Source organism: Nonlabens ulvanivorans, from assembly GCF_000732625.1.
Lineage (GTDB): Bacteria > Bacteroidota > Bacteroidia > Flavobacteriales > Flavobacteriaceae > Nonlabens > Nonlabens ulvanivorans.
In genome coordinates this window covers 1-230,686 of sequence record NZ_JPJI01000032.1, presented here as the reverse complement: position 1 = coordinate 230,686, position 230,686 = coordinate 1, and the positions used below count along the sequence as shown (strand labels likewise).

General features: G+C 35.8%; 187 protein-coding genes, 8 tRNA genes and 1 riboswitch (1 of these 196 cut by a window edge). Of the genes, 125 read left to right on the top strand and 70 right to left on the bottom strand.

What is annotated here, in order from left to right; translation table 11 throughout:
- The 11 genes from IL45_RS08205 to IL45_RS08150 all read right to left on the bottom strand — a co-directional run.
- On the bottom strand, positions 1-298 hold the 5' portion of the coding sequence (locus IL45_RS08205) for a TM2 domain-containing protein (RefSeq protein ID WP_036582643.1). 77 nt of this gene lie to the left of the window's left edge; the window shows 298 of its 375 coding nt (coding positions 1-298); it begins with the start codon at positions 296-298; its stop codon lies beyond the left edge, outside the window.
- 31 nt (positions 299-329) lie between these two features.
- A complete protein-coding gene (locus tag IL45_RS08200) occupies positions 330-719 on the bottom strand; it encodes a VOC family protein (RefSeq protein WP_036582641.1) in 390 nt (129 codons plus the stop codon).
- Complete coding sequence (locus tag IL45_RS08195; RefSeq protein WP_036582639.1) at positions 716-1,654, bottom strand: 2-hydroxyacid dehydrogenase; 939 nt, start codon at positions 1,652-1,654, stop codon at positions 716-718. Before IL45_RS08195 ends, IL45_RS08200 begins: the two co-directional genes overlap by 4 nt.
- A gap of 96 nt (positions 1,655-1,750) precedes the next feature.
- Positions 1,751-2,227 carry a hypothetical protein gene (locus tag IL45_RS08190; protein WP_036582638.1) on the bottom strand — a complete coding sequence of 159 codons (477 nt, stop codon included), beginning with the start codon at positions 2,225-2,227 and terminating at the stop codon, positions 1,751-1,753.
- 42 nt (positions 2,228-2,269) lie between these two features.
- Entirely contained in the window at positions 2,270-3,619 is a 1,350-nt protein-coding gene (gene mgtE / locus IL45_RS08185) for a magnesium transporter (protein ID WP_036582635.1), read from the bottom strand.
- Positions 3,620-3,795: 176 nt separating this feature from the next.
- The gene (gene rsmA / locus IL45_RS08175) at positions 3,796-4,638 is read right to left on the bottom strand and encodes a 16S rRNA (adenine(1518)-N(6)/adenine(1519)-N(6))-dimethyltransferase RsmA (RefSeq protein ID WP_036582631.1); all 843 of its coding nucleotides are present in this window, start codon (positions 4,636-4,638) and stop codon (positions 3,796-3,798) included.
- Between the two features lie 40 nt (positions 4,639-4,678).
- Entirely contained in the window at positions 4,679-5,008 is a 330-nt protein-coding gene (locus IL45_RS08170; RefSeq protein WP_036585209.1) for a DUF4286 family protein, read from the bottom strand.
- Between the two features lie 10 nt (positions 5,009-5,018).
- Entirely contained in the window at positions 5,019-6,809 is a 1,791-nt protein-coding gene (locus IL45_RS08165) for a tetratricopeptide repeat protein (protein WP_036582629.1), read from the bottom strand.
- Positions 6,810-6,826: 17 nt separating this feature from the next.
- Positions 6,827-8,098, bottom strand: coding sequence for a serine--tRNA ligase (gene serS, locus IL45_RS08160; RefSeq protein WP_036582624.1), 1,272 nt, complete (start codon positions 8,096-8,098; stop codon positions 6,827-6,829).
- A gap of 38 nt (positions 8,099-8,136) precedes the next feature.
- On the bottom strand, positions 8,137-9,465 hold the full coding sequence (locus IL45_RS08155) for an HTTM domain-containing protein (RefSeq protein ID WP_036582622.1): 1,329 nt from the start codon (positions 9,463-9,465) through the stop codon (positions 8,137-8,139).
- Positions 9,446-10,381, bottom strand: a complete 936-nt coding sequence (locus IL45_RS08150) for a bifunctional riboflavin kinase/FAD synthetase (RefSeq protein WP_036582620.1) — start codon at positions 10,379-10,381, stop codon at positions 9,446-9,448. Before IL45_RS08150 ends, IL45_RS08155 begins: the two co-directional genes overlap by 20 nt.
- 75 nt (positions 10,382-10,456) lie before the next feature.
- Here IL45_RS08150 and IL45_RS08145 point away from each other — a divergent pair, with 75 nt between their 5' ends.
- Complete coding sequence (locus IL45_RS08145) at positions 10,457-13,771, top strand: zinc-dependent metalloprotease (protein ID WP_036582616.1); 3,315 nt, start codon at positions 10,457-10,459, stop codon at positions 13,769-13,771.
- Here the strand turns inward: IL45_RS08145 and pth are convergent, their stop codons facing one another.
- From pth to IL45_RS08130, 3 genes are all read right to left on the bottom strand, one after another.
- On the bottom strand, positions 13,772-14,338 hold the full coding sequence (gene pth, locus IL45_RS08140) for an aminoacyl-tRNA hydrolase (protein WP_200875709.1): 567 nt from the start codon (positions 14,336-14,338) through the stop codon (positions 13,772-13,774). It lies immediately after the preceding gene.
- Between the two features lie 135 nt (positions 14,339-14,473).
- Complete coding sequence (locus tag IL45_RS08135; protein ID WP_036582612.1) at positions 14,474-15,109, bottom strand: 50S ribosomal protein L25/general stress protein Ctc; 636 nt, start codon at positions 15,107-15,109, stop codon at positions 14,474-14,476.
- Between the two features lie 27 nt (positions 15,110-15,136).
- A complete protein-coding gene (locus IL45_RS08130) occupies positions 15,137-16,078 on the bottom strand; it encodes a ribose-phosphate pyrophosphokinase (RefSeq protein WP_036582609.1) in 942 nt (313 codons plus the stop codon).
- 130 nt (positions 16,079-16,208) lie between these two features.
- Between IL45_RS08130 and IL45_RS08125 the strand changes: the two genes are divergently transcribed.
- The 4 genes from IL45_RS08125 (at position 16,209) to IL45_RS08110 (ending at position 19,073) form a co-directional block, all read left to right on the top strand.
- Positions 16,209-16,290 (top strand) — tRNA-Leu (locus tag IL45_RS08125).
- 94 nt (positions 16,291-16,384) lie between these two features.
- Entirely contained in the window at positions 16,385-16,969 is a 585-nt protein-coding gene (locus IL45_RS08120; RefSeq protein ID WP_036582608.1) for a HupE/UreJ family protein, read from the top strand.
- Between the two features lie 101 nt (positions 16,970-17,070).
- A complete protein-coding gene (locus IL45_RS08115; protein ID WP_036585207.1) occupies positions 17,071-17,496 on the top strand; it encodes a deoxycytidylate deaminase in 426 nt (141 codons plus the stop codon).
- A gap of 2 nt (positions 17,497-17,498) precedes the next feature.
- Positions 17,499-19,073, top strand: a complete 1,575-nt coding sequence (locus tag IL45_RS08110) for a S41 family peptidase (protein WP_036582605.1) — start codon at positions 17,499-17,501, stop codon at positions 19,071-19,073.
- A gap of 16 nt (positions 19,074-19,089) precedes the next feature.
- Here the strand turns inward: IL45_RS08110 and IL45_RS08105 are convergent, their stop codons facing one another.
- Together IL45_RS08105 and IL45_RS08100 are read right to left on the bottom strand one after the other, a co-directional pair.
- Positions 19,090-19,290 carry a hypothetical protein gene (locus tag IL45_RS08105; protein WP_036582602.1) on the bottom strand — a complete coding sequence of 67 codons (201 nt, stop codon included), beginning with the start codon at positions 19,288-19,290 and terminating at the stop codon, positions 19,090-19,092.
- Positions 19,291-19,893 (bottom strand): MarC family protein, encoded by a 603-nt coding sequence (locus IL45_RS08100; RefSeq protein WP_006796739.1) that lies wholly within the window; start codon positions 19,891-19,893, stop codon positions 19,291-19,293.
- Positions 19,894-20,086: 193 nt separating this feature from the next.
- Here IL45_RS08100 and IL45_RS08095 point away from each other — a divergent pair, with 193 nt between their 5' ends.
- The 8 genes from IL45_RS08095 (at position 20,087) to IL45_RS08060 (ending at position 32,646) form a co-directional block, all read left to right on the top strand.
- A complete protein-coding gene (locus IL45_RS08095; protein ID WP_036582599.1) occupies positions 20,087-20,653 on the top strand; it encodes a DUF3109 family protein in 567 nt (188 codons plus the stop codon).
- A 374-nt stretch (positions 20,654-21,027) separates the two neighbouring features.
- Positions 21,028-22,020, top strand: coding sequence for a ribonucleotide-diphosphate reductase subunit beta (locus tag IL45_RS08090; RefSeq protein WP_036582597.1), 993 nt, complete (start codon positions 21,028-21,030; stop codon positions 22,018-22,020).
- Positions 22,021-22,166: 146 nt separating this feature from the next.
- Positions 22,167-24,653 (top strand): ribonucleoside-diphosphate reductase subunit alpha, encoded by a 2,487-nt coding sequence (locus IL45_RS08085; protein WP_036582595.1) that lies wholly within the window; start codon positions 22,167-22,169, stop codon positions 24,651-24,653.
- 259 nt (positions 24,654-24,912) lie between these two features.
- Positions 24,913-25,359, top strand: coding sequence for a ferritin-like domain-containing protein (locus IL45_RS08080; RefSeq protein WP_036582592.1), 447 nt, complete (start codon positions 24,913-24,915; stop codon positions 25,357-25,359).
- A 264-nt stretch (positions 25,360-25,623) separates the two neighbouring features.
- Positions 25,624-29,976, top strand: a complete 4,353-nt coding sequence (gene dnaE / locus IL45_RS08075) for a DNA polymerase III subunit alpha (protein WP_036582589.1) — start codon at positions 25,624-25,626, stop codon at positions 29,974-29,976.
- A 110-nt stretch (positions 29,977-30,086) separates the two neighbouring features.
- On the top strand, positions 30,087-30,407 hold the full coding sequence (gene trxA, locus IL45_RS08070; protein WP_036582587.1) for a thioredoxin: 321 nt from the start codon (positions 30,087-30,089) through the stop codon (positions 30,405-30,407).
- A 190-nt stretch (positions 30,408-30,597) separates the two neighbouring features.
- Entirely contained in the window at positions 30,598-31,596 is a 999-nt protein-coding gene (locus tag IL45_RS08065) for an NADP-dependent oxidoreductase (RefSeq protein WP_036582585.1), read from the top strand.
- Positions 31,597-31,716: 120 nt separating this feature from the next.
- Positions 31,717-32,646, top strand: a complete 930-nt coding sequence (locus tag IL45_RS08060; RefSeq protein WP_036582582.1) for a DUF58 domain-containing protein — start codon at positions 31,717-31,719, stop codon at positions 32,644-32,646.
- A gap of 399 nt (positions 32,647-33,045) precedes the next feature.
- Here the strand turns inward: IL45_RS08060 and IL45_RS08055 are convergent, their stop codons facing one another.
- From IL45_RS08055 to IL45_RS08040, 4 genes are all read right to left on the bottom strand, one after another.
- A complete protein-coding gene (locus IL45_RS08055) occupies positions 33,046-35,775 on the bottom strand; it encodes an alpha-amylase family glycosyl hydrolase (RefSeq protein ID WP_036582579.1) in 2,730 nt (909 codons plus the stop codon).
- Between the two features lie 63 nt (positions 35,776-35,838).
- A complete protein-coding gene (locus IL45_RS14800; protein WP_051788700.1) occupies positions 35,839-36,954 on the bottom strand; it encodes a SusF/SusE family outer membrane protein in 1,116 nt (371 codons plus the stop codon).
- An 18-nt stretch (positions 36,955-36,972) separates the two neighbouring features.
- A complete protein-coding gene (locus IL45_RS08045) occupies positions 36,973-38,568 on the bottom strand; it encodes a RagB/SusD family nutrient uptake outer membrane protein (protein WP_036582576.1) in 1,596 nt (531 codons plus the stop codon).
- A 19-nt stretch (positions 38,569-38,587) separates the two neighbouring features.
- Positions 38,588-41,443 (bottom strand): SusC/RagA family TonB-linked outer membrane protein, encoded by a 2,856-nt coding sequence (locus IL45_RS08040; protein ID WP_235183333.1) that lies wholly within the window; start codon positions 41,441-41,443, stop codon positions 38,588-38,590.
- A gap of 221 nt (positions 41,444-41,664) precedes the next feature.
- Here IL45_RS08040 and IL45_RS08035 point away from each other — a divergent pair, with 221 nt between their 5' ends.
- From IL45_RS08035 to IL45_RS07960, 16 genes are all read left to right on the top strand, one after another.
- Positions 41,665-42,684: a LacI family DNA-binding transcriptional regulator gene (locus tag IL45_RS08035; protein WP_036582571.1), complete on the top strand. Its 1,020-nt coding sequence runs from the start codon at positions 41,665-41,667 to the stop codon at positions 42,682-42,684.
- Positions 42,685-42,806: 122 nt separating this feature from the next.
- Entirely contained in the window at positions 42,807-44,267 is a 1,461-nt protein-coding gene (locus IL45_RS08030) for an MFS transporter (RefSeq protein ID WP_036582568.1), read from the top strand.
- Complete coding sequence (gene pgmB, locus IL45_RS08025) at positions 44,260-44,922, top strand: beta-phosphoglucomutase (protein WP_036582566.1); 663 nt, start codon at positions 44,260-44,262, stop codon at positions 44,920-44,922. Before IL45_RS08030 ends, pgmB begins: the two co-directional genes overlap by 8 nt.
- Positions 44,922-47,225 (top strand): glycoside hydrolase family 65 protein, encoded by a 2,304-nt coding sequence (locus tag IL45_RS08020; RefSeq protein ID WP_036582562.1) that lies wholly within the window; start codon positions 44,922-44,924, stop codon positions 47,223-47,225. Before pgmB ends, IL45_RS08020 begins: the two co-directional genes overlap by 1 nt.
- 3 nt (positions 47,226-47,228) lie before the next feature.
- Positions 47,229-49,139 carry a glycoside hydrolase family 13 protein gene (locus IL45_RS08015; protein WP_036582560.1) on the top strand — a complete coding sequence of 637 codons (1,911 nt, stop codon included), beginning with the start codon at positions 47,229-47,231 and terminating at the stop codon, positions 49,137-49,139.
- 67 nt (positions 49,140-49,206) lie between these two features.
- Positions 49,207-51,564 carry an alpha-amylase family glycosyl hydrolase gene (locus IL45_RS08010; RefSeq protein ID WP_036582558.1) on the top strand — a complete coding sequence of 786 codons (2,358 nt, stop codon included), beginning with the start codon at positions 49,207-49,209 and terminating at the stop codon, positions 51,562-51,564.
- Positions 51,565-51,570: 6 nt separating this feature from the next.
- Positions 51,571-53,013, top strand: a complete 1,443-nt coding sequence (locus tag IL45_RS08005) for an alpha-amylase family glycosyl hydrolase (RefSeq protein WP_036582556.1) — start codon at positions 51,571-51,573, stop codon at positions 53,011-53,013.
- A 96-nt stretch (positions 53,014-53,109) separates the two neighbouring features.
- Positions 53,110-53,445: an arsenosugar biosynthesis-associated peroxidase-like protein gene (locus IL45_RS08000; RefSeq protein ID WP_006796759.1), complete on the top strand. Its 336-nt coding sequence runs from the start codon at positions 53,110-53,112 to the stop codon at positions 53,443-53,445.
- 245 nt (positions 53,446-53,690) lie between these two features.
- Complete coding sequence (gene arsS, locus IL45_RS07995) at positions 53,691-54,758, top strand: arsenosugar biosynthesis radical SAM (seleno)protein ArsS (protein WP_036582554.1); 1,068 nt, start codon at positions 53,691-53,693, stop codon at positions 54,756-54,758.
- A 1-nt stretch (position 54,759) separates the two neighbouring features.
- Positions 54,760-55,446 (top strand): TIGR04282 family arsenosugar biosynthesis glycosyltransferase, encoded by a 687-nt coding sequence (locus IL45_RS07990; protein WP_036582551.1) that lies wholly within the window; start codon positions 54,760-54,762, stop codon positions 55,444-55,446.
- A gap of 46 nt (positions 55,447-55,492) precedes the next feature.
- On the top strand, positions 55,493-58,702 hold the full coding sequence (locus IL45_RS07985) for a SusC/RagA family TonB-linked outer membrane protein (RefSeq protein WP_036582549.1): 3,210 nt from the start codon (positions 55,493-55,495) through the stop codon (positions 58,700-58,702).
- A 41-nt stretch (positions 58,703-58,743) separates the two neighbouring features.
- A complete protein-coding gene (locus tag IL45_RS07980; protein ID WP_051788699.1) occupies positions 58,744-60,195 on the top strand; it encodes a SusD/RagB family nutrient-binding outer membrane lipoprotein in 1,452 nt (483 codons plus the stop codon).
- A 106-nt stretch (positions 60,196-60,301) separates the two neighbouring features.
- Positions 60,302-61,648 (top strand): SLC5/6 family protein, encoded by a 1,347-nt coding sequence (locus IL45_RS07975; protein WP_036582547.1) that lies wholly within the window; start codon positions 60,302-60,304, stop codon positions 61,646-61,648.
- A complete protein-coding gene (locus IL45_RS07970; RefSeq protein WP_036582545.1) occupies positions 61,633-62,457 on the top strand; it encodes a metallophosphoesterase family protein in 825 nt (274 codons plus the stop codon). The genes IL45_RS07975 and IL45_RS07970 overlap by 16 nt, the downstream gene beginning before the upstream one ends.
- A gap of 3 nt (positions 62,458-62,460) precedes the next feature.
- Positions 62,461-62,952 (top strand): rhodanese-like domain-containing protein, encoded by a 492-nt coding sequence (locus IL45_RS07965; protein ID WP_036582543.1) that lies wholly within the window; start codon positions 62,461-62,463, stop codon positions 62,950-62,952.
- Between the two features lie 3 nt (positions 62,953-62,955).
- A complete protein-coding gene (locus IL45_RS07960; RefSeq protein WP_036582540.1) occupies positions 62,956-63,423 on the top strand; it encodes a hypothetical protein in 468 nt (155 codons plus the stop codon).
- A 69-nt stretch (positions 63,424-63,492) separates the two neighbouring features.
- Here the strand turns inward: IL45_RS07960 and metK are convergent, their stop codons facing one another.
- The gene (metK, locus tag IL45_RS07955; RefSeq protein WP_036582537.1) at positions 63,493-64,749 is read right to left on the bottom strand and encodes a methionine adenosyltransferase; all 1,257 of its coding nucleotides are present in this window, start codon (positions 64,747-64,749) and stop codon (positions 63,493-63,495) included.
- Between the two features lie 394 nt (positions 64,750-65,143).
- Positions 65,144-65,251: riboswitch (SAM riboswitch) on the top strand.
- Positions 65,252-65,377: 126 nt separating this feature from the next.
- Between metK and IL45_RS07950 the strand changes: the two genes are divergently transcribed.
- From IL45_RS07950 to IL45_RS07910, 9 genes are all read left to right on the top strand, one after another.
- A complete protein-coding gene (locus IL45_RS07950; RefSeq protein WP_036582534.1) occupies positions 65,378-66,670 on the top strand; it encodes an O-acetylhomoserine aminocarboxypropyltransferase/cysteine synthase family protein in 1,293 nt (430 codons plus the stop codon).
- Entirely contained in the window at positions 66,670-67,659 is a 990-nt protein-coding gene (locus IL45_RS07945; RefSeq protein ID WP_036582532.1) for an alpha/beta fold hydrolase, read from the top strand. Before IL45_RS07950 ends, IL45_RS07945 begins: the two co-directional genes overlap by 1 nt.
- Before the next feature lie 9 nt (positions 67,660-67,668).
- Positions 67,669-68,751 (top strand): homoserine dehydrogenase family protein, encoded by a 1,083-nt coding sequence (locus IL45_RS07940; protein ID WP_036582529.1) that lies wholly within the window; start codon positions 67,669-67,671, stop codon positions 68,749-68,751.
- 80 nt (positions 68,752-68,831) lie between these two features.
- Complete coding sequence (locus IL45_RS07935; RefSeq protein WP_036582526.1) at positions 68,832-69,242, top strand: RrF2 family transcriptional regulator; 411 nt, start codon at positions 68,832-68,834, stop codon at positions 69,240-69,242.
- 353 nt (positions 69,243-69,595) lie between these two features.
- On the top strand, positions 69,596-70,660 hold the full coding sequence (locus IL45_RS07930) for an NAD(P)/FAD-dependent oxidoreductase (RefSeq protein WP_036582524.1): 1,065 nt from the start codon (positions 69,596-69,598) through the stop codon (positions 70,658-70,660).
- A complete protein-coding gene (locus IL45_RS07925) occupies positions 70,660-70,983 on the top strand; it encodes a 2Fe-2S iron-sulfur cluster-binding protein (RefSeq protein WP_036582522.1) in 324 nt (107 codons plus the stop codon). Before IL45_RS07930 ends, IL45_RS07925 begins: the two co-directional genes overlap by 1 nt.
- Before the next feature lie 21 nt (positions 70,984-71,004).
- On the top strand, positions 71,005-72,108 hold the full coding sequence (locus IL45_RS07920; protein WP_036582520.1) for an acyloxyacyl hydrolase: 1,104 nt from the start codon (positions 71,005-71,007) through the stop codon (positions 72,106-72,108).
- Positions 72,109-72,173: 65 nt separating this feature from the next.
- On the top strand, positions 72,174-73,283 hold the full coding sequence (locus IL45_RS07915; RefSeq protein WP_036582518.1) for an acyloxyacyl hydrolase: 1,110 nt from the start codon (positions 72,174-72,176) through the stop codon (positions 73,281-73,283).
- Between the two features lie 2 nt (positions 73,284-73,285).
- The gene (locus tag IL45_RS07910) at positions 73,286-74,047 is read left to right on the top strand and encodes a GIN domain-containing protein (protein ID WP_036582515.1); all 762 of its coding nucleotides are present in this window, start codon (positions 73,286-73,288) and stop codon (positions 74,045-74,047) included.
- Here the strand turns inward: IL45_RS07910 and IL45_RS07905 are convergent, their stop codons facing one another.
- From IL45_RS07905 to gldA, 3 genes are read right to left on the bottom strand one after another with little or no spacing between them, the layout of a single operon-like run.
- Complete coding sequence (locus tag IL45_RS07905) at positions 74,048-74,647, bottom strand: DUF2911 domain-containing protein (protein WP_036582512.1); 600 nt, start codon at positions 74,645-74,647, stop codon at positions 74,048-74,050.
- A gap of 48 nt (positions 74,648-74,695) precedes the next feature.
- Positions 74,696-75,493, bottom strand: a complete 798-nt coding sequence (locus IL45_RS07900) for a tRNA pseudouridine synthase A (RefSeq protein ID WP_036582509.1) — start codon at positions 75,491-75,493, stop codon at positions 74,696-74,698.
- An 18-nt stretch (positions 75,494-75,511) separates the two neighbouring features.
- Complete coding sequence (gldA, locus tag IL45_RS07895; protein WP_036582506.1) at positions 75,512-76,423, bottom strand: gliding motility-associated ABC transporter ATP-binding subunit GldA; 912 nt, start codon at positions 76,421-76,423, stop codon at positions 75,512-75,514.
- A 339-nt stretch (positions 76,424-76,762) separates the two neighbouring features.
- Here gldA and IL45_RS07890 point away from each other — a divergent pair, with 339 nt between their 5' ends.
- From IL45_RS07890 to rlmN, 13 genes are all read left to right on the top strand, one after another.
- Positions 76,763-77,575, top strand: a complete 813-nt coding sequence (locus tag IL45_RS07890; RefSeq protein WP_036582503.1) for a prephenate dehydratase — start codon at positions 76,763-76,765, stop codon at positions 77,573-77,575.
- Complete coding sequence (locus IL45_RS07885; RefSeq protein ID WP_036582500.1) at positions 77,572-78,735, top strand: pyridoxal phosphate-dependent aminotransferase; 1,164 nt, start codon at positions 77,572-77,574, stop codon at positions 78,733-78,735. The genes IL45_RS07890 and IL45_RS07885 overlap by 4 nt, the downstream gene beginning before the upstream one ends.
- Complete coding sequence (locus tag IL45_RS07880) at positions 78,732-79,592, top strand: prephenate dehydrogenase (protein ID WP_036582497.1); 861 nt, start codon at positions 78,732-78,734, stop codon at positions 79,590-79,592. The genes IL45_RS07885 and IL45_RS07880 overlap by 4 nt, the downstream gene beginning before the upstream one ends.
- The gene (locus tag IL45_RS07875) at positions 79,582-80,664 is read left to right on the top strand and encodes a bifunctional 3-deoxy-7-phosphoheptulonate synthase/chorismate mutase type II (protein WP_036582493.1); all 1,083 of its coding nucleotides are present in this window, start codon (positions 79,582-79,584) and stop codon (positions 80,662-80,664) included. The genes IL45_RS07880 and IL45_RS07875 overlap by 11 nt, the downstream gene beginning before the upstream one ends.
- A gap of 82 nt (positions 80,665-80,746) precedes the next feature.
- On the top strand, positions 80,747-81,751 hold the full coding sequence (gene rsgA / locus IL45_RS07870) for a ribosome small subunit-dependent GTPase A (protein WP_036582491.1): 1,005 nt from the start codon (positions 80,747-80,749) through the stop codon (positions 81,749-81,751).
- Positions 81,748-82,200 (top strand): D-aminoacyl-tRNA deacylase, encoded by a 453-nt coding sequence (gene dtd, locus IL45_RS07865; protein ID WP_036582489.1) that lies wholly within the window; start codon positions 81,748-81,750, stop codon positions 82,198-82,200. Before rsgA ends, dtd begins: the two co-directional genes overlap by 4 nt.
- Before the next feature lie 81 nt (positions 82,201-82,281).
- Positions 82,282-84,192 (top strand): DUF3857 domain-containing protein, encoded by a 1,911-nt coding sequence (locus IL45_RS07860; protein WP_036582486.1) that lies wholly within the window; start codon positions 82,282-82,284, stop codon positions 84,190-84,192.
- Positions 84,192-86,216, top strand: a complete 2,025-nt coding sequence (locus IL45_RS07855; RefSeq protein ID WP_036582482.1) for a DUF3857 domain-containing protein — start codon at positions 84,192-84,194, stop codon at positions 86,214-86,216. The genes IL45_RS07860 and IL45_RS07855 overlap by 1 nt, the downstream gene beginning before the upstream one ends.
- 52 nt (positions 86,217-86,268) lie before the next feature.
- Positions 86,269-86,598 (top strand): nucleotide pyrophosphohydrolase, encoded by a 330-nt coding sequence (locus IL45_RS07850; protein ID WP_036582480.1) that lies wholly within the window; start codon positions 86,269-86,271, stop codon positions 86,596-86,598.
- A gap of 2 nt (positions 86,599-86,600) precedes the next feature.
- Positions 86,601-87,878 carry a 3-phosphoshikimate 1-carboxyvinyltransferase gene (locus tag IL45_RS07845; RefSeq protein ID WP_036582478.1) on the top strand — a complete coding sequence of 426 codons (1,278 nt, stop codon included), beginning with the start codon at positions 86,601-86,603 and terminating at the stop codon, positions 87,876-87,878.
- Positions 87,879-87,945: 67 nt separating this feature from the next.
- Positions 87,946-88,998 carry a tRNA preQ1(34) S-adenosylmethionine ribosyltransferase-isomerase QueA gene (gene queA, locus IL45_RS07840; protein WP_036582475.1) on the top strand — a complete coding sequence of 351 codons (1,053 nt, stop codon included), beginning with the start codon at positions 87,946-87,948 and terminating at the stop codon, positions 88,996-88,998.
- Between the two features lie 105 nt (positions 88,999-89,103).
- Positions 89,104-90,765 (top strand): T9SS type A sorting domain-containing protein, encoded by a 1,662-nt coding sequence (locus IL45_RS07835; RefSeq protein ID WP_200875708.1) that lies wholly within the window; start codon positions 89,104-89,106, stop codon positions 90,763-90,765.
- 76 nt (positions 90,766-90,841) lie between these two features.
- Complete coding sequence (gene rlmN / locus IL45_RS07830) at positions 90,842-91,882, top strand: 23S rRNA (adenine(2503)-C(2))-methyltransferase RlmN (RefSeq protein ID WP_036582470.1); 1,041 nt, start codon at positions 90,842-90,844, stop codon at positions 91,880-91,882.
- A 74-nt stretch (positions 91,883-91,956) separates the two neighbouring features.
- Here rlmN and IL45_RS07825 read toward each other — a convergent pair whose 3' ends face one another.
- Positions 91,957-93,420, bottom strand: coding sequence for a T9SS-dependent choice-of-anchor J family protein (locus IL45_RS07825; RefSeq protein WP_160165397.1), 1,464 nt, complete (start codon positions 93,418-93,420; stop codon positions 91,957-91,959).
- A gap of 234 nt (positions 93,421-93,654) precedes the next feature.
- Between IL45_RS07825 and IL45_RS07820 the strand changes: the two genes are divergently transcribed.
- From IL45_RS07820 to IL45_RS07780, 9 genes are all read left to right on the top strand, one after another.
- Positions 93,655-94,632 carry a polyprenyl synthetase family protein gene (locus IL45_RS07820; RefSeq protein ID WP_036582465.1) on the top strand — a complete coding sequence of 326 codons (978 nt, stop codon included), beginning with the start codon at positions 93,655-93,657 and terminating at the stop codon, positions 94,630-94,632.
- A 118-nt stretch (positions 94,633-94,750) separates the two neighbouring features.
- Positions 94,751-96,052, top strand: coding sequence for a ribosome biogenesis GTPase Der (gene der, locus IL45_RS07815; RefSeq protein WP_036582462.1), 1,302 nt, complete (start codon positions 94,751-94,753; stop codon positions 96,050-96,052).
- A 153-nt stretch (positions 96,053-96,205) separates the two neighbouring features.
- Positions 96,206-98,965, top strand: a complete 2,760-nt coding sequence (locus tag IL45_RS07810; protein WP_036582459.1) for an outer membrane beta-barrel protein — start codon at positions 96,206-96,208, stop codon at positions 98,963-98,965.
- A 174-nt stretch (positions 98,966-99,139) separates the two neighbouring features.
- Positions 99,140-99,628, top strand: coding sequence for a toxin-antitoxin system YwqK family antitoxin (locus IL45_RS07805; protein WP_036582456.1), 489 nt, complete (start codon positions 99,140-99,142; stop codon positions 99,626-99,628).
- Positions 99,629-99,681: 53 nt separating this feature from the next.
- A complete protein-coding gene (locus IL45_RS07800) occupies positions 99,682-100,386 on the top strand; it encodes a glycosyltransferase family 2 protein (RefSeq protein WP_036582453.1) in 705 nt (234 codons plus the stop codon).
- Positions 100,383-101,873 (top strand): cellulose synthase family protein, encoded by a 1,491-nt coding sequence (locus tag IL45_RS07795; RefSeq protein WP_036582450.1) that lies wholly within the window; start codon positions 100,383-100,385, stop codon positions 101,871-101,873. Before IL45_RS07800 ends, IL45_RS07795 begins: the two co-directional genes overlap by 4 nt.
- Positions 101,873-103,282 (top strand): glycosyltransferase 87 family protein, encoded by a 1,410-nt coding sequence (locus IL45_RS07790; RefSeq protein WP_036582447.1) that lies wholly within the window; start codon positions 101,873-101,875, stop codon positions 103,280-103,282. The genes IL45_RS07795 and IL45_RS07790 overlap by 1 nt, the downstream gene beginning before the upstream one ends.
- 10 nt (positions 103,283-103,292) lie before the next feature.
- Complete coding sequence (locus tag IL45_RS07785; RefSeq protein WP_036582444.1) at positions 103,293-103,949, top strand: peptidoglycan-binding domain-containing protein; 657 nt, start codon at positions 103,293-103,295, stop codon at positions 103,947-103,949.
- 129 nt (positions 103,950-104,078) lie between these two features.
- The gene (locus IL45_RS07780) at positions 104,079-104,648 is read left to right on the top strand and encodes a helix-turn-helix domain-containing protein (RefSeq protein WP_235183332.1); all 570 of its coding nucleotides are present in this window, start codon (positions 104,079-104,081) and stop codon (positions 104,646-104,648) included.
- 59 nt (positions 104,649-104,707) lie between these two features.
- Here IL45_RS07780 and IL45_RS07775 read toward each other — a convergent pair whose 3' ends face one another.
- From IL45_RS07775 to IL45_RS07745, 7 genes are all read right to left on the bottom strand, one after another.
- Positions 104,708-106,243, bottom strand: coding sequence for a bifunctional GNAT family N-acetyltransferase/carbon-nitrogen hydrolase family protein (locus IL45_RS07775; RefSeq protein ID WP_036582442.1), 1,536 nt, complete (start codon positions 106,241-106,243; stop codon positions 104,708-104,710).
- Between the two features lie 155 nt (positions 106,244-106,398).
- Positions 106,399-107,367 carry a deoxyhypusine synthase family protein gene (locus tag IL45_RS07770; protein WP_036582440.1) on the bottom strand — a complete coding sequence of 323 codons (969 nt, stop codon included), beginning with the start codon at positions 107,365-107,367 and terminating at the stop codon, positions 106,399-106,401.
- Positions 107,368-107,381: 14 nt separating this feature from the next.
- Positions 107,382-108,317, bottom strand: coding sequence for an agmatinase (gene speB, locus IL45_RS07765; protein WP_036582437.1), 936 nt, complete (start codon positions 108,315-108,317; stop codon positions 107,382-107,384).
- Positions 108,318-108,366: 49 nt separating this feature from the next.
- Positions 108,367-109,758: a type III PLP-dependent enzyme domain-containing protein gene (locus IL45_RS07760; RefSeq protein ID WP_036582434.1), complete on the bottom strand. Its 1,392-nt coding sequence runs from the start codon at positions 109,756-109,758 to the stop codon at positions 108,367-108,369.
- 201 nt (positions 109,759-109,959) lie between these two features.
- Entirely contained in the window at positions 109,960-110,940 is a 981-nt protein-coding gene (locus IL45_RS07755) for a pseudouridine synthase (RefSeq protein ID WP_036582432.1), read from the bottom strand.
- 143 nt (positions 110,941-111,083) lie between these two features.
- A complete protein-coding gene (locus IL45_RS07750) occupies positions 111,084-112,034 on the bottom strand; it encodes a carbon-nitrogen hydrolase family protein (RefSeq protein WP_036582429.1) in 951 nt (316 codons plus the stop codon).
- Positions 112,034-112,975: a geranylgeranylglycerol-phosphate geranylgeranyltransferase gene (locus IL45_RS07745; protein WP_316930407.1), complete on the bottom strand. Its 942-nt coding sequence runs from the start codon at positions 112,973-112,975 to the stop codon at positions 112,034-112,036. The genes IL45_RS07750 and IL45_RS07745 overlap by 1 nt, the downstream gene beginning before the upstream one ends.
- Before the next feature lie 376 nt (positions 112,976-113,351).
- On the opposite strand from IL45_RS07745, the gene IL45_RS07740 reads away from it, so the two are divergent.
- Together IL45_RS07740 and IL45_RS07735 are read left to right on the top strand one after the other, a co-directional pair.
- Positions 113,352-114,038, top strand: coding sequence for a hypothetical protein (locus IL45_RS07740; protein WP_036582426.1), 687 nt, complete (start codon positions 113,352-113,354; stop codon positions 114,036-114,038).
- Positions 114,039-114,046: 8 nt separating this feature from the next.
- Positions 114,047-114,928, top strand: coding sequence for a CPBP family glutamic-type intramembrane protease (locus IL45_RS07735; RefSeq protein ID WP_160165396.1), 882 nt, complete (start codon positions 114,047-114,049; stop codon positions 114,926-114,928).
- Here IL45_RS07735 and IL45_RS07730 read toward each other — a convergent pair.
- The 5 genes from IL45_RS07730 to IL45_RS07705 form a co-directional block, all read right to left on the bottom strand.
- Positions 114,925-115,863, bottom strand: coding sequence for a mevalonate kinase family protein (locus IL45_RS07730; protein WP_036585196.1), 939 nt, complete (start codon positions 115,861-115,863; stop codon positions 114,925-114,927). The two genes, IL45_RS07735 and IL45_RS07730, sit on opposite strands and share 4 nt — an antisense overlap.
- A 10-nt stretch (positions 115,864-115,873) precedes the next feature.
- Positions 115,874-116,929 (bottom strand): diphosphomevalonate decarboxylase, encoded by a 1,056-nt coding sequence (locus tag IL45_RS07725; RefSeq protein ID WP_036582420.1) that lies wholly within the window; start codon positions 116,927-116,929, stop codon positions 115,874-115,876.
- 144 nt (positions 116,930-117,073) lie between these two features.
- Positions 117,074-117,748: a M24 family metallopeptidase gene (locus tag IL45_RS07720; RefSeq protein ID WP_036582418.1), complete on the bottom strand. Its 675-nt coding sequence runs from the start codon at positions 117,746-117,748 to the stop codon at positions 117,074-117,076.
- Between the two features lie 393 nt (positions 117,749-118,141).
- Complete coding sequence (locus tag IL45_RS07710) at positions 118,142-119,494, bottom strand: UDP-N-acetylmuramate--L-alanine ligase (RefSeq protein WP_036582415.1); 1,353 nt, start codon at positions 119,492-119,494, stop codon at positions 118,142-118,144.
- Positions 119,495-119,568: 74 nt separating this feature from the next.
- Positions 119,569-120,327, bottom strand: coding sequence for a tetratricopeptide repeat protein (locus tag IL45_RS07705; RefSeq protein WP_036582412.1), 759 nt, complete (start codon positions 120,325-120,327; stop codon positions 119,569-119,571).
- Between the two features lie 142 nt (positions 120,328-120,469).
- Here IL45_RS07705 and IL45_RS07700 point away from each other — a divergent pair, with 142 nt between their 5' ends.
- Entirely contained in the window at positions 120,470-127,324 is a 6,855-nt protein-coding gene (locus IL45_RS07700) for an alpha-2-macroglobulin family protein (RefSeq protein WP_036582409.1), read from the top strand.
- A gap of 183 nt (positions 127,325-127,507) precedes the next feature.
- Here IL45_RS07700 and IL45_RS07695 read toward each other — a convergent pair whose 3' ends face one another.
- Genes IL45_RS07695 through pepE form a run of 7 tightly spaced genes read right to left on the bottom strand, consistent with a single transcriptional unit; the run spans position 127,508 to position 131,668 of the window.
- A complete protein-coding gene (locus IL45_RS07695) occupies positions 127,508-128,155 on the bottom strand; it encodes a hypothetical protein (protein ID WP_146128621.1) in 648 nt (215 codons plus the stop codon).
- Positions 128,156-128,167: 12 nt separating this feature from the next.
- A complete protein-coding gene (locus IL45_RS07690; protein WP_036582405.1) occupies positions 128,168-128,935 on the bottom strand; it encodes a M48 family metalloprotease in 768 nt (255 codons plus the stop codon).
- Between the two features lie 55 nt (positions 128,936-128,990).
- Positions 128,991-129,677 (bottom strand): M15 family metallopeptidase, encoded by a 687-nt coding sequence (locus IL45_RS07685; protein ID WP_036582403.1) that lies wholly within the window; start codon positions 129,675-129,677, stop codon positions 128,991-128,993.
- Positions 129,674-130,132: a GNAT family N-acetyltransferase gene (locus IL45_RS07680; protein ID WP_235183331.1), complete on the bottom strand. Its 459-nt coding sequence runs from the start codon at positions 130,130-130,132 to the stop codon at positions 129,674-129,676. Before IL45_RS07680 ends, IL45_RS07685 begins: the two co-directional genes overlap by 4 nt.
- The gene (locus tag IL45_RS07675; RefSeq protein WP_036582398.1) at positions 130,113-130,649 is read right to left on the bottom strand and encodes a GNAT family N-acetyltransferase; all 537 of its coding nucleotides are present in this window, start codon (positions 130,647-130,649) and stop codon (positions 130,113-130,115) included. Before IL45_RS07675 ends, IL45_RS07680 begins: the two co-directional genes overlap by 20 nt.
- Complete coding sequence (locus tag IL45_RS07670) at positions 130,646-130,930, bottom strand: GNAT family N-acetyltransferase (RefSeq protein ID WP_036582396.1); 285 nt, start codon at positions 130,928-130,930, stop codon at positions 130,646-130,648. Before IL45_RS07670 ends, IL45_RS07675 begins: the two co-directional genes overlap by 4 nt.
- Positions 130,931-130,954: 24 nt before the next feature.
- Positions 130,955-131,668, bottom strand: a complete 714-nt coding sequence (gene pepE, locus IL45_RS07665; RefSeq protein ID WP_036582392.1) for a dipeptidase PepE — start codon at positions 131,666-131,668, stop codon at positions 130,955-130,957.
- Positions 131,669-131,766: 98 nt separating this feature from the next.
- Here pepE and IL45_RS07660 point away from each other — a divergent pair, with 98 nt between their 5' ends.
- The 8 genes from IL45_RS07660 to IL45_RS07625 all read left to right on the top strand — a co-directional run bounded on the left by IL45_RS07660 (position 131,767) and on the right by IL45_RS07625 (position 138,732).
- A complete protein-coding gene (locus IL45_RS07660) occupies positions 131,767-132,594 on the top strand; it encodes a carboxypeptidase-like regulatory domain-containing protein (protein ID WP_146128620.1) in 828 nt (275 codons plus the stop codon).
- The gene (locus tag IL45_RS07655) at positions 132,587-133,405 is read left to right on the top strand and encodes a hypothetical protein (protein ID WP_036582387.1); all 819 of its coding nucleotides are present in this window, start codon (positions 132,587-132,589) and stop codon (positions 133,403-133,405) included. Before IL45_RS07660 ends, IL45_RS07655 begins: the two co-directional genes overlap by 8 nt.
- A 15-nt stretch (positions 133,406-133,420) precedes the next feature.
- The gene (locus IL45_RS07650) at positions 133,421-133,957 is read left to right on the top strand and encodes a hypothetical protein (RefSeq protein ID WP_036582385.1); all 537 of its coding nucleotides are present in this window, start codon (positions 133,421-133,423) and stop codon (positions 133,955-133,957) included.
- Positions 133,958-133,991: 34 nt separating this feature from the next.
- Positions 133,992-134,537, top strand: coding sequence for a DUF6702 family protein (locus IL45_RS07645; protein ID WP_146128619.1), 546 nt, complete (start codon positions 133,992-133,994; stop codon positions 134,535-134,537).
- A 63-nt stretch (positions 134,538-134,600) separates the two neighbouring features.
- A complete protein-coding gene (locus tag IL45_RS07640; RefSeq protein ID WP_036582379.1) occupies positions 134,601-136,898 on the top strand; it encodes a M1 family metallopeptidase in 2,298 nt (765 codons plus the stop codon).
- 86 nt (positions 136,899-136,984) lie between these two features.
- The gene (locus IL45_RS07635) at positions 136,985-137,830 is read left to right on the top strand and encodes a hypothetical protein (protein WP_036582377.1); all 846 of its coding nucleotides are present in this window, start codon (positions 136,985-136,987) and stop codon (positions 137,828-137,830) included.
- 54 nt (positions 137,831-137,884) lie between these two features.
- Positions 137,885-138,160 carry a Sec-independent protein translocase subunit TatA/TatB gene (locus IL45_RS07630; protein WP_036582374.1) on the top strand — a complete coding sequence of 92 codons (276 nt, stop codon included), beginning with the start codon at positions 137,885-137,887 and terminating at the stop codon, positions 138,158-138,160.
- A complete protein-coding gene (locus IL45_RS07625) occupies positions 138,160-138,732 on the top strand; it encodes a phosphatase PAP2 family protein (RefSeq protein ID WP_036582372.1) in 573 nt (190 codons plus the stop codon). The genes IL45_RS07630 and IL45_RS07625 overlap by 1 nt, the downstream gene beginning before the upstream one ends.
- Here IL45_RS07625 and IL45_RS07620 read toward each other — a convergent pair.
- From IL45_RS07620 to IL45_RS07600, 5 genes are all read right to left on the bottom strand, one after another.
- On the bottom strand, positions 138,715-139,368 hold the full coding sequence (locus IL45_RS07620) for an O-methyltransferase (protein ID WP_036582370.1): 654 nt from the start codon (positions 139,366-139,368) through the stop codon (positions 138,715-138,717). The genes IL45_RS07625 and IL45_RS07620 overlap by 18 nt on opposite strands.
- A gap of 69 nt (positions 139,369-139,437) precedes the next feature.
- Complete coding sequence (locus IL45_RS07615; RefSeq protein WP_036582367.1) at positions 139,438-140,520, bottom strand: amidohydrolase family protein; 1,083 nt, start codon at positions 140,518-140,520, stop codon at positions 139,438-139,440.
- Between the two features lie 4 nt (positions 140,521-140,524).
- Positions 140,525-140,938 (bottom strand): hypothetical protein, encoded by a 414-nt coding sequence (locus tag IL45_RS07610; RefSeq protein ID WP_036582364.1) that lies wholly within the window; start codon positions 140,936-140,938, stop codon positions 140,525-140,527.
- A gap of 81 nt (positions 140,939-141,019) precedes the next feature.
- On the bottom strand, positions 141,020-141,805 hold the full coding sequence (locus tag IL45_RS07605) for an SDR family oxidoreductase (RefSeq protein WP_036582362.1): 786 nt from the start codon (positions 141,803-141,805) through the stop codon (positions 141,020-141,022).
- A 72-nt stretch (positions 141,806-141,877) separates the two neighbouring features.
- The gene (locus IL45_RS07600) at positions 141,878-143,134 is read right to left on the bottom strand and encodes an ABC transporter permease (protein WP_036582359.1); all 1,257 of its coding nucleotides are present in this window, start codon (positions 143,132-143,134) and stop codon (positions 141,878-141,880) included.
- A gap of 203 nt (positions 143,135-143,337) precedes the next feature.
- On the opposite strand from IL45_RS07600, the gene purH reads away from it, so the two are divergent.
- Genes purH through IL45_RS07565 form a run of 7 tightly spaced genes read left to right on the top strand, consistent with a single transcriptional unit; the run spans position 143,338 to position 151,334 of the window.
- Positions 143,338-144,885 (top strand): bifunctional phosphoribosylaminoimidazolecarboxamide formyltransferase/IMP cyclohydrolase, encoded by a 1,548-nt coding sequence (gene purH, locus IL45_RS07595; RefSeq protein ID WP_036582357.1) that lies wholly within the window; start codon positions 143,338-143,340, stop codon positions 144,883-144,885.
- 58 nt (positions 144,886-144,943) lie between these two features.
- Entirely contained in the window at positions 144,944-145,972 is a 1,029-nt protein-coding gene (locus IL45_RS07590) for a rod shape-determining protein (RefSeq protein ID WP_036582354.1), read from the top strand.
- Positions 145,973-145,982: 10 nt separating this feature from the next.
- Positions 145,983-146,816: a rod shape-determining protein MreC gene (gene mreC / locus IL45_RS07585; protein WP_036582352.1), complete on the top strand. Its 834-nt coding sequence runs from the start codon at positions 145,983-145,985 to the stop codon at positions 146,814-146,816.
- Positions 146,809-147,318 (top strand): hypothetical protein, encoded by a 510-nt coding sequence (locus tag IL45_RS07580; RefSeq protein ID WP_036582350.1) that lies wholly within the window; start codon positions 146,809-146,811, stop codon positions 147,316-147,318. The genes mreC and IL45_RS07580 overlap by 8 nt, the downstream gene beginning before the upstream one ends.
- Complete coding sequence (gene mrdA / locus IL45_RS07575; RefSeq protein ID WP_036582347.1) at positions 147,315-149,225, top strand: penicillin-binding protein 2; 1,911 nt, start codon at positions 147,315-147,317, stop codon at positions 149,223-149,225. Before IL45_RS07580 ends, mrdA begins: the two co-directional genes overlap by 4 nt.
- Before the next feature lies 1 nt (position 149,226).
- Positions 149,227-150,504: a rod shape-determining protein RodA gene (gene rodA, locus IL45_RS07570; protein ID WP_036582344.1), complete on the top strand. Its 1,278-nt coding sequence runs from the start codon at positions 149,227-149,229 to the stop codon at positions 150,502-150,504.
- 8 nt (positions 150,505-150,512) lie between these two features.
- Positions 150,513-151,334: a hypothetical protein gene (locus IL45_RS07565; RefSeq protein WP_036582342.1), complete on the top strand. Its 822-nt coding sequence runs from the start codon at positions 150,513-150,515 to the stop codon at positions 151,332-151,334.
- 7 nt (positions 151,335-151,341) lie between these two features.
- Here the strand turns inward: IL45_RS07565 and IL45_RS07560 are convergent, their stop codons facing one another.
- The 3 genes from IL45_RS07560 to IL45_RS07550 are packed head-to-tail and all read right to left on the bottom strand — an operon-like array spanning position 151,342 to position 155,412.
- Positions 151,342-152,169 (bottom strand): DNA/RNA non-specific endonuclease, encoded by an 828-nt coding sequence (locus IL45_RS07560; RefSeq protein WP_036582340.1) that lies wholly within the window; start codon positions 152,167-152,169, stop codon positions 151,342-151,344.
- A 1-nt stretch (position 152,170) separates the two neighbouring features.
- Positions 152,171-153,274 carry an ABC transporter permease gene (locus IL45_RS07555; RefSeq protein WP_036582337.1) on the bottom strand — a complete coding sequence of 368 codons (1,104 nt, stop codon included), beginning with the start codon at positions 153,272-153,274 and terminating at the stop codon, positions 152,171-152,173.
- Positions 153,274-155,412: a carboxy terminal-processing peptidase gene (locus tag IL45_RS07550; RefSeq protein WP_036585194.1), complete on the bottom strand. Its 2,139-nt coding sequence runs from the start codon at positions 155,410-155,412 to the stop codon at positions 153,274-153,276. The genes IL45_RS07555 and IL45_RS07550 overlap by 1 nt, the downstream gene beginning before the upstream one ends.
- A 122-nt stretch (positions 155,413-155,534) precedes the next feature.
- Here IL45_RS07550 and surE point away from each other — a divergent pair, with 122 nt between their 5' ends.
- From surE to IL45_RS07525, 5 genes are read left to right on the top strand one after another with little or no spacing between them, the layout of a single operon-like run.
- Entirely contained in the window at positions 155,535-156,317 is a 783-nt protein-coding gene (gene surE / locus IL45_RS07545; protein WP_036582334.1) for a 5'/3'-nucleotidase SurE, read from the top strand.
- Positions 156,307-156,606, top strand: coding sequence for a hypothetical protein (locus IL45_RS07540; protein ID WP_051788698.1), 300 nt, complete (start codon positions 156,307-156,309; stop codon positions 156,604-156,606). The genes surE and IL45_RS07540 overlap by 11 nt, the downstream gene beginning before the upstream one ends.
- A 3-nt stretch (positions 156,607-156,609) precedes the next feature.
- Positions 156,610-157,722 carry a lipid-A-disaccharide synthase gene (gene lpxB / locus IL45_RS07535; protein WP_036582330.1) on the top strand — a complete coding sequence of 371 codons (1,113 nt, stop codon included), beginning with the start codon at positions 156,610-156,612 and terminating at the stop codon, positions 157,720-157,722.
- Position 157,723: 1 nt separating this feature from the next.
- Positions 157,724-158,371, top strand: coding sequence for a C40 family peptidase (locus IL45_RS07530; protein WP_235183330.1), 648 nt, complete (start codon positions 157,724-157,726; stop codon positions 158,369-158,371).
- Positions 158,372-158,414: 43 nt separating this feature from the next.
- Positions 158,415-160,505 carry a ComEC/Rec2 family competence protein gene (locus tag IL45_RS07525; protein WP_081866567.1) on the top strand — a complete coding sequence of 697 codons (2,091 nt, stop codon included), beginning with the start codon at positions 158,415-158,417 and terminating at the stop codon, positions 160,503-160,505.
- Here IL45_RS07525 and IL45_RS07520 read toward each other — a convergent pair.
- The 3 genes from IL45_RS07520 to IL45_RS07510 all read right to left on the bottom strand — a co-directional run bounded on the left by IL45_RS07520 (position 160,468) and on the right by IL45_RS07510 (position 164,853).
- Complete coding sequence (locus tag IL45_RS07520; RefSeq protein WP_036582325.1) at positions 160,468-161,001, bottom strand: thioredoxin family protein; 534 nt, start codon at positions 160,999-161,001, stop codon at positions 160,468-160,470. The genes IL45_RS07525 and IL45_RS07520 overlap by 38 nt on opposite strands.
- An 82-nt stretch (positions 161,002-161,083) precedes the next feature.
- A complete protein-coding gene (locus tag IL45_RS07515) occupies positions 161,084-162,673 on the bottom strand; it encodes a peptide MFS transporter (RefSeq protein WP_036582322.1) in 1,590 nt (529 codons plus the stop codon).
- Between the two features lie 26 nt (positions 162,674-162,699).
- Complete coding sequence (locus IL45_RS07510; protein ID WP_036582319.1) at positions 162,700-164,853, bottom strand: S9 family peptidase; 2,154 nt, start codon at positions 164,851-164,853, stop codon at positions 162,700-162,702.
- Between the two features lie 127 nt (positions 164,854-164,980).
- On the opposite strand from IL45_RS07510, the gene IL45_RS07505 reads away from it, so the two are divergent.
- From IL45_RS07505 to IL45_RS07490, 4 genes are all read left to right on the top strand, one after another.
- Positions 164,981-166,294 (top strand): hydroxymethylglutaryl-CoA reductase, degradative, encoded by a 1,314-nt coding sequence (locus IL45_RS07505; RefSeq protein WP_036582318.1) that lies wholly within the window; start codon positions 164,981-164,983, stop codon positions 166,292-166,294.
- Positions 166,295-166,301: 7 nt separating this feature from the next.
- On the top strand, positions 166,302-166,769 hold the full coding sequence (locus IL45_RS07500) for a hypothetical protein (protein WP_036582317.1): 468 nt from the start codon (positions 166,302-166,304) through the stop codon (positions 166,767-166,769).
- Positions 166,770-166,822: 53 nt separating this feature from the next.
- Positions 166,823-167,761 (top strand): GYDIA family GHMP kinase, encoded by a 939-nt coding sequence (locus IL45_RS07495; protein WP_036582315.1) that lies wholly within the window; start codon positions 166,823-166,825, stop codon positions 167,759-167,761.
- Between the two features lie 107 nt (positions 167,762-167,868).
- Positions 167,869-168,888, top strand: a complete 1,020-nt coding sequence (locus IL45_RS07490; protein ID WP_036582313.1) for a hypothetical protein — start codon at positions 167,869-167,871, stop codon at positions 168,886-168,888.
- 75 nt (positions 168,889-168,963) lie between these two features.
- On the opposite strand, the gene IL45_RS07485 is transcribed toward IL45_RS07490, so the two are convergent.
- The 11 genes from IL45_RS07485 to gldJ form a co-directional block, all read right to left on the bottom strand.
- Positions 168,964-171,078, bottom strand: coding sequence for a peptidylprolyl isomerase (locus tag IL45_RS07485; protein ID WP_036582311.1), 2,115 nt, complete (start codon positions 171,076-171,078; stop codon positions 168,964-168,966).
- 146 nt (positions 171,079-171,224) lie between these two features.
- Positions 171,225-172,493, bottom strand: coding sequence for a hemolysin family protein (locus tag IL45_RS07480; protein WP_036582308.1), 1,269 nt, complete (start codon positions 172,491-172,493; stop codon positions 171,225-171,227).
- Positions 172,493-172,699 carry a hypothetical protein gene (locus IL45_RS07475; protein WP_036582306.1) on the bottom strand — a complete coding sequence of 69 codons (207 nt, stop codon included), beginning with the start codon at positions 172,697-172,699 and terminating at the stop codon, positions 172,493-172,495. The genes IL45_RS07480 and IL45_RS07475 overlap by 1 nt, the downstream gene beginning before the upstream one ends.
- The gene (gene lptC / locus IL45_RS07470) at positions 172,696-173,265 is read right to left on the bottom strand and encodes an LPS export ABC transporter periplasmic protein LptC (RefSeq protein ID WP_042295982.1); all 570 of its coding nucleotides are present in this window, start codon (positions 173,263-173,265) and stop codon (positions 172,696-172,698) included. The genes IL45_RS07475 and lptC overlap by 4 nt, the downstream gene beginning before the upstream one ends.
- Before the next feature lie 2 nt (positions 173,266-173,267).
- Positions 173,268-174,629: a hypothetical protein gene (locus tag IL45_RS07465; RefSeq protein WP_036585188.1), complete on the bottom strand. Its 1,362-nt coding sequence runs from the start codon at positions 174,627-174,629 to the stop codon at positions 173,268-173,270.
- Between the two features lie 19 nt (positions 174,630-174,648).
- On the bottom strand, positions 174,649-175,899 hold the full coding sequence (locus tag IL45_RS07460) for a hypothetical protein (protein ID WP_036582304.1): 1,251 nt from the start codon (positions 175,897-175,899) through the stop codon (positions 174,649-174,651).
- Entirely contained in the window at positions 175,896-176,627 is a 732-nt protein-coding gene (locus IL45_RS07455) for a type III pantothenate kinase (protein ID WP_036582301.1), read from the bottom strand. The genes IL45_RS07460 and IL45_RS07455 overlap by 4 nt, the downstream gene beginning before the upstream one ends.
- Positions 176,628-176,640: 13 nt before the next feature.
- Positions 176,641-176,715 (bottom strand) — tRNA-Val (locus IL45_RS07450).
- Positions 176,716-176,800: 85 nt separating this feature from the next.
- Positions 176,801-176,873: transfer RNA gene (locus IL45_RS07445), tRNA-Phe, on the bottom strand.
- An 83-nt stretch (positions 176,874-176,956) separates the two neighbouring features.
- Positions 176,957-178,210: a UDP-N-acetylmuramoyl-tripeptide--D-alanyl-D-alanine ligase gene (locus IL45_RS07440; protein WP_036582298.1), complete on the bottom strand. Its 1,254-nt coding sequence runs from the start codon at positions 178,208-178,210 to the stop codon at positions 176,957-176,959.
- 67 nt (positions 178,211-178,277) lie between these two features.
- On the bottom strand, positions 178,278-179,969 hold the full coding sequence (gene gldJ, locus IL45_RS07435; protein WP_036582295.1) for a gliding motility lipoprotein GldJ: 1,692 nt from the start codon (positions 179,967-179,969) through the stop codon (positions 178,278-178,280).
- A gap of 199 nt (positions 179,970-180,168) precedes the next feature.
- On the opposite strand from gldJ, the gene porU reads away from it, so the two are divergent.
- The 8 genes from porU (at position 180,169) to IL45_RS15150 (ending at position 190,535) form a co-directional block, all read left to right on the top strand.
- On the top strand, positions 180,169-184,005 hold the full coding sequence (gene porU, locus IL45_RS07430) for a type IX secretion system sortase PorU (RefSeq protein ID WP_036582293.1): 3,837 nt from the start codon (positions 180,169-180,171) through the stop codon (positions 184,003-184,005).
- Between the two features lie 44 nt (positions 184,006-184,049).
- On the top strand, positions 184,050-185,225 hold the full coding sequence (gene porV, locus IL45_RS07425) for a type IX secretion system outer membrane channel protein PorV (RefSeq protein ID WP_036582290.1): 1,176 nt from the start codon (positions 184,050-184,052) through the stop codon (positions 185,223-185,225).
- A gap of 5 nt (positions 185,226-185,230) precedes the next feature.
- The gene (gene cdd, locus IL45_RS07420) at positions 185,231-185,713 is read left to right on the top strand and encodes a cytidine deaminase (RefSeq protein ID WP_036582286.1); all 483 of its coding nucleotides are present in this window, start codon (positions 185,231-185,233) and stop codon (positions 185,711-185,713) included.
- Positions 185,714-185,854: 141 nt separating this feature from the next.
- Entirely contained in the window at positions 185,855-186,853 is a 999-nt protein-coding gene (gene pdhA, locus IL45_RS07415) for a pyruvate dehydrogenase (acetyl-transferring) E1 component subunit alpha (protein ID WP_036582284.1), read from the top strand.
- A 3-nt stretch (positions 186,854-186,856) separates the two neighbouring features.
- A complete protein-coding gene (locus IL45_RS07410; RefSeq protein ID WP_036582283.1) occupies positions 186,857-188,500 on the top strand; it encodes a pyruvate dehydrogenase complex dihydrolipoamide acetyltransferase in 1,644 nt (547 codons plus the stop codon).
- A 153-nt stretch (positions 188,501-188,653) separates the two neighbouring features.
- Complete coding sequence (locus tag IL45_RS07405; RefSeq protein WP_036582281.1) at positions 188,654-189,655, top strand: M20/M25/M40 family metallo-hydrolase; 1,002 nt, start codon at positions 188,654-188,656, stop codon at positions 189,653-189,655.
- A complete protein-coding gene (locus IL45_RS07400) occupies positions 189,648-190,331 on the top strand; it encodes an SDR family NAD(P)-dependent oxidoreductase (protein ID WP_036582278.1) in 684 nt (227 codons plus the stop codon). Before IL45_RS07405 ends, IL45_RS07400 begins: the two co-directional genes overlap by 8 nt.
- Positions 190,332-190,376: 45 nt before the next feature.
- Entirely contained in the window at positions 190,377-190,535 is a 159-nt protein-coding gene (locus tag IL45_RS15150) for a hypothetical protein (protein WP_160165395.1), read from the top strand.
- A gap of 112 nt (positions 190,536-190,647) precedes the next feature.
- On the opposite strand, the gene IL45_RS07395 is transcribed toward IL45_RS15150, so the two are convergent.
- Positions 190,648-191,793: a 5-(carboxyamino)imidazole ribonucleotide synthase gene (locus tag IL45_RS07395; RefSeq protein WP_036582275.1), complete on the bottom strand. Its 1,146-nt coding sequence runs from the start codon at positions 191,791-191,793 to the stop codon at positions 190,648-190,650.
- Positions 191,794-191,938: 145 nt separating this feature from the next.
- Between IL45_RS07395 and IL45_RS14935 the strand changes: the two genes are divergently transcribed.
- The 3 genes from IL45_RS14935 to IL45_RS07380 all read left to right on the top strand — a co-directional run bounded on the left by IL45_RS14935 (position 191,939) and on the right by IL45_RS07380 (position 195,024).
- Complete coding sequence (locus IL45_RS14935) at positions 191,939-193,042, top strand: adenylate kinase (RefSeq protein ID WP_081866565.1); 1,104 nt, start codon at positions 191,939-191,941, stop codon at positions 193,040-193,042.
- Positions 193,043-193,204: 162 nt separating this feature from the next.
- Positions 193,205-194,212, top strand: coding sequence for a GTPase ObgE (gene obgE / locus IL45_RS07385; RefSeq protein WP_036582272.1), 1,008 nt, complete (start codon positions 193,205-193,207; stop codon positions 194,210-194,212).
- 86 nt (positions 194,213-194,298) lie between these two features.
- Positions 194,299-195,024, top strand: a complete 726-nt coding sequence (locus IL45_RS07380; RefSeq protein ID WP_036582268.1) for a hypothetical protein — start codon at positions 194,299-194,301, stop codon at positions 195,022-195,024.
- A gap of 18 nt (positions 195,025-195,042) precedes the next feature.
- Here IL45_RS07380 and IL45_RS07375 read toward each other — a convergent pair whose 3' ends face one another.
- Together IL45_RS07375 and IL45_RS07370 are read right to left on the bottom strand one after the other, a co-directional pair.
- Complete coding sequence (locus IL45_RS07375) at positions 195,043-195,486, bottom strand: DUF1569 domain-containing protein (RefSeq protein ID WP_036582266.1); 444 nt, start codon at positions 195,484-195,486, stop codon at positions 195,043-195,045.
- A gap of 16 nt (positions 195,487-195,502) precedes the next feature.
- Positions 195,503-196,825: an exo-beta-N-acetylmuramidase NamZ family protein gene (locus IL45_RS07370; RefSeq protein ID WP_200875706.1), complete on the bottom strand. Its 1,323-nt coding sequence runs from the start codon at positions 196,823-196,825 to the stop codon at positions 195,503-195,505.
- Here IL45_RS07370 and IL45_RS07365 point away from each other — a divergent pair.
- A complete protein-coding gene (locus IL45_RS07365) occupies positions 196,806-198,053 on the top strand; it encodes an ABC transporter permease (protein ID WP_036582263.1) in 1,248 nt (415 codons plus the stop codon). The genes IL45_RS07370 and IL45_RS07365 overlap by 20 nt on opposite strands.
- A gap of 135 nt (positions 198,054-198,188) precedes the next feature.
- Positions 198,189-199,205 (top strand): PLP-dependent cysteine synthase family protein, encoded by a 1,017-nt coding sequence (locus IL45_RS07360; protein ID WP_036582261.1) that lies wholly within the window; start codon positions 198,189-198,191, stop codon positions 199,203-199,205.
- A 70-nt stretch (positions 199,206-199,275) separates the two neighbouring features.
- On the opposite strand, the gene IL45_RS14795 is transcribed toward IL45_RS07360, so the two are convergent.
- A complete protein-coding gene (locus IL45_RS14795) occupies positions 199,276-201,303 on the bottom strand; it encodes a T9SS type A sorting domain-containing protein (RefSeq protein ID WP_051788696.1) in 2,028 nt (675 codons plus the stop codon).
- 111 nt (positions 201,304-201,414) lie between these two features.
- Here IL45_RS14795 and IL45_RS07350 point away from each other — a divergent pair, with 111 nt between their 5' ends.
- From IL45_RS07350 to IL45_RS07230, 25 genes are all read left to right on the top strand, one after another.
- A complete protein-coding gene (locus IL45_RS07350) occupies positions 201,415-202,692 on the top strand; it encodes a DUF2851 family protein (protein ID WP_036582259.1) in 1,278 nt (425 codons plus the stop codon).
- A 37-nt stretch (positions 202,693-202,729) separates the two neighbouring features.
- Positions 202,730-202,957 (top strand): PspC family transcriptional regulator, encoded by a 228-nt coding sequence (locus tag IL45_RS07345; protein WP_036582257.1) that lies wholly within the window; start codon positions 202,730-202,732, stop codon positions 202,955-202,957.
- A gap of 14 nt (positions 202,958-202,971) precedes the next feature.
- Positions 202,972-203,982: a potassium channel family protein gene (locus tag IL45_RS07340; protein WP_036582254.1), complete on the top strand. Its 1,011-nt coding sequence runs from the start codon at positions 202,972-202,974 to the stop codon at positions 203,980-203,982.
- Between the two features lie 75 nt (positions 203,983-204,057).
- Complete coding sequence (locus IL45_RS07335) at positions 204,058-205,746, top strand: alanine/glycine:cation symporter family protein (protein ID WP_200875705.1); 1,689 nt, start codon at positions 204,058-204,060, stop codon at positions 205,744-205,746.
- Positions 205,747-205,756: 10 nt separating this feature from the next.
- Positions 205,757-206,614, top strand: coding sequence for a helix-hairpin-helix domain-containing protein (locus tag IL45_RS07330; protein WP_036582251.1), 858 nt, complete (start codon positions 205,757-205,759; stop codon positions 206,612-206,614).
- Between the two features lie 22 nt (positions 206,615-206,636).
- Positions 206,637-207,806: an acyl-CoA dehydrogenase family protein gene (locus tag IL45_RS07325; RefSeq protein ID WP_036582249.1), complete on the top strand. Its 1,170-nt coding sequence runs from the start codon at positions 206,637-206,639 to the stop codon at positions 207,804-207,806.
- Between the two features lie 107 nt (positions 207,807-207,913).
- A complete protein-coding gene (gene rpsU, locus IL45_RS07320; RefSeq protein ID WP_036582246.1) occupies positions 207,914-208,108 on the top strand; it encodes a 30S ribosomal protein S21 in 195 nt (64 codons plus the stop codon).
- 66 nt (positions 208,109-208,174) lie between these two features.
- Complete coding sequence (locus tag IL45_RS07315) at positions 208,175-209,062, top strand: tyrosine-type recombinase/integrase (RefSeq protein WP_036582244.1); 888 nt, start codon at positions 208,175-208,177, stop codon at positions 209,060-209,062.
- A gap of 15 nt (positions 209,063-209,077) precedes the next feature.
- On the top strand, positions 209,078-209,377 hold the full coding sequence (gene hpf / locus IL45_RS07310; RefSeq protein ID WP_036582242.1) for a ribosome hibernation-promoting factor, HPF/YfiA family: 300 nt from the start codon (positions 209,078-209,080) through the stop codon (positions 209,375-209,377).
- Between the two features lie 97 nt (positions 209,378-209,474).
- Positions 209,475-209,548, top strand: a tRNA-Thr gene (locus IL45_RS07305).
- A gap of 31 nt (positions 209,549-209,579) precedes the next feature.
- Positions 209,580-209,660: transfer RNA gene (locus IL45_RS07300), tRNA-Tyr, on the top strand.
- A gap of 74 nt (positions 209,661-209,734) precedes the next feature.
- Positions 209,735-209,807 (top strand) — tRNA-Gly (locus IL45_RS07295).
- A gap of 74 nt (positions 209,808-209,881) precedes the next feature.
- A tRNA-Thr gene (locus IL45_RS07290) sits at positions 209,882-209,953 on the top strand.
- A gap of 105 nt (positions 209,954-210,058) precedes the next feature.
- On the top strand, positions 210,059-211,246 hold the full coding sequence (gene tuf, locus IL45_RS07285; protein WP_036582240.1) for an elongation factor Tu: 1,188 nt from the start codon (positions 210,059-210,061) through the stop codon (positions 211,244-211,246).
- Between the two features lie 80 nt (positions 211,247-211,326).
- Positions 211,327-211,399, top strand: a tRNA-Trp gene (locus tag IL45_RS07280).
- 70 nt (positions 211,400-211,469) lie between these two features.
- Complete coding sequence (gene secE / locus IL45_RS07275) at positions 211,470-211,667, top strand: preprotein translocase subunit SecE (RefSeq protein WP_036582238.1); 198 nt, start codon at positions 211,470-211,472, stop codon at positions 211,665-211,667.
- A gap of 10 nt (positions 211,668-211,677) precedes the next feature.
- Positions 211,678-212,235: a transcription termination/antitermination protein NusG gene (nusG, locus tag IL45_RS07270; RefSeq protein WP_036582235.1), complete on the top strand. Its 558-nt coding sequence runs from the start codon at positions 211,678-211,680 to the stop codon at positions 212,233-212,235.
- Positions 212,236-212,303: 68 nt separating this feature from the next.
- Entirely contained in the window at positions 212,304-212,744 is a 441-nt protein-coding gene (gene rplK / locus IL45_RS07265) for a 50S ribosomal protein L11 (protein ID WP_036582232.1), read from the top strand.
- 12 nt (positions 212,745-212,756) lie between these two features.
- A complete protein-coding gene (gene rplA / locus IL45_RS07260) occupies positions 212,757-213,455 on the top strand; it encodes a 50S ribosomal protein L1 (protein WP_036582230.1) in 699 nt (232 codons plus the stop codon).
- A 12-nt stretch (positions 213,456-213,467) separates the two neighbouring features.
- Complete coding sequence (gene rplJ, locus IL45_RS07255; protein ID WP_036582227.1) at positions 213,468-213,980, top strand: 50S ribosomal protein L10; 513 nt, start codon at positions 213,468-213,470, stop codon at positions 213,978-213,980.
- Positions 213,981-214,032: 52 nt separating this feature from the next.
- Positions 214,033-214,407: a 50S ribosomal protein L7/L12 gene (gene rplL / locus IL45_RS07250; protein WP_036582224.1), complete on the top strand. Its 375-nt coding sequence runs from the start codon at positions 214,033-214,035 to the stop codon at positions 214,405-214,407.
- A gap of 123 nt (positions 214,408-214,530) precedes the next feature.
- Positions 214,531-218,343: a DNA-directed RNA polymerase subunit beta gene (gene rpoB, locus IL45_RS07245; protein WP_036582221.1), complete on the top strand. Its 3,813-nt coding sequence runs from the start codon at positions 214,531-214,533 to the stop codon at positions 218,341-218,343.
- An 87-nt stretch (positions 218,344-218,430) separates the two neighbouring features.
- Positions 218,431-222,738: a DNA-directed RNA polymerase subunit beta' gene (rpoC, locus tag IL45_RS07240; protein ID WP_036582220.1), complete on the top strand. Its 4,308-nt coding sequence runs from the start codon at positions 218,431-218,433 to the stop codon at positions 222,736-222,738.
- A 1-nt stretch (position 222,739) separates the two neighbouring features.
- Positions 222,740-223,045 (top strand): DUF3467 domain-containing protein, encoded by a 306-nt coding sequence (locus IL45_RS07235; protein WP_036582216.1) that lies wholly within the window; start codon positions 222,740-222,742, stop codon positions 223,043-223,045.
- 483 nt (positions 223,046-223,528) lie between these two features.
- Positions 223,529-230,686 (top strand): beta strand repeat-containing protein (locus tag IL45_RS07230; RefSeq protein ID WP_152550765.1); only part of this gene is annotated, 7,158 nt, incomplete at its 3' end.

Below are 230,686 nucleotides of genomic sequence, written 5' to 3'. Positions count from 1 at the left end.
CTATGATCCCTATGATGCCAGCGCCACCACAAGTTAAAACACCTGCGATAAGAAGTATAATACCTTCTTTATTATAGCCTAGAACAAATTTATGAATTCCTAAGTAACCGAAGAATATGCCTAATACTCCAGCAAGTATTCTTTTATTGTTAGTGTCTTTAGTAAAATTATCATATTCTCTCTTGAAATCATCTGCAGCATTTGAAGCAGCTTCTTTTGCCTCTTCAAAACTTTCTTTGGCAGCCTCTTTTGCACTATTAAAACTATCTTTTGTACTATCGTATCCATGATCGCTCATACTTTTTTAATTTAAAGGTATTAAGAATGTTCTATTTTTCAAATAACTCTTCATTAGCAGGTTCCCAAAGCTCAACTTTACGACCATCTATATCTATAATCCAGCCAAATTTCCCGTAATCAAATTCTTCTATTTCTCCAGCAATTTCAACTCCAGCATCCTTTAACTGTTCTATTAATTTTACAAGATCATCCACCCGATAATTAATCATAAATTCTTGGTTACCTGGGTTGAAATAAGTACTGTCTTTCTTAAAAGGACTCCATTGTTGAGAAGCTTTTTCTTCTGTAGGTCCTGTCCAGAAGGTACAGCCGTAATCATCTACCGGAAGACCTAGGTGTTCTTGATACCATGCTTTAGTGGCAGCAACATCTTCACATTTGAAAAAAACGCCTCCTATACCTGTTACTTTTGCCTTCATAATCCGTGGTTTTTAATGATTTTACTAGCAATCACATGTGCTAGTTTATATTTAGATTCAATGGTCCAACCTGCTACGTGCGGACTTAATAAAACATTGTCCATCTTCAATAGTTTTTTAAAGGGTAAAGGCATTTCCTTATCAAATAAGGATGTAAACGAGCTTTTTTCATATTCTAAAACATCTAATCCAGCACCTTTTACTTTACCAGATTCCAAAGCCTCTACCAGATCTGCTATGATAACAGATTTGCCTCTTGCAGTATTAATAAGATAGAAAGGTTTTTTAAACCCAGCAATAAATTCTTTATTAACCATACCTGTGGTTAAGGTAGTTTGTGGTGTGTGTAAGCTTAACACATCTGCCTGAGATTGTAATTCTTTTAAAGACACTTGCGTGGCGTTCTTATCTTCTAATCCATTTTTAAGATCATAAAAAATGACTTTACAATCAAAACCAGAAAGCTTTCTCGCAAAAGATTTTCCCATATTACCATAACCTATCAGTCCTACTGTTTTTCCTTCTAGTTCTAATCCACGGTTTTCTTCTCGCAGCCATATACCATTTCGCACTTCTTGATCTGCTCTATTCAGGTGATTAAATAGAGATAACAGCATTCCTAATGCATGTTCACCTACCGCATTACGATTACCTTCAGGTGCATTGTAGCATGCGATATGAAGCTTTTGGGCGACATCTAAATCTATGTTTTCTAATCCAGCACCTACGCGACCTATGAATTTAAGTTTTTGTGCGGCTTTTAAAAACTCTTGATCAATAGGGAACCTACTGCGCACAATGAGACCATCGTAATCACTGATAACTTTTAATATATTTTCTTTTGAAGATGTGTAGTCGTAGTGATTAGTATAACCAGCATCTTCTAGCATGGAGGCTAGAATATCATGATTAGAATCTAGGTGCAATACTTTCATGGTTTAAAAATACAATTTATAAATATGGATTAATGTAGGGTATAGGATGGAATAACGTACGTAAATTACGTAGGGACTATTAATAAGTTGATTTTATTAATAATCAATCATGTTCAATTCTTGTTCAAAATCATATTGTAAATCCTCATGTAGAGTGCTTATACGCACTTTAATGAGAACAATTTGTCTAGTGCAAATATCTCTCAACACTTTACTTTGTGAGTAATAGGGTTGAAAGTCTTGAAGTAATTTACAAAAATGAATGAGTATAGCAACTTCGGTCTCCTTATTACCAGAGTACCGTATAAATTTTTTTGCGTCTTTTAATACCTTACGTATTCCTTTTTTTGCGTAGTAAATATTGCGTGTGTTAACAGATAGAAATTGCTTATCTAGATTTGCTTTTACACTATCTACATAATCATCTTCATGATGCGCTTCAAACAGTAAATAAGTGAGCAGTTCTTTATTTTCTTTTTTGAAACGAGATAAACGCAGGACGATTTCCATGAGCTCTTTTTCGTCCTTGTATTTAAGTTCGTCTTTGAGTTCTTTAACGCTGGCCGTTTTCATGTAGTTGTTTGATGTTATATACGCTTTCGCGAAAGCGTAATTCTAAATACCTATGATAGCCTTTGCAATCAAAAAGTATATCAATATACCAAATATATCATTACTGGTTGTAATAAATGGACCAGTTGCAAGTGCTGGGTCAATACCTCTTTTATGTAAAGCTAGAGGCACAAAAGTACCTACTAATCCTGCCACAATGATTACCGCAAATAGAGAAGTAGAGATGGCTAAAGAGGTTAAGAATTCACGCTCTGCAAAGAAGGTGTAAGCAAATAATAGAATAGCCAAAATCACACCATTGAGCATCGCTAGTAATATTTCTTTTAATAGTCGGTTTCCTATACTACCTTTTAAATCATCATTTGCAATACCTTGTACAATAATCGCACTGGATTGTACACCTACATTACCTGCCATCGCAGCAATAAGCGGTGTGAATAAGAATAATACAGCATATTCTTTAATCAGATGCTCAAAACCACCCATAATGGCTGCAGCACCTATTCCACCTACTAGGCCTAGGACTAGCCAAGGTAATCGTGCTTTAGTTAAATCCCAGATGCTGTCATTTGCCTCAACGTCTTGAGAAATACCACTGGCAAGTTGGTAATCTTTCTCTGCTTCTTCTGTTATAAAATCTACTATATCATCGATGGTTACACGACCTACTAATCGGTCTAATTCATCTACAACAGGTATGGCTTCTAGATCATACTTACGCATGATACGAGAAACTTCTTCTCCAGATGTTTTAACGGTTACATAATCAACCTTAGGTTTACACACATCTTTAATAGGTGTGTTTGCTGGACTGGTTAATAAATCTTTAAGGGATAAGCGGCCTTTTAATTTATCGTTATTATCCACTACATAAATGGAGTGTACTCTTGTAACATTCTCTGCTTGAGCACGCATTTCACTTACACAACCGGTAACGGTCCAGTTCTCGTTTACCTTAACGAGCTCTTTGGCCATTAATCCACCGGCACTATTTTCTTCATAACGTAGAAGGTCTACGATATCCTCAGCATGTTGTTCATCTATAAGCTCTGAAATGACTTCTTGAGCAATGTTATCAGGAAGCTCGTTGAGAATGTCAGCCGCATCATCAGTATCCATTTCCTCGAGCTCGTCTGCAATTTCTTTAGGTGATAATGCATTAAGAACGCGATCACGCTGGTCTTCATCCAGTTCCATTAAAGCTTCACTCGTCTTTTCAGAATCTAGTAGCTTAACAATGTAAACCGCTTGTTCAAGATTGAGCTCGTCTATAATCTCTGCAACATCAGCAAAGTGTAATTCTTCTAGAATATGTTCTAGTTGCACACTATTATCACTTTCAATGAGCGTGCATATTTCTTCTAGAAAATCTTTGGTAATATTAAACTGCATGATTTATGGACTTGCTGCAAATATAAAGGTTATAGATTTTGAAAGCGAACTTGAAGTAGTTCTGACACTGCACATTGTTTCTGACAATTCAACTTTTATAGTTCTATCGTTATTAGCCAGTTTATGTTTCCATAAACAAATTAATGATGTCTTAGATATAAACTCAATTAGAAATCTTACAACTTTTCAATTTGTGTAGCTAACTCAACAAAGGCATCTACACTTATTTGCTCTGGACGCAAACTGAAGATGTCTTTCTCACGCATCTCATCAGGTAAATTCAATGTTTTCAATGAATTTCTCAAGGTTTTACGGCGTTGCTGGAAGGCAAGTTTTACGACCTGTCTTAAAATAGAGTAGGAGCAAGTGAGGTTATCATAATTATCTCTACGTTTTAAAAAGAGTACGCCACTATCTACTCGTGGTGGTGGATCAAAAACATCTGGTCCTACAGTAAATACATAATCTGCTTCATAGTAAGCCTGCGCGAGTACTGATAGAATACCATATGTTTTAGAGCCATGTGGTGCGCATATACGCTGAGCAACTTCTTTTTGAAACATACCTCCAAATTCTGGGATTTGTTCTCTATTCTCTATGGTTTTAAAAACAATTTGTGTGCTAATATTGTATGGGAAGTTTCCAATAATAGCAAAAGATTGCTCACCGTAAATTTCTTTCAAATCTTTCTTTAAGAAATCTGCTTCTATGACTTGAAAAGTTTGATCATTCACAATTTTTACATGTTCCAGAGGGAAACTGTGCTTAAGATAAATCACCGATTCACTGTCTAATTCTAGTGCCGTCACCTTCATGTTTTTGCGTATCACATGTTTAGTAAGCACACCAGTTCCAGGTCCTATTTCCAGAATTTGGTCATAACCTTCATAGCTTAATACCTCTGCAATTCGTAATGCTACATCTTCATCTTTAAGAAAGTGTTGTCCTAGATGTTTTTTTGCGGTAACGCCTTTATCGCTTCCTTTATGAGATGATTTATTTTTGTTGTATTTGGCCAATTGCTAGTATTTATTATCAGTATTAGATGTAAAATTAAACCTAATTTAGATTAGTGTGCACTGTGTATTCATCGAGTACATCTAATTCTGTGCGGAATGATAAAACATTATTACCCCATTTATCTAATCCGGCTTTACGCAATGCTTCGGCATGATTTGAGTAATATGTTTCTAAAGTTTCTCTACTAATTGCTTTATATTGAATTGAAAAAGTGCTAGCACCATCTTGCTCTTCTACAAGGACACGTGTTAATTTTGCATCCTTAAAAAGACCAGTTCCTAAAACGTGTGCAATATGTTCACGTATCCATTCTAACCATTCCTCTTCTAAATGACTTGCCATGTTGCAAGTCACATTATATATTACCATAATTATTTTTTTAAAAAGCAGTGAGGTTTTCATCACCTCTTAAACGTCTGTATCGTCTGCGAGCATCTACAAAGTGTATGCTGTCTGCATAGTCATAAATAATACGTTCATATAACGCTTGTGCTTTATTAGGATTGTCAAATTTCTCTTCATAAAGCAATGCTAGTTTATAAAAAGCATCATCTGCTAGAATACCATCTGCAAAGTTGTCGATAATTGTTTGATAGTTGTTTTTGGCCGCTTCAAGATTGCCTTCAATTTCATATAACTTGGCTTGATTGAGCAATGCTTCATCTTCTATGGGATCGCCTTTATGATTTTGTAACAATTGATCATAAAGCGATATAGCTTCTGATCGTTTATTTTGATATTGTTTTAAATCTGCTTTAGCAAAGGCTTTTAAAGCTACAAATGTGGTGTCTTCTAGACTATGATCGCTAATAGTAAGGCTTAGTTCCATAGCGTCGTTTGCGATAAGCTTTGATGTAGCACTGCGCAATACTTTTAATTGCGTCAGGCTCCATGGAAAGTCGCCCTGATAATAACTAGTGCGTGCTACTCTATATTGAGCTTCTTGTGCAAGCTCATCGTTAGGTAAGTCAGTCTGAACCTGACTATACAAAATTAACGCGCGATTGAACTGCTCTTGTAATACAAGAATATCTGCGAGTAACATTTTTACTTCAGCCTTTTGAAACTTGCTTAGTCTTTTGTTTTCAAGTTCTGTTAATATGGTTACAGCTGTTTCAGGTTCGCTAGCTTTAAAGGTTAGAAAATCTGCATAATCTAATTGTAACATAAAGGTCTGACCATCGCGACCATATTTAGTTAGTAGTTGCTCATAATTAGATTTTACGGTCACATAATCACTTGCTATAGCATTGTCTGCCTTAATTTTTGCCAGTAAACTTTCAGCGATATAACGAGTAGAACTAACTTGCGATTCTCGTACTAAATATTCGAGAATCTCTTTGGCGGCATCTAAATCTTTTTCTTCAATCGCGGTCACGGCTAGCTCTTGAAGTTCTACCGTACTTTCTTTAGTACGCACATAAATAGCCTTTTCTTGTAGGAATGCTTTCTTAAAATCTTTTTGCTGAATAAATAGCCAACTTAAGAGCTGATTATAGATTGGGTTTTGCTTTTCGCGTAAGCGTAATAATAAGGATTTTCTCAAAAGCTTATTGCCTTCATTATCAGGATCATCTGTGATGTATCTGAAAAATATAGCTTGAGCACGACCACGATATGAAACATTACTTTCAATTAAATCTATATACTGATCAAACATTTTTTCAAGGTTTCCTTGTTGTCCATATAGATTTGCTAATTGAATTTTAAAATTAGCATTAGGATTTGCTGTCATACCTTTTTCATAAGCTATAATAGCTTCATCTAGTAAATTGCGACGCTCAAAACGATTTGCGATTTGATAGGTGTAATTAGGTAAGGAATCAATGATTGCAATAGCCTCATTGTAATAGGGTGCAGCTAGTGAATCTTTACCTTGAAGCGTTAAATTATAGCCACGTTCAATAGTGAGACTTTTATTATTGCGCATGAATTTTTCTGCATCATTAATTAATGAGTCTACCTGCTGGTATTGCTCTAATTGCTGATGAATGTCAATGACCTTATATAAGTTATTGATATTGCGCTTATTTTCTTCATAGATTTTGTTATAAATCTTGAGCGCTTTACCGTATTCTCCTTGGTCCATATAATTCTCTGCCAATCTCGGGTTTTGTGCAAAACCAAAGCTGCTATACAACAGTATGAAGAGAATTAATAAATGACGCATAGGTCTAATATAGGGTTTTAATCAATGATGTCAAATCCACAGTAAGGTTTTAATACTTCTGGGATTTTTATACCACTTTCTGTCTGGTAATTTTCTAAAATACCAGCTAGTATACGTGGTAGAGCTAATGAGCTACCGTTCAAAGTGTGTGCCAGTTCTGTTTTACCTTCGCTATTGCGAAAACGTAATTTCAAGCGGTTACTCTGGAATGTTTTAAAGTTAGAGACACTACTTACTTCTAGCCACTTATCTTGTGCGGTACTATAAATCTCAAAATCATAAGTAAGTGTAGAGGTAAATCCAAGGTCACCACCGCATAGTCTTAAAATACGATAAGGTAATTCTAGTTCTTCTAAAATATTTTTTACGTGAACAACCATGGCGTCTAGTGCACTTTCACTTTGGTCAGGATGCTCTATACGTAAAATTTCTACTTTATCAAATTGATGCAAACGGTTCAAACCACGTACATCACTTCCATAACTACCAGCTTCACGACGGAAACATGGTGTGTAGCCTGTCATTGCGATAGGTAAATCTTTTGATTCTAATAAATCACCACGGTAAAGGTTAGTGATAGGAACTTCTGCGGTTGGGATAAGGTATAAGTCATCAACACCTACATGGTACATTTGCCCTTCTTTATCAGGTAATTGTCCAGTTCCATAACCACTGGCTTCATTTACAAGATGAGGTACCTGCATTTCTTCATAACCAGCAGCGGTGTTTTTATCTAGGAAATAGTTGATTAGGGCACGTTGTAAACGAGCTCCTTTTCTTTTATATACAGGAAATCCTGCGCCGGTGATTTTTGTACCAAGTTCAAAATCTATTATATCATAATCCTTCACAAGTTCCCAGTGTGGTTTTGCACCTGCGTGTAAAGTAGGGATCACTCCATGTTGAGAGAGAACTTCGTTATCTTCATCACTATTCCCAGTAGGTACACTGTCTTGCGGGATGTTAGGAATGGTATATAGAATATTTTGTAACTCAGTAACAGCTGTGGTTAGTTCTTCATTAAGTTGTTTAGACTTTTCTTTAAGTTCTCCCGTTTGAGTTTTAAGTTGATTTGCTTCTGCAGCTTTTCCAGATTTAAATAAATCGCCTATTTGCTTAGATAGCTTATTACTTATAGCAAGTGTCTCATCAAGTTGTGCTTGTAGAGAACGCCTTTTTTCATCTACTGAAATAGCGTTTTCTAGCATTGGCATTGCGTCGATGTTTCTTTTTTTAAGCGCTTTTGCAAAAGCATCTTTATGCTCGCGTATAGCTGCGATTTGTAACATGGTATTCGTTTTTAATTCTAAGCTTGTAAAATTACCATTTATTCCTTGTTCTCATAGAGAGAAGATGGTAAAATCCATTCGTGATGTGACCAGTGACTCCATTCTTGAGCAGCGACGTCTATTTCTTTATCTGTAAACTGCTGTAAAGGTCGACCATTGATACTGACTTTTGCATCAATAAATACAGCAACATCTTCACCTTCCATCGCGTGAAATTCTTTTAATTTTTGAGCAAATTGCCACATAAAATCAGGCTTTGTTTGTACACTGTAAGATTGTTTAGTAGTTAGATAGTCATTATAATTAATCGCTTTGCGACTGCCGGTTTTTTTATTTTCCACATAATATGTAGTGAAACCACGTCTGTTGCGCAACATCATACGCCAGCTTAACCGATGACCTTCCTCAGTCCATAATACGTCGTCATTTATTACCCAATGTCTTAATGGTAATAAAATCATTATAACTAAAAAGCCCGTGGTTACAGCAATTGTTGGCTTTTTGTACGATGGTACAATTATTTCGTCACCGTCATAGAATTGCTTCTTTTTTAAGAATCGTTTTTGTATTGTTTTAGGTTTAAAGAAGAAAACTAAAAATGCTAATGCTAGATAAGGGAATATCCCTATTTTAAAAATGATTGAATTAAAAATATGAAAGAAGAAAGACGCTATAACGGCAATCATGCGCGTTCTTTTCCAAAGCAATAATGGCACGATTAAAATGTCAAAGCTCAATCCGTAAATCATAATTGCCCAGTGAGCCCATTCCTGCTGTAAGATATTCCAATCACCAGCTCTTATTTTCATTAAATGCTTAGGGAATGAGGTGTCTATCCAGTCTGGATAAAACTTTGCAACACTAGCATAGGAGTAAACGATAAATAAAAACGCTATGATGAATAAATAAATCCATCTACTCATGTGTTCTTTACGTAACCTTGGGTTCCATTTTGCATCTATAGAAACAGATCGATGTGCTGGTAAAAAAATCATGATGTAGTTAAGTAACATCAATAAATAATAGTGGTTGTTGTAAGATGTTTTTTGCAATAAGTAGACATAAGTCCAGGTGATTGCATAAAAAATCATCGCAGTACGGTACTTAAAACCTACCATCACCAATAATCCTGCAATACCCATCATTACAAATAAGCCATACATTAATGGCGCTGGTAAAGGTTCTAGAAACTCAAAGCCTATGAAAGTAAACGTGAATTTTGGTTGTAAAAAATGCTTATCAACCGCTCCTAAGGCTATATGTCCAAATGCCTCGCAAGCCAATAAGAAACCAAAAAACATTCGGAATAAAACCAGAGCAGAATTATCTACTTGCCTGAACAACCATTTATCCCATTTGCTGTACATAGGTTCTGGTCTTTAATTCATCTTCTTTCATTGCTGCTTTTAACTCTTCAATAGAATTAAATCTAACCTCATCTCTTAGCCTCTTATGAAAAAACAGCTCTATTTCAGAGTTGTATAAATCTGCATTAAAGTCTAAGTAAAATGTTTCAATGGTTTTTTGTGATCCGTCAGAAACTGTAGGGTTGAAACCGATATTAGTCATTCCGTAAACTTCAGTTCCATCTATGATGCTACTAGTGATATAGACTCCGTTTTTAGGTAATAATTTATAGGTTTCACTCACTTTTAAATTTGCTGTAGGGTAATTAATAGTTCTACCTATTGCTTTTCCTTGAACGATTTTACCGTTAATACTGTAGGGTCTATTCAGATAATTTTCAGTTACTTCCATATCACCATTTTCTATGGCGTTACGTATTTTAGTACTGCTTACAGTAACCTCTTCTACTTCTTTTTTAGAGATTTGGACAACTTTAAAATTAAACTCTTTACCATATTCTTCTAATTCAGTAATACTCGCAGCACGATTTCTGCCGAATCGGTGATCATAACCTATGACAACTACAGCAGCCTTTAATTGATCGACAAGAATATTTTTAACATAATCATGTGCGCTAGTTCTGGCAAAATCTAAAGAAAATGGATGCGTCACAATGTTTTCTATCCCATTTGCTGCAATCAACTGCTGTCGCTCTTCAATCGTGTTAATTAATTTAAGATCGCCATCTGGCTGCAATACCATTCTAGGGTGAGGAAAAAAAGTAAGCAGTACACTCGTAAGGGATTGCTGCTGCGCGATTTCAGTAACTCGGCTTAGGATTTTTTGATGACCATGATGTACACCATCAAAAGTTCCTATGGTTATTACAGCGCCTTTTTCTGCCACATATGAGGCAATGTTATCAAATATTTTCAATGTATTAGAGCTCTTTTTTCAGGTAGATGCAAATTAAAATATTCTCGGTGAATTGCACTAAAAAACAGCATGTTTATGAAAATGTTTGTACAGACCACAAACATGAAGTATTTTGTAAACTTATTATTCCCTATGAAATATCTTTTAACGATTGTAATGCTGTTTAATTTCGCTTTCGCGAAAGCGCAAAACTTCTGGCAATCTGTCTCACAAACACCTACTGAGAACCTAGAAAATCGCAATTTTACACCTGATAACTATTTGACATATAATTTAGATATAGATGGTTTAAAACAATCTGTTACTGGATCGCCAATGCGGTTTACTTCAAGTCACTCAAATGTAGTGGTGTCTATGCCTAATGCTGATGGAGATTTTAATGATTTTGAAATCTTTGAAAATCAAATAATGGAGAATTCGTTATCTGCAAAATATCCCAGTATTAAGACCTATTTAGGTCTTAATGTAAATGATGCTGCAGATGTTATACGGTTTTCAATTACCTCTCATGGTTTTCATAATATCGAGTTTGTCACAGGTGCACCTACAGTATATATCGACCCATTTACTATAGATCATAATACGTACATCGTTTATGATAGATCTTCAATTCCTGAAGTAAAGGAAGATTTTGAATGTTTAATGGATGAGCTTTCTGTAATTGGAACTGATCTCAACATATCAAATGTGGTTCCTAAATCAACAAATGATAGTTCACTGCGCACTTATCGGGTTGCCATCTCATGTAATGCAGAGTATGGAAATCTTTTTGCAGGTAACGGTACAGATGTGCAGAAGAGAGCAAATATTCAAGCAAGACAAGTGATAACGATGAATCGTGTGAATGGTGTTTATGAGCGTGATCTTGCTATTAATATGATCTTTGTGGCCAATAATGATTCCTTGTTATATTTTGGTGATACATCTTTAGATCCTTACACTAACGATTTTAATAATAGAACACAAGATTTAATAGATGGCGATCTTGCAAGTCAAGGCTTTCCTGGTATAGGGAATGCTAATTATGATATAGGTCATAATTTTAATACCTCTGGTGGAGGAAATGCCGGTTGTATCGGTTGTGTATGTGTGACTGGTCAAAAAGGTAGTGGTATGACCGGTCGTGCCAACCCTACTGGTGACCCATTTGATATTGATTATGTAGCTCATGAAATGGGACACCAGTTTGGTGGTTATCATTCCATGGCATCAAGTAACTGTAGAAGTGGAAGTGGTCAGACCGAAGTAGAGCCCGGAAGCGGAAGTACCATAATGGCTTATGCTGGTATTTGCAATCCCAATATTCAAAACAATTCAGATGATTATTTCCACTATGTAAATATTAGAGATATTACGGCAAATATTAAAAGTGGTCCTTCTAGTTCTTGTGCGGTAGTTACAAATATTCCTTTTACAGCTCCGGTAGTTGATGCAGGTTTAGATTATATCATACCTTATAGCACGGCATTTGTCCTAACCGGTTCAGCGAGTAATCTAGGGACAGAGACAGTAGTCTATAATTGGGAACAAAACGACCCAGAAAATCCAGGAAGTAATAATGGGCCAGATCCTACACGAGTTCAAGGTCCGATGTATAGGTCGTTACCTTCCGTAACGGTTCCAGAACGTTATTTTCCTGCCTTATCAGATGTTGTACAGGGGAATTTAGCACCATCTTATGAAGTAACACCATCGGTAGCTAGAAATATGGAATTTGCTTTCACTGCCCGTAAGTATAATAATAATGTAGGGCAGAATGATTCAGATTTAATGAATATTACTGTTGATGGTATAGCAGGTCCGTTTACTGTTACTAGTCAGAATTCTAATGTAAGTTACAATACGGGAGAAGCCTTTGTAGTTAATTGGGACGTAGCAGGTACAGATCAATCTCCTATTAATACAATGAGTGTTGATATTTTAATGTCTACAGATGGTGGTTTAACTTTTAATGATATTATTGAAGTAGCGACACCTAATGATGGAACTCAAACGGTTATTATGCCAGTAGTTTCTCCTACCAGTCAAGCGCGTATAATGGTAAAGGCAAATAGTAATGTTTATTATGCTGTAAATTCTTCTAACTTCACAGTTACCAGCGATGAGTTTTCTTTGAGCACCACTGAGCTTGAGCAAAACGTTTGTTTGCCAGCAAATGCCAGTTACGATTTTACATATAGAACATTTAATGGTTTTAACACGCCTACAACGCTTTCATTAACGGGTGAACCTGTTGGTTCAACGGTTGTAATCACACCTAGTACTGTTACTAATAACAATACGCCGGTAAATATTACCATTAGTGGTCTTAATAGTTCAATGGTAGGTAATTATAATCTTTCCTTTGATGGAACTGCTGGATCTACTATGCGATCTGTCGGGTTAACTCTAAACGTGTTAGAGAGTAGTCTTCAAAATACGACGTTAATTGAGCCAGTAGACATGGCAATTGATGTTGCGTTATTTCCGACCTTAGAATGGAACGCTAGCACCGGAGCTCAAGAATATGATGTAGAGGTATCATCAGATTCTAGTTTTAATATAATTGTTGAGGCAACAACAACTGCAGCAAGTACATATACTTTAACGACTGGTCTAGATGAGGATACCATTTATTATTGGCGTGTAAGAAACAAAAATGTATGTGGTGACGGACCTTTTAGTGCGAGTCGTAGTTTTAGAACAGCAAATATTGTTTGTTTTAACGAGTCTTCAACTGTTGTCCCTATAACTATAAGTTCGGGTCCACCATCTTCATTTGATACAATCATTACGGTAACTGATAATGTAGTGATTAACGATATTGTATTAAATATAGACTTGTCGCATACCTGGATGAGTGATGTTGATATTTATTTAACCAGTCCGTCGGGTACTCAAATAACGATTATAGAAGATCGATGTAATAATAGAAATGACTTACTAGCTACATTTACAGATGATGGGGCAGCACTTCAATGTACTTTTGCAGCGCCTACAGTAAGTGGAACCATCCTAGCAGAAGATACGTTCTCTTCTTTTAATGGAGAAAATGCACTAGGTGATTGGGTATTAACTGTTGCAGATGATACTGATCAAGATGGTGGTAGTTTAAACGGATGGTCTGTAGATATTTGTGGAACACAAACTCTTTCCACAATTGACAATGTATTTGATGACATTAGTTTATATCCGAATCCATCAAAAGAATCGGTTTTTCTACAATTAGATAATATCGCTTTTGCAGAAGCTGAATACGATATCTACGATATGGCAGGAAGATTTATAACTTCTCAAGAAATAGTTGCAGCTCGCACTCAAATCGATTTGAGCCATTGGTCTAGCGGAATGTATTTAATTAAAGTAACAATAGATCATCAAACAATAGTAAAGCAGATTATTAAAGAATAGCTATTTACCGTTGAATTGATTCATGGTGTTAGCTAGTCCAGCATGAGTAAAAGATAAGCACGCCGCTGCTGCTTTATCAATACGTTCTGGTAAAGCTTTTAGTTCTTCTTTGTTCCATTCTCCTAAAACGTAGTCAACCTGACGGCCTTTAGAGAATTCATCAGAGATACCGAAGCGTAACCTTGGGTAATTAGGTGTGTTTAATTTAATCTGTGTATCCTTTAATCCGTTGTGACCGCCATCAGTCCCTTTTGCCTTCATGCGTAATGTGCCAAACGGCAGATTCAAGTCATCAGTAACTACTAAGATCTGTTCCTTAGGAATAGATTCTTGATTCATATAATATTTAATTGCCTTACCACTTAGGTTCATATAGGTGCTAGGCTTAAGTAAAGTAACTTTTTTTCCTTTGTGAGTAATAGTTGCAACATCTCCTAAAGTTAGGGTCTCAAAAGAAGCGTCCTTTATCTTTGAAATCTCGTCTAGAACTTTGAATCCTATATTGTGACGCGTTTCAGTGTATTTATCTCCTATATTACCTAACCCTATAATTAGAAATTTTTTCATGTCGTTCTCTTTTTCAACGATAGATGATTTAAAAAGGTTCACCCACCAATTTTTCAATTCACTTATCATGGCTCAAAGCTATAAAAAAAGCCGCAAGAAATAAATCTTGCGGCTTGTAAGTATTTGAGTAAAGAATTAATCTTCTTTAACTGCAGCTACATCATCTGTTTGTGTAGATGGTACATCTCCAGCTTCAACATCATCATCATCATCATCTGCAATAGCAGTACGAGAAGTTTTGATCATTACAACCACAACGCTGTCTGGGTGCATGATTTCATACTCAGGTACGCGTAAGTCACGTACGTATTTCTTATTTCCAATTTTCATAGGCGCGATGTCTACTTCAATTAGATCAGGTAAGTTAGCAGGAATTGCTTTAACCTTTAAACGACGGTTATTTCTACGTAAAACACCACCATTAAGTACACCACGAGAAGTTCCTACAGTAACTACAGGTACTTCCATTGTAACTGGCTTGTCATCAAAAATTTGATAAAAGTCAGCGTGTAATAATTGCTCTTTTACTGGGTGCCATTGCATATCTTGAGCAATTGCAGCATATTGACCATCTTTACCTAGGTCTATAACAACTGTCATAGCGTCAGAGGTGTAAACCAAATTTTTAAATGCTTTTTCTTCTGCTTGAAAATGCACTGGCTCGTCTCCTCCGTAAATTACGCAAGGAACCAATCCAGCATTACGTAGGGCCTTAGTTGCCTTTTTGCCCACGCTTTCTCTTTTAGATCCGTTGATCGTGATTGATTTCATTTGTTGTTTATTTATTAATTATTGAAATTACATGATAAAATTAGAACTGATAGACTCGTTGTTTTGAACACTAGTCATTACTTCTGCAAATAGACCTGCGCAAGTAAGAACTCTTATTTTTCCACTTTCTTTTCTTAAAGGGATAGAGTCGGTTACAATTAGTTCTTCTAGTTGAGAGTTTTCAATTCTCTCATAAGCCTGACCTGATAAGATGGCATGAGTACAAATAGCTCTTACGCTTTTTGCTCCACGCTCCATCATCACATCTGCCGCTTTTGTTAAAGTACCTGCAGTATCGACCATGTCGTCTACTAGGACTACATTTTTCCCTGTTACGTCACCTATCAATTCCATGTGAGATATCACATTTGCTTTTTGACGCTGTTTATAACAAACCACTACATCGCTTTCAAGAGTTTTTGCATAGGCATATGCTCTCTTAGAACCACCCATATCTGGTGAAGCTATAGTTAGGTCTGATAAATTAAGGCTCTTTAAATAAGGGATGAATAATGCACTACCGAATAGATGATCTACAGGTTTTTCAAAAAATCCTTGAATCTGATCTGCATGTAAATCCATGGTGATAATGCGAGTCGCACCAGCACTTTCTAAGATTTTTGCAATCATTTTTGCGCCTATCGGTACACGAGGCTTGTCTTTACGATCTTGACGTGCCCAACCAAAATAGGGAATTACAGCTGTAATATGTCTAGCACTTGCGCGCTTTGCAGCATCTAGCATTAACAATAACTCCATTAAGTTATCACTGCTAGGATGTGTAGATCCTATAATAAAGATGCGACGACCACGTATTGATTCTTCAAAAGATGGTTGAAATTCACCATCACTAAAAGTAGAGAAGTTAACCTGGCCTAGTGAGGCACCATACTTCTCAGCTACTGCCTTAGCAAGGTCCATACTTTGTCTACAACCGAATAATTTTGCTTCTGTCATGGTGTTGATCATCTTAAAATGAATTAGACTCCTGATTTTAAGGCTGCAAATGTACAGATATTTTTATTCTTTGTCCTTAAAAATAGCTCTAAATAAGGTGTGAGATTTAAAATTATATGTACTTTTGCAATCCAATTTTTAGGCCTCAGTGGTGGAATTGGTAGACACGTTGGATTCAAAATCCAATGCTTCACGGCGTGCCGGTTCGATTCCGGCCTGAGGTACTTTTTAAAACCAGAACAGAAATGTTCTGGTTTTTTTATACCACATCACTAAAAATCCTATTTTTGAATTATTACCCCTTAAAACTATAAATAGATGGATGATTTTTTAAGAAACATGATTTTTGGGTTTGAACATGTGCTAGATTGGAGAGCTTATGACCACATCCTTTTTATCATGTTACTTGCAGTACCTTACCTCTTTAAAAGTTGGAAAAAGCTATTATGGCTGGTTACAGCATTTACGGTAGGTCATACCATTTCATTAATGCTTGTAGCTTTTGCAAAAGTGAGCTTTTCAAGTACGTACATTGAATTTCTAATTCCTGTGACTATAGCAATCACGGCATTGTATAATATCTTTACAGCAGGTAATAGGCACCGCGATAATGCGGCATGGCTAGCTATATCTATTTCATTATTTTTTGGGTTAATACATGGCCTTGCATTCTCTAGTGCTTATAAGATGTTGGCCAGTGGAAGCGATAATGAGTTTTTATTATTACTTGAATATGCAATAGGTATAGAAGGTGCTCAATTAGTTATCGTGCTATTAGTTCTTATTTTAAACTTTATATTCACTGGGATCTTCCGTTTTAGTAGAAAAGATTGGGTTCAGGTCATTTCTGGTATTGTTTTAGGAATGGTTATACCTATGTTGATTGATAGGTGGTTGTGGTAGATTTAATGAGATGATTTTTTGACCTCGCTTTCGCGAAAGCGTAATAATGATAGTATAGTGCGGCATTATTAAATGCAATGCAAAATTTAAAAATAGAAAATTTGAAGGATCAAAAACAGCATAAATATGATGTTGCTTATCTTAAGATGGCTGCAGAATGGGCTAAGTTATCGCACTGCAAACGCAGGCAGGTAGGTGCTTTAATTGTTAGGGACCGTATGATTATAAGTGATGGTTATAACGGTACACCTAGTGGATTTGAGAATTTTTGTGAAGATGATGAAGGGTATACAAAATGGTATGTATTACATGCAGAAGCTAATGCAATTCTTAAAGTAGCTGGATCAACTCAATCTTGCGCTGGTGCTACATTATATATTACGATGTCACCCTGCAAAGATTGTAGTAAGCTGATTCATCAAAGTGGCATTAAACGTGTTGTATATGTAGAAGGCTATAAAGATGATAGCGGTTTGCAATTTCTGCAAAAAGCTGGCGTTGAAGTAGAACAAATTAATCAACTGTAATATTGAAAAAATCACAGACATACTTTCCATTGTTTTTAGGAATAGCAGTAGCGCTAGGAATAGGGCTGGGCTATACGATGCATAGTGGTGAGTCTAGTGATGGATTACTTATGGCTAGTAACGCCAATAAGCGTAAACTTAATAAGTTAATAGATATTATTGATCAGCGATATGTGGATGATGTGAATACCGATAGTATTGTTGATATTACTGTAAATGGTATATTATCTAATCTTGATCCTCATTCCATCTATATAACTAACGACGAGATGGAAGACGTCGCTGATCAGATGCGAGGTGATTTTGTGGGTATAGGTATTAGATTCTTTGTAAATCAGGACACGATTTCTGTTCTTAATGTATTAGATGGTGGACCTAGTAAAAAGGCTGGTATTAAAGGTGGTGATAAAATTCTTTATGCCGATGGGAAGCCACTTTTTGGAACAAGTGCTGTAAGTACAGATGTTTTAAAAGGAGAAGAAGGTTCAAAGGTTACACTAGGTGTATTGCGACCTGGTGATAATGATGTTCAACAGGTGTCTGTAGTAAGAGGCAATGTGCCTATTAATAGTGTCGAGGCGGCTTATATGCTCAATGAAAATATGGGATATATAAAAGTTAATCGATTTGCAGAGTCTACGGAAAAAGAATTCAACGTTGCTATAGATGGCTTAATTGAAAAAGGTGCGCAACGCCTAACAGTCGATTTAAGAGATAATCCAGGTGGTGTATTAAGTGCTGCAATCGCTATGGCAGATGAGTTTTTACCACGTAAAAAATTAATCCTTTTTCAAAAAGATCGTGATAATGAGCGCAAAGATTCTTATGCTACTAGTGATGGTGATTTTGAGGATAAACCTGTTTATATTTTAATTAATGAAAATAGCGCTAGTGCTAGTGAGGTAGTCGCTGGAGCTTTGCAGGACAATGACGTGGGAACGATTATAGGCCGACGTAGTTTTGGAAAAGGTCTGGTGCAACAAGAAATTAAACTAGGTGATGGTAGTGCAGTCAGGTTAACAGTGTCTAGATATTATACACCTACTGGTAGAAGTATTCAACGCCCATATGATAATGGTAATGAAGACTACTTTAAAGAGTATATCGATCGTTATAATAACGGTGAACTAGAAGATGCTGCTAACATTGAGGTGAATGATTCTTTAAAAAGAACAACGCCAGCAGGTAAAGTAGTTTATGGTGGCGGCGGAATCATTCCAGACGTTTTTGTACCATCTGCAGATGGATATGTTTTACAAACCCTAGAATATTTTGCTCGTACAGGATTTGCAGATCAGTTTGCTAATCGGTATTTACAAGGCGATGGTATTAATTTGCGCAACATGACTGAAAAAGATTTCATGGAAACCTACAGTGTTCCAGAATTAGTCATGGAAGATTTTATTCAATACGCACAGTTATACAATACTAGTATTTCGTTGCCAGGTTATAGAGATGAGATCTCTACAATTATTAAATCTGCGCTTGCAGAGCAGCTTTTTGATACTGAGGCAAAAATTAAAATCTTGAATCAACAAGATCGTATGATTCAAAAAGTGCTAGAGCTTAATAAGTAAGTCTGTTATTTTTAATCTATCGTTTCTCGTGCTTATCTTTTATCTTAAGAGATACTTGTAGTATCGCCAGTAAAATAAGTACACACAAAGAAGCGAGTATGCTAATAACTGCTATTTGACTATCACCTTTAAAAAGATTAGAGAAATCTAGTTTAGTAGCGTTAAATATAATGCTAGCAGCTGCAAGAGCCATTAATATGTATATAACTATTTTCATTTAGAAAAGTTCTTTAATGTTTGTGGTAAATAGCTTTACCGCGATGGCTAGCAAGATAACCCCAAAAATTTTACGTACCACATTAATACCTTGTTTTCCAATCAGTTTTTCAATGTACCCAGAGTTCTTAAGTACAATGTATACAAAGATGATGTTCACGATAATAGCAGCAATAATATTAATAACTGAGTATTCTGATCTTAAAGAAAGAACTGATGTTAAGGTACCTGCACCAGCGATAAGTGGAAATGCGATAGGTATAATAGCAGCAGTTTCTGGCGCTTCGTCTTTATAAAGTTGTACGCCTAGAATCATTTCTAATGCGATAAAGAAAATTATGAAAGCACCGGCTACTGCAAATGAGTTGACGTCAATGCCTATTAAATTCAACATTCTTTCACCGACAAATAAGAATACAATCATTAATACACCAGCAACAACAGATGCTTTTTCACTTTGAACATGACCTACTTTACGACGTAAGTCAATTATAATAGGAACGCTTCCTATAATATCGATTACCGCAAATAAAATCATGGTTGCTGTAAAAAACTCCTTTAGGTCAAAGGCTGCAAAAAAATCTACAAAAGAATTGCTTTCCATCGTCTTGTTTTGAGCGCGCAAAAGTACTGCTATTTAATAGTTTAGTATTGATTAGTAAAGGTTAAATATTCATTAACGAATTGTGACTTTTAAGTTGTAGGTCTGCATCGTGTTAAAGCTCTTTTCAACTATGCCATATTCTATCAGTATTAAATATGACTTCTAGTATCTTTGTAGCTTCAAATTTGCCTTTATGTTTCAGTTAGGAAAAACCATCGTGTCAGATGATGTATTAGAAAAAGACTTTGTTTGCAATCTTACAGCTTGTAAAGGTGTTTGCTGTGTTGCAGGAGAAGCTGGTGCACCATTGGAGCAAAAAGAGTTAGATATTCTAGATAAAGAATATGAAAAAGTGAAGCCTTATTTAAGATCTGAAGGGATTGAGGCTATAGAAGCTCAAGGTACGTGGATAGAACGTGAAAATGGCGAATTAGAAACTCCATTAGTAAATGGGGCAGAATGTGCTTACACCACCTTTAAAGAAGATGGTACGGCATTATGCGGTATTGAAGCCGCTTATCGAGATGGGGCAACTTCTTTCTATAAACCTATTTCTTGTCATCTTTATCCGGTGCGTATACAAGAATACACCGATTTTAAAGCGGTAAATTATCACAAGTGGCAAATTTGTGATGACGCGTGTACATTAGGTGAAGAATTAGGTGTTCCAGTTTATAAATTTTTAAAGGAAGCTCTCGTACGTAAATTTGGAATTGCCTGGTATGAGGAGTTGGAAGAAATAGCTCAAAATTTTTCCTAAAAATCGTAAATCTGCGTTTTCAAATTTCAATTTTCAACATTTCGCTTTCGCGAAAGCGTGGATAACTTATTCTTCTGTGTTTATAAATAAAATGTAGGAATTAGACTAAATACTGCTGTCTATCAGTGATAAAATATAGGCTTGTATTATCTTGTTTCTATTAAATGCATTGAATGTTAGACGAAATTTTAATATACTGTGATACAGTGTTTTGAGATAATGAATTAATTTATTTTTAACATTTTAAAGTAGCTTTGATGATGTTGAAAACTTGTTTAAAAGCAAATTGTTAAGACGCTGATTTGCTCTCAATGATTTTTGATATTTGTTACTCTTCAAGCCAGAAGAAATAACCGAGAAAATTAAAAGGACACATGCAGACGACTCAAGAACCAATTTTACAAGAGAATCCAGACAGATTTGTTATTTTTCCTATTCAACATGATGATTTATGGGAATGGTATAAGAAACAACAAGCTTGTATTTGGACTGCTGAAGAAATCGATCTGCAAGTTGATATTACAGACTGGCAAAATTCATTGAATTCTGACGAGCGTTATTTTATTAAGCATATCCTTGCGTTTTTTGCGGCTAGTGATGGTATTGTGAATGAAAATCTTGCAGAGAATTTTGTGAATGAGGTACAATATTCTGAGGCTAAGTTTTTCTATGGTTTCCAGATCATGATGGAAAACATTCATTCAGAGACTTATTCTTTACTTATCGATACTTACGTAAAGGATGATGCAGAAAAAGATCAACTTTTTAGAGCTATCGAGAACTTTCCTGCTATTAAATTAAAGGCAGATTGGGCAATGAAGTGGATTGAAAGCCCATCATTTGCAGAGCGTTTAATCGCATTTGCTGCGGTAGAAGGTATCTTCTTCTCTGGTGCATTTTGTTCTATTTACTGGTTGAAAAAACGTGGTCTTATGCCAGGACTTACTTTTTCTAATGAGTTGATATCACGTGATGAAGGTATGCACTGTGATTTTGCAGTACACCTACACAACCATCATCTAGTAAATAAAGTTCCTAAAGAACGTATCACAGAAATTATTGTTGATGCATTAAATATCGAGCGTGAATTTATTACTGAGTCATTACCGGCTAGTTTAATAGGTATGAACGCAAAATTAATGACACAATACCTAGAGTTTGTAACTGACCGTTTATTAGGTGAGCTGGAATGTGATCCTGTGTATAATGTTACTAATCCATTTGATTTTATGGATTTAATAGGTATGGAAGGTAAAACTAACTTCTTTGAGAAAAGAGTAGGTGAATACCAAAAAGCAGGTGTCATGAACAGTACTAAGGAAGATAAGGATTCAATGGATTCATTCTCCTTAGATGCTGACTTCTAGTAAGTAACCTAAATAACCCTACAGCTCTTAGGGCTGTTCCATTATAGTGTATTGAAGATAAATTAAGTTTTCTTCACAAATGTTAACCCAATTATTAGAGAATGGGATTAGAATCCTTATCTCTTAACCCAAAAAACTAGTTCAATATGTTTGTAGTAAAAAGAGACGGCCACAAAGAGCCAGTGATGTTTGATAAAATCACAGCGAGAGTACGTAAATTATGTTATGGTTTAAGTAATCACGTAGACCCAGTAAAAGTAGCGATGCGTGTTATCGATGGTTTGTATGATGGAGTTACTACAAGCGAATTAGATAATTTAGCTGCAGAAACGGCTGCAACGATGACCACAGCTCATCCCGACTATGCTCGTCTGGCGGCACGTATTTCTGTCTCTAACTTACATAAGAATACTAAAAAGACGTTCACTGATGTGGTAACTGATTTATATGAGTATGTAAATCCACGTACAGAGAAAAAAGCACCTATGATCTCTGATGAGGTGTATCAAGTAATACAAGATAATGCAGACCGCTTGAACTCGGCCATTATTTATAATCGTGATTTTGGGTACGATTACTTTGGGTTTAAAACATTAGAACGTAGTTATTTATTAAAAATTAATGGAAAAATTGCAGAGCGTCCACAACACATGTTGATGCGTGTTTCTGTAGGAATCCATATGGATGATTTAGATGCAGCGATAGAGACTTATGAGTTGATGTCTAAAAAGTACTTTACTCATGCAACTCCTACATTGTTTAACGCTGGTACGCCTAAACCTCAGATGTCTTCTTGTTTCTTATTAACGATGCAAGATGATAGTATAGAAGGGATTTATGATACATTAAAGCAAACAGCTAAAATCTCACAGAGTGCTGGTGGAATAGGGTTGTCTATTCACAACATACGAGCTAGAGGTTCTTACATAGGTGGTACTAACGGTACTTCAAATGGAATTGTGCCTATGCTTAAGGTTTATAATGATACAGCACGTTATGTAGACCAAGGTGGAGGAAAACGTAAAGGTTCTTTTGCTATTTACATGGAGCCATGGCATGCAGATATTTTTGATTTCTTAGATCTTAAGAAAAACCACGGTAAAGAAGAAATGCGTGCGCGTGATTTATTCTATGCGATGTGGATGTCTGATCTATTTATGAAAAGAGTTGAGGCAAACGATAAGTGGACCTTAATGTGTCCACATGAATGTCCAGACCTTTATAATGTTTATGGAGATGAATTTGAAGCGCTTTATACTAAGTATGAGCAAGAAGGGAAAGGTCGCAAAACAATTCAAGCGCGTGAGCTATGGGATAAGATACTAGAATCTCAAATAGAGACTGGTACACCATATATGTTGTATAAAGATGCAGCAAATAATAAGTCTAACCAGAAGAATCTTGGAACCATCAGGTCTTCAAACCTATGTACTGAGATCATGGAGTATACTTCTCCAGATGAGGTGGCTGTATGTAACCTAGCTTCTATCGCACTACCTATGTTCATAAAGGACGGTGCGTTTGATCATAAAGCACTTTATAAAGTAACTAAAAGGGTAACACGCAACTTAAATAAAGTAATTGATCGCAACTATTACCCAGTAATAGAGGCGAGAAATTCTAACATGCGTCACAGACCTGTTGGACTAGGTATTCAAGGTCTTGCAGACGCTTTTATCATGTTACGTCTACCATTTACAAGTGACGAGGCTAAGAAATTAAACTCAGAGATTTTTGAGACTTTATATTTTGCAGCATGTGAAGCCTCTATGGAAATGGCGCAGGAAGAAGGAGCATATTCAACATTTGAAGGATCGCCTATGTCACAAGGAGAATTCCAGTTCAATATGTGGAATATCAATGATTCAGATTTAAGCGGTCGTTGGAATTGGTCAGATTTAAGAACTAAGGTAATGGAACATGGTGTGAGAAACTCACTTCTAGTAGCGCCTATGCCTACAGCAAGTACCTCACAAATCTTAGGTAACAATGAGGCCTTTGAACCATATACTTCAAATATCTATACACGTAGAACACTGTCTGGTGAGTTTATTGTAGTTAATAAGCACTTATTGAAAGACTTAGTAGACCTAGGACTTTGGGATGATAGTTTGAAGAACGCGATTATGAGAAATAATGGTTCTATTCAAGCGATAGAAGGTATTCCAGAAGATATCAAAGAATTGTATAAAACGGTATGGGAATTAAAGATGAAGGATATCATCGATATGTCTCGTCAACGTGGTTACTTCATTGATCAGTCTCAATCGTTAAACCTGTTTATGGAAAACGTAACAACGTCTAAGCTTACTTCAATGCATTTCTATGCATGGAAAAGTGGTCTTAAAACAGGAATGTATTATTTAAGAACTAAGGCAGCTGTAGATGCTATTAAATTTACGGTAACTAAAGAAGCTAAAAAAGCTCCAATAGCACAACCAGCAGTAGCACCGGTACTTATAGAAGATCATTCTCCAGCGGCTGCAAAAGTTATGGAAGCTGCTGCAGACATTATTAATACAAAAGTCGTTACAGAGAGTGAAGAAATGACGGCTGAAGAATATAAAGAAATCCTATTGCGGGCAAAAGAAGCGGCAAGCAATGGAGATGACTGCGAGATGTGCGGTTCATAAAACTTACTTATTTACTTAATGTAAAGCGACCTTGCAATTATTGTAAGGTCGCTTTTTTTGTACGCTTTCGCGAAAGCGTATATAACTAGCCCTATTTACATCCCAAAAGTTAAGTCTTTTAACAAGAATGGGTTATATCGCTATTATAAACTTAAATCTATATTAAGCTTGGTGTAAACCCATGTTAATCACTCGGTCTGAACTGTATTCAGTCTGTATATTGAGGTATATTAATTAAATAACCATACAAACTAATATTATGAATTACACAGAAGAAGTAGCAAACAAGCTAAATGAATTATTAGAAAAAAATTATGATGCTGAGGCTGGATATAAATTGGCCAAAGAAAAAGTTGATAGTAAAAGATTAAAAGGATTTTTTGAAAATCAAGCGCAAGAACGATATGATTTTGGTCACGAGCTTAAAAATGAAATCCGTAACTATGGAGCAACTCCAGATAAAGGAACGAGTGTAAAAGGTGATGCGCACCGCGCATGGATGAACATCAAATCTACCTTTACCTCAGGTAATGAAGAAAGCATGTTAGAAGAGGCAATTAGAGGAGAGAAAGCTGCTGTAGAGGAGTATGATACCATAATTGCAGATATGACATTGCCGCCGTCAACAAATTCATTGTTAACGAAGCATCGTGATAATGTGCAAACAGCATTAAATAAAGTAAGTGCGATGGAAAGCATAGCATAATTTCCATAGATTATTGATTGAGGACCCTTTTGAGACATCAAAAGGGTCTTTTTTTTAGATGTAAATAAGTAAATCTTTTGCTGCTTTTGTTCATAACTACATTTTTAAAAAGAGTTTCAATCACGTATATTTAAAATTCTGATTTTAAATTTTAATCGATTTTTAAATAACTGTTTTTAAGTTAATTAACTGGTTGAGTATAACTGATTTTTTTGACTTAATAATAATAATTTGACAACTCGATAACGCAACACTCATTCTACTATGTATCTCATTTTTGACACTGAAACTACAGGATTACCTAAACGCTGGGATGCACCTTATACAGATGTAGACAATTGGCCACGTGTGATACAAATTGCATGGCAATTGCATGATGAAATGGGTAACCTTATTGAGCACAAAGATTATCTAGTTAAGCCAGATGGTTTTGATATACCCTATGATGCAGAGCGTATTCATGGTATCTCTACAGCACTTGCAGATCAGCAAGGTGTGCCGCTAGAAGAAATGCTGTCTGAATTCAATATAGCACTTAGTAAAGCAAAATTTGTAGTAGGTCAGAATTTAAAATTTGATTTAAACGTTACTGGTGCAGAGTTTGAGAGAACTCAAATCGCAAACGATTTACAAGAGATCCCAGTACTAGATACCTGTACAGAGCACACTGCACAATTATGCCAGATACCTGGTGGTCGTGGTGGTAAATTTAAGTTACCTACACTTACAGAGTTACATCAGTTTCTTTTTAATCAACCGTTTGGAGAGGCCCATAACGCCACTGCAGATGTTGAAGCGACAACTAGATGTTTCTTAGAATTAATACGTAAGCAACAATATTCAAAACAACAACTAGACGTTGCAGACGATTACTTTGTACGCTTTCAACAACAGAATCCGGCACCTATACGACCTGTAGGGATTACTCATATTAATCTTAAGAAAGCATCAGATCAACTAAAAGAATCTGCGTCACCAGAGCTTTCTAAACAAGAAATTAAAGAAAATCTAGAGGAACTTAATGAAGCACAATTTGCGCATTTACATTCTCATTCTCAATTTTCAATATTGCAGTCTACTGCAAGTGTTCAAGATCTTGTAATGGCAGCTGCTGCAAATGACATGACTGCTGTAGCCATGACAGACCATGCAAATATGATGGGAGCTTTTCATTTTGTAAAAGCGGTAAAAGCCTATAATGCGAGCCTAGTAAATGATGATGATAATGAGTTACAAAAAAAGCCATTAAAACCTGTTATAGGTTGTGAGTTTTTTGTTTGCGAGGATATGAATGATAAGTCCCATAAAGACAATGGGTATCAAATCGTATTGCTGGCCAAAAATAAAAATGGTTATCTCAACATTGCAAAAATGTCTAGTAAAGCCTATGTAGATGGGTTTTATTATGTTCCTAGAATTGATAAAAAATTAATTCAAGAGTTTAAAGAAGACGTTATTGTCCTTACTGGTAACATGTATGGAGAAGTGCCTTCAAAAATCCTCAACATAGGAGAAAATCAAGCCGAAGAAGCACTTCTTTGGTGGAAAGAAGAATTCGGCGATGATTTATATGTTGAAATCATGCGTCATGGACAGGAAGATGAAGATAGAGCAAATGAGGTTTTGATATCGCTTTCGCGAAAGCATAATATCAAAATGGTAGCGACTAATAATACTTATTACGTACATAAGGAAGATGCAAATGCACACGATATTTTATTATGTGTAAAAGATGGAGAGAAGCAAGCGACACCTATAGGTCGTGGACGTGGTTATCGATATGGATTGCCTAATCAAGAGTACTATTACAAATCTGCTACAGAGATGAAACTTTTGTTTAAGGATTTGCCTGAGGCGATTCTTAATATTAGCGAAGTTCTAGATAAGATAGAACCCTTTGAACTAGCACGAGATGTACTATTACCTAAGTTTGATATTCCAGAACAGTTTCTAGACGCGCAAGATGAACATGATAATGAAAAACGTGGTGAGAATGCTTACCTAAGACACTTAACTTATGAAGGTGCAAAAATACGTTATGGTGAGATTACACCAGAAATTGAAGAACGTCTAGATTTTGAACTAGAAACGATCCGTAAAACGGGATATCCAGGATATTTCTTAATTACTTGGGATTTTATAAAGGCTGCTAGAGACATGGATGTAGCAGTAGGTCCTGGTCGTGGTAGTGCGGCAGGTAGTGTAGTCGCCTATTGCTTATGGATTACAAATGTAGACCCGATACATTACGACTTACTTTTTGAGCGTTTCTTAAATCCAGATCGTGTAAGTATGCCAGATATTGATATCGATTTTGATGATGAAAATCGATACAAAGTGATGGATTATGTCATTGAGAAATATGGAGCCAGTCAGGTGGCACAAATTATTACTTATGGTACCATGGCGGCAAAATCTTCCATACGTGATACCGCTAGAGCATTAGATTTACCACTTAATGAAGCAGATCATATTGCAAAATTAATTCCTGATTTTGCTAAGCTTAAAAAGATTTTTGCTCTTGAAGATAATGAGATTCGTAGCAAATTCCGTGGTGAGGATGCTGACATGGTTGAAGAGCTTAGAGGTATCGCAGCAGGATCTGACCTGGCTGCTGAAACTTTAAGACAAGCTCGTATTTTAGAAGGTTCTGTAAGAAATACTGGAGTTCATGCCTGTGGTGTGATCATAACACCTGCGCCACTTACTAATTTTGTGCCAGTTGCTACCGCAAAAAATTCAGACCTTTATGTAACCCAATTTGATAATGAGGTTGTAGAAAGCGCGGGATTGTTGAAGATGGACTTTTTAGGGCTTAAAACACTAAGTCAGATTAAAGACACTGTTGCAATTATTAAAGAGCGACACCATATTGATCTCGATATCGAGTCTATACCATTAGATGATGCTAAAACTTATGAGCTTTTTCAAGAAGGTAATACAATAGGGATATTTCAGTATGAAAGTGCTGGTATGCAAAAGTATATGCGTGATTTAAAACCGACGCAATTTGCAGATTTAATTGCCATGAACGCCTTGTATCGTCCTGGTCCGCTTGAATATATACCAGATTTTATTGATAGAAAACATGGTGTAAAAGAGATAAGCTATGATCTTGATGGTATGGAAGAGTATCTTTCAGAAACCTATGGTATTACCGTCTATCAAGAGCAAGTAATGCTACTTTCTCAAAAGCTTGCAAACTTTTCAAAAGGTGAAGCAGATGTCTTGCGTAAGGCAATGGGTAAAAAGCAAATGGCTACACTGCAAAAAATGAAGCCTAAGTTCTTGGATAACGGAGAATCAAATGGTCATGATCGTGAAATACTTGAAAAAGTATGGAAGGATTGGGAGGCGTTTGCATCTTATGCATTTAATAAATCTCACTCTACATGTTATGCATGGATAGGTTATCAAACGGCTTATTTAAAAGCTAACTATCCTGCTGAGTTTATGGCAGCAACCTTGTCTAATAACATGAATCAGATTAAAGACGTTACTAAATTTATGGATGAGTGTAAGCATATGGGATTACCTGTACTGGGTCCAGATGTTAATGAGTCTAACTATAAGTTTACCGTAAATAAACATGGTGCCGTACGTTTTGGGATGGGAGCAGTGAAAGGCTTAGGTCATGGAGCGGTAATGACGATTATTGAAAATAGAAAGGATGGTCCGTACAAAAGCATCTTTGATATGGCAAAGCGTATTGATCTGCGTGCTGCAAATAAGAAGTCTTTTGAAGCACTAGCCTTAAGTGGTGGTTTTGATGGATTAGGAGGCGAGAATAGAGCACAGTATTTCCATCAATCTGATAATGGTCAGATTTTTCTAGAGCAAGTTGTGAAATATGCTCAAAAATATCAAGAAAATGAAAATAGTGCTCAGGTAAGTCTTTTTGGAGAAGCTAGTGATGTACAGATTCCAGAACCAGAATTACCTATCTGTGAAGATTGGGGCACCATGGAGAAATTGAAACGTGAAAAAGAAGTTGTAGGTATTTATATCTCAGGTCATCCACTCGATGATTATAAAAAGGAGATGGAATTTTTCTGTAATACAGGACTGTCTAGTTTAAAAGACTTACATGGTTTAGTAAATCGAGATTTGACCTTTTGTGGAGTGATAAGTGATGTCCAACATCGTATTACAAAAACTAATAAAGGATGGGGAATGTTTACGGTAGAGGATTATGAAGACAGTTTTGAGTTCAGACTTTTCAATGAAGATTACTTGAAATTTAGACACTTTTTAGTGCCTAATTCTTTCATCCATTGTAAGATAAAAATCAAGGAAGGTTGGATTGATAAAAAGACTGGTAAGCCTACAGATCCACGTATCAATTTTATGGCGATGCAACAACTACAAGACTTAATGGCTAGCAGTGCAAAAAAACTAACCATTCAATTTCATATTAGTGAGGTAGTTGAGAATAGAGTGGAATGGTTAAAGGATGTCATAGAAACTCATAAAGGTGATCATCAATTGTTTTTTAATCTAGTAGATCATGAAGAAAAAATCTCTTTGAATATGCCTAGTCGTTTAAAGAAAGTAAATGTGACTAATGAATTGTTAGATCTATTAGATGAACAAGGCATTAATTATGGTGTGAATTAAGCCCAAATCACTAAGCAACATATCGCTATAAATAAGTCTAATGGTGACAGCCTGTGATATGGAATAGGATTTGATTACTTTTGTATATAGAATTTTAAATAGCAAGTAAGATGGCACTAGAAATAACAGATGCAAATTTTGAAGAAACAGTATTAAACACTGATAAGCCAGTATTGGTTGACTTTTGGGCAGCATGGTGTGGACCATGTCGTATGGTAGGTCCTATCATTGATGAAGTAGCTACAGATTATGACGGTAAAGCCGTGGTAGGTAAAATGGATGTAGACGCAAATCAAGAGTTTGCTGCAAAATATGGTGTTCGTAACATCCCTACAGTTCTAGTTTTCCAAAATGGAGAAGTAGTAGGACGTCAAGTAGGTGTTGCTCCTAAAAATGCATATACAGACGCAATAGACGCATTATTGAACTAGATTATAGTTCTTAATTTATAAAAAGCCTGTTTCCATTAAGAAACAGGCTTTTTTATGCATTTAATTTATTTTTTTTCAAGTTTAACAAGATTTATATTTTTAAATATTTAACCTATTTGTTTAAAATTTAATACAATGCTAGTATATCGTTGATGGCTATTACGGTATCTTGAAAATAAAAATATTGATCATGAGCAAGACTATAGTATTGAAGCAACGACCAGATGGTACACCTAAGAATAATGATTTTGAAATCATTAATGAAAATCAACCATCCATTAAATCAGGAGAAATACTGCTAAAAGCAAAATATGTTTCTGTTGATCCTTACTTAAGAGGTCGCATGCGTGATGAAGAGTCTTATATAGAGCCATTTAAAATCAATAAACCAATCGCTTCCACTGTAGTTGCTGAGGTAGTTGAGAGTAAAAATGAAAAATATAAGGAAGGTGATTTTTTAACAGGAATGCTAGATTGGAAAGAATACCAAGTGCATACTGGGGATAATTTGCGTAATGTAGATGGTGACAGTATCTCTCTAAGTGCCTATTTAGGAGTTTTAGGTTTAACAGGATTAACCGCTTACTTTGGATTAAATAGGATAGGAGAACCTAAAAAAGGTGAGACATTACTAGTATCTGGTGCAGCTGGTGCGGTAGGTTCCATAGTAGGTCAAATTGGTAAAATAAAAGGATTAAGGGTAATAGGGATTGCAGGCTCTGATGAAAAAGTATCGCTACTTACTGATCAGCTGGGATTTGACGCAGCCATTAATTATAACACGACAGATGATATGGCAGCGGCTATTAAAGAATATGCACCGGACGGCGTCGATATCTATTTTGATAATGTAGGTAGTTATACCTTAGATGCTGCCATGAAAAATATAAATCGCTTTGGGCGTGTCATTAATTGCGGTGCTATCTCGCTTTATAATGAAACAGAGCAACCTACTGGTCCTCGTTTAGAGACTACACTGGTAAAGAAAAGTGTTAAAATGCAAGGATTTATAGTTCGTAATTTCGAGGAAGATTTTCCAGAAGGTGTTCAACAACTGTCTAAATGGTTAAAAGAAGGTAAGTTAAAACATGAAGAAACAATTGTAGAAGGATTTGATTCCATACCACAAGCCTTTATTGATTTGTTTGATGGTAAAAATAAGGGTAAGATGGTTGTTAAAATCTATTAGGTATGCATAACAATTAGGTTGATAAGTATTCCGCTTTCGCGAAAGCGGAATCTTTTCAGTCCTTAGTACTTTTATAAAAAGATAATTTGCAAATATTCTTGATACTCTTATCTTCACAAAATGGATATTCAAAAGGAGTTAAATAAAACTACAGGCTTTAAAAACCTTGCGCTACTAGCCAGTCAGGTAGTTGAAGGTTTCATATCTGGAATGCATAAATCTCCTTTCCATGGTTTTAGTGCAGAATTTGCAGAGCATAAGATCTATAATCCTGGAGAAAGTACACGTCACATAGATTGGAAGCTTTTTGCTAAAACGGATAAGCTATACACAAAGCGATACGATGAAGAAACTAATTTGCGTTGTCATCTGATTATAGACAATAGCCCTTCTATGCATTATCCTTCAGTTTCTAATCAACAATTAGGAAATCTCAATAAAGTAGGATACAGCGCACTAGCAGCTGCTAGTGTAATGAGTGTACTCAAAAAACAAAGGGATGCTGTAGGATTATCTGTTTACAGTGATTCTTATGAATATTACGCACCTGAAAAAGGTAGTGATAGACATCACAATATGTTATTAGATCAGTTGTCTAAAATGGTTGTGAATAAGCCTAAAGGAACAACAACAAATACCTATAAGTATTTATATGAGATTGCAGAGAAAATGAAGCGACGATCTCTCATTTTTCTTTTTACAGATATGTTCCAAAGTGACGTCCAAGAAAAAGAACTGTTTGAGGCGTTAAGACATTTAAAATATAATAAACATGATGTAGTCCTCTTTCATACCTATGATAGTGCTACTGAAGTAAATTTTGACTTTACAAATAAACCTGCTCGTTATACAGATGTGGAGACTGGTGAGCATATCGATTTATATGCAGATAATGTAAAAGAAGTTTATAAAAAAGCTGTAAGTGCTTATTTTGAAAAACTGAGAGTACGTTGTGGTCAAAATAGAATTAAATATATGCCTGTTGATATACAGCGCAATTTTGATGTAGTACTCACTACTTTTCTTTTAGAAAGACAACTTTTCAAATAATATATATACCAATAAAAAAAGCCCGTCGTTAAACGGGCTTCATAACTCTATTTTTGAAAAGAGTAAGAGTTATAAGAATAATTAATTATTCCTTCTGCAAATTTGTTTATTATGCATGCATAAAGATAATTAAAATCTTACATTTTTTCTAATATCGATAAACGGTATAAAATTCATACAAAAGGTCGTTAAAAAAGAAAGCCTATCGTGAGATAGGCTTTCGTAACCGAATGAATTATGAAAAGAGTATTAGGTTACACTTAAATCGGTACTTAAATTTTTAGGGAAAACCTAAGTCCTTTATTTGAGCATTACAAATATCTGATTATACTCTTCTTTTACTTAAAATGTGACCAAACCAGAAAAACTAATCGTCAAAGTACTTATTTGTCTGATTAACTACTCTTTTATCAATTTTATTTGGTGATTTCCTTTTACAGTTTGAACTGTGATGATGTAAACGCCACTTGTAAGGCTCTCGATAGAGTAATTGGGTAAGCTCTTTTCATAATCAAGTACTTGCTGTCCTTTCATGTTGTAAATTTTCATGCTTTGAATGTCTTCAGATAATCTGAAAGAGTTTTGAGCAGGATTAGGATACAACTTTATACCTGTCGTTAAGTTGGAGCTGTCTTCATTACTTAATGGATCTTGTAATTGCTGAGTAGAGTAAACTCGATATTCACCAGGTTGTAGATTAATCATTGCAGTGGTATTAGTAATATTTACAGTTGTATTACTGAAGTATTCATACCAAGTTCCGTTTTGACTAAAATTTGGATTAACATTTTGGGCTGTAATGCCATAATTTGCCAGTACAACGACGTCAAAGACAGGTCCATTTAAATTAATACGTTTTGTAACTCCAGACACATCTAGGTTGTTGTTTGTAGTGTTCCACGTATCTGGATATTTAGTTTTAAAACCTATCATAGTAGCAGTAACATTATATAAGTCCAAGCGGTCTTGGTCAGTATCATAATTCAGTGTCCATGGTATCGGTTTGCGACCTGTACGACCGTTCTGATCAATATCTATCTCATAGCCTAACTCGCCAAACTGCCAAAGCATTTTAGGGCCAGGTATGCTGTATAATATCGCAGCAATAGCCTCTTGTCTATCTAATGCTACAGGTAAACTACGTACGTTATGCGAAGAATTTGCGGCGTTTCCAAAATTTAAGTTCTTATACATTAAACGTTGCTCATCATGACTTTCTGCATAAGCAACTAGGTGCTGGTCATTCCATCCTCTAGCTAGATAGTACGATCTAAAAACATCATTGTTACTAGAATAACCCATAGAATTTTGATTAAACTCATCAGTCATCTTGCCCCATAGCATAAAGCCTGCATTTGCTAGGGCTGTCTCTTCAGAGTTATCGCCTAAATGTTCAAGAATCATGTATATATCATTGCTATTTGCATTCCAAATGGTGTTCTTATAATCGTTAAGAATATCTACTCTAGATTGATCATATGCACTCCATGCGCTAATGTTACCTAGTGTGAAGTTTTGAGTAAATCCTTTCGAAAGATCAAACCTAAAACCGTCGATACGATACTCATCGATCCAGTATTGTAATGTCTGTTTAACATAGTCTCTGGTCCACTGGCTCTCATGATTGAAATCATAACCAACATTAAAGTCGTGCGTAGGAGAAGAATTTAAATAAGGGTTGTTTGCAGCTGGTCTAAAGTTATTTTCATCCCACCAAAGTTGACACAATGGACTTTGCGAAAAGGCATGATTATATACTACATCTATTACAACAGCAATTCCTCTAGAATGACATAAATCTACTAACTCTTTAAATTTTTCTGGGGTACCGTATGCTTTATCTAATGCTCCATGAAACTTAGGATTATAACCCCAACTATCCGTTCCTTCAAACTCATTTACTGGCATTAATTGTAGCGTATTGATTCCTAATGTTTCTAAATAGTCAATACGATTTATTACTTCTTGAAAACTATCGTTCTCTGAAAAGTCACGTACTAATAGTTCATAAATAACTAGGTTTTCCTTATTAGGTTTCTGAAAATTATTAACCGTCCAATTATAAGGTGTCGCTTGATAAGTATATAATGATACATCACCAGTTGTAAGTCCTGTAGGATATGTTGGTAAATTAGGGTAATTACCAGGCTTGATATATTGATCACTATCTGGATCTAATATTAATCCAGAAAATGGATCTGCAACTTTGAAAGTATAATCAACTATATATTGATATTGAAAAGTCTGTCCAGCAGTAAAGTTTGAACTAGGAACGGTTACCCAGAAGTAGTCACCATCTTTAAACATTTGAAAGTTAGTGTCTAGGTTCCAGTTTGTAAAATCACCTATTAAGGCAGCATCCGTTTTTCCTGGAGCAGCGAGTAAAAAAGTGACACTACCATCTGCATTCTCATTGACTCCATTTTTAAGCCCAGCAGGTCTTGTTTGCGTTTGCGTTGCCGCAGGAACAAAAACGTTCACAGCATCTGTGATTTGTTGTGCTCCATTATCTGCAGTTAATTCTATTGTGTGTCCACCTGTCGTATTAAAAGTATACGGTGATGTGATGTTCATAGAACTAGCCGCAGTGCCTATTGATGTATTATTGACCTTTAATTCAAGTGTTGCATTTTGAGAAGCGTCACCTGATATATTGATGGTTTGATTTAAGGTAAAAATATCTCCATCTGCAGGTGAGGTAATTAATGCATTTAGGCCTGGTTGAAAAATAGGTAGAAAAATATCTGGACTTGTTTGGGCATTTGCTGCTGCGTTTCTTACAACTAGGCATATTTCACTAACGACATCACCAGCAGTAACATTATAAAATGATTCTATATCAGATCCAAGTGTTAATTGGTAAATGTTTCCACCTGTATTTACAAATTGAGGTGCGCCATTATTATCATTAAATGTGGGCACAATGATGTTTTGCCATCTATTTCCGTTAATCGTTACACCTGTGTAGGCATACAGTGTGCCTGTAGTATTTTCTAAAGCTGTACCAGTAGAATCAAATATTAATGTAACCTGATCGGTTTGTGTAGGTGTGGAAGGGTTTGTGGTTACCTGCGCTTTCGCGAAAGCGAATCCTATAACCGCTAAAAAGAAAAGTAAATTATTTTTCATAGTAAAGTCTTTAATCTAAAAAAGGGCTGTTGCCAGCCCTTTTTAATTATTATAAGTCCATTATTACTGAACTGGAATTAATATGTAACGACCATCTAAATCATTAAAGAAGATATCGTAAGCTCCTGGAGCGATAGGCACATTAGGACCATCTTGAGTTCCCTGACCTGAGAATTCAGTATCGCTTCCCCAGTTAGTCGCCCAATCATCGTTTGCTCTAAACTTCATCTCACCAGATATAAGAGTAACGTTTCTTAAGCTCCATTTGTGAGGATCAAAGCTGGATTGATTCATAGCTGTACTAGCGCCCCATCCTGCAGGAGTACTATCACCTATAATACCAACCGTTGTGTAAGTTGCCGCAGTTGCTGCAGTACTATTAGCTGTTATAGAGAAACTAGAAGCTCCTTCTGAAGAGTTGGTCACGCCATCTACATCTACCACAAAGTCATAGTAACCAGCAGCAGGTGCAGCAAATGAATTAGGGTCACTACCACCACCATCATTAACTCCTACAGCTCCATTGCGCTCACCATACTGTGGCTGCCAGAATCCTAGAGTAGAAAGTAATTTAAATTCATCACCGTTGAAATAACCTGTGTAATAATAAACGGTTTCGTTTGCTGGATCACGGAACAACGCAGGGTTGTTGTTATCATTACTCCATCCAGCTTCCGTAGCTGCTCCAACTAGATATAAGTCTGAGAATGGATATGCTGCAAAAGGAGTGATAATGATGTTTACCTCATTTGAAACTATAGGGTTAACAGCTGGGTCTGCTGTAGTAGCTACAACTCTTAATTTATAATTACTAGCAACAGTTGCTTCTCCACCTAGTGCAATCGCAGCCGCATTTAACGTTTCATAAGTAACGGCAACATTAGTCTCAGTACTAGCTCCTAATATTTGTGGTGCACTATAGTCACCCATGTCAGTATCCATTTGTAAAGTATAGTCTATTTGTACAGGTACTTCAAGGCTTATAGCGTTCCATGTAAAACGCTCTGCTAGGTCATCACCATTAAACTCTGTTACTTCAAATGCTCCAGATCCTGGAGATAATGTAATTTCTCCAGCGGTATTAGTGTTTAAATTGAATTCTTCAGAATCATTGTCATCACAAGATGTGATAGCAGCAATTGCTAAAAACGATAGTATTAATATTGAAAACTTTTTCATCGTATTGCTTATTTATAATTAGTATCCAGGATTCTGGATTAGGTTAGGATTTAAATTTACTTCTTGTGCTGGAATAGGTAATAAATTACGGAATGGAGCGGTTGTAGTTCCAGATTGAACATTTCCTTTCCATGCCCATACTTTACCTGTCGTGAATTTTCCGAAACGGATCAAATCTTGACGTCTATGCGTTTCCCAATGGAGTTCTCTAGCTCTTTCATCTAGTATAAAATCTAGGTCTATATCACTTGCTGTGATATTACCACTAGTGTTTCCATAAGCTCTTTCACGTAGTTGATTGATATAGCCTTCGGCTATGTTTAAGTCTCCGCCAGCAGCGCCTCTTACAGTAGCTTCAGCATACATTAAATAGGCATCTGATAATCGAAATACTGGGAAATCTATATCAACAAAGTCTCCTACAGTATCGCTACCAGCATTACCATTTACGTCGATGTTTTTAAATTTCTGAATAGCAAACCCATCTTTGAATCGTCCAACATCAGCAATTTCTAAATTTTGATCTTGAGTAAAGAAAGTTTCACGCTGGTCTGCGCTATTTTCCATTCCTGGGAATAACTCAACAAATTCCTTTGTCGTACGTATTCCACCCCAACCGCCGTTGATACCAAATTCTGAAGGGTCCATATCTCCACCAACTGGCGCGTGTGTTAAGTAAGTTGTTCCACCAAATGTTTGTGTATTTAAACCATCAAAGTTTAGAGTCCATATAAACTCGCTTTGTGCGCCATTACTATCATTATCTGCATAGAAACTATAAGCATATGGTACTGAAGGAATAGTGTATCCACCATTAATTACTTTATTCGTATAGATTAAAGCATCATCATTTCTTTCTGTTCCAGTATACACTTCGGCATTTAAGTATAATTTTGCTAATAACATTTGTAGGGCAGCTTGATCTGCTCTTCCATATTCATTCATTCCTGCTGGCATCATAGCATCTTCTATTGCAAGAAGTTCAGATTCAATCCAGTTGAATAAATCGCTTCTATTTATAGCGTCTAATCCATTTGCTACATCTGTATTTTCTGTACTGAAAGGCATAGTCCCAAATAGATCCATACCATGATAGTAAGAATAGGCTCTCAAGAAACGCGCTTCATTTCTATAATCTGCAACTTCAGCTCTAATATCACTAGGAACATTGAACTCATTAAGTTTTGCATCTGATGATAGTCTTATAAACTCATTACATACAGCTATCTGATAGTTTATTCTAGAGAACATAGCGTTGATGAACTCATTTCCATCTGTCCACACGTGACCATGAAGATCTTTAATAGTCCCGTCGTTCCATGCGATGATAGCTTCATCTGTAGTTAGCTCTTGCATGTTCCAGTATAATCTTAAGTAGTTTGAAAAACCACCATCTATTCCAGAAATATCTGCGTTTCCATCACCACCAGATTGTCCACCTAGCATTAATCCTGCATAGGCTTTTGCAATAAGACCGCGATATGTAGTAGGGTCTTTTAATAAATCAGCTTCTGTTAGAGAATCTCCATCTGGCTCTACAGTAAGTACATCATCACAAGCTGTGAATAATAGCATACCTAAGAAAACCAAAATAATCGATTTATACATTTTCATATTATTGCTTTTTTAAATTTTAAAAATTAAATCCTAGACCTAAGATGATTCCGCGATTTCTAGGGAACAGATTGTTATCAATTCCATTGAAAACCTCAGGATCTACACCATCATAATCTGTAATTGTAAGTAAGTTAGTTCCTGTAATAGAGGCTCTTATATCCACTTTGTCGCCAGGGAAGTTATATCCTAACGATACGTTATCTAATTTGACAAAGTCAGCTTTTTGAAGATAGTAATCAGAAAACACTTCTTGATCACTAAATCCTGTGTTTAAAAAATCTGATGGAGTATTAAGATACAGCGGATTTTGAGTATTAGTAGGGAAGATAGTGGCAAGGTTTGCTGAATTAGAGCTTACATTGTTGTAATTATATCCACCTGCGGCACCTCTTAAAGTAGCACTTAAGTCAAATCTCTTATAAGAGAAGTTAGTTGTTAAACCAAAATAAGCGTCATGATTAGCTTTCTTGTAACGTACTCTGTCAGCATCGTTAATCACATTGTCACCATTAGTGTCAACAAAGACACCGTCAAGAGGCGCACCATCTTGATCATATACCTGACGGAACACGTGGAATGTAGTAGGATCAGATCCTACGGCCCATTCTTGAATATTATTACCTACTCCACCAGAGATACCACCTACTCGCACAGGATCATCATTTGCACCAGCAAGATCAGTAATTTCAATTTCTTGGAATGTAATGTTTCCACCAATGTTCCAAGTCATATTTTCTGTCTCAAGAACTTTTACATTGATACTCGTTTCAATACCACGACTTAAAGTAGAACCTGCATTTTGAATACTACCGTTTTCTAATCCACCTGCCGGAAGTGGACCGAATAATAATAGATCAGATGTTTCTCTATAGAATCCATCAACACTACCCGTTAAACGGTTGTTAAAGAAACCTAAGTCAATACCAGCATTCCATTGGTCTGTTGTCTCCCAAACTAAGTCTATTGATCCTTCTGGACGTATGGTTGTTACAAACTGATTACCGAATTGAACGGCCGCCGTTTGTTGACCTGGAGTAAATGTAGATAAATAAGCAAATGGAGCACTGATTTCTTGCTGACCAGTCTGACCAAATCCACCACGTATTTTTAATTGTGAAAGAACGGTACTGTTCTTTACAAAGTCAGTGTTCGTCAACTTTAAAGCTCCGCTGACTCCGTAGAAGTTTGCCCATCTATTGTCTTTAGAGAATCTTGAACTACCATTACGAGAATAACTTCCTGAAAGAACAAGCAAGTCATTAATGTCAAACGATGCTCTACCAAAGAACGTTACAATTGAATTCTCATCTGGTGAAGAAAGGAAATCTACTAGCAACCCATTTTCTAATCCACGGTCAAAAGATTGTCTAAAGAAAGTTTGAACACTACTACCTAAAGTAAGGTCCATTTGAGTATTTATTTTTTCTAAGTTCTTTTTGTAATCAAAACGACCATCAAGAAGGTTATTTCTTCTTATACCACGACTGAAGTTTTTAGAAGCGACGCGATCACCTGCCCCAGAATTTGCATCTCTTAAAGAATAAGAGTCAAATTCATTATAGTCGATACCAGCATTACCTGTAAATTTAAGTCCTTTAACAGGTAGCTTATATTCTGCATTCATGTTAAGTCTCGCCTGATAGTTATCTAATTGCGAGTCTAAACTGTTTAAAAGCCCTAGAGGATTTCTAGGTGCATTAGGCTCTATACCTGTAGAGTTTGTATACTCAAAATATCCACCATACAAATCACCACCACTGAAGATAGGTTGTGTAGGATCAAAAACTACGGCTGCACCTACAGCACCTGTATCTGCATTTCTTATTTCTTCTTGGGCTAATTGAGAAGTGAATGTTAGTTTTAACTTATTATCCAATAATTTCTGGATGACATTCAAACTTAAACTTGCTCGTTCATAACCAGAGCGCTGTAATGTACCATGTTCATTATTGTATCCTAGAGAAGCTCTGATAGATGTGTTATCATATCCCTTTTCAATGGTAAGGTTGTGAATGGCACGAGTACCATTTTGGTAGATAGCATCTTGCCAGTCAGTATTTGCGTCTCCTAATATAGAAGTGTCACGACCTTGGTCAGCTACCATTTGACGAAATTCATCGCCTGTTAATACATCTGTATAGTTGTCTACCTTTTCAACAGCAAACTGTACATCATATCTTACCTTAAGATCGCTACTGAAATTGGCCTTTTTTGTAGTAATTAAAACAACACCATTAGACGCACGATTACCATATATAGCCGTTGCAGATGCATCTTTTAAAATAGTGATACTTTCAATGTCATTAGGGTTAATGGAGTTTAAACTTGCATTACTTTGATCTAGCGGCACACCATCTACTACATAAAGAGCATCTTGACTACCAGATAAGGTAGAACCAGGACGTACACGTATAACAGGTCCGTCTCCAGGGCGACCACTTGCAGCCGTAACTTGCACACCAGCAGCTTTACCAGCGATTAATTGACCTGGTGAAGTAATGGCACCTTTATTAAACTCTTCTGACTTAATAGTTTCTTGAGCACTAGTAACATTTTCTTGTTTAATACTACCATAACCTATTAATACAATCGCGTCTAATTCTGACGGATCTTCAGCTAGTGCAATGTCAATTGTGCTTTGACCAGTATAAGCTACTTCTTGAGTAGTATATCCTATGTAAGAAAAAACAATGACTGCACCATCTGGTACATTATTAAGAGTGTAATTCCCATCGAAATCTGTTGCGGTACCATTAGAGGTTCCTTTAACAAGTACACTGGCGCTAGGGACAGGTAATCCAGTACTTGCATCTTTAATTGTTCCTGTGATAACACTTTGGGCAACAGCTAGCAAAGGTAAGATTAGGAGCAATAAAGCAGTTTTAAATTTTTGATTCATTACTGAAATTAGTTTAAATTAATAGTTAATATCTTCTTCTCACACGCCCCAAAAATATGTAAACCTTATGTTAAGAAACCGTTTTCGTAATGTAATTCTACGAAAACGTTTTCGGTGTTTTGTAGTAAATTATTATATACTATATTACGCTTTCGCGAAAGCGTAACTCTTTATTTTTAAAATATTTAGATCAGATGGCTCAAAAGTTAACTCTTAAGAAAATTGCACAAGAATTAAAGGTCTCCATATCAACTGTTTCCAAGGCTTTAAGGGATTCTCACGAGATTAGCGTTGAAACACGTACCAAGATTCAAGAGTATGCAAAGCAGTATAATTTTAAGCCTAACAATATCGCGTTAAGCTTAAAAAATCAAAAGACTAAAAAGATAGGTGTGATTATTCCAGAGATAGTCCATCATTTTTTTGCGACGGTAATTTCTGGTGTAGAACGTGTGGCAAATGAAAAAGGATATCAAGTAATTATATGCCTGTCTGGTGAAAGTTTTGATAAAGAAGTAGTTAATATGGATATGCTGGCAAATGGAAGTATTGATGGCTTTGTAATGAGTCTTTCTAAAGAGACTATGGAGCGACAGGACTTCCACCACTTAAGAGAGGTGACTAATCAAGGTATGCCTATTGTCATGTTTGATCGTGTTGCAGATGATATCGCCTGTGATAAAATCATAATTGATGATGTTGAGGCCGCAAATAAAGCTACCGATTTTTTATTGCGTAAAAACCGTCGTAACCTAGGTCTGATCTCAACACCGGATTATGTTAATGTAGGTAGGTTGCGTACTCAAGGTTTTAAAGAGGCATTAATGAAAAGAGGTTATGAAATAGATGAAAGTGCTATTTTAAAAGTTGAAGACATTGAAAATTGTGGAGATAAGATAAAGGACTTTCTAATGACTGGTAATTATGACGGGTTGCTTGCAGTTAATGAACTGTTTGCGGTAACCGCTAGTAAGGCATTGCAAGGAATGGGTAGAAAAGTGCCTGATGATGTTGCAATCGTTGCTTTTACTGATGGTATGTTGTCTAAGTATGCTAGTCCTACATTAACAACCATAGGACAAAAAGGCGAAGAAATGGGTGGATTAGCTGCTGCAAAGCTGATTCAAAAATTAGAATCTGATCATCAAGAAGATGAAACTTACGAAACCGTTATCGTAAAAACTTCATTAATTGAAAGAGAATCTACGCCTTAATTTTTTAACTTGCGACCGTCTAAAAATGTAAATAATTAGACAAACTATCAAAACTTATCTTCTTCACACACATTAAGTTTTGATAAGTCATAAGGCTTATCGTCATTATAAATTATAACGATATGCAAAAACCTAAGTTAGGTTTCTGGAACATTTGGAACATGAGTTTCGGATTTCTGGGTATTCAGTTCGGTTTTGCCCTACAGGGCTCTACCATGTCACGTATTTTTGAGACTTTAGGAGCAAATAAAGATGAGATCCCATTACTATGGATTGCAGCTCCACTTGCTGGTTTAATCGTGCAACCTATTATAGGTTATTTAAGTGATAATACCTGGCATAAAAATCTAGGGCGTAGAAGACCTTTCTTTTTAATAGGTGCCATTCTCAGTTCTATCGCCTTATTATTTATGCCTTATTCTTCTGAGGTATGGATGGCTGCTGGTCTTTTATTAGTGCTAGACGCTTCTATTAATATTTCTATGGAACCATTCCGTGCTCTGGTAGCAGATAAATTACCAGAATCTCAACGCAGCTATGGTTTTGTAGTTCAAACATTAATAATAGGTGTCGGTACTTGGGTAGCCAGTAATTTACCGAAATGGGTAAATGATACATTAGAAATATCAAATGAAGCGCCATCTGGCGTTGTTCCAGATTCAGTTAAGGTTGCATTTGGAGTTGGTGCTTTTGTTTTTATCACAGCAATTTTGGTGACCATCTTTACAACAAAAGAATACTCTCCAGCCGAACTCGCACAATTTGATGACGCCGAAAAAGAACCTGAAGAAAAGAAAGGAATGTGGGAAACCATATCAGGAACCTATGCACTGATGCCACTGATTATGAAAAAATTAGGTGTGGTGCAGTTTTTTTCTTGGTTTGCTTTTTTTGCTATGTGGACGCTTGCAAATCCTGCTTTAACTTCACATATCTACAATGCTCCTAAGCCAGATGTTATTGAGTTTGCTAAAACTACAACTGATGATAATGGAGAATTAATAACGATGCGAGATGCTAATGATGAAGTGGTGTTTTTAAATGATGCCAAAGCATTAGAGTATAAGCAACAGGATAAATCATATAATGAAGCTTCAGATGATGTAGGTTCTAAAATGGGTATTTATGGATTGACCTCTATGGTGTTTGCACTAGGATTAACTTTTTATACTGCATACAATAGTATCAATAGGAAATATATTCATATGGCCAGTTTAATCTTAGGTGGATTAGGGTTTTTATATATGTTTTTCATACCAGGTGAACCAGATAAATTGCTTATCTCTTTCAGTTTAATAGGGATTGCATGGGGAAGTATTTTGTCTATGCCTTATGCCATGCTTTCAAGCTCAGTAGAGTCGCATAAAATGGGATTAATGATGGGCGTTTTTAATATGTTTATCGTTATACCACAAATCATAGCCGCTATAGGTGGTGTTGTCTTCTTACAAAACTTAATAGGAGAGGAATCAATACACGCTATGACCATCGCAGGAATATTTTTAATTATTGCTGCATTTTCAAATTTATTAATCACAAATAAAAAGGCGATTACGTATCAGCCGTCTATAGATAATGAATAAAAAAGCATTCATATTTGACCTTGATGGTGTTATTGTTGATACTGCAAAATTTCACTTTATTGCATGGCAACGGTTAGCAGCATCTTTAGGAATCAACTTTACTCATGAAGAGAACGAGCAACTCAAAGGAGTTTCTAGAGTAAACTCATTGAAGAAAATACTTGAATGGGGAAATAAGACAATTACTGCTGAAGTTTTTCAGGAGAAAATGGACCAAAAGAATGAAGAATATCTAGATCTAATTAAAACATTAGATACATCAGATATTATGCCTGGAGTCCATAACTTTCTTCTAGAGTTAAAGGATAAAAATCAGCCTATCGCATTAGGTAGTGCTAGTAAAAACGCGAGGCCCATTTTAGAAAAGTTAGGCATTAAAAATTTGTTTGACGTTATTGTAGATGGTACTAATGTCACTAAAGCAAAACCAGATCCAGAGGTGTTTCTCAGTGCTTGTAGTCAGCTGGGATACCATGCTCATGATAGTATCGTATTTGAAGATAGTGTCGCTGGTGTGCAAGCTGCAAATACAGCAGGCATGATTTCTATTGGATTAGGAGAAAAAGACATATTACACGAGGCAGATGAAGTTTTTAATCACTTTACAGACATGCCAGAAGATTATATAAACACACTATTGAATAAGAATAAGTAATGAATCAGGAATATATAAAACCCAACGCATGGTCCATCATAGAAGAAGGATGGAGTCCTGGCTTAGTAAAGTCAAGTGAAAGTTTATTCTCTATAGGGAATGGAGCCATGGGACAACGCGCTAATTTTGAAGAACAATATAGTGGTGAAACTTTTCAAGGAAGTTATGTCGCAGGAGTTTACTATCCAGATAAAACAAGAGTAGGATGGTGGAAAAACGGCTATCCAGAATATTTTGCAAAAGTTCTTAACGCACCTAATTTTATAGGTATTGATGTTTTTGTTGATGGAGAACCGCTTGATTTAAATCAAGTAGATAAAGTGACGGATTACCGACGCGAGTTGAACATGAAAGAAGGTTGGTATGAACGCACATTTGTAGCTCATTTTTCTGATGATAAGGCGATAAAAGTAATTGCTCGTAGATTTTTGAGTTTAGAGATTGATGAGTTAGGAGTGATTGATTATCAAGTCAGTGTGGTTAAAGGTGATGTAAAAATAGAATTTCAACCATATTTAGATGCCGGAATTACTAACGAGGACTCAAATTGGGATGATGCATTTTGGGAAATAGAAGAACTGATTTCTGAAGATCATCAAGGTTTTATACGCAGCCGTACTAATAAAACTAACTTTCATGTATGTACCTTCATGCAATCAGAGCTAGTTCAGAATGGTGAGCATTTGCAATATGCAAATCATCTAGAACAAAATACTAAAATAATACGCCATACCGCTAGTATAGAGCTTCAAGAGCGTGAAACGGTAACCTTAAGAAAGTATGCTGGATACTGTTCTAGTCTTAATCATCAACAATATGAATTGTTTGATGCTGCAAGAAAAGTCTTGACTCATGCTACATTAGCCGGATATGACGTATTATTGCAAGGTCAGATTGAGCAATGGGCTCAAATTTGGGCAATGGCCGATATTACTATAGACGGTGATCTTAAAGCACAACAAGGTATACGTTTTAATATCTTTCAATTAAACCAGACTTACTTAGGTAAGGACGCTCGTTTAAATATAGGTCCTAAAGGATTCACTGGTGAGAAATACGGTGGTTCTACTTACTGGGATACAGAGGCATATTGTATACCTTTCTACATGGCTACTAAAGATCAACAAGTAGCAAGAAATTTATTGAAATACAGATATGAGCAGCTAGACAAGGCCATTGAAAACGCTGAGAAATTAGGGTTTTCTAATGGAGCTGCTCTTTATCCTATGGTAACCATGAATGGTGAAGAATCTCATAATGAATGGGAAATCACCTTTGAAGAAATACATCGCAACGGTGCCATGGTATTTGCCATATACAACTACGTACGTTATACAGGTGATTTTTCTTATGTGCCAGAAATGGGACTAGAGGTCATGATTGCCATCGCTAGATTCTGGCATCAACGTGCTACTTTCTCTCAAAAAGCAAATAAATATATGATCCTAGGTGTGACAGGACCTAATGAGTACGAGAATAATGTGAATAACAATTGGTATACTAACTATTTAGCCAAATGGTGTATCAATCAAGCCTTAGAAAATCTAGATAAGGTAAAAGACGGATATGACGACGACTATAAGCGCATCATAGGTCTTACACACCTTTCAGGATCAGAAACTGCATCATGGAGAGAAGTTGCAGATCAAATGTATGAACCTATCGACGTAGAATTAGGAATCTATTTACAACAGGATGGTTTTCTTGATAAAGAAATTATTCCTGTACAAGAATTAGAAGGTAAACACAGACCTATTAACCAGAAATGGTCTTGGGATCGCATTTTAAGAAGTTGTTATATCAAACAGGCAGATGTCCTTCAAGGATTCTACTTTTTTGAAGACCATTTTTCTAGACAAGAACTAGAAAAACACTTTGATTTCTATGAGCCATTAACAGTTCATGAAAGCTCATTATCTCCTTGTGTTCATAGTATTCAAGCAGCAAAATTGGACCGCATGGATCAAGCTTATGAATTCTATTTAAGAACCTCACGTCTTGATCTAGATGATTATAATAAAGAGGTTGAAGAAGGTTGTCATATCACTAGTATGGCAGGAACATGGATGAGTATTGTAGAAGGATTTGGTGGGCTTAAAATAGTGGATGATAAACCTAGTTTTGAAACTAAGTTACCAGAGCAGTGGAAAGGATTTAGTTTTAAATTAAACTTCCGCAATCAGATATTACATGTTCAGGTAGATAAATCTGGCACACAAGTAACATCGCATGGAACAGAACCGGTTGACGTGATAATTAATGGTGAGGAAATCACTCTACAACCTCAAATGGTAAATGCTTAAAATATGAATAAGGTAGTTCAAATTCTTAGTGTTCTTTTTATTATCGCTTTCGCGAAAGCGTCTCTAGCACAAGATATACAACGTATAGAACCGCCTTTTTGGTGGGCTGGAATGGAGCATTCCCAAGTTGAGGTGATGTTTTATATAGAAAATATCGCTTCGTATTCAGGAGAAATTGAAAGTGAATTACCAATTGCTAAGATTCGTAAGACAGAAAATCCTAACTACCTATTTATCACTTTTGATACTGTGGAGAAAAAAGCAGGTAGCTATAGTATTAATTTCAATGTTTATGATACTTATTATGTCATGGATTATGAGTTAAAAGAACGTAGTATAAATTCAAGAAATAGAAAAGGTTTTGATTCTAGTGATGCTATTTATTTAGTAATGCCAGATCGTTTTGCAAATGGTGACCCGTCTAATGATAGTACAGATGATACTGTAGAAAAAGTAAATCGAGACTTCAAAGGTGGACGTCATGGTGGTGACATTCAAGGGATTATTGATCACTTAGATTACATCGATAATTTAGGTGCCACAGCATTGTGGAGCACGCCACTATTAGAAGATAATGATGAGAAATATTCGTATCACACTTATGCACAAAGTGATTTATATAAAATAGATCCACGTTATGGTAGTAATGAAGATTATAAACGTTTAGGAGATGAGTTGCACAAACGTGATATGAAATTAATCATGGATTATGTAACCAACCATTGGGGCGCGACGCACTGGATGATGCAAGATTTACCTACACAAACTTGGATTCATCAATTTGATGACAATAGAGGTAAAGATTTTCCTGTGGCTGGATATGCAAACTCTACTTATAGACAGACCACTCAAATGGATCCTAATGCTTCTCAGATTGATGAGACTTATGCCGAGAAAGGTTGGTTTGTAAGCAGCATGCCAGATCTAAATCAAGGCGAACCATTATTGTTAAATTATCTAATTCAAAATACGATCTGGTGGATTGAGTATGCAGGCTTAGATGGATTAAGGGTTGATACTTATTCTTACAACGATAAAAAAGGTATCGCAGCATGGACCAAAGCTGTAATGGACGAGTATCCAAATTTTAATATAGTAGGAGAAACCTGGTTACATGATCAGTCGCAAATTGCTTACTGGCAAAAGGACTCTAAAATTGCAGCCATTCAAGATTATAATACTTATTTGCCTAGTGTCATGGATTTTACGCTTCACGATGCTATTATGAAGGCGTTTGATGAAGATCAGCAGAATTGGGATCAAGGAATGATTAAGGTCTACGATAATTTTGTCAATGATTTTTTATATCCAGACATTAATAATATTCTAGTGTTTGCAGGTAATCATGATACAAATCGTATCAATGGTGATGGTTTGTATAATGGTGATTTAAAGAAATATAAACTCGCGATGACTCTGGTTTTAACTACTCGAGGAATACCACAGTTATATTATGGTGATGAGATAGGTATGGCAGGAAATAGAGATACTGATGGCGATGGTGACATACGTAGAGATTTCCCTGGTGGCTGGAATGGTGATGAAATAAACGCTTTTAAAAAACCAACAGATTATCAAAAAGGTTTTCAAGACTTCACTAAAAGATTATTGAATTATCGTAAAAATAAACCTGTTCTGCATACCGGTAAATTATTACAGTATGTACCAGAAAATAATTGTTACGTATACTTTAGATATAATGATGAGAGCCGTGTTATGATCATCATTAATAATAATCCTGAAGCTATTACCTTAAATCTTAATCGTTTTAAAGAAGGAATTGATGGAAAAGAAAATGGTATTGATGTGCTGACCAATCAAAAAATTAATCTCTCTGATTCTGTTAAAGTGCCAGGCAAAACAAGTATGGTGATTGATTTAGATAATCAAAAAAGAAAAGAAAGATTTTTTTAAAAATTTATGAAGTAAGCCTTTATATTTCGGTATATCTGTGAGATTTAGCTAACTGGAAAATTAAAACATGAAAAAACTATTTACCATTTTTATCGCAATCTTTCTAATAAGCTGTGGTGAAAAAGAAGAAAAGAATACAGGTGATAATAGACCTAGTATTATCGAGGCAATGTCCACGCCTATTTATTCATCTACATCGGGAACAGAAGTATACACTTCAGATTATTTACTGGATGTTAATCAATTAGATAGTATCACTTATGGTAAAGGTATTCTGTTTAATGAAGATACTCGCAATTACAATGAGCCATTAAAAATAGAAATGGACTCTGTGGCGCCATATGTTTCTCATGTAACCTTATGGACTGATGGTGTGCGCAATGATATTCCAGTTTTTAAAAGTAGTTCTAGAATGATGACTATTGTTTACACAGGTAATTCAAAAAATGTCAAACTTAAAGGCGAGTTCACAAACTGGTCAACCGTTGATTTAATAGAAGAGAATGGTCAATTGGTTTATAATGCAACGATACCACAAGGGAAGTTTCAATACATTTTTGTTGAAAACGGAAAAGAAGAAAAGTTGACTGGTAGTGAGCCTCAAGTAATCAGTAACGGTATGGGAGGTTTTAATAGAGTTATAGATAATTCTAGAACAGCTGCGCCAGCACAATTAGCATATGGTAAAATACTAGAGAATGGCTTTACATTTACCACTACTGGAGCACTTGAAAATATTGTGGTGCTTTATGAAAACCAAATGATAAGTGCTTCTCAAAACGGTAATTCATATACAGTAGAGCTGCCAGAAAAGGATTTTACAAACCGTAATTCTCAAACACAATTAGTAAGAATCTATGCCAGTGATGCAAATGGTCGCACAAATGATTTGTTAGTTCCTGTACAAGATGGGAATGTAGTTCAAGATCCATCTCAACTTGCGAGATCAGACTTTCATAATCAGGTCTTATATTTTATGATGGTGGATCGTTTTCTAGATGGAGATCCTTCAAATACAAAACCGGTGCCTGACCCAGAAATTTTACCTAAAGCAAATTACATGGGTGGAGATCTCGCAGGAGTATTGGCCAAAATTAAGGACGGTTATTTTGAAGAATTAGGAATTAACACCATTTGGTTATCGCCTATAACGCAAAACCCAGAAGGTGCTTATGGACTTTGGCCTGAGCCACGAACAAAATTTAGTGGTTACCATGGTTACTGGCCTATTTCAAATACTGAAATTGATTATCGTTTTGGTAATGAACAATTATTTAAGGAGGTCATAGAAGAAGCTCACAATCGAGATATGAATGTTATTCTAGATTATGTAGCAAATCATGTTCATGAAGAGCATCCATTATACAAAGAACATCCAGAATGGGCGACAAACCTTTATCTAGAAGATGGTAGTTTGAACACAGAGCGATGGGACGACCAGCGATTAACAACTTGGTTTGATACCTTTATGCCTACACTAGATTTCTCAAAACCTGAGGTTGTTGAGAAAATGACAGACTCTGCACTTTATTGGGTGACTAATTATGAATTGGACGGTTTCCGTCACGATGCTACTAAACATGTACCAGAGGTGTACTGGAGAACATTAACTAAAAAGGTGCGTAGCAATACCGATCGCCCTATTTATCAGATAGGTGAAACTTATGGTTCTTATGATTTAATACGCAGTTATGTAAGCACAGGAATGTTAGATGCACAATTTGATTTTAACCAGTATGATGCTGCTGTTTCCGCTTTCGCGAAAGCAGATGGCGACTTCTCTAATCTGGCAGAAACACTCTATAAAGGATTAGAATACTATGGTCACCATCACCTGATGGGAAATATATCAGGTAATCAAGATAGAGCACGTTTTATAAGCTATGCCAGTGGCGATGTTTCTTTTGAAGAAGATGCTAAAAAAGCTGGGTGGACTCGCGAGATAGGTATGAGTGATACGACAGCCTTTGATAGGTTGGGTATGTTACAAGCATTTAATATGACTGTTCCTGGAGTGCCTGTAATTTATTACGGAGACGAGTATGGAAGCATAGGTGCAAATGATCCCGATAATCGTAAGATGATGAAGTTTAAAGACTTGTCTCAACGTGAATTGAATTTAAAGGAACTGGTTCAAGAATTAGTAGAATTAAGACGTAACTCTATGTCATTACTTTATGGGACAACTCAAATATTGAGTGATAACAATGGGATGTTTGTTTTAGAACGCACTTACTTTGGAGAAAAAACTACAGTGTATTTCAATGAAAATGCCATACTACTTAACGTTTTTACTAAATCTAGTAATGCTGATTTAATGGATATTAAAGTCCTTAATGCGCTTGAGACTGATAAAAAAATCCAAGTAAAACCACGTAACTTTGCTATTATACAAACCAAATTAAAAGAATCAACACAAGAATAATTATTTATGAAAAAATCAACATCACAATGGCTTGTTTTACTTTTTGCAGCCATGACCTTATTCTCTTGTAAAGAAGCTTTAAAAGATCATGATGAAGAGGTAAAGGACGACACCTCTAGTGCATACTCACCGATTACAAATGAAGATCTAGAGAATGCTGTCATTTATGAGGCTAACATCAGACAATATTCTGAAAAAGGAACTTTCAATGAGTTTACAAAAGATATTCCAGAGCTTAAAAAACTAGGTGTAAAAGTGATTTGGTTAATGCCTGTTTTTCCTATTTCTGAAAAGAATAGAAAAGCTAAAGGAGATCTAATGGTAGAAGATATAAAAGATCCTGTGGAACGTGCAAAATATCTAGGCAGCTACTATGCAGTTGCAGATTATGAGAAAATTAATCCAGACCTAGGTACAGAGGCAGATTTAAATTTATTGATAGAAACAGCGCATGAAAACGGGATGTTTGTGATCTTGGATTGGGTAGCAAATCATACTGGATGGGATAATTTATGGATTGAAAAACATCCTGATTTTTATACTAAAGATGAGAAAGGAAATATCATTCATCCTAAAGGAACGGACTGGACTGATACTGCAGATTTAAATTATGAAAACAAAAAATTATGGGATGCCATGTCTTCATCTATGATTTATTGGGTAGAAACTTTTAATGTTGATGGTTTCCGCTGTGATGTTGCTCATGAGGTTCCTACAGAGTTTTGGAACTATGCTGCAAAGTCTATTAGAGATGTAAAGCCAGTATTTATGCTTGCAGAAAGTGAAAAGAAAGATCTTTTTATAGATGCTTTTGATATGGGTTACAATTGGGAAGGTCATCATATTATGAATGAACTAGCACAAGGAAAAACTGATGTGAACTCATGGGATGAATACATGTTAAGGGTTGAAGAGAATTATCAGTCAGACGATATTTTAATGAATTTTATTACCAACCATGATGAGAATTCATGGAACGGTAGTGTTACTGAAAGAATGGGTGACGCAAGTGAAGCAATGTTAGCATTACAATATGTGATACCAGGTATGCCATTAATTTACTCAGGACAGGAATATGGTATGACAGAAAGATTGAAATTTTTTGAAAAAGATCAAATTCCACATGAGAAAGGAAAAGTATGGAATATGATGGAAAAATTAGGAGCCTTAAAAGCAACTAATCCAGCATTAAATGGAGGTAAAGATGCGGCATCTTATAGACGTATTAATACTACTGAAGATTCAAAAATCTATGCGATAGAGAGACAAAAAGATGACCACAAGGTTATTTATGTAGCAAACTTTTCAGATCAACTGGTTGAATTTAAAGCACCAACGGTAGTTGGTGAAATGACCGATGCAGTTAGAGGTTCAAAATCTAACATTCCTGCAGATTATAACTTTACATTCCCACCATATGGATATAGAGTATGGGAAGTACGTAAATAAAATAAGATATATTTGTATGAAAACCGCTTAGCTGTTGTTGAGCGGTTTTTTTATGCCTTAATGAATAAACTTATTTTAGTAACAAAAAATATAATTATGGATAAGACCTATTACGATCCTAAGGATCTAAGAAAATTTGGAAAAATCACAGAATGGAGTGAAGAGTTAGGAACAAAGTTTTTTGATTACTATGGGCAAGTCTTTGAAGAAGGAGAATTAACCGCTCGCGAGAAATCACTAATAGCACTTGCTGTATCACATGCTGTGCATTGCCCTTATTGCATAGATGCTTATACAGGAGATGCTCTTAAAAGAGGAATCACAAAAGGTGAAATGATGGAAGCAGTTCATGTTGCTGGGGCAATTCAAGCTGGAGCAACACTAGTACATGGAGTTCAAATGATGAATAAAGTCAATAAATTAGAAATGTAAATATTCTAATAGGCGTCTCGATTGACTTGAAAACTATTTTTGAATACCATTAAAGGAATACTGCTGTGTTCTCAATCGTTTATGAGATTTAGAGATGATTGTAAATATTTCCCACAAGCTCGTATATTTTACCTTTAGACTTAGATATATAGCGCAATAGTGACAGTTTTGTGAGATATTCTGACTACTTATGCAAAACCGTAGTAGAAATAACTACGTAATTAAATAAAAAGTGACCATAATTTATGGCTGTAAATACAAAGACTTCTTTAAAAAAGAGAGATTCAGACTTAGCAAATATTAATAAGCAAATGGCTATTCTTAATGGAGAGCCTTTTTCTAATGGAGAGCTACCATCGTTTGCAAAGAAAATAAAAGATACAACCGACCAGTTTCCACTACGACCTAAAAAACTTGAGATTATCCAAGTGAATGTTGGTTATATGTGTAACCAGGTTTGTGCTCACTGTCATGTGGACGCCGGACCAGATCGTAAAGAAATTATGACGCGCGAGACGATGGATAAAATCGTTAATGTGATTAAAACCACAGGAGCACACACGCTAGATTTAACTGGTGGAGCGCCAGAGATGAATCCAGATTTCAGATACTTTGTAGAACAAGCAAGTGCTGCTGGGATTAAGGATTTTATTGTGCGTTCTAATTTGACGATTATAAGAGCAAATCCTAAGTATCACGATTTACCAGATTTTTTTAAAAAACATAATATTCATGTGGTAAGTTCTATGCCTCACTGGACTAGAGGAAAGACCGATACACAACGTGGTGATGGTGTTTTTGATAAATCTATAAAGGCTTTGCAAGAATTAAATGAGCGTGGTTATGGAATGCCAGGTAGTGATTTAAGACTAGATCTAGTATATAATCCTAGTGGTGCATATTTACCAGGTGATCAGGCGAGTATGGAAAAAGATATGAAAGCAGCATTATTAGAAGATTTTAATATTCAATTTCATAACCTTTTTGCAATTACTAATTTACCTATAGCTCGATTCTTAGATTATCTAGTCGCTAGTGAGAATTATGAAGACTATATGTATGCTCTAGTAGACGCTTACAATCCTGCAGCTGTAGAGAATGTAATGTGTACAAATACCATCTCAATCTCGTGGGATGGCTGGTTATATGATTGTGATTTTAATCAAATGCTCGACCTAAAAATCGACAATAAGATTCAGCATATTGATGATTACAACGAGGATTTAATAAATAATAGAAAGATTCAAATTTCTCAACACTGTTACGGATGTACCGCTGGTGCAGGTAGTAGTTGTCAAGGTGTTGTCGCATAATATGATTGATAATCATTCACAAACTGCCATTTTACTTTTTGCTCAATCGGCAAGAGTAGATGCTATCAGTAAAGCACTGGTAGACGTTGCGGTGATGGATGTTTTAAATAATCATGTTCTTAATACAGTACGCAATTCTGGGCTTGATTATTATCATTTTACAGAAAAAGAACAACGCGGCGATAGCTTTGGTTTAAGATTTAAAAACTCTATAGAAGATGTTTTTAAACTGGGCTACACATCGGTGATTTGTATCGGAAATGACACGCCATTATTATCTGTTGATTTAATCCATAAAGCAGCAAATTCTTTAATTAATGGAAATTCTGTTTTGGGTAAATCACAAGATGGTGGTTTATATCTTATAGGGTTAAATCACTCGCAATTTGATGCTGAAAATTTTGAAATCCTACCGTGGCAATCAGATCAATTGTCCAACTGCTTTCAACAGTATTTAAAAAGGTACAAAGGACAGATTACAATTCTCAAAACACTTCAAGATATTGATTCAACGGCAGATTTGTATCACTTTCTAGCCGGTAAAGACGCTCGTAGTTTAATCATAGCTTTGTTATTAAATACGCTTTCGCGTAAGCGTAATAACCACAAGCAATCTACTTTTTACAATAAACAGGTGTTTCTTTTTCAACCTGCAAATAAAGGCTCGCCAGATCTTATAGCGGCTTAAGATTTTTATTGCCCTAATTGGGTGTTTTTTAACTTTATTTATTTTCATGAAAAGAATTACTCTATTCATGTTGTTTCTATGTAGCTTAATAGGAACAGCACAAATTACAATTACAGGAACCGTAAAGGACAATACTGGTGAACCGGTTGCATTTGCAAATATTGCAGAGCAAGGAACTCGTAACGGGACGACCACATCATCTACGGGTACTTATAGTATTACAGTAAAAGAAGGCGCTACACTTGTCTTCTCATTTATAGGATATAAATCGCAAAAACTATCAGTCACTAGTGCACAAACACTAGACGTGATTCTAGAAGAAGGCGATTCATTAGATCAAATCATCGTTACAGCATTAGGCGTTAAAAGACAAGAACGCGAGCTAGGATATGCTGTACAAACACTGGATGCTGACCAAATAGAAGAAGTAAAAGCGGTCAATTTGCTGGATAATCTGGCAGGTAAAGTAGCTGGTATTTCAGTAACACAAGGTGCAACAGGAGTCGGATCTTCTTCAAAAATCACCATACGTGGCGAGGCTAGTTTTTCAAACAATAATCCATTATTTATTGTAGATGGTACTCCAGTAAATAATAATACGATTTTCAATTTTACAAACGAGGCCGCAGCTGGATTTCAAGAAGTTGACTTCGGGAATGGAGCAGGAGAATTAAATCAAGATGATATCGCTAGTGTATCTGTTTTAAAAGGACCTGCAGCAGCAGCTCTTTATGGAACTAGAGCATCTAATGGAGCCATTATTATAGAAACTAAAAATGGAGGAAAACAGAAAGGATTAGGAATTTCTTATAACACCAGTTTCTTTGTAGACACAGCTTTTCAATTACCACAATTCCAAAACGAATATGGGCAAGGAAATAGCGGTCAATTTGAATATGTAGATGGACTAGGTGGCGGAACCAATGATAACATCACCTATTCATGGGGACCACGATTAGACGCTGGTATCAATATCGCCCAATTTGATAGTCCAGTCACCTTGCCAGATGGTACGGTTGTGCGTGGTGGTGATACATCTCTATATAACGGTTTATCAATAACACCTACAGCGTTCAATAGTAATCCAGATAATTTGAAGAATTTTTATGAAACTGGGCACACGTTCATCAATAACATTGCAGTTTCTAATGGCTTTGAAAAAGGAGATTACCGTTTTAGTTTTACAGATTTACGTAGCGAAAGCATTATTCCTGGCGTTAATCTAGACAGGCAAAGCGTCGCTGCAAAGCTCAATTTTACGCCTAGTGATAAAACAACCATCCGCACCAGTATTAATTATGTGAATAGTGCATCTGACAATAGGCCATCAAATGGTTATGGAAGTGAGAACGTAAATTATTCACTAGTCGCATGGGGACCACGATCTTTAAATATTGATAATTTAAGAAACTACTGGCAGCCTGGTCTTGAAGGTGTACAACAGTATTCTTTCAACTATACTTTCTTTGATAACCCGTATTTTATATTGAATGAGAATCGCAACAGTTTTGGCCGTGATCGTTTATATGGGAATGTTTCTTTAACTCAACAGTTGACATCAGAGTTGACTGCTACTGTAAGGACTGGAATGGACTATAGTAATGAGAAACGCCGTTTCTTAAGGTCTTATTCTACAAACCGTTTTAGAAACGGTGCCTATGCAGAGCATGACGTGACTTACCGAGAAATCAACACCGACTTCTTACTGAATTATAAAAACCAGTTTGATGATATCACATTTGACGCAAGTATTGGTGGTAATAGATTAAGTCAAACGGCCTCAACTAGACAGGTTCAAACGACTAGTCTAGCACAACCAGGTATTTTTTCTTTGAATAATGCCGCTAGTCCTATTGAGAGTTTCGGTTTCCGTTCAGAGAAGAGAATTAATAGTTTATACGCTTTCGCGAAAGCAGGCTACAAAAACTTCCTGTATCTAGACGTAACTGCTCGTAACGATTGGTCCAGCGCTCTAGCTACACCTTTTACAGCAGATAATACCTCGTTCTTCTACCCATCAGTATCGACTAGTTTTATATTGAGTAACATAGTAGACTTACCTAAAGTTATCGACTTTGCAAAAATCAGAGCCAGTTATGCACAAGTAGGAAATGATACAGATCCTTATCAAACCCAAGGAACTTTTATATCACAGACACCTGTAAATGCGCAACCTACTTTTACAAATCAAGATTTTATCCCTAATCAGAATCTAAGACCAGAAACTACCTCTAGTGTTGAATTAGGGTTTGATATGCGATTCTTAAAGCAACGATTGAATGTAGATTTTACCTATTACAATGCTGTAACATCAGATCAGATACTTTCTTTACCTATCGGGATCTCTTCAGGTTTTAGTCAGCAGGTAGTAAATGCAGGATCTGTTAGAAATACAGGTGTTGAGGTTGTTTTAAATGCGATTCCTGTACGTACTGATGACTTTCAGTGGAGCTCAACAGTAAACTTTGCGACTAATCGAGCAATCGTTGAGGATTTACCACAGGATGAAGGACGTTTAACACTAGCCTATTCAAGAGTATATGATAGTCAAGATCAAACGGTCTGGCATCAAGTTGAAGAAGGTGGCCGTATAGGTGACCTTTATGGAACTGGTTATTTACGTAATGAAAATGGAGATTTTGTTCTTACGGCAGATGGTCGTTTTATCGCAGATCCTGAGTTGAAAAAACTAGGGAACTATAATGCAGATTTTACAATGGGATTCAATAACAGTTTTACTTATAAAAACTGGGACGCATCTTTTTTACTGGACTGGAGACAAGGAGGGATTTTAGTTTCTAGAACTCTCGCTCTAGCTGCAGTAGGTGGACAGCTAGAAGAAACAGCTAATAGACCAGATGCTGGAATCGTAGCAAATGGTGTAGTCAACACAGGCACTGCAGATAATCCAGTATATGTTCAAAATACCACTGCGGTAAGTGCTGAGAGTTATTATCGTCAGTTTTATGACCGTAATCACGAGGAGAATAATGTATATGATGCGAGTTATTTAAAGCTGCGTCAGTTCTCTATTGGGTATTCTTTTGATTTAAATAAAGGTGCTTTAGGTCTATTTAATGATGGTGCAGAAATGAGAGTTTCTCTAATAGGTAGAAACCTGTTTGCCTTCTCAGAAATTCCTCATTTTGATCCTGAGCAACTTGCCGTACAAGGTCAGGGATTTGTAAGTGGAGTAGAGGATATGTCATATGCATCTACTAGAAGTATAGGTATTAAAGCAGGAATCCAATTCTAAATTTAAGTTTGAACTTAAGTTTCAATTGTAAAACACACATTATGAAATATACATATAAATACTATTTTTTAATCGCTTTCATAAGTATAGGAATTACTTCTTGTACAGCAGATTTTGAAGAGATAAATACTAATTCTAATGCACCAGTAACTGTACAACCTAGTTTATTGTTGAGACAGGTCATTTATAACTATGGAGAAGAGATGTCTTATGAAGGCTTTGTTGCCGGTGGATTGTTAGGTCAGCATATGACAGCACTAGATTTTAATCTTTTTGATAGACATGCTTTAAAAAGTCCGCAATTAGGTGGTGATCCATGGCCTATTTTTTATCGTAATTTAAGAGATAATGAATTGATCCTTAATCAGTCCAGATCTAGCGAGGCTTTTAAGGTTTATGAAGGTCCAGCACTGATTTTTAAAGCCTATATGACCGCTGCACTTACAGATATTTATGGTGATGTTCCTTATAATGAAGCGTTCCGTGGTTTAGATGGGATTGTGCAACCTAAATATGATTTACAAGAAGATATTTACCTTCAAGAGAATGGGATTTTGGATAATCTTGACAAAGGGATTGCAGCCATTGAAAATTATACAGGATCTATTGCTTTAGATGGTGACGTATTGTATAATGGCGATTTACAAGCTTGGGTAAGATTAGCAAATAGTCTTAAGATAAAGGCGCTAGTAAGAATCTCTGATAAAGAAAATATAAGCACTCGTTTACAAGAATTATATGATGATGGAAATTACATAGCAAGCAATACTCAAAATGCCATTTTTAACTTTACAGATAGTGAACCTAACAACTTCCGTATGGCACGATTGAGAGCTGGAGATTTCAATAATTTTGTGATGAGCGAGACGATGGAGGAAATCCTAGAAGGATTAAATGATGCGCGTATCGACATTCTTTTTAGACCTAGAGGAAATAATGGGAACGGCGATGATTATGAAGGATTGTTAAACGGTATTGACGCTTCATCAACATCAGTAAGCCTTGCAGATTATTCACTTGCCGGAACAATCTTCAGAGAGAACACAGGAATGCTAGATGCAAATTATATGACCGCTTGGGAAACCAACTTTTTACTTGCTGAAGCTGCTGAAAAAGGATTGATAACTGCACCTGCACAAACCTTATATGAAACAGCGGTAACTCAAGCCTTTGAATACTGGAATACAACATTGCCCGTGGATTATTTAACTACCACAGCCGCTTATGCTGCAAATGGAAATGATCCTATTGAGCAAATCATCACTCAAAAATGGATTGCTGGTGTCATCAATGGTTATGAAGGATGGATTGAATATAGAAGAACTGGTTTCCCAGTTTTAAAAAACATATCGGCTAGTTTAAATAATAATTTAATACCGGTAAGAATGCCTTATCCTGCAGAAGAAGCAGCGCTTAATGCAGATAATTATAATGTAGCAGCTAGTGCGACTAATAATAATGATATTAATGTACCTGTATGGTGGGATGAGTAAAGGAATCCAAGTTGAATTCGAAATCGAAAACTAATTTGAAAAGATTTATTTCCAGTAACTCAGTAACTCAGTAACTCAGTAACCCAGTAACCCAATAACCCCAAAAGTGGATTTTCTAAAAGAAACATCAACCTTACAATGGCTTCTCATCATAGCGAGTAGTGTGATATTTTTCATACTGGCGCCATATGCTAAAGATGTAGAGACGTTTTTTAAAGCACAGCATCGTGGTAAGAAACCTAGTATGGTAATGCTTACAGGTAGTTTGATCATCTCATGGATTTTTGCAAAAAGCATTACTAATGCTGCAAATCTAGGACTGGCGTTTGGTCTAGTAGGTGGCGTTGCTTACGCAGGTTATTATTTGTCATTTGCGGTAGCAGGAATTGTAATTTATCAATTGAGAGTTCAAGGTGGATTTGAAAGCATCCATCATTTTTTGAGTTCTAAATTTGGTAAAAGTGCTGTAAATGTATTCTCGATATTAATTAGTTTTAGACTATTTAATGAAGTCTGGTCTAACACGATGGTGATAGGAACCTATTTCGGTGATATAGGAACTACGGCTTATTATGGCGCCATAATTGTCTTTACATTGCTAACACTAGCTTACACCTTAAAAGGTGGATTAAGTAGTTCTATATTTACTGATGCAATCCAAATGGTATTGTTCTCTATTTTACTGGTAATTATTTTAGGCGTTATTTTTACAGAACCAGATGTTCAGGTAGGGGAAATGTTTACCAGCGGAACTTGGTCTATGGAATTAGGATTAAATTTATTTTTTGCGGCCATTCTACAAAGCTTCAGTTACCCATTTCACGATCCAGTATTAACAGATCGTGGTTTTATAAGTAATCCTAGAATTACTAGAAAAAGCTTTTTATGGGCAGCACTATTGGGAGCGATTTGTATAGTCTTATTCAGTATGTTAGGTGTGTATGCACAGCAAGCTGGATTAGAAGGACAAGCCGCCGTTGAGGTTGCAAAAAAACTAGGAGTAGTACTACTGCTTATCATCAATTTTATAATGATTACCAGTGCGGCTAGTACGCTAGATAGTACATTTTCTAGTTACTCAAAAATGCTGACTATCGATTTAAATTTGGGTAAAACGGTCAGTTTTGGTAGAATAATGATGGTTGTTGTTGCAGTTCTAGGAACGATTCCTGTATTTCTAGATGCAGAAATTTTAAGTGCCACAACGATTAGTGGTACAATGGTTATAGGACTCACGCCAGTGTTTTTATTATGGAAAATGGACGCTCCTAAAATTAGTTATTTCCTATCTGTCATCGCTGGATTGGTTTTTGGTGTGTTATTGATTTTTGAGCTTTTTCCAGAACAACTCATTCATACCAGTGGTAAATATTCTTTATTACTATGGATTAATTTCTATGGTATAATTATTAGTTTTATCCTCTTTTTAATTCCCATATGGTTCAAAAAGTAAAAGATTTAGGTCATAAACGAGGTAAAATGCTTCTTTTTGGTGGCGTTTATAGTAATCTACAAGCATTGCAATCTGTGATGGAGATAGCTAGAAAACATCATATAGAGCCAGAAAATTGTATTTGTACCGGTGACATTATAGGTTACTGTGGTCAACCGCAAGAAACTCTAGATACTTTTCAAGAGTGGAATCCATACAGCATTTTAGGTAATGTAGAAATCCAATTGCGTGATGATCAAGAAGATTGCGGCTGTGACTTTACAGAAGGTTCTCGTTGTGACGGATTTAGTGATGTTTGGTACGCTTTCGCGAAAGCGAACTTACACACCAACTCAAAAGAATATTTCAACACCTTACCAGATCATATCACTTTTGAATATGGTGGAAGAACTGTAGGAGTGGTGCATGGTAGCGCAGATTATGTATCACAATTTATATTCAAGTCCAGCGATTGGGCAGAGAAAATAGAAAGTTACCAAGATCTAGTAGTAGACACTATCATAGCTGGTCATTGTGGATTGCCATTTAAAGATCAATATGAAAATTTATTATGGCTCAATCCAGGCGTGATAGGTATGCCTGCAAATGATGGAGCAACGCACACATGGGCTATGATACTAGAAGATGAAAATGGTTTTGAAGCACGGCACATTCCAGTGGTTTATGATCATCAAACAGCGATTGCTCAAATGAAAAAGCACAACTTGCCACAAGAATATGCACTAACACTAGAAACTGGAATATGGGATAATATGGAAATCCTACCAGATGAGGAACGACTATTGCAGGGAAAACCACAAGCGTTATAACTAATGAAAAAACTAATCCTATTCATATCATTTTTATCCATTTCTGCCAGCATTCAAGCTCAAGAAATCAATGAATTATTGCATCAGTATAATAGAATGTCCGTGCCGTATATCACTGTACAGACCTTAAAGATGGAATATGATCAATATATCATTTTGGACACTCGTAAAAAACCTGAGTATGAGGTAAGTCATTTACCTGGTGCCATTTGGGTAGGTGAAGATTTTGATGCCAAAAAGTTAAATACTTTAAGGCATGTCATAGGTGATAATCCTATTGTTGTTTATTGCTCTGTAGGAATACGTAGTGAAGATTATGGTGAAAAGGCTTTACAAGCAGGTTTCAAGAATATATTTAATCTTTATGGTAGTATTTTTTCATGGAAAGATGCTGGCTATTCATTAGTAGATTCAAATGATATGGCCACAGAACGTGTTCATGTATTTTCTAAAGAATGGGAAAAGTATTTAAAAACGGGAGAGAAGGTTTATTGATGGATGAACAAGTCAATAGATTATATATGGAAGACTATTAAAAACTATTATTGGTTGCTTGTTATACCCATTTTTGTGTTTCTTTATTTTAAAACGCTACAAAATGAAAGAGAGCTCGATAACTCATTCAAATTTACTTTTGCTCGAGTAAATTATACATCTTCAGTTTACAAGAAATATAGTAAGCGTTCTTATCATTATGAATTCTTTGTAGAAGGGAAAAAGTATTTAGGAAATTCTAACGCTTACATATCTGATGATATTAAAATAGGGAACTTCTATCAAGTGAAATTTGCTTCAAATAATCCTCGTAATAATAAAATTGATTTTACAACTCAATACTATCAGATTATAAGCGGTTTTGAATCTGATAAAATAGACACCGCATATATCGATGTGTCAAAATATAAGGTTGATTCAGTAGATTTAAAAAACCGATTCAATCGAGTGAAAGCATTAATTGAAAATTAGGATCAAAAAAACAACGCCTCGTGATTTCACGAGGCGTTGTTTTTTAAATACGTTTTAGTTTCTAGGATTCTATAAAGAAAAAGCTTTCTTTACATCGTCCACATAATCTAATTTTTCCCATGTAAATAACTCTACGGTTTTTTCTACACGACCATTATACGGTGATTCAAAAACTAGTGTTTCTGTACGAGGCTCACGACCCATATGACCATAAGCAGCCGTTTCAGAATAGATAGGATTTCTTAATTTTAATCTACTTTCTATCGCAGCAGGACGCATATCAAAGATTTGAGCAACCTTTCTAGAGATTTCTCCATCGGTTAAATCTACAGTTGATGTTCCATAAGTATCTACGTGTATAGAAGTAGGTTCTACCACACCTATGGCATAAGAAACCTGCACTAAAACTTCAGTTGCTAGGCCAGCCGCAACTAGGTTTTTTGCCACGTGACGCGAAGCATAAGCGGCACTACGATCTACCTTAGAAGGATCTTTACCTGAGAATGCTCCACCACCGTGAGCACCTTTACCACCATAAGTATCTACTATAATTTTACGACCTGTAAGTCCAGTATCTCCATGCGGTCCACCTATTACAAATTTCCCAGTTGGGTTAATGTGGTAAGTGATTTTGTCATTAAAAAGTTTTTGAGCATATGCTGGTAATTGCTCAATAACTCTAGGAATTAAAATTTCAACAAGATCTTTTTTAATCTGTGCAAGCATCGCATCATCATCTTCATTAAAAGGATCGTGTTGTGTAGAAATAACAATTGCATCTATACGTTGCGGTATGTTATCATCATTATACTCAATAGTTACCTGTGATTTTGCATCAGGACGCAAGTAAGTAATCTGATCCATTTCACGACGCAATTTTGCCAGCTCGATAAGTATTTTATGAGAAATATCTAAGGCTAGTGGCATATAATTATCCGTCTCTGCCGTTGCATAACCGAACATCATTCCCTGATCTCCTGCACCTTGTTCTTCTTTGTTTTCACGATCAACACCTTGATTAATATCTTGTGATTGTTCATGGATTAAAGAAATTACACCACAAGAATCGCCGCTAAACTGGTAAGCGCCCTTGGTATAACCTATCTTGTTAACCACTTCACGAGCAATGTGTTGTGCGTCTATGTAGGTGTTTGATTTTACCTCACCGGCAAGTATAACTTGACCAGTCGTAACCATAGTTTCACAGGCTACTTTGGATTCTGGATCAAAGGCTAAAAAATTATCTAATAAGGCATCACTGATTTGATCAGCAACTTTATCTGGATGTCCTTCACTTACGGACTCACTTGTAAATAAATATGGCATTTTAAATATTGCGCTTTCGCGAAAGCGAAATTAAAAATCGCTCTCGACATTAATAATTATAGAAGATAAAAAGGGCTGTATGCTCGAGTGCGGTACACTGTTTTAGCGTTTATGTTTTCGAACATGAAAACGAGGTCGCAAGCAGCCAAATCTTTCCCCTAATTGAAGTGCAAATGTAATAAAATGAGCGCTATGTGAGCATTGTTATTATAGCTTTATTAACTATTCTCATAGAGTTTAGTGATTGCTTTTAATTTTAACGTTTGCTGTAAAAATTTGTAATTCAGTTTATTATATCTAATTCCTACTATATTAGTAGGAATTTATTTTGTAAAAAGTTTGGTAGTCTCAAAAAGTTTTATGAATCTTTACACTCACGTTCATAACCATATTGAAATTATCAAGAAAGGACGAGGGAACAGACCCATCGACTCCTTAGCAACCCTTAACACTCGTTAAGAAGGTGCTACATTCTGCTCATTAATTTGAGACGAGATGATACACATGTAAGTAGGTTATACTAACAAGTTTCTTTTTTGATTTTCTATCTAGGCTTTAAGTCTGGACAGGAAGTACTTTTCAATTTGGTTTTGTTCTTAAATCAATTTTTAATTTAAAAAGAAACAAAATGTCAAATCAAAAATTTTCAACAAACGCACTTCATGCAGGTCATGACTTTAAAAACAATGGTGGAACTAGAGCGGTACCTCTATATCAAAGCACAGCATACGTGTTTAACGATAGTGATCATGCAGCAAATTTGTTCTCACTATCAGAGCCAGGTTATATCTATACCAGAATTAATAATCCTACGGTAGACGTTCTAGAGCAACGACTTGCGGCTTTAGAAGGTGGTATTGCTGCGGTAGCCACAGCATCAGGAACCAGCGCCATCTCAACAACTTTATTAACCTTGTTAAGGGCAGGAGATCATATTATAGCTAGCAGCTCTCTTTACGGTGGTACTTACAATTTACTTTCGGTTACCTTACCTCGATTCGGTATTACCACCACTTTTGTAGATCCTAACGAGGATGACGCTTTCACAAATGCATTACAAGAAAACACAAGAGCTGTATTTGTTGAATCTCTAGGGAATCCTAAACTTGATGTATTAGATTTAAAAAAGATAAGTGCACAAGCTACTAAAGCTCGTGTGCCATTTATCGTTGATAATACCGTAGCAACTCCTTATCTATTAAATCCTATTGCTCACGGAGCAGATATCGTCATTCACTCGTTGACTAAATATATTAACGGAAACGGAACCGCTCTAGGTGGTGTAATTATCGATGCCGGAAAATTTGACTGGACTAATGGGAAATTTCCAGAATTTACAGAACCTAGTGCCGGTTACCACGGTCTAGTATATGCAGATGTGTTAAAAGAAGCAAGTTTTATTGCCAAAGTGCGTATAGAGGGATTACGCGATTTAGGTGGAGCAATTTCACCATTTAATGCATGGCAAATTATTCAAGGTTTAGAAACATTGAATTTAAGGATTGAGAAACATAGTCAAAATGCACTAGAATTAGCAAAATGGTTAAGAGATAGAGATGAAGTAGAATGGGTGAATTATCCAGGGCTTGAGGATAATGCTTACTATAAACTCGCTCAACAATACTTACCAAATGGACAAAGCGGAATTGTAACATTTGGGGTGAAAGGTGGATATGAAAGTGCTAAAAAGATTGTTGATAGTGCTAAAGTTTTCTCTTTATTAGCTAACATAGGAGATACTAAATCATTAATTATTCATCCTGCGAGTACGACACACCAGCAACTTGATGATGAGTCTCAATTAAGTACTGGGGTAACTAAAGATTTAATACGTCTATCTGTTGGGTTAGAAGATATATCAGATCTTAAAAAAGACCTGGAAGAAGCTTTTTCTACTATCGATAAATCAGTATTGATATAATGAGTGGTTCTTTAAACCATATAGAATTACCAGATTTTAAATTAAGCATTGGTAAAGCACAAACAGTTCATGTAAATTATCAAATTTTTGGGTGTCAATTACACACGGCACCCATAATATTGATTAACCATGCATTAACTGGTAATTCTTCGGTAATTGATTGGTGGTCAGAGATTGTAGGTTCAGGGAAAGTAGTTGATACTAGTCGGTATACCGTTATTTCTATCAATATACCGGGAAATGGATTTGATGAAGAAGTAGAGCACTTGATTTATAATTATCAAGACTGGCGATTAAATGACGTCGCTTGTATTTTTTATCAGGTTTTAAGTGAGCTAAGAGTATGTTACATTCATGCAGGCATCGGTGGTAGTATAGGAGGTTGTTTACTTTGGGAAATGGCAGTGTCTTATCCAGAATTATTCGGTACTATTATTCCTATCGCGGCAGATTGGAAAGCAACAGACTGGGTCATTGCAAACTGTCATATTCAAGAACGACTGCTCTCAAATTCAACTCACCCGATAGAGGATGCGAGACAGCATGCTATGACATTTTATAGAACTCCACAAAGCCTAAGGTATAAATTTAATAGAGAAATAACAACTGATTTTAAAGTGAGGTTGTGGTTGAATTATCATGGTAAAAGTCTTAAAGAGCGATTTACGCTGCCAGCTTATAAGTTGTTGAATCAATTACTAGCCACTACAAATGCTGCTACAAATAACGATGATAACATATCAAAGGCTATTGCAAATAGTGAAGTAAAAATTAGGTTAATAGCTATTAATAGCGATGGTCTTTTTACAGCCCTAGAGGATCGCGAAACTTTTGACTTATTAAATAATTATAGAGATATAGAGTACCAAGAAATAGATAGTATTCACGGTCATGATGCCTTTTTAATAGAGCACATACAAGTAGAGGAAATATTAAAAAAATATCTAAAAGAAATTGAACCTATTGCGCTTGTGAAAAAGTGCGCTTAAAATTTAATTATGAATATCATACATATATATTTATTTGGTTTAGGCAACGTCGGTAGTACGTTGATTAAGCAAATATTAGAGAGTCAACATTTTTTTAAAATTAATCAAAGTGTTGAATTGAAAATAGTCGGATTAGCAAATAGCCGGAAAGTATTGACAGTAGCCGATGGAATTGGAGAGGATTGGGAACAAGTTTTTGTTGAACAATCTGTAACCAGGCGACCTGATGCTTTTTACGAATTTGCAATGACTAATGATGAGGTACGCATTGCGGTAGATGCAACTGCTAGTAAAGAACTTTCACGCTTTTATCCAGAACTAGTGGAACAAGGTTTTCATGTAGTAACTGCAAATAAAATTGCAAATACATTATCTCAAGAATTTTATGATGACTTACGTTTATTGCTAAAAGAAAGGGAATTGTCATTTGAATATGAGACTAATGTTGGTGCAGGTTTACCTATAGTAGACACGATACGTAATTTACATAAAAGCGGTGAAGAGATATTTGCTGTTAATGGTGTTTTTTCCGGTTCTTTAGGGTATATTTTTAATCGTTTTTCTCAAGAAGAAGTACCTTTTTCACAAATTGTTTTAGAGGCACTTAAGCAGGGATATACAGAGCCTGATCCTCGAGAAGATTTATCAGGTAATGATGTCGCAAGAAAACTGCTTGTACTAGCTCGAGAATCTGGATTAAAAGTGGAGTTTTCAGATATCATTATTGAAAACTTAGTAGTAACCGATTTACAAACAGCTTCTGCAAATCAATTCATTGATAGGATTACAGAATTAGATAAACCTTTACAACATCATAAATCTCGATTGCAGCCTGATGAGGTATTAAGACACTTAGGTAAACTTGATGTCGTTAATAAGAGTCTTGAAGTTTCTTTACAAGTGGTGAAAAAAGATAGCCCTGCCGGGCAATTGCAAGGTAGTGATGGGTTTTTTGAGATTTATTCAGAGTCTTATGCCGCACATCCTTTAGTTATAAAAGGTGCCGGAGCAGGCAAAGCTGTTACTGCACGTGGACTTTTATCTGATATCATAAAAATAGCCAAATCTTGTCCGGTGGTAACTTATAAATAATCTCAGTTAAATAATCCCTTTATTATTTTTTCTAGAGGTTAATTGATGTGATTAATCTCTAGAAAATACTACATTTGACCATGCTATCACGTAAGACTAAATATGGAATTAAAGCATTAACTTATCTAGCAAGACTAGATAATAATGATCCTGTATCAATTAGTACCATCGCAGATGCTGAGCATATTCCACATAAATTTCTAGAAGCAATTTTATTAGAATTACGTAAAAATAGTATTCTAGGATCCAGAAAAGGAAAAGGTGGTGGTTATTATTTAATGCAATCGCCAGCAACAGTGCGTATGTCGGCCGTGCATCGTATTCTAGAAGGTCCTATAGCCATGTTACCATGTGTAAGTCTCAATTTTTATGAAAAATGTGATGATTGTATTGATGAAGAAACTTGTGCTGTAAATAGATTAATGACTCAGGTTCGTGATAATACTCTTGAGATTCTTGAAAATCAAACACTTAAGGATTTGATTAAATAATTTTTTTAATTTTATTACCCTATTAAGCTTATAGGATATATATTTTATTATATATTCGTCCTGTTATTTAATAATGACGTTAGTTTTGGATAGGTCGTACTAAAACACGAGTTGGGATTATTTGATTGGGCTGTTTTCAAATAATTATAATAACTCGTGTTTAGACCTTATCACTACTTTGTTAAACTGATAAATGTCATTGTTCCTCAATTTTTTTTGACACTACTTAACTAAAAGTGTGTTTTCAATCATTTTCATTACTCAAATACTTCCCGTTGACTTGGTTACAATCCAATTGATGCCGACCTTTGCATTGGTCAATCGTTTGGCCTTAATGTTGGTAGTATAAAGTTATGATAGAAACAGATATTCTTATAATAGGAGCAGGTCCTACAGGTCTTTTTACCGTTTTTGAAGCAGGTTTATTAAAGTTAAAATGCCATTTAATAGATGCACTACCGCAACCTGGTGGACAGTGTAGTGAGTTATATCCTAAAAAACCTATATACGATATACCTGGTTTTCCAGAAGTTCTAGCCGGTGATCTAGTAGATAATCTTATGGAGCAAATAAAGCCTTTTCAACCAGGATTTACTTTAGGCGAGCGAGCAGAAGATATTGAGAAATTAGAAGATGGTACTTTTATAGTGACTACTAATAAAGGAACTAAACATCATGCAAATGCTGTAGCCATTGCTGGTGGATTAGGTTCTTTTGAGCCACGTAAACCACAGATTGAAGGAATAGAGAATTATGAAGATCACGGTGTGGCTTACATGATTAAAGACCCAGAAGCTTTTAGAGATAAAAAAGTTGTTATCGCTGGTGGTGGTGATAGTGCTTTAGACTGGTCTATCTTTTTAGCAAATGTTGCTCAAAAAGTGACACTCGTGCATAGGAGAGAAGAGTTCCGTGGTGCGTTAGATAGCGTTGAAAAAGTTCAAGAATTAGTTACCCAGAACAAAATTAACTTGATAACACCTGCTGAGGTGACAGATGTGAAAGGTAGTGATAAGGTAGAGTCTGTAACAATAACAATACACGATGAAGCAAAGCGTTTTCAAGAAATTGAATGTGATGCCTTTGTACCATTATTTGGCTTGTCTCCTAAGTTAGGGCCTATTGCAAATTGGGGTCTTGAAATAGAGAAAAACGCTATTAAAGTAGATAATACTTTAGACTATCAGACTAACATCCCGGGAATTTATGCTATAGGAGACGTGAACACTTACCCAGGAAAGTTAAAGTTGATTTTATGTGGTTTTCACGAGGCAACTTTAATGTGTCAAAGCGTTTATCAGCGTATGAATCCTAATAAAAAATATGTTCTTAAATATACTACCGTAGGTGGTATCGATGGTTTTGATGGTTCTCGTAAAGAGGCAGAAAAAGCCGTGATTAAAAAAATAGGTTCATAATGGATCCAGATGTAAATATTACTATCATAGATAGAGAAGGTGTAGAGCATCAGGTTCAAGCACCTACAGATATGAACATGAATTTAATGGAAGTTTGTAAAGCTTATGAACTACCAGTAGAGGCAGTTTGTGGTGGAATGGCAATGTGTGCCACCTGTCAGGTATATGTAAAGAGCGATCACGATTTAGGTGAGCGCAATCCAGATGAAGAGGCTATGCTTTGGGAAGCTTTACATGTGCAAGATAATAGTCGTTTGGGATGTCAAATTCCTATTTCTACTGATTTAGAAGGGCTCATTGTTCAATTAGCTCCAGAGCAGTAATCTATTTCATATTTTAGCACAATGAATAATTGGATCATTGTGCTTGTTTTGTTTGCTTTCGCGAAAGCGTCTCTAGCACAAACTAATGAGCCAGCTGTTTCAAGCTCATTCTCTATAGATGCGAGCTATTATTATGGAGCTGTTCTACAGCACAACTCAGATATCTCTCACTTAATCACGGGTCATCCAGAAGGTGTAATCTTACGCTATAATAGACGTACTTGTGGTGAGAAGGAATGGCAATCTTTGTATGGATTTCCAGATTTTGGGTTTACTTTTTCTTATCAAGATTTAAAGAACAGGTCACTCGGTGAAGCTTTTGGAGCTTATGCGCACTACAATTTTTATGCATTCCATAGACAGTTGCAGTATAGTATTGGTGCAGGAATAGCTTATATGACAAATCCTTATGACCCAGTAACCAACTTCAGGAATGTAGCTTACGGTACGCGTTTCACGAGTGCAACCTATCTGCAAGCAAACTATCGTAAAGAAAATCTAATAGGTTCCATAGGGTTTCAAACTGGTATTACCTTAATTCATTACTCAAACGGAAATATTAAGGAGCCTAACACATCTACTAATTCACTTCTTTTTAATGTAGGTCTTAACTGGTCCTTAGAGCCAGAAAATCCAATTTATAAAAGATGGAGTATTGAAAAATATAAAGAACCTATTCATATTAATGCTATTCTTAGATATGGATGGAATGAGAGCAACTTGCGAGGTAGTGGACAATTTCCGTTTTATACCTTCAGCTTTTACGTAGATAAACGATTAAATAAAAAGAGTTCAATTCATGCCGGTACCGAGTTAATGCTCACAGATTTTTTAAAAGAGCATCGAGATTATCAGGCAAATAGTTTCCCTAATAGTGGTATTACAGGTAATGAGTCAACAGCTAGAATAGGCTTGTTTGCAGGCCACGAACTACATATAGGGGAAACCAGTGTGCTCACCTATTTAGGTGTATACATGTACGATGAAATCAATTATGGATCAGTAATTTATAATCGAATAGGTTTGCAACGTAGGATTAATAATCATTGGTTAACTAGCTTAACCCTTAAATCTCATGGAGCAAGTGCCGAGGCTTTAAGTATAGGATTAGGGTATAGACTGTAAGAATAGTATGAGAAACTTATTTTTGAAAGGTTAATAGGCAGGATTCTATTTCATACTTTAGCGCTATGAATAAATGGATTATTGTTTTTCTGTGTCTCGCTTTTGCGAAAGCGTCTCTAGCGCAGGAATCTGAAAAAATTAAATTACCAGTAGTTCGTAATTTTGAAGCTTCCTATTTGTATGGAACGATTTTAGAACATAATCCAGATATAGCACATTTAATAACGGATCATCCTAGTGGTGTAATGTTGCGTTATAATCGCAAGACTTATGGCGAAAAGGAATGGGAATCACGTTTTAACTATCCAGATTGGGGAATTACAGCAGTCTATCAAGACCTTAAAAACTTATATCTAGGAGAAGTGTATTCTGCATACGGGCATTATAATTTTTACTTTTTCAATAGAAATCTAGAGCTTAGTTTAGGAACTGGTCTAGCTTATATCAATAGACCCTTTGATCCAGTGACTAATGCACGCAATAACGCCTATGGTTCTAGAATCACCAGTTCTACTTATTTACTTGTTGATTACAAGAGAGAAAATATCTATAGAGGAATAGGTTTTCAAGCAGGATTTACTATTGTTCACTACTCAAATGCAAATGTAAAAGCTCCTAATAACTCTACAAACAGTTGGCTTTTTAATGTGGGATTAAATTATAATCTAGGCTATGATAAAGCACCAGTATACAAGAAATGGGAAAAGACTCCATACTCAGAGAAAATAAGTTTTAATGCGGTAGCAAGAATAGGTGTCAATGAAAGTGATGTGCGCGGTAGTGGTCAGTATCCTTTTTATACTTTTTCTTTTTATGCAGACAAGCGTATAGGTTTTAAAAGTAGTCTACATGCTGGAACAGAAGTAATGATTTCAGAGTTTTTAAAAGAATACCGAGATTATCAGGCAAATAGTTATCCCGAAAATGGCATAACAGGTGATGAAAATTTCCAACGTGTAGGAGTTTTTATAGGTCATGAATTACATTTAGGTAAAACAAGTGTGGTAACGCAGTTTGGCTATTATGTGTATAGACCAATTGAATTTGAAACATCAAATTATAATAGAATAGGGTTACAACGCAGGTTTAATGAACATGTGTTTGCTAGTTTAACATTGAAATCCCACGGCGCTGCTGCCGAAGGTGTTAGTCTAGGAATAGGATATAGATTATAGAAATGAGAACATTTTTTAAAATAAGTATAGTATTTCTGCTGGTTTTTATATCCAGTTGTGATTCTGAAAACGGTTTGAATTGTACACAAGCCGCTGGTGATTTAGTACGTCAAGAATTAAGTGTAGAATCTTTTGAAAGAGTACTTGTTTATGAAAGAACAAGATTACTTGTGCAGCAAGGTCCAGAATACAAGGTGATTGTAGAAACTGGAGAGAATTTATTGAATGATATAGATATAAAGGTACAGGATAATCAACTTATCATTGTCAATAATAACGGCTGTAATCTAGTGAGAGATTACGGAATCACTACTGTTACGGTTATAGCACCTAACTTGACTGAGATTAGATCCAGTACCGGAGAAGATACCCGTAGTATAGGAACTTTAAATTATCCAAGCTTAACCTTGTATTCTGAAGACGCCCAAGAAGAAGACCTATATCACACTACCGGTAATTTTTATCTAGATTTAGATGTCGATAATTTTAGAATCGTAACAAATAATTTAAGTAATTTTTATCTTACAGGTCAAGTAAACACTGCTTCATTAGAATGGTATTCTGGTGATGGACAGCTATTTGCTACTGATCTAGAAATTCAGAATGCGCAAGTTTATCATCGCGGCACACACAATTGGCAAATTGATGTAAAACAAAACATCGCCGGTAGCATTGTGGGCTACGGCGATGTAATACTAGAGTCTGCTCCAGTTTCTGTAAACGTTCAAGAAACCTGGCAAGGCAGATTGATTATCAAAAATTAATTATTGTAGTACAATAGGTAATTCAGCTCTGTAAGTTCCCCATCCTATCTTTAAATGTACAGTATTGTCATTCTTAGGTGAGTACAACGCAATACTTAATTGTTCTAAGCTCTTGGAATCTTTAGTTACAGGAATTGTTACGGTAACAAGATCAAGTTCTGGTTTATGGCTGTAGTTTCCCCAACCATCATTTTCTGAGTTGATGTGAACGGTCCATTCATTTTCACTAGGAGTAATAACGATAGAGTAGCGACCAGCTTTAATTAATTTTCCACCTATCATGACATCTTTCATAAGTAATAATTCGGTGCTTTCGTTTGCACCTACACGCCATGACTCACCTAGTTTTGTGATTCCATCCTCGCGGTTATCTGTCGTGCGAAAGATGCTGCGGCCATTTAATGATGGTCTACTATATAAAACACGTATCTGTGGTTCAAGAGCCATTTTTTGCTCTTCAGTTTTTGCAAATTGTCTTTTTGCAGCTTGAGAAGGGAAGAAAGCCGCATCCATTGGGCTTTTATCTGGATCTATAAAATCTTGCGCATAGAGATTACTGCTTATTAAGGCAATCGCTAGAAGTAAAAGTATCTTTTTCATAGTATTTATTTTATGAGATAAAGATAAATGTAAACCATCACTAAAATATCACGATTCACTTTTGCTTAACTCCATACGGTACAACATTAATCCGCTCGCAGGTGCGATATGAGATAAATGTATCTTTTTACTACCATCCAGAGTTTCTTTAAAATCGTCAAGTGTAATTTTATGCATTCCCAAATCAAATAAAGCTCCCATCATTAAACGCACTTGATGTCTCTTAAAACCCATTCCGGTTACTCTAAAAGCATAACTTTTTTCTGGAAAAAAATTAGCTGTAAACAAGGTGTTTTCTTCGATAAGACAACTATTCACAGTACTTACTGTATCGGTGGTGTCGGATGGTTTATATGTATAAGACCAGAAGTTATGTGTTCCTTCAAATAGTCTTGAAGCGGTTTTCATCAATTCAATATCCAGTTCTGTTTTCATGTACACCATTAAGGATGCGCAAAAAGGATGGAATTTTTCACCATGGGAAAACAAATAAATATATTCCTTCTCTTTAGGATGTTGAATGACATTAAACTGTGCGTTGGTTTTTTCTATCGCTAGTGCTCTAATATCGCTAGGCAAGTTCAAATTAAATTCTGCTAGAAAAGTATCTAGATTTAATGCTTCATCATCCAGAAATAACTCAATAATGGTTTCATTTACAGACACACGAGCATCAGTTCTACCAGCGGCAAGGACTTTAAAATTAGGATGGTCTAGAACAAATCGCAAGGTGCGTTTTACCATCTTTTCCACGGTAGGAACGTCAGGCTGTTTTTGCCATCCATGAAAACGGAATCCTAGATACTGTAATTTAATGAGGTAATAAAGACGTTGCGGTTTTTGCATGTGCAAAGATGAGAATTTCTACTCACCAGTCAACTCCTGAAACATCGTCTCAAGATTTTTATTTCTTTTATTAAGCGATAAGATTTTTAACTCATTATCATGTGCAAAGTCAAAAACAGCACTACGCATATCTTCTTGTGTCTCAAATCTTAAAGAATATGTGAAACCAGGTTCTTTGACAAGATCAGTTACTTCTCTTACTTTAGTAATGCGATTCAATAACTCTTGTTCTACTTTATAGTCAAACTCCACCTCAATGACTTGAGCGGCATCACTTTTAAGGTTCTTCAAATAATCGTCGGCAACAATTTTACCTTTATTGATAATAATCACACGATCGCACATCGCTTCTACTTCTTGCATGATGTGTGTGGATAATAATATGGTCGTATGCGCACCTACTTTTTTAATAAGTTGACGTATTTCAACCAGTTGATTAGGATCTAATCCAGTAGTAGGTTCATCTAGGATCAGTACTTTAGGTTGATGTAATAGCGCATTTGCAAGACCTACACGTTGTTTGTATCCTTTGGATAGTTGGCTTATTTTTTTACCTATGTGAGAAGTCAGTCCAGTTTCTTCTATAACTTGTGTAATACGGTTTTTAGCATCTTTAATGTGGTAGACTCCAGCACTAAAATCTAAATATTCACGCACATACATTTCAGGATATAACGGATTACTCTCAGGTAAATAACCTATAGATTCTTGAACCTCTTTTTGTGCCGTTAAGATATCGTGACCATTAACGGCAGCACTACCTTCATTCGGATTTAAGTAAGTCGTTAAAATACGCATCATGGTGGATTTACCGGCACCATTAGGACCTAGGAAACCTACAATTTCTCCGCTTTTAATAGAAAAACTGATTTTATCGAGCGCCTTTTGGCTACCGTAATTTTTTGATATGTTTTGAACTTCTATAGACATCAGGTAAAGATAAGAAATGAGGAGATTAGGTCTGGTGTTTTAACACGCTTTCGCGAAAGCATATTTATAAAAATCTCTAGCTCACTTATAAATATCACAAATGAATTCTGATTTTATTCCTAATAATAACGTCAGATTTTAAATAATTATATAATTTTTTTTAAAAAACTCCTGATTTAAAAAATTCTATTTTACTTTAGCCATCTATTATGAACACAAAAACTTATTTCTGGTACGGATTTTACTTCTATTTTATAGAAGACAAGGCTGTATTGTGAAAATTTAAAATATACTAACAATAAAGTCTTGATTTAATCAAGACTTTTTTTTTACAATTAAATGAAAGTAGCAATACAAGGGATTCAAGGTTCTTATCATCATCAGGTGGCGTCTATTTTATATGGGAATGTTGAGCTATTAGAATGTTCCACATTTGATCAGCTGGTCAATGCTGTTTCTACTGGTCACGTTCAAACTGGTGTAATGGCAATAGGTAACTCTATAGCAGGAAGCATCTTGCCTAATTATAATTTAATAAAGGAACAAAATCTGTGCATCACAGCAGAGTATTATTTAAATATAGAACACCAATTAATGGCTCAGAAAGGTCAGGTTTTTGAAGATATTTTTGAGGTGCAGTCCCATCCTATGGCTTTACTACAATGTCAATCTTTTTTCAGAAAGCATCCTCATATTAAGTTGGTTGAGACTGATGATACCGCAGCTGCCGCACAAAGAATTGCAAGGGATAGCAAAATGGGAATTGCTGCTATAGCATCTTCACAAGCGGCTGCTTTTTATGAACTAGATGTGGTTGCAAAAGATATTCAAGAAGTAAGGAATAATGCGACTAGGTTTGTGGTAGTAAATAGGGAAAGTATCATTGATGAACAAGCTAATAAAGCGACGATCAATTTTACCGCTAATCATGAGCCTAGTAGTCTCGCAAAAATATTAACCAAATTGGGAGATCTAGATATGAATGTTACAAAAATTCAATCTATTCCGATCATTGAGAAGCCATTTCTATTCTCTTTTGTTGCAGATCTTGAGTTTAAAAATCTGCAGTTATTTAAAGAAGCGCAATTAGAAATAGGCATTCTTGTAGAATCTTTAAAAATCCTAGGAATTTATAAATCACACACGTTATGATAAAAGCAGCCACGAGACTTGATAGCGTTCAAGAATATTACTTTTCGACTAAACTGCGTGAGGTAAGATCTTTATTAGAAGAAGGAAAACCTATCATTAATGCAGGAATAGGTAATCCAGATTTACTTCCTCCTGAGCAGGTTATACCTGCAATAACGGCTGCGTTACAGGATCCTAAAGCACATGGTTACCAGAGTTATTTAGGATTGCCAGAACTGCGAGAAGCGATGTCGCAGTTCTATAAAAAGCATTATAGTGTTTCTCTAGATGCAGAATCGGAGATTATACCGTTGATGGGAAGTAAAGAAGGTGTTTTACATATTTCTATGGCTTTTCTTAATCCTGGAGATGCGGTTTTAATTCCAGATCCTGGATATCCAACTTATGCTAGCGCTACTAGATTATGTGAGGCTATGCCCGTTACATATGCTCTGAAAGAAGAGAATCATTGGTTACCTGATTTAGAAGAATTAGAACTACTTGATTTAAGTAAAGTAAAAATTATGTGGGTCAATTATCCACATATGCCTACTAGCGTTGCAGGTTCAAAAGAGTTGTTTGAAAAACTGATTCATTTTGCAAAAAAGCATGAGATATTGCTTGTAAATGATAACCCTTATAGTTGTGTAGGTTATGAAGAGAAAATAAGTGTTCATCAAGTAGCTCATTCAAAAGATGTAGTTCTAGAGTTAAACTCTATTAGCAAAACATTTAATATGCCTGGATGGAGAGTAGGAATGCTTACTGGTAAAAGTACTTTACTTAAAGAAGTTCTTAAAGTAAAAACTAATATGGATAGTGGTATGTTCTACGGTGTTCAGAAAGGCGCCATTGCAGCATTAAAAACTGGTGATGTATGGATAGAAAATCAAAATAGAATCTATAAAATTAGAAGAGATTTAACCATACAGCTAGCTGAAAAATTAGAGATACAACCTCAAGAACAAAATGGTGGTTTATTCGTTTGGTGCAAGTTGCCAAATGGAATGACAGATGACAAAGCTTTTGTAGATCAATTGCTACATGAGAGCCATATTTTTATCGCACCAGGAAGCATTTTTGGAAAGAATGGAGAAGGTTATGTGCGATTTTCACTTTGTGTAAATGAAGATAAAATACAAGAAATGATTCACAGAGTTACTAAAAAAGTCGAGGCATGAAAAAAGTATATTTAATAGGTACTGGATTGATAGGTGGATCCATACTTAAAGATTTGCGTGTTCATTATCCGCAGGCTATTTTTTATGGTATTGACCACAATGATGCTCATGTAGAAAAAGCAAAGCAAAATGGTATTATAGATGAAGTGGCACAATTTCAAGAGTTGAAAAATGCAGATTTGGTTATCATTTCAATTCCCGTAGATGCAACCTTAAAAGTTTTACCTCAAGTGCTCGACTTAGTAAATGAACATGCACTAATTATAGATGTAGGTTCTACCAAAGAAGCAATATGTAAAAGTGTCGAAAATCATAAAAACAGGAGGCAGTTTCTTGCGGCACATCCTATTGCGGGAACTGAATTTTCTGGACCAGATGCTGCCATCTCAAATTTATTTGTCAAAAAAACGCTAATTATATGTGAGGTAGAGAAAACCACCTTTAAATTGCAAGAATTGGCAAATGAGTTGTTTGAGAAACTGGAAATGAGAGTGCGATACATGACGCCTGCGGCACATGATAAACATATTGCTTATGTGTCACATTTGTCTCATATCTCTAGCTTTATGTTAGGTAAAACGGTCATTCAAGAAGAAGAAAACGAGCGTGATATATTTGACCTCGCGGGCAGTGGTTTTGAAAGCACCGTACGATTAGCAAAAAGTTCTCCAGCCATGTGGACACCCATATTTGCACAGAATAAGGAAAATGTACTAGCTAGTCTAGATGGATATATTGAGAATTTATCTCGCTTTCGCGAAAGCGTAAAAAATAACGATCACCAATCCATATTTCAAGATATGGAAGAAACAAATAGAATAAAAACGATATTGAAAGGAATTGAAAATGGAAAATAAAAAGGAATTTAGAACTTGGTTAGATAATCACAACCTAGAGCATCCTATAGTGATTGCTGGACCTTGTAGTGCAGAAACTGAAGATCAGGTATTAAGAATTGCACATGAGCTTAAAGACAGCGACGTAACATATTTACGTGCAGGTATCTGGAAACCTAGAACGCGACCAGGAAACTTTGAAGGTGTAGGAGCGATAGGATTAAAATGGTTGCAAAAAGCAAAAGCAGAAACAGGTTTGCTTACTGCTACAGAGGTTGCTAACAGAGCACATGTAGAACTAGCTTTAGAACACGACATCGATCTATTATGGATAGGTGCACGATCTACAGTAAGTCCATTTATAGTACAAGAAATAGCAGATGCTTTAGAGGGAACAGATAAAGTGGTGCTAGTAAAAAATCCTGTAAATCCAGATTTAGCTTTATGGATAGGTGCGATTGAGCGATTTCATACAGCTAATATTAAAAATCTAGGAGTAATTCATAGAGGTTTTTCTACTTATGAAAAATCAAAATATCGTAATATACCTGAATGGCAAATTGCGGTAGATTTTCAAACACGTTTCCCAGATATTCCATTGATATGCGATCCATCCCATATTACTGGTAAGAGAGATATGATTTTTGAAGTATCACAAACCGCACTAGATCTTAATTATGATGGATTGATGATTGAAACACATTATGATCCTGATAATGCATGGAGCGATGCGGCACAGCAAGTAACTCCAGAAACATTGTTGCAAATTTTTCAAGACTTACGCATTAGAAAAGAACAAGATGATGAGGTAGGATATCAATCTAAACTAGGTGTTTTAAGAGCGCAGATCGATGTAATAGATAGCAATATTATTGAGACTTTGGGTAAAAGAATGAAAACAGCTGATGCGATCGGAGCCTTAAAAAAAGAGCGTAATGTAGCAGTTCTTCAATCTAAAAGATGGAACGAGATTTTAGGTAAAATGATTCTTGCTGGTGAAGAACAAGGTTTAAGTGAAGAGTTTATCCTTAGAGTTTTTAAAGCGGTTCATCAAGAATCTATCAACCATCAAGAGAAAGTAATTAATAAATAATTGCGGTAAAGATTTTATGTTCTGGCAGCACTATATATAATTAACCTAATTTTGACTTCTAGAAATAAAGCAGTTAGTTTAAATGAAAGGAACCGTCTATAGATCAACAGGAAGCTGGTATGAAGTAAAAGGTACTGATGGTGCGATGTATTCATGTCGTATAAAAGGTAAATTTAGACTACAAGGAATCAAGAGTACTAATCCTGTGGCTGTAGGTGACCGAGTAGAATTTGAAATCGAGAAAAAAGGAGATGAAGAAATAGGAATTATTAATGAGATTGAAGAACGTGATAATTATATCGTGCGCAAATCTGTAAACCTATCTAAACAAACCCATATTATCGCAGCAAATGTGGATCAGGTTTTTTTGATAGTCACTTTAAATAATCCACCTACATTTACCTCATTTATAGATCGTTTTTTAGTAAGTGCGGCAGCTTATCAAATTCCAGTTATTTTACTTTTTAATAAAGTAGATACTTATAACGATGATCAAGATGAAGTGGTGTTAGATCCAGAAACTGGTGAAGAAATGCTAGCGATGACTGAGCTGGATCAGGTGCGTATTTTAATGCAGTTATATAAATCTGTTGATTATGAATGCATTGCGATAAGTGCAGCAACAGGTAAAAATATAGATTTAGTAAAAGAGAAGATGCTGGGTAAAACCAGCATGTTTGCTGGCCATAGTGGTGCTGGTAAAAGTACTACTGCAAATGCAATCCAGCCAGGACTAGAATTAAAAACTAAAGCTATAAGCTTACAGCATAAACAAGGACAGCACACAACTACATTTGCAGAAATGTTTGATCTCGATTTTAATGCTCGCATTATTGATACACCAGGTATTAAAGGTTTCGGTGTTGTAGATTTAGAGAAAGAAGAAATAGGCGGTTATTTCCCAGAGATTTTTGAACTTAGTCAGAGCTGTAAGTTTCATAATTGCTTACACCTTGAAGAACCTAAATGTGCTGTTAAAGAAGCTGTCGAGACAGGAGAAGTCTATTTGAGTCGTTATGAGAGCTATGTGCAAATTGTTAATGGAGATGAGGATAATTATCGTGCAGATAAATATACCACACCATGAGAGTAGTTTTGCAACGGGTCAGTGAAGCAAGTGTTACTATAGATGGTCTAGTCCATGGAGCCATAGATCATGGGCTACTTATTTTACTTGGTATTACTGTAGAAGACACTCAAGAAGACATCGATTGGCTCGTAAATAAAATTGCTGGAATGCGCATTTTTTCAGATTCAGACGGTAAAATGAATTTGAACATCAGTGGTATAGGTGGAAACGCATTGGTGATTTCTCAGTTCACACTTTATGCCAGTACAAAAAAAGGAAATAGGCCTAGTTTTATTAATGCCGCTAGACCAGAGGTGGCTATACCATTATATGAAAGTTTTGTGAGCACGCTTTCGCGAAAGCTGGATAAAACAATCCCAACAGGAATCTTTGGTGCAGATATGAAAGTAGCTCTCGTAAATGACGGACCTGTTACTATTGTAATGGATAGTAAGAAAAAGGATTAACTATTTTCTTTAAGCGTTTTTTAACAGCTATTTCTTACATATTTATTTTATCACTCATTTTTTTTTCGGTAATTGTGGCTTATGAAAAATAAGTTACTCTTAATTAGTTTATTTCTTATTGTAGGATGGACTAATTGTTATGCCCAGCAAGAAGCTGATTTTGAAAGTCATACTATACCAAAAGAACTCAAAGTAAACGCAAACGCCGTTGTAAGGAATAGTAATATAATTATTACAATTAAAGACTATGATGAGGTAGAGGTGGTAACAGATCGATTAGTAACTGTTCTTAATAAAGATGGTGAAAGAGATATTAATGCCATTGAACATTACGATAGTAGTACCAAAATTAAAAAAATGGAAGCTACTATTTATGATGCTGATGGGAATAAAGTGACTAGATTTAAAAACGGAGACTTTAAAGATGTTAGTTCTGTAAGTAGTGGAACATTATACAGTGATAATAGAGTGAAATATCTGGATTATACACCACGTGATTATCCTTTTACAGTTCATTTTAAATCTACCGTTTTATTAAAGTCTACTGCATTTTTACCGTCATGGATGCCACTTGAGTATTATAATACGAGTACAGAACTTTCTTCCTTTAAGGTTATTAATGAGTCTGATATTGAAATTAAATTTAAAGAGTCACATTTAGCTGAATATGAAATTTCAAAAAATGGTCTGTTAGACTATACTGCTACTAATTTACCTGCAGTTGACTATCAGTCATATAGTCCTGATTTTACTACTTACGGACCTTTTGTTAAGATTGCGCTTAAGCAGTTTAAAATGCAAGGTGTTGATGGTATGAATAATGAATGGTCAGATTTTGGAAAATGGATGAATGATCAACTATTGTCAGATGTTGGAATCTTGCCTGAAAGTGTTAAAAAGGAAATAAAAGATCTTACTATAAATGCTAAAACAGAGAAGGAAAAAGCTAAAATAGTTTACGAATTCATGCAAGATAGATCTCGTTATATAAGTGTACAAGTAGGTATCGGTGGATGGAAGCCTATTGATGCTACCGAAGTGCATAACATGTCTTATGGGGATTGTAAAGGTTTATCAAATTATACAAAAGCCTTACTTAATGAAGTAGGCATATCATCTTATCATGCAGTAATATATGGTGGTAATAATATAAGAAATATAGACAGTGAGTTTTCTTCAACACAGGGGAATCATATGATTTTATATGTACCAGAACTAGACAATGAGAAGGATTTCTGGCTAGAGTGTACTAGTAAAACCAGTCCATTTGGCTATATAGCTGGTTTTACCGATGATAGAGATGCGCTAGTAGTTACTGAAAATGGTGGAGAGATCTTACATACCACTGTTTACAAAACGGAAGATAATACACAAGAATCTAGTGCTGTGATAATGGTTCAAAAGGATGGTAGTGCATCTGCTAGCTTAGAAATGGTGACAAGAGGTTATCAATACTCCTTTAGAGATCATCTAGAAACATACTCTAAAAAGGATTTAATTAAAAAGTATAAAAGTTATTGGAGTCATTTAAATGGTTTGTCTATTACAGATGCAAGCGCATTGAGTGATAAAGAGCAAATTCAAGTTGTCGAGAAAGCTAGCGTCACAGTAAGTCGTTATGGATCTAAAACAGGGAATTTATTACTCATACAGCCCGTATTTTTTAACCGTAATGAAAATGAACCGACTAGATATAAAAACAGACAAAATGATTTTGAAATAGATCGTGGTTATATAGATACTGACGTTTACGAGATTAATCTAGAAAATGGATTGTCTATAGATGCTCTTCCTGAGCCTGTTGAGATCAATTCTAAGTTTGGAGTATATAAGTTGAGTATTACTGATTCTGGTGATGGAAAACTTAAGGTGCACAGGTATTTGAGAATTAATAAAGGTTATTTTGATAAGGATGATTATGAAGCCTATCGAGAATTTAGAGCAACCTTAGTAAAACACGATAAATCTAAAGCAGTTTTAAAAGTAGACTAATGAAAAAATTAATAATAGCACTTTCATTAATAAGTTTTTACATTATTAATGTAGCAGCTCAAGGAGCTGATGAAGAATTAAATCTTGACTTTAAAGGAGTTTCTGTATTGGATTTTTCAGTAGAGACTGTAGATAAAAGTAACGACTTTGATGCTGTGTATGTCCTTAATAGAGAGCTGATTAAATTTTATCCTGGAGCTAAGTTTGGGCAAATGCGCATAGTTCATAAAAGAATTAGAATTGAGAACCAAGACGGATTAGAATATGCAACTGAACAAATAAGTCTGTATCAAAAAGGTAATGCTAAAGAATATGTCGTTGATTTAGAAGGTGTCACGTACAATTTAATCGATGGAAAAGTAGAGAGTTCTGAATTAGGTAAGGATGCGATTTTTGATAAAGATATTAATGAATTTTATAAATCTAAATCGTTTACTATGCCTGATGTTAAAGTAGGCTCTGTAATTGAGTATACTTACACAATAGGTTCTGATACAGCATATATTGATGACTTATACTTACAGTATGAAATACCGATATTAAATCTAGAGGCAGGAATATTGTTCCCTAGACAGTTTGTATATAATGTAGTTTTTAATCCTAGAGCTGTGTACAAAGTAGCTTTTAATGCTTCTGATTTTGGAGAAGGAATCTCGGGATCAAAAATTACGGCTGAAGAAGATGAAGAATTTGGATCAGATATAGAAACTGAGCAATTAAGAATAAGCGGTAAAAGTATAGGGATAGCAACAAAAAACATTCCGGCTTTAGCTGCTGAGCCTATGTCTGGTGGAGCACAAAGATATCGTGCAAAATTAATAATGAATATTGCAGCGACTAGGTTTACTAATGGACAAGTGTCTAAGGAGTATGCGTCCAGTTGGAGAGATGTCGCAAAAACTATTTACGACAGTGACAGGTTCGGTAGTGCTATTAAGAAAAGCAGTTTTTATAAAAAAGATTTAGAAAGCATTCTCGATGACACGATGGGCGATCTTAAAAAGACCGAGGTTATTTATGAATTTGTGAAATCTAAAGTCAAATGGAATGGACGTTATGGAGTTTTTACTCGCGACGGACTTAAAAGTGCCTATAAAGATGGATCCGGTTCTGTAGCAGATGTAAATCTCTTACTAGTCTCAATGCTTAAAAAAGCTGGTGTAAATGCAAATCCAGTATTAGTAAGTTCAGATGATAATGGTGTGCCTATCTTTCCTACTCGTGAAGGGTTTGATTATGTAATCGTACAAGTAATTATTAATGGAGAAAAAATCTTATTAGATGCCACTGAAAAATTTGCGCGACCTAATTTAATTCCTCTACGTGCTGCAAATTGGAAAGGTAGAGTAGTTCAAGAAAATGGAGCTTCTGATTGGGTTAAACTTACAGAAAACCAAAAGTCACAAGAAATAGTATTGCTCAATCTATCATTAGATGAAGAAGGATTAATCGCTGGTAAAGCAAAGAAAAGACTATCACAGTATATGGCTTTAAGATCCAGAAATGAAAATCAAAATGCAAACCAAGAAGATATTGAAGAATACTTAGTTAATGATAACGTAGGATTACAAGTTGCCGATGTTAAGGTAGATGACATGAATTCTACAAACGAGTATTTAAATTATAGTTTTGATGTTGTTTATAAAGATGCTGTTGATGAAATAGGAGATAAGCTCTATATAACTCCATTATTGTTTGAAGCAAATGAAGAAAACCCATTTAGTTTACCAAGGCGTAATCTTCCTTTAGATTTATCTTATCCACTTGAAGTTAAAACGATTGTTAACTTAGCGATACCAGATGGCTATGAGGTAGAGTCTATGCCACAAAGTGTTAACTACGTTTACTTGAATAAAGGGTATTATAAATACATCACAAAAATTTCAAATAATATAATAACCACGGTGGCAACTTTTAATATGGATACTTCGGTGGTTTTGTCTATTGATTATAAAGCTTTCAGAGATTTCTATGCATCTGTAGTAGAAAAGGATGCCGAAAAAATAGTGCTAAAGAAAATTTAAGAATCCTCATTTCATAAAGATAGTCGTTAACTTTGAACTTCAAATTAAGACTATGAGCCTCAAAGAATCACAACAGCAAGTTGACAACTGGATCAAAAATCATGGAGTGCGTTATTTTAACGAGCTTACTAACATGGCACAACTTACCGAAGAAGTAGGTGAAGTTGCTCGTATTATCGCAAGAAGATATGGAGAGCAAAGCGAGAAAGAAAGCGATAAAAACAAAGATCTAGGAGAAGAACTCGCTGACGTTATGTTTGTAGTGCTATGTCTCGCAAATCAAACAGGAACTGATCTTGAAACCGCTTTTGAAAAAAAACTGCAAATTAAAACAGAGCGTGATCATGACAGGCATCACAATAATGATAAACTCAAAGGCTAGTCATGGATTTATTATTAGAAAAGCCCTTAGACTCGTTAAGTAAAGAGGTTGTCTTTACCATAACAGGCTCAAAAAGTGAAAGTAATCGTTTACTTATTCTCAAAGCTCTATATCCCGAATTAGAAATTGTCAATCTTTCTAATAGTGATGATACAATACATATGCAAGAGGCATTAATGTCTCAAAAAAATCATGTTGACATAGGTCATGCTGGTACAGCAATGCGTTTTCTTACTGCATATTATGCAAGTAAAAAAGGTCTGGTCACCATAACTGGAAGCCAGCGCATGCAGCAACGACCTATAGCAGTATTAGTCGATGCATTAAGGTCTATAGGTGCAAAAATTGAGTATGTAAATGAAGAAGGTTATCCACCGCTAAAAATTGAAGGTGGACATATTAATGATACAGCGGTTAAGTTAGATGCCAGTGTATCTAGTCAGTATATAACTGCTTTAATGCTCATAGCACCATCGCTGGAAAATGGATTAAAAATTGAGTTAATAGGTAAGTTAACCTCAAGGCCATATATAGAAATGACGGTACGTCACCTACAATCTATAGGCGTGACTGTAAACTGGTCACAGATTGATATTTCAGTTGAAAAAGATGATAAATCACCATCAGAATTGATCTCAATCAGTTCTTTGAATTCTACATCTCAAAAATCATTAACAGTAGAAAGTGACTGGAGTAGCGCTGGCTATTGGTATAGTTGGGTAGCTTTACAGGACACAGGTTATCAATTAACTTTACAACATTACTTTAAAGAGTCAGTCCAAGGAGATAGTAAGTTAAGCGAGTATTACGAGGCATTTGGAGTTCAAACTAGCTTTGATAATAATCAACTCATATTAACTAAGAGGTCTGAAAAGGTAGCGCAACGCATCGTGATTAATCTGGTGAATGAGCCAGATCAAGCACAAACTATATTTGCCACCTGTTTAGCATTAGGTGTTGACGCTCATCTTACTGGACTTCATACCCTACGCATAAAAGAAACAGATCGTATAGCGGCCTTAAAAGATGTGGGATCTCGCTTTCGCGAAAGCGTAATAGAAACAACCCAAGATACTATAACATTAACCTGTATACCTCTAGAACAACATGCCGAGCCTGTTGTGATTGATACTTTTGATGATCATAGAATGGCCATGGCATTTGCGCCAGTTGCCTGTCGGACTTCATTGTTAATTAAAGATGCAGGTGTGGTCACAAAAAGCTATCCACAGTTTTGGAACGATTTAAAACGGGTAAATGTCAATATCACAGAAATTTAAGTGTCGATTTACTTGACAACGCCTATTCCACAATCGTATATTTGTTATCTCAATATAAAATGAATACATGAAGCTATCTCAATTCGGTTACAAACTACCAGAAAATTTGATTGCGCAACATCCTGCAGAAAATAGAGATGAGTCGCGACTTATGGTACTCCATAAAAAAACGGGTGAAATTGAACACAAAATGTTCAAAGATGTTCTCGATTATTTTGAAGAAGACGATGTTTTTGTAACTAATAATACACGTGTGTTTCCTGCCAGACTTTATGGTAATAAAGAAAAAACAGGTGCACGTATCGAGGTTTTTCTTTTAAGAGAATTAAACCCTACTACAAAGTTGTGGGACGTTCTAGTTGATCCAGCGAGAAAAATAAGAATAGGAAATAAACTTTACTTTGGTGAAGATGAAAGCCTAGTAGCAGAGGTGATTGATAATACAACTTCAAGAGGAAGAACTTTGAGATTTTTATTTGATGGTAGTTATGAAGAATTCCGTCAGAAATTGAAAGATCTAGGAGAAACTCCACTTCCTAGAGAACTAGGTCGCGAGGTTGAAGAAGAAGATGAAGAACGTTACCAAACTATCTATGCAACTAATGAAGGCGCTGTTGCAGCACCTGTTGCAGGTTTACACTTTTCAAAGCATTTATTAAAACGTTTAGAAATTAAAGGTATTCATAGAACTGCGGTAACTATGCATATAGGTTTAGGAACTTTTGCTCCGGTGGAAGTAGAGGATTTATCTAAACACAAAATGGATAGTGAGCAGGCAGAAATTACTGAAGAAACACGTGCTATAGTAAATAAAGCTATAGATAATAGAAAGAATGTATGTGCGGTAGGAACAACCACCATGCGTACTCTAGAAAGCGCCGTAAGTAGTGATGGTCGTTTAAATACTTTTGATGGTTGGACTAATAAATTTATTTTCCCGCCTTATGATTTTAGTATTGCAAATGCTATGATTACAAATTTTCATCATCCTAAGTCAACTTTGATGATGCAAGCAGCAGCTTTTGCAGGTTATGATTTATTGAAAAAAGCTTATGATGTAGCCATTAAAGAAGAATATAAATTCTCTACTTATGGAGATGCAATGTTGATAGTTGACTAAATTATATACAATTAATCTTACAACGAACCGCTTAGAGCCATTCTAAGCGGTTTTTTTGTGCTAATCTCGTATATTGCAACTTATTAAACTCCCTAAAAATCAGTGATGAAAAAAATATTACTAACGTTATTAATTTGTACTGTAGCTTTTAATTTAAATGCTCAAGTATCTAATCAAACAACACCACCTAGTTGGGCATTTAATTTAAAATCCCAACCAGTAGCTGAAATTATGCCGTCTTTTGACTTGCAGTCCATGATTGCCGAAGATGAAATTGAAGCAACTCAAGTTATTAAAAAGCCTTACCGTTTTGGTAAAAAATTCTCTGTAGCAATGGATTTATTTAATTCTGGTCAGTGGACTGAGTTAGAAAATGGTGATCGTTTATGGAGATTAAATGTAGTATCAACAGGCGCTCGCACGATGAATTTTATGATGGATAGATATAATCTTCCTGAAGGCGCAGAAATGTATATTTATAATGATAATCATACAGACAAGATAGGTCCATACACTATAAATGAAAACCAAGAAGATGGAATATTAGGAACATGGGTGGTATATGGAGATAATATATGGATTGAATATTATGAGCCAGCATCTGTAAGAGGTCTAGGCCGCATTTCTATTAATGAGGTTGTACATGGTTATAGAGGATTTGGTGAAGCTGAAGAAAGCTTTTTGAAATTAAACGAGTCTGCAGCATGTAATGTGGACGTAATGTGTGATCCTAATCAAGGTTCTACAAATGGTCAGGATTGGTCGACAATAAGAGATAATTACAGACATGCGGTAGCTAGAATTATTATCAACGGTGCAGGACTTTGTACTGGTACCTTGGTTAATAATGTTAGAGAAGATGGAACGCCATATTTTTTGACGGCAGATCATTGTTTAGGTAATACTGGTGATGGTGCAGGAACATCATATTCTGCAACTGGTTGGAGTTTTGGCTTTGATTGGTATACTAATACACCAGATTGTGCAACAAATTCAAATACAGTAGGTACTCAAAACCCATCTAGAGTTGTATCTGGAGCAACGTTGAGAGCAAATAGAGGTGCTAGTGACGTGGCGCTTTTTGAATTGAACTCCACTCCACCTGCGTCATGGGATTTATACTATGCAGGATGGTCTAGAGCAACATCCGGCGTGACTTCTCAATTGAGTATTCATCATCCTAGTGGTGATATTATGAAATTAGCAAGAAATGATCAAAGCGCAACATTTGTTACTGTTTCTGGAATTTCCTGTTGGAATATAGCAGATTGGGATTATGGTGTTACTGAAGGTGGTTCTTCAGGTAGTTGTCTATTAAATCCACAAGGTCAAATTATAGGACAATTACTGGGTGGAAGTGCAGCTTGTTCTGGTACAAATGACAATGGCGCACCAGACTTTTATGGTAGATTTAATGTAAGTTGGAATACAGGAGGAACTGCAGCGACACAATTAAGAGATTGGTTAGATCCAGATAATACTGGAGCAGCATCATATGATGGTGATTATTACTCTACCTTAAGTACATCAGAGAATCAAGTGCTTAATTTTAGTGTATTCCCTAATCCATCTAAAGATATTTTTCAGTTTGATATAGAAGAAGAAGCTTCTTATCAAGTATATGACCTATCTGGAAAAGTAATTGCTACAGGAGAATTTACAGATAATAATAACAGTGTTGATCTTAGCGCTGTATCAAATGGTATCTATTTTATCAATGTGCAAACGATTAATGGTAAGGCAACAGCAAAATTAATCAAAGAGTAATTTTTAACTCAACAACTTTAAAATGCGCTGCAAGATTGTCTAATTTTGCAGCGCATTTTATTTATAAAAAGTTCCATTGAAAGAAACTAAAAAAGATATTAGATCATATACTCAAGATGAATTGAGAGAGTATTTTGTGGATCAAGGTCAACAAGCTTTTAGAGGTAATCAGGTATATGAGTGGTTATGGAAAAAAGGAGCGCATCACTTTGAGGACATGACTAATCTTTCTAAAGAAACAAGAGCATTTCTTCAAGAGCATTTTGTGATCAATCACATAAGAGTAGATCACATGCAGCGCAGTAAAGATGGCACTATTAAAAACGCAGTAAAATTACATGATGGTCTAACTGTAGAGTCTGTATTGATACCTACCCCAACGAGAACAACAGCTTGTGTTTCTTCTCAAGTAGGATGTAGTTTAAATTGTGAATTTTGTGCTACGGCGCGTTTAAAACGCATGCGTAATTTGAATCCTGATGAGATATATGATCAAGTCGTTGCCATAGATCAACAAAGTAGAAGCTATCATAACAGACCACTTTCAAACATCGTCTTTATGGGAATGGGTGAGCCGTTAATGAATTATAATAACGTCATTAAGTCTATCGATAAAATAACAGGTGATGATGGTCTAGGGATGTCTCCTAAACGTATCACTTTATCCACTAGTGGTGTGCCTAAAATGATGAAAAAGTTGGCAGACGATAGGCCTAGGTTTAATTTAGCACTTTCATTGCATAGCGCGATAGATGAAAAGCGTGTTAAAATCATGCCTTTTAATGAGCAATTTCCTCTAGAGGATATTAAAGATGCTCTACGTTACTGGTATGATAAAACAGGAACTCGTGTAACCTATGAATATGTAGTGTGGAAAGGGATCAATGACACTAAAGAAGACATTGATGCGTTGATCGATTTTTGTAAAGTAATACCTTGTAAGGTTAACATCATAGAATATAACTCCATAGATGACGCCCGTTTTGAACAAGCGTCAAAACAAGCAGTAGATGCTTATGAGCGAGAACTCAACCGATATGGTTTTACTGTAAATGTAAGGCGTAGTAGAGGAAAGGATATTGATGCAGCTTGTGGACAACTGGCAAATAAAGAATAAGACTTTTTAAATTTATTGTATAAAAAAACGGCCTTCAAATTGAAGGCCGTTTTATTTTTTTTAATGTTTATCAATTACTTCTTGATAAATTGTACAGTTTGAGAACCGTTATCAGTATCTAATTTCAATAAGTAAAGACCAGCGCTTAATGTGTTGATGTTAATTTGATTGTTGTTAGATTTAACGTTTTCAGAAATAACTTGACCTAGACCATTGTAAATTGTAGCATTAGTAATAACCTCATCAATCTGGATGTTTAAAACATCTGTTGCTGGGTTAGGGCTCAAAGTAAATAGGTTTGCAATTTGATCATCTACAGATGCAGTACCTTCAGTAGTGAATTGCCATACTGGCCCAGCAGTATTCGTTCCACCTACATTTCTAGGTTGTACTTGCCAGTAATATGTAGTTCCTGTAAGCATACCTGTAATGTTTACTGAAGCATTAGCAGTAGTACCTAATGTATTCAATGTAGTAGGGCTATCACCTAATAAGAAAACATAAGATTCTGGTGCGTCACCTGTAGTAGCGTCTGTCCATGCAAAAGCAACGGCGTCACTATTAGCAGTATCGATTACAACATTAGTTGCCATGTCAGCTGGTGTAGGTGTTGTAACTGCATCTGGTGCATTTACATTTCCTACTTCTGTTGTAAAGCTCCATACTGGGTTGTTAGTCGCAGATCCTGCAGTGTTCTTAGGGATTACTTGCCAGTAGTATGTTGTGTTATATAAGAATCCATTGATTGAAATCGGAAGTGTTATAGTTGCTGGAGCAGTACCCAAAGAAACTAATGTTGTAGGAGAGTCTCCTAAAAGAATTTCATATTCATCTGGTGCAACAGAACCAAGACTATTATCAGGAGCCCAAGCAAAAAGAATTGAATTGTCAGGTGATCCGTCAGCATCAGCATCACTAGTATCTACGATTACACCAGTAGCCATATCAGCAGGTGTTGGAGTCGTTGCCGGTCCTGGTGCATTTGCAGCACCTTGTACTACCTCAACATTGTCAAAAGTAATTGCATCACCATCATTTTGAAGGTGTACAAAAGCGATATAAACACTTTGATTTAAATAAGCGGCTAGATTTACATTGAATGAAGTAAATACAGCAGATGCATTGTTTCCTAATTCTGCTTCAGTTAAATTTTCTACTTCAACAAATGAAGTGGTATCAGTTTGAGAAGTTGTTGAGATTCTAATTGAAAGCTCAGATCCAAAATCACCTTGATTCAAATCTGTAGCATCAAACAATAAAACATTTTGTGTAGCATTAATAGGTATTAATGGAGATACAATCCAATCTTCTGCAGTTTGTCCGGCAGTAACAGCTTCCCAAAGACATTGAGCACGGAATTCTGGGTCAGTTCCAGCTTGTGCCCATTGCACAGTAGTACCAAGTCCATTTGCGCCATCATAAACAGCCCATCCTGCTGGTGGGAACGCTGCACCTGCACCATTGAAGTCCTCAAGATATTGGGCAAATCCAAAATTAAATGACACTAACGCCATTAAGATTAAAGTAATTTTTTTCATGTCTAGTAATTTAATTATTTCGGCTAAATATAGCCATATCTCAAAAAACCGACTTGTCATTTGTTTAACAATTATTGTCTTTTTCTAGATTTCCTTTAAAATTTAGACGTACTGCATTTTAATCGGTTCAAGTGTGAAAATGACCACGTTAAATATTTGATAAATTACAATTTCATCCTTCATAAAGGTAAAAGTCTTTAAAAGGTTCGTCCTAGGGTAAGTATATTTGTAGTTATGAAAATAGTTGAGCAAATAAAAGCACCCGTTGCACACGAGATGGAACTCTTTGAAAAAAAGTTCCAGTTAGCTATGGCATCTCGCATCGCCTTGCTCAATAGAATTACTCATTTTATAGTGAATCGCAAAGGGAAACAAATGCGACCTATGTTTGTTTTTCTAGTTGCTAAAATGATAGGAGATGGAGAAGTAAATGATCGTACCTACAGAGGCGCTTCTGTAATAGAGTTAATTCATACAGCTACCTTAGTACATGATGATGTTGTAGATGATAGTCTCAAAAGACGTGGATTCTTTTCAGTTAACGCACTATGGAAAAATAAAATAGCAGTCCTAGTAGGTGATTATTTATTATCTAAAGGCTTGTTGTTAAGTATCGATAATGGCGATTTTGACTTGCTGCAGATTATTAGTGTTGCTGTACGAGAGATGAGTGAAGGTGAATTACTTCAAATTGAAAAAGCTCGTAGATTAGATATCACTGAAGATGTATATTATGACATTATACGCAAAAAAACTGCGACACTTATAGCGGCTTGTTGTAGTCTAGGAGCATGTGCCGTTTCGCCAGGATCTCCTGATGTTGAAAAGATGAGAGAATTTGGTGAGATGATAGGAATCGCTTTTCAAATTAAAGATGATCTTTTTGATTACGGTAATGAACGCATCGGTAAGCCCACGGGAATTGATATCAAAGAACAAAAAATGACATTGCCGCTTATCCATACCTTGCAAGGGGCAAGTAAAAAAGATCGCAAGTGGTTGATCAATTCTGTAAAAAAGCATAATAGAGATAAAAAGCGAGTTAAAGAGGTTATTGATTTTGTAAAGAATAATGGTGGTTTAGAATATGCCGTTAAAGCAATGTACGATTACCGTGATAAAGCAATGGAAATCTTAAATACCTATCCTGATTCTGAGTATAAAAGATCTCTAGAGCTTATGGTAGAGTATGTTATCGACCGTAAGAAATAATTAAATTACTTCATGAATTCTGCGTACACGCTTTCGCGAAAGCGTTATAAAAACCTGCACTTTTACTATTCACTACCTCATAACAAAAACGTACCTTTGCAACCGCAAATAAAACAGCATGAGCATAGTAGCAATAGTAGGACGACCTAACGTAGGGAAGTCTACACTTTTTAATAGATTGATACAACGTCGTGAGGCCATTACCGATGCGGTAAGTGGTGTCACTAGAGATCGTCATTATGGGAAAAGTGACTGGAATGGAAAGGATTTTTCTATAATAGATACAGGTGGATACGTCTTGGGTAGTGATGACGTTTTTGAGGCAGAGATTGACCACCAGGTTGAACTGGCTATTGATGAAGCAGATGTTATACTCTTTATGGTCGACGCTGAGGATGGAATCACTGGAATGGATGAAGATGTCGCTAACTTATTACGCAAGGTTAAAAAGCCAGTGGTTCTAGCGGTTAATAAAGTTGATAACCCAGAACGTGAGGCAAACGCTGTCGAATTTTACAATTTGGGTCTTGGAGATTTCTTTACGCTTTCTAGTACCAGTGGTAGTGGTACTGGAGATTTACTAGATAAAATTGTAGAGTTGTTACCAGACACACCAGTTAGAGAGGATAGCGATTTACCTCGATTTGCCGTAGTAGGTAGACCTAATGCAGGTAAATCATCTTTTATAAATGCATTAATTGGCGAGGATAGGTATATTGTTACCGATATTGCTGGTACTACCAGAGATTCTATTGATACAAAGTATAATCGTTTTGGCTTTGAGTTTAATCTCGTAGATACTGCTGGAATTAGAAGGAAGAAAAAAGTAAAAGAAGATCTAGAGTTTTATAGTGTCATGCGCAGTGTACGTGCTATTGAGCATGCTGATGTTTGTATACTTATATTAGACGCTACTCGAGGATTTGATGGACAGGTACAAAACATTTTCTGGCTGGCAGAACGCAACCGTAAAGGTATTGTCGTTCTCGTTAATAAGTGGGATCTTGTTGACAAGGAAACTAATACTGCTAAGGAGTTTGAAGCGCAAATAAGAAGAGAAATGGAGCCTTTTACTGATGTGCCTATTGTCTTTATATCTGTTTTGAATAAGCAGCGTATTTTCAAAGCAATTGAAACTGCTGTTGACGTCTTTAAAAATAGAGCTAAACGTATTAAAACTAGTGAGCTTAACGAGGTGATGTTACCTATCATTGAACACTATCCGCCGCCATCTTTGAAAGGTAAATTTGTGAAAATAAAATTTGTTACTCAATTACCGACGCCACAGCCTCAATTTGCATTTTTCTGTAATTTACCTCAATATGTAAGAGATCCTTATAAAAGGTACCTTGAGAATCAATTGAGAAAGAATTTTGACTTTAATGGTGTGCCTGTAAGTGTATACATGAGAAAGAAATAAGAATACTATAGATATTGATATAAAAAGAGCCGGCATTGCCGGCTCTTTTTATTTTTAAAGATTCTTAACTAGCTGCTTGTCTACAATTTTGATATAACATTAACGTTTGACTTTTAAGATGTAAGTAATTTCATCCCACTAGCTAACTAAACTATGAAAAGACTGATTTTAACCGTAATAGCAATTCTTGCTATGGCTTTTGTGCATGCACAAAGGTTTGAAATTAAAGGAATTGTAAAGGATTCTACAAATCAAGAATTATTACAAAGTGCCACGGTATTTCTAGAGAGTAAGACAGACTCAACTTTAATATCATACTCCATTACTGATGAAAATGGATTTTTTAAACTAGTAGGAAATACTGCGGTTAAAGAATTCAACTTTTTTACATCATTTACAGGTTATAAAGAATATAATAAGATAATCACGTTTGAAAATGGGACTATCATTGATCTAGGGACTATTAATTTATCTAGTGATGTTGAGTTTCTAGAAGGAATTGTGGTTAATGCACGTAAAGCGCCCGTAACTGTAAAACAAGATACATTAGAGTTTAATGCCAAATCATTTAATACAAAAGCAGATGCAAATCTAGAAGATGTTATTAAGGAATTACCAGGTGTAGAGATTGATAAGGATGGTAAAATTACGGTAAACGGTAAAGAGGTTACTAAAATTTTAGTAAACGGTAAAGAGTTTTTTGGTGATGATCCTCAAGTAGCATTAAAGAACTTGCCTAAAGAAATCATAGATAAAATACAGGTTACAGAATCAAAAACTGATGAACAAAAAGCAAATGGTGAGGCTGGAGATGCAAATGCGAGTGAGATAAACATCACCATTGATGAGGATAAAAATAGAGGATGGTTCTCAAGATTAACCGCTGGTGCCGGTACTGATGATCGATACTCTATGAGTGGTATAGTGAATTATTTTAAGGACTCTTTTAGAGTTAGTGTTTTAGGTAGTAGTAACAATATTAATAGTCCAGGCTTTTCTTTTGATGAAATCTATGATGCCATGGGAAACAGCGCATACTCTATTTCACGTAATTCAAATGGAAGTTTTGGTATCAACGGAATTAGTTTCGGTGGTTCTGGTGGTATTACTTCTAGTAGATCTGCGGGATTAAGTCTTGCAAATGATTGGGATGAGAAAGTAGAACTCACTGGTAGCTACTTTTATGGGAATAACGATACAGAAACACAAACCAATAATAGAACGACCACTTTTTTGCCAGATCGAGAATTCACGACAACATCTTCTTCCAGAGGTAGAAGTATGGGAGACTCTCATAGGATCAATACGAGAGTTGAAGTAAAATTGGATACTTTAACCACCATCAGTATTGAGCCTAGTTATAATCAAAGCTCTAATAATAGCTTGAGTAATCGTATCTCAAATACTCAAGATGATACTGGTCAAGAAATTGACATAGAATCATCTAATAATTCAAATTCAGATAATTACACTGCTGGTGCAAACTTGTACTTCAGTCGCAGGTTTAAGAAGAAAGGAAATTCCATATCTCTTTTTACGACAATAAATGTCAATGATTCAGAATCTATAAATGACTTCTTTTCTGAACGCGTCATTTCAGATAATGGTGTTATTGATGAAACTGAGATTCAAAATCAAATCATTAATCAAGAAAGTAAAGGAACTAACTTTTCTATAACACCTACATGGCGCAAATCCTTGAGTGATGATTATAGACTAAATATTTCTTATCGTGTGTCTGCAAATAAGCAAGAGCAAAGTCGTAATGTCTTTGATAGAGATATGGTCACAGGAGAAGCCACTATTTTTAATGATGCATTAAGTAATGATTTTGAGACTGATAATACGCAACAAAGACCTAGTGTAGGGTTATCATATAACAAAGATAAAACGAGATGGGAAATCACGGCGGGACTTTTATATCAAACTTTAAATACGGACAATGTTGCGCTAGACAGTTCTTTTGATCGTTCTTTTTCTAATCCTTACATTAGAGCATATTTAAGTAAGCAGTTTGGTAAATTCGGTAGGATTTATTTCAATTATAGTAATAATATTAATGTGCCTAGTGTTAATCAATTACAACCTGTAGAAGATAGTACTAATCCTCAAAACATTATAAAAGGTAATCCAGATCTAGAGGCTACTAATACTCATAATATTTATTTGAATTTCAATAATTATAACTGGGAAGAAGGAAAAGGTATTTATTCTGGCGCAGGATTTACATACACAAATAATCAAGTCGCAGCCACAACAACAACTGATGATAATTTAGTTAGGACTACCACTTATACAAATGTAGATGGCACTTATAACGGTTATTTGTACTCTGGTTATAGCATGCAGTTTAAAAAAGACGAGCGTTCTATTGATGTGTCACTTGGATTAGACGCAAACCTGTCTTTAAATAAAGGTTTTACTAACGGTGTTTCTTTTGAAACTAATAATGTAAATCTTTCTCCTAACGTAAGTTTTGAATATAGTATTGATGATATTTTTGAGTTAGAAACAGAGTACAATATAAGTTTTAATTCTAGTAAGTTTTCACTAGACAATATCGATGATCAAAGCTTTACCAACCATACCGCCGCGATAGATTTAACGACTTTCTGGCCTAAGAGTTTGATCATGGGATTGCGAGGCGAGTATAATGTCTTTGGTAATGTGACAGAAGAGTTTGATAACGATTCCTTTGTACTTATAGGTAGTCTGGGATATAAGTTTGCAAAAGATAAAGCTGTCGTAAAACTTAAAGCTTATGACATTTTAAATCAGGTCATAGACACACGTCGTACCATTTCACAAGATTTTATTTCAGATTCCAGTAGCTTAGTGTTACGCCAGTATTTCATGCTTAGCTTCACTTATAAATTCTCAAAATTTGGTGGTAAGGATCCAAATAGAGAATAGAAAGGTTTGTTTTATGACGCTTTCGCGAAAGCGTATTTAATCATATTGTTTGAACAACTGGTAAATATTTCCTTTTCCATATAACATCATTCCCGCGTGAAGAACCTTTTAAGATTCTGTGAACACTTTGTGATGTAGAACAGATTACTTTGCTGCAATCAAAGTAATTAATCGATGAAGTTTTTAATAACAGTCATGCTGTGCATCAGTACATTATTGCCTTTTGTACCTATGCAAAAAGAGTATGTAAAGCAAGTTGATAATAACGGAAACCTAGTCAGTGAAGGCTGGATGTTGAATGGTGCCAAAAATGGATATTGGAAATTTTATGATAAGCAACAACATCTATCCTTTTCAGGCCACTATATTAACAATCAAAAAACAGGTTATTGGCACGAGTATAAGTCCGGTTTAATTAGTTCTGAAGGACATTATACCAACGATCTGAAAACAGATTGGTGGACCTGTCATAATAAAAAAGGATACCGTACTATTAAAAAGCAATTTAAAAAAGGTCTCCAGCATGGGTACGCTCTTTATTATAAAAAATCATCTCTATCTATGGTAGAAGAATATGAGAGTAGTAAGAAGATAGGAGCTTGGACCAGTTATTTCAAATTTAAAAGAGACCACCCAGGATTTTCTATGAGCGATTTGCGTTAAGTAATGCCATGTAAGTCTGATATTTCTTAACTTTCCACCTTTAAAATTCCCTATTGCAATCCACTAATCCTATCATTAGAGTAATTATACCTGCCTATAATGAAGCAGACTCTATACCGCTGGTCATTAAAGATATACCTTCATTAGTTACTGAAGTTATTGTAGTAAGCAATAATTCTAGTGATGACACTATTGTAAATGCACAAAAAGCTGGTGCCACAGTTCTAGAAGAACTACAACGAGGCTATGGATATGCCTGTTTAAAGGGTATGGAATATGTGTCTCAATTAAGCGATACCACAGATATTATTGTTTTTTTGGATGGTGACTATAGCGATTATCCAGAACAATTATTAGAGTTAGTGCAGCCTATTATTGATGAAAATATTGATTTTGTCATAGGCGCTCGTGTAAAATCATTGCGTGAAAAAGGCTCTATGACTGCGCCACAAATCTTTGGTAATTGGCTAGCAACCACACTTATGTCGATACTTTTTAGATCTCGTTTTACAGATTTAGGTCCTTTCCGCGCCATTAAATATGAAAAATTACTAGCTCTAGAAATGGAGGATAAAACCTATGGTTGGACTGTAGAGATGCAATTGAAAGCATTGCGTAAAAAATATTCTTATGTTGAAAAACCTATGAAATACCGCAATAGAATAGGTGTTTCTAAGGTTTCGGGTACTGTTAAAGGTGCTATATTTGCAGGCGTTAAAATATTAACTTGGATATTTAAATACGGCTTTAAAAAATGATTTTAGAATGGATTTGCATCATAATTTACTCAACATCACTTGTGATGATTTTGTTCTATGCATTTGCTCAACTCAATTTACTATTTAATTATCTGGCAGCTCGCAAAAACACAGTCGACGGACCTACCTTTAACCTAGATAACCCTGCAGAGATTCCTTATGTAACCATACAGTTGCCTGTTTTTAATGAGGCTTATGTGATGGAGCGACTTTTAGATAACATCGTCTTGTTGGATTATCCTCATGAAAAGTTAGAAATTCAGGTTTTAGATGATTCTACAGATGAAACTGTTGTTACTACTAAAGCACATGTAGAAAAGCTCGCTGCTACCGGTATCGATATAACTCATATTACTAGAGAAAATCGTGTAGGTTTTAAAGCAGGAGCACTTAAAGAAGGTTTAGTAGAGGCAAAAGGAGAACTTATAGCCATTTTTGATGCAGATTTTTTACCACAAACAGATTGGCTGAAAAAAACGGTAATTCATTTTAAAGACCCAGAAATAGGCGTTGTTCAAACACGTTGGGGACATTTAAATAGGGATTATTCTATTCTTACACAGATACAAGCCTTTGCATTAGATGCTCATTTTACTTTAGAACAAGTAGGACGCAATTCAAAAGGACACTTCATTAACTTTAATGGAACTGCAGGAATATGGCGTAAAGAAACCATCATCGATGCAGGTAATTGGGAAGGCGATACACTTACTGAAGATTTAGACTTAAGTTATAGAGCGCAGCTCAAAAACTGGAAGTTTAAATACCTAGAAGATGTTACCACACCGGCAGAACTTCCTATTGTTATTAGTGCAGCGCGTTCACAACAGTTTAGATGGAATAAAGGTGGTGCAGAAAATTTCAGAAAAATGTTTAAACGTGTCGTAGGCAGTTCAAACATAGATTTTAAAACAAAACTGCATGGTGTCTTACATTTATTAAACAGTACCATGTTTTTAAACGTATTGATTGTTGGGTTACTTAGTATACCGATGCTTTATATAAAGAATGAATATGCTCACTTAAGAGTATACTTTATTGTGATGAGCTTTTTTGTCATAAGTACTATCATATTTTTTATATGTTATTGGTATATGTACAAAAACACGTATGGTGGCGGTTTTAAAAACTTCATTAGCTATATAGGAATGTTTTTCACTTTTTTCTCAATCGCAATGGGTTTTTCACTGCACAATTCAATAGCAGTAATAGAAGGTCACTTAGGGAAACGTAGCGAGTTTGTGCGTACACCTAAGTTTAATCTCGCAGCGGTAGGAGGCAATTGGAAAAGCAATAAATACCTCAAGAAAAAAATAAGTCGCAACGTGATATTAGAAGGTATATTAATGCTCTACTTTGGATTTGGAATGTACTCGGCATTTATCGTTGGTGATCAAGGTGGTGATTTTGGACTCTTTCCTTTTCACTTAATGCTATTTATAGGTTTTGGTTTTGTGTTTTTCCGTAGTATCACAGATAAGCATTAATGGAACGCAGGTTAACAAATGCCTTCGGTATCTTAACCATTACTAGCGCAATTTTATATGGGTGGTTTTTCTCGCTTGCGCGAAAAGATTTTTCAAACCTACTCATTGTTTATATACTACTCTTCGTTGCTTTTCTGGGTTATAGTTATATATCTAAAAAAGGATCTCAAGAAAATTTAAAACTGTTTCCTGATTTTCTCGGTAAGTGGTTTTATGGGGCATCGCTCATTGGCGGTATATTTTTTATTGGACTTATTTTAAGGTTACTTTTAATAGACAATACACCACATCTGTCTCAAGATTTTTTTAGATTTATATGGGACGGACATCAATTGTTAAATGGAAATAACCCTTATTTGTACTTGCCAGATGATATCATTAAATCTGGAGCCAGCCATATCCCTAATGCTTCATTCTTGCATGCATCTATGGGCGAATTATCAAGTGGACATTACACAAATTATCCGCCTTTAAATCAATTGTTCTTTGCAATCGCGGCATTGTTGGGTGGCGATAGTATTCTAGCTAGTATAATATGGATGCGCATATTAATTATCCTAGCAGATGTTGCCATTTTCATCTACGGCATTAAATTACTAAGATTACTAGGTAAGCCCATGTGGTTAATAGCGCTATATTATTTGAATCCGTTTATAATCATTGAACTTACAGGTAATCTTCACTGGGAAGGAATGATGGCATTCTTTTTATTAGCGTCAGTTTATTACTTACTCGTCTATAAACAATGGCAAAGCGTTCTCTTTATGGGTTATGGTATATTGCTCAAATTATTACCAGTTATGGTGTTGCCTTTACTTTTGAGAAAATTGAAATTTAAAAAAGCATTTATCTATTACATCACTGTTTTAATTGTTGTTGTTTTAGGCTTTCTTCCGTTTTTCTCTCAAGACTTGATTGATAAATATTCGGCATCGGTAGGATTGTGGTTTGGTAATTTTGAATTTAATGCTAGTGTATATTACATCATTAGGGCAATAGGCTACAAAGTAACAGGTTATAACATTATACAAACCGTAGGAAAGATTTTACCTGTAATTACCTTAGTAATTATTTTAGGGATATCTTTTGTAAGAAAGAATGAATTTCCTGAAATACTTCTATCCAGCGTCGTATTTTCTTTTTTCACTTACTTAATACTCTCGACTACTGTGCATCCATGGTACCTGACCATACCATTGTTATTTTCTGTTTTCACTAAGTATCGTTTTATGTTACTATGGAGCTTTACGATCTTTCTTAGTTATTCGGCCTACTCGAGTGAAAGTTTTACTGAGAATAGCTGGTTTATCGCTATTGAATACATTTTAGTGTTATTTATATTTATTTTTGAACTGTTTTTAACCAAAACAATACTATCAGAAAGTAAAGGGGAAATAACTAACCATTAAACCACCTGTCATGAAGCAATTAATTATTTTAATCCTGATAATTATATTAGGATTTATCGTCTATGATTTCTATAAAGACTGGGATCGATTTCATGCTCCAGAATATCATTACTCTACAGAAACGATAATCGATCAAGAATATCATAATCAAGACGTAGTCATGATGTATCACGATGCTATTACCGATTTAAATAGCTTTATTAAACTACAATGGACAGCAAATGATATAGATGTAAGATTACCAGAAGATGACGATTTAGAAACAACACTTGCTGTAGAAGAGTATGCTCATAAATTAGCGCGTGTTACTTATCTAGAGCAAAAACTAGCGCAGTCTGCAAGTTATAAATCTAATGGATGGAACAATCAACAGATAATCGATTTTGAAAATAATCACAGTAGTCCAGAAGAAATCAAAACCATAGGACAAAAGAACTTAATGAAGAAACTCTATAATAATCATTGGGAAAATAGTCAACGCATAGGAGCAAAAAACGTGTTGATTTTTGAGATACAGAAAAAACTCATAGCACAAGGTTATGATATGTCTCTAGATGGTGTTTTTGCAAAAGCTACTATGGAAGCTCTGGCCAATTTTGAATCAAAAAACAATCTTTTCCCAGATGGGAAAATAGATGTGCTAACTTTTGAGGCTTTATTGAAGTAGTTTTTAAAATACTGTATATCAGATTTTTGACATATTTGTCATAAGAATGACGTAAACAAGTCAGCACTATAATTTGTTCTTTAAATGACTTCATTCTTAGATTTGTTTCACTAATTTTAAATTATGAAAATGATGAGCCCAATAGGTGCTAAAATCAAAGAAATACGTCTCAAAAAAGGCATGTCTCAAGAGGAGCTTGCGACAGAATCTCAAGTCAGTTTACGAACCATTCAACGTATCGAGAACAATGAAAATGAACCTCGAGGTAAAACAATGAAACTTATTTGTGAAACGCTGGATATAAACATTGAAGAGTTGCTTGATTACGGTAAGCATGAAGATCATCAGTTTTTAATGTTTTTTCATTTGTCTGTTTTAGCAGGAATTTTTATTCCAGTAGGTAATATCATACTACCATTAATTCTATGGCTAACTAAAAAAGACAAAGTCCAAGGACTTCAAAAAGTAGGAGCAAGATTATTGAATTTTCAAATCGTTTTTCAAGCCTTCGGATTTGTATTTTTTATGTCAGCAGTAATATTAAAAATTCTTCATAAAGAAGTGTTTTTAATTTCAAATGGTTTAGAGATTGTATTGGCTTTGGGTGTTTTAAACGGCATAGCGGCAATCATTTTTGCTATTTTAAACTTTCGTGGTAAGCAAATCACCTACCCAAGTATTATTCCTATGATTAAATAAAAAAAAAGGGATTCTTATACTTTTATAAGAATCCCTTTCAACTAAGTATTTGCAATAATCTACTTCTTACTCACCTCATACAAATCTGTTCTTCGGTCTTTTAAGTTCTTTACAGCGCCATAATTGTGTAGTTCTTTTAATAAATCCAGATCCACATCGGCCACAAGAATCATTTCTGTGTTTGCTGTGGCCTCTGCCTTTACTCCATTTGATGGGAACGCAAAATCACAAGGAGTGAATACAGCACTTTGCGCATAAGAAATATCCATATTCTCAACTGCCGGTAAATTACCTACGCTACCAGCGATAGCTACATAACATTCATTCTCTACCGCTCTAGCTTGAGAGCAAAGGCGTACACGAGCATAAGCATTTTGTGTATCTGTCAAGAATGGTACAAAAAGAATTTGCATCCCTTCTTGTGCCATAATACGACTCAATTCTGGGAATTCACTGTCATAGCAAATCAAGATTCCTATTTTACCACAATCGGTGTCAAAAGTCTGGATCTTACTTCCACCTTGAAGTCCCCATACTTTTTGCTCATCTGGTGTGACATGTATTTTTTCATAACGTTCTATCGTACCATCTCGACGGCACAAATTCCCTACATTATACAATTGTCCATCAATGATTTCAGGCATAGAACCTGTAATAATGTTGATGTTATACTTAATGGATAATTCAGAAAACTTGTTTCTGATCATCTCGGTATATTTTGCTAGTTCTCTAATAGAATCACTAACACTCAACTTATTGTAAGCAGCCATAAGTGGCGCATTAAAATATTCAGGGAATAAAGCAAAATCAGATCTGTAAGCTGCAACAGCATCTACAAAGTATTCTACCTGTTGCATCAACTCATTAAAACCTGAGTAAGGACGCATTTGCCACTGGATTAATCCTAACCGCACCGTGCTTTTTAATGCTGTGGTTTCTGTAACTGGTTTTGTATAGTAAATATTATCCCATTCTAGTAATACGGCAAACTCCATAGAGGCTTTATCGCCATCCAGATAGTTTTTAAGAATACGAGAAACATGGAAGTCGTTTGATAGTTGAAAGTTCAGTACAGAGTCTGTAATCTCTTTATTGCGCACTTTTTCGATGTATTCCTTAGGTGTCATTTCACTCGCGTGATTATGATAGTTAGGAATACGACCACCGAAGGCTATACCTCTTAAATTCAAATTCTCACACAGCTCTTTACGGTAATCATATAAGCGACGACCTAATCGCATACCACGATATTGTGGTTTTATAAATACCTCAATTCCATAAAGTACATCACCATCATCATCGTGCGTGGTGAACTTGTAATTTCCGGTCACTTGCTCATAAGTGTACTGACCACTAAAATCTTCATACTTTACCACTATAGAAAGCGCACAAGCTACAATCTCTTCATTCACTTTGAGGACAACTTGACCTTCTGGAAATTTATTTATAAGCGTTTTGATCTGTTCTTCTCGCCAGTAAGAATCTGGTAGATTGCTATAAGAATCTATCATCGCGTGCTTTAACTCTTCATAATCTTTAAGCTGTAAAAACTCTAGATTTAAGTTGTCAATCTTACTCATATTAATATCACTCATAGTGTCTTAGTTGTATCTAAATGTAATGGGAATTCAATTGTTTTAAGCGCCTAAAAAGTTAATTTTTTAAGCATAAAAAACCTGTAAACCGCTATGTGTTGAGCAACTTACAGGTTGTGTTCTAGTTCCGCTTTCGCGAAAGCGGAATTAAAAATTTACATCTCTAACAAATAAGCAAAGATCAGCGGCGCTACAATAGTTGCATCACTTTCTACTATAAACTTAGGTGTGTCTTGATCTAGTTTTCCCCAAGTGATTTTTTCATTAGGTACGGCTCCAGAATAACTTCCATAACTGGTCGTTGAATCAGATATCTGACAGAAATAACTCCAAAACGGCGTGTCGGTACGTTCCATATCTTGATACAACATAGGTACTACACAAATAGGGAAATCTCCTGCGATTCCACCACCTATCTGGAAGAAACCGATTCCTTTCTGTGAGTTGTCAGTATACCAGTCTGCAAGGAAAGTCATGTACTCGATACCACTTTTTACAGTGCTGGCTTTTAACTCACCTTTTAATACATAACTAGCAAAAATATTACCCATCGTACTGTCTTCCCATCCAGGAACGACGATTGGAAGATTGGCTTTGGCAGCGGCATACATCCATGAGTTCTCAATAGGGATTTCATAATACTGTTCTAGGACACCACTTAAAAGTAGTTTGTACATATATTCATGAGGGAAATAACGCTCGCCTTTTGCCTCTGCATCTTTCCATATTTTCACGATGTGTTCTTGTAGTCTTCTAAAAGCCTCTTCTTCTGGAATACAAGTGTCTGTCACACGATTGAGTCCTTTTTCAAGTAAATCCCATTCGTCTTGCGGTGTTAAATCGCGATAGTTAGGCACTCTTTTATAGTGGCTATGCGCCACTAGATTCATCAAATCTTCCTCAAGGTTTGCACCTGTACAAGAAATAATATGTACTTTATCCTGGCGTATCATCTCGCCAAAGATCTTTCCAATCTCTGCCGTGCTCATGGCTCCAGCAAGTGAGACTAGCATTTTGGAGCCTTGGTTTAATTGTGCTTCATAACCTTTGGCAGCGTCTACAAGCGCAGCGCTGTTAAAGTGTAAGAAATAGTTTTCTATAAAATCAGTAATAGGTTTTCCCATGATATTTTTGAAGATTAATCTTCTATGTTTTTCATTTTTTTCAATCCAGCTTTTGTGAAAGCGTTGTCTGCCTCATAGCCGTCTTCTCCTTCTAGAGCGATGTCTTTAAACTTATAGCTCAACATTTTATAATACAATTTTGCAGCAAGAAAATCTGATGATTTCTCTGATGGATTAGGACATAATTCAACAATGTCAAAACCTACCACGTTCTTCTCTGCAAAAACCATTTTTAAGAAATCTAATGTTTCATACCAGAAGAGCCCACCAGGTTCAGGCGTACCAGTAGATGGACATATCGATGGGTCAAAAGCATCTAAATCGATGGTAATAAATACATTTTCTGTAAGTGCTTCAGTAGCTTTTTCTTGCCAGTAATCATCTTGTACCATTTCATGAGCAAAGAAGATTTTATCGTCGTCATTAATACCTACTTCTATGCTGTCCATAGAACGTATTCCTACCTGCACTAGATTTGTTTTTTGACTCGCTTCATATACGGCACAAGCATGATTACAAGTACTGCCGTCGTATTCTTTTCTTAAGTCTGCATGAGCATCAATTTGTAATACACTCAAGTTTTCATACATATCGTTAAAAGCACGTATACTTCCTATAGAAATAGAATGTTCTCCACCAAAAAGGGTTACAAACTTATTTTTCTTAATATACTTTTTAGCAGTTGCGTGCACGGCATCTACCATTGCTTCTGGCGAACTGTTCTCTGTAACAGCATCTGCAAGAAAGACTCCATGATGATACACTTCTGTATCAGTTTCAATATCGTATAATTCCATATTTGCACTGGCGTCTAGAAAGGCTTCTGGACCTTTATCTGCGCCTTTTTGCCAGGTGCTTGTTCCATCATAAGGAACTGGAATTAAAACGATTGATGCATTATCGATTCCAGCATATTCATCTGGAATTCCTGCATAGTTTGAATTACTCATGTCTTGAAATTAAAAGTTTGTTTTAAAGTTAATCGATTTATATAAAATATTAATATCCTAATATATCTAGCATTTGTTCTGAGCTTTGTTGCTCTTTAAAAACTCTAGTTTGTATAGCTCCATTTTCATCGCGGTCTATTAAAATATGTTTAGGAGCTGGTATTAAACAGTGTTGTATACCGCCATATCCACCTATTGTTTCTTGATAAGCTCCAGTATTAAAAAAGCCTATATAGAGTGGTTTATCTTTATGATATTTTGGTAAATAAATAGCATTAACATTTTGCTCACTGTTGTAATAGTCATCACTATCGCAAGTTAATCCACCTAGTAATACACGTTCATATTCTTCATTCCAGCGGTTTAAGGCTAGCATAATAAAACGCTTGCTTATTGCCCATGAATCTGGTAGGGTTGTTATAAATGAACTATTGATCATGTTCCACTTTTCACGGTCGTTTTGTTGCTTTTGATACAACACTTTATAAATAGCTCCACCACTTTCACCTACTGTAAAAGAACCGAATTCTGTAAAAATATGTGGTACGTCCACATCTGCCTCATCACATACTTGCTTTATTTGATTTACGATCTCATTGATCATATACTCATAATCAAATTCAAATGCTAGTGAGTTTTTTATAGGGAAGCCACCACCTATATTAAGACTGTCTAATGATGGACATATTTTCTTAAGGCTTATGTAGACTTTAAGACATTTGTGTAATTCATTCCAGTAATATGCATTATCACGTATACCTGTATTAATGAAAAAGTGTAGCATCTTAAGCGACACTTGTTTGTTCTCTTGTATCTGATTTTTATAGAATGAGAGAATGTTTTTGTAACCTATTCCTAAACGGCTCGTGTAAAATTCAAACTTTGGTTCTTCTTCACTCGCTATTCTTATTCCTACTTTAAATTGCTTATCTGTCGCATTTGTCAATAGGTCTAATTCTTCATAGTTATCTATGATAGGAATACAGTTTTTGTGACCAGAGTTGATCAGGTCTGCGATATTGTCTATATATTTTTCGCGTTTAAAACCGTTACTAATGATATAGGTATCGTCCTTAATTTTACCTTCAGCTTTTAGACTTTTTATAATATCTATATCAAAGGCACTACTGGTTTCTAAATGTATATCGTTAGTCAACGCCGTATCTAGCACATGTTTAAAGTGTGAACTTTTTGTACAATAGCAATAATGGTATTTTGCTTTGTAGTCCGCTTTTGCGAAAGCGTCATTAAACCACCTCTGTGCACGCTGTATATTATCAGATATCTTAGGTAAATAGGTGAACTTTAATGGAGATCCATATTGTTCTACTAGTTCCATCAGATCGATGTCGTGAAAGTGTAAGGTCTTGTCTTCTAGTTTGAACTCCTCTGTTGGGAAGAAGTACGTTTGATCGATTAGATCAATGTATTTAGTATTCAATGGCTATAGGTTAAGTGTAGTTTTAAGTGAACTACAAGCTAAACAAAAAAACGTTAATAATAGAATGAAATGTGTTACCTAAATATTAAAATTGAATGGCGATAAGAAGGGACAATAATATTCCTTTTTTTGAAATATTTTCAAAAAAAATAGCGCTGCCTAAAAATTTAGACAACGCTAGTGTTTACAAGTGATTGTAGCTTATATCATCTTTAAATTGATGATTTCTTGATCTGTTAAAGTACGATAATGCCCACGAGGAAGGTCTTTTTTAGTCAATCCACCTAGTACAACGCGATCTAAAACTTTAATTTCATATTTAACTGCCTCAAATAAGGCCTGAACGATATTGTCTTTTCCACTATGTATTTCAATTCCGATTTCATTGTTACGTCCATCTTCTACATAGTTAATTTCTTTTACATCAATGACTTCGCCGTTGATAGCGATTCCATTACGTAATTGCATTAAATCCTCGTGTTTAAAACTACGATCTAGGGCAACTTGATAAATCTTGCGCATTTCTAGATTTGGGTTGTTAAGCTTGTTAGCCATCTCTAAGTCGTTAGTAAATAACATTAAACCTACAGACTGTCTTCCTAGACGTCCTACATAGTGCAAATTAGCAACACCAGCACTTTGCATTAGGTCTAGTACAGTTTTACTAGCACGTTCTCCTTTGCGAGGTGCAATAAAACCTTTAGGTTTATTAAGTAGTAAATACTGCTTTTGATATGGTTGAATGTTCTGTCCGTCAAATTTCACTTCGTCAGTTAATTTAACACGATAACCCATTTCAGACACAGGTTTACCGTTTACGGTTACACTACCAGCTTTAATGTATATATCTGCATCGCGACGACTGCATATACCAGAATTTGAAATATATTTATTCAATCGTATTGTTCCATCATCAGGCTTAGACTTAGCGCCTTCAGATTTTTTACGCATGATATATTCCTTCTTTGTTACTGGATTACCTGTGCGTGATGTTCCTACTACTTGATTTTTACCACCTCGAGTTGTTGGTTTTCCGGTAGGTGCATTTCCTCTAGCTTGAGATTTTCCTCTATGGTCTGTGCTTCCAGCATTACGTCTGTTGCCACCTTTTGAGCTAGAAGAATCTCTGCCGCCTTGGCGGCCAGTTCCTTTTCCTCTTGCTCCATCATTACCTCTTCCCATGGTATTAAATTTTTTGCAAAGATAAGTTTTTAAAAATGTGATGTTGCAAAAAGAATTCTAAAGTATTTAGTTCCTCAAAAAGAATAATTTAGAGGAGTTACTCGAGCACTTTAAAGTGTTGTTTTTTAAGATTTATCTATTCATTAATCTTTAAATCTCACAGTAGATTGTCGCTCTCTATTAATATGTAATTGCGTCACATCAGGTCGTGAATAATGACCTACCGCGTCAAAGTTTTGTCGCTCTTCCAATACACGATTAAAATCTAAAGTAGCAGTTATGATTTCTTCTTTTCCTATCTGTGGTTCTATGATCCACTCACCATCAGGACCAGCGATGCAGCTGCCACCATTAGCAAGCACATCTGGGCATTTATCTAGAATCGCTTCTAGATGAGGTGTGTTTGCTGGGAAGTCTTCTTTAAACATCATGCTTGAAACAGATAGGACAAAAGTGCGCCCTTCAAGTGCTATAAAACGAGTAATGTCTTTAGTATTATGATCGCTACCAGGCCAGCAAGCAACATGTAGATTCGTTCCTTGCGCATACATGGCCGCACGTGGTAATGGCATCCAGTTTTCCCAGCAGTTCAAACCGCTTACGGTAAAATCTTTGAGTTTGTGTGTCACTAAACCATTTCCATCGCCAGGCGACCAGGTGAGTCGCTCATCATAAGTAGGTTGTAATTTACGGTGTACACTTTCTATACTTCCACTTTGATTGATGTAAACCATGCTCGCATAAACACTATGACCACCACGATCTTCAGGTCTTTCTATTATACCTAAATAAATGGCTATGGAGTTCGCTTTCGCGAAAGCGCATACCGCATCCAGCTCGCCGTCCTCTATACTTATGCTATTTAGCACATAGTGTCTGTGTAGTTCTTTGACTTCTTTTTTATTCCAAGCAGCACCATCAGTTAGCGCAAGCCAAAAAGGATAACCAGGCAATAATCCTTCTCCAAAAACAACTAATTCAGCATCTTGCTTCTTTGCCTCTTCTAGCGTGGAAAGTATTTTGTCTAATGTCGCTTTTTTATCCAGCCATACTGGAGAGATTTGAGCAAGTGCTACGTTGATGAGGTGTTGCATTAAAAGAAATTTTGAAGTCGTTCTATAATGGCTGGTAGATCTATTAATAATATGGATAGCACGCCACCTACAATGACTATTTTAAGTATAAAATGAATGAGTAAATATTCTCTTTTACGTCGCGAGCTCCATAATAATGGTAAGCATACTAGTAAGGCACCGCCTATTAAAGCAAAGTAATAACGCATATATCCTATATTAAAATAGAGTATCAATGCTGTAATAGGTATAATAGTAAGTAATGTTAGTAAGGTGTAAAAACGCTTGCTTGCTTTTTCTCCTAGTACTACTGGTATAGTATGGTAATTTTGAGCTAGATCACCTCTTAAGTTTTCGAGATCTTTAATGAGCTCGCGCATCGCAAGTATGAGAAATAAGAAACTACCATGTACAAATACGACTAGATATAAATTACGGTAATACATGAATAGCACAAAAAATGGAGTAATAGCCAGTAGGGCTGCAGTAAGATTACCAACAAAAAGGACCCTTTTTAATTTATGCGAGTAGAACCACATGGCAAAAATATAAGCCGCAAAAAACAATCCAGCACGCCACGAAACTATCAATCCAAGTATAAAAGCAATCGCGTTAACTGTAAAATAAACCGTCCATAAGGTAGAGCGACTTACTTGATTTTCTAGCATGGTTTTTTGCGGTCTATTAATAAGGTCTTTCTCACGGTCGTAAAAATTATTAATGATGTAACCACCTGCTATAGCTGCGGCACTAGCCAGAATAATCAACCACAACTTATAATCCAGCACAATCTCCTTAACAGATAATTCTGGGGCGATAATAAAAACAGCCGCTAGTAATTGCGCTATCGCTATTATAGAGATATTATAAAGTCTTACTGTTGAAAAAAGACTCAACGCTTTAATGACTAGTGTTTTTATACTAGCCTTTGTGCTCATGGTATATGTTTGCTCTTGATTCACTCGACTAAGTTAAGGACATTCCGATTTGTAAATGATAATGGTATGTGAAATTGTATAACGGCAATATCTAAAAAACTCCTTTCCTAAGAATAGGAAAGGTGGGCAAATTGTAGCGTATCGCAAATTTGGTCGGAAAGGTTGAAAAATGAAATTTTAATTTTATTACTTTAAGCTTATGATTTTTAATACTTTAAAACTAAAATAAAATTTATTTAATGGTTTTAACATTTGCTTAGGAAACTAAAACGGCATATCTGGAATATGGTTATGAAAAGATGCATCAATTTTCAAACGAGATAAGCCGAAAATCGATAAGAGTAGGCATATTATAAACCGTGATTAAATAAAAAATAGATAATCTCACAAATTAAATTTTATGAAAAAGTATTTTAAATTTTTACCAATTTTATTTTTTGGTCTCTGTTTGGTTTTAAATTCTTGTAGTGATACTCAAGAAGAACTGTCTCAAGAAAATCTCAACTCTAGTTTTGAAAAAAGTAGCTCATTATATACAATGTCAGCTCATGGTTATGAGATTTCACACATTGAAGGAGATCAATATTTAACAAAACTAAATGGTGATGAAGGTATTGTTGGAGAACACATTTACACTAACTTAAGTTATTCTACAGAGATTCTAGTTGAACAAGATAACACTGAGTCTTTAATTATAAAAAATGAGTCCGGAATTGATGATTCTGTTAAAATTTCGAATCTGCGTCAGTTAGAGAATGGAACTTATTTATATGATTTTGAAATATATAACGGTCTTGATGAAACTACTACAGTTGTTTCTGATATAAATTCAAATTTTAATATATTTACTTATCAAAATGATATACAAACCTTAAGCGCACCACCTGTACCATGGGGTCCTATTGGCGTTGTAGTTTCGATTGCCACTTGGCTATTAAGTGATTCAGATGAAAGTTTGTCAGATGCACAAAATTGCCGAATTGCCGCAGTGGAAGGTTGTGGAGCAGGGAATGTACAAAGCTATGGAATGGTTGTGGATGAAGGCTGGTTTACAACAGATAGTCACTGTGAATTTGATTGCAAATAAATATGATAATGAAAGATTTATTTTCTTTAAAAATATACCCGTTAGTTTTAACGGGTGTATTTTTAATTGCCTTTATTGTTATAGCTACAATGATAAACGCTGAAGCAGTTCAGGTTACAAAGGGACTAGTTTTTTTTGAGAGAAATATAACTTTTACTTTATTCGCAATCCTAACTGTTATAGTAACACCAATTTTTGAAGAATTAGCGTTTAGAGGTCATTTTAGTCGAAACGGTAAAAAATACATTATTTCAATTTTATTTTTATTAATTAGTGTTTGTATCAAACAGAGTATTCTTCTAGGAATTTTATGCATTATCCATATAATACTTTTTTATCATAGTCGACGTAGTAAAAATGATAAATTATATATGGTTTCTATGACAAGTAGCGTTTTGTTGTTTGGGCTTTTTCATTTATCTCAATTGACGGATATAAGTTTTATCGATGTAAAAAATTTAATGTTTTTCTCATTCTTAGGATCAGTATTCCTTTTTGTATGTTATAATTTTTCTTTGAAGAAAGCTATAATCCTTCATTCCTCTTACAATTTGATTTTAATTCTAATTATGTTATATCAAATACAATTTAATAAATTTGTAATAGAATCATCAACTAATAAAATCTCAATATCAATTATTCAAAAGCCATACTACTCAGCAGAAAAAAGTGTTTCAATTGCTTATGACAGTAATGATGGTATTTCTTGTAAAGATTGTACAATAAATATGATGTTAAGCGAGTTGGGTAGCAAAAAAGCCGCCAATATAACACCTTATTCAACATTCGACATATCTATTAAAAATAAATTGGGATTATCTGAAACAGATTTTAAAAATTCTGTTGAAGATGAATTGAATAAACTTATGTTAATATCTGATTTAAACTAAAAATTATAAACCACTTCTAGTTTGTAATCTTTCAAGCTTTGTTCTGCTTTTTCTAGGTCTTCAGTAAATCCTAAAATGTAGCCACCACCACCAGATCCACAAAGTTTTAAGTAATAATCACCAGTATCCAGTCCTTTTTTCCATAAGTCATGGAATTGCGCTGGAATCATAGGTTTAAAATTATCGAGAACGACGTGAGACAATTTCTTTACGTTACCAAAAAGTCCTTTTACATCGCCACTCAAGAAATCTTCTACACACATGTCTGTGTATTTCACAAACTTATCTTTCAACATACTACGGAAACCTTCTTGCTTCATGTTTTCCATAAAGATATTTACCATAGGTGCTGTTTCTCCTACAATACCAGAGTCTAGTAAAAACACAGCACCTTTACCAGTTGTAGATTGAGATGGAATACCAGCCGGTTCTATATCATTACTACTATTAATTAAAATAGGTAAGCTCAAGTAAGAGTTTAATGGGTCAAGACCTGAACTTTTACCATGAAAAAAGCTTTCGATTTTTCCGAATATATCTTTTAAAATCAGCAGTTTTTCTCGAGTTAAGTTCTCGAGCACAGTGATTTTTTCAATCGCATATTTATCATAGATAGATGCAACTAGTGCACCACTACTTCCTACACCATAACCTTGTGGTATACTAGAGTCAAAATACATTCCAGCAGCAACATCTGCCTTTAAAGTCTCAACATCAAATCTTGGGAAATCACTATTTTCTTTCATTAACTGCTCAATATGACCAGTAAGACGAGATAAATTGCCGTTTGATTTAATTTGTTCTTCGGTAGGATGGTCACTTATCTGAAGTGCGCCTTTATAGAAGTTATAGGGTATAGAAAGACCTTTTGAATCTTTAATAATCCCATACTCACCGAAAAGTAAAATCTTTGAATAAAAAAGTGGTCCTTTCATAGCGTTAAAGTTAGCACTTTTTTGCACCTGTGCCTACTTGATCACAAATATAGTGACCATTTTGACAATATTGCGCTAATTTGCTGTTAATCAATCCTTGCACAGCCTCATTATTTTCATGTGGATAAAGCATGTGCACGTTAGCACCAGCATCTAGTGTAAAGCATACAGGTATGCCAGTCTCTTTTCTGAACGCCCATATTTCCTCGATAATCGACAGTGTTTTGGGCTTCATTAATATAAAATAAGGATGTGAGGTCATCATCATTGCATGTAATGTGAGCGCTTCACTTTCTGTAATTTTTATAAAAGTTTCAAGGTCACCTTCCTGCAATGCTTTTTTAAGAGAAGAAAGGTTCTCATGGGCTTGTTCAAATCTCGCTTTCGCGAAAGCGTGTCCATTCATCAACTCGTGTCCTATCGTAGAACTCACCACTTTTTCACCTTTATCTACCAGTAAAATCGTGTCCTGAAAATCCTGAAAAACAGGATGTAGATAGTCACTTTTATCAACTCCAAAGTATTGCGAGCTGTCATCAACTTCTTTATGCGTTCCCCAAACCACGGCGCTACCTTTCAAGCTACGACAAGCACTTCCAGATCCCAATCGAGCGAGAAAGGATGCTTTATGAAAATCCATTTTCTGACCAGTAAGCGTGCTCTCAAAATCCATCATACAAACTGACATCGCCGCCATACTACTAGCACTACTCGCAATTCCCGAACTATGCGGAAACGTATTGTGTGTGTCTATATCAAAATGATAGTTCGCAATCCATGGACAATAGTCAGCAATGCGCTTGAAATAAGCTTCAATTTTAGGAGCAAATTCAGGTTTAGGAGTGCCGTCATAAGAAATGCTGAAACCGTGAGTTCCTTTACTAGCCGTTACTGTAGTAATGGTTCTACAAGCATTTAAGGTAAAACTTATCGACGGATTTGCAGGTAACTGCATGCCATATTTACCCCAGTATTTTACAAGCGCAATATTAGATGGCGCTTGCCATTTTGTAGATAAATTATCTATTAAAGTAAAATCGCCTTCTAACTTAAACTGAGTTTCCAATAGCCTTGAATTAAGCTACAAAGGTAAATATTTAAGAGCAGCCGTTGAACCTGTCATTCCGAATTTATTTCGGAATCTGCTAGTTATGAAAATTAAAGTCATACTTGAACTTAAAAACAAGGATGGTTTTATAAATTAATCGTTCTAAACCAACAATTGCTCAAAAAATCCACCAATTTCTCTAGCTCTATCTACAAAGTGAATTTCTAGAATCCATTCTCTTTTATTACCGTTTCCATCGGGTGCAAAAAGATTTTTATTATTCTCGGGATGGATATAATTGAGTTTGTTCTCGCTTTCTAGATTCTCATGCGGGAAATGACCGATTAAATGCCCGGCGATAGGACCACCAAATTCCCAGCCATATTCCGTCGCTTTTTGAACACAATAATCATAAAAAGCCGCACCAGTTAGGTCAGTTTGTGAGAAGTAGTAATCTCTACATTCTTGCCATGCGGTTTCTATGTCTTTTTTTAATTTTATTTTCAGTGGATCGGTTCCTATCACATAAGTACGACCATAGTCTGCTTCCCATTCTTCCAGTATCGGACCGAAGTCTAGAAACACGATATCATCTGCTTGAACTAGTAAGTCTACCGGATTCTCGTCATATGGATGTAAGGTGTTTGATCCTGCTCTTACAATGCGTTTGTGCCAGTATTTTTTGATCCCAAATAATTCATCTGCTAGTTGAAATACTTCGGTGTTTATTTCTTTTTCGGTTTTACCGGCTGCAATGATATTTCTGTTTTCTATTTCTTGAAACAGTTGTGCTGCTTTAGCTTCGGCAACGATGAGGTTTTTTAAAACGTCGTTCATTTTTTAAAATACTTTTTTAATAAAAATGCCATGAAAACAACCGTTAACCAAGTTGAACAACAATCTAGCAATAGATTCTTTAAATTCCAACCAGCGTTAGGAATAGAATGATCATTTAACCGGAACTCATAATAGTAGGTAAAAGGAAAGCCAATAGTAAACTCTTTACTCAAGTTTATATCACTTAATGGAGAGTGAATATCATTAAACAATGTAAAAAATGAGATGCTGAAGAAAATCAACATTGAAAGTAACGTATAAAGTATTAGACTCTTAATCATTATTACTTTTTTGTGATTTTTACGACAATGCTACCAAATCTCATAGTCAATTTAAATGATCAACTAGAGTTCGATAAATAGCACAACTGACTGTAGACTAAAAGCCTAAGCGTTATAATACATTTTTTAATTCCTCAAAGTCCAATCCGCCATAATTACCACTGCTCATCATTAAAACCGCTGTGTTATTAAAATCCTGACTGAATAACCATTTTTTAAAGTCGGCTGGATCTGTTTTTACGATGAGATCATCTCTATCAAAAGACTCAAAAATTTGTTGCTCACTAATAGGCTCTAGTTTCTTAATCTCCACCGCATGTGGACTGTAAAACACCACAGCAACATCTGCTGCATCGAGTGTGTTTTTATACTGAACTAGAAATTCGGGATTCAAACTAGAATAAGTATGTAGTTCTAGACAAGCGATAAGTTTGCGTTCTGAATATTGATTATGAACCGCTCTGGTAGTAGCTTCTACTTTACTTGGTGAGTGCGCAAAATCTTTATAAATCACACAGTTCTCATTTTGAGCTACTTTTTCTAAACGTTTAGAAGCGCCTTTAAAAGAAGCGATCGCCTCATAGAAATCATCTTCATCTATTCCCATGTGCTGGCAAATCCATTTTGCACCTGCGAGATTAGAAAGATTATGCTTTCCAAAAATCTCTATAGGCATATCACCTTCTGGTGTTTCTAGGTAAGTCGTTCCATTAATGATAGAATGAGCAGGAATAGAGTAGGCGTGTTTACGAGTAGGTTTGGTCGCTGCCTCCGCAATCGTTTTTACGGCTTCATCGTCCTCGTTGTAAACAAGGATACTTCCATCTCGCATACATTCTACAAATTCTGAAAACTGACTTAAGTAATTTTCCCAAGTTGGAAACACATTAATGTGATCCCACGCAATTCCAGAGATCAGAGCAATATTAGGCTGGTATAAATGAAATTTAGGTCTACGATCTATAGGACTTGATAAATACTCATCACCTTCTAGAATCATAAATTCATTATCATCAGTAAGATGCACCATGGTTTCAAAACCTTCTAATTGTGCGCCTACCATATAATCTACCTCACGATCGTGATAATGCATCACGTGCAGTATCATAGAAGTAATCGTTGTTTTTCCATGAGAACCACCTATAACAACACGTGTTTTATTTTTAGACTGCTCATATAAATACTCTGGATAGCTATATATTTTTAAACCTAGTTCTTGAGCCTTCAATAACTCAGGATTATCGGCTTTTGCATGCATGCCTAAAATGACCGCATCTAGGTTAGCATTAATGTTCTCTGAATTCCATCCCATATGTTCTGGTAGTAAACCGTATTTGTCCAATCTGGATTTACTAGGTTCAAAAATGGTATCGTCACTACCAGTAACCTGGTAACCTTTATGATGTAACGCAAGAGCGAGATTGTGCATGGCACTGCCGCCTATTGCGATAAAATGTACGCGCATAATAAGTAACTTTATAAGACGTAAAGCTACTAATAAAAGGCTGGAATGACTAAGGAATGGAGTGCTTTATGAGCTTAATCACCTACTAGATCATGATCTCTTTTAAGTCTAGAGATTTCTTCTAGTAAACTAGGTTCTTTATGGACAGCATATGCGTCTTGTAAAGTGATTAAAGCCTTAAGATATTCTTTTGTTTTTTGCTCATAAAGAGATGCTAGTTTTTTATAAGTAGTTAGGGAACCACCTATTTCTATGGCTTTTTTATAACATTTCTCTGCAGCGCGATATTCTTTATCATACTCTTCAATATAGCCTTGTGCCAGATGGCCATCTACAGGAGATATTTTTAAAAGCTCATCTGCATATTTACGACTGGTTCTTAAGGATCCACCTACGATTCCAGGCAACTCACAATATAATTGCACCAGTGCCCATCTAGCCTCTACATGATTAGGGTCTAAGCTAGCCGCTTTTTTAAGATGAAATTTAATATCGTCCAGATAACCTAGCGCCTCAAGTTTTGAACTTTCTTTAGCGTGCAAACCTAATGTACCACCATATAAAAAATGGTAATCTGGATTAGAGTCATCTAGATCTAATAATCTTTTATAGTATGGAAATGCTTTTTTATAACGTTGAGCATGTGATTCAATATCGCCTAGTCTGCGCAATATTATGGGGTCTTTTTTGTTGTCTTGCAGTAAGGATTTATATATGGGCTTTGCGGCTTCATATTGCTCAGAGTTGAATAATGATTCCGCTTTCGCGAAAGCGTCCTGACTCCAACCCATTGCACTGCACAACAGTAATATGATAAAAAACATTTTTTTCATGCTCTAAATTTATCAAAAAGTGAGCCAATGCCATCAATAGAGTTGTTAAAAAGGATTTCCCTAATTCAAAAGGCTATTTCCCTCATTATAGATTGTAGAATGGTATGAACTATGTGTAGATTTATACAAGAATTAAAGAATTATGAGACCTAACCACTATATCACTGCTGTTTTAATATTGTTTGCGATGCAACAAGGTATTGCACAAAATTTTTATATCGATAAATGGCGCGAGGTAGAGCAATTTGAATTACAAGATAGAATTGAAGATGCTACTCAAGTAGTAGATGAAATTTATAAATATGCTAGACGTAAAAATGATCATGATCAATATATCAAGGTTTTCTTATTCAAATCAAAATACCAATTGATTAACGAGGAAGAAGCGCAGTATAAAATTATCGCTGAGCTGGATAAAATGATCGTAAAAGCTCAATTCCCTAATAAGAATATTTATAACGGAATAAGAGCTAAATTATTAGATGATTATGCTCGTGCAAATCAATGGAAAATTAGACAAAGAACAGCAGTAGAGGATGATGATGTAGATTTTAAAACATGGGATGCAACACGTTTTTATAGCGAGATTCATAATAGCTATCAGGCTTCTCTAGATCAGCCAGAGAAATTAGTTAAGATTCCGCTTAGTGATTACAGCGCTATCATAGGACCTATGGCGCCAGCACGTTTTTTAAGACCTAGCTTACTGGACATATTATCGCACCAGGCTTTAAACTTTTATAAAAGCGGCTATTTCAATCTTACAAAACCCAAAGAGGAGTTTGCTATTACTAAAGAAAATGCTTTTCTCAACACAGCACATTTATTGAAGTTAAAACGGCCAGCTGGAGATACCGTTTTTTCAAAATATGATGTGATGCAGCAGTATGCACATCTAGAAGCCATGCATTTAAAATCAAACAATGACGCTGCTTTTATTCATGTCATTACTGATCGATTATGGTATGCACAAAATCAGCTAGGAAATTATCAGGTTTATGAGGACTATGAAAAAGAACTGCAAAGTATAATAACGTCTTATGATACTAATCCAGCAGTTACCGAGGCTTATTATTATCTAGCTTTATATCATCAAAATCTAAGTAATCAGGTAGGTGAAGAACAGCAGTATAGTCATAGACAGAAAGCTATTCAATTAGTTAATAAGGCTATTGATTTATATCCTAAATCCTATGGAGCTGCGTTGTGCGAGCAGTTGAAAAGTCAGATGTATCAATCGAGCATCAATGTTCAGGTAGAAGATTTAATTATTCCCAATAGGCCACATCGTGGAGTAGTGAGTTATAGCAATGTAGAACAGATTGATTTATACTACATTAAAGTCTCTATGGATGAAGATTTGAAGGATTTGCGATTTGCAGACAGTTTATATCAACAGTTTATCGATAAAGCAATTGATTCTCAAAATTTAGCTCATAAAGAATCTATTCAACTACCTAAAGGCGACGACACTTTTAACCACACCTATGAATATGTTGCACCAGCTATTGAAAAAGGTCGTTATGTGGTGATGGCAAAAACCGATAAAGCTGATGAAGTGAAATACGCACATACTTTTATAACAGTGACTAATCTGACTTTGTTTAAAAAAGATAGCGAACTAGGAACAGCATTACTTATAAAAGATAGAACTACCGGTAAAACAATGAGTAATGTAGATGTTCAAATTTCTTACAACAGAACTGTTAAACGTTTTAAGACGGATAAATACGGTATGCTTGATTATGATATTAAAGCCCTGAGAGGTAATCAAAATGTAATCATTAGTAAAAATGGCGATAGTTTAAAGACTCAATATTATTCTTACCCTAGGGATAGAAATAGGAATAAAATCGAGCATTACGACCTCAATGTAAAAACCTTCATTTATCTAGACCGAGCCATATATAGACCAGGTCAAACGGTTTATTTCAAAGCGATTGTATTACAGAAAAAAGAAAACGAAGAACAATCTGGTATTGTATCTAATGAGCTTCTAGAAATCTATGCCGAAGATGTTAGTGGGACAGAGATTTATAGAACTAAGTTAAAGACTAATGAGTTTGGTAGTATTCATGGATCTTTTGAAATTCCTAAAGATGTACTTACCGGAGAGTTTACTCTATATATTGACGAGCCTGATGAAGAAACGGCTTTTTACAATACAGTAAATGATTGGGAAGATGGTGAAATCAACTTTAAAGTAGAGGAATATAAACGTCCTACTTTTGAAGTAGATTTTAACGAAATCACTGAAACTTATAAGTTGGGTGATAGTGTTACGGTTTCTGGATTTGGGAAAGCCTTTTTGGGTAGTAATGTAACTAACGCAACAGTAACCTATAAAGTAATAAGAAGCTATAATTATGCAAGATGGCGCAGTGGTTATTACGGGAATAGTGAAAAAGTGATTTTACAAGGAGAAACCACTACAGATGCAGATGGAGTTTTTAAAATAAAATTCCTAGCCGAAAACGATAAAGATGCCGACTCAGAATATCAACCGCTGTACACCTATAAAATAGAAGCAGATCTTACTGATCTTAATGGAGAAACTAGAAGTGCTAGCACAACCATGCGAGTGGGAACAAATGCTATTCAAATAACTTCTCAATTGCCTTATCAATTTACAGCAGAAAAAAACACTTTAAAGGTAGGCGTTAAAAACTTGAACGGTCAGTTTGTCAATGGTAAACTTATCGTGGAATTACGCAAGCAACCGCAAGCATCTCATGTTATAATAGCTTCAGGATTACCGCAAGTCGAGTTTCAAGAACTAGATGATAAGACTTACCGCAAAACATTCCCATATGCCGAATTAAGAAAAGACGAAATTGAAACCGACTGGAAAAAAGCACCTATTATATTTAGAAAAGAGCTCACTACAGATTCGTTAACAACTGTAAAGCTTCCAATAACAAAGAACTGGGAAAATGGTGCTTATTATGTTTACATAAGAGCTGTGGAATTGGGACAGAGTTTTGATAATGAAGATGATGTAGTAGATTCTAGAGTAGAAAAAAGTCTTTGGGCAAATCTGGATCTACCATTACAGCCAGAACTTATTTCTAGTTATGGCGAGTTCACTAAAGAGGCCGCAGTATTCAACATGTATACTTCTATGGATGGAGTTTATGCAACACTATCTGTTTGGACAGATCAAGAAATGGTTGAAGAAAAACTCATTTTCCTTAAAAAGGGAAAAACAGAATTAAAATATCCATGGTCTCAAATTAACGGAAAGCAAATAAGTATTCAATTACAAGTTCAAAAAGAAAATGGATTTGAACAAACTAATACGGCTACAGTCGAAAAACCAGTAGATCCAGTAGCTCAGTATCAAATCAAAACACAAAGCTTTAGAAATAAATTACAACCTGATGGCGAAGAAACTTGGTCATTTACCATAAAAGATGATAATCAAATTCCTATGCAGGCTGAGGTGCTAGCGAGTATGTATGATAAGAGTCTGGATGAGTTTGCAACGGCAAATTGGAATGCGCCGTTTATTAGAAATAATCAGTATTCTTTTTCTCCTAGTCTTTATCAAAACACTTCTTATAATAGATCTCAATCGCTCTATGTTCAGTTTCCTAGAACTAGTTTTAATACTTCTCTTGCCTATGATCAGATTTATTATTTTGGTTTATCAATTAATAATAGGAACTATAACGCGAGCTATAAAAACACCTTGTTCAATAAGATTATAGAAGCTGGAGAAGAAAAAGGTTTTGTAACAGGTAAAGTTACTGATATAAATGGCAATCCATTATATGGAACTTTAGTTGTTGTTAAAGGCACAAAAATTGGCGCGCTAGTTGGAGCAAATGGACTTTACAAAATAAAAGCCGACATTAATGATGTACTAGTTTTTAACCATGAGTTTCACAAACCTGTAGAAATCAAAATTAAAAAAGCAGGAATTATTAATGCCGTTTTAGCTGCTGATTTAAACAGCTCGAATGATTATATCAATAATGATATTTTCTTTTTGATTAATAATAGAGGTAATTATAATCATATTAATGACTTTAATTATTATCGAGGCAATCAATACACTAAAAGCTTGATTGGAGATGATGGGATGATTGCCGTAGTAAATTCTAATGCCATTGCTTATGATACTTTGTCAAACGGAAAACTTATAGCTAGAGCATTGCCTGGTGACATCATATTTGCCGAAAACGAAGATTATTTAAGGACTAACTTCACTGGAGCCGATAAAAGAGAATTTAGAGATAGTGATATTAACAATGAGAGTTCAAGAGTATATAGTTCTTATCGAGGAAGAAAAAAATATCCAAATGATAGACCTTACGCAAGCCTAACCCAAACTCTCCAAGGTCAAGTTCCTGGATTAAATATTATTAGTAATTCTGGTCAGCCAGGTGCAAATGCTTTGGTTCAACTTAGAGGTGTCGCGTCTTTGGATGAAAATACAGAGCCATTAATTATAGTTGATGGAGTACCAGTAGATGAAGATTTTTTTAGTGGATTGAATCCTAATGATATTTTTGAAACTGCCATATTAAAAGATGCTGCCGCAACTTCTATTTATGGTAATCGAGGAGCAAATGGAGTCATCATCATTTCCACAAAAGAAGGCATTTCAGCAAATGATCTGGTATTGCGAGAAATGAATTTGAATAATGTTCAAGCTCGCAAAAACCTCCAAGAAACCGCTTTCTTTTTTCCTGAATTAAGAACTGATGAAAAGGGGAATTTAAAATTCTCATTCACTTCACCAGAGGCATTAACCCAATGGAAACTACGACTACTAGCGCACGATAAAAAAGGAAAAACAGCACAATTGGAACAACTAGTGGTGACTCAAAAGGAACTCAACGTTATACCTAATGCACCACGTTTTTTAAGAGAAACGGACACCATACGTTTCTCTGCAAAAATCGCAAATCTGTCAGACGCTGCTATGGATGGAACAGCGCGACTACAGCTGTTTGACGCCATGACTGTGAAAGCGATTGATGTAGAATTAGGCAACGTAAATAACAACAGAGATTTTACCATAGAAAAAGGTGGCAACACCTCAGTAAACTGGACTTTTAGAATTCCGCTAGGGACGCAAGCGGTGACGTATCGCGTTGTAGCTGCTGCAGGAAACTTTTCTGATGGCGAGGAGAATACCTTACCAGTGCTTTCTAACCGCATGCTGGTGAGTGAATCGAGAGCTTTATGGGTGCGTGCTGGTGAAACCCAAACAGCCGTTATGGACAACTTGTTAGAGAGCGATTCTGGTACGATGGCGCATCATCAAATGGTGTTTGAGTACACATCAAATCCGTCGTGGTATGCGATTAAATCATTGCCTTATTTGATGGAATATGAGCATGAATGTGCAGAGCAAACTTTTTCTCGCTACTATGCAAATGCTATGGCACATCATATTTTAACGAGTAATCCTAAGGTAAAAACCGTTTTTGATAGTTGGGCACAAAATGGCACCAATGTAAGTGCACTTGAGAAAAATGAGGAGTTAAAAACAGTGATGTTATCGCACACGCCATGGCTGCGTGATGCACAAAGTGAAGCGCAAAAACAACAGCGACTCGCCACATTATTTGACCTGGCCGAAACTGCCAAACAGAAAAAGAAAACACTTGCAAAATTAGAAAAGCTACAAGGTGATTCTGGTGGTTTTCCATGGTTTAATGGTGGATATACTAATGAGTATATCACGCGTCACATTGCCGCTGGATTAGGTCACATGAAAAAATTAGGTATTAAAAATGATGACACGCCACAGACCGATCGCATGTATAAAAATGCGATAGATGCACTAGATACAGAGTGGAAAAAAAGATTCAATCGCTATCTAGAAAACCATCAAACACTTAAAGATTATAGTTATGGAAATGCGTTTTGGCATTATCAGTATGCGAGAAGTTTTGATGTTTCTATTACAGAAAACAGTGACGAAGTATTAGAGAAGGCTATGGAGTACGCTTTCGCGAAAGCGGAAAAATCATATTCCTCACAGCCACTATATACTAAGTTGCTTATGGCCATCACACTGCATCGCAATGGTAAGACCAAACTAGCCAGCTCCATCATGGAAGGATTGAAACAAACTGCCGTTAAAAGCGATGAAAATGGAATGTTCTGGAAAGAAAATAAAAATAGCTGGTACTGGTACAGTAGCGATATCGAAACGCAAGCTCTTGCCATAGAAGCATTTCAAGAAGTCACTGCCGATTTAAATAGTGTCGAAGAACTTAAAATATGGTTACTTAAAAATAAAAGAATTAACCAGTGGAAATCCACAAAAGCAACTGCCGATGCTACATATGCCTTATTGCTGCAAGGTGGAAAATGGCTGGACGTAGAAGAAAATAACAAAATCACTTGGGGAAACAAGCCTTTACCTGCAGATAAGATGAAAGCAGTAGAGAAAGAAGCCGGAACGGGTTACTTTAAAATCACCATGAATACGCCCGAAGTTTATAAAGAACTGGCTACCGTTATAGTAAAAAATAAAAGTGATGTAACAGGTTATGGTGCGATGTACTGGCAGTATTTTGAGGATCTAGATAAGATTAAAGTAGATGATGATTTGCCATTATCTGTAAAGAAAAAACTCTTCAAAAAAGTAATGACCGATAGTGGAGAGAAGCTAGAGGAAATAACTAGTGAAGATCCTTTAAAAATAGGCGATCTAATCACAGTCAGATTGATTATTAAAACAAATGCTGATATGGATTTTGTCCATTTAAAAGACATGCGTGCGAGTGGTTTTGAACCTGTAGATGTGATTTCAAAGTATAAATGGCAAGATGGATTAGGCTATTATCAAAGCACTAAAGATGTAGCAACGCATTTCTTTTTTGATCAGATGAACAAAGGAACTTATGTTTTTGAATACGACGTGCGAGCCAGCAATGCTGGACAATTTTCTAATGGTATTACACAACTAGAATGTATGTATGCTCCAGAATTCTCAAGTCACAGTGAAGGAATGAGAGTGAAGATCGAGGAATGATTTTAAAACATCTTAAAATAAAAGCAACATGAACTTGGATGTCGTATTTCGAGTGTCTCAATGCTCACTTAATTGAACTTGAAGAGCCACGTTAAGCAAGTAGTGGGCAGTTGGAAGAATAATATTTAGGCTGATCAACGGTTTTTAAAATTTAAAAATAAAATTTTTCACCAATTACCTAATCTAAACTACCTCTTCATCTAGCCTCATAGGCTCTGTAGTAATAGGGCTTATCGTAGGGTAGTAGTTACGCTTGTAGTGTTCGCGTTCATCTTCGCCCAGTTTTTTAATGACTTGATTCCCTAGGTTTTTAGTAACTAGTATTTCTTCTTGATTAGGGAAATGTGGGAACTTCACTTTCCAGCCTAGTATTTTTTTAGATTTACGTTTAATGTATTCCTGAGGAGTGAATTGCTCATGATATGCATGTATAAACTCATGACCAAGAAGAGAAGCGCTGGAAACTCTACCTGTGTTATGTTTAGACCACGGTTTTCTTAAGTTTTTACGAAACATCGCTCCGTCAGTATCAAAAAAAGTTATCGTGTCTGTTGATGGGCTATAAGTATTTTTTTCTCCATCACGTATGGTGATGCTTTTTCCGTGTCGCTGGATAAACTCTTCTAATATGTTGACTATTTTACCGTCATTAAATTCTACTTCTAGTGCTTTAGTTTCATACAGAAAGTCTAATGTCATCATGCAATTATTGTAAAACAATGTTGCATTAGCATCTGGTTGACGATTTGGATAATAGTGATATGGCGAGGTGTGCCACTGCTTTCCATCGTGCCATAAAATTTTAATATTGCTTTCTAACATGATACTCATAAATGCTATGTGTTATTTCCCGTATTTACGGATGGCTTCTTTAATGCGTTCAACACGGTTTTCTGGATCTGGATGTGTGCTTTGAAACTCTGGAGCACGATTGGGTCCAGCGGCATTTTTTAAAATTTCCATGACGCCTATCATTTCATAAGGGTCATAACCGGCGTCTATCATCATTTTAACACCTAGATCATCACTCTGTAATTCGTCATCACGTCCATATTTCATGGTTAACATTTGAGCGATAGAGGCTGCTGCCTCGCCGCCGCCATCTGTCCCAACACTTACACCAGTGATAACGCCTTGTGCCAGTCCTTGCTGGCTCATACGCTCTGCACTATGTCTTGCTATGACGTGACCTATTTCATGTCCCATAACGCCTGCGAGTTGATCTTCATTTTCTAGCTGACTATAAAGAGCTGCAGTAATGAAACACTGTCCACCAGGTAATGCAAATGCGTTTATTGTTCTGTCATCTGCAAGAAGATGAAAGTCGTATTGATAGTCTGTATTTCTACCTATGCTGCTATTGACTAATTTTTTACCTACACGATCTAGTTGAGCTTGTGCATTTTGATCTGGATGCAAGCCGCCGTATTCAGCAATCATACTAGGAGCAGCACTTAATCCCATGGCGATTTCTTGGTCTGTGCTCAAGTCTACATATTGGGTTTCGCCAGTGAAGTTGTTCGTTTCTGCACTTGAGCAATATTTAAGAACAGCAAAAGCAACAATGGCTAGTCCTATAAATAATCTGATTTTTCCTGATCCGCCTCTCATGATGGTTGGTTTTATAACATGCCTAAATTAGAAAAAAAATAACGGAATCATTTTTTTATTGAAGTGAAGGATTCACTCCTTTAATGTGTTCGTTATAATACCTTAATAAACGTTCATCGCTTATTTTTTCCATCCCTAGAATGTCTTGACTTCTTAAAAAGATCAAGAAGTCGGTTTCTGAAAGGTATTCTTTGAGCAACTTACGCGAAAGCGGTGCATAGCTATAATGCCATGGTTCATATTTAAAACCTGTTCGATTTTCATTTAGTGTATAGACCAGTTCAAAACCATAGGTGGCTGCGTGTTGTTCCATCCAATCTTTCATCTTGCAAAAAGGTCCTTCTCCGTGGAATTTATTGGGTACTAGTACATCACCGCTGTATGAAGCGCCTTGATCTATAATATCCATGTCTGTTCCCCAGTGATGTCTACTCGTTCCTGGAACGGTTGAATACTCTACGATTTTATCAAATATAGCATCGGGAGCAAGGCCTTGAGCGGTATATTTTTTATATTTTCTATTCCAGATTTGCCGCTGTCTATTAAAACTGCGATAGCCAGAGACGATTTTTAGATCGATACCATCTTTAAGTGCAGCGGCTCGCATTTTATTGAACGCACTTTGTGCATCTGACTCTAGCGCATTCTCAACATTTGTAGTTTGTCCAGTAAGTTGCTGGGTGCTTATTTGCGCAGTAGTGCTTGCAAAGAGGAATAAAAAGAATATGGTTGTTAATTTCATAATGCTTTATACATTTTATAATGGATACCTACTGTAGCAATTTCAAATGGTTCACTTACTATTTGATATCCTTTTTTCTTATAAAAAGATACGGCGCTTTCACGAGCGTTGAACCATAATGCGAGCACATTTTTATTCTTCAGCATTTCTTCGGCATGATTAATTAGTTGACTACCTAGTTGTTGACCTTGAATTTCTGCCTTTATCGCCATTCCTCTTAATTGATAGCACTGTTGATGTTCTAGCGAAATTAATTCTTCAATATTAAGATCTTTATTCATTAAAAATGTTGCAACGCCATGGAGTCGTTCTTCTACAAAGATGCCTAAATGAATGGTCGTATTTAAATCATCGCCCTCAAAATAACAATCTGTTATAGGTCTACCAGCTCTTAAGACTGGATGACGTACTGGATAAGTCTCAATACCAGAAATATTACGAATTTCTAAATTCATCATTTGTGATTTTATAGCATCGCGCAGGTTTAACTCCAGACCATAAAAATCGATGGTCTAACTTCATTTTTAATCGTTGTGCTACTTTTTGTGAACCATAATTATGCTCATGTATATGAGCTTCAACAACTTTTAAATGATGATCTTCAAATGCGTGTTGTAATACGCGTCTAGTTGATTCTGTTGCATATCCTTTACCCCAATATTTTTTCATAAAACGATAGCCGGTATCCACAAAGTCGCCGTCTACATGATATTTTAGTCCCGTCCAGCCTATAAATACATCATCTTCCTTACGTATCACAGCCAGTCTACCCATATGATATTTTCTAATCTGACCTTGAGGATTATTACTGTAGTCTATAGCAAATTTGCGTGCGTCTTCTACATCTTTAAAAGGTATGTCACCTGTGTAACGCATGACCTCTTCATCATCATTAAGCTCAAATAAATAGGGTGCATCAGACTCTTCAAAAGGCCTTAGAATTAATCGATCTGTTTCAAATCTTAGTATCATACACGAGTATCACTCCAGTCACTATGTCTGTCAAAAACAACTTCGGCAAATGGACATAATGGATTGATTTTTAAGTTTTCCGCTTTCGCGAAAGTATAACTTGCTTCTATCAATTTACTACCTAAACCATTACCTTCCATACTTGGGTTAACTTCAGTATGATCAATGGTCATGATTTGATTTTCTAAGGTGTAAGTTAGTTCAGCAACAGTGTTGCCGTCCTTCTTCATGTAAAAGATTCCTCTTTTATCGTTCTGTTTATGTTGAATAGGAAAGTCCATTATTTTTATTTTAAAATTACTTTATTACACTAATTGTGCAAAATTATATCCGGTTTTCACTTCTAGAGGCTCTTGATCTTTAAGGAATACACGAGCTGTATGTGGTCCATGTAAAATTTCTTGGTCATTTTTCACCCTAATATAACTGCCTTCTCTAAGTCCTATTACTGGAATGGCGTTGTAAAAATGAAATTCCTTAATACGTTGCTCGCGTGTTTCTCCCATATGCGTAGAGCCTTTAATAGGGTCTAAATAATGTGGATTAATGTTGTATCCTAGGGCACCTGTGGTTTTAAAGGTTACAGGTTCTACAATAGGCATGTCATTTGTTGTGCGCATGTTAAGACCACAAATGTTACTACCAGCACTAGTTCCCATGTAAAAGGTACCATTAAAAATAACTTTTCTTAATGATGCCATTAATTCTATATCGTGAAGCGCTTTTACTAGTTGAAATGTATTACCACCACCTGTAAAAATTGCTGTTGCTTGCAATAGCGCATCTTCTTTATCTTCTACGGTATGTAGGCCAGTAACACTGATTCCGTGAGGTTGTAAAACTTGGTGTACTTTTTGAGTATACGCATCATGTGATATGCCACCTGGTCTTGCAAAGGGAATAAACAATAGGTCTGTGATATTTTCTTCTTTAAAAACAGTTAGTAAATCTTCTAGCAAATATTGAAGGTAACCACTGCCATGTATGGTTGATGTACTTGCAACAATCATGTTTCTCATAAGAAAGCTTTTGAGCAAAGGTATTTAACAATTAATTGGATAATGTTATCGTTATCTAAAAGGCAATTTGATTTAAATTGCTTAACATAAATACAACTATGAAAAATTTCATTTACATATTTCTGTTTTTGGGAATGTTATCTAATGCCCAAGTACAACGTGTACAGATCAAAGGAACCATAAGTTCAGAACTAAATACAGATTTAAGCGGTATTACAATTTTTAACAACAGTTCTCTAGAAGGTACAGTTACAAACGATAGTGGAGTGTTTTATATCGATGTAAAAAAAGGAGATCAACTATCCTTTAAGGCAATTCAATTTGAATCATTCTCTTTAAACGTGTCTGAAAAGGTTGTTGAAGAAAAGAGAATTGATTTAGGTCTTAATCCAGACGTTAAAGATTTAGAGACCGTTAATTTAAGCACCACTAGTTTTATGATTCCGGTTAAAAGAATAGAAACCGTAGATTCTGGATTAGAGAAAGTGTCTCTTGAAAATATTAAAACAGCAGCAGTTGATCGTATCGATAACACATTTTCTAATCGTGTGAGACAACCAGAAGAGTACGAGGTGCGTGCAGAAGCCTTTCAGCAAAGTCAGCCACGATTTAATATGGTAGGTCTTTCAACTACTATAAATACTGCTAATATTGCGAGAAGCCTTGATGTAAAGAATATATCTAAAGATGATAGTGTGCCCATTGAGACTAATGCGCTAGTATTACTTAAAAATAAATACAGTAAAGAATACCTTTTAAATTATCTAGATTTGGAAGAAAAAGACTTTATTGAATATGGGTATTTTGTGCAAGATAATGGTCTTACTAAAGATCTTGTTCAGGCCGATAATGAGTTAGATCTTTTAGAGTTTCTATCTCAGCAAGCTGTGATATTTAAAAAGCGTAAAAAGACAACAAATGAATAAGTTTCTACTTTTGTTTTTGATCTCTTATATGGCCATAGGCCAGCAAGAGCGCGTTCAGATTTCTGGTTATATTCAAAATGAGCTAGATGAACCTGTTGAAGGGATTACTATTTTCAATGAAAACAGTTATGAGGTAACAGTAACATCTGCAACAGGTTCTTATCGAATAGATGTTATGGCTGGCGACAAAATTGTTTTTAAATCTGTTGATCATGAGCCGGTCACACTTATAGTTACAGATCGTACTATAAAAGAAAAAGTAGTTGCAATTACATTAGGTAGTGGAGTGAATGTGCTGGATGAGGTACTCTTAGAGGGTGATCAAAACATCAGCTTAAACCTTAAAAGACTTGAAACAGCAGACACTAGACTCGAAAAAATTTCTGGACAAAACATGTGGACACCAGCAATCGATAGAACTGAGAACACATTGTCTGATATGGTGCGCCAGCCAGAAGATTATGATTTACGCCATGAGGCTATGATGCAATCCCAGCCACGTTACAACATGTTTAATCTGGTAGGTTTATTAGCAGCAGTAGTATTAAATACAGCGCTAAATGCTATTAATTTTGATTTTGGATCAGCAAACACGGTTGAAGAACGTTTTGATGTAGCGGTATTGAAAAATCAGTTTGATGCTGACTATTTAGTAGAGTTTTTAGATATTGATAAAGAGAATCTTTACGATTTCATTTATTTTGCGACAGATCGAGGATTGAATAATCAACTCATGCAACCAGAAAATGAACTCGTTTTACTGCAGTTCTTGTCAGACACTGCAACAGCCTATAAAGAAAGAAAGCAATAATTAAAAGATACAATGATGAAAAAAATAACCACATTATTATTCATGGCAGCTGCCTTGGTAATGACGACATCCTGCGATAGTGATGATGACTTACCGGTCTCGCAACCTATTCAAGTAAATACTTTTTGCTATGGAGACCAGACGACTAATTTTGAAACCATAGGTGCCATTAGAGAAGAGCCTCAACTTAGTGGTGGCACAGGCGTATTAACAGAAGTTACCGTATTAGGTGACGGGTTACAACTCAACGATATGGATGAAATAGAAGGAGCTGGTGTTTTGATGCAAATCAATTTTTATGGTAATTCTGTAGATAATTTTCAAACAGGACTCTATCAGATTGCGAACACTGAAGAGCCAGCAGACGCATCCCTAAGTTACAGTCTCGATTTTGATTCTACCGCGATGTTTAATACATCAACAGCTTTAGAAAGCGGATTCATAAGAGTGGAAACTTATCAAACTGGATATGCTATTACGGTAGATGGACTAGATACAAATGGTGATGAATTTCATGGTGTTTATCTAGGAAACGTAGCTCTTTTACAATAGACTAATTTTAAAAGGATTAAATCCTTACTTCTGTATGAAATACATATTCCTATTCTTATTGATGCCATTTCTATCACAGGCATCTTATGGAAATCATGATGCTGATGAATTACGCTTTCGCGAAAGCGTAAACATTACAGCTCATAAATATTACCTGTCAGTATCAAATCTAAAGTATAATGCAAAGGTTGGAGCACTTCAAATGACCTCTCGTTTTTTTATTGATGATTTAGAAGATGTACTGTCTGCAAGAGCAGATGAGAATATCATACTGACGGAAGATGGTAACTTAACAAAGCATAAACAATTAATAGGTGATTACTTTACTTCTAGATTACGTGTCAAAGTTGATGGAGATTTAATACCTATCGATTACTTAGGGTCGGAGATAGATAACGATCAATTAGTATTATACATTGAGATACCTGTAGATCGAGAACCTTTAGAAATCGAGATGCGATTTACAGCACTTATGGAGCTATTTGAAGATCAAAAAAATATGGTTCATCTTAAAATAAGAGGTGAACGTAAGACATTACTTATGGTTGCAAAAAAGAAAATAGACTCTGTGAAGTTTTAGTTAAATTTCTTTTGAGTAATCTATTATTCTTATTTTAGCAACTCTATAAACTAAATCAAAAAAATGAAAGCTATTAAACTATTGTTTATCAGTATGTTGATGGTTTCTTTTTCAGGTTTTGCTCAAGAAGCAGAACAAGCAGAAGAGCCTAAGGCAGAAGAACATTACAACATTAACAAATTCCGCCAGCTATATCAGGAGTTTTCTACTCCTAATCAGTATCGTAGTGCTAGTGGTGCTCCAGGTCCTAAATATTACCAGCAACGTGCTGATTATGAAATGGACATTAGATTAGATGATGAGAATCACCACATCTATGGTTATGAAACGATTACTTATACTAACAATTCTCCAGATGTATTAGATTATCTATGGGTACAGTTAGATCAAAACATGCGTGCAAAAGATTCTAAAACACCTTTAATTGAAGGTGGTGGAGTAGCTCCATTTGCACAGCCTGCAGGTTTTGCTGGTGAGTATCTTTCAGAGCCTTTTGATGGTGGATTTAATATTAAAAAGGTTTTGGACTCAAAGGGTAATCCTTTAAAGTACATGATCAATCAGACCATGATGAGAGTTGAAATGCCTAAAGCACTTGCTCCAGGTAAGAAATTTGAATTTGACATTGAATGGGACTATAACGTTAATAATCATGTTGAAGGTCGTGGTCGTAGTGGTTATGAAGAATTTCCTGATGGACACAGAGCTTATGTGATTGCACAATTCTATCCACGTATGTGTGTTTATAATGATGTTGAAGGATGGCAAAACAGCCAGTTCTGGGGACGTGATGAATTTGCATTACCATTCGGTTCTTTTGAAGTTAATATCACAGTACCAGAAGATCACTGGTTAGATGGAACAGGTAAATTGACTAACCGTAAAGATGTTTACAGTAGTGAAGAGTTGAGAAGATATGAAATGGCTCAACGTACTTATGATGAGCCTGTAGTGATACGTACGCAACAAGAGGCTGAAAAGCTAGCGATGATGCCAGGTGCAACTAAGATGAAAACTTGGAAGTTAAAAGCAGATTATGTTCGTGACTTTGGATGGACTTCTTCTCGCCGCTATATTGCAGATGCAATGGCTGTAAAAGTAGGAGATAAAGATGTGATGGCTGTATCTATATATGCACCAGAAGGTAATCCTTTATGGGAGCAATGGTCTACTAAGGCTGTAGCTCAAACATTAAAGTCTTATTCTAGAATGACATTCGACTACCCTTATCACAAGGCGATATCAGTTCACGCAAAAAATCAAGGAATGGAATATCCTATGATCTGTTGGAACTATGGACGTCCAGATGCAGAAGGAAACTACAGTGATCGTGTTAAGTTTGGTATGATATCAGTTATTATACATGAAGTAGGTCATAACTATTTCCCTATGATTGTGAATAGTGATGAACGCCAGTGGACATGGATGGATGAAGGATTGAATACATTTGTTCAATATGTTGCAGAGCAGGATATGGGAGAAAATTATCCAGCGTCTATTGAAGGATTGGATGCATATCCATCTCGTCGTGGACCTGCAGCAGCAATTGTTCCTTACATGGCAGGAGATCAAAGGTATATCGCTCCTATAATGAGTAAAGGTTTGAATACTTATCAGTTTGGTTCTAATGCTTATGGTAAGCCAGGTACCGCTTTAAATATTTTACGTGAAACGGTAATGGGACGTGAGTTATTTGATTACTCTTTCCGTACTTATTCTCAACGATGGATGTTTAAGCACCCAACACCAGAGGATTTCTTCCGTACTATGGAAGATGCAAGTGCAATGGACCTAGACTGGTTCTGGAGAGGTTGGTTCTATACCACTCAATTCAATGATATGGGAATTAAGTCTGTAGATAAATTTTATGTATCTGCGGATATGAATCAAGAGATGAAAGACTACCTTGAAGAAAGAAATATTCCTAAAGATCGAGTTCCACAACTTGTTTACATGGTTAAAGAAGGTAGTGAAGACTATAAAGAAGAAATGAAAGGAAAAGCTCCTAGTGAAGTTGTAAGCGATTTAAAAGATTATATGATGGACAACTTTACTGCAGAGCAACGTGCTGCAATGAAAGAGCCTAAGTATTTCTATCAAATCACGGTTGAAAAGCCAGGTGGATTAGTAATGCCTATTATCATTGAGTACACTTATGCTGACGGTACTACTGAAACAGCTACTCATCCAGCAGAAATCTGGAGATTGAATGATAAAGAAGTAAGTCTATCTAAAGCGACTCAAAAAGAGATTGTAGGAATCGTTATCGATCCTAAGTTAGAGACTGCAGATATTGATACCTCTAATAACTCATGGCCACAAGAACCAAAAGTTGATAAGTTTGAAGAGATGAAACAATAAGAAGTATTTAACTAATATTTTTAAAAACCAGATTCACAATGAATCTGGTTTTTTTGTGTTATAAGGTTAAGCATTATATTCGTCATATGAAGTACAGCATTATTTTTATACTCAGTTTTTTCATATTTAGTTGTGATGATCCATCATTAGAGGATCCAAATTCTGGTATATATGAGGTAATAGAGCCTATACAAGACTTAAGGCAGCTATCTTCAATACAGGTAGCTATCAATACACCAACTAACATTACTCGTGACATAAATTTTATATATAATGGGCTAGATTTACTTTCTAGTATAATGGAGACAGGTAACCTTAATCAATCTACAACTGCCAATTATAGTAACGGTAATAAATTAGAAAACTTAATTATCGAGGAAGCTGTAGTGCCTGCGGTTAATGTTAATGTAGCTTACGGAAACGATGACAGTGTGCAAGCTATATCAACCGTTGAGTTAAGCTATATAGACATGGCAGGTGTTACGCATCATAAAACTTTGTATATAGATCCGCAAAATAGATTTAATAGGGTAGTGACTAGAGAAACTGATCTATCTGGCGTTACATCACAAGTTGAGGAGTTGAGACTTGAGTATTCTCAAAATTTTAATGTTTTACGTATTGAAGAAATTGCAAATGATGGCTTTACTATAACGGGATATTCTGATTTCACTTATAACTTTAATAATAATCCGTTTACAGATATGAATGATATCATCAGGCTTTATATGTTTGATGAGTTTGTTCCTTATAGTCGTTATTTGCCAGCAACTCGTTTAGATTACGATCTTTCTACTGGTACTGCTATATTAGAGCGCAGTATTGATTATCAATATGTACTAGATTCTGAAGGTTATCCAGTTTCTAGAGAGCTATCCGTGACAGAAGGGTTAATGACTACTTTTTACTTTGAATTCTTTAATTATCGATGATAAATTATAACATTCTTAAATAACTATGAATGGTGCAAATAGTATATTTGCAATATGATAAGTCTACCACTTTTTATCAGTACACCAGAGCTTATGATAGTAGGCCTAGTGGTTATTTTAGTCTTTGGATCAGATAAACTTCCAGAGATCGCTCGTGGAATTGCTCGCGCAATGAATACGGTGCGTAATGCCACAGATGATATTAAGAACGAAATTTCTAAAACGGCAGATGAGCACGGCTTTACAGAGGACGTAAAACAAATCACCTCTAAAATAGAAGAAGTAAAAGATCAAATTGAAGAAACTGGCTCTATTAAAAGAAGGTTTTAATGTGGGAATGGCTTGTTGAATTAGATCAGCAAATTTTCAGATACATTAATGGTTCTTATTTTAATCGATTTGATGCTTTTTGGCTATTTGTGACAAGATTAGAAACTTGGTTGCCGCTATATATTACTTTTTTTGTTTTACTTATTGTAAAACTACCCAAGAGGTTAAACTACATCGCTTCACTAACTGTTATTGTAGCAACCCTTACTGCGATAGGTCTAACAGACCTAGTTAAAAACGCTGTCGCAAGGTTAAGACCTAATAACGAGCCTGTTTTACTGGATAGTATTAATATTTTACAGCGACCAGAGAATTTTAGTTTTTGGTCTGGTCATACCGCTGTAAGTATGACAGTTAGTTTACTAATGTTTTTGATATTAAATAATTATACCAAATCTAAATGGTGGCTGCTGTTTTTTATATGGCCTTTACTGTTTGCCACATCGCGCATTTTTGTAGGTGTGCACTACCCATTAGATGTGCTTGTGGGCGCTCTTGTAGGATTGTTTTTGGGAGCTGCCTTTTATAAGTTGTTGATGAATTTATTTAATCGATTACAACACACGACTTAAAGTTAATCCATCTCTAATAGAAAATAGTACAGTTTGCAAGCGTGGATCTTCCTTTAGTAGTTGATTAAACTCTAGTAAAATAGGAGTAGAATTATCTTTAGGATTAACCGTTTCTACAACTTTACCATGCCATAAAACGTTATCAGATAGTATTAAAGCACCAGGATTAACTTTCTCCATTATGGCGTGAAAATAATTAATGTAATTAGGCTTATCAGCATCTATAAAAATCATATCAAACTTACCTTCTAACGTTGGGATAATGTCTAATGCTGGACCTACTTTCTGTGTAATAGTGATGTTGTGATTTGCGCTTTCGCAGAAGCGTGCAAAATATCTTCCTGCTAGATCTTCAAGCTCTTCATTAATATCTATCGTTATGAGCTCACTGCCAGCAGGCATACCTTCAGCAATACAAAGTGCTGAGTAGCCTGTAAAAGTTCCTAATTCTAGGACACGCATTGGTGCTTTTAAATGGGAAATCATACTCAGTACACGTCCTTGATAAGCTCCAGATAACATAATGGCCTGTAAGACCTTTTGATGTGTCTCGCGAGTAAGATCTTTTAAAATTTGTGGCTCATCTTGGGTATGCGCTACAATGTAATCGTCTAGGTCGGTTGGTAGGAAAAACATGTTTATTCTCTAACTTGAATTGTATTATTGGAAATGGTTAGTAAGTATCTACAAATGTTTAATGTCAATCTATCCAGTAATCCTATTGTAAAACTCTTTTTTGGCGGTGTCGTTATCTCCAAATAACCATCGCACCACATGTTCATCCCACATGCCATCATAATCTTCTTGACTTATGATTTTACGATCCATAGCAAGGTCTAAAATTTTACCAGGATAACTAGATTGTTTTTCGCTATCCATTTCTCCTAATGGGTAAGGATCATCTAGCCCCATAAGAACTTGTTTTGCTCCTTGATTTTCTACCAGTAGTTTCAGTGAACCAGTGTCGTGTACTAACGTGTCAAAAAAGATATTAGGATGACCTACTGATTTACGTGGATGTGTTTTACCTTCAAACAAATCAGGTCTACCGTCAAAGCCTTGAATTCTACGACCGAGGTTCATTTGCGCAAGCTGTCCACCATGGGCAAAGCATATGCGCATACCTGGATATTTAAAAGCATACCCATTCAAAGTTAGAAAGTGGTAAGCATCTGCACACTGAGCGAGCATCCATATCAAATGAAAACGCCATGAGGTATTTTGTAATTTGATAAATTTCTCACCATCATAAGGATGAATTTCTACAGCTAGATTTAGTTCGCTAGCTAATTCAAAAATGGGTTCGTTTTCCTCATCAAAAATACATCGCCAGGTACCTATTGTATCCATGTAGTGTGTTGGTAAACAAAGCAGTTTCATGCCTAGCACTTTTACACAACGTTCTATTTCCCATAAAGCACCTCTTACAAAACCTGGGTGAACCACAAAACCACTTGTGAATTTAGAAGGATGATCATGTTGCACCTTTGCATTAAAATCATTTTGAAAACGCAAGGCCTGTTTCATTTCTTCTAGGCGCAAACCGTTTCCATATAGCTGGCTTAGATTCAAGATAACAGCATGATCTATTTTGTACTTATCCATCCATTCTAGTTTTTCATCTAGAAAAAAGCTGGAATCCGTAACAGGACGTGACCAATCCTTTTGTAACATGTTCTTGCGTTCAGGATCTACCCAAAAAATTCCTTTTTCACGCATGAAATCCGGAATCTGCTCTGGATATGGAAGTAAATGCGAGTGACCGTTAATGCGTAGTTTTTTTGACATGTTGCTAATTTAATACTATTCTTAATACCTTGAAATATGAATCTACAATAGGTTCATAAGAAGAAAAGAGTTCATCATCAATAGTGTCTAAGTTTAACTTTTTTTCTATTTCTATTAGAATCTCTGTTTGCTCTGCTCCGTGGTTGCTGATCAGTAGATCGTTATAAATATGGTCTTCGGGAAACAAGGCTTCTTTTGCTACGGCAGAATAATCTTGAATACTTGTTTTAACGGCATCTATTTGCTGCTGATGAAATCCTTGGGCTAGATAATGATTGTTAAATTCATCCCAGTCGTAATTCATAAGTTGACGTTCTTCAACGTACCCATTAATGAGTTTCTTACGTCTTTTAAATTCTCTATTTCTTCTGTAACTAAAAAGAAGAAGTAGTACTGCAACTAGGATAAAGTAAATCATCGTTTAAAATCTGCTATGTATTTTACGCCTTGCCTTATTGGGCCATAAAAAATAGTGCTGAAAAATTGTAAAATATCTTTATTAAAGACTTTTAGTTCTTCCTCCATCCACAGGTAAATTAATACCATTGATATAAGAAGCTTTTTCACTTGCTAGAAATGTGATGGCATTTGCCACCTCATCAGCTTCTGCAAATCTTCTTACTGGCACATAACTTTTCATTATGGCTGCAGCTTCATCTTCACTATGATTTGCACGTTGTGCTTTACCTTTGATAATAGCGTCTAGACGTTCCGTCGCTGTAAAACCTGGTAGTACATTGTTAACAGTAATGCCATGAGGTCCTAGTTCGTTGGATAAAGTCTTAGCCCAATTTGCTACGGCGCCGCGTATTACATTAGAAACTCCTAGAAAGTCGATAGGTGCTTTTACGCTAGTGGAAATAATATTGATAATACGTCCATAACCAGCTTCTTTCATGCTAGGGAAACAAGCTTTAGCCAGAATTTGGTTGCATTTTATATGTTGTGTAAATCCTGATTCTAGCGCACTCACCTCTGCATCGATAAGCCATCCAGCGGCAGGTCCACCAGTGTTATTGATAAGGATGTGTATCGGGTTCGCTTTCGCGAAAGCGTTTATTACATCACTTAACTCATCTGGTTTTGAAAAATCAGCTACTAGGTAATCGTGGTTTTGACCGTGTGATTGATCTAGTGTTTTTAAAACATCCTTAAGCTTATCTTCATTACGAGCTAAAAGTATTACTCGTGCACCAGCACTTGCAAATTGTTGCGCTGTCGCTTTTCCTATTCCGGCGCTGCTACCGCAAACTAATGCCGTTTTGTTGTGTAAATTAATCTCCATGCCGCTAAGATAATGATTTGGGCATACTGGACTCAAAAACGAGGTGCTTAATTATTCTAGAAATAATGTGATTTACATTCCTGTACGTATCGCCTCTACTGGATCTAAGCGAGACGCAGTTATTGCGGGAATAATTCCTGCAATAAGGCCTATAATAGCACTGACGCTAGTACCTAGAATGATGTTTTTAGTAGATAGGATAAAGTTAAAGTCTTCAACCATTGAGTTTGCGACGACAGTACCTAGCCACACAAATAGAAGACCAAATAAACCACCAAATAATGCTAAAATCACAGCTTCAAATAAGAATTGAAATAATATGAAACTATTTTTTGCGCCCAGTGATTTTTGAATACCAATCAAGTTAGTACGTTCTTTTACACTTACAAACATGATGTTTGCAATCCCAAATCCACCAACTAACATAGAGAATCCAGAAATGATTAGACCTATAATAGTCAGTGTTCCTGTAACCTGATCAAGAAAGTCTGCAAAACCTTTTAATGGATTGATAAAAAAGGTACTGATTTCATCATTTTTCAAACCTCGATAATTACGTAGTTTTTGCTCTAGTGTTGCAATAAACTCATCTTGATCCACACCTTTTTTAGGTTTTAATATCAGTGCAGTGGTTTTAGATTTATTGTTATCGCCATAGATTTTTCTAACAAAATTTACAGGGATAAACGCACTTTCGTCCTTAGGAGCACCTAAGTCTAGACCAGATCCTTGCTTACTGATCACGCCTATGATTGTAAATTTATTACCATACAGGCGTACTCTTTTGCCTAATGGATTAGTGTTTTTAAATAAATTTTGTGCCACCTCATAGCCTATAACAGCAACTGGTGCGCCGCTCACACTCTCGCTCTCACTGAAAAATCTACCTTGGTCTAGCTTTAGGTTTTCTAAATCATAAAACTCATTAGTGCCTGGTACGATGCTAACTCCGGTAGCTATTTTATCTTCATACTTAATGCTTTCTGGTGCAGAGAACATGGTAAAAGTCATGGCGTCTATGTCTTCCATACTGCGTTTAAGCATTTGAAACTCGTCATAAGAAACGTTAGGAAAGTTTTCATATTGATAGCGCTCGAGTTCAGTAGGTCCAAAAGAAACTTTTAAAACATAAATAGTAGAAATGTCTAGAGAACTTAATCCGTCGTTGATTTCTTGTTCTAAAGAATCTACAGCAGCAAGTACACCGATAATAGAGAAAATCCCAATGGTAACACCTAGTAATGAAAGAAAAGTGCGCAACAAGTTAGTGCGCAATGCACTCCATGCAAAAGAGAAACTTTCTTTTAAAAGACTTAAATAAATGAGCATTACTGCAGCCGGATTTTAGAATGGTTAAATCTACGTTATCTCATTGGACTATGATGTTGTAGAAATGTTACATAATTATACTTCTAAATGTGAAACTTGTTAAGTAATGGTGCAAAAGAAATGGCGCTTTGTTTTCCAATAAATAAATTAAAACCATAACAATCCATTACTTTTGCAACTTACTTTTTTAAGCATTTCACAACATGAGCAACATCACCGCAAAATCTGCATTAATTTCTGTTTTTCATAAAGACGGATTAGAACCTATTGTTAAGAAAATGAGCGAATTAGGAATCGCTATTTATTCAACAGGTGGTACTGAAAAATTTATTAACGACTTAGGGATACCTGTGATTCCAGTAGAGAATGTGACGTCATATCCATCCATTTTAGGTGGTCGAGTTAAGACATTACATCCTAAGGTATTTGGAGGTATTTTAAATCGTCGTGATCATGAAGGTGATGTGGCTCAACTTGCAGAGTATGATATACCGCAAATTGATATTGTTATAGTCGATTTGTATCCCTTTGAAAAGACGGTAGCTAGTGGAGCACCAGAACAAGATATTATTGAAAAAATTGACATAGGTGGTATCTCACTTATACGCGCAGCTGCAAAAAACTTTAAAGACACACTTTGTGTATCTACCATGGATGATTATGGTAAGTTGTTAAACGTGCTAGAAGAAGGAAATGGAACAACAACTGTAGATCAGCGCAAAGAATTTGCCGCAACAGCCTTTGATATTTCTTCTCATTATGACAGTGCGATATATAATTATTTTGCTGGTGATTCTGTGAATAAGTCTCTTAAAATGAGTCAACAAGATGTCATGCCATTGCGTTATGGAGAAAATCCTCATCAACGTGGCTGGTTCTATGGTGATTTTGAAAGTATGTTTACTAAATTACATGGTAAGGCGCTTTCTTATAACAATTTACTAGATGTAGATGCCGCTGTTAATTTAATGAGTGAGTTTGTGGATGACGCTCCGACATTTGCAGTCTTTAAACATAATAATGCTTGTGGAGTTGCTCAAAGAGATTCGATTCACCAGGCATATGTAGATGCTCTTGCTGGTGATCCAGTATCTGCATTTGGAGGGATTTTAATATCTAATGTAGAGATTGATGTGCCTACAGCGACAGAAATCCATAAACTTTTTTGCGAGGTGGTAATCGCACCTTCATTCGATCCTGCAGCACTTGAGATTTTAAAAGGTAAGAAGAATAGAATCATGCTGGAGCTTGTTGGAGATGCGCTTTCGCGAAAGCGTAACACTAACGCTCTAGAAGTAAGAGCTAGCTTAAATGGTTATCTAGTCCAAGATGCTAATCTAAAAACAGATACTAAGGAAGATTTAAAAACGGCAACTGAATTAGCTCCAACGGAAGCACAAATAGAGGATTTATTATTTGCTTCAAAGCTTTGTAAACATACTAAGTCTAACACTATCGTACTGGCAAAGAATAAACAATTGTGTGCTAGTGGAACCGGTCAGACGTCACGAGTTGATGCGTTAAATCAGGCAATTCATAAAGCGCAGTCTTTTAAATTTGATTTACAAGGTGCTGTGATGGCAAGTGATGCATTTTTCCCTTTTCCAGATTGTGTAGAAATTGCAGATAATGCAGGTGTTAAAGCCGTGATACAACCAGGTGGATCTATAAAAGATGAATTATCGATAGATTATTGCAATAAAAATGATATTGCGATGGTTTTCACTGGTACAAGACACTTTAAACACTAAGAATTGTGTTAGCTTTGTAAAGCTCAAGTAATTAAACCCTTTTTCCTCCTTAACACTTATGGGATTTTTTGATTTTCTAACAGAAGATATTGCTATCGATTTAGGTACGGCAAATACTCTTATAGTCCACAACGGTAAAGTCGTTGTAGATAGTCCATCTATTGTTGCACGCGATCGCACTACTGGAAAAATTATTGCAGTAGGTAAAGAAGCGGCAATGATGCAAGGAAAAACGCATGAGAATATCAAAACTATAAGACCATTGAAGGATGGCGTTATTGCAGATTTTGACGCAAGTGAGAAGATGATCTCGATGTTCATTAAAGAAATACCTGCGTTAAAAAAGAAGCTTTTTACTCCATCATTGCGCATGGTGATTTGTATTCCATCAGGTATTACAGAAGTGGAAATGCGTGCGGTAAAAGATAGTGCAGAGCGTGTTAATGGAAAAGAAGTTTATCTAATACACGAGCCTATGGCTGCGGCCATAGGTATAGGTGTAGATATCATGCAGCCTAAAGGTAACATGATCGTTGATATAGGTGGTGGAACAACTGAGATTGCAGTAATCGCTTTAGGAGGAATTGTATGTGATAAGTCTGTAAAGATTGCAGGTGATGTATTTACTAATGACATTGTTTACTACATGCGTACACAACATAACTTATATGTTGGAGAACGTACTGCTGAGAAAATTAAAATACAAATAGGTGCCGCAACTGAAGATCTAGAGGTGCCGCCAGAAGAGATGAGCGTTCAAGGACGTGATTTACTTACTGGGAAGCCTAAAGAGGTTAAAATTGGATACAGAGAAATAGCCAAAGCTCTTGATAAATCAATTTTACGAGTAGAAGATGCTGTTATGGAGACGTTATCACAAACTCCACCTGAACTTGCTGCAGATATATATAATACAGGAATATATCTAGCAGGTGGTGGATCGATGTTGCGTGGTCTTGATAAGCGTCTTTCTCAAAAAACAGATTTACCTGTTTATATTGCAGAAGATCCACTACGAGCTGTAGTGCGTGGTACTGGTTTGACTCTTAAAAATATCGAGCGTTACAAAAGTGTATTAGCTAAATAAAAGTTACTAGATGCAGCAAATTATCAATTTTCTGATCAAGTACAGAAACTTGCTGCTCTACCTGAGCTTATTATTGATTGCACTTGTTTTTACCGTTCAATCGCATAGCTATCATCGCAATTCATTTGTACATTCTACAGGTAATATAACGGGTTCTTTTTTAAGTTCTCGTAGTGGAATTTATGATTACCTAAATCTGAAAGAAGAGAATGATAAACTGCGTAAAGAAAATGCGATGCTACGCATGAAAGCTTTAGTTACAGCAGATACCTTACTAGGTGATGAGACCACATTTTTATTTTCTGAAGATGTCCCTTATCGAGTATTTCCTTCTCGCGTGATTAAAAATGATTATTCAAAACGAGATAATTTTATCACGTTAGATATAGGAATTGATCAAGGTATAGAACCTGATATGGGTGTGGTTACTACTAATGGTATTTTGGGGATTATTGATATATCAAGCAATCGTTTTTCAAGGGTTATCTCAATTTTAAATTCTGAAATTTCTCTAAACGCGCAAATTAAAGGTAGTAATGTCATAGGGTCGTTGACATGGGATGGGAATGATCCTTATATGATGTCCTTAGTAGATGTCCCTAGACTTGCTAAAGTAACTAAAGGAGATACTATAGTTACAGGAAGACAAAGTACTACATTCCCGCCAGATATTCTTATAGGTACTATTAGAGATGCTCAACTGGTAGAAAATGGTAGTCGCTATAAAATTGATGTTGCTCTGTTTAATGATATGACAGATATAGGGACTGCATATGTGATTAAAAGTCGCGATGTGAAACCATTACAAATTATTGACACACTAACTACTAATGTCAATGAATAGCACATTGTTAAATAACGTCGTACGTTTTATAGCCTTACTATTATTACAAGTATTTGTAATGGATGAAGTAAATTTTATGGGCTATATCAGTCCATTAGTTTATTTGTTATTTATTGTGTTGTATCCTGTTGATAATAACCGATGGTCTTTTTTAATTCTATCTTTTTTACTAGGTTTAATTGTTGATACTTTTCAAGACACCGGTGGTGCTCACGCCGCAGCCTCATTAACACTTGCATTCGTGAGACCAGTACTGCTTAAACTGGTTTATGGAGAAGGATATCTTACCAAGAACCTTAAAATCTTAAAATCACCATTAGATCGATTTTCTTTATTACTTGTACTAGGTGTTTTAATACATCATTTAATATTGTATTTGCTCATATATTTTAACATCAGTCAGGTACTTCAGGTGTTGCAAATGACGTTGTTTATAGGCTTGTCTTCTATCTTTATGGGAGTCGTTTTGTTTGTTTTATTTGGATGGCGCAATAAATCATGAAAAGATTATTATTCTTTTTCTTAGTTACCATAGTGGGACTTACTTTGATAGGTAGGGTTTTCTACCTTCAAATAATTAAGGGTGATTCCTATAAGCTTAAATCAGAATTAAATGCTGTTAAAAGTATTTATGACATCCCAGAACGAGGCTTTATTTACGATCGCGATGGAGATTTAATGGTGGCAAACCAAGTCGCTTACGATATCATGATGATTCCTAAGGAGCTTAAAAAATTTGATACCCTACAATTATGCACGCTATTGCAAATGGATAAGACTAGATTAAAGTCTAAAATTCAGGATGCAAAAGATTGGTCATGGCAAAAAGGAAGCGTAATCGTTCCTCAACTCACACAAGAAGAGTTTGCGCCCTTGCAAGAGAAATTACGTAAGTTCCCTGGGTTTTATGCTCAGAAAAGATCCTTGCGTAAATATATGGTAGATCATAGTGCTAGTGTATTGGGCTACATACGTGAGGTAAGTCCTGAGAAAATTAAAAAAGATCCTCGATATCAATCTGGAGATTTATCTGGTAAAGCAGGAATTGAACTCCAATATGAGCAAGAATTAAGAGGTAAAAAAGGAGTGAAACACTTTATAAGAGATCACTATGGGCGACCTAAAGAATCTTATGAAAATGGTAGATATGATACCATACCTAATTCTGGATTAGACCTGACGGTAACATTAGATAATGACTTGCAGGCATATGCAGAATTATTGATGAAAAATAAACGAGGTGGAATAGTTGCGATTGAACCACAGACTGGTGAAATTCTAACTCTAGTTACTGCACCATATTATGATCCTGCACTGTTGATGGGACGTGATCGTTCTAAAAACTCTGTTCTGATTTTTAATGATACCATAAAAAAGCCTGGTGTTAATAGAGCTCTTCAGGCAGAGTATGCACCAGGCTCACCATTTAAAGTTATCAATGCGTTAGTAGGTCTACAAGAAGGTGTAATCACAACGACTGAGAAATTGAGGTGTAATCATGGATATGATTATGGCGGTAGAAAACCATTAGGATGCCATAGTCATCAATCACCTCTTGCTTTAAATACAGGTATTGCCGAATCATGTAATGCTTATTTTGCACAGGTTTACCGACGTATTATAGAAAAAGGAAGTACTCCTGAAGAAGGAATGGATAATTGGAATAGGCATGTTACTAGTTTTGGTCTAGGAGATTATTTAGGTTACGATCTTCCGGTAGGTCGAGCAGGATTAATACCAGATGGCAAATACTATTCTAGCCGATATAAATATAAATGGTATGCACCTACTACGATTTCAAATGCGATAGGGCAAGGTGAGGTAATCACAACACCTATACAACTGGCTAATATGACGGCTGCGATAGCAAATCGTGGATATTTTTATAGACCACATATTATTAAAGCTATTGATGGCGAACCTATTGATAATCCAGATTATACAGTAAAAAATTACACCACCGTTGATGCTCGACATTTTGAACCAGTAGTGGAAGGAATGACAGCCGTTTATAAAACTGGAACAGCAAAGTATGCACAAATCCCAGGAATAGAAATTTGTGGTAAGACTGGTACCGTAGAAAACTTTGTTAAGATTGATGGTAAACGCACACAACTTACAGATCATTCCGTATTTATAGCTTTTGCACCAAAAGATAATCCTCAAATAGCGATTGCAGTATTTGTTGAAAATGGTTATTGGGGTTCTCGATATGCTGCAAAGATTGCCAGTTTACTCATTGAAAAACATATCAAAGGTGAGATTACTCGTAAAGATTTAGAAAAATATTTACTTACGCATAGCTTAGAGTATGAGTATGAAAAGCAATATAGCGGCGAGCCCTTTGAAATAAACCCTAAAGTGGATAAAGGCCTTATTGCACCACAACCTAATGCTTTAAATCCGTAAAATGGGAATAGGAGATAAGCCTAAGTTTGATATCTATATCATTTTAATCTATCTAGCCTTACTATTGATAGGTTGGTTGACCATATACTCTGCTGCTCAAGTTTCTCAATACCATGGTATTCTAGATATGGATCAACTGTACGGCAAGCAAATCTTATGGATTGGATTAGCGTTTCTAATTATCAGCTTCATACTGGCAATGGATGTGAAGTTTTTTGAACGTTTTGGAAGTATTATTTATATTATTTCACTCTTATCATTATTAGGCTTGTTCGTTTTTGGTAAAGAGTTAAATGGAGCAAAATCTTGGTACTCTTTAGGTAGTATGACCTTACAGCCCAGTGAATTTGCAAAGGCGGCAACAGCTCTAGCCGTCGCAAAATTTTTAAGTGGTATTAATATATCACTTAAAAATACTAAAGACTTACTACTAGTAGGTCTTATCATAGCATTACCAGCTTTGTTTATTATACCACAACCAGATCCAGGAAGTGCACTAGTCTATGGCGCATTTTTCTTTGCTCTTCATAGAGAAGGTTTATCCTTGTGGTATCTCAGTCTGGTATTAGTAGCAATAGGTTTGTTCTTGGGGACTTTAGTTTTAGGAACATGGTGGATTGCATTGATTATTTTAATCGCGATGACCGTTATTTACTTGCTTTCGCAAAAGCGTAGACATAAAAAGCGATTGCCTAAACCTAGAATCATTCTGTTTTTAATCATATCTGGTGTATGTGTTTTGTATTCTCTTTCCACAAATTATATATTTAATAACTTGTTAGAAGACAGACACAGAAATCGTATCGATATCGTATTAGGTAGGGTAGAGGATAATCAAGGTGTAGGTTATAATATTAATCAAAGTGTTATTGCTGTGGGAAGTGGCGGTTTTGCTGGTAAAGGACTTTTAGAAGGTACACAGACGCAAGGTGGATTTGTGCCGGAGCAAGAAACTGACTTTATCTTTAGTGCCATAGGTGAAGAATGGGGATTTATAGGTGCGTCGTTAGTCATTATCTTATTCATGTCCTTATGCTATCGATTGATTATTATGGCCGAAAGACAGAAGAATCAATTTGCCCGTATATATGGTTATAGTGTGGCAGGAATTTTCTTTATACATTTTTTCGTAAATATAGGTATGGTATTGGGCTTACTACCTACCGTTGGAATACCGTTGCCATTTATGAGTTATGGTGGTAGTGGTTTATGGGGTTTTACCATATTATTATTCATTTTTGTGAAATTAGATGGTCATAGAATGAGCTATGAACATTAAATGAGTTTATGAAATTACTGAAAGGTTTATTCCATGTTCTAATGGTCATAATATTGACATTAGTTACCCAAGTAGGTGGATTGATATGGATTCTAGTTTTCGGCTATTTTAAATATTGTAAATCAAATTGGATTTTATGGAAAAGACTTAGTGTTTTCTGTGTCGTTTACATCTTTTCTATTTTTACTATAGTACCTATAGCGGCAAGTATCGATAATCGTAAAATGTTGCCAGTGTTTCATGAAACCATACGACCACATAACATGGGGTACGTTCTATTATGTCGCAATTATGTGCGCTATGATTTGTACACAGTTCTAGAAGATGTTTCTGATAATTATAGAGATTCAAAATATAATGGATTGCAATTGGTGTACCTAGATGCAGGCTTTCCTTTCATAAATGGTTTTCCATTATTACCACATCTAAGTCATAATGATGGGCGCAAAGTGGATGTGGCTTTTGTATATAAGGATGGAACTAGAGGTTCTCATTACAATTTGAATCCTTCGTTAATTGGATACGGAGTTTATGAAGAGCCTCGAGATAATGAGTTCAATCAAACACAGGCTTGTGAAGATGCTGGTTACTGGCAGTACGATTATGCTAAAGCGCTAGGATTTAATGTAGATAAAGATGTGTCGTTAAATGAACAGCTTACTAAACAACTAATTGAGCAAATACAGTCGCATCCTAAGGTGCAAAAGATATTTATCGAGCCTCATTTAATCAAACGCTTAAATATTAAAAATATAAATACTAAATTAAGGTTTCATGGCTGTCATGCGGTAAGGCACGATGATCATATTCATTTTCAAGTAATCCCTTAATTGAGAATTACCATCCTTTACTACTATTTGAGGCTTCTAGTTCATTCTCTACATGATCGGGTATTTGAGAGAAGAAATCTATACCAGTTTGTTTTTCTATTTCGTCTACTGACGTAACATAATCGTAGATAGGTTTACTACTAGCTTTATGAGGCATTAAAAAGGCTAGTATTTTTTCATTACCACTTTTATCTTGTCTATAAATTATTTTATAAAATGCAGATGGTACCGTCACATTTTCTGTGCCTATTTCATCCATGTTACCTTTAAAAACAGGTCCGGTCACTACATATAGTTCATCGTATCGTTTAGCATAGTATCGCGTTTTTTGTTCTAGTCGATTCCATATACCAGCATTGAACTCGTGTTCTTGTGGACTTATATTTGATGTTAGGAAGGTTTCTTCATATACCTTTTTGCTACCTGTTCTATCACCTGCTGGTACTAAATGACCTCTATCATATCCACTTTTTTTATAATTGCGCCAGTGCGCAGCACCAGTTTTTACTGAGTTATCAATTTCAAAATAAGGTCTTTTAAAGTTATTATTAGTAATGTCGCTTTCTCTTAGTACATGAGCTGTCCATTCGGCTTGCTCATGTTTTTCACTATAAGAGAGGCTGTAGGTACTGTGGTGTATGACCTGATTGTTTGAACTAGGCAAAAAGTCTTTACGTGATAAAGGTTTGAATCCATCAGCATCTTGATCATTTATAGTCTGCTGATTTTCTTGTTCAAGTATATGCTGAGAAGCTTCTTCATTACGGTGCGTTTCATAAAAATAAAAACATACAGCGATAACTATAAGTATGATTGCGTAGATCGATTTTTTCATATTAAGTAGTTTTTACATCTAGCGCATCTCTTAAGGCATTTCCTAAGAGCATGAATGCCATTACTAGTGTCATGATTGCTATTCCAGGTACAAGCGCAAGATAAGCTTTATCTAAAATGATGTATTGATAGTGATCTTTTATCATACTACCCCAACTAGGCATAGGTGGTTGTGCTCCTATTCCTAAGAAGCTTAAACCACTTTCTATAAGAATTGCTGCTGCAAAGTTAGCTGCACTGATTACAATAATAGGTGCCATGATATTAGGTAAGATATGTTTTGTAATAATTCGATAACTGTTGAATCCTAATGCTCTTGCTGCGGTAACATACTGGAATTCTTTAGCGACAATTATTTGTCCTCGGACTACACGGGCTACTTCTACCCACATGGTGAGTCCTACCGCTATAAAAACTGTAAAGAAGCCTTTTTCTAAAGCGATGCTTATAGCAATAACCATTAATAGAGTAGGTATGGACCAGGTAACATTAATCAACCACATAATGATGGTGTCTATGAAACCGCCAAAATATCCAGCTAATGCGCCCAGTGTAATACCTATGATTAATGATATAAAAACGGCGATAAAACCTATCGAGATGCTAATTCTTGCACCTATCATCATGCGGCTTAATAAATCACGACCATATTTATCAGTACCTAATAGAAATGTTTTATGCGAGGTGTAGCTTTCGCGAAAGCGTGATAATTCCATCCCATCTGCTACAGCAAAGTTTGCATCTACAAAATCAAGTTGGGAACCATTAACATCATAAGGTCTATAATAACTCCGATCATTTTCAATTTTTAGTTCGGAATAAGGTATTTCTTCTTGATTTGATTTGCGGCCATTCCACCAGTCCCAAATACTAGAAGGAAGACTAGCCACAGGAAGCTCTAACATGTTTACTTCAAAACCTGGTGGTTGTGAGTGAATAGATAGGTGCATCTGGTTGGCATATGCTGTGTTGTCTGGTGCAATGATATAAGCAAATAAAGCGATTACTATATAAAAAGCAATCACGCTTAAACTCAAAACGCCCCAAAAATTCCTCTTGAATTTTTGGAGCGCTAAAGTCGTTAATGATGCCGATTTATGTGACATTAATTTTTAATGGTAGATACTCTTGCATTTTGAATATTAGAAACTTTCAAATCTTTGAGTACGTTAATTGCTTCTGCAAGATACACATCTTGAGAAAGACTCTTGTGCCAGCGTTCACGCTTTTCTGCAAGTAAGCTATCTTTTGCAATTAATTCTTTTTCATAATTTACATATTCAAAAGATAAATCGTTTTTATAGTCCTCTAGTTTTTCAAACTTTTCTGTTTCTTTTTCTAAACGATGAAGTCTTTCTTTGTAAGCTGTATAGTTTAATGGTATTATATTTTCTTCTCGTTGATCACTCATCCATTTTGCATTTTCATCGATAAGTTGAAACGTTTCATTAGAATTAATTCTAGCTTGGGATTTTGCAATGGTGCTATTAAAATCTATATACTTATTAAATTTAGTATACGATGCAGCTGGAATTTCATCATAAGGTAATGGGAATTCCTCATCGCGTTCACCTATGTCAATATAGCTATAACGATCTGGAGTTATGATATCACTTTTTACACCTTCTAATTGGGTGCTTTTTCCATTGATTCTATAGAATTTTTGAGTAGTCAATTTAATGGCTCCTAGGTCACCTAGATCGCTATTGCGCACCCATCTATTCAAATCTTCAAAATTTTGAACAGTTCCTTTTCCAAATGTTTGCTTAGACCCAATGATAACAGCACGTTCATAATCCTGTAATGCGGCTGCTAGAATTTCTGAGGCACTTGCCGATAATTCATTAACCATAATTACTAATGGACCATCCCATATAATACTAGGGTCATCATCACTATATGTTTGAGTACGTTCATTTTTAAGTGCCACCTGCACAACAGGTCCTTTTTCTATAAAAAGTCCTGCCATTTCTATAACTTCTCTTAATGATCCACCACCATTATTACGCAAGTCTAACACAAGACCGTCCATGCCCTGCATTTTAAGACGCTCGATTTCTTTTTTAATATCATCTCCAGACGCACGACCATTTCTATTTTCCATGTCAAAATAAAACTTAGGTAGATTGATCAATCCATAGTTAATACTGCCTTCAGGATCTTTTACAATTACTGACTTAGCAAATGTTTCTTCTATTTCTACTACATCACGTGTTAGAGTTACATCTTCTATTGTACCGTCAACACGTTTAAGAGTTAAAATCACTTTAGTTCCTTTAGGACCTTTAATAAGATCCACTGCATCACTAATACGCATTCCGACAATACTTGTTGCCACAGTATCTTTTTCTTGTGCTACTTTTAAAATTACATCACCTACTTCTACATCTTGACTTCTCCATGCTGGTCCACCAGATATAATTTCTAAAACCTTGATGTAATCCATTTTCTTTTGTAATCGAGCGCCTATACCTTCTAACTTACCACTCATTGCTGTGTCAAAACGATCTTTATTTTGTGGAGCAAAGTAACTCGTGTGAGGATCAAAGTAAGCCATCACGCTATTTAAGTATAGGGAGAAATAATCTAATCTTTCAATGTCTTTACTGAAGTCAAAGTTTTCTTCCATAGAACGCTTTACTTCATCACGTACTTCTTTTTCAATGGCAATTACAGTTTTTCTTTCATTTTCAGGCTTGTCTTCCTGCTCCTCCATTTTGTCATAATAACTACCCAAAGCACTTAATTTTAACAACTTGCGCCAGTGGTTTTTAAGTTCTTTTGAATCTTTTGCATAAGGGATGTTTTCATAATCCGTATCCATAACCTCATCTTTATTAAAATCAAAAGGTTCTTTGATAACCTGAGAAAATAGCTTCTCAGCTTCTTTGCGTCTTTGCTCTAATCTCTCATAAGTAAGTGTAAATAACTGAACTCTACTATCTCTGATTTCATCATCTAATAAAAACTCATAGTTAGCAAACTCTTGATAATCAGATTCTAGAAAATATCTTTTTGCTGGATCTAAATCATTGATGTAATTTTTAAAAACCTTTTGAGAAAATTCATCTGTTAGATCAGCAGGTGAGTAGTGATTGCGTTGTAATACATGTGATATAAGGTTTACTAAAAGCTCTTCCTTATCTTTATCTCCTGGATCGATATCTTTAGTAAAACTACAACTGGCAGTAGCTGCGAGCAAAACTAATATGGCAATTGCCACGTTATTTTTTATAAAATTCATAAGTCCTTTCATTTGTCTATTCTAGTGATGTAAAAATCGTGCCACTTTACATTGCACAATGTATAACAAGAGATTGATATGCTATCGCTAATTTACTTAATTTTAACCTCGATAAAAATTTTATGGAAAACATTAAAAAACCACTTATTCTCGTTACTAATGATGATGGTATCACAGCTCCAGGAATAAGAATGCTAATTGAAATAGCTAGAGAATTAGGTGAGGTTGTTGTAGTAGCACCGGACAGTCCTCAAAGCGCAATGGGTCATGCAATAACGATTAATAATACTTTACATGTAAAAGAATTTAAAGAGCATAGTCATGATCATAAGGAATACACAACGAGCGGTACGCCTGTTGATTGTGTAAAAATGGCTAGCCACGAGATTTTAGATAGAAAACCAGATTTGTGCCTTAGTGGTATTAACCATGGAAGCAACAGTGCTATTAATGTTATATATAGCGGTACTATGAGTGCAGCGGTAGAAGCAGGTATTGAAGGTATACCAGCAATCGGTTTCTCACTTTGTGACTATGACCATGATGCAGATTTTGATGCTGCAAGACCATTTATTAAAACAATAATCGAAAATGTTATTCATAATGGAATGGCAAGAGGAGTGGTTTTTAATGTAAATATTCCTAAAGCAAAAAGAGAAGAAATAAAAGGAATAAAAATTTGTCGTCAGGCAAATGCTTATTGGGTAGAAGAATTTGATAAGCGCACGAATCCATATGGGAAGGATTATTACTGGCTTACCGGTAAATTTGTTAATGACGATAAAGGAGAAGATACAGATGAATGGGCACTAGCTCATAATTATATTTCTATCGTACCTACACAATATGATCTGACTGCACATCATTATATAAGCGAACTTAATACTTGGGATTTTGGTAATTAAAATTATAAAAGGTTTTCTATTAGGTCTTTTAGCAAATTTTATAGGTACATATCTATATGTATACTTCTTTGCTCCTTACAGTTTTGAAACAATGATGGAAAGCGCGGTAGAAAAGGGCTTTATGGGCGGACTTATAGGTCTGGGAGCAGTATTAAATCTGTTGCTGTTTTTCTTTTTCTTAACTACAAAAATTTATAAATTTAAAAAAGTAGCTCAGCCTTATGAAGCACGTGGTGTTTTAATGGCCACAATACTGGCAGCTCTAGCAGTTATGTACTTTGAATTCTAGAATATGAAATACTATATCATTGTAGGTGAGGCTAGTGGCGATTTGCACGGTTCTAATCTTATGAAATCTTTACGTCAGCAAGATCCAGATGCACAATTTAGGTTTTGGGGTGGTGATCTTATGGAAGCAGTAGGTGGCGAGCAGGTCATGCACTATAAAGAACGTGCAATAATGGGTTTTACTGAGGTGATTAGAAAACTGGGTACAGCTCTCAAAAACATCAAATATTGTAAAGAAGATATAGTGCGATACCAGCCGGATGAGCTCATATTTATGGATTATTCTGGATTCAATCTACGTATTGCAAAATGGGCAAAACCTCAAGGCTTTAATACACACTACTATATAAGTCCACAAGTATGGGCTTCTAGAGAAAGCCGTGTAAAAACCATTAAGGCAAATATCAATCACATGTATGTGATACTTCCTTTTGTAAAAGATTTTTACGAGCAAAAACATAATTATCCAGTCGATTTTGTAGGGCATCCTATCATAGATGCGATCGATCAACATCATCAAGTTAATCATGTTGAGTTTCTAAAAGAGTATCAGTTAGACGATAGACCATTAATAGCATTATTGCCAGGTAGTCGCAAGCAAGAAATTAGTAAAATGCTAGGTGTTATGTTACAAATGGTAGATCAGTATCCTGACTATCAATTTCTAATTGCAGGATCTCCTGGTCAGGAAGCAAGTTTTTATAAGCCATTTTTAAAAAAGAATGTTACCCTAGTGATGAATCGTACTTACGATATTTTAAGCCTTTGTCATGCTGCACTAGTGACCTCTGGTACGGCAACATTAGAAACAGCATTGTTTAAAGTACCTCAGGTAGTTTGTTATAAAGGCAGTTCTATCTCATATCGTATCGCAAAATTAATTATCAAACTAGATTATATCTCGCTAGTTAATTTAATTATGGATAAAATGGTCGTTACAGAGTTGATACAGAAAGATTTTAACGCTACAAACCTTAAGAAGGAGCTTGATATGATACTTAATCCCACACAGCGCAATCGCATTTTTGCTGACTATTATGAGCTCGAAAAGCGTCTAGGCGGCATAGGTGCCAGTGATAAAGTAGCTTCTTTAATTATTAAAAACTCACAGAAGTAGTATGATGATGTTGTTCTCGCTTTCGCGAAAGCGTATTTATAAAGTCAACTTAACAAAAATATTTGTTGTTAGTTTAACCAGCATGATGCTCTTAGGGACTTCATCTTGTAAGAGCTCTAAGCCTAGAATAGTTACCACAAAAAAAGAAGCAGCAAAACGTTATCCAGATAGAGTATACACTTCTTCTCGAGAGGTGAAAGCAGAGTCTGTAGAGAAACCCGTAGCTAGCACAGCGCCTTCTCGAGTAGATGATAAAAAGACAGCGCCAATACTGAAAGACGCTATTGAAACTGCGCTAAGTTATAAAGGTACAAAGTACAAATACGGTGGTAGTTCACGCAGTGGTATGGACTGTAGTGGTCTTATACATGTAAGTTTTAAAGAAGCAGGTAAATCGGTGCCTCGTACAAGTGCTAGTTTATATAATGCTGCTAGTACTATTGATTTTAAACAAGTGGAGAAAGGTGATTTATTATTCTTTGCTACAGGAAAAAACAAAACTAGAGTGAACCATGTAGGACTAGTAGTAAAAACGACACCTGCAGAAATTAGTTTTGTTCATTCTACCACCTCACGTGGTGTAATCGTTTCTACCATGAATGAAGGTTACTGGCTCAATGCCTATTTAAGTGCTGGTAGATTAGAGTAGGGCATTTCTTTATTTTCTGAAATTATTTTGTTAACTTCATATAATGAAGTGGTTAGGATATCCTATTTATAGGTTACTGTTAGCATATGTGATAGGATTGTTGATTGCGATGTATCTGCAAATTACTATAGATATTGCTTTTATAGTTCTATCCACATCTTTTCTTATCTTATGTTTTTCCATTTTTTTCAGTAGAACTAATACCGTATTCAAGGCGCTTTTTAGTTTTTCAGTAATATTTTTCCTTATTGCCTTAGGAGTGTTAAATATGGTAAGTAAGAGACCTATTAATCAGTCCCATCATTTTTCTAATCACACCATACACGGTAAGGAGCAAATGATTACGTTTCAATTAACGGATCAGTTAAATCCTAATGCTTACAATGATCGATTTTATGCGCGTATTAATGAAATCGATGGTAAAAATGTTACAGGTAAGGTCCTGGTCTTATTTAAAAAATCAGATAGTGTTGAATACAAAATAGGTCATAGACTTACTGTTTATGATGATATTAGTCAAGCTAGTGATGAGCGCAATCCAGGCGATTTTAATTATAAGGAGTATCTCGCTTTGATTGATGTCCATGGGCAGATTTATGTCGATGATGATCATATACTCAATGTCTACGTCGGTGAGAACGAATCGTGGATTATTGCTTTAAGAAATCAATTAATGAATTCTCTTGAAACATCAGGCTTACAAGATAAGCCACTAGGAATAATTCAGGCCTTGATATTAGGACAACGCAATAATGTGGAGTCATCAGTCACGCAAAGTTTTAGAGATGCTGGTGTTATCCATATACTTGCTTTAAGTGGTTTACACGTTGGTATTATCTTACTCATTTTGCGCTGGTTTACGAATTGGTTAAAAGTTGTAAAAAATGGTCGCTGGCTACAAAGTGCCGTTATAATAATATTGTTATGGATATTTGCTCTAATTACAGGCATGTCACCTTCTATAATGAGAGCGGTAACTATGTTCTCTTTTATTGCGATAGGTATGAATGTGAATCGTAAAACTTCCATTTTTCATAGCTTAGCACTATCTGCTTTTTTATTATTATTAATTAATCCTAAGCTACTATTTCACGTAGGTTTTCAATTGAGTTATACTGCAGTAATAGCTATCGTGCTAATCCAGCCTATTTTATACAATTTAATACAACCACGGTGGAAGGTGATTGATTACTTCTGGAAAATAGGCACTGTAACCATTGCTGCTCAAATAGGCGTTGCACCATTAAGCCTTTTTTATTTTCATCAGTTTCCAGGGCTGTTTCTTTTAGGTAATATGTTATTACTTCCTGTATTGCCATTAATAATAGGGCTCTCAATTCTATTATTAGCATCTTTGTGGTCAGGTATTCCGTCTTATTGGTTAGTTGAAATACTTAATTTAAGCTTGGATTGGATTGTAACTATCATTGAAAAAATTAGCTCTCAAGATCAGTTTATTATTAAAGGAATACATCTTGATCTCATAGAGCTTATTTTGATTTACATATTTATGATAAGTAGTGCGTTGTTTTTCTATCGTTCTGTAAGAAAAAGTAGGAGAGAACGAGTGCTCATTAAAGAACCAGGTTATAATTTACATATAGCTATAATTAGTATTATATGCTTTATAGGGTTTCAGTCTTTCAAAAAGTTGAAAACCGAAGACTCTAAGGTGGTAGTAATGCATCAAGCATCTGGTAGTGTAATAAGTATCAGTAATCGTGAAGAGGTTTTACTACTAGTTGATTTTCACGCTATGGATTCAACTAGGTCCATGGCAGCTCTAGATCGTATTAAATCTTCTTCATTACATAGAAATAAAATTATAACTATTGATTCTTTAAGTAATAAAGTGAAGTTTAATGATACAGAAGTAGTTGTTTTAGATGAATCTGGTGTGATATTAAAAAGCGCCGAAACCCCAATTTTACTTTTGTCTCACTCTCCAAAAATACATTTAGATAAAATAATAACTGCCTTAAGACCGCAAATAATTATTGCAGATGGTTCTAATTATAGAACTTATGTAAACCGTTGGAGGTTAACTAGTGAAAAAAGGAATATTACATTTTTAAGTACTTATGAAGAAGGTGCTATTAATTTGTGTCACCTTGAAGTTCATAAACAAAATTAGCTTGGTAATCCGACCACTTTTGACCGGTGTTTATTGATTTATACGTTTCATCTGCCAGCATGGTAATGTAGATCTCTAGTTTTTTAGGTCCCATTTTTCCTGGTACTGGATTGATAATACGTCCGGTTTCATCAAAGAAAACTAATGTAGGATATTCAAAAATGCGCATAAATCCTGCAAATTCATGTTGTGAACGTTCGTTACGTTGTTTCATCGGGTTACCATAAGTAGCCCCTTTATAGTTGATCACTTCTGTACCTTCTGCGTCGAATTTTACTGGGTAATAATTTTCATTAATAAAGGCAGCAATTTCTGGTTTGTCAAAGGCATATTTATCCATCCACTTACAGTTGGTACACCATTCTGTATATGCTTTTAATAAAATCTTTCTAGGTTCTTTCTTTTGAGCTGCAAGCGCTTCATCCATGGTCATCCAGTTCACTTGTGCGGTAGCAAATGAACCTATTAATAACATCATTACAAACATCCATTTCATAGGTATCCTTCTTTTGAAAATTCAAGGTAACAAAAAACGCACCACTATGGTGCGTTTTTTATAAAATATTAGGAAGATGTGGTTATCTGATTCCGTGCATCATTTTTACCAATAGTCTACTAAGTGCCAGCATTATAAAACCAGCAGCAATAGGAATGATGGTAAATATCATAAAGAATGTAGCCATACCATAATCTTCAACAATAGGATCAATATATCGACCTGTTAGTCCAGCTGCTGTATTTGCAATAAAGTTTGCAACAAACCATATACCGAACATTAACCCGACTAGTTTTCCTGGTGATAGTTTACTCACATAGGATAATCCTACAGGAGAAACACATAGTTCACCTAGTGTATGGAACAAATATGCTAGTATTAAGAAAATCATGCTTACCGATGCCGTTTTTGCTCCTAACGGAATTCCCATAGAACCAAATGCCAAAATTCCGAAACCAATACCTAGTAGAATTAGTCCGATAGCAAATTTTACGGGTCCAGAAGGATTTAATTTACTTTCCCAAATTTTAGAAAAAATAGGTGCAAATGCAATGATGAAGAATGAGTTTAAAATTCCAAACCATGAAGCAGGAACTTCAGGAGCAGGATCAGTGAATTGACGATATAACATCCATATTACAATTGCCCAAATGATAACAAAACTTAAACCTAGTAATATGTTGGATAAAGCAAACTTTACATATGTCTGTTTGAATAACATACCTAATACCCATGTGATAATTATCATAGGTATTACTGTTAATAGTGTATTGAAAATCTTAAATATTAATGCACCATCACCTTCTAATACACGATCTGTATAGTCTGCAGCAAAAATAGTCATAGATCCACCAGCTTGCTCAAAAGCCCACCAGAAAAAGATGGTAAAGAATGCTAGTACACCAATTACAATTAGTCGATCTGATACAACTTTAGAGCTTTTAGCTTCTTCTATAGTGTCTTCAATGGCGTCTTCAGTTTCTTCTAAGGCGTCTTCCATCGCATCATCAAAATCTTCAGCGCCTTTAGGAGATAATCCTATTTTACCAAAAATTTCTTGAGCAAAATAGAATTGCAACATTCCGACAAACATAAATATTCCAGCTAGTCCAAAACCATAGTGCCATCCAACAGATTCACCTATGTAGCCACAAAGTAAAATACCCAAGAAAGCACCAGCATTAATCCCCATATAGAATATCGTGTATCCAGCATCTTTCTCTTTGTCTTCTGTTTTGTATAATTTACCGACCATCGATGAAATGTTCGGTTTAAACATTCCATTACCTATGATAAGAAGAACGAGACCTAAATAAAAGAAAGTTCCTGTAAGTCCTTCAAGTGCCATAGAGGCATGGCCTAAAGTCATTAATAAAGCCCCTATAACAACGGCTTTTCTATAGCCTGTAATCTTATCTGCTATTAATCCACCAAAAATTGGAGTTACATAAACAAGACCTGTATAAAAAGCATACAAAGTCAACGCGTCAGCTCTATCCCAGCCCCAACCTTCGTCAAAGACTGATGCGACTAAGAAAAGAACAAGTAATGCTCTCATTCCATAATAAGAGAATCGTTCCCACATTTCAGTAAAGAAAAGAACAAACAATCCTGATGGATGTCCTAGAACTGTTTTTTGGTTCGTAAGTGAACCACCAAATTTATATTCCATTTGATTATTAATTAAGATTAGTGTTATTAAAGGTTATTATGAATAAAGTTTGTCATCTTGTTAAATAAATGGATGCGTGTATTGCCTCCATAAATTCCATGGTTTTTATCTGGGTAAATCGCCCAGTCAAATTGTTTGTTAGCCTGTACAAGAGCTTCAACCATGCGCATGGTGTTTTGTACATGTACATTATCATCTGCACTACCATGTATAAGTAGGTACTTACCTTTGAGCTTATCTACATGACTCATCGGGCTATTATTATCGTATCCACTTGCATTTTCTTGTGGTGTTGTCATATAACGTTCTGTATAAATGCTATCATAAAACCTCCAAGATGTAACCGGAGCAACTGCGATAGCAGTGCTAAAAGTATCATTACCTTGAAGAATACAGTTAGAACTCATAAATCCACCATAAGACCAACCCCAAATTCCTATTCTAGAACTGTCGATATAATCCATTGCGCCCATTTTTTTAGCTACCGCAATTTGATCTTCAACTTCATATTTACCTAACTCTTTTTGAGTCACTTTTTTAAAGTCGGCTCCTTTGTAGCCGGTACCTCGACCATCTACACATATTACTATATAACCGTCATTTGCTAGCATACTGTGCCAGTAATCATTTGCACCATACCAGCGATTGGCCACTTGTTGTGATCCAGGACCACTATATTGAAACATTAATAAAGGGTATTTCTTGCTAGGGTCAAAATTTGCAGGCTTCATAGTCCACATGTTCAAATCATTCCCGTTAATGTTGATTGTAGAAAACTCTTTTTGAGCAAACTTGTAATTATCAAGTTTATCTAATAATGCATTGTTATTTTGAATTTCTCGAACCTGCTCGCCTTTTTTAGAAGTATGTAAAGTATACATAGGTGGAGTAGTAGCGCTCGAGTAAGTATTAATGAAATAACTGAAATCACTACTAAAAGAAGCACTGTTCGAACCTATTTGGTTCGACAACTTCGACTTTTTCTTACCTTTTAAAGAAATAGAATAAATTCCGCGATTAATACTTCCGTCTTCTGTACTTTGGTAAAAAATGCGCTTGTTTTTAGCATCATAACCGTAATAAGAAGTGACATCCCAATTACCCGTTGTGATTTGTTTTTTTTCATTTCCATTAGCATCATAGTGATAGATATGTCTCCAGTTGTCTTTTTCGCTGGTCCATAAAAAACTACCATCTTCTAGGAACGTTAAGTCATCAGTAACATCTACATAAGCTTTATCTTTTTCTGTGAATGCAATGCTGGCATTACCCGATTGGTCTACATAATAAAAGTCTAGTACATCTTGATGTCTATTCAATACTTGCGCCGCAAGTTTACCATTAGGCGAGTAATTAATTCTTGCAATGTAAAATTCTTCATTGCGATTTAAGTTAATTTTATTACGCTTTCGCGAAAGCAGATCATATACATGCAATCCTACTACGGCATTCTTTTCACCAGCTTTAGGGTATTTAAAAACGTCTTGTTTTTGATATAGTCCGTTACCATAAACATCCATAGAAAATTCTGGAACATCACTCTCGTCAAACGAGATAAAAGCGATTTGCTTACTGTCTGGACTCCATTGGTAAGCACGTACTATGGCAAATTCTTCTTCATAAACCCAATCAGAAACACCATTGATGAGTTTGTTGTCTATACCATCAGTAGTTACTTGAGTAGTTTTTCCTGAGGCTAAATCTTTGTAATAAATATTGTTCTCAAACACATAAGCCACTTTTTTACCATCTGGAGAAAGTGCCGGACTGCGCACCAACTCTTCACTAACGAGCGTCAATTCTTTAGAGTTCATGTCATAAACATGTACTTTATCATGTGAACTGTATCTAAAAATAGGTTGACTTTCTGAAACGATAAGCATTTGAGATTCATCATCACTTAAAGTGTAAGAACGAATCGGTAATTTAAGATCTGTACTGCTTACTAACGTACCTGTTTTTTCACCAGTCGCATAACTATATTTATCTATGGTTTGTGTACGATCGCGATTATAATTCAGGACAATGTACTCTTTTCCATTGTTTAAAGATTCCAAAGATTGTAAACCAGCCGTACGGAATTGACCTGTGTAAATATCTTCTACAGTAATGTTTTGCTGTGCAATCATCACTGAACTGGTCAATAAAAATAGGGCAGCAAAAAGTGTTTTCTTAATCATGTAATTGCAAAATGGGTTAAAGTATCAAGTATACAGAAAAAATCGCAAAAATCCCGCCGATTATTGCATTATCCTTAAACTAGGATTAACGCTTGTAATTGTATCTTTGTCTCTTAAATTTTTTTCAATGGATGCACCCGTAATCGGTTTTTCAAAACTCTCTAAAACAGAAAAAGTTAACTGGCTAGTAGATACTTATTTTGATGGTGATATCATAGCACATGATACGATAACACGTTACTGGAATCAGGACCAAAAACTACAAGAATTACATGATGGTTTTAGTGAGAATACGATTACTAATTACTATTTGCCGTTTGGACTAGCTCCTAATTTTTTAATTGATGGGAAATTGGTGACCATTCCCATGGCGATAGAGGAAAGTTCTGTGGTGGCTGCAGCAAGTAAAGCAGCTAAGTTTTGGTTAGAACGTGGAGGATTTAAAACTACTATAAAGTCGACGATAAAATCTGGTCAAGTGCATATTATGTACAAAGGTTTACATGGTGAGATGGATGCGTTTTACGCTTTCGCGAAAGCGGACTTACTACAATCTATCCAGTCCATAAATGCCAGTATGAAAAAACGCGGCGGTGGATTATTAGACGTACAATTGATAAACAAGACTGATGTGCTATCTGGTTATTATCAACTGCATGCTACTTTTGAAACAAAGGATGCGATGGGTGCAAATTTCATCAATACTACACTGGAGCAGCTAGCAAACACGCTAAGAGAAAAAGCAAATGAGTTTCAAGGGTTCTCACTGGGAATACCTGAAGTAATTATGAGTATATTAAGTAATTATGTGCCAGAATGTGTGGTGAATGTATCTGTATCGTGTAAAATTGATCAGATAGGAACAATTAATGGTGTGAGCGGTGCAGACTTTGCCCGTAAATTTACTCGTGCCGTAGATATCGCTACGGTAGAACCTTATCGAGCGGTAACTCACAATAAAGGGATTATGAATGGTATAGATGCTGTAGTGATCGCAACGGGTAATGATTTTAGAGCTGTTGAGGCAGGAGTGCATGCTTATGCGGCTAGAGATGGACAATATAGAAGTTTAACTAGAGCAAGAGTAGAAAACGATGTCTTTATTTTTGAAGCAGATTTTCCATTAGCCTTAGGTACGGTAGGTGGTCTCACATCGCTACATCCACTTTCTAAACTTGCCATGCAGATTCTAGAAAATCCAAGTGCGCAGGATTTAATGAAGGTAACTGCCGTTTGTGGACTAGCGCAAAACTTTGCCGCTTTACATTCACTTGTAACTACAGGAATACAGGCGGGACACATGAAAATGCATTTAGTGAATATGTTAGAACAAATAGGAGCAAGCGATGATGAAAAGTTATTGCTCAAAAAAGCTTTTCAAGATAAGACACCTAGTTTCTCAGGATTGCGAGAAATGCTAGCAGATATAAGAAAAAAATAAAGAGGTTATGGCTAATTCAAATGTCCTAGCTGATCGCTTGAGAGAAGTTTTTCTCAATGGAATGTGGATTGCCAATACTAATTATAAAGATCAGTTAATAAGTCTAGACTGGCATGTTGCAATTACTGAATTACATTCATTTAATACTATAGCCGCACTTGCTCAACATATTCACTATTATGTCGCTGGTGTTAAGAATGTATTTGCAAACGGTAGGTTAGAAATTAGTGATATATATAGTTTTGATTTTCCTGAAATCAAATCACAACAAGATTGGAATCTTTTTTTAAATCGGTTCTGGCAGGATTGTGAGGATCTAGCCTTGTATGTCGAGCGATTAACTGACGAGGAACTTAAAAAAGATTTTGTAGATCCTAAGTATGGTGATTTTTATAGAAATATCGATGCTATTATCGAGCATAGTTACTATCACTTGGGCCAAATAGTTTTAATTAAAAAAGCGCTAATCGATTAATAAGTATCAATAGTATTGCACTTTAAAGAAAACACAACGACAAATAAAAACAATTGAATAAAGAAGTCATCAAAAAGAAATATAGCGCTCATGGTAAATTCCTTATCACAGGTGAATATGTCGTGCTCGATAACGTGTCTGCGCTAGCGATGCCTTTGAAGTTAAATCAGTATCTTACTATTAATTCTAGAAATGATGGTCAGTTCGCTTGGAAAAGCTACGACCATGATGGTAGTTTGTGGTTTGAAGCTACACTTGATTTAAATGTTTTGAAAAATCTAGACACTTTTAAATCTGATAATGCGGTTACAGTTAAACTTGTTGAGATTTTAAGAAAAGCAATTGAGTTGCATCCTCAAGCGCTGGATAAAATGGCTGATGGATTCAATGCAATCACGACATTAGATTTTAATCGAAAATACGGTATGGGAACTAGTTCTACATTAATTTCCCTTATAGCGCAATGGCTAGAATGTGATGCCTATATGTTACAGTTTGCTTGTTTCGGTGGTAGTGGATATGATATAGCTTGTGCTACTGAAAATAATAGACTGATCTATAATTATAATAACGGGCAACCAATTGTTGAACCATTTGATTGGAATCCCACTATAATGGAGTCTATTTTCTTTGTGTATCTCAACAGAAAACAAAATAGTAGAGACTCTATAGCACGTTTTGATAATTCATTAATTACGGATGAATTAAGGAAGGAATTGGATGAAATGCCACAAAGATTTAAGGATGCCTCTAATGATCTAGCTTACTTTAATGAGGTTGTCAATAGACACGAAGCTATCATTTCTAGTTTAATAGGATTAGAGTCAGTAAAGCAAAAGCTTTTTCCAGATTATACACAAGCCATAAAAAGTTTAGGTGGTTGGGGTGGCGATTTTATAATGTGCACTGGTGATATTGAAGAACGAGCTTATTTTAAATCTAAAGGATTTGAAATTGTTCTGGAATGGGATGATGTTGTTTCAGGAAATTGAAACTCAAATAAACTTAAGCTTGAGGCCTAGAGAATTGAAATGATTTTATAATATCTCGCCTTTTGCTTTGATAAGTAGTATATTTTTAAGGTTAAAAACACTTATCTATGAAAGCCATAAAGAAACTGCTGTTCTTACTTCTATTAAGTTATTCAGTTTTATTACATGCTCAAATCGAGTATCAGATAATAGATAACCAGTCTAAAGAGCCGATTTCAAATGTCCTAGTTTATTATGGGGATAATAGTATTTACTCAAATGTTGACGGTTTATTTTTTTTACCTGAAGAGTTAAAAGATGGGGAATTATATCTAGATGGTCTAGGTTATGAGGTCTTAAAAATAAAAGTGTCTGATATAGATGATTATCAGATTATTTTGATGAAAAAAGATCAGTTTCTAGATGCAGTCGTACTTAAAGGTGAACCTATAAAGACTAAGAAACTTAAGCAACCACCATCTAGAAAGAAACATTGGTTAGATGGTATACCGCATTATCACGGGCAAGAATATGGGTTGTTTCTTATCAAGGAGAATGATAGAACTGATGTGAGGTTAACCCAATTAACAGTGCCAATTATTAAGAAAAATGCTGATTGGGAACAATCAAATGAATTGATGAAGAAAAAACCTGGCAAGAAATGGTATCCTGTTAAAAGTAAAAGACTTGAAACTAATTTTTTGTTTCGCGTTCAATTTTATGAAATGCTTTCCGATTCTTCATTTGTAAAATTGAATTATCCTACTAAAGATTTTATAGTTTCAGGTAAGAAATTTAAGTATGAGTTGAATTACTCAAATGAGGAAATAGTATTTCCAGATAATGGTATTCTTGTGAGTATATTGAATATGGGTCCTTGTGACGAAAATGGTGATATGCTTGCTATTCCTAGGTTTAAATATTTAGAACATAATGGAGATACCATTAAGACGATTAACAATATATATGATGTACCTTTAATTGCACTACATCCAAAAAAGAAGAATGAGTCTATTGATTATTTTCATTCTAGGTATTCTGATAAGGCTGAATGGAGAGAAGTATCGGAAAGACAATATCCCAGAACGATTGGTGGACCGATGAAACAATTAGGGTTAGGATACGAGTTAGAGATGTTTTATTATTAATATAAAATGGAATGAGTTATCAATAAAAAAAGCCACTCAAAGAGTGGCTTTTTTTAATATGCTGTAATCTGCTTTCTAGTAAAAAGTAGATCTATTATCTGTAATCTCTATAGACTTTTTAAGAGCCTCTACTAACTTAGATGTAGCCTGGTTTGCAGTACGATTAGCAACCTCATTAGCATCTGCTTTATAGCTTCCTAGATCTGGTGCGTTTTCAATTGCTGTTACTTTAACAACAAATACACCTTTTTCACCAGCAATAGGTTTTGAAGTTTCTCCTTCGGCAAGACCAAATGCAGTACCTACTACTTTTGGCTCTTCACCAACTCCTGGTATTGTAGGTGATTTACGATTGACAGCAGTTGCTGCTCTAGCATTTAAGCCTTGTGCAGATGCGATGTCATTGACTTCAGTAGCTGTAATTTGATCCATGATCATTTTTGCCTTCTTCTTGTTACGTAGGATAGGAGTAACAGTTGCGCTAGCTTCTTCAGCAGACATAAGTCCTGCTTCAGCTTTTCTAGTCAATTGCACGATTACATATCCTTCAGGAGTTTCAAAACGTTCTGTATCACCTATGTCTGTTCCTTCTTTAAAAGCCCATTGAACTACAGAACGGTTTCTCTGTAAGCCTGGTAAATTCTCATCCATTGCTTTTAAGTTTTTTACAGGCTTTACATCCAGTGTGAATTCTTTAGCAACTTCTGTAAAATCTTTTTCAGCAGCACCTTGTTGGAATTTTTGAGCATCAGTAAATAATTGCTTTCCAGTCGCTTTAGAAGCTTCTACTTTCTTTGCAATAGTCGCTATTTTAACAGCTTCAGTTGGTGCTTTAGTGTCTTGTATATGGATAATGTGGTAACCGAAAGAGCTTTCTGATATACCTACAGAACCTTTATCATTTTCAAAAAGAAATTTTGTGAATCCAGGCGCAAAGTTTCTAGCATTTCCAGAGTAAACTACCCAACCTATGTCTTCACCTTTAGCTACTTCAGTATTCTCGTTAAAGTAGTCCCACTTAGCATTAAATTTACTATTACTTTGACCTATTGTTGCAAAAATACTGTCTGCTACCTTTTTTGCATCTTCTTTTGATCGTGTAGAAGCTGAGCGCGTTGCACCAGCATATGCGACAAGAATGTGTTTAGTTTGAACACTATCCATGATTGTTTTCTTGTCTTCAAGACGTGATATTTTCATGTATTCACCATCCTCATAAGGACCATAAGTAGATCCTTCTTCTAAAGCAGCTATAGCTTTTGCAGTTGCTGGTAACTTAGAAGTTAATAAATAAGAGCCGTCATATGGTAGGTCAGATTGAGAATTTACAAACGTTTCTACGTCTTCCACAGTGTTAAGACCTTGGTATGTTTCGGTTCTGTTGGTATTTTCACTAAACTCTTCATAAGAGCTTAATAGCTTAGTCATATCAGATTTCATGGCTGCTTTATCTGCCTCAGAAGCTTTGTCTTCAAATACTACATATTGAATGTCGCGTTGTGCTTCAGACTTAAACTTAGATTCGTTCTTTGCGATATAAGAAGATATCTCAGATTTTGAAATTTCTACTTCTGAATCTGCAATGCTGGTGTAAGGTATGTTTACAAAAGTAAAGCTACGATTATCATTTGCCAGGCGATATTCCATTTCTCCTGCCGCCTGTGTACCAATAATACCAGATTTTAAAAGATTAAAGAATTGAGTTTGCTTAGCCTGATCTGCTGCATTCTCAACATCCTGTAACCATAATTGATAACGTTCTGGTTGATTATTTTTTAAGTCTGCAACAAATGTGTTCATTTTAATTTCAGAGAACTGTCCGTTTTCATCTAAGAAAATAGGAGCATTTGCATACATACTTTTTACTTGATTCTTCACAGCCTCGTCAGATACTTCAATACCTGCTTCGTTGATTTGCATGTTTAAAACAGCATCTCTAACCTCTGCATCCCATACGCTATTTACTGCTTGAACGGTAGATGTACCAGCGCCACGTTGTTGCATTGTCGCCTCAACTCTACGAGCAAATGCTTCTCTGTCTAGCTCAGTACTTCCTACTGATCCTAATGAAGACGCTTTTGCAGCACCGTTAGAGGTCAGTAAACCTTGAATAATAAATGCAAATAATGCAAGAGCGATTACTAGAATAAGGATTAATCCTTGTGATCTGATTTTACCTAATATGGCCATCTTAAATGGGTTTAATTTTAAAGTGTCGGCGAAAATAGTGTTTTCCCTCTAATAATTAAAGCTTAAACGGTGCTTTATAGCAGTAAGTTGGGTGATAAATATGCTTTCGCGAAAGCGTATTCTCAAACGCGCGATAACTCCTTAACTTATTCCTTGTCTAAAATCTCTAATTCAACAAGGTCAATCTTGTTATTTGAGGTCTCAAGAATCGTGAATTTGTATTGTTCAATAGTGACGATGTCACCTTCTGTAGGGATACCTTCAGTTTCAAATACAATAAGTCCACCTAGTGTCTCGTATTGTTCGTTTTCTGGTAGGTCTAGTTTGTAGTTCTCATTGATGGTGTCTACCTCTAATCTAGCGCTGAATTTAAATTCTGTATCACTAATTTGAGTGTCGATTAGAGTATCAGAATCATGCTCATCTTCAATTTCACCAAAGAGCTCTTCAACAATATCTTCTACGGTTATTAATCCCGATGTACCACCGTATTCATCTAATACAATGGCGATGCTTTTACGTCGTTTCATTAATAGATTAAGAACGTCTTTTGCAAGCATAGTCTCTGGGACGTTTATAACACTGCGCACGATGCTGTTTAAATCATCTGGAGATTTAAATAAATCAAAACTGTGTACATATCCAGTAATGTCATCGATGGTTTCATGATGAATTAAAATTTTTGAAAGCCCAGTATTTACAAATTTTTTGTTCAGTTCTTTAATGTCAATATCTTGTTGCACTGAGATCATTTCTGTACGTGGCACCATTACTTCACGAGCTTTAACAGCAGAGAAGTCTAATGCGTTTTGAAATATCTGAATTTCAGTATCCACTTCATCCTGTTCTTGAGCGCTTTCCATTTGTTCGGTAATATAATTACCTAATTCAATTTTTGAAAATGATAACTGTATATTATCACCATTAGATTTAAAAAATATGCGCAGGAAAAAATCAGATATTTTTATACAAATCCAAGATATCGGAGTGAATAATAGGTAAAATATATAAGCTGGTAGCGCAAAGAATTTTAGTAATTCGTTAGAGTAAATTTGAAAAAATACTTTAGGAAGAAATTCAGCAGTTAGTAAGATGACTAAGGTGGAAATGATGGTTTGAACGACTAATTGTAAACTTTCTGTCAGTTCTAGGTGCGGTATAATAAGCTCTTCTGTAACTAGATCGCCCATGTATAATCCATAGACAACAAGCGCGATACTGTTGCCTATTAGCATGGAGATAATGAACTTTGATGGGTGAGCTGTAAGATTGCGCAAAACTCGACCTATGAAGTCTTCTTGACGTTTTTCTAGCTCTATGTGTATCTTATTAGAAGATACATATGCTATTTCCATACCTGAGAAAAAGGCGCTAAGAACTAGCATGGTGAATATAATCAGTACCGCTGTAAGCATTATTTTGAATCGCTGTTATTATTGCGATCATCAAATTTACTGATATATCTTCTCCTAAAGAAAAACATGAATAAAACTAATGCAGCCATTGCCCATAATACATAAGCCATGTTAGGATTTTCTTCAAGTTCATAAAAACCGCGAACTAAAAAGAATCCAGCAAAAATTAGATAAGCGTATTGGAAGTATTTAAAGAATTTTGTCATTTTTTCAAAGGTGTTCTGTAAAACTGGTCGTTATTATCTCGTACAGTTATTTTATTGTACTCCTCATCTGCGTCGAGCATGGTACCAGATGTTGATGCGTTTTTAAGTTGGGTAGAAAATGACTGATCAGTAAAAATCCACTTTGCAGTTTGATCCCAGTAAAGTTGTTCTCCGTGAAAAGTATTTCCGTCATGATTGACTATAGTTACATTTCCTTTCAAATCTACTAAATCTGATTCACTATACATAATAGCATAGTCTGCAGTTATATTGGTTTCTAGTACACTGTCTTTTTTATGTTCATAAACGACGACATGAATGCCGTCAGGGAACTCTGTGTAGGGATAAATATCGTTAGAGAAATCTAACATAGTTTCACCGCTCATTTTCACTTTAATTAATCCGCTATCAGTATGTTTAAGAAGCATTTCTTTTACTTCTCCCATAGGCTCATTAGATGCGATTTGCATCTTTTGAATAGCCTTTAAATTATCATCACAGGATAAAACACAAATCACGGCCATAGCCGTGATTGTAATTTTTAATAAGTGAATAAGTTGTTTCATTCTTAAGGTATTCTTACAGAATCTCCAACCCAACAGTTAAATCTAATAGTGTCACCAGAATTATAAGCTTTCTCCATGAAAATCTCAGATTTTTGTGGAGCTCTACCTCTGTAACTAGCTGCAGTCTTTGCTGCTGTAGATTTTAAACTTGCGTCTACACTTCCTGCTTTATCAGCATAACGTGCCGCTAGCCAATTCACAGCTCTTTTTTCAAATGGAGTAGTACCACAGCTGTTTGCACTGCTAGCAACTAGGTTTGCAATTCTTAAGAAAGGTAATCCAAAAGAAGGTTTTGCAGCATTAGAGGCAAGATATTCTTTCTTTGCACTACCATATTGACCTTTACCTTTAAAGATTTCAGCTTTCTTGTAGTGAATTCTTGATTTTGTATCATTATCAGCACCTAGTTCAATCGCTTGATCCCAGTATTGAAATTTTTCCGATTGAGTAGTTGCTATGTTTCCTAGTCCGTAAGCGGTCTTCCAACTAGGCTTTAATACATGTAAAGCTTTTACTGATCTTACATATAAAGGTGCATCCGTACAATCTTTACTTTGCAATCTTCTTAATACATTACCTAACCATTTCTCATCGCTTTGCTTTGAGTCAAAATCTTGCTCATATAATGGGATTAGTTTATCACAATCTGCTAATTGTCCTAGTGTACCATTAACACTTTTGTTAACTATGTTGTAGTTTTTCAAGTTTTTTTCTTGATTAACAATAGTTTTTTCTTCTTCATCAGTTAATGAACCTTCAGTTTCTTTTTTGTCAAGTAATTGTTGAATAACTGTAGAACGCTCATCTTGTACTTGTGCTATTCTTTCAGTTAAAGCATCATAAGTATCAAATAACTTCTGAAGATCTATTTTACTTGATTTGTATTCTTTCTCTGCTAACTTGAAGTAGGTAATCATTCCGTTAGGGTCTGTAAAGTTGTCTGGATCTTTTGTGAAAACATCTTCTAACATCATGTATTGATTAGACTGCTCACCAATTCCGTACTTATACATTTTACTAGCCATTTCAATCTTTTTCTTGCTAGTATTTACCTTATCACCAAATTTTGTAATTTGAGCGTTTAGCATATCAATTAACCCTTGAGCATTTGCTCCTTCATCACCTATTTTTTTTCTTAAACGGTGTTCATAAATTATTTCACCATATTGATAAATTGCTGCACTAGCATCTGGACAATTAGTTACTAAGTCTCCGAGTTGCTTATAGGCTTCGTCATAATTTTTTGCTTTTGCATTTTCTGCAAATATGCTCAACATGACATTACAGTCTCCTGCTTCTTGCGCTTTCGCGAAAGCGATACTGATAACAGCAACAAAAGTTAAAAATGTAGTTTTAAGGTTCATAATACTTAATTTATCGTTCTTAATTATATTTTCTTTTCTGGAACCATCTGTCATTTAAAGATAACCCTAGGGAAATGCTAAAGAAGTCTTCTTTAACTAAACCATTTGATGTAGTTCCTCTTTGACCGTATTCTAATCCAATATTAGCATTTGAAAAGGCTCTTGTTTGTCCTACAGGTATACCCATTCCAAAAGATATGCCAAACTCAGTTATGTCTTCTCCATTAAGCTGTAAGCCGGTTTCTTCAAACCGTATTCCTGCACGATAAGTTGCTCTTTTCCAGTAGCTTGAGATGCTGTTGTAATCAGGTATGAAATATCCTCCTAATTTATAAGAGGCAGCGTCTGTAAACGTTGCTGTAGCGGGAGCAAAGGATCTGTTTGTTGTACTGCTGGTGCCTTGTAATGTGTACTCTGCAGCAGCAAACCATTTTAATCGTTCTCCTATACCAATACCTAAAGAGATTTCGGAAGGTAATTTGAATTTTTCTCTAGGGATATCAAACTCTTCAGAATTGACGATGATTTCTGTTGACGGACCGGTTAATGATATTGTAGAGAGTGTTCTGTTGTTGTCACCTGTGATATCGCTTTCAGGAGAGTAGGTGGCGCTTGCTTGAAATTCATATTTATCGTTAAATGTACCATTGTAATGAAGCCCGAAATTATAAGAAACACCGCTAAAGTCTGTTTCATTAAGTTCATTGGTTCCATATTGTACATCTGCTAGAACTACACTTGAAGAATTTGTTTCTTGACCAAAATTATATCTTAGCTCTCCACCGACGTTAAAACCTTTAAAAGGTTTGTAACCAAAACCGAAATATGCTCTGTTAAGACTTCCTTCACCTTTGAAGTTTGTGTAAATATCCTCAGTTAAGGTTCCTAATTCATAGCCGACAGATTGAAAAGGCACCAGTCCAAATCCGAAAGCCGCTTTTTGGCTTACAGGAATACCGATGCTTACATACTCAATAGTAGTATTGTCATAAGTTTCGTTAGCCGTATTTGTTTCGGCCCATGTCTCAGTGTGAACAGCCCCAACTGTGTAGGTTGTAATTCTTAAATTACCGTAGGAAGCAGGATTTCGTAAGTTAACATGTATACTATCACTGTAGGTTCGAATTCCTCCCATACTGCGATTTTCAATTGTGCCTTTAAAGGTTTGTTGACCTAAACCAAAGAAGGAATAGGGAGATGAAGTACGCTGTTGTGCCATTCCTGTAAAGCAAGTACATGCCACTAAAACGATTAAAATACTTCTGATCATAAGTCTTTATTAAATTGATATAAATAATAGATGCCCTCGAGCATCAAAAAAGGCGTGGCAAAGAAACGGCTTTTTAGTTGAGTTGACAATAGTTGAGCGTCTCCACCGGTCATAAAAACTTTAATGTCTTTGTTTTTTTGTTCGTACTGTCTAATGCAGCCTTTTATTTCTTGTGCTAAACCATTAATAACACCACTGTGAATGCTTGTTGTGGTAGAATTGCCAATGAAGTTATCTATAGTTTGTGCAGTTAATAACGGAAGGTTTGCTGTAAAATTATGAAGTGATTCATAACGTAATCTTAAACCTGGTGAAATTGCACCGCCGTGATAGTTTAAATTCTTATCAATGTAGTCATAGGTCACGCAGGTCCCTGCGTCGATTATTAAGCAACTTTCTTCTTTTTCAATTCTCGAAATTGCTCCAGATACTAGTGCTATTCTGTCATTTCCTAAAGTTGTTGATTGATACAGATTTGTAAAAGGTAGTTTAATGTGGTTCTCAATCTTGAAAACAGACACTAGCTTTTCTAACTGTTTGATTTTGTCTAGATTGATTCTACCTACTTGGCATAGGGCTGCGTTTTTTATTTGCGGAAATTGTGTGATAACACTTTTACAGTCATTAATGAAATCGATCTCAGTTGTTCTCTGGTAAGAAATGATTTTATAGTTATCCGTTGCAGCGATTTTAATCGAAGTGTTGCCTATGTCTATAACTAATATCATATATATAAAGTTGTGTGAAATACTGGATTCGAACCAGTGACCTTTACGATGTCAACGTAACGCTCTAAACCAACTGAGCTAATCCCACATTTTAAGGTGATAAATATAAACTGACTTTGTAATAATAAAGTTATAGAAAACAAAAAAGGCTGTCTAAAACAGACAGCCTTTTGTGGTACCTCCAGGAATCGAACCAGGGACACATGGATTTTCAGTCCATTGCTCTACCAACTGAGCTAAGGTACCTTTTGCTCTAAAGCGGTGGCAAATTTACATAATTTTATTTTTGTAAAAAGCTTTTTGCTAATTATTTTCATTTTTTTTTAAATCTACTTAATTATCTCTAATATCCGTTCTAATGCCATGCCTCTAGATCCTTTTATAAGTAGTACAGATTCTTGTGTTTTGTCAATGTTAAACTGCTTATTAAAATTCTCGAGGTTTTCAAATAATTGAGCTTGTTCACAGTTTACTTTTGAAAAGGCCTCACCAATTAAATAAGTTTGGTCTATTTGAAGCTGTTGTGTTAACTCAGCAATATTTTGATGTTCTGTCGTCGAGTATGTCCCCAATTCAAACATATCGCCCAGAATGGCTATTTTTTTACGTTCTGATTGTTTACTTAGGTTTTTTAAAGCAACAACCATGCTGCTAGGGTTTGCATTGTATGCGTCTAGTATTATTTTAAGATTTCCTTTTTGTATGATCTGAGATCTATTGTTATTAGGTGTGTAATGAGCGAGCCCTTTTATTATGTTAGTCGTACTCATGTTAAAAATTTGACCTACTGCAGCAGCGAGTAGCATGTTGTGATAATTGTATTCACCTACTAACTGTGTGTCGCATTGTTTGCCTTCAAATTCTAGACTGATGTAGGGCTCAGCTTTGATAAGCTTACTATCGCTACTTGTTAAAAAACGCTCGATTCCTTTAGATCTTTTTAATTGTTCTTTGTCCCAGTGACCTACAATCGCTGTTTTGTTATGTTTCCTCAAGTGTTCAAACAATTCGCTTTTGCCTATTCTTATATTTTCTTCACTACCGAAACCTTCTAAATGTGCTTTACCGTAATTAGTTATCAAGCCATAATCGGGTAAGGTGATGTTAGAGAGAGTTTCAATTTCTTTTAAATGATTAGCTCCCATTTCTACAATACCTATGTCTGTAGACTCATTAAAACTTAAAAGAGTTAATGGAACGCCTATATGATTGTTAAGGTTGCCTGCAGTTCCTTTAACATTAAATTGCTGGCGCAAAACTGATATGATTAACTCTTTGGTTGTTGTTTTTCCATTGCTACCTGTTAGAGAGAGAATGGGTATGTTTATTTTTTTTCTATGGTAAGTTGCTAATTGTTGTAGGTTTTTTAAAGTGTCTTTTACAACAGTGACTCTAGAGTCGTTCTCCCATTTCAGATCGCTGGAAACTGCATGGATAGCTCCTTTGCTTAAAGCTTGTTCTACATAAGTATTACCGTCGAAGTTCTCCCCTGATAAGGCATAGAATAATTGACCGTCAATTATCTTACGAGTATCAGTCTGAACGCCATTGCTGGTTAAGAATATTTGGTATAATTCCTTCATAAAAGTAATGCATAAAAAAAGCCCTTAAAAATAAGGGCTTCTTTTTAATTTATAAAGATTCGCAGAATTAATTACGAGGTCTTTTGTTTTTCTTTGATTTAGAACCTACACGTGACATTGCGCATCGGAAACCTAGGTCATCTTTTGCCATGTCTTGTGGATAGAATCTGCGGGATGCAGGATCTAACCAATAAGCTCTATCTCTCCATGAACCACCTTTGATAACACGAACTTCGTTATCGATGAGTGTTGTACGAGTGTTTTCTTGATCGTATTGTCTGTCTAAAGTACCTAAGGAATCAGAGTCCACTGTGTGCAATGGAGAATCATACATTCTTTTGTTATCTTCTAATTGATCAGTGTTGTCAAAATACTTAGAAGAACGACGGTCACCATCACGGAAGTCACGGTTGTCACTTCTGTCAAAGTTTGTTCTTAAATAAGTTTCGTTTTCATCAACTTCTACCTGTTGGATTTCACCAGGTAATGCTCTAGCGATAGTTTTACCATTACTTAAAGTGTCATAAACGATTGAGTCAGCTTCTACGACAGCAATCATACCATCAGCACCAATTTTATTTTTTGTGTATTGGTTACCACGATAGTAATTAAAGTCATTAAATTCATCATCAACGATTGGACGATAAACATCAGCTACCCATTCAGAAACGTTACCAGCCATGTCGTATACACCAAATTCATTAGGTTCATAAGTCATAACTTCAGCAGTAATATCTGCTCCATCATCACTCCATCCTGCGATACCACCATAATCTCCATCACCTTGCTTAAAGTTTGCCATGTGGTCTCCACGAGTCTGTCTCTTACCGCTACGAGTATACTGACCATCCCATGGGTATTTCTTTCTACCACGATAAGCGTTATATTCTCTTTGAGAAACTTCAGCAAGTGCTGCATATTCCCATTCTGCTTCGGTAGGTAGTCTGTATCCAGGTAAAATAATACCGTCTTTACGAGTTACGTAAAGTCCAGATGCCTCGCCGCCACCTTCACCTTGCTTTGCAGCTTTTTGTGTTTTTCTTTTTTCTAATGATTCACTTCTTTTACCTCCACGAGTCTTTTCGTCATCTCCTCCATAAGCTAGAGTAGGCGCATTTAAATAGGTCTCAGTGCTGAATGTAGATCCAGCTTCTTGATTAGCTAAAGCATCTTTAGAAGTAAATCCTTCTTGATTAAGAATTAATTCATTTACACGATCTGTTCTCCATTCTGAAAATTCAACAGCTTGAATCCAAGTCACACCTACTACTGGGTAGTTTTGGTATGCAGGGTGACGTAAGTAATTCTTAGTCATCTCTTCATTGAATCCTAAACGGTTTCTCCATACTAGAGTGTCAGGTACCGCACCATTGTAAATATTACGATATTCTTCATCTTCTGGAGGGAATACACCTTTTATCCAATCTAGCATCTCAAGATACATACCATTAGTAACTTCAGTTTCGTCTATATAGAACGACTGAACGTGTTGCTGGTTAGGAGTGTTGTTCCAATCATGCATAGGATCATCTTTTACACGTCCCATTGTGAATGTTCCTCCTTCAACAAATACTAATCCTGGTCCAGTTTCCTGCTCCTTGTATTTAGTATTTAATTCAAAACCACCGTTTTTACCGGTAACGTCCCATCCAGTTCCTCGAGATGTGCTAGAATAATCGTTTCCACCACCACCACAGCTCACTAGTGCCACACCAGCGATTAGTGTAAATACTGCTTTTAATGCAAAGTACTTCTTCATTTTAAGATATTATTTTGAAAAATGTCTCGCAATATAACAACTTCGGAGAAAACCAAAAGCATAAATTGTTAATATTCCCATTACATTTGTCGTTCCATGTTTTTAAACGAGCTTGAATGCCGTTTATTTCATGAGTGTTCACATTTTTTTAAGTTTTTATTTTTTATACTAGATTTTATAAATAGACGTTATCGGTTTGATGAGATATATTTTTTTAATAATTGTTAGTTTTCCCCTTTTACTAATGGCTCAAGGCCAGAAAGAAGAGTTGAAATGGCAGCCTGCTTTAAAACAGTCGATTGGTGATTATACGGTTTTAGTTCCGTATTTTGAAAATGGATATCAGTTTAATGGTTCTCAAATTTGGTTTTCTAAGTCTATTGAGACTTCATCTTTGGTTAATGAATCAAGTTTGGTTTTAGAGAATTTACAAACAGAGGTCTTATCAAACAGTGAACTTGCAGATCTGGATAAAGAATTTATTGTTGATGGATTGCAGTATAGTTTAAGAAATGCGCTTTCGCGAAAGCGTAATTATGCACAAATAAGAGTGTCTCCTATATTCAAGGATGGAAATCAATATCGTAAGGTTGTATCTTTTACTCCATTTTTTACAGATGGAGAACCAATATTTACTACTAAATCTACTAATTATGGGAACTCTTTGCTTACATCAGGTGAATGGTTCCGCTTTAAAGTAGAGAATACGGGTGTGCATAGAATCACCAGGTCTTTTTTAAGTGGTCTAGGTATAAATGTGAGTGATATTGATCCTCGTACGATTAAAGTTTATGGAAATGGTGGTCCATCATTGCCTTTAGTAAATTCTCAAACTGTGGCTTATGATCCTGCGGAGATTGCAATTAGTGTGCGAGGTGAAAATGATGGTAGTTTTGATAGTGGCGATGAAATTTTATTTTATGCCACGGCCGCTAACTCTGAATATATCTTGGAAAACGATAGTCATATTAATCCTTATACGGATGAATCATTTTATTATATAACTATAAGTTCAGGTAATGGTAAACGTATTTTGCCTTTTGTACAACCTATGGGTACTCCTGCAATTACCTATGATTATTTTCACGCTAGACAACATCATGAAATTGATGAAAGAAATATAGGGCAAATAGGTCGCATATGGTATGGTGAACGTTTTGATTTTGAGCCAGAACAGACTTTTGAATTTGAATTTAACAATGTGATAGGTTCAAGACCAGCAAGTTTAAAAGTAGTGACAGGTGCCATATCAGACATTGGTAGTTCTTTTACTTGTGAGGTTAATGGCGTGTCTGCGGGAACTATAGGTCATTTTGGTTTAGCAGGTGTTAATACTTTGGTTTCAAGAAGAGGACAATTGATTGCAAATAATATTAATGTTACTAGTGATGATGTTGATGTGAAAATTACTTTTGAAAATTCTGGAAATCCTGGTGCCGAAGGCTATCTAGATTATATAGAGTTAGAGGTGCCTCAATCTTTAGTAGGGATAGGTGAGTCATATAGGTTTAGAAATACAGAAGCTGCTTTACAGCCTGGAGTTGTGCAATTTCAGTTTTCTAACGCTACTAGCATTTCTGAAGTTTGGAATATATCAGATCCTTATAATGTCACGACCGTTTTGAACAATACTAGTGATGCTAATTTTTCTTTTGTAGATAACGGTGGTGAGGTAAAGGAATACATTGTCGTGGATAATAATGATTTTTTTAATCCTATCTCAGTTTCAAATAGACGAGTAGCAAATCAGAACTTGAAAGGAACCATTTTTATTGATAGCAACGGAAATTTTAAGGATATAGATTATTTAATTATTACTCCATCATTTCTTGAAAGTGAAGCCCAAAGACTTGCAAATTACCACATTACTTCTAGTAACTTAAATACTAAAGTTGTGACTCTTTCAGATATCTATAATGAGTTTTCTGAAGGAGAACAGGATATTGCAGCAATCAGAAATTTTGTAAAATATGTTTATGATAATGCTTCTAGCCCTGCAAATAGAGTGAAGTATTTAAATATGTTTGGTGACGCTAGTTTTGATTATAAAAATCGTATTTCTGTAAGAGAAAATATTGTTCCTTCATTTCTAACGGCTGAGGCCACGTCACTTACACAGTCTTATGTGACAGATGATTTTTTTACATACATGAATCCTAATGAAGGAAATGTAGCTACTAATAACTTGATGGATTTGGCGGTAGGACGCATGATTGTTACCGATATCACAGAAGCGAGGGAAATGGTTGATAAAGTTGTAAGCTATACTGCGCAGCCAGCTTTTGAAAGATGGCGCAATGATGTTGTGTTAATAGGAGATGATATCGATGATCCGCAAACAGATAGTAATCTTCAGGTTAATGTAAATGATCTTGCTGATCAAATAGAATTGAACAGGCCAGATTATAATGTGCGTAAAATAATGATGGATAGTTATCAGCAATTGAGTACAGCTGGTGGTTTTAGGTATCCAGACGTAGAGGAAGCTGTGAAAAATGCTTTTGAAAGAGGTTCGTTAGTGATTAATTATTTTGGTCATGGGAATGAAGATGGCCTTGCTCAAGAGTTTATTGTGACACAGTCATCTGTTGAAAATTTACGTAATCCAAATAATTTACCGTTGTTCATAACTGTAACTTGTGAGTTTACAAGATTTGATAATCCTTTAAGACCTAGTGGTGGGGAAAAAGTATATCTTAATCCAGATGGTGGTGCGATAGGTTTAGTAGCTACTAATCGATTAATCTTTATTTCTACTGGAGTCACCTTAAATCGTACTCTAGATCAATATTTGTTTTCATATAATAACGCACAAGCTATTTCAATGGCCGAATCTCTTAGGCTTGCCAAAGTAGATCCGGCGCTTAATAATGATGCAACCAGAAGAGTTGTTGCGTTTATAGGTGATCCAGCCTTAAAACTTGCAATACCAGATCCTAATGTTGTATTAACTGCCGTTAATGGAAATCCTATAGCAAGTAATACTGATGTGTTAAGAGCGCTAGATCCTGTTGTGTTAAGTGGAGAGGTGCACGATTTACAGGGGAATTTAATACCTAATTATAATGGTGAGGTTTCAGTGACTGTTTTTGATAAAGAAATTGATCGCACTACCTTGGGGAATGATGATGCTAGAGATTCGACGGGTCAATTAATTCTTTTAGATTTTAAGCAGCAAGGCGAGGTTCTTTTTAGAGGTCAGGCTACGGTAACAAATGGTGTTTTTGATGTAAATTTTGTAATGCCGCTCGATACTCAGGTTCCTATAGGTAATGGTAGGATCTCTTTTTATGCAAAAAGGGATGGTGTTCAAGAAGATAAAAATGGTTATAACTTAGATGTTCGCATAGGTGGAGTTAATACAGCCGCTCCTGCCGATGATATAGGTCCTGAGATTGACTTGTATATGAATGATACTAATTTTGTGAATGGTGGAATTACAGATGAAAATCCATTTATTTTAGCTTTTTTAAGTGATGATAATGGGATTAACACATCTAGTGGTATAGGTCATGATATTACTGCAACATTAGACGGTAATGATGTAGATCCCTTTATACTTAATGATTATTATGAGGCAGACGTAGATAACTTTGCTCGTGGTCAGGTTTATTTTCCACTTAGAGATTTAGAGCCTGGATTGCATACCTTAAAATTAAAAGCTTGGGATACCTACAATAACTCTGCAGAACAAGAAATACAATTCATTGTTGCAGAAAATGACGGTATTAAACTAGAACGTGTCCTTAATTATCCTAATCCATTTACTACTTATACAGAGTTTTGGTTCAATCATAATAAGCCATTTGAGCCATTAAATGTTCAAATACAAGTAATGACTATTTCTGGGAAAGTTATTTGGAGTAAGAATCAGTCAGTGACGACGACTGGTTTTACCTCTAGAGAAATTACATGGGATGGTACAGACGATTTTGGCCAGCGATTAGGAAAAGGTGTCTATATTTATAAGATAACAGTAAAGTCTACGTTATCTAATCAGCAAACCAGTAAGGTGGAAAAGCTGGTGATATTGTAACTCGTAAGGATTAACATATATTTGTTTCAGATTAATAAGCATTGATGAAAAAAGTTTTTTTAGTATTTATCGCTTTAGTTTTAGCGGTGCCTAGCATAAGTAACGCTCAAGATAACGATACAAGAGTAATAACCACAGCACTACCATTTTTAAGAATTGCTGGTGATGCACGTTCTGCCGGTTTAGGTGATATGGGTGTTGCCACCAGTCCAGATGCATGGTCCCAACAATGGAATCCATCCAAATACGCATTCGGGTTACGAGAGCATAAATTTGGGGTTGCATACACTCCTTATTTAGGGAATCTAGTGAACGATATTGCGATTGCACAATTAGTTTATGCAAATCGTATTAATGATAATAGTGCCTTTGCAGGTAGTTTAAGATACTTCAGTTTAGGAAGTATTACTTTAAGACAAGATCAAAATGATCCTGGACGTGAAGAAAGTCCTAACGAGTTCGTATTAGATGGTACCTATTCATTGAAACTTTCTGAGCAATTTGCACTTGCAGTAACAGGTCGTTTTTTAAGAAGCGATTTGAGAATACAAGGTGTGGATAGTGATGCAAGCGCAGCAAATAGCTTTGGTGTTGATATATCTGGTTACTATCAATCAGAAGAATTAGCTCTGGCAGATTTTAATGGACGCTGGAGAGGTGGATTTAATATCTCTAACATCGGTCCTAAAGTTTCTTACGATGAAGGTGGACAAGAAAATTTCATACCAACCAATCTTGCATTAGGTGGTGGATTCGATTTTATCCTTAATGACGGTTTTAGTAAGATAGGAGTAACTGCTGAGGTTAATAAACTTTTAGTTCCTACACCACCGATAAGGGAAGATGGTGATGATAATAATAATGGTGTTTCTCGCGAGATTATCTCAGGACAAGATGACGATGTAACTTTTATTAATGGTATTTTTCAATCTTTTGGTGATGCACCAGGTGGTTTTAGTGAAGAGCTTAGAGAATTTACATGGGCATTAAGCGCAGAGTATACTTATGATGACAGTTTTGCGTTAAGAGCAGGTTATTTTAATGAAGCAGATGATAAAGGAGCTCGTAAATTTCTAGCCATGGGCGCAGGATTTGAGTTTTCTTCAATCGGTATCGATTTATCTTACTTGTTCTCTACTAGTCGTGTAAGAAGTCCTTTAGAAGGTACACTTAGATTTGGCTTGACCTTCAATTTTGGAGACGAGTATACAGAATACTAGATCATTTGAAAAAAATAGAAATCCATACTACGCTGGAGGCTTACGATGATATGTCTGAGCTTGATAGTAACGTGCAGTCTTTAATGCAGCAGTCCATTACAGCACGTCATAATGCATATGCCCCATATTCAAATTTTACGGTAGGGTGCGCGATTTTACTTGAGAATGGAAAAGTTATTACAGGAAATAATCAAGAAAATGCCGCTTACCCATCAGGCCTTTGTGCAGAGCGAGTAGCTATCTATGCAGCAGGTGCTCAATATCCTGGCGTGGCGATTAAAATGATGGCGCTTACAGCAAGTCCTATTGATGATTCTCTTACTGTTCCTGTACCACCATGCGGTGCTTGCAGACAGGCCATTGCAGAGTATGAAAACAAACAACAAGATTCTATTCCTATATATTTTATGGGAGCTTCAGGCACTATTGTAAAGTCAGATTCCCTTAAAGATTTACTACCACTTATCTTTGATAAGAGCTATCTATAACGTTTTCGGACATTTTTAACCCTTCAATAGGTTTTTCATTACCCTTTTTTGGTCTATTTTTGCTTTGAGCTGTGAAAGTTAAGTAGTACTATTGTTGTATTAATTCGCTTTCGCGAAAGCGCACTTAAAACAACCACTTAAATGAAAAAAGTCACTAAAGACGTACTTCTCAATTGGTATGAGGAGATGCTTTTCTGGAGAAAGTTTGAAGATAAACTAGCACAAGTTTACATACAACAGAAAGTTCGTGGATTCCTTCACCTTTACAATGGACAAGAAGCAATTCTTGCCGGTTCTCTGCACGCGATGGACCTTACTAAGGATAAAATGATTACTGCTTATCGTAATCACGTACAACCTATAGGTATGGGAGTAGATCCTAAAAGAGTCATGGCAGAGCTTTATGGAAAAGCAACGGGTACCTCACAAGGATTAGGTGGATCAATGCATATTTTTTCAAAAGAGCATCGTTTCTATGGTGGTCACGGTATTGTAGGAGGACAAATTCCTTTAGGTGCTGGAATTGCCTTTGGTGATAAATACCATAATGTAGATGCGGTAACACTGACCTTTTTTGGTGATGGCGCAGCACGTCAAGGTTCTTTACATGAGGCTTTTAATCTAGCAATGTTATGGAATTTACCGGTAGTTTTCTGTGTGGAAAACAATGGGTATGCGATGGGTACAAGTGTTGAAAGAACAGCAAACCATACTGATATTTGGAAATTAGGTTTAGGTTATGAAATGCCGTGTGGACCTGTAGATGCGATGGATCCAGAAAAAGTTGCAGAAGCAATGTCTGAAGCGATAGAAAGAGCTCGTTCTGGTGGTGGACCAACTTTCTTAGAATTAAAAACATATCGATATAGAGGTCACTCGATGAGTGATGCACAGCACTATCGTACCAAAGATGAAGTAGCTGAATATCAAAAAATAGATCCTATTACTCAAATAAAAGACCGATTGATGAAAGATCACGGTGTTACTGAGGAAGAGATAAAAGAAATGGGGAAAAGAGTAAAATCTCGCGTTGCAGAATGTGAGAAGTTTGCTGAGGATTCTCCTTACCCAGATAAAAGCGTTATGTATGACGCTGTTTATGAGCAAGAAGATTATCCATTTTTACCATCAAAATTATAATTCATGGCAGAGATTGTAAACATGCCACGATTGAGCGACACCATGGAAGAAGGTGTAGTTGCAGCGTGGTTGAAAAACGTAGGTGATAAGGTTGAAGAAGGTGATATCCTTGCTGAAATTGAAACCGATAAAGCAACTATGGAATTTGAATCATTCCAAGAAGGTGTTTTATTGCATATAGGTGTTCAAGAAGGAGAAACGGCTCCAGTAGATCAGTTGCTTTGTATCATAGGTGAAGAAGGAGAAGATATCTCTGGACTGCTTAGTGGAGAAGCTAGTACTGCCTCTAATGACGCAGCTGCTGAAAAAGAAGAGTCTGATGAATCAAAGACTTCTTCTAGTAAAGAATCTAATTCTGATAATGAACTTCCTGAAGGCGTAATTATTATAAATATGCCTCGCCTTAGTGATACTATGGAAGAAGGAACGGTAGCATCATGGTTAAAAGCTGAAGGCGATGCTGTTGAAGAAGGTGATATTCTTGCAGAGATTGAGACCGACAAAGCTACCATGGAATTTGAATCTTTCAATGCAGGTACGTTATTAAAAATAGGAATTCAAGAAGGTGAAACGGCAAAGGTTGATGCCTTGTTAGCAATCATTGGTCCTGCAGGTACAGATGTTTCTGGAATAAATATCGATGCGAGCGCAAAAGCGGCAGCTCCTAAAAAAGAAGAGAAAAAAGAAGAGAAAAAAGAAGTTAAGAAAGAAGAGAAAAAAGAAACTTCTAAGGTGTCAACGCCAGCTTCATCGAGTTCAAACACCAGCTCAAATTCAAGTTCAAACTCTTCAGGAAGAATTTTTGCTTCTCCACTTGCTAAGAAAATGGCTGAGGATAAAGGAATTGATCTTAATCAGGTTTCTGGTTCTGGTGAAAATGGACGTATAGTAAAAAGCGATATAGAGAACTTTAAACCTAGTGCAGGTGGAAGTGCTTCTGCCAGTTCATTTGTTGCGGTTGGTACAGAAACTTTTGAAGAAGTTCCTAATTCACAAATGCGCAAAACGATTGCAAAGCGTTTGGGTGAGTCTAAGTTTACTGCACCACATTACTATCTAGGTTTAGATCTAGATATGGATAATGCAATTGCTAGTAGAAAAGCTATTAATGAATTGCCGGACACTAAAATCAGCTTTAACGATATGGTAATTAAAGCGGCAGCAATGGCGTTAAGATTACATCCTAAAGTAAATACACAGTGGACTGATAAAAATACAATTATTGCAAAGCATATTCACGTTGGTGTTGCTGTAGCGGTAGATGATGGGCTTCTTGTTCCTGTATTGCCATTTGCAGATCAGATGAGTATGCAACAAATAGGAGCAAAAGTAAGAGAACTTGCTGGTAAGGCACGTAATAAAAAATTACAACCTGCAGAAATGCAAGGAAGTACATTTACAATCTCTAATTTAGGAATGTTTGGTATTACAGAGTTTACTTCAATCATTAATCAGCCTAATAGTGCAATCATGTCCGTAGGAGCTATTGTGCAAAAGCCAGTCGTGAAGAATGGTCAGATTGTAGTAGGTAATGTGATGAAAATTACACTGGCATGTGATCATAGAACGGTAGATGGTGCAACAGGCGCAGCATTTTTACAGACGTTTAAATCGTATATAGAAAACCCTATAGTGATGTATGTATAACATCAACTAATATTTATGGAAAAGCCGAATCGAGAGATTCGGCTTTTTTGTTTCTAGGATTGAAATGATTGTTACTCATTTTCATTAAAATACCTATTAACCTAACTAACCATACATCACAAAATACCTATATTTAAACTTTAAAATTATACTATGAAAAGAATCGTACTTATACTATCGGCAGCAGTTCTTATTGCTAGCTGTGGTAGTCAGGGCAATAAGGTGGCTAAGTTAGAAAAAGCAACAGGTACTATGTCTGAAGTTTTACCTAAGGTTAAAATACCTAAAGCAAATGCATCTCAAATTGCAGCAGATGTATCTTTTCTTGCAAGTGATGATTTAGAAGGTCGTGATACCGGTTCAGACGGTATTCTTGCAGCTGCTAAGTATCTACAAAACCGATTACATGAAATAGGTCTACAACCGTATAAAGGTGACTTCTTTGATGATTTTGATGCAAAAGGTGCTCAAGCTTTTAATGTAGTAGGTATGTTGCCAGGTACAGATGGTGTTTTAAAAGATGAAATAGTAGTAATAGGTGCACACTACGATCATATCGGTTTTATGAAAGCGGTAGCTGGTGACAGTCTTGCAAATGGTGCAAATGATAATGCTACAGGAACAGCAAGTGTTTTAGCAATTGCGCAAGCGTTAAAACAAGTTGATTTTAATAGAAGAACTGTCGTTTTTGCATTATTCTCTGCAGAGGAAAAGGGACTTCTAGGTTCTAAACATCTTGCAAAACGTATGAAAGCCGAAAAAGAAAATGTAGTAGCTATGCTCAACTTTGAGATGATAGGTACACCTATGGTAGGTCGTGAATATATAGCTTACATCACTGGACATGATAAGTCCAACATGGCTAGTGTTTTTAATGCTGCAAATAATAATAGACTAGTAACTGGTAAGTTAGATAAAGCAGTAGAGTATAATCTATTCATGCGATCAGATAATTATCCATTTTTCAATGAATTTCAGGTGCCTGCACAAACTTTCAGTACGTTTGACTTTACTAATTTTAAATACTATCACCAGCCAGGTGATGAAGTATCAGAGGTAAACGCTCCACATATGGCTGCTGTAGTTGACGCAGTAATGCCTGGTATCATGGCGGTGGTAAATGATGAACGTCTTAAAATGATGGCAAATGAATAAAAATATTGTCATCACAGGTACCAGTCGTGGTATAGGATTTGAACTAGCACAATTGTTAGCTGATGCTGGGCATCATGTTATAACGCTTTCGCGAAAAACGAGTTCCATAGAAGCCTTAGAGCGCAATAGTATCATGTCCTTATCTTGTGATTTAACAAGTGAACAAAGTGTTGCTGAATCTGCAAAAGCTATTCTAGCAAAATGGGATCACATAGATATCTTGATTCATAATGCAGGTATGCTAGTGAATAAACCCTTTGAAGAATTAACAGCTCAAGATTTTCAAAACTGTTATGCGGTAAACGTATTTGGTGTTGCATCGTTAACGCAAAAGTTATTGCCGGTAATGACTAAGGATTCTCATGTTGTTGCTATTAGCTCCATGGGTGGAATTCAAGGTAGTGCAAAGTTTCCTGGTCTTGCCGCTTATTCAAGTGCAAAAGCGGCCGTAATCACTCTTTTTGAACTTCTTGCCGAAGAATACAAAGAAAACGGACCATCATTCAATACACTTGCCCTAGGAGCCGTACAAACAGAGATGCTAGAAGAAGCCTTTCCCGGATATAAAGCACCACTCACGGCTTCAGAAATGGCAGACTATATCATGAATTTTGCCCTTACAGGAAATAAGTTCTATAACGGTAAAGTAATGCAGGTGAGTGCAAGCACACCGTAGGGGATTTGGAATGCTGAATATAGAAGTATGGGCTTAACTTTTATAATGTTTCAATCATCTCGTTTTAAAACAACTAGCCGACTTGCAGAAGGTTTTGCTCCTGGTGCTGAATATGTTATTTGTTTAGTTGTGACCGTTATAATCGGCTTCGCGATTTATGGTTACTGGAAAATGAAAAAACATCAGAACAATAGAAAAGAATAATATTCTTCACTTTATTAGACTTAAGGTAATTGAAGCTGCAATCAGTAATAAAAAGATAATTTTTTACGATAGCAATTAAGAAAAGCAATTACCATATTTTCACATTGTCAAATTAATCCTCAGCAACAACCTTAATTCGATCTTTAACCTTTGCAGCAATTTCACGTGCGACAGCGACATCTTTATCTACCACAGTAACATGACCCATTTTTCTAAAAGGTCTGGTTTGTTTTTTACCATAAATGTGAGGTGTCACACCAGGCATGGCTAGAATATCTTCAATACCATCATAAATGACATTCCCAGTATGACCTTCTTCTCCTACAAGGTTTACCATAACAGCAGCAACAGTACTATCTGTATTTCCTAAAGGTAAGTCAAGTACACAACGCACGTGTTGTTCAAACTGATCTGTTACAGAACCTTCTATAGAATAATGACCAGAATTATGTGGTCTAGGTGCCACTTCATTTACTAGAATGTCTCCATTTTTAGTTAAGAACATTTCTACAGCTAATAGGCCTACATGGTCATAAGCAGCACTCACTTCTAGAGCAATAGCACGAGCTTTTTCAGAAACGGCATCATCTATACGTGCTGGGCATACTACATATTCTACCTGATTAGCTTCTGGGTGAAATTCCATCTCTACCACAGGATAAGTTTTCATATCTCCACTAGAATTACGAGCGACTATTACAGCCAGTTCCAGCTTAAAATCGATCATATCTTCATAGATACATTCCACCTGAGGCAAGTCGGTAAGATCACTTTCTTGACGGATTACTTTTACACCTTTACCATCATAGCCACCTTCAGCGCTTTTCCATATGAATGGATAGTCCTTTCCATGATTTAAAATTGGTTGTTCATGAATTTGAAATGGAGCTGTAGGAATATTGCTATCTAGATAAAATTGTTTTTGAACCGCTTTATTTCTAATTAAGTTCAATACACGAGCACTGGGAGAAACCGCGATACCTTTATCTTCTAAATCCTGAAGTGCTTGCACATTGACGTTTTCTATTTCAATAGTTAACACATCGACTTGTTCGCCAAACTCCATCACGGCCTGATAGTCCATAATATCTCCTTCAAAAAAGACAGTACAACCTTCAAAAGCAGGTGCTGTATCATCTTTATCCATCACATAAGTGGCGATATCCCATTTACGCGTGGTGTATAACATCATTTTACCTAGTTGTCCGCCGCCCAGAATCCCAAGCGTAAACGGTGAAGAAAAAAGTGGTGTGCTCATTAGGCAAAAATAAGAGGATAAATTGAACTTGAACTTGAACTTGAAGATGAATTTGAACAACAATATCAAATGACATGAAGAAGCACTATCAACAGCGGCTGTCAACTGCCTACTAAATACTATCTTTGCATAAAATATTTAAGAAGTGATTAAGATTCACGACCTCTATTTCAAACCTTTTCTAACGGCAACTCAAATAAGCGATGCCGTTAACAACCTCGCATACCAGCTCAATAGAGATCTTGCAGATAAAAAGCCCGTCTTTTTAGGAATACTCAATGGTAGTTACATGGTCATGGCAGACTTGACACGCAAGTTTAATCATGATTGTGAGATTGCTTTTTTAAGAGCTTCTAGTTATGAAGGGACATCTTCCACTGGTGAGTTAGTAGAGACTTTAAATGTTGATATAGACCTTACCGATAGAACAGTTGTTATCGTAGAAGATATTGTAGATACAGGATTAACTGTTGACATGCTTTCGCGAAAGCTGCTAAAACACAATCCTACTGCTTTACATGTAGCGACGCTATTTTTAAAGCCAGAAGTTTATAATCGAGAATTGAAAATCGATTTTGTGGGTTTAAATATTGAGAACAAATTTGTCGTGGGATACGGCATGGATTATGATAATTTAGGGCGCAATTTGCCTGAACTTTACGTACAAACACAACGCATGAAAAACATTGTTTTATTCGGTCCTCCAGGAGCCGGAAAAGGAACCCAAGCAGAACGTTTAAAAGAAAAATACGGACTAGTTCATATCTCTACAGGAGACGTGTTTCGTTATAACATCAAAAATGGAACAGAATTAGGAACACTTGCAAAATCCTTCATGGATAAAGGAAACCTAGTGCCAGATGAAGTAACTATTAAAATGCTTAACGCTGAGGTGGAAAAAACACCAGATGCAGCAGGATTTATTTTTGATGGTTTTCCTAGAACAGATGCGCAAGCAAAGGCATTAGATGAATTATTAGCTTCAAAAGGATCTGAGATTGCCGGTATGGTTGCGCTAGAAGTAGATGATGAAGTTCTAGTTGAAAGATTATTAGAAAGAGGAAAAGCAAGCGGTAGAGCAGATGATGCAAGTGAAGGAGTGATAAGAGATCGTATCGCTGTCTATTACAAGCAAACAGCGCCACTTAAAGATTACTATACAGCACAAGATAAGTATCATGGAGTAGATGGTGTAGGAGCACTAGATGAAATAACAGCTCGATTAAGTGTGGAGTTTGATAAGCTTTAAGACTATAAAAAACCGAAGTTAAATAAACGGAAGGTTTAGGTGTTTTAAATTATAACCTTGATGTTTCTACTCTTATAGTAGGTAACAACGAGTTTTGCAAGAGTAACATACAAACAATTAACTGATGACGATGAACCGTTATCAGACATTAGATAAAAAACAATGACCGAAGGAAATTTTGTAGACTATACTAAAGTACATCTTGAGTCAGGTCGCGGCGGTAAAGGAAGCACGCACTTGCACAGAGAAAAGTACATCGATAAAGGTGGTCCAGATGGTGGTGATGGTGGTCGTGGTGGTCATATAATCTTGCGTGGTAGCAAGAACTTATGGACATTGTATCATTTTAAGTATAAACGTCACTTTAAATCTGCTCAAGGTGGAAATGGAGCAAAGCAACGACGTACTGGTGAAGATGGAGATGATGTATATATCGATTTACCACTAGGTACGGTCGTTAAAGATTCTGAAACCGGTAATGTGATTTATGAAATGCTTGAAGATGGAGCAGAATTTGTAATCTGTGAAGGTGGTAAAGGCGGTCGTGGTAACTGGCATTTTAAAAGCTCTACTAGACAAACGCCTCGTTATGCCCAGCAAGGTATGGAAGGTACATCTCTAGATGCTGTATTTGAAATGAAAGTACTGGCAGATGTTGGTCTGGTAGGATTTCCTAATGCTGGAAAATCAACATTGCTTTCTGTAATTACTAGTGCAAAACCTAAGATTGCTAACTATGAGTTTACTACTTTAAAACCTAATCTTGGAATTGTAGAATACCGTGATTTTAAATCATTTGTAATTGCAGATATACCTGGAATTATTGAAGGTGCAGCAGACGGAAAAGGTCTTGGGCATCGTTTTTTAAGACACATAGAACGTAATTCTACTTTATTATTTCTTATTCCTGCAGATTCAGATGATATCAGTGCAGAGTATGATATCCTGTTACGGGAATTGAAAAAATACAATCCAGAATTGCTTGATAAAAATAGATTTGTCTGTATTTCAAAAGCCGATATGCTGGATGAAGAATTAATGGAGCAAATGAAAGAAGGTCTTGATGAGGAAGGTGCTTTTGATGGCGCGCCTTATATGTTCATTTCTTCGTTATCACAATTTCATATGCAAGAATTGAAAGATCGCTTGTGGCAAATGCTTAATGAGTAAATAAAACAGCCCTTTGAAATCATTTCAAAGGGCTGTTTTATTTGTACTATCTTTATTTGAATATTTATTAATACATACCTTATATAATGAAGTTAATTATCTGTTTTTTGCTATTTACGGTTTCTTTTGTTTCTGTAGCCCAAGAGTCCTTGGATTATATAGGTTTATGGTCTTTTAAAGAATTGGACCGTAGCGCTATGGAAAGTATTGATGAAGAAAAAATCAGGTTAGTAACTAATATGTTTCAAGAGATGAAACTTGAAATACTAGATACTGAAATTTATCAGATGCAGTTTATGGGTGAAGTACAAGAGTCTAGTTATACTAAATCTGGCGATACTTTGCTTTTAGATAAAGGTGATAAATTTATTTTGCTGGACGATGGAACGGCTAGAATGGAATCTGGAAATGCGAGATTGTTATTTGCAAAAGGAGACTTCAAAAATCAAAAAACTTATAGTTATTTAACTGAAGATAAATATGCATTACAATCATTTAAAACAGAATCCTTATTGGGTAAGTGGAAGGTGCAAGAGGTAAAAGCGGCAGAAGGTGTTGAAGGTGGTGGAATGTATGAGATGATAGGTATGATGATAACCTTTAATTTTATAACAGAAGAAGAGGTTGCTCTAGGTATTTCAGGTATACAAACTGTAGAAGAATATCAAATCGATATGGATACCCAAGAACTAGTATTCATAAAGCCTGATGCTGAAGAGAATAGAATGTATGCTATAATTCAAGTGTTTGAGGAATACATGATCGTACAACATCTAAAAGAGAAGACTTACTTATATATGGTTAGAGAATAAGTATAAAACTTACACTTTTTAAACACCAAACTGTTCAAAATGATGGTTTAAGTGTTTCCATTGCATGATGCCCCATTGATCTTTAGTAAAATCACCAAAAACAGGATGCGGCTTACGATTCTCATTATTGCGATCTTCCCACAACTCATTCATCCATTTCTGTAATTCTATTTTTTCTATATTAAAATCATAGTCCCCTAAACTTCTAAACTGTGGTGGTGTAGGTGCGTTTTTCTTGAATGGCTTTGGACTGTACATCATTTTTTTAAATAGGACTTTAATCAGCCAGTTAGATTTCATGGTGACATCTGATTTACCTAACGCGATTTTTATAGGCGCCTGACAGTGGTTTAGCATTTGTGAACCATTCATCTTTCCCCATTGCGCATTGCTATCTATGGTTATATTATCAATACGTTCTTGTAATTCTTGATAAGCCTCTATTTCAAAAAAAGATTTCATAAGTAATAATTATAAGTTAGTACAATAGGTATGGTTGCCTCATCACGTCATAAGCTTTTAGGTCATTTTCCCAACTAGCTCTTATCTCGCTAGCGGTCATTCCCGCTTCAATTTGTTTTTGCAAGTTTTCTGTACCGGCTAGATTGGTGAAAAATGAATTAAAAAAGTTCTTTTTTGAAGGCGCTTTTGCGTAAGCGTCAATTAAAAAATCTAGATTTATTTGATCAAGTTTTGGGTAGCTTCTCAAATCTACGCCGAAACATTTCTTCCCGTTATGCAATGGTCTTTTTGCTCCTTCGTTAGGTGTAGGCGTAAAAGAAAAGTCTCTGTATTTTGCAAGTACAGGTGATCCATAGATCTGAAACTGCATTTCAGTACCACGACCTACACTAATGTCTGTTCCTTCAAAAAAACATAAACTAGGATAAAGGTTTATGGCTTGATCGTTAGGTAAGTTGGGAGAAGGTTTTATAGGTAAAGAATAATAATCTGTTCTTCGATAATTGTTCATTTTCAACACCATCAGGTCACATTTTAAACCATATTCTAGCCATCTCTCTCCATTAATCATTTGAGCATACTCACCTATCGTCATACCATGTACAACAGGCACTGGATGCATACCTACAAAACTTTTGTGCGCAGGTTCTAAGATAGGTCCGTCGATATAATGTCCATTTGGGTTAGGTCTGTCTAATACCACTACTTTTTTATCTAGCCTGGAGCAGGCTTCCATTACATAGTGCAACGTAGAGATATATGTGTAGAATCTTGCTCCTACATCCTGTATATCAAAAATGACAATGTCAACATCTGCAAGTTGTTCTTCAGTAGGTTTTTTATTAGAACCGTAAAGAGAGATGATAGGTAGTCCAGTTTTTGAATCGATTCCATCTTTTATGCTCGCACCAGCATCTGCCGTACCTCGGAAACCATGCTCTGGTGCAAAAACTTTTTTGACTAGTACACCACGACTTAATAAGGTGTCTACTAAATGTGTGTAGGTAACAACCTCAGGTTCATCCCAGTTAGTTTTATTGTTTTTTACACTCGATCTTACCACGCTAGTTTGATTGCTTACAACAGCAACATTGCGTCCTTTAAATAAGGCAATCCACTGTTGTATGTTGTCTGCGGCAGGAGTAGGTTGGTTTTCTAAAGCATTTTTAGATTGTATCACTTTGCGACTAGCAACTAAAGAATCAGATACTTTTTCAGCCTTAGCAGTCGTTTTATTTTTATGATTGATTTTTGCATCGCAAGAAATCATGGTTAAAGCGATAGCTAATATGGTATATTTGAAAATCATAAAAGAATAAGTGAATTTAGAGTATTTCATAGCAAAAAGAGTGCAAAGTAGTGCCGCCTATAAAAATAGCGTAAGTGCACCGATTATAAAAATTGCAATTGCAGCAATCGCGATAGGAGTGATAGTTATGTTAATAGCCATTGCTACTGGTGTTGGGCTGCAAAAAAAGATAAAAGAAAAAGTGAGTGCCTTTAATGGACACGTCAGTATTTCCCTTTATGACCGCAATAACTCTATTACAACTGTAAAACCTATCTCTATAAATCAAGTTTTTTATCCAGAGTTTGAATCTGTTCCAGAGGTAGTACATGTGCAAGCAGTGGCCACATTAGGTGGAATGATTAGAACCGAAAAAGATTTTGAAGGTATCATTCTTAAAGGTGTAGGTACCGATTATGACTGGACTTACTTTAAAGACTTTTTAATAGATGGTGCATTGCCTGATATGACTTTAGAAAGTGTTACAAGAGAAATTCTAATATCAGATGATATTGCACGCAGGTTGCGACTTAAAGTTGGTGATAAGGCACCTACTTATTTTGTGAAACCTAATGCATCATCAAACGGTAATCCGACCATTTCAAGAGGATTTACAGTTTCAGGAATTTATGATAGCGGTCTAGAAGAGTACGATACTAAATTTATTATAGGTGATATAAGGCATATTCAAAAAATTAATAAATGGGAAAATGACCAAATTGGAAAATTTGAAGTCTTTATCGATGACTTTGATAATCTAGATCAATTAGGTATAAAGATATTTCAAAACACTGACTCGCTATTAAACAGTCAAACCATAAAACAGCAATATCCAACCATTTTCTCATGGCTTGCATTATTAGATTCTAATGTTTATGGTATTATAGCGATTATTCTTATCGTAGGTATCATAAATATGATCACCGCATTACTGGTTCTTATATTAGATCGCACACGTATGATAGGTATATTAAAAGCACTAGGTGCTGGTAACTGGCTAGTCCGCAAAATCTTTTTATATAATGCGATGAGCCTGATTTTACAAGGACTCGTTATAGGGAATGTTATCGGTCTAGGGCTGATAGGTATTCAATATTTCTTTAGTCCATTTACTTTAGATCCATCAACCTATTATGTCACTGAGGCGCCAGTTTATCTATCACTTTGGCATGTGATTGCTCTTAATTTAGGGACGTTTATATTGTGTTTATTAGTTCTCATAATACCTTCGTTTATAATAAGTAAAATATCACCCGTTAAGGCGATGAGATTTGAGTAATCAGCTATTTAAGAGGATAGTTTTCTTTTTATTTCGCTTCCGCGAAAGCGTCATTAAAATCAATTAACAAATCAATAATGCTATAGAGGTCTAAGAACTTATGCAAAACATTATTTTTGCATTTCAAATAGGAATATGGAATACGTAGAAAATATACTAGGTACGATAGGTAATACACCTCTAGTTAAGATGAATAAACTAGTAGAGGACTTACCATGTCTTGTACTTGCAAAGTATGAAACTTTTAATCCAGGGAACTCTGTAAAAGATCGCATGGCTTTAACAATGATTGAAGACGCAGAGGCTGATGGAAGATTACAACCAGGTGGTACTATCATAGAAGGAACTAGTGGTAATACAGGAATGGGACTTGCCCTAGCCGCTATAATGAAGGGTTACAAGCTTATATGCGTTCTTGCAGATAAGCAGTCTAAGGAAAAAATGGATATCCTACGTGCTGTAGGAGCTGAAGTTCACGTGTGCCCAACTAACGTAGAGCCCGATGATCCACGTTCTTATTATTCTACCAGTAAAAGATTGAGTGAGGAGATTCCTAATTCTTGGTATGTAAATCAATATGATAACCCGTCTAATTGTAAGGCTCATTATCAAAGTACAGGTCCAGAGATATGGAAACAAACCGAAGGTAAGGTGACTCACTTTGTAGTAGGTGTAGGAACTGGAGGAACAATATCTGGAGTAGGAACTTATTTAAAGTTACAAAATCCCAATGTTAAGATTTGGGGAATAGATACCTATGGTTCAGTTTTTAAAAAATATCACGAGACGGGAATTTTTGATGAGAATGAAATTCATTCTTATGTGACCGAAGGGATAGGTGAAGACATTTTACCGCTTAATGTGCGTTTTGAAGTCATAGATGGTTTTACTAAAGTGACTGATAAAGATGCCGCTGTTTACACTAGAAGACTGGCAAAAGAAGAAGGAATGTTTTTAGGAAACAGTGCCGGAGCAGCCATTAAAGGTTTAAAACAAATTCATAAGGAGCATGGCTTTACTAAAGATGATGTGGTAGTAATCTTATTCCATGATCATGGTAGTCGTTATGTAGGGAAGTTTTTTAACGATGATTGGATGCTAGAAAAAGGATACATTAACGAAGATGGTTCTTATCCTGAGGATGATAAATAAGAATTTAATTAAGTCAAAAAAGCCCCAAAATCTAATATAGATTTTGGGGCTTTTTTATTGAGGTTAACCATTATCTTTTAATCAATTTATAGATTAAGGAGCTATTTCTATTCAATCTAACTAAATACATTCCTGTTGAAAGCTCAGGTAATTCTATGTTAATTGAATTTGAGGAAGTATCAAGTTCTTTGCTTAAAATTAAACGACCATTTAAATTTAATACCTCAATATATCTAGGGCCGTTTTGATTTAAGAAGTTAATGGAAAAGTTATTTCCGTTTAAAGGGTTAGGATAGATACTGAATCCATCTTTTTCAATATTTGTAATACTTAAAGTAACATTTGCTTCGAGAAAATCTGGGATTCCAGATCCATCTGTATCATCATCTGTTGGGTCACCATTGTTATTGTAGTCTTCATTAATTGTTAAAACTCCATCTCCGTCATCATCGTCATCTAGATAGTTTTCAATTCCATCTCCATCTGTATCGAGAAAAGGAATGTTTTCTATTCTATAACCAGTAGCGCTTATCTCTATAGCGGTAGGAACACCATCACCATCATCGTCATCATCTTGATAGTTAGGTATTCCGTCTCCATCAGTATCATCATCATTAAGATTTCCGTTTCCATTTAAATCTTCACTTAAATCAGGTATTCCATCATTATCTGTATCTGTGAGCGGTTGGGTAGTAAGTAATAAGTCAAAATCTACAATAATATTTGAACATAACATATTTGCATTATCCACTCTCGCATAAATAGTTTGTGGATTGGTCGTATTTGCAAAAGCACTAGTACTTCCAATAGGATTGGTCTGCGATTGGGCATCTGCAAGAGTTGTGTAGTATAAAACTGATGTTGTTATAGGGTTTAAATCACCAATAATTCTTGCAGTATTAAAATCTAGATTAAAATCTTCAGTGCCATTTCCGTCACTATCATACCTGTATAAATCAACCGCTTCAAAATCTGTTTGAGGATCAAGAACATCTATACAATATTGTTCTGTATAAGTACAGCCGTTATTATCTGTTGTAGTGTAATCATAACAATTCAAACCTGTCTGTGTAGGCGTAATTGAAATTTGATTTGTTCCTGTAGAAGTTATATCTGGACTTGAAGACCATGATTCACTTATTATTACTGGGTTAGTGTAATTCACACTAGATTCTAAACCAACTCCGAATTTCATAAACCAGCTGAATATGTATCCATTGTCTATTGACAAATTATCGGTTATTCTTAATCTCCATACTCCATTTAGTGGTACTCCAGTAAGGTTATTAAAAGGCGTTTCAGATGCGTAATCACCAGCAGGAATCGTTGTATTTGTAATCGCTGCAGTTGTCATAGTTGTTGTAGCTTGAGTTGTGAAACAGTAATCATATCCTATGCCAGGAGTCGTTGTCACATCATCTACTGGTTCACCTAGAAAAGTTCCGCCACCTGAGTTAGGATAGGTAATAAGATCTATCGCAGTCCCGTTAGGAGCAACTAACTCTATTCTCAAATCGCCTAAATAAGAATGTTCGATATTCATACATACACCTAAGAAATTTGCTGGATTAACTAAAGTCGCACCGTCAGGAAAACAATCTATTATTATTACAGTTTGGTAGCTAACTCCATTGCCATCAGGTAAAAAAGTTGTGCCAGCTACAAAAGCTGCATCATCACAGGTTAGTACTGTATCTATTTGTGAAGTTGTAGTTATATCCATTGAATCTCCTAAACATAGAATAGGCGTATCCGTTGCAGTATAGTCTAAAACTGGTTCTGGAGAAACCACAACGGTAACATAATCTGTTGTGCCTACTGGATTAGAATTTTGATCAGTAGTACGTAGTTGTACAAAGAACGCACCTGAATTGTTAAATTGTTGATTTACAACTCTAGTATTTTGATTACCTAAATTTCCAAAATCCCATTCAAACATATAGTTTGAGCCATCGATGGCCGTGAAATCTATAGTGTCTCCTGGGCAAATTTCAATGATGTTATTTACCGCCATAGGTAAAGTGCTCTCGATTCCTGAGTTTTGAGAAATCCCCAATAATGATGACAAGAAAAATAGATAAGTAAAGAGTTTTTTCATGGTTTAGCTTTGAGGTTATTTCCTATAAAAATAGGTTAATTTTTGACTGCTAAGTGTTTTTGTGTATATTTTCACAAGTATTGTTTCGGGTTACAATTTAATACTTAATTCATGCAAGAAGATTTTATTCATTATCTCTGGAAGTTTAAAAAACTAAGTGGCCAGCAATTGCAAACCACAGAAGGTAAGTCGATCGTGGTTAAATCTTTAGGAACACACAATTTTCATTCAGGTCCCGATTTTTTTAACGGTAGATTAGAAATCGATGGTCAGGAATGGGCAGGAAATGTGGAAATGCATGTAAAAGCAAGTGACTGGTACTTGCATGGTCATGATGATGATCCTGCTTACGATAATGTCATATTGCATGTGGTATGGATACATGATGCAGAAATTACTCGTCGTGATGAGATAAACATACCCGTGCTAGAAGTGAGTAAATATGTGCCAGAATCATTAGTTAAGAACTATCAAAAACTTTATGCGATTAAGAAAGATCAATTCATTAACTGTGAAAATGACATAGCTGCGGTAGATGGTTTTAAAAAAGCCCAATGGTTTGAAAAGTTGTTTTTTGAAAGATTAGAACAGCGCAGTATTCATATAAATAGAATATTAAAACAAACCCAAAACGATTGGGAAGCTTTATTTTTTCAATTATTATGTAGAAGTTTTGGAACTAAAATTAACGGCGATGCTTTTGAACAATTAGCACAAAGTATAGATTCAACTACGATACGCAAACTTGCAAAAGACGCGTTTCAATTAGAAGCGACGCTTTTAGGTCAGGCAGGATTACTTAATGATATTAAAAAGGATCGTTATTATAAATTGTTAGTTGATGAATACGCTTTCGCGAAAGCGAAATTTCAATTACAGCCAGCTTTAATACCTATGAAGTTTTTCAGGTTAAGGCCTGCAAATTATCCTACGATACGGATATCTCAACTAGCCATGCTTTATCATAACTCGCCACATCTCTTCGGAGAAGTTTTACTTGCAAAAACCAGAGAAGATATTCACAAATTATTTGATTTGAAATCGGTCTCTTACTGGGATACCCATCATGTCTTTGATAAAGAAACTGTATTTAGAGAAAAATCACTTACAGCATCGTTTATTGATTTGGTAATTATAAATTGCATTGTGCCAGTAAAATTTGCTCATGCACAGTTTGCCGGAAAGGATAAAACCGAAGAGTTACTTCAATTGATGTATGACTTAAAATTTGAATCCAATACTATAGTCGGTGAGTTTAAAAAACGAACTGAAATTAATAATGCATTGGAATCGCAAGCCGTACTTCAATTAAAGTCACATTACTGTGATGTTAATAAATGTTTGAGTTGTGATATAGGTGTGTCGCTCCTTAGAGATAAATCTAGTTGAGGTATATAATTTAATCGCTTATCATTAAATTTACCACATGGGAATAGTTACAGGTTTAAGGCATTACATGGAGAAGTACGGTTTCTATGTGTCAACTCGTATTGCAGATCGTATGGGAATGCGTGCTCGTAATGTACGTATCACCTTCATTTATTTCACGTTTGCAACATTGGGAGCAGGTTTTGGAGTGTATCTCATTATCGCCTTTTGGCTCAAAATCAAAGATATGCTGTATGTTAAAAGAAGCTCTGTATTTGATCTCTAAAATAATTTAATCACGTGCGTTCAAAAATAGCTGTTGCGATTTCCTTACTTATTACCATCTTGCTTATAGGTGTTTTGGGATTTAAATTTATTCAAGGTCTCTCTTGGGTAGATGCTATTTACATGACAGTAATAACTATTTCAACTGTAGGTTATCGTGAGGTAGAGCTTCCAAATGAACAGACTAAGATTTTTATTGTTTTACTCTTATTATTTAGTGTTGTAATCGTAGGTTATGCGGTGTCTGTTATTACAGAGTATTTAATATCACGTAGTTCATTGAAAGATATGAGAGAAAAAAGAAAACAAAAACATATAGATGCTATGGAGAATCATATTATAGTTTGTGGTTATGGTCGCAATGGTAGACAGGCCGTTGAGAAGCTAAGAGATTATCACAGAGAATTTATAATCATTGAGAAGAATCAAGAGGTTATAGATGATTGTGGGCTAGATAGCAATATGTTTTTAAGAGGAAATGCAAATGAAGATGAGGTCCTTATTAAAGCAGGAATAGAAAGGGCATCTACTCTTATTACAGCCTTGCCCGATGATGCAGATAATCTTTTTACCGTATTGAGCGCAAGACAACTTAATAAATCTCTTAAGATTATTTCACGTGCTAGTGAAGAAACCAGCTATAAGAAACTAAAACTTGCAGGAGCTGATAATGTTATATTACCAGATAAAATAGGAGGAGAGCATATGGCTTCACTTATTGTAAGTCCTGACCTGATTGAGTTTTGGGATAACTTAAGTTATGGTGGTGATGAAGGAGTAAACCTTGAACAAGTGTCCTTTGAGCAAATGTTTGATGATAATGGAGATTGCTCAATAATTGATCTTAATTTAAGACAAAAAACAGGTTGTACTATTATAGGATATAAATCGGCAGATGGGAATTATACCGTTAATCCAGATCCTAAAATGATGCTTACTGCAGGTTCAAAAATTATAGTTGTAGGAAATACACAGCAAATTTTGAACCTACAGAAGGTCTATCGAATTAACAATGAGGTAACATAAGTGCCTTTAAAACTTTTAAAAAGCAAGATTTTTGTGCATCTTGCTGACTTAACCAAAATTTAAATCAAAAAAAGAATGAAACGTATTTATAAAGTATGTTTATCAATGCTGGCTTTTATTATGCCTGCATTTGTTTTTGCGCAGGAAGCTGCAGAGAAAGGATTAGATGAAAAAATTGATGATGCCTTTGGTTGGGCGACAGGAGATTATGTTCAAGCAGTATTTTATCAAATTCCTTTTACAGACGAAATAAAAATTTATTGGGTTCTTTTTCCTCTTATTCTAGGAGCCTTGTTTTTCACTGTTTACTTTAAGTTTATAAATTTAACAGGAGTTTGGAGAGCTATTCAGGTTGTAAGAGGTAAATATGAAGATATAGAGAAATTCGGAGCAGAAACTCTTTATGGTGAAGATGGTATTGCAAATGGTGTAGATATCAATAACGTTGATGATATAGAGGCTCACATCGATGAGTTCAGTGACGAAATTGCTAACGATGGAGATATTAAAGATACTATTAGAGATGAAAGCTCTGATGGTGAGGTATCACACTTTCAGGCCTTAACGGCTGCGTTGTCTGCTACTGTTGGATTAGGAAATATCGCCGGTGTTGCCGTTGCTGTATCTGTTGGTGGTGCAGGAGCAACCTTCTGGATGATTGTTGCAGGATTTTTAGGTATGGCTTCAAAGTTTGTAGAATGTACCTTGGGTGTAAAATATAGAGATGTCGGTCCAGATGGAACTGTTTATGGCGGACCGATGTATTATTTAACTAAAGGATTGAAGTCCATGGGACTTGCCGGTTTAGGAAAGGTTTTAGCTGTATTATTTGCTATAATGTGTATCGGTGGATCATTTGGTGGTGGAAATATGTTCCAAGCTAATCAAGCTGCTCAAATGGTTGAAAATATCACTGGTGGAACAGAATCTTTTTTATATGGTTATAAATGGGCATTTGGTTTATTTATGGCAGTATTTGTTGGTATCGTAATCATCGGAGGAATTAAATCAATTGCCAAGGTGACTGATAAAATTGTTCCTTTTATGGTGGTGATATATGTAGGAGCATCTTTATGGGTGATTTTTGCTCGTTTTGATTTGATAGGTGAGGCATTTACTCAAATTATTGATGGAGCTTTTAGCCCAGAAGGAGTTGCAGGTGGAGCTATAGGAGTTTTAATACAAGGTTTCCGTAGAGCAGCATTCTCAAATGAAGCTGGTGTAGGTAGTGCTTCTATCGCACACTCTGCGGTAAAAACTAAATATGCGGCAAGTGAAGGCTTAGTGGCATTATTAGAACCGTTTATTGATACCGTGGTAGTTTGTACAATGACTGCCTTGGTTCTAATTATCACAGGTAACGTAAGTTCTGAAAATGCTGGACTTAATGATGCAGATGCGATTTTATTAACTTCTGGAGCATTTGAATCAGTGATAAGCTGGTTCCCATATGTACTAACCCTAGCGGTAGTATTATTTGCATTTTCAACGATGATATCTTGGTCTTACTACGGATATCAAGCTTGGGCATACCTTTTTGGTAGAACCACTAGAACTGAGTATACTTATAAGATTTTATTCTGTGTATTTGTAGTGATAGGTTCAGCTGCTAGTTTAGGTAATGTTATCGGTTTCTCTGATGCGATGATATTCTCAATGATGGTGCCTAATATGATAGGTATTGTCTTATTAGCTCCTAAGGTTAAGAAGGAGCTGAATAGATATATGAGTGCTATCAAATTAAAGTCAAAAGCTATCGACTAATCCTTGATAAATGAAAAATTTTAAATCCCTCTTTTTGTTTAACCGTAAACAGCAAAGAGGGATTTTTATATTAATAATTGTCTTGTCTATAGTTGTTGCGATTTACATTTTTTCAAATAGTAGATCATCGCAACCGCTTATTGTTGAGGATACAAGCGAATATCAAAGACAAGTAGATTCTTTGAAATCTGTTGCGATTGCAAAACGAAACAAAATTTATCCTTTTAATCCTAACTATATAACAGACTATCGAGGTTATGTGTTGGGACTTAGTGAAGAGGAGTTAGAAAGGTTACATCGCTTTCGCGAAAGCGATAAATGGATTAATTCCAAAAAAGATTTTCAAAATGTAACAGGTGTTTCAGATCAGTGGCTAGATAGTATTAGTCCATATTTTAAATTTCCAGAATGGGTTACTAATCCTAAAAAGCAAAACAAATTTGTTCCGTTCAAAGAACGTAAGGTTGTTGCCAAGGATATTAACACTGCTACACAAGAAGAGCTTAAGGCAGTTTATGGTATAGGTCCAGCATTATCGGGTAGAATCATTAAAGAGCGAGAATTTTTAAAGGGCTTTATAGATATGAAGCAGGTGCGAGGTGTTTACGGCCTTACCGATTCTACTATGATCCAGCTAAAAAAACATTTTTACATCCCACTTTCCTCTACTCAAAACAGAATTGCTCTTAATAACGCAAGTAAAGATGAATTGTTAAGTATTCCTTATTTTAACGACTATCTCGTTGATGAACTTATTAAACAGCGTACGCTAAGGGATGGCTTTAAAAGTTGGGATAAAGTTGTGTTAACCTCTAGGTTTCCAGAAGAAAAATTAGAGCTAATTCAGCTATATTTGACACTTAACTAAATCAACAGTTTAACTACTTTATATGTATTCAAAATATTTTACTGAAGAACATAATGTCTTCAGACAGAGTTTTAGAGATTTTCTCAATAAAGAGGCTGTTCCTCATATCGATAGATGGGAAGAAACGGGTAAAATTGATCGAGAGATTTTTGAAAAAATGGGTGAAATGGGCTACTTTGCTTTGTACTACCCAGAAGAATATGGTGGTTTAAATTTAGATTTCTTTTACACAGTAATATTTCTTGAAGAAATGCAACGCATCAACTCTGGTGGGTTCGCAGCAGCGATGTGGGTTCAAGCTTTCCTAGGAGCGCAACACTTGCTTAAAGAAGGAGATGAACGCATTAAACAAGAATACTTAGTTCCAACTTTAACAGGAGAGAAAATAGGATGCTTAGGTATTACAGAGCCTTTTGGAGGTAGTGATGTCGCAGGAATGAGAACTACTGCGGTTAAAGATGGTGATCATTACGTGATTAATGGTTCAAAAACTTTTATTACTAATGGTGTTTATAGCGATTATCTAGTTATCGCTGCAAAGACGGATCCAGAAGCAAATGGTCGTGGAATTTCCATATTTGTTATGGATAGGGATACTCCAGGTATAAGCGCTACAAAATTGAATAAACTGGGATGGAGAGCTAGTGACACTGGAGAAATAGGATTTGACAACGTACGCATTCCTGCTGAGAATTTAATGGGAGAAGAAGGGAAAGGTTTTCCTTATATCATGCAACATTTTGCTTTGGAGCGTTTAATTATGGGAATTAATGCGCATGCTAGAGCAGAATATGCTTTAGAATATACGGCTCAGTATATGAAAGAGCGAACAGCCTTTGGTACCACAATAGATAAGTTTCAAGCCTTACGTCATGGCATGGCAGATATGTATAGTGAAGTAGAAATGGCAAAAAACTTCAATTATTCAATTTCTGAACAACTAGATCAAGGCTTGTATCCAGTTAAGGAAGCTAGTATGTCCAAGCTTGTCTCTACCAAAATCGCTGATGAGGTTATTTATAAATGTTTGCAATATCTGGGTGGTTATGGATACATTGAAGAGTATCCACTCGCTCGTATGTGGAGAGATAGCCGTTTAGGTCCAATCGGTGGAGGTACTAGTGAAATCATGCGTGAAATTATTGCAAAGATGGTTATGGATGGTAAGGATTATAAACCAGCTGCAAAGTAATTAGTGTCTTTTTGTACCGCTGTCGCGAAAGTGTAATTGATAAAAAGTATTGTAATTATAAATAAATATGTATTTTTGCCATCCCAAAGAAAGGAGGTGATGACACTATGTTAATAATACCAGTTAAAGACGGAGAAAATATCGATAGAGCCCTAAAGCGTTTCAAAAGAAAATTTGATCGTACAGGTAAGATGCGTGAACTACGTAGAAGACAGCAGTTTACTAAACCATCTGTTGCTAAAAGAGCTCAAAGAATAAAAGCTTCTTATATACAGCACTTAAGAGATGCAGAAAACATCTAGTATTTCTTAAATTTATAAAGACCGCTAGTAGTAAAATTCTTAATTTTACTTTCTAGCGGTTTTTTTATGTCATTACAATCCTTTTTCGATTACTTATCTCTTGAGAAAAAATATTCTCGTCATACCGTTGTGGCTTACAAAAAGGATTTAGAACAAATGAAGTCTTTTTTAAAGGAAGAATATGATATAGAGATAGAAAATGCGTCATATCCCCTAATAAGAACTTGGTTAAGTAACTTGCTCGATGATGACTTAAGTACGAGGACCATCAATCGTAAAGTTGCATCCTTGAAGAGTTATTATAAGTTTTTATTATTGACAGGGCAAATTGATTTTCACCCTTTATCTCAACACAAGAGTCTAAAGGTTGCAATTAATGTTCAAATTCCGTTTTCAAAAAAAGAAGTTCAACAAATCCTAGACAACTCCTATGATTCTTCAGATTTTGAAACAGTTAGGGATTTATTGCTAATTGAGCTGTTTTATGTTACCGGAATGAGGAGAGAAGAGTTGATTAATTTAAAATTACAAGATGTTAGCCTCTCCACAAGAAGTATTAAGGTGATGGGGAAACGTAACAAAGAACGTATTATTCCCTTATTGTACTCTATTTCAAATAAACTAGAGTCATATTTGGTGTTGCGTGATTTGATAAATGTTAACGGATTTAATGAATTGTTCTTGACGGGTAAAGGGTATAAACTGTATCCAGTTCTTGTTTATAGGATTATAAAATCGTATTTTAGTAAGGTATCTGAGAAGGTAAAAACGAGTCCGCATATTTTAAGGCATTCTTTCGCTACACATCTTTTAGATGAAGGTGCTGATTTAAATGCTGTTAAGGAGTTGTTAGGTCATGCGAGTCTTGCTTCTACTCAGGTTTACACCCATTCAAGTATGAAAATGTTGAAAGGGGTTTATAAAAACGCGCATCCGCGCTCAAAGAAGGATTAATTAAATAAATAGCTTATGAAGGTAAATGTGCAGTCTGTAAATTTTAATGCAGACGTTAAACTTGTAGATTTTATTCAAGAACGATTAGATAAACTTGAACATTTTTACAGTAAGATAATAAATGCTGATGTTTATATGAAAGTTCAAAAAACTTCTGCTCCTGAAAATAAAATAATTGAAGTTAGGTTGTTTGTTCCTGGTGAAGACCTAATTGCCTCAAAAACATGTAAGTCCTTTGAGCAATGCATAGATGAATGTTCCGATGCACTAGAGCGCCAACTCAAAAAAAGAAAAGAAAAACAGAATTCTCATTAATTTTATTCAAAAAAAATTTTGAGAATTAAAAAATACTCTTACATTTGCAGTCCGTTAGAAATAGCGGGCTTTTTTACGCAAGTAAAATTGATTAAAAGCCGATGTAGCTCAGCTGGCTAGAGCAGCTGATTTGTAATCAGCAGGTCGTGGGTTCGAGTCCCTCCATCGGCTCTTTAAAATACTAGATCTTAATTGATCTTTTGGGGAGATACTCAAGCGGCCAACGAGGACGGACTGTAACTCCGTTGGGAAACCTTCGCAGGTTCGAATCCTGCTCTCCCCACACATTGACTCAAATTATTGTTTGAGGCTTGTTGAAATATTGAATACCTTTTGACAATTTTGTTGTCGATAAATGCGAGAGTAGCTCAGTTGGTAGAGCGTCAGCCTTCCAAGCTGAATGTCGCCGGTTCGAACCCGGTCTCTCGCTCTAATTTTAAATGTGCATGTGAAGCGCGTTTTTTTAAGGTCAACTCTGTTCCTTAAATCTATAATGGTTTAATCGCCGGTGTAGCTCAGGGGTAGAGCGTTTCCTTGGTAAGGAAGAGGTCACGAGTTCAAATCTCGTCATTGGCTCTGAAGAAAAAGGTCTCTAGTTGAGGCCATTACTTGTATATGCTGATTTGGTTTTGCCTTGTTAGTATTTGAATTGAACACTAATATAAATTAAGATTATAAATTATGGCTAAAGAAACGTACGATCGTTCGAAACCCCACCTAAATGTAGGAACAATTGGTCACGTTGACCACGGTAAAACTACACTTACTGCTGCAATTACAAAAGTTCTTGCTGATGCTGGTTTCTCTAATGCGGTAAATTTTGAACAAATTGACAATGCTCCTGAAGAAAAAGAGCGTGGAATTACTATTAACTCTTCACACGTAGAGTATCAAACTCAAAACAGACACTATGCACACGTAGATTGTCCTGGTCACGCCGATTATGTAAAAAACATGGTTACTGGAGCAGCGCAAATGGATGGAGCTATTCTTGTTGTTGCTGCAACTGATGGTCCTATGCCTCAGACTCGCGAGCACATCTTGTTAGGTCGTCAGGTTGGTATTCCTCGTATTGTTGTATTCCTTAATAAAGTGGATATGGTAGATGATGAAGAGCTACTTGAGCTAGTGGATATGGAAGTTCGTGATTTATTATCTTTCTATGAGTATGATGGTGATAATGGTCCTGTTGTTTCAGGTTCTGCACTTGGTGCGCTTAATGGTGAGGAAAAATGGGTAAATACAGTTCTTGAATTAATGGAAGCTGTTGATGCTTGGATTGAAGAGCCTGTTCGTGATATGGATAAGCCTTTCTTAATGCCGATTGAAGATGTTTTCTCTATCACTGGACGTGGAACGGTAGCCACTGGTCGTATTGAGACTGGGGTTGGTAATACTGGAGATCCTGTTGAGATAATCGGTATGGGAGCTGAAAAGTTGACATCTACTATTACTGGTATTGAAATGTTTCGTCAAATCCTTGATAGAGGTGAGGCTGGTGATAATGCAGGTATCTTGTTAAGAGGTATTGAGAAGTCACAGATTTCAAGAGGTATGGTTATTGTTAAGCCTGGTTCTGTTACTCCGCATGCTAAATTTAAAGCTGAGGTTTATATCCTTAAGAAAGAAGAAGGTGGTCGTCACACGCCTTTCCATAATAACTATCGTCCACAGTTCTATGTAAGAACAACTGATGTAACTGGTAATATTGCTTTACCTTCAGGTGTTGAAATGGTTATGCCTGGTGATAACTTGACAATTACAGTTGATTTGATTCAACCTATTGCGTTAAACTTAGGTTTACGTTTCGCTATCCGTGAAGGTGGTAGAACAGTAGGTGCTGGTCAGGTTACTGAGATACTAGATTAATTATCTGATTTTAATATTTAAGTATCCTATCTTTTTTAGATAGGATACTTTCCCTTTGTTAGAATTATTTTTTAACAAATACGGGTTTAGCTCAGTTGGTAGAGCACTGGTCTCCAAAACCAGGTGTCGGGAGTTCGAGCCTCTCAACCCGTGCATTATCGAGTTTGTGCTCGAAATTAATAACTGAAATCTTTTAGAGATTTTATAATAGAGTTCTATATTTATGGGATTAGTAAGTTACGTAAAAGAGTCGTATAGCGAATTGACAAATCATGTTTCTTGGCCGACGTGGTCAGAAGCTCAGAAATTAACTGTTACGGTTGCTGTTTTTTCAATAGTGTTTGCTTTGATTATTTGGGGTATTGACTCAGTGTTCAGTAAAGTGATTACTAATTATTTCTCTTGGATTAAGAATAGTTAAAAACCACGTTATGGCAGTTGATAGTAATGAAGTGATGCATTGGTATGTGGTTAGATCGGTTAGTGGTCAAGAAAATAAAATAAAAGATTATATAGAGTCGGAAATTGCTCATCATAACTTACAAGATTATTTGAAGCAAATCTTAGTTCCTACTGAGAAAGTTGTTCAGATTCGTAACGGTAAGAAGATAAATAAGGAAAAGGTTTACTTTCCTGGTTATATTATGATTCAGGCTAGACTTGAAGGTGAGGTTCCTCATATTATTAAATCCGTTAATGGTGTGATAGGTTTCTTGGGTGAAACTAAGGGTGGAGAGCCTGTGCCGTTGAGAAAGAGTGAGGTTAATAGGATGTTAGGTAAAGTCGATGAGCTTGCTGAACAAGTGGACAATATATCGATTCCGTTTAAAATGGGTGAAACCGTTAAGGTTGTAGATGGTCCTTTCAATGGTTTCAATGGTACGATTGAAAAAGTGAATGAAGAAAAGCGTAAGTTAGAAGTTATGGTTAAGATTTTCGGAAGAAAAACACCATTAGAACTAAGCTATATGCAAGTAGAGAAAATATAAATGTTGCGTTTTAGATTATCAAAAGGCTTCCACTTTTTGATAATTGTATAAATTGAAATTTTTTAAAAATGGCTAAAGAAGTATCTAAGGTTGTAAAGTTACAAGTTAGAGGTGGTGCGGCAAATCCATCTCCTCCTGTAGGACCTGCATTAGGTGCGGCTGGTGTGAATATCATGGAGTTCTGTAAGCAATTTAATGCTAGAACTCAAGATAAGCCTGGTAAAGTGTTACCAGTAGCAATCACTGTTTATAAGGACAAGTCTTTTGACTTTGTTATTAAAACGCCTCCAGCAGCAGTTCAAATCCTAGAAGCAGCAAAACTTAAAGGTGGTAGTGGAGAACCAAATCGTAAAAAGGTAGCAACTATCAGCTGGGATCAAGTAAGATTGATTGCAGAGGATAAAATGCCTGACCTGAATGCATTTACAGTAGATAGCGCTATGAGAATGGTTGCGGGTACTGCTAGATCAATGGGTGTTAACGTTAAAGGTGGAGAATCTCCAGCTTAAAAAAAGGTAACAATGGCAAAATTAACTAAAAAGCAAAAAGAAGCTCATTCAAAAATCGACAGTTCTGAGATGTACTCGTTGGCTGATGCTTCTAAATTGGTAAAAGAAGTTTCAACTGTAAAATTTGATGCTTCTGTAGATCTTGCTGTGAGACTTAATGTTGATCCACGTAAAGCTAATCAGATGGTTAGAGGTGTGGTAACGTTACCTCATGGTACAGGAAAGGATGTTAAAGTACTAGCATTAGTTACTCCGGATAAAGAAGCGGAAGCTACTGCTGCTGGAGCTGACTTTGTAGGTCTTGATGAATATTTAGATAAAATTAAAGGAGGTTGGACAGATGTTGATGTAATCATCACTATGCCTAGCGTGATGGGTAAACTAGGACCTTTGGGTCGTGTTTTAGGACCTAGAGGTCTTATGCCTAATCCTAAAACTGGAACAGTTACTATGGATGTAGCAAAAGCTGTCTCAGATGTTAAAGCTGGTAAAATCGACTTTAAGGTTGATAAGACAGGTATTATACATGCTGCAATTGGTAAGGCGTCGTTTGATGCTGATAAAATTGCTGGTAATGCAAAAGAATTAATTAATACGTTAGTTAAACTGAAACCAACAACGTCAAAAGGTGTATACATCAAAAGTATATTCATGTCTAGTACTATGAGTCCTGGAATTGCTATTGACGCTAAACGTTTTGCAGACGACTAAAAAATCTAGATCATGACAAGAGAAGAAAAAGCAAATGTTATTCAAGATTTGACTGCTACGTTAGGTACTAGTTCAACAATCTATTTAGCAGATATTTCTGGTTTAAATGCTTCGGATACATCTAATTTGAGAAGAGCTTGTTTTAAAGCAAATGTTTCTCTTTCTGTAGTTAAAAACACATTGCTTTCAAAAGCAATGGAGGCTTCAGATAAAGATTTCGGTGAATTACCGGAATTGTTAAAGGGGAACACTTCAATAATGATTTCTGAGGTAGCTAATGCTCCGGCAAAAGTTATTCAAACGTTTAGAAAGAAATCAGATAAACCTATTCTTAAAGGAGCTTATATTGAGGAAGCTATCTATGTAGGTGATAGATTTGATGAGTTAAGTAATATCAAATCTAAGGAAGAAATGATTGGTGAGGTTATTGGCCTTCTTCAATCACCTGCTAAGAATGTTGTATCTGCACTTAAATCAGGTGGTAGTACAATTGCAGGTTTAATTAAGACACTATCAGAAAGATAGTATTAACGAGTACGCAAACAATTATTTATAAATTTTATTAAACGATAGAAAAATGGCAGATTTAAAAGATTTCGCTGAGCAGTTAGTTAACTTAACTGTTAAAGAAGTAAATGAACTAGCAACCATTCTTAAAGAAGAGTATGGTATTGAGCCTGCAGCTGCTGCTGTAGCCATGGCTGGACCAGCTGGTGGTGGAGACGCTGCAGCTGATGAGCAAACTGAATTTGATGTTATCCTTAAGGCTCCAGGTGGTGCTAAGTTAGCAGTTGTTAAACTTGTAAAAGAACTTACAGGTGCTGGACTTAAAGATGCAAAAGACCTAGTTGATAATGCGCCATCTCCAATTAAGGAAGGTGTATCTAAAGATGAGGCAGAAGCACTTAAAGCTCAGCTTGAAGAAGCTGGTGCTGAGGTTGAGTTGAAGTAATTCTTCTTAACTAAACATTATCGGTTTAAACCTGTGAGCAAGGCTCACAGGTTTAGACCATTTTGCGTATAAAGATGAGACGTCATCGATAACGCTTTTTTTAACCTTTAATACCGTGCATTGATGCTGGCAACAAACACAGAGAGAATTAATTTTTCGACGGTAACAACTAAAGCAGATTATCCTGATCTGCTAGATATCCAAATTAAATCTTTTCAAGATTTCTTTCAATTAGAAACGAAATCCGACAAAAGAGAAGTAGAAGGTCTTTATAACACCTTCATGGAAAACTTTCCAATTACAGATACTCGCAATCAATTTGTATTGGAGTTTCTTGATTACTTCGTAGATCCTCCTAGATACTCTATTCAAGAGTGTATTGAAAGAGGTTTAACTTATAGCGTGCCTTTAAAGTCACGTCTTAAATTATACTGTACTGACCCAGAGCATGAAGACTTTGAAACGATTGTTCAGGACGTTTATCTAGGGACCATTCCTTACATGACTCCTTCTGGAACATTTGTTATTAACGGTGCTGAACGAGTAGTAGTTTCTCAATTACACCGTTCTCCTGGAGTTTTCTTTGGTCAATCTTTCCATGCAAATGGAACTAAACTTTACTCAGCTCGTGTTATTCCTTTCAAAGGTTCATGGATTGAGTTTGCGACTGATATTAATAGCGTTATGTATGCTTATATCGATCGTAAAAAGAAATTACCTGTAACAACCCTTTTCCGTGCAATTGGTTTTGAAAGAGATAAAGATATCCTAGGTATTTTTGATCTTGCAGAAGAAGTTAAGGCTTCAAAGACTGGTTTAAAAAAATATCTTGGCCGTAAATTAGCTGCTCGTGTTTTAAGAACATGGCATGAAGATTTTGTTGATGAAGATACTGGTGAGGTTGTTTCTATTGAGCGTAATGAGATTGTTCTTGATCGTGATACGGTTTTAGATAAGGAGCATATCGATGAGATTATGGAGTCTCAGGCAAAAACTATTTTACTTCATAAAGAAGATAATCAGTCTGCAGATTACGCAATTATTCATAATACTTTACAAAAGGATCCTACAAATTCTGAAAAAGAGGCTGTAGAACATATATATAGACAACTACGTAATGCTGAGCCGCCTGATGAGGAAACAGCTCGTGGTATTATAGATAAATTGTTCTTTTCTGATCAACGTTACAACTTAGGTGAAGTTGGTCGTTATAGAATGAACAAGAAATTAGGTCTTGATATTGCGATGGATAAGCAAGTGCTTACCAAAGAAGATATCATTACCATTATCAAATATCTTATTGAGTTAATTAACTCTAAAGCAGAGATTGATGATATTGATCACTTATCAAATCGTCGTGTTAGAACTGTTGGTGAACAACTTTCACAACAATTTGGTGTTGGGCTAGCGCGTATGGCTAGAACAATTCGTGAGCGTATGAATGTTCGAGATAACGAAGTATTTACTCCTATAGATTTGATTAATGCGAAGACATTATCTTCTGTAATTAATTCTTTCTTTGGGACAAATCAGTTATCTCAATTTATGGATCAAACTAATCCACTTGCTGAAATCACGCACAAGCGTAGGTTATCTGCACTTGGACCTGGTGGTCTTTCGAGAGAGAGAGCTGGATTTGAGGTTCGTGATGTTCACTATACTCACTACGGTAGATTATGTCCTATTGAAACTCCTGAAGGTCCAAATATCGGACTGATTTCATCTTTAGCTGTGTTTGCTAAAGTGAATAGTATGGGATTCATTGAGACACCATATCGCTCAGTTAAAGATGGAGTAGTAAACCTTGAAGAGGAGCCTACTTATTTAAGTGCTGAGGAAGAAGAAGGAATGCATATTGCACAAGCGAACTTACCGTTAGATGGTAAGGGTAAAATAGATCAGGATAAGGTAATTGCTCGTATGGAAGGTGACTTCCCAGTAATAGACCCGACAGAGGTTGTTTATGCTGACGTTGCACCTAACCAAATAGCTTCTATTTCAGCTTCTTTAATTCCTTTCTTAGAACATGATGATGCAAACCGTGCTTTGATGGGATCAAACATGATGCGTCAGGCTGTACCACTTTTAAGAGTGGATGCACCTATAGTAGGTACCGGTTTAGAGAGACAGGTTGCAACGGATTCTCGAGTTCTTATCAATGCAGAAGGAGATGGTGAAGTAACTTATGTTGATGCTCAACACATCAGTATTAAATATGATAGAACAGATCGTGAAAAAGCAATTAGCTTTGAGCCAGAGGAAACAACTTATAATCTTATTAAATTCCGTAAAACGAATCAAGGAACCAGTATAACACTAAAACCTATTGTTAAAAAAGGTGATAGAGTTAATAGAGGTCAGGTTTTATGTCAAGGGTATGCTACAGAGGCTGGAGAACTAGCTTTAGGACGCAATATGAAAGTGGCGTTTATGCCTTGGAAGGGTTATAACTTTGAAGATGCAATTGTAATTTCCGAGAAAGTAGTTCGTGAAGATATTTTTACTTCTATACACGTTGACGAGTATTCTTTAGATGTTAGAGATACTAAGTTAGGTAATGAAGAGCTTACGCCAGATATTCCAAATGTTTCTGAAGAAGCAACGGCAGATCTTGATGAGCAAGGTATGATTCGTATCGGTGCAGAGGTTAAACCTGGTGATATTTTGATAGGTAAAATTACTCCTAAAGGAGAATCGGATCCTACACCAGAGGAGAAACTACTACGCGCTATTTTTGGAGATAAAGCAGGTGATGTAAAAGATGCATCACTTAAAGCTTCACCTTCATTACGTGGTGTTGTTATAGACAAGAAGTTATTCTCTAGAGCCGTAAAGGATAAGAGAAAAAGAGCTCAGGATAAAGAAGATATTGCAAAATTAGAGCAGGCTTACCAATCTAAATTTGATAATCTTCAAGAGCGTTTAATTGAAAAATTATTCGAAATTGTAAGTGGTAAAACTTCGCAAGGTGTATTTAACGATTTAGGAGAGGAAGTTCTTCCTAAAGGTAAAAAGTATACACTTAAGATGTTGCATTCAGTTGATGATTATACTCACTTAGTTTCAGGTACTTGGACTACAAGTAAAGATACTAATGAGATGATTGCTGATTTACTTCACAATTATAAAATTAAAGAAAATGATCTTCAAGGATCATTACGTCGTGAGAAGTTTACCATCTCTGTAGGAGATGAACTTCCTGCAGGAATTATCAAGCTTGCTAAAGTGTATATCGCTAAAAAGCGTAAACTAAAAGTAGGAGATAAAATGGCAGGTCGTCACGGTAACAAAGGTATTGTTGCACGTATAGTACGTCAAGAGGATATGCCTTTCCTTGAAGATGGAACACCTGTGGATATCGTATTGAATCCACTTGGGGTACCTTCTCGTATGAATATTGGTCAGATTTATGAAACCGTTTTAGGATGGGCTGGACAGAAGTTAGGTAAAACTTTTGCTACTCCTATTTTTGATGGAGCAACCTTAGATCAGATTAATGCTTATACTGATGAAGCAGGTATACCACGTTTCGGTCATACATACTTATATGATGGTGGTACTGGAGACAGATTTGATCAACCTGCAACAGTAGGTGTGATTTATATGTTGAAACTAGGACACATGGTAGATGATAAGATGCACGCGCGTTCTATCGGACCATATTCATTGATTACACAGCAACCACTTGGTGGTAAAGCACAGTTTGGAGGTCAACGTTTTGGTGAGATGGAAGTATGGGCACTCGAGGCTTATGGAGCATCTAGTACTCTACGTGAAATCTTGACAGTTAAGTCTGATGACGTTATAGGACGTGCTAAGACTTATGAGGCAATTGTAAAAGGTGAGCCTATGCCAGAACCTGGTCTTCCAGAATCATTTAATGTATTAATGCACGAGTTGAAAGGTCTAGGATTAGATTTAAGACTTGAGGATTAATTTTTTAACGGTGGTTTTTATGATTACGCTTTCGCGAAAGCGTAATCATAACTCTCACCAGCTTTAACTAAAAATAGTACCATAATTATGGCTAGATATAAAGACGCCCCAACCCAGAAGAAATTTTCAAAAATTTCAATCGGTCTCGCATCACCAGAATCTATTCTCGCAGAGTCTAAAGGTGAGGTTTTGAAACCTGAGACGATTAATTACCGTACGCACAAACCTGAGCGTGACGGACTTTTTTGTGAGCGCATTTTCGGTCCTGTAAAGGATTATGAGTGTGCCTGTGGAAAGTATAAGCGCATACGTTATAAAGGAATCGTATGTGATCGATGTGGTGTAGAGGTGACTGAAAAGAAAGTACGTCGTGACCGTATTGGACATATAAACCTTGTTGTGCCTGTGGCGCACATCTGGTATTTCCGTAGTCTTCCTAACAAAATTGGTTATCTTTTAGGGCTTCCTTCAAAGAAGCTTGATATGATTATCTACTACGAACGCTACGTAGTGATTCAACCAGGTATTGCAAAGAATGAAGAAGGCGAACCAGTTCAAAAATTAGAATTTCTTACGGAAGAAGAGTATCTTAATATTTTAGATAGTCTTCCTCAAGAGAATTTATATCTTGAAGATTCTGACCCTAATAAATTTATTGCAAAGATGGGTGCAGAGTGTCTTATCGATCTATTGCAACGTATCGATTTAGAGGGATTATCTTATGATTTACGTCATAAGGCAAATAATGAAACATCTAAGCAACGTAAGACTGAGGCTTTAAAGCGTCTGCAAGTAGTAGAAGCTCTTAAGGAATCTAACGTTCTAAGAGAAAATAAGGCAGAATGGATGATCATGAAAGTGATCCCGGTTATACCGCCAGAATTAAGACCTCTAGTACCACTTGATGGTGGTCGTTTTGCGACATCAGATTTAAATGATTTATACCGTCGTGTAATCATACGTAACAATCGTTTGAAAAGATTGATGGAGATAAAAGCTCCAGAAGTAATCTTGCGTAATGAGAAACGTATGTTACAAGAAGCGGTAGATTCACTTCTTGATAATACTAGAAAGTCTAGTGCTGTAAAAACAGATTCAAACAGACCTCTTAAATCTTTATCAGATTCATTAAAAGGTAAGCAAGGACGTTTCCGTCAGAACTTATTAGGTAAACGTGTGGATTATTCTGCTCGTTCTGTAATCGTAGTTGGACCAGAACTTAAATTATATGAGTGTGGTATTCCTAAAGATATGGCTGCAGAGCTTTATAAACCTTTCGTTATACGCAAGCTTATAGAGCGTGGAATCGTTAAGACTGTAAAATCTGCAAAGAAAATTATAGACAAAAAAGAGCCAGTAGTTTGGGATATCTTGGAGAATGTTCTTAAAGGACATCCAGTTATGCTAAACCGAGCTCCTACACTTCACAGGTTAGGGATTCAAGCATTCCAGCCAAAGTTGATTGAAGGTAAGGCGATTCAATTACACCCATTAGTGTGTACTGCATTTAACGCCGATTTTGATGGAGATCAAATGGCTGTTCACTTACCGTTAGGTCCTGAGGCTATATTAGAATGTCAGTTATTGATGCTTGCATCTCATAACATATTAAATCCGGCAAATGGTAGCCCTATTGCTGTACCGTCTCAGGATATGGTTTTGGGTCTTTACTACATGACTAAGCTACGTCGTTCAACGCCAGAGCATAAAGTTATAGGTGAAGGATTAACTTTTTATGGTCCTGAAGAATTAGTAATTGCATTTAATGAAAAGCGTGTTGATATTAATGCGCCGGTTAAGTGTAGAATTGACTTACTACAACCAGATGGTTCTTACAAAGCGGAGGTTATAGAGACAACAGCTGGTCGTGTGATATTTAATCAAGCGGTACCGGATGAAGCTGGGTATATCAATGAAGTACTTACTAAAAAAGCATTACGTGATATTATAGGAGACATTCTTAAAGTAACTGATGTACCGAGAACAGCAGCTTTACTTGATGAAATTAAAGACATGGGTTATGGTTTTGCATTCCGTGGTGGATTATCATTCTCTTTAGGTGATATTATGATACCAGATGAGAAGCAAGCTATGATTGATGCAGCTAATACTAAAGTTGATGCAATACGCGGAAACTATGGTATGGGTCTTATAACGCAAAACGAAAGATATAATCAAGTTATTGATGTATGGACAGCTACTAATGCTGAACTTACTGAATTAGCGATGAAGAACATTAGAGAAGATAACCAAGGTTTCAACTCGGTGTTTATGATGCTTGACTCTGGAGCTCGTGGATCTAAAGAACAGATTCGTCAGTTAACAGGTATGCGTGGATTAATGGCGAAGCCTAAAAAATCTAACTCTGGTGGTGGAGAAATTATTGAGAATCCAATTCTTTCTAACTTTAAAGAAGGATTATCGATTCTTGAATACTTTATCTCTACTCACGGTGCACGTAAAGGTCTTGCAGATACGGCTCTTAAAACGGCAGATGCAGGTTACCTAACACGTCGTCTGCATGATGTTGCTCAAGACGTAATTGTAAATGTGGAGGATTGTGAGACATTGAGAGGTATTGATGTTTCTGCACTTAAGAAGAATGAAGAGGTAATGGAAAAACTTAGTGCACGTGTGCTAGGTAGAGTTGCTCTTCACGATGTTATCGACCCGGCGACACAAACTGTTATAGTTGAGGCTGGAGAATTAATTACAGAAGAAATTGCAGATATAATTGAAGCTTCAGATTTAGAATCTGTAGAGGTGCGTTCACCATTAACTTGTGAGGCTAAGAAAGGTATTTGTGTGAAATGTTATGGTCGTAACCTTGCAACTAATAAATTAGTGATGCGTGGTGAGGCGGTAGGTGTAATAGCTGCACAGTCTATTGGAGAGCCTGGTACTCAGTTAACATTACGTACGTTCCACGTGGGTGGTGTTGCAGGTAACGTTTCTCAAGAAAATACTATCGTTGCTAAGCATGATGGTATATTAGAAATTGAGGATCTTAAACTGGTTAAGAGCGAGGATAATACTGGTAATCCGGTAAATGTTGTGATATCCAGAACTGCAGAAGCTAAAGTGCTTCATCCTGCAACAAAGATGTTGCTTAATTCAAATAACATTCCTTATGGTTCTGAGCTATATGCTACGGCTGGTTCTAAAGTTAAAAAAGGAGATGTTCTTGCTAAATGGGATCCATTTAATGGAGTAATTATTTCCGAGTTTGCGGGTAAAATTAAATTCGAAAATATTATTCAAGGAACAACATTCCAAGTTGAAACGGATGAGCAAACTGGTTATGAAGAGAAAGTTATTACGGACTCTAGAGATAAGAAGTTAATTCCAACGCTACATATTGTAGATAGTAAAGGAGATACACAGATATCTTATAACTTGCCTGTTGGGTCGCATCTAATGGTGAACGATTCGGAAAAAATTAAGGTAGGTAAGGTCCTTGTTAAAATACCACGTAAGTCTGCAAAGGCTGGTGATATTACAGGAGGTCTTCCACGTGTAACAGAATTATTTGAAGCACGTAACCCTTCTAACCCTGCGGTAGTTAGTGAGATTGATGGAGTTGTTGCCTTCGGTAAGATTAAAAGAGGTAATCGTGAAATCATTGTTACTTCTAAGACTGATGAAGTTAAGAAGTACCTAGTAAAACTTTCTAATCAAATTCTTGTACAAGAAAATGATTACGTAAGAGCTGGTATGCCTTTATCTGATGGTTCAATTACTCCTAAAGATATTCTTGCAATTAAAGGTCCTAGTGCTGTACAACAGTATCTCGTAAATGAGGTGCAGGAAGTTTATCGTTTGCAAGGTGTGAAAATAAATGATAAGCACTTTGAGGTAGTTGTACGTCAAATGATGCGTAAAGTAAGAATAGTAGATCCAGGTGATGGAGTATTCTTAGAGAACCAACTAATTCATACGGAAGATTTTATTGTTGAAAATGATAAACTTTACGGTATGAAAGTAGTAGAAGATGCTGGAGATTCAGATTCACTGAAACTAGGTCAATTAATTTCTTCTAGAGAATTAAGAGATGAAAACTCTTTATTACGTCGTGAGGATAAAGGATTAGTAGTTGCTAGAGACGTTGTTCCTGCTACCGCAGAGCCTGTTCTACAAGGAATTACGAGAGCTTCTCTTCAAACTAAATCATTCATTAGTGCGGCTTCTTTCCAAGAAACGACTAAAGTATTGAATGAAGCAGCTGTTAGTGGTAAGGTTGATTCGTTAGAAGGTCTTAAGGAAAATGTTATTGTGGGTCACAGAATTCCGGCAGGTACTGGAATGCGTAATTACGATGATATAATTGTAGGTTCTAAGGAAGAATTTGAAAAACTAATGGCGTCTAAAGAAGAGCCAACACCTAATTATAATTAAGATGGAGAAACAAGATCATAATAAATTAAATATAGAAATTGATGCAGAAATAGCGGAAGGACAGTATAGTAATCTTGCTATTATAAATCATTCTATGTCTGAGTTTGTTGTAGATTTTGTTAATATAATGCCTGGTAATCCAAAGAGTAAAGTCAAATCGAGAATTGTCTTAACACCGCAACATGCTAAGCGACTTGCAAAAGCTCTTGCCGAGAATGTTCGAAAATTTGAAAAAGCTAATGGTGATATCAAGGATTATGAACAACCTCCGATTCCGTTAAATTTTGGTCCTACGGGACAAGCGTAAATAAAAGCCTGATGTTTTCATCAGGCTTTTTTATTCTATCTATTTTATTAATAAGTATTATTGATGATAACTGAATAAGAGGGTTTGTCAAAACTCTTTTAATGCGTTATTGAAAAAATTGATATACGTTACATTGTCGCGGTGTTAAAGTTGTTTAAAAGGCTTTAAATTGATTTTTATTATTCTTGTTTTATCACCACCGCTAATAGCTTTAACTAATGTTAATTCTATCTATTTTTAGTTGTTATCAAAACGATTTAAAATGAACGTGCTATTTAACGATGAAATATTGTTAATAAACGAATACTTTTTTTAATTCATATATATAATCACTCTAGCTGTGTCAATAGATTTATTTTTGCAGCCTGTACACGCTGAATTCTCCCAAGAAACAGTGTCGTAACTTATGAATTTAACAAGGTATTTCAATATATGGACATTTTTACCTCCCCAAAAAATTCCAAAAATTTGTTTTTCAAATTTTTGTTTTTTACATTTTCACTTCTTTTATTTTCTAGTAATTTATTGTATGCTGATGGAACCAAACAGGTAACGCCATCTGCTACAGGTGTTGAACCTACTAATGGTACGGCTCTTTATATCACTAATAATATTAGAGGTTCTTATTTCAATGCGCCGAATTCTAATAGGATAAGGTTTACGATTGTTGATAATGCAAATGAAAACTTTTATTTTGGTTTAAATTCACTTCAACGATTAGAGGCGTTAAATAATCCGGCAATAGGTCGATTTACATACTATAGGATTTTTGATGAATCTAACACTTTAGTCCAGCAAGGTAGATTTAATGATGGGTCTGCTAATGATAATAATCCTACGCCTGGTGATTCAGGATATATTGCTACCTACCTTGAAGCCTTCAATGGTCCTAACGGAGTTGGTGGTGTTACAAATGGTTACAATCCATTTATATTTGATCCATCGACTGATGGTGATTTTTATATCGAGATTTATGTAAGTGACGATGGTGGTGTTACACCTTTTGTTTTTCCAAGTGGAAATGAGTTGAATTTTTTCATGCCTTATTTTGATTTTACGGTTGGAACTATTGCTGGTCCGATTTTAGGAAGGGTTTGGTCTGATAAATGGAGTTTTATCGCTTATTTGTTTGATGATGCTGATGGGAACGCTGGTACTGCTGATGTTCCAACACCAAGCTTGGATGCCTCGGTTGAAGGTGAATTTTTTGCTTTTACTGATGATGGGGTGATTGTAAAGGTCGATTTCGCTACTGATTTTAGGCCTTTGGCTTATGAGTTGTCTATGAATAGATTTGGTGTGGTTGAAGATGATGCTGATCCAGCTAACGACTTTCTTACCTCTAGAATGTCTACTAATAGACCTTCAAGTACCTCGCCTGGATTAAATAATGGTTATAAGGTATTTATTACTTCGCCTGATCAAAATGTATTTGTTCCTACTCCTGTTGCTGCTCCAGTGGTGACGGGTAATATATTAGGATGTCCAGGAGCATATTATATACCTTATAAATTAGATGCTGCTGGTGATATAGCAATTCTTTTAGATTTAAATGGTGTTGCTGGATATCAACCAAATACTGCAGATGTAGTTGTTGAGTCGTTTGAAGAGCAGCCTGGTGATAAAGTTTTGTTCTGGGATGGTGTAGATGGGAATGGAGTTGTTGTTTCTGAGAACACGAATGTCAGTGTGACTGTAACTACTTTTAGAGGTCGTACTAATTTACCAATGTATGATGCAGAGTTTAATGTTGATGGATTGTCAATTGAGGCTATCGCACCTGCTTTTTCAACTCAAAGCTTATATTGGGATGATTCAGGTCTTGCAGCTTTTGGATCATGTAATGATGTAAATGATAGTAATGGGAATAATATTACTGTAGGTTCTTATCAGAGAGTGGATTTGTTAGATCCTCTATTGGGCCCTACTCATGGTTGGAACGGTTCTAATCCTAATCAAAATGTGCCTGCTGCTCCTGGAGGTTTAGGGACTGATACAGTTTTGCTTTGTGATGATTATGGTAATGATCGTGTTATAAATACTTGGTTTTATGGGTATGTTCAAGAATCTAATCCTGTTTCCTTAAGATTACCTTCTTGTGATAAGGATGGTGATGGAATTGATGATAACGTAGATATCGATGATGATAATGATGGTATTGCAGATGTTGACGAACTTTTTGGTGTATCTGGTGGAGATCCTTTAGGAGATGATGATGGTGATGGTCTATTTAACTACTTCGACCCTACCACTGGGCCTGGTGATGATGGGCCAGCTAACCCAAATTTTGTAGATGCTAATGGTGACGGTGTTAGTGATCAATATGATGTTGATGGAGATGGTGTTATTGATCAATTTGATTTAGATTCAGATGGTGATGGTATTCCGGACAATAACGAGGCTCAAGGCACTCAAGCTTTTACTGCTCAAGGCGGTTTGACAGATTCTGATAATGATGGGTTGGTGAATACATATGATAATGGTACGACAGGATTGGTTCCTGTTGATACTGATTCGGATGGTGTTCCTGATTATAAAGATACAGATAGTGATAGCGATGGTGTTACTGATACTGTCGAAGCAGGAGTTAGCTTGTCTAATTCTGATAGTGATAATGATGGTCTTGATGATGCTGTTGATAGTACTTCTGATAATTATTTAGATCCGGATGGGACTATAAATAATACTTCTGGTTTACCAGATGCTGACGGTGATGTTAATGGAGGTGGAGATGTTGATTTTAGGGATACGGAGTCTTCAATTGATTCTGATGGAGATGGAATATTTGATGAAGCAGATCTTGATGATGATAATGATGGTATTCTAGATTCTGTAGAGTGTTTTGAGACTCCAGTAACTGTTGGTCCGATTAACTCTGGGAATGCTTCTTTTGATTTTACAGGTAACGGAGGTTCGAATAATGCAGACCTTAATTTTGTTACAATTAATGGAGTTCAATACTCGCAATTTCTTGTTCCTGATGCTTATGCAGAAAGTTTTGCTTCTAATAGTGATCAAGTAGTTTTTGAAAATTTTAATGGAATTAGTGGTTCTGGTACTGGGGCTTCTGGTAATAATATTTCTAATCCTAATTGGAACAATATAATATTAAATGCCTTCCGTAGTAATAATTTTAATCACTTTCAAGAATTGACAGGTTCTGTATTGAACTCTGATTTTTATACACTTACTTATGATGTGCCAATACCAGTTTCTGGTGAGTCTTTTATTTTGGTCTCTGAAAGAAATTTAAATAATGGATTTAATTTAGAAGCATTTGATGCAAATGGAGTACTGATTGGTAGCTTAGATGTTCTAACTAGTGATTATATTGGAACGGGCATAAATACCTCAATAGGTCAAGAAATTGGAATTGCATTGTATCCGCTTTCACAATTTGCAACTGCTGGTTCAGTGATTAAATCTATAACTGTTTCTCCGTCTATTAATGGTGATGGTGGTGATGGTAAAGTCTTTATTGTTACAGAGGTTTTCACTTGTAAGGATAGCGATGGTGATGGAGTAATTGATAGTTTGGATTTAGATTCTGACAATGATGGAATTTACGATGCAGTAGAAGCTGGTCATGATCAAGTTAATGCAAACGGCCAATTGACGGGTCCAGTAGGTGTGGATGGTGTTCCTGATAGTGTTCAAAACACTGGTGACGAGGATAGTGGTTTAGTGAATTATACATTAGCAAATTCTGATAGCTTAGATAATCCTGACTATTTAGATACAGATTCTGATAATGATGGATGTTCTGATGCTAATGAGGCTTATAATGATCAAAATGCCGATGGTGGAGATGCTGGTCAATACGGTGCAGATCCTGCGACCGTAAATCCTGCAAATGGTTTGGTGGTTGCTTCCTCTTATGCTGCTACTACTCCAGTAGATATCGATGGTAATGGTACCTTAGATTATAGAGAAGATGGTCCTGATGTTAATAATGATGGGATTGCTGATGCCTGTATGCCTCCAATTGATACAGATGGTGATGGTGTTTTTGATAATTTAGACATCGATGATGATAATGATGGTATCTTAGATACTGTTGAGTCACAAGGTCTTGGAGATCCTTCGGTAGACTCTGATGGTGATGGTATACTTAACTATCAAGATTCTGATTTCTGTAGCTTAAATGCTGATGGAGTCTGTTCGGTTCTTGATTCAGATAATGATGGCATACCTAATCATTTAGATTTAGACTCAGACGGCGATGGTATTCCAGATAATAATGAAGCACAATCTACAGGGGATTATACGGCACCTTTGGATTCAAATGGTGATGGTGTTCCTGATGTCACAGTCAATGGTCTTCCGGTCACATACGATTACGGTGAAGAGCAAGGTATTTTGCCTGTAAATACGGATAATGTAGATAATCCTGACTATTTAGATCTCAATTCAGATAATCAAGGGACTGATGACACTACTGAGGCTGCTCTTGCTCTTGCAAATAATGACGCAGACGGTGATGGACTTGATGATAATATAGATACAACTACAGGTTACGGTGATCCTAACGGGACAATTAATTTAACCTCACAATTGCCAGATACAGATAATGATTTAACTGAAGGTGGTAACGTAGATTTTAGAGATAGAACGGCTCCAGATGATGCAGATGGAGATGGTATAAAAGATAAGGAAGACCGTGATGATGATAATGACGGTATAGATGATGTAACTGAAGGCTATGGCTTCTTTCCGGATTTTGAAAATGGTGGTGCTAATTGTACGGGACAATCCTATGACTTTACTGGAGGAACTTTGATTTCTGGTACAGCAGGTTCTGTTGGAGCTCAGTATAGATTTAATACTGCTACGGTTGGTGTTGATGCTATTATTGAAATAACGCAACGTAGTGCAGGAGTTACACTTAATAATATAGATACTAATGCTACAGATAACCTTGCTTGGCAACCTGTATTAAATTATGCAAATGGTTCTACAGGAGATTTAACGATGTCATTCCAGGTAAGATTTGTAAATGCAGGAACTACTACACCGGCTGTTGTAAATAGAGTTGGTGGATTTATTCAAGATATTGATAGTAACGGTAATGGTACGGTACGTGAATTCTATCGCTTGCAAAATCTAGTAGGATACAGTATAGGTAATCCTACAAGGGTAGTTGCTCAAGAATTAGCAGCCGGCGTAATTCAATTAAGAGCTGATGGTTCTGGTAGTGCGCCTATTGAACCTATTGATATAGATAACAGGTATAGAGTTTTCTTTCAAAAAAGAGAAGTATCTCAATTTAATTTTACCATAGGGGTAACTAAGAATACAACGGCAGCGTCTCAACGTTTTTACAGCGTTCGATTTGATGAATGTCGTATAAATTTATATAACGATCCCTCTCATTCTTTCGTAGATGCTCCAGATACTGATGGAGATTTAATACCAGACTATTTGGATTCTGATGCAGACGGTGATGGTTGTAATGATACCTTAGAGGCAGGTTATATTGATGCTTTCGCGAATGCAGATAGAGACGGCATTTTAGGTAATTCAGCACCAGAGACTGTAGATGGAAATGGATTAGTTACGTCAGGAGAAGGTTCTGAGGGTTATTCTGAACCAAATGACGTAGATAATAACGGTGTCTATGATTTTCTTGAAGCTTCATATTCAATGGCTTGTGATGATAATGATAGTGATGGAATAGTGGATTCTATTGATATCGATGACGATAATGATGGTATTTTAGATACGGTAGAGAATGGTAGCGTAGATCCATTTGGTGATACCGATAATGATGGAATTTTAAATTATCAAGACGTAACTCCGGCTAATGATGCAAATGGCGATGGCGTAGTGGATAGTTTTGATAGTGATGGTGATGGTGTTATCGATCAGTTCGATCAAGATGCTGACAACGATGGGATTCCAGATAATGTAGAAGCACAAACCACGCCAGGTTACACAGCACCAGATGGTGTAGATAGTGACATGAATGGATTGGATGATGCCTATGAGACAACACCAGGAAGTGGAGAAGGAATCACACCAGAGAACACAGATGGAGCAGACGAGCCAGATTACTTAGATAATGACAGTGATAATGATAATGTACCAGATGCGATTGAAGGCTTTGACGTAGATAATGATGGAGTAGCTGACACGGTACCAAGTGGAAACGATGTAGATAACGATGGATTAGACGATGCCTTTGATGGAGACACGACAGGTTATGGTGATCCAAACGGAACACCAACCACTACAGATCCAGCAACGGATTTGAACAACACAGACGGAACAGACGAGCCAGATTATAGAGATACCGATGATGATAATGATGGCTTACCAACGGTAGGAACAGGTGAAGACACGAACAATGATGGTAATCCAACCAATGATGATGAAGATGGCGATGGAATTCCTAACTATTTAGATATTGACGATACAGATGGTGATGGTGTTCCAGATAGTGCAGATATTGATGATGATAATGATGGTATTATTGATGTAGACGAATGTACTGACGTATCTACACTTGATTGGACAACGTCTCCTTGGCCTTCTGGAAGTCTTAATAATTCTTATGTTATTGATGGTCGCGATGTTAATATATCTATTGTAGATTCAAATAATGCTTTGTTAAATTCTCCTGTTGATTTACCAATAATTGGCGGTTTTTATCAAGGAGGTCAAGCCACTGCACCTCAAACTTTAATTTCTGCTGTGGATTTAGCAACATTGGGTACAACTGGTAATGTTATTTATACTGTAGATTTTAATAACGTTGCATATAGTAAAGTTAGCTTTGAATTATTTGATGTTGATGGTGAGATAGGTTCTAATCAACGTATGGAGAGATATACTATAATTGGTTTTAATAATGGAACAGCTGTATATCCTAATTTAATAGCTAATGGTAGTCAAATAATTTCTTCTAATACTATCCTAGGAGTAAATCCAGTTAGTCCTTCTGGAGTTAGCTCCGCTGATGGGGTTGTTGGAGTTCTGTTTTCAGTTCCTATTGATTCCTTTGAAATAATTTTTGATGTTACTGATGATTCTATAATCAACCCAGGTTCTGAGCCAGGCTTTAGTATTGCTAATATTTCTTTCTCTGCTTGTGATAATGATGGTGATGGTTTAATCAATTCTTTGGATCAAGATTCTGACAATGATGGTATTCCAGATAACGTAGAAGCACAAACCACTCCAGGTTACACAGCACCAGATGGTGTAGATAGTGACATGAATGGATTGGATGATGCCTATGAGACGACTCCAGGAAGTGGCGAAGGAATCACACCAGAGAACACAGATGGAACAGACGCTCCAGATTACTTAGATGATGACAGTGATAATGATGGCGTAAGCGATCGTATCGAAGGAGATGATGTAGATAATGATGGAATCGCAGATACTACAGAAGTAGGCGATACTGATGGCGATGGTATTGATGATGCCTTTGATCCAGCAAATGCTACAGATCCATACAGTGATCCAAGTGGAGCTACGGCAACGAATGATCCAGCCAATGAGCTGAACAATACGGATGGTACAGATGAACCAGACTATAGAGACACTGATGATGATAATGATTTAATACCAACAGCAGACGAGATTCCAGATGCTGATATGAATGGAACACCAGATTACTTGGAGATTCCAGACAAT

Excerpts from the sequence above, each read along its gene's own strand:
- IL45_RS08200 (WP_036582641.1), bottom strand. The coding sequence starts at position 719 with ATGAAGGCAAAAGTAACAGGTATAGGAGGCGTTTTTTTCAAATGTGAA.
- IL45_RS08195 (WP_036582639.1), bottom strand. The coding sequence starts at position 1,654 with ATGAAAGTATTGCACCTAGATTCTAATCATGATATTCTAGCCTCCATG.
- IL45_RS08190 (WP_036582638.1), bottom strand. The coding sequence starts at position 2,227 with ATGAAAACGGCCAGCGTTAAAGAACTCAAAGACGAACTTAAATACAAG.
- mgtE (WP_036582635.1), bottom strand. The coding sequence starts at position 3,619 with ATGCAGTTTAATATTACCAAAGATTTTCTAGAAGAAATATGCACGCTC.
- IL45_RS08170 (WP_036585209.1), bottom strand. The coding sequence starts at position 5,008 with ATGGTAATATATAATGTGACTTGCAACATGGCAAGTCATTTAGAAGAG.
- IL45_RS08165 (WP_036582629.1), bottom strand. The coding sequence starts at position 6,809 with ATGCGTCATTTATTAATTCTCTTCATACTGTTGTATAGCAGCTTTGGT.
- serS (WP_036582624.1), bottom strand. The coding sequence starts at position 8,098 with ATGTTACAAATCGCAGCTATACGCGAGCATAAAGATGCTTTTGCAAAA.
- IL45_RS08155 (WP_036582622.1), bottom strand. The coding sequence starts at position 9,465 with ATGTACAGCAAATGGGATAAATGGTTGTTCAGGCAAGTAGATAATTCT.
- IL45_RS08145 (WP_036582616.1), top strand. The coding sequence starts at position 10,457 with ATGAAAATGTTTGTACAGACCACAAACATGAAGTATTTTGTAAACTTA.
- pth (WP_200875709.1), bottom strand. The coding sequence starts at position 14,338 with ATGAAAAAATTTCTAATTATAGGGTTAGGTAATATAGGAGATAAATAC.
- IL45_RS08135 (WP_036582612.1), bottom strand. The coding sequence starts at position 15,109 with ATGAAATCAATCACGATCAACGGATCTAAAAGAGAAAGCGTGGGCAAA.
- IL45_RS08130 (WP_036582609.1), bottom strand. The coding sequence starts at position 16,078 with ATGATCAACACCATGACAGAAGCAAAATTATTCGGTTGTAGACAAAGT.
- IL45_RS08120 (WP_036582608.1), top strand. The coding sequence starts at position 16,385 with ATGGATGATTTTTTAAGAAACATGATTTTTGGGTTTGAACATGTGCTA.
- IL45_RS08105 (WP_036582602.1), bottom strand. The coding sequence starts at position 19,290 with ATGAAAATAGTTATATACATATTAATGGCTCTTGCAGCTGCTAGCATT.
- IL45_RS08100 (WP_006796739.1), bottom strand. The coding sequence starts at position 19,893 with ATGGAAAGCAATTCTTTTGTAGATTTTTTTGCAGCCTTTGACCTAAAG.
- IL45_RS08095 (WP_036582599.1), top strand. The coding sequence starts at position 20,087 with ATGTTTCAGTTAGGAAAAACCATCGTGTCAGATGATGTATTAGAAAAA.
- IL45_RS08090 (WP_036582597.1), top strand. The coding sequence starts at position 21,028 with ATGCAGACGACTCAAGAACCAATTTTACAAGAGAATCCAGACAGATTT.
- IL45_RS08085 (WP_036582595.1), top strand. The coding sequence starts at position 22,167 with ATGTTTGTAGTAAAAAGAGACGGCCACAAAGAGCCAGTGATGTTTGAT.
- IL45_RS08080 (WP_036582592.1), top strand. The coding sequence starts at position 24,913 with ATGAATTACACAGAAGAAGTAGCAAACAAGCTAAATGAATTATTAGAA.
- dnaE (WP_036582589.1), top strand. The coding sequence starts at position 25,624 with ATGTATCTCATTTTTGACACTGAAACTACAGGATTACCTAAACGCTGG.
- trxA (WP_036582587.1), top strand. The coding sequence starts at position 30,087 with ATGGCACTAGAAATAACAGATGCAAATTTTGAAGAAACAGTATTAAAC.
- IL45_RS08065 (WP_036582585.1), top strand. The coding sequence starts at position 30,598 with ATGAGCAAGACTATAGTATTGAAGCAACGACCAGATGGTACACCTAAG.
- IL45_RS08060 (WP_036582582.1), top strand. The coding sequence starts at position 31,717 with ATGGATATTCAAAAGGAGTTAAATAAAACTACAGGCTTTAAAAACCTT.
- IL45_RS08055 (WP_036582579.1), bottom strand. The coding sequence starts at position 35,775 with ATGAAAAATAATTTACTTTTCTTTTTAGCGGTTATAGGATTCGCTTTC.
- IL45_RS14800 (WP_051788700.1), bottom strand. The coding sequence starts at position 36,954 with ATGAAAAAGTTTTCAATATTAATACTATCGTTTTTAGCAATTGCTGCT.
- IL45_RS08045 (WP_036582576.1), bottom strand. The coding sequence starts at position 38,568 with ATGAAAATGTATAAATCGATTATTTTGGTTTTCTTAGGTATGCTATTA.
- IL45_RS08035 (WP_036582571.1), top strand. The coding sequence starts at position 41,665 with ATGGCTCAAAAGTTAACTCTTAAGAAAATTGCACAAGAATTAAAGGTC.
- IL45_RS08030 (WP_036582568.1), top strand. The coding sequence starts at position 42,807 with ATGCAAAAACCTAAGTTAGGTTTCTGGAACATTTGGAACATGAGTTTC.
- pgmB (WP_036582566.1), top strand. The coding sequence starts at position 44,260 with ATGAATAAAAAAGCATTCATATTTGACCTTGATGGTGTTATTGTTGAT.
- IL45_RS08020 (WP_036582562.1), top strand. The coding sequence starts at position 44,922 with ATGAATCAGGAATATATAAAACCCAACGCATGGTCCATCATAGAAGAA.
- IL45_RS08015 (WP_036582560.1), top strand. The coding sequence starts at position 47,229 with ATGAATAAGGTAGTTCAAATTCTTAGTGTTCTTTTTATTATCGCTTTC.
- IL45_RS08010 (WP_036582558.1), top strand. The coding sequence starts at position 49,207 with ATGAAAAAACTATTTACCATTTTTATCGCAATCTTTCTAATAAGCTGT.
- IL45_RS08005 (WP_036582556.1), top strand. The coding sequence starts at position 51,571 with ATGAAAAAATCAACATCACAATGGCTTGTTTTACTTTTTGCAGCCATG.
- IL45_RS08000 (WP_006796759.1), top strand. The coding sequence starts at position 53,110 with ATGGATAAGACCTATTACGATCCTAAGGATCTAAGAAAATTTGGAAAA.
- arsS (WP_036582554.1), top strand. The coding sequence starts at position 53,691 with ATGGCTGTAAATACAAAGACTTCTTTAAAAAAGAGAGATTCAGACTTA.
- IL45_RS07990 (WP_036582551.1), top strand. The coding sequence starts at position 54,760 with ATGATTGATAATCATTCACAAACTGCCATTTTACTTTTTGCTCAATCG.
- IL45_RS07985 (WP_036582549.1), top strand. The coding sequence starts at position 55,493 with ATGAAAAGAATTACTCTATTCATGTTGTTTCTATGTAGCTTAATAGGA.
- IL45_RS07980 (WP_051788699.1), top strand. The coding sequence starts at position 58,744 with ATGAAATATACATATAAATACTATTTTTTAATCGCTTTCATAAGTATA.
- IL45_RS07970 (WP_036582545.1), top strand. The coding sequence starts at position 61,633 with ATGGTTCAAAAAGTAAAAGATTTAGGTCATAAACGAGGTAAAATGCTT.
- IL45_RS07965 (WP_036582543.1), top strand. The coding sequence starts at position 62,461 with ATGAAAAAACTAATCCTATTCATATCATTTTTATCCATTTCTGCCAGC.
- IL45_RS07960 (WP_036582540.1), top strand. The coding sequence starts at position 62,956 with ATGAACAAGTCAATAGATTATATATGGAAGACTATTAAAAACTATTAT.
- metK (WP_036582537.1), bottom strand. The coding sequence starts at position 64,749 with ATGCCATATTTATTTACAAGTGAGTCCGTAAGTGAAGGACATCCAGAT.
- IL45_RS07950 (WP_036582534.1), top strand. The coding sequence starts at position 65,378 with ATGTCAAATCAAAAATTTTCAACAAACGCACTTCATGCAGGTCATGAC.
- IL45_RS07945 (WP_036582532.1), top strand. The coding sequence starts at position 66,670 with ATGAGTGGTTCTTTAAACCATATAGAATTACCAGATTTTAAATTAAGC.
- IL45_RS07940 (WP_036582529.1), top strand. The coding sequence starts at position 67,669 with ATGAATATCATACATATATATTTATTTGGTTTAGGCAACGTCGGTAGT.
- IL45_RS07935 (WP_036582526.1), top strand. The coding sequence starts at position 68,832 with ATGCTATCACGTAAGACTAAATATGGAATTAAAGCATTAACTTATCTA.
- IL45_RS07930 (WP_036582524.1), top strand. The coding sequence starts at position 69,596 with ATGATAGAAACAGATATTCTTATAATAGGAGCAGGTCCTACAGGTCTT.
- IL45_RS07925 (WP_036582522.1), top strand. The coding sequence starts at position 70,660 with ATGGATCCAGATGTAAATATTACTATCATAGATAGAGAAGGTGTAGAG.
- IL45_RS07920 (WP_036582520.1), top strand. The coding sequence starts at position 71,005 with ATGAATAATTGGATCATTGTGCTTGTTTTGTTTGCTTTCGCGAAAGCG.
- IL45_RS07915 (WP_036582518.1), top strand. The coding sequence starts at position 72,174 with ATGAATAAATGGATTATTGTTTTTCTGTGTCTCGCTTTTGCGAAAGCG.
- IL45_RS07910 (WP_036582515.1), top strand. The coding sequence starts at position 73,286 with ATGAGAACATTTTTTAAAATAAGTATAGTATTTCTGCTGGTTTTTATA.
- IL45_RS07905 (WP_036582512.1), bottom strand. The coding sequence starts at position 74,647 with ATGAAAAAGATACTTTTACTTCTAGCGATTGCCTTAATAAGCAGTAAT.
- IL45_RS07900 (WP_036582509.1), bottom strand. The coding sequence starts at position 75,493 with ATGCAAAAACCGCAACGTCTTTATTACCTCATTAAATTACAGTATCTA.
- gldA (WP_036582506.1), bottom strand. The coding sequence starts at position 76,423 with ATGTCTATAGAAGTTCAAAACATATCAAAAAATTACGGTAGCCAAAAG.
- IL45_RS07890 (WP_036582503.1), top strand. The coding sequence starts at position 76,763 with ATGAAAGTAGCAATACAAGGGATTCAAGGTTCTTATCATCATCAGGTG.
- IL45_RS07885 (WP_036582500.1), top strand. The coding sequence starts at position 77,572 with ATGATAAAAGCAGCCACGAGACTTGATAGCGTTCAAGAATATTACTTT.
- IL45_RS07880 (WP_036582497.1), top strand. The coding sequence starts at position 78,732 with ATGAAAAAAGTATATTTAATAGGTACTGGATTGATAGGTGGATCCATA.
- IL45_RS07875 (WP_036582493.1), top strand. The coding sequence starts at position 79,582 with ATGGAAAATAAAAAGGAATTTAGAACTTGGTTAGATAATCACAACCTA.
- rsgA (WP_036582491.1), top strand. The coding sequence starts at position 80,747 with ATGAAAGGAACCGTCTATAGATCAACAGGAAGCTGGTATGAAGTAAAA.
- dtd (WP_036582489.1), top strand. The coding sequence starts at position 81,748 with ATGAGAGTAGTTTTGCAACGGGTCAGTGAAGCAAGTGTTACTATAGAT.
- IL45_RS07860 (WP_036582486.1), top strand. The coding sequence starts at position 82,282 with ATGAAAAATAAGTTACTCTTAATTAGTTTATTTCTTATTGTAGGATGG.
- IL45_RS07855 (WP_036582482.1), top strand. The coding sequence starts at position 84,192 with ATGAAAAAATTAATAATAGCACTTTCATTAATAAGTTTTTACATTATT.
- IL45_RS07850 (WP_036582480.1), top strand. The coding sequence starts at position 86,269 with ATGAGCCTCAAAGAATCACAACAGCAAGTTGACAACTGGATCAAAAAT.
- IL45_RS07845 (WP_036582478.1), top strand. The coding sequence starts at position 86,601 with ATGGATTTATTATTAGAAAAGCCCTTAGACTCGTTAAGTAAAGAGGTT.
- queA (WP_036582475.1), top strand. The coding sequence starts at position 87,946 with ATGAAGCTATCTCAATTCGGTTACAAACTACCAGAAAATTTGATTGCG.
- IL45_RS07835 (WP_200875708.1), top strand. The coding sequence starts at position 89,104 with ATGAAAAAAATATTACTAACGTTATTAATTTGTACTGTAGCTTTTAAT.
- IL45_RS07825 (WP_160165397.1), bottom strand. The coding sequence starts at position 93,420 with ATGAAAAAAATTACTTTAATCTTAATGGCGTTAGTGTCATTTAATTTT.
- IL45_RS07820 (WP_036582465.1), top strand. The coding sequence starts at position 93,655 with ATGAAAATAGTTGAGCAAATAAAAGCACCCGTTGCACACGAGATGGAA.
- der (WP_036582462.1), top strand. The coding sequence starts at position 94,751 with ATGAGCATAGTAGCAATAGTAGGACGACCTAACGTAGGGAAGTCTACA.
- IL45_RS07810 (WP_036582459.1), top strand. The coding sequence starts at position 96,206 with ATGAAAAGACTGATTTTAACCGTAATAGCAATTCTTGCTATGGCTTTT.
- IL45_RS07805 (WP_036582456.1), top strand. The coding sequence starts at position 99,140 with ATGAAGTTTTTAATAACAGTCATGCTGTGCATCAGTACATTATTGCCT.
- IL45_RS07795 (WP_036582450.1), top strand. The coding sequence starts at position 100,383 with ATGATTTTAGAATGGATTTGCATCATAATTTACTCAACATCACTTGTG.
- IL45_RS07790 (WP_036582447.1), top strand. The coding sequence starts at position 101,873 with ATGGAACGCAGGTTAACAAATGCCTTCGGTATCTTAACCATTACTAGC.
- IL45_RS07785 (WP_036582444.1), top strand. The coding sequence starts at position 103,293 with ATGAAGCAATTAATTATTTTAATCCTGATAATTATATTAGGATTTATC.
- IL45_RS07780 (WP_235183332.1), top strand. The coding sequence starts at position 104,079 with ATGATGAGCCCAATAGGTGCTAAAATCAAAGAAATACGTCTCAAAAAA.
- IL45_RS07775 (WP_036582442.1), bottom strand. The coding sequence starts at position 106,243 with ATGAGTGATATTAATATGAGTAAGATTGACAACTTAAATCTAGAGTTT.
- IL45_RS07770 (WP_036582440.1), bottom strand. The coding sequence starts at position 107,367 with ATGGGAAAACCTATTACTGATTTTATAGAAAACTATTTCTTACACTTT.
- speB (WP_036582437.1), bottom strand. The coding sequence starts at position 108,317 with ATGAGTAATTCAAACTATGCAGGAATTCCAGATGAATATGCTGGAATC.
- IL45_RS07755 (WP_036582432.1), bottom strand. The coding sequence starts at position 110,940 with ATGGGAAGAGGTAATGATGGAGCAAGAGGAAAAGGAACTGGCCGCCAA.
- IL45_RS07750 (WP_036582429.1), bottom strand. The coding sequence starts at position 112,034 with ATGCAACACCTCATCAACGTAGCACTTGCTCAAATCTCTCCAGTATGG.
- IL45_RS07740 (WP_036582426.1), top strand. The coding sequence starts at position 113,352 with ATGAAAAAGTATTTTAAATTTTTACCAATTTTATTTTTTGGTCTCTGT.
- IL45_RS07735 (WP_160165396.1), top strand. The coding sequence starts at position 114,047 with ATGAAAGATTTATTTTCTTTAAAAATATACCCGTTAGTTTTAACGGGT.
- IL45_RS07730 (WP_036585196.1), bottom strand. The coding sequence starts at position 115,863 with ATGAAAGGACCACTTTTTTATTCAAAGATTTTACTTTTCGGTGAGTAT.
- IL45_RS07720 (WP_036582418.1), bottom strand. The coding sequence starts at position 117,748 with ATGAACGACGTTTTAAAAAACCTCATCGTTGCCGAAGCTAAAGCAGCA.
- IL45_RS07710 (WP_036582415.1), bottom strand. The coding sequence starts at position 119,494 with ATGCGCGTACATTTTATCGCAATAGGCGGCAGTGCCATGCACAATCTC.
- IL45_RS07705 (WP_036582412.1), bottom strand. The coding sequence starts at position 120,327 with ATGAAAAAAATGTTTTTTATCATATTACTGTTGTGCAGTGCAATGGGT.
- IL45_RS07700 (WP_036582409.1), top strand. The coding sequence starts at position 120,470 with ATGAGACCTAACCACTATATCACTGCTGTTTTAATATTGTTTGCGATG.
- IL45_RS07695 (WP_146128621.1), bottom strand. The coding sequence starts at position 128,155 with ATGAGTATCATGTTAGAAAGCAATATTAAAATTTTATGGCACGATGGA.
- IL45_RS07690 (WP_036582405.1), bottom strand. The coding sequence starts at position 128,935 with ATGAGAGGCGGATCAGGAAAAATCAGATTATTTATAGGACTAGCCATT.
- IL45_RS07685 (WP_036582403.1), bottom strand. The coding sequence starts at position 129,677 with ATGAAATTAACAACCATATTCTTTTTATTCCTCTTTGCAAGCACTACT.
- IL45_RS07680 (WP_235183331.1), bottom strand. The coding sequence starts at position 130,132 with ATGAATTTAGAAATTCGTAATATTTCTGGTATTGAGACTTATCCAGTA.
- IL45_RS07675 (WP_036582398.1), bottom strand. The coding sequence starts at position 130,649 with ATGATACTAAGATTTGAAACAGATCGATTAATTCTAAGGCCTTTTGAA.
- IL45_RS07670 (WP_036582396.1), bottom strand. The coding sequence starts at position 130,930 with ATGGACTTTCCTATTCAACATAAACAGAACGATAAAAGAGGAATCTTT.
- pepE (WP_036582392.1), bottom strand. The coding sequence starts at position 131,668 with ATGAGAAACATGATTGTTGCAAGTACATCAACCATACATGGCAGTGGT.
- IL45_RS07660 (WP_146128620.1), top strand. The coding sequence starts at position 131,767 with ATGAAAAATTTCATTTACATATTTCTGTTTTTGGGAATGTTATCTAAT.
- IL45_RS07655 (WP_036582387.1), top strand. The coding sequence starts at position 132,587 with ATGAATAAGTTTCTACTTTTGTTTTTGATCTCTTATATGGCCATAGGC.
- IL45_RS07650 (WP_036582385.1), top strand. The coding sequence starts at position 133,421 with ATGAAAAAAATAACCACATTATTATTCATGGCAGCTGCCTTGGTAATG.
- IL45_RS07645 (WP_146128619.1), top strand. The coding sequence starts at position 133,992 with ATGAAATACATATTCCTATTCTTATTGATGCCATTTCTATCACAGGCA.
- IL45_RS07640 (WP_036582379.1), top strand. The coding sequence starts at position 134,601 with ATGAAAGCTATTAAACTATTGTTTATCAGTATGTTGATGGTTTCTTTT.
- IL45_RS07635 (WP_036582377.1), top strand. The coding sequence starts at position 136,985 with ATGAAGTACAGCATTATTTTTATACTCAGTTTTTTCATATTTAGTTGT.
- IL45_RS07630 (WP_036582374.1), top strand. The coding sequence starts at position 137,885 with ATGATAAGTCTACCACTTTTTATCAGTACACCAGAGCTTATGATAGTA.
- IL45_RS07625 (WP_036582372.1), top strand. The coding sequence starts at position 138,160 with ATGTGGGAATGGCTTGTTGAATTAGATCAGCAAATTTTCAGATACATT.
- IL45_RS07620 (WP_036582370.1), bottom strand. The coding sequence starts at position 139,368 with ATGTTTTTCCTACCAACCGACCTAGACGATTACATTGTAGCGCATACC.
- IL45_RS07615 (WP_036582367.1), bottom strand. The coding sequence starts at position 140,520 with ATGTCAAAAAAACTACGCATTAACGGTCACTCGCATTTACTTCCATAT.
- IL45_RS07610 (WP_036582364.1), bottom strand. The coding sequence starts at position 140,938 with ATGATTTACTTTATCCTAGTTGCAGTACTACTTCTTCTTTTTAGTTAC.
- IL45_RS07605 (WP_036582362.1), bottom strand. The coding sequence starts at position 141,805 with ATGGAGATTAATTTACACAACAAAACGGCATTAGTTTGCGGTAGCAGC.
- IL45_RS07600 (WP_036582359.1), bottom strand. The coding sequence starts at position 143,134 with ATGCTCATTTATTTAAGTCTTTTAAAAGAAAGTTTCTCTTTTGCATGG.
- purH (WP_036582357.1), top strand. The coding sequence starts at position 143,338 with ATGAGCAACATCACCGCAAAATCTGCATTAATTTCTGTTTTTCATAAA.
- IL45_RS07590 (WP_036582354.1), top strand. The coding sequence starts at position 144,944 with ATGGGATTTTTTGATTTTCTAACAGAAGATATTGCTATCGATTTAGGT.
- mreC (WP_036582352.1), top strand. The coding sequence starts at position 145,983 with ATGCAGCAAATTATCAATTTTCTGATCAAGTACAGAAACTTGCTGCTC.
- IL45_RS07580 (WP_036582350.1), top strand. The coding sequence starts at position 146,809 with ATGAATAGCACATTGTTAAATAACGTCGTACGTTTTATAGCCTTACTA.
- mrdA (WP_036582347.1), top strand. The coding sequence starts at position 147,315 with ATGAAAAGATTATTATTCTTTTTCTTAGTTACCATAGTGGGACTTACT.
- rodA (WP_036582344.1), top strand. The coding sequence starts at position 149,227 with ATGGGAATAGGAGATAAGCCTAAGTTTGATATCTATATCATTTTAATC.
- IL45_RS07565 (WP_036582342.1), top strand. The coding sequence starts at position 150,513 with ATGAAATTACTGAAAGGTTTATTCCATGTTCTAATGGTCATAATATTG.
- IL45_RS07560 (WP_036582340.1), bottom strand. The coding sequence starts at position 152,169 with ATGAAAAAATCGATCTACGCAATCATACTTATAGTTATCGCTGTATGT.
- IL45_RS07555 (WP_036582337.1), bottom strand. The coding sequence starts at position 153,274 with ATGTCACATAAATCGGCATCATTAACGACTTTAGCGCTCCAAAAATTC.
- IL45_RS07550 (WP_036585194.1), bottom strand. The coding sequence starts at position 155,412 with ATGAATTTTATAAAAAATAACGTGGCAATTGCCATATTAGTTTTGCTC.
- surE (WP_036582334.1), top strand. The coding sequence starts at position 155,535 with ATGGAAAACATTAAAAAACCACTTATTCTCGTTACTAATGATGATGGT.
- lpxB (WP_036582330.1), top strand. The coding sequence starts at position 156,610 with ATGAAATACTATATCATTGTAGGTGAGGCTAGTGGCGATTTGCACGGT.
- IL45_RS07530 (WP_235183330.1), top strand. The coding sequence starts at position 157,724 with ATGATGATGTTGTTCTCGCTTTCGCGAAAGCGTATTTATAAAGTCAAC.
- IL45_RS07525 (WP_081866567.1), top strand. The coding sequence starts at position 158,415 with ATGAAGTGGTTAGGATATCCTATTTATAGGTTACTGTTAGCATATGTG.
- IL45_RS07520 (WP_036582325.1), bottom strand. The coding sequence starts at position 161,001 with ATGAAATGGATGTTTGTAATGATGTTATTAATAGGTTCATTTGCTACC.
- IL45_RS07515 (WP_036582322.1), bottom strand. The coding sequence starts at position 162,673 with ATGGAATATAAATTTGGTGGTTCACTTACGAACCAAAAAACAGTTCTA.
- IL45_RS07510 (WP_036582319.1), bottom strand. The coding sequence starts at position 164,853 with ATGATTAAGAAAACACTTTTTGCTGCCCTATTTTTATTGACCAGTTCA.
- IL45_RS07505 (WP_036582318.1), top strand. The coding sequence starts at position 164,981 with ATGGATGCACCCGTAATCGGTTTTTCAAAACTCTCTAAAACAGAAAAA.
- IL45_RS07500 (WP_036582317.1), top strand. The coding sequence starts at position 166,302 with ATGGCTAATTCAAATGTCCTAGCTGATCGCTTGAGAGAAGTTTTTCTC.
- IL45_RS07490 (WP_036582313.1), top strand. The coding sequence starts at position 167,869 with ATGAAAGCCATAAAGAAACTGCTGTTCTTACTTCTATTAAGTTATTCA.
- IL45_RS07485 (WP_036582311.1), bottom strand. The coding sequence starts at position 171,078 with ATGGCCATATTAGGTAAAATCAGATCACAAGGATTAATCCTTATTCTA.
- IL45_RS07480 (WP_036582308.1), bottom strand. The coding sequence starts at position 172,493 with ATGCTTACAGCGGTACTGATTATATTCACCATGCTAGTTCTTAGCGCC.
- IL45_RS07475 (WP_036582306.1), bottom strand. The coding sequence starts at position 172,699 with ATGACAAAATTCTTTAAATACTTCCAATACGCTTATCTAATTTTTGCT.
- lptC (WP_042295982.1), bottom strand. The coding sequence starts at position 173,265 with ATGAAACAACTTATTCACTTATTAAAAATTACAATCACGGCTATGGCC.
- IL45_RS07465 (WP_036585188.1), bottom strand. The coding sequence starts at position 174,629 with ATGAACCTTAAAACTACATTTTTAACTTTTGTTGCTGTTATCAGTATC.
- IL45_RS07460 (WP_036582304.1), bottom strand. The coding sequence starts at position 175,899 with ATGATCAGAAGTATTTTAATCGTTTTAGTGGCATGTACTTGCTTTACA.
- IL45_RS07455 (WP_036582301.1), bottom strand. The coding sequence starts at position 176,627 with ATGATATTAGTTATAGACATAGGCAACACTTCGATTAAAATCGCTGCA.
- IL45_RS07440 (WP_036582298.1), bottom strand. The coding sequence starts at position 178,210 with ATGAAGGAATTATACCAAATATTCTTAACCAGCAATGGCGTTCAGACT.
- gldJ (WP_036582295.1), bottom strand. The coding sequence starts at position 179,969 with ATGAAGAAGTACTTTGCATTAAAAGCAGTATTTACACTAATCGCTGGT.
- porU (WP_036582293.1), top strand. The coding sequence starts at position 180,169 with ATGAGATATATTTTTTTAATAATTGTTAGTTTTCCCCTTTTACTAATG.
- porV (WP_036582290.1), top strand. The coding sequence starts at position 184,050 with ATGAAAAAAGTTTTTTTAGTATTTATCGCTTTAGTTTTAGCGGTGCCT.
- pdhA (WP_036582284.1), top strand. The coding sequence starts at position 185,855 with ATGAAAAAAGTCACTAAAGACGTACTTCTCAATTGGTATGAGGAGATG.
- IL45_RS07410 (WP_036582283.1), top strand. The coding sequence starts at position 186,857 with ATGGCAGAGATTGTAAACATGCCACGATTGAGCGACACCATGGAAGAA.
- IL45_RS07405 (WP_036582281.1), top strand. The coding sequence starts at position 188,654 with ATGAAAAGAATCGTACTTATACTATCGGCAGCAGTTCTTATTGCTAGC.
- IL45_RS07400 (WP_036582278.1), top strand. The coding sequence starts at position 189,648 with ATGAATAAAAATATTGTCATCACAGGTACCAGTCGTGGTATAGGATTT.
- IL45_RS15150 (WP_160165395.1), top strand. The coding sequence starts at position 190,377 with ATGTTTCAATCATCTCGTTTTAAAACAACTAGCCGACTTGCAGAAGGT.
- IL45_RS07395 (WP_036582275.1), bottom strand. The coding sequence starts at position 191,793 with ATGAGCACACCACTTTTTTCTTCACCGTTTACGCTTGGGATTCTGGGC.
- obgE (WP_036582272.1), top strand. The coding sequence starts at position 193,205 with ATGACCGAAGGAAATTTTGTAGACTATACTAAAGTACATCTTGAGTCA.
- IL45_RS07380 (WP_036582268.1), top strand. The coding sequence starts at position 194,299 with ATGAAGTTAATTATCTGTTTTTTGCTATTTACGGTTTCTTTTGTTTCT.
- IL45_RS07375 (WP_036582266.1), bottom strand. The coding sequence starts at position 195,486 with ATGAAATCTTTTTTTGAAATAGAGGCTTATCAAGAATTACAAGAACGT.
- IL45_RS07370 (WP_200875706.1), bottom strand. The coding sequence starts at position 196,825 with ATGAAATACTCTAAATTCACTTATTCTTTTATGATTTTCAAATATACC.
- IL45_RS07360 (WP_036582261.1), top strand. The coding sequence starts at position 198,189 with ATGGAATACGTAGAAAATATACTAGGTACGATAGGTAATACACCTCTA.
- IL45_RS14795 (WP_051788696.1), bottom strand. The coding sequence starts at position 201,303 with ATGAAAAAACTCTTTACTTATCTATTTTTCTTGTCATCATTATTGGGG.
- IL45_RS07350 (WP_036582259.1), top strand. The coding sequence starts at position 201,415 with ATGCAAGAAGATTTTATTCATTATCTCTGGAAGTTTAAAAAACTAAGT.
- IL45_RS07345 (WP_036582257.1), top strand. The coding sequence starts at position 202,730 with ATGGGAATAGTTACAGGTTTAAGGCATTACATGGAGAAGTACGGTTTC.
- IL45_RS07335 (WP_200875705.1), top strand. The coding sequence starts at position 204,058 with ATGAAACGTATTTATAAAGTATGTTTATCAATGCTGGCTTTTATTATG.
- IL45_RS07330 (WP_036582251.1), top strand. The coding sequence starts at position 205,757 with ATGAAAAATTTTAAATCCCTCTTTTTGTTTAACCGTAAACAGCAAAGA.
- IL45_RS07325 (WP_036582249.1), top strand. The coding sequence starts at position 206,637 with ATGTATTCAAAATATTTTACTGAAGAACATAATGTCTTCAGACAGAGT.
- rpsU (WP_036582246.1), top strand. The coding sequence starts at position 207,914 with ATGTTAATAATACCAGTTAAAGACGGAGAAAATATCGATAGAGCCCTA.
- IL45_RS07315 (WP_036582244.1), top strand. The coding sequence starts at position 208,175 with ATGTCATTACAATCCTTTTTCGATTACTTATCTCTTGAGAAAAAATAT.
- hpf (WP_036582242.1), top strand. The coding sequence starts at position 209,078 with ATGAAGGTAAATGTGCAGTCTGTAAATTTTAATGCAGACGTTAAACTT.
- tuf (WP_036582240.1), top strand. The coding sequence starts at position 210,059 with ATGGCTAAAGAAACGTACGATCGTTCGAAACCCCACCTAAATGTAGGA.
- secE (WP_036582238.1), top strand. The coding sequence starts at position 211,470 with ATGGGATTAGTAAGTTACGTAAAAGAGTCGTATAGCGAATTGACAAAT.
- nusG (WP_036582235.1), top strand. The coding sequence starts at position 211,678 with ATGGCAGTTGATAGTAATGAAGTGATGCATTGGTATGTGGTTAGATCG.
- rplK (WP_036582232.1), top strand. The coding sequence starts at position 212,304 with ATGGCTAAAGAAGTATCTAAGGTTGTAAAGTTACAAGTTAGAGGTGGT.
- rplA (WP_036582230.1), top strand. The coding sequence starts at position 212,757 with ATGGCAAAATTAACTAAAAAGCAAAAAGAAGCTCATTCAAAAATCGAC.
- rplJ (WP_036582227.1), top strand. The coding sequence starts at position 213,468 with ATGACAAGAGAAGAAAAAGCAAATGTTATTCAAGATTTGACTGCTACG.
- rplL (WP_036582224.1), top strand. The coding sequence starts at position 214,033 with ATGGCAGATTTAAAAGATTTCGCTGAGCAGTTAGTTAACTTAACTGTT.
- rpoB (WP_036582221.1), top strand. The coding sequence starts at position 214,531 with ATGCTGGCAACAAACACAGAGAGAATTAATTTTTCGACGGTAACAACT.
- rpoC (WP_036582220.1), top strand. The coding sequence starts at position 218,431 with ATGGCTAGATATAAAGACGCCCCAACCCAGAAGAAATTTTCAAAAATT.
- IL45_RS07235 (WP_036582216.1), top strand. The coding sequence starts at position 222,740 with ATGGAGAAACAAGATCATAATAAATTAAATATAGAAATTGATGCAGAA.